This is a genomic window from Amycolatopsis oliviviridis, assembly GCF_014654365.1.
GTDB lineage: Bacteria > Actinomycetota > Actinomycetes > Mycobacteriales > Pseudonocardiaceae > Amycolatopsis > Amycolatopsis oliviviridis.
In genome coordinates this window covers 514,114-742,588 of the sequence record NZ_BNAY01000002.1, presented here as the reverse complement: position 1 = coordinate 742,588, position 228,475 = coordinate 514,114, and the positions used below count along the sequence as shown (strand labels likewise).

General features: G+C 69.9%; 215 protein-coding genes and 2 pseudogenes (2 of these 217 running past the window's edge). 123 read left to right on the top strand and 94 right to left on the bottom strand.

The window, feature by feature from the left end:
• Positions 1-889, bottom strand: partial view of an RNA polymerase sigma factor gene (locus IE302_RS10585; protein WP_191254256.1) — the 5' portion only. It extends 512 nt beyond the left edge of the window; only the first 889 of its 1,401 coding nucleotides appear in the window; the start codon lies at positions 887-889; the stop codon falls past the left edge of the window.
• Positions 890-1,134: 245 nt separating this feature from the next.
• Positions 1,135-1,896, bottom strand: coding sequence for a polyphosphate--glucose phosphotransferase (gene ppgK / locus IE302_RS10580; protein ID WP_191254750.1), 762 nt, complete (start codon positions 1,894-1,896; stop codon positions 1,135-1,137).
• 67 nt (positions 1,897-1,963) lie between these two features.
• Between ppgK and IE302_RS10575 the strand changes: the two genes are divergently transcribed.
• Positions 1,964-2,782: an inositol monophosphatase family protein gene (locus IE302_RS10575; protein WP_191254254.1), complete on the top strand. Its 819-nt coding sequence runs from the start codon at positions 1,964-1,966 to the stop codon at positions 2,780-2,782.
• 78 nt (positions 2,783-2,860) lie between these two features.
• Here the strand turns inward: IE302_RS10575 and cei are convergent, their stop codons facing one another.
• Positions 2,861-3,544 carry an envelope integrity protein Cei gene (gene cei / locus IE302_RS10570; RefSeq protein WP_191254252.1) on the bottom strand — a complete coding sequence of 228 codons (684 nt, stop codon included), beginning with the start codon at positions 3,542-3,544 and terminating at the stop codon, positions 2,861-2,863.
• A 452-nt stretch (positions 3,545-3,996) separates the two neighbouring features.
• Between cei and IE302_RS10565 the strand changes: the two genes are divergently transcribed.
• Positions 3,997-4,305 (top strand): DUF4193 domain-containing protein, encoded by a 309-nt coding sequence (locus IE302_RS10565; RefSeq protein ID WP_005164528.1) that lies wholly within the window; start codon positions 3,997-3,999, stop codon positions 4,303-4,305.
• Between the two features lie 101 nt (positions 4,306-4,406).
• On the opposite strand, the gene IE302_RS10560 is transcribed toward IE302_RS10565, so the two are convergent.
• Positions 4,407-4,907, bottom strand: coding sequence for a DUF3093 domain-containing protein (locus IE302_RS10560; protein WP_373307937.1), 501 nt, complete (start codon positions 4,905-4,907; stop codon positions 4,407-4,409).
• A 24-nt stretch (positions 4,908-4,931) separates the two neighbouring features.
• On the opposite strand from IE302_RS10560, the gene dut reads away from it, so the two are divergent.
• Together dut and IE302_RS10550 are read left to right on the top strand one after the other, a co-directional pair.
• Positions 4,932-5,414: a dUTP diphosphatase gene (dut, locus tag IE302_RS10555; RefSeq protein WP_026467910.1), complete on the top strand. Its 483-nt coding sequence runs from the start codon at positions 4,932-4,934 to the stop codon at positions 5,412-5,414.
• Positions 5,414-6,070 carry a DUF3710 domain-containing protein gene (locus IE302_RS10550; RefSeq protein WP_191254250.1) on the top strand — a complete coding sequence of 219 codons (657 nt, stop codon included), beginning with the start codon at positions 5,414-5,416 and terminating at the stop codon, positions 6,068-6,070. Before dut ends, IE302_RS10550 begins: the two co-directional genes overlap by 1 nt.
• Here IE302_RS10550 and IE302_RS10545 read toward each other — a convergent pair.
• Positions 6,067-6,774, bottom strand: coding sequence for an alpha/beta fold hydrolase (locus IE302_RS10545; RefSeq protein WP_191254249.1), 708 nt, complete (start codon positions 6,772-6,774; stop codon positions 6,067-6,069). The genes IE302_RS10550 and IE302_RS10545 overlap by 4 nt on opposite strands.
• A 103-nt stretch (positions 6,775-6,877) precedes the next feature.
• On the opposite strand from IE302_RS10545, the gene IE302_RS10540 reads away from it, so the two are divergent.
• Both IE302_RS10540 and IE302_RS10535 read left to right on the top strand, forming a co-directional pair.
• Positions 6,878-7,258 carry an OB-fold nucleic acid binding domain-containing protein gene (locus tag IE302_RS10540; RefSeq protein ID WP_005164535.1) on the top strand — a complete coding sequence of 127 codons (381 nt, stop codon included), beginning with the start codon at positions 6,878-6,880 and terminating at the stop codon, positions 7,256-7,258.
• 9 nt (positions 7,259-7,267) lie between these two features.
• Positions 7,268-8,011 carry a DUF3159 domain-containing protein gene (locus IE302_RS10535; protein WP_191254247.1) on the top strand — a complete coding sequence of 248 codons (744 nt, stop codon included), beginning with the start codon at positions 7,268-7,270 and terminating at the stop codon, positions 8,009-8,011.
• Here the strand turns inward: IE302_RS10535 and IE302_RS10530 are convergent.
• Both IE302_RS10530 and IE302_RS10525 read right to left on the bottom strand, forming a co-directional pair.
• Positions 8,008-8,664: a potassium channel family protein gene (locus tag IE302_RS10530; RefSeq protein WP_007033567.1), complete on the bottom strand. Its 657-nt coding sequence runs from the start codon at positions 8,662-8,664 to the stop codon at positions 8,008-8,010. The genes IE302_RS10535 and IE302_RS10530 overlap by 4 nt on opposite strands.
• On the bottom strand, positions 8,664-9,329 hold the full coding sequence (locus tag IE302_RS10525; RefSeq protein ID WP_191254245.1) for a potassium channel family protein: 666 nt from the start codon (positions 9,327-9,329) through the stop codon (positions 8,664-8,666). The genes IE302_RS10530 and IE302_RS10525 overlap by 1 nt, the downstream gene beginning before the upstream one ends.
• A 96-nt stretch (positions 9,330-9,425) precedes the next feature.
• On the opposite strand from IE302_RS10525, the gene IE302_RS10520 reads away from it, so the two are divergent.
• The 3 genes from IE302_RS10520 to IE302_RS10510 all read left to right on the top strand — a co-directional run bounded on the left by IE302_RS10520 (position 9,426) and on the right by IE302_RS10510 (position 13,339).
• Complete coding sequence (locus IE302_RS10520) at positions 9,426-11,468, top strand: APC family permease (RefSeq protein WP_191254243.1); 2,043 nt, start codon at positions 9,426-9,428, stop codon at positions 11,466-11,468.
• A complete protein-coding gene (locus tag IE302_RS10515) occupies positions 11,465-12,670 on the top strand; it encodes a class I SAM-dependent RNA methyltransferase (protein ID WP_191254242.1) in 1,206 nt (401 codons plus the stop codon). Before IE302_RS10520 ends, IE302_RS10515 begins: the two co-directional genes overlap by 4 nt.
• A gap of 315 nt (positions 12,671-12,985) precedes the next feature.
• A complete protein-coding gene (locus IE302_RS10510; protein ID WP_229907703.1) occupies positions 12,986-13,339 on the top strand; it encodes a hypothetical protein in 354 nt (117 codons plus the stop codon).
• Between the two features lie 78 nt (positions 13,340-13,417).
• Here IE302_RS10510 and IE302_RS10505 read toward each other — a convergent pair whose 3' ends face one another.
• From IE302_RS10505 to IE302_RS10480, 6 genes are all read right to left on the bottom strand, one after another.
• Entirely contained in the window at positions 13,418-13,957 is a 540-nt protein-coding gene (locus IE302_RS10505) for a GNAT family N-acetyltransferase (RefSeq protein ID WP_229907702.1), read from the bottom strand.
• Between the two features lie 151 nt (positions 13,958-14,108).
• Positions 14,109-15,365, bottom strand: a complete 1,257-nt coding sequence (locus tag IE302_RS10500) for an HNH endonuclease signature motif containing protein (RefSeq protein WP_191254238.1) — start codon at positions 15,363-15,365, stop codon at positions 14,109-14,111.
• Between the two features lie 130 nt (positions 15,366-15,495).
• Positions 15,496-16,080: a DUF1062 domain-containing protein gene (locus tag IE302_RS10495; RefSeq protein ID WP_229907701.1), complete on the bottom strand. Its 585-nt coding sequence runs from the start codon at positions 16,078-16,080 to the stop codon at positions 15,496-15,498.
• Between the two features lie 45 nt (positions 16,081-16,125).
• Complete coding sequence (locus tag IE302_RS10490; RefSeq protein ID WP_191254236.1) at positions 16,126-17,679, bottom strand: GMC family oxidoreductase; 1,554 nt, start codon at positions 17,677-17,679, stop codon at positions 16,126-16,128.
• Positions 17,676-19,187, bottom strand: a complete 1,512-nt coding sequence (locus tag IE302_RS10485) for an APC family permease (RefSeq protein ID WP_191254234.1) — start codon at positions 19,185-19,187, stop codon at positions 17,676-17,678. Before IE302_RS10485 ends, IE302_RS10490 begins: the two co-directional genes overlap by 4 nt.
• Before the next feature lie 16 nt (positions 19,188-19,203).
• Positions 19,204-20,691, bottom strand: coding sequence for an aldehyde dehydrogenase family protein (locus tag IE302_RS10480; protein WP_191254232.1), 1,488 nt, complete (start codon positions 20,689-20,691; stop codon positions 19,204-19,206).
• Between the two features lie 217 nt (positions 20,692-20,908).
• Between IE302_RS10480 and dxs the strand changes: the two genes are divergently transcribed.
• On the top strand, positions 20,909-22,813 hold the full coding sequence (gene dxs, locus IE302_RS10475) for a 1-deoxy-D-xylulose-5-phosphate synthase (RefSeq protein ID WP_191254231.1): 1,905 nt from the start codon (positions 20,909-20,911) through the stop codon (positions 22,811-22,813).
• Between the two features lie 275 nt (positions 22,814-23,088).
• Here the strand turns inward: dxs and IE302_RS10470 are convergent, their stop codons facing one another.
• Positions 23,089-23,616 (bottom strand): TetR/AcrR family transcriptional regulator, encoded by a 528-nt coding sequence (locus IE302_RS10470; protein WP_191254229.1) that lies wholly within the window; start codon positions 23,614-23,616, stop codon positions 23,089-23,091.
• A gap of 92 nt (positions 23,617-23,708) precedes the next feature.
• Here IE302_RS10470 and IE302_RS10465 point away from each other — a divergent pair, with 92 nt between their 5' ends.
• Positions 23,709-24,524, top strand: coding sequence for an oxidoreductase (locus IE302_RS10465; protein ID WP_191254227.1), 816 nt, complete (start codon positions 23,709-23,711; stop codon positions 24,522-24,524).
• On the opposite strand, the gene IE302_RS10460 is transcribed toward IE302_RS10465, so the two are convergent.
• From IE302_RS10460 to IE302_RS10440, 5 genes are all read right to left on the bottom strand, one after another.
• On the bottom strand, positions 24,521-25,963 hold the full coding sequence (locus IE302_RS10460; protein ID WP_191254225.1) for a purine-cytosine permease family protein: 1,443 nt from the start codon (positions 25,961-25,963) through the stop codon (positions 24,521-24,523). The two genes, IE302_RS10465 and IE302_RS10460, sit on opposite strands and share 4 nt — an antisense overlap.
• 83 nt (positions 25,964-26,046) lie before the next feature.
• The gene (locus tag IE302_RS10455) at positions 26,047-27,453 is read right to left on the bottom strand and encodes an aminobutyraldehyde dehydrogenase (RefSeq protein ID WP_191254223.1); all 1,407 of its coding nucleotides are present in this window, start codon (positions 27,451-27,453) and stop codon (positions 26,047-26,049) included.
• Positions 27,450-29,105: a thiamine pyrophosphate-binding protein gene (locus IE302_RS10450; protein WP_191254221.1), complete on the bottom strand. Its 1,656-nt coding sequence runs from the start codon at positions 29,103-29,105 to the stop codon at positions 27,450-27,452. The genes IE302_RS10455 and IE302_RS10450 overlap by 4 nt, the downstream gene beginning before the upstream one ends.
• A complete protein-coding gene (gene speB / locus IE302_RS10445) occupies positions 29,102-30,055 on the bottom strand; it encodes an agmatinase (RefSeq protein ID WP_191254219.1) in 954 nt (317 codons plus the stop codon). Before speB ends, IE302_RS10450 begins: the two co-directional genes overlap by 4 nt.
• A gap of 25 nt (positions 30,056-30,080) precedes the next feature.
• Complete coding sequence (locus tag IE302_RS10440) at positions 30,081-31,532, bottom strand: sodium:solute symporter family protein (protein WP_191254217.1); 1,452 nt, start codon at positions 31,530-31,532, stop codon at positions 30,081-30,083.
• Between the two features lie 111 nt (positions 31,533-31,643).
• On the opposite strand from IE302_RS10440, the gene IE302_RS10435 reads away from it, so the two are divergent.
• From IE302_RS10435 to IE302_RS10420, 4 genes are read left to right on the top strand one after another with little or no spacing between them, the layout of a single operon-like run.
• Entirely contained in the window at positions 31,644-33,146 is a 1,503-nt protein-coding gene (locus IE302_RS10435) for a PucR family transcriptional regulator (protein ID WP_191254215.1), read from the top strand.
• 18 nt (positions 33,147-33,164) lie between these two features.
• Complete coding sequence (locus tag IE302_RS10430; protein WP_005156940.1) at positions 33,165-33,842, top strand: response regulator transcription factor; 678 nt, start codon at positions 33,165-33,167, stop codon at positions 33,840-33,842.
• Positions 33,839-34,966 carry a sensor histidine kinase gene (locus IE302_RS10425; RefSeq protein ID WP_191254213.1) on the top strand — a complete coding sequence of 376 codons (1,128 nt, stop codon included), beginning with the start codon at positions 33,839-33,841 and terminating at the stop codon, positions 34,964-34,966. The genes IE302_RS10430 and IE302_RS10425 overlap by 4 nt, the downstream gene beginning before the upstream one ends.
• A 26-nt stretch (positions 34,967-34,992) precedes the next feature.
• Complete coding sequence (locus tag IE302_RS10420) at positions 34,993-35,817, top strand: aldo/keto reductase (protein WP_191254211.1); 825 nt, start codon at positions 34,993-34,995, stop codon at positions 35,815-35,817.
• An 81-nt stretch (positions 35,818-35,898) separates the two neighbouring features.
• Here the strand turns inward: IE302_RS10420 and IE302_RS10415 are convergent, their stop codons facing one another.
• From IE302_RS10415 to IE302_RS10405, 3 genes are all read right to left on the bottom strand, one after another.
• Positions 35,899-37,512 carry a CehA/McbA family metallohydrolase domain-containing protein gene (locus IE302_RS10415; RefSeq protein WP_191254209.1) on the bottom strand — a complete coding sequence of 538 codons (1,614 nt, stop codon included), beginning with the start codon at positions 37,510-37,512 and terminating at the stop codon, positions 35,899-35,901.
• 365 nt (positions 37,513-37,877) lie between these two features.
• A complete protein-coding gene (locus tag IE302_RS10410) occupies positions 37,878-39,989 on the bottom strand; it encodes a 3-hydroxyacyl-CoA dehydrogenase NAD-binding domain-containing protein (protein ID WP_191254206.1) in 2,112 nt (703 codons plus the stop codon).
• 2 nt (positions 39,990-39,991) lie between these two features.
• Positions 39,992-41,224 (bottom strand): thiolase family protein, encoded by a 1,233-nt coding sequence (locus IE302_RS10405; protein ID WP_005156956.1) that lies wholly within the window; start codon positions 41,222-41,224, stop codon positions 39,992-39,994.
• A gap of 194 nt (positions 41,225-41,418) precedes the next feature.
• On the opposite strand from IE302_RS10405, the gene bla reads away from it, so the two are divergent.
• A complete protein-coding gene (bla, locus tag IE302_RS10400) occupies positions 41,419-42,351 on the top strand; it encodes a class A beta-lactamase (RefSeq protein WP_191254204.1) in 933 nt (310 codons plus the stop codon).
• 142 nt (positions 42,352-42,493) lie between these two features.
• On the opposite strand, the gene IE302_RS10395 is transcribed toward bla, so the two are convergent.
• From IE302_RS10395 to IE302_RS10370, 6 genes are all read right to left on the bottom strand, one after another.
• On the bottom strand, positions 42,494-43,081 hold the full coding sequence (locus tag IE302_RS10395; protein ID WP_191254202.1) for a D-alanyl-D-alanine carboxypeptidase family protein: 588 nt from the start codon (positions 43,079-43,081) through the stop codon (positions 42,494-42,496).
• 349 nt (positions 43,082-43,430) lie between these two features.
• Positions 43,431-45,062: an allophanate hydrolase gene (locus IE302_RS10390; protein WP_191254200.1), complete on the bottom strand. Its 1,632-nt coding sequence runs from the start codon at positions 45,060-45,062 to the stop codon at positions 43,431-43,433.
• Positions 45,059-48,625 carry an urea carboxylase gene (gene uca / locus IE302_RS10385; RefSeq protein WP_191254198.1) on the bottom strand — a complete coding sequence of 1,189 codons (3,567 nt, stop codon included), beginning with the start codon at positions 48,623-48,625 and terminating at the stop codon, positions 45,059-45,061. Before uca ends, IE302_RS10390 begins: the two co-directional genes overlap by 4 nt.
• Positions 48,622-49,233 carry an urea amidolyase associated protein UAAP2 gene (locus IE302_RS10380; protein ID WP_191254196.1) on the bottom strand — a complete coding sequence of 204 codons (612 nt, stop codon included), beginning with the start codon at positions 49,231-49,233 and terminating at the stop codon, positions 48,622-48,624. Before IE302_RS10380 ends, uca begins: the two co-directional genes overlap by 4 nt.
• Entirely contained in the window at positions 49,230-50,063 is an 834-nt protein-coding gene (locus IE302_RS10375; protein WP_191254194.1) for an urea amidolyase associated protein UAAP1, read from the bottom strand. The genes IE302_RS10380 and IE302_RS10375 overlap by 4 nt, the downstream gene beginning before the upstream one ends.
• Before the next feature lie 11 nt (positions 50,064-50,074).
• Complete coding sequence (locus IE302_RS10370) at positions 50,075-51,541, bottom strand: amino acid permease (protein ID WP_191254192.1); 1,467 nt, start codon at positions 51,539-51,541, stop codon at positions 50,075-50,077.
• 177 nt (positions 51,542-51,718) lie between these two features.
• Here IE302_RS10370 and IE302_RS10365 point away from each other — a divergent pair, with 177 nt between their 5' ends.
• Positions 51,719-52,375 carry a TetR/AcrR family transcriptional regulator gene (locus tag IE302_RS10365; RefSeq protein ID WP_191254190.1) on the top strand — a complete coding sequence of 219 codons (657 nt, stop codon included), beginning with the start codon at positions 51,719-51,721 and terminating at the stop codon, positions 52,373-52,375.
• A 5-nt stretch (positions 52,376-52,380) separates the two neighbouring features.
• Here IE302_RS10365 and IE302_RS10360 read toward each other — a convergent pair whose 3' ends face one another.
• The 3 genes from IE302_RS10360 to IE302_RS10350 all read right to left on the bottom strand — a co-directional run bounded on the left by IE302_RS10360 (position 52,381) and on the right by IE302_RS10350 (position 55,861).
• On the bottom strand, positions 52,381-53,652 hold the full coding sequence (locus IE302_RS10360) for a ribonuclease D (protein WP_191254189.1): 1,272 nt from the start codon (positions 53,650-53,652) through the stop codon (positions 52,381-52,383).
• 68 nt (positions 53,653-53,720) lie between these two features.
• Entirely contained in the window at positions 53,721-54,437 is a 717-nt protein-coding gene (locus tag IE302_RS10355; RefSeq protein ID WP_034318331.1) for a response regulator transcription factor, read from the bottom strand.
• 860 nt (positions 54,438-55,297) lie between these two features.
• A complete protein-coding gene (locus IE302_RS10350) occupies positions 55,298-55,861 on the bottom strand; it encodes a DUF3000 domain-containing protein (protein ID WP_005156989.1) in 564 nt (187 codons plus the stop codon).
• Positions 55,862-55,949: 88 nt separating this feature from the next.
• Between IE302_RS10350 and hemE the strand changes: the two genes are divergently transcribed.
• Genes hemE through IE302_RS10330 form a run of 4 tightly spaced genes read left to right on the top strand, consistent with a single transcriptional unit; the run spans position 55,950 to position 60,475 of the window.
• Positions 55,950-57,023, top strand: a complete 1,074-nt coding sequence (gene hemE / locus IE302_RS10345; protein ID WP_191254187.1) for a uroporphyrinogen decarboxylase — start codon at positions 55,950-55,952, stop codon at positions 57,021-57,023.
• Positions 57,020-58,399 (top strand): protoporphyrinogen oxidase, encoded by a 1,380-nt coding sequence (hemG, locus tag IE302_RS10340; RefSeq protein ID WP_191254184.1) that lies wholly within the window; start codon positions 57,020-57,022, stop codon positions 58,397-58,399. The genes hemE and hemG overlap by 4 nt, the downstream gene beginning before the upstream one ends.
• 25 nt (positions 58,400-58,424) lie before the next feature.
• Positions 58,425-59,117, top strand: a complete 693-nt coding sequence (hemQ, locus tag IE302_RS10335; RefSeq protein ID WP_191254182.1) for a hydrogen peroxide-dependent heme synthase — start codon at positions 58,425-58,427, stop codon at positions 59,115-59,117.
• A gap of 11 nt (positions 59,118-59,128) precedes the next feature.
• Complete coding sequence (locus IE302_RS10330; protein ID WP_191254746.1) at positions 59,129-60,475, top strand: CoA transferase; 1,347 nt, start codon at positions 59,129-59,131, stop codon at positions 60,473-60,475.
• A 61-nt stretch (positions 60,476-60,536) separates the two neighbouring features.
• Here IE302_RS10330 and IE302_RS10325 read toward each other — a convergent pair whose 3' ends face one another.
• The 8 genes from IE302_RS10325 to IE302_RS10290 form a co-directional block, all read right to left on the bottom strand.
• Positions 60,537-60,881 (bottom strand): SCO6045 C-terminal-like domain-containing protein, encoded by a 345-nt coding sequence (locus IE302_RS10325; RefSeq protein WP_191254179.1) that lies wholly within the window; start codon positions 60,879-60,881, stop codon positions 60,537-60,539.
• Positions 60,878-61,690 (bottom strand): MbnB/TglH/ChrH family RiPP precursor modification enzyme, encoded by an 813-nt coding sequence (locus IE302_RS10320; protein WP_229907699.1) that lies wholly within the window; start codon positions 61,688-61,690, stop codon positions 60,878-60,880. The genes IE302_RS10325 and IE302_RS10320 overlap by 4 nt, the downstream gene beginning before the upstream one ends.
• Positions 61,683-62,633 carry a TIGR04222 domain-containing membrane protein gene (locus IE302_RS10315; RefSeq protein WP_191254175.1) on the bottom strand — a complete coding sequence of 317 codons (951 nt, stop codon included), beginning with the start codon at positions 62,631-62,633 and terminating at the stop codon, positions 61,683-61,685. The genes IE302_RS10320 and IE302_RS10315 overlap by 8 nt, the downstream gene beginning before the upstream one ends.
• Before the next feature lie 113 nt (positions 62,634-62,746).
• On the bottom strand, positions 62,747-63,628 hold the full coding sequence (locus IE302_RS10310; protein WP_191254173.1) for a TIGR04222 domain-containing membrane protein: 882 nt from the start codon (positions 63,626-63,628) through the stop codon (positions 62,747-62,749).
• A 75-nt stretch (positions 63,629-63,703) separates the two neighbouring features.
• Entirely contained in the window at positions 63,704-64,132 is a 429-nt protein-coding gene (gene msrB, locus IE302_RS10305; protein ID WP_191254171.1) for a peptide-methionine (R)-S-oxide reductase MsrB, read from the bottom strand.
• Positions 64,133-64,151: 19 nt separating this feature from the next.
• Positions 64,152-64,457, bottom strand: a complete 306-nt coding sequence (locus IE302_RS10300) for a hypothetical protein (RefSeq protein ID WP_191254170.1) — start codon at positions 64,455-64,457, stop codon at positions 64,152-64,154.
• 73 nt (positions 64,458-64,530) lie between these two features.
• The gene (locus IE302_RS10295) at positions 64,531-66,141 is read right to left on the bottom strand and encodes a serine/threonine-protein kinase (protein WP_229907698.1); all 1,611 of its coding nucleotides are present in this window, start codon (positions 66,139-66,141) and stop codon (positions 64,531-64,533) included.
• A gap of 180 nt (positions 66,142-66,321) precedes the next feature.
• Positions 66,322-67,008, bottom strand: a complete 687-nt coding sequence (locus IE302_RS10290; protein WP_191254168.1) for a TVP38/TMEM64 family protein — start codon at positions 67,006-67,008, stop codon at positions 66,322-66,324.
• A gap of 24 nt (positions 67,009-67,032) precedes the next feature.
• On the opposite strand from IE302_RS10290, the gene IE302_RS10285 reads away from it, so the two are divergent.
• Positions 67,033-67,590, top strand: a complete 558-nt coding sequence (locus IE302_RS10285; protein WP_191254167.1) for a GNAT family N-acetyltransferase — start codon at positions 67,033-67,035, stop codon at positions 67,588-67,590.
• A gap of 28 nt (positions 67,591-67,618) precedes the next feature.
• Entirely contained in the window at positions 67,619-68,638 is a 1,020-nt protein-coding gene (locus IE302_RS10280; protein WP_191254166.1) for a DNA polymerase domain-containing protein, read from the top strand.
• On the opposite strand, the gene IE302_RS10275 is transcribed toward IE302_RS10280, so the two are convergent.
• From IE302_RS10275 to IE302_RS10265, 3 genes are read right to left on the bottom strand one after another with little or no spacing between them, the layout of a single operon-like run.
• Complete coding sequence (locus IE302_RS10275; protein ID WP_191254165.1) at positions 68,635-70,005, bottom strand: MFS transporter; 1,371 nt, start codon at positions 70,003-70,005, stop codon at positions 68,635-68,637. The two genes, IE302_RS10280 and IE302_RS10275, sit on opposite strands and share 4 nt — an antisense overlap.
• Positions 70,002-70,442 carry a MarR family winged helix-turn-helix transcriptional regulator gene (locus tag IE302_RS10270; RefSeq protein ID WP_191254164.1) on the bottom strand — a complete coding sequence of 147 codons (441 nt, stop codon included), beginning with the start codon at positions 70,440-70,442 and terminating at the stop codon, positions 70,002-70,004. Before IE302_RS10270 ends, IE302_RS10275 begins: the two co-directional genes overlap by 4 nt.
• A 50-nt stretch (positions 70,443-70,492) precedes the next feature.
• Complete coding sequence (locus IE302_RS10265) at positions 70,493-70,981, bottom strand: Rv1352/Rv1906c domain-containing protein (RefSeq protein WP_229907697.1); 489 nt, start codon at positions 70,979-70,981, stop codon at positions 70,493-70,495.
• Positions 70,982-71,163: 182 nt separating this feature from the next.
• On the opposite strand from IE302_RS10265, the gene IE302_RS10260 reads away from it, so the two are divergent.
• Both IE302_RS10260 and IE302_RS10255 read left to right on the top strand, forming a co-directional pair.
• A complete protein-coding gene (locus tag IE302_RS10260; RefSeq protein WP_005157051.1) occupies positions 71,164-71,556 on the top strand; it encodes a DUF6221 family protein in 393 nt (130 codons plus the stop codon).
• Positions 71,557-71,563: 7 nt separating this feature from the next.
• Positions 71,564-72,604 (top strand): LLM class flavin-dependent oxidoreductase, encoded by a 1,041-nt coding sequence (locus IE302_RS10255; RefSeq protein WP_191254163.1) that lies wholly within the window; start codon positions 71,564-71,566, stop codon positions 72,602-72,604.
• A 79-nt stretch (positions 72,605-72,683) separates the two neighbouring features.
• Here the strand turns inward: IE302_RS10255 and IE302_RS10250 are convergent, their stop codons facing one another.
• The gene (locus IE302_RS10250; protein WP_191254162.1) at positions 72,684-74,276 is read right to left on the bottom strand and encodes a PucR family transcriptional regulator; all 1,593 of its coding nucleotides are present in this window, start codon (positions 74,274-74,276) and stop codon (positions 72,684-72,686) included.
• A gap of 127 nt (positions 74,277-74,403) precedes the next feature.
• Between IE302_RS10250 and pruA the strand changes: the two genes are divergently transcribed.
• Together pruA and IE302_RS10240 are read left to right on the top strand one after the other, a co-directional pair.
• The gene (gene pruA / locus IE302_RS10245; protein ID WP_191254160.1) at positions 74,404-76,041 is read left to right on the top strand and encodes an L-glutamate gamma-semialdehyde dehydrogenase; all 1,638 of its coding nucleotides are present in this window, start codon (positions 74,404-74,406) and stop codon (positions 76,039-76,041) included.
• A 16-nt stretch (positions 76,042-76,057) separates the two neighbouring features.
• Positions 76,058-76,987, top strand: a complete 930-nt coding sequence (locus IE302_RS10240) for a proline dehydrogenase family protein (RefSeq protein WP_191254158.1) — start codon at positions 76,058-76,060, stop codon at positions 76,985-76,987.
• Positions 76,988-77,074: 87 nt separating this feature from the next.
• Here the strand turns inward: IE302_RS10240 and IE302_RS10235 are convergent, their stop codons facing one another.
• Entirely contained in the window at positions 77,075-77,431 is a 357-nt protein-coding gene (locus tag IE302_RS10235) for a thioredoxin family protein (RefSeq protein WP_039917837.1), read from the bottom strand.
• Positions 77,432-77,521: 90 nt separating this feature from the next.
• Between IE302_RS10235 and IE302_RS10230 the strand changes: the two genes are divergently transcribed.
• Positions 77,522-77,764 (top strand): DUF2630 family protein, encoded by a 243-nt coding sequence (locus tag IE302_RS10230; RefSeq protein WP_191254156.1) that lies wholly within the window; start codon positions 77,522-77,524, stop codon positions 77,762-77,764.
• A gap of 119 nt (positions 77,765-77,883) precedes the next feature.
• Here the strand turns inward: IE302_RS10230 and IE302_RS10225 are convergent, their stop codons facing one another.
• The 10 genes from IE302_RS10225 to IE302_RS10180 all read right to left on the bottom strand — a co-directional run bounded on the left by IE302_RS10225 (position 77,884) and on the right by IE302_RS10180 (position 84,832).
• A complete protein-coding gene (locus tag IE302_RS10225; protein ID WP_191254153.1) occupies positions 77,884-79,449 on the bottom strand; it encodes an alpha/beta hydrolase in 1,566 nt (521 codons plus the stop codon).
• A gap of 72 nt (positions 79,450-79,521) precedes the next feature.
• Positions 79,522-80,601 carry an ATP-dependent DNA ligase gene (locus tag IE302_RS10220; RefSeq protein WP_191254151.1) on the bottom strand — a complete coding sequence of 360 codons (1,080 nt, stop codon included), beginning with the start codon at positions 80,599-80,601 and terminating at the stop codon, positions 79,522-79,524.
• 28 nt (positions 80,602-80,629) lie between these two features.
• Positions 80,630-81,217, bottom strand: coding sequence for an alkaline shock response membrane anchor protein AmaP (locus IE302_RS10215; RefSeq protein ID WP_191254149.1), 588 nt, complete (start codon positions 81,215-81,217; stop codon positions 80,630-80,632).
• Positions 81,214-81,750 (bottom strand): DUF6286 domain-containing protein, encoded by a 537-nt coding sequence (locus IE302_RS10210; RefSeq protein ID WP_191254147.1) that lies wholly within the window; start codon positions 81,748-81,750, stop codon positions 81,214-81,216. Before IE302_RS10210 ends, IE302_RS10215 begins: the two co-directional genes overlap by 4 nt.
• 13 nt (positions 81,751-81,763) lie before the next feature.
• Positions 81,764-82,120 (bottom strand): Asp23/Gls24 family envelope stress response protein, encoded by a 357-nt coding sequence (locus tag IE302_RS10205; RefSeq protein WP_191254145.1) that lies wholly within the window; start codon positions 82,118-82,120, stop codon positions 81,764-81,766.
• Positions 82,117-82,293, bottom strand: coding sequence for a hypothetical protein (locus IE302_RS10200; RefSeq protein WP_005157087.1), 177 nt, complete (start codon positions 82,291-82,293; stop codon positions 82,117-82,119). The genes IE302_RS10205 and IE302_RS10200 overlap by 4 nt, the downstream gene beginning before the upstream one ends.
• Entirely contained in the window at positions 82,293-82,754 is a 462-nt protein-coding gene (locus IE302_RS10195; protein ID WP_016333020.1) for an Asp23/Gls24 family envelope stress response protein, read from the bottom strand. The genes IE302_RS10200 and IE302_RS10195 overlap by 1 nt, the downstream gene beginning before the upstream one ends.
• Before the next feature lie 352 nt (positions 82,755-83,106).
• Positions 83,107-83,532 (bottom strand): Asp23/Gls24 family envelope stress response protein, encoded by a 426-nt coding sequence (locus IE302_RS10190; protein ID WP_191254143.1) that lies wholly within the window; start codon positions 83,530-83,532, stop codon positions 83,107-83,109.
• On the bottom strand, positions 83,532-84,089 hold the full coding sequence (locus IE302_RS10185; protein ID WP_191254141.1) for an RNA polymerase sigma factor: 558 nt from the start codon (positions 84,087-84,089) through the stop codon (positions 83,532-83,534). The genes IE302_RS10190 and IE302_RS10185 overlap by 1 nt, the downstream gene beginning before the upstream one ends.
• Positions 84,086-84,832, bottom strand: a complete 747-nt coding sequence (locus IE302_RS10180) for a pyrimidine reductase family protein (protein WP_191254139.1) — start codon at positions 84,830-84,832, stop codon at positions 84,086-84,088. Before IE302_RS10180 ends, IE302_RS10185 begins: the two co-directional genes overlap by 4 nt.
• Positions 84,833-84,930: 98 nt before the next feature.
• Here IE302_RS10180 and zapE point away from each other — a divergent pair, with 98 nt between their 5' ends.
• Positions 84,931-85,965: a cell division protein ZapE gene (zapE, locus tag IE302_RS10175; protein ID WP_191254137.1), complete on the top strand. Its 1,035-nt coding sequence runs from the start codon at positions 84,931-84,933 to the stop codon at positions 85,963-85,965.
• Here the strand turns inward: zapE and IE302_RS10170 are convergent.
• Entirely contained in the window at positions 85,919-86,527 is a 609-nt protein-coding gene (locus IE302_RS10170) for a phosphatase PAP2 family protein (protein ID WP_191254129.1), read from the bottom strand. The two genes, zapE and IE302_RS10170, sit on opposite strands and share 47 nt — an antisense overlap.
• A 65-nt stretch (positions 86,528-86,592) precedes the next feature.
• Between IE302_RS10170 and IE302_RS10165 the strand changes: the two genes are divergently transcribed.
• Positions 86,593-87,468, top strand: a complete 876-nt coding sequence (locus IE302_RS10165; RefSeq protein ID WP_191254127.1) for an FAD-dependent oxidoreductase — start codon at positions 86,593-86,595, stop codon at positions 87,466-87,468.
• Positions 87,469-87,518: 50 nt separating this feature from the next.
• Here the strand turns inward: IE302_RS10165 and IE302_RS10160 are convergent, their stop codons facing one another.
• Positions 87,519-88,880, bottom strand: coding sequence for a DUF2252 domain-containing protein (locus IE302_RS10160; RefSeq protein ID WP_191254125.1), 1,362 nt, complete (start codon positions 88,878-88,880; stop codon positions 87,519-87,521).
• 31 nt (positions 88,881-88,911) lie between these two features.
• Complete coding sequence (rocD, locus tag IE302_RS10155; protein WP_191254122.1) at positions 88,912-90,114, bottom strand: ornithine--oxo-acid transaminase; 1,203 nt, start codon at positions 90,112-90,114, stop codon at positions 88,912-88,914.
• 156 nt (positions 90,115-90,270) lie between these two features.
• On the opposite strand from rocD, the gene IE302_RS10150 reads away from it, so the two are divergent.
• From IE302_RS10150 to IE302_RS10140, 3 genes are read left to right on the top strand one after another with little or no spacing between them, the layout of a single operon-like run.
• The gene (locus tag IE302_RS10150; protein ID WP_191254120.1) at positions 90,271-91,125 is read left to right on the top strand and encodes a PPK2 family polyphosphate kinase; all 855 of its coding nucleotides are present in this window, start codon (positions 90,271-90,273) and stop codon (positions 91,123-91,125) included.
• A gap of 20 nt (positions 91,126-91,145) precedes the next feature.
• Positions 91,146-93,260 carry a S9 family peptidase gene (locus IE302_RS10145; RefSeq protein WP_191254118.1) on the top strand — a complete coding sequence of 705 codons (2,115 nt, stop codon included), beginning with the start codon at positions 91,146-91,148 and terminating at the stop codon, positions 93,258-93,260.
• Positions 93,257-94,210, top strand: coding sequence for an LLM class F420-dependent oxidoreductase (locus IE302_RS10140; protein ID WP_191254116.1), 954 nt, complete (start codon positions 93,257-93,259; stop codon positions 94,208-94,210). The genes IE302_RS10145 and IE302_RS10140 overlap by 4 nt, the downstream gene beginning before the upstream one ends.
• Positions 94,211-94,291: 81 nt before the next feature.
• Here the strand turns inward: IE302_RS10140 and IE302_RS10135 are convergent, their stop codons facing one another.
• Positions 94,292-95,368, bottom strand: a complete 1,077-nt coding sequence (locus IE302_RS10135) for an NAD(P)/FAD-dependent oxidoreductase (RefSeq protein ID WP_191254114.1) — start codon at positions 95,366-95,368, stop codon at positions 94,292-94,294.
• Positions 95,369-95,455: 87 nt separating this feature from the next.
• Between IE302_RS10135 and IE302_RS10130 the strand changes: the two genes are divergently transcribed.
• Positions 95,456-95,881 (top strand): MarR family winged helix-turn-helix transcriptional regulator, encoded by a 426-nt coding sequence (locus IE302_RS10130; RefSeq protein ID WP_005157124.1) that lies wholly within the window; start codon positions 95,456-95,458, stop codon positions 95,879-95,881.
• Between the two features lie 16 nt (positions 95,882-95,897).
• On the opposite strand, the gene crcB (IE302_RS10125) is transcribed toward IE302_RS10130, so the two are convergent.
• The gene (crcB, locus tag IE302_RS10125) at positions 95,898-96,272 is read right to left on the bottom strand and encodes a fluoride efflux transporter CrcB (RefSeq protein ID WP_191254112.1); all 375 of its coding nucleotides are present in this window, start codon (positions 96,270-96,272) and stop codon (positions 95,898-95,900) included.
• Entirely contained in the window at positions 96,269-96,679 is a 411-nt protein-coding gene (gene crcB, locus IE302_RS10120; protein ID WP_191254110.1) for a fluoride efflux transporter CrcB, read from the bottom strand. The genes crcB (IE302_RS10125) and crcB (IE302_RS10120) overlap by 4 nt, the downstream gene beginning before the upstream one ends.
• A gap of 171 nt (positions 96,680-96,850) precedes the next feature.
• On the opposite strand from crcB (IE302_RS10120), the gene IE302_RS43065 reads away from it, so the two are divergent.
• The 11 genes from IE302_RS43065 (at position 96,851) to IE302_RS10070 (ending at position 109,732) form a co-directional block, all read left to right on the top strand.
• A complete protein-coding gene (locus IE302_RS43065; protein WP_005157133.1) occupies positions 96,851-96,982 on the top strand; it encodes a hypothetical protein in 132 nt (43 codons plus the stop codon).
• On the top strand, positions 96,983-98,164 hold the full coding sequence (locus IE302_RS10115) for a cupin domain-containing protein (protein WP_191254108.1): 1,182 nt from the start codon (positions 96,983-96,985) through the stop codon (positions 98,162-98,164).
• 85 nt (positions 98,165-98,249) lie between these two features.
• Positions 98,250-99,197, top strand: coding sequence for a ferredoxin family protein (locus IE302_RS10110; protein WP_191254106.1), 948 nt, complete (start codon positions 98,250-98,252; stop codon positions 99,195-99,197).
• A gap of 161 nt (positions 99,198-99,358) precedes the next feature.
• Positions 99,359-101,263 carry an intein-containing Rv2578c family radical SAM protein gene (locus tag IE302_RS10105; RefSeq protein ID WP_191254104.1) on the top strand — a complete coding sequence of 635 codons (1,905 nt, stop codon included), beginning with the start codon at positions 99,359-99,361 and terminating at the stop codon, positions 101,261-101,263.
• A gap of 192 nt (positions 101,264-101,455) precedes the next feature.
• Positions 101,456-102,034 (top strand): organomercurial lyase, encoded by a 579-nt coding sequence (merB, locus tag IE302_RS10100; protein WP_191254102.1) that lies wholly within the window; start codon positions 101,456-101,458, stop codon positions 102,032-102,034.
• A gap of 130 nt (positions 102,035-102,164) precedes the next feature.
• Positions 102,165-103,937, top strand: coding sequence for an aspartate--tRNA ligase (aspS, locus tag IE302_RS10095; protein WP_191254100.1), 1,773 nt, complete (start codon positions 102,165-102,167; stop codon positions 103,935-103,937).
• Positions 103,937-104,878: a DUF389 domain-containing protein gene (locus IE302_RS10090; RefSeq protein WP_191254098.1), complete on the top strand. Its 942-nt coding sequence runs from the start codon at positions 103,937-103,939 to the stop codon at positions 104,876-104,878. The genes aspS and IE302_RS10090 overlap by 1 nt, the downstream gene beginning before the upstream one ends.
• A 78-nt stretch (positions 104,879-104,956) precedes the next feature.
• A complete protein-coding gene (locus IE302_RS10085) occupies positions 104,957-106,144 on the top strand; it encodes a phosphotransferase (RefSeq protein WP_191254096.1) in 1,188 nt (395 codons plus the stop codon).
• Between the two features lie 75 nt (positions 106,145-106,219).
• Positions 106,220-107,068: an SGNH/GDSL hydrolase family protein gene (locus tag IE302_RS10080; RefSeq protein WP_191254094.1), complete on the top strand. Its 849-nt coding sequence runs from the start codon at positions 106,220-106,222 to the stop codon at positions 107,066-107,068.
• 43 nt (positions 107,069-107,111) lie between these two features.
• Positions 107,112-108,479: a replication-associated recombination protein A gene (locus IE302_RS10075; RefSeq protein WP_191254092.1), complete on the top strand. Its 1,368-nt coding sequence runs from the start codon at positions 107,112-107,114 to the stop codon at positions 108,477-108,479.
• Between the two features lie 191 nt (positions 108,480-108,670).
• Complete coding sequence (locus IE302_RS10070; RefSeq protein ID WP_191254090.1) at positions 108,671-109,732, top strand: ALF repeat-containing protein; 1,062 nt, start codon at positions 108,671-108,673, stop codon at positions 109,730-109,732.
• Positions 109,733-110,139: 407 nt separating this feature from the next.
• Here the strand turns inward: IE302_RS10070 and IE302_RS10065 are convergent, their stop codons facing one another.
• The gene (locus IE302_RS10065) at positions 110,140-111,393 is read right to left on the bottom strand and encodes an HNH endonuclease signature motif containing protein (protein WP_229907696.1); all 1,254 of its coding nucleotides are present in this window, start codon (positions 111,391-111,393) and stop codon (positions 110,140-110,142) included.
• Between the two features lie 619 nt (positions 111,394-112,012).
• On the opposite strand from IE302_RS10065, the gene IE302_RS10060 reads away from it, so the two are divergent.
• From IE302_RS10060 to IE302_RS10010, 11 genes are all read left to right on the top strand, one after another.
• Complete coding sequence (locus IE302_RS10060) at positions 112,013-113,596, top strand: purple acid phosphatase family protein (RefSeq protein WP_191254086.1); 1,584 nt, start codon at positions 112,013-112,015, stop codon at positions 113,594-113,596.
• 68 nt (positions 113,597-113,664) lie between these two features.
• Positions 113,665-114,702 carry a BMP family ABC transporter substrate-binding protein gene (locus tag IE302_RS10055; RefSeq protein ID WP_229907695.1) on the top strand — a complete coding sequence of 346 codons (1,038 nt, stop codon included), beginning with the start codon at positions 113,665-113,667 and terminating at the stop codon, positions 114,700-114,702.
• Positions 114,683-116,200 (top strand): ABC transporter ATP-binding protein, encoded by a 1,518-nt coding sequence (locus tag IE302_RS10050; RefSeq protein ID WP_191254084.1) that lies wholly within the window; start codon positions 114,683-114,685, stop codon positions 116,198-116,200. Before IE302_RS10055 ends, IE302_RS10050 begins: the two co-directional genes overlap by 20 nt.
• Complete coding sequence (locus tag IE302_RS10045) at positions 116,197-117,201, top strand: ABC transporter permease (protein ID WP_191254082.1); 1,005 nt, start codon at positions 116,197-116,199, stop codon at positions 117,199-117,201. Before IE302_RS10050 ends, IE302_RS10045 begins: the two co-directional genes overlap by 4 nt.
• Entirely contained in the window at positions 117,198-118,055 is an 858-nt protein-coding gene (locus IE302_RS10040; protein ID WP_191254080.1) for an ABC transporter permease, read from the top strand. The genes IE302_RS10045 and IE302_RS10040 overlap by 4 nt, the downstream gene beginning before the upstream one ends.
• On the top strand, positions 118,052-118,780 hold the full coding sequence (locus IE302_RS10035; RefSeq protein ID WP_191254078.1) for a nucleoside phosphorylase: 729 nt from the start codon (positions 118,052-118,054) through the stop codon (positions 118,778-118,780). The genes IE302_RS10040 and IE302_RS10035 overlap by 4 nt, the downstream gene beginning before the upstream one ends.
• On the top strand, positions 118,777-119,907 hold the full coding sequence (locus tag IE302_RS10030; RefSeq protein WP_191254077.1) for an acyl-CoA dehydrogenase family protein: 1,131 nt from the start codon (positions 118,777-118,779) through the stop codon (positions 119,905-119,907). The genes IE302_RS10035 and IE302_RS10030 overlap by 4 nt, the downstream gene beginning before the upstream one ends.
• Positions 119,907-120,917, top strand: coding sequence for a s-methyl-5-thioribose-1-phosphate isomerase (locus IE302_RS10025; RefSeq protein ID WP_191254076.1), 1,011 nt, complete (start codon positions 119,907-119,909; stop codon positions 120,915-120,917). Before IE302_RS10030 ends, IE302_RS10025 begins: the two co-directional genes overlap by 1 nt.
• Positions 120,914-121,630 (top strand): acireductone synthase, encoded by a 717-nt coding sequence (gene mtnC / locus IE302_RS10020; RefSeq protein WP_191254072.1) that lies wholly within the window; start codon positions 120,914-120,916, stop codon positions 121,628-121,630. The genes IE302_RS10025 and mtnC overlap by 4 nt, the downstream gene beginning before the upstream one ends.
• Before the next feature lie 5 nt (positions 121,631-121,635).
• Positions 121,636-122,268, top strand: coding sequence for a methylthioribulose 1-phosphate dehydratase (gene mtnB, locus IE302_RS10015; RefSeq protein WP_037343883.1), 633 nt, complete (start codon positions 121,636-121,638; stop codon positions 122,266-122,268).
• Positions 122,265-122,843, top strand: coding sequence for a 1,2-dihydroxy-3-keto-5-methylthiopentene dioxygenase (locus tag IE302_RS10010; RefSeq protein ID WP_191254070.1), 579 nt, complete (start codon positions 122,265-122,267; stop codon positions 122,841-122,843). The genes mtnB and IE302_RS10010 overlap by 4 nt, the downstream gene beginning before the upstream one ends.
• A gap of 148 nt (positions 122,844-122,991) precedes the next feature.
• Here IE302_RS10010 and IE302_RS10005 read toward each other — a convergent pair whose 3' ends face one another.
• From IE302_RS10005 to IE302_RS09990, 4 genes are all read right to left on the bottom strand, one after another.
• Positions 122,992-125,385, bottom strand: coding sequence for a chitinase C-terminal domain-containing protein (locus tag IE302_RS10005; RefSeq protein WP_191254068.1), 2,394 nt, complete (start codon positions 125,383-125,385; stop codon positions 122,992-122,994).
• Positions 125,386-125,510: 125 nt separating this feature from the next.
• Positions 125,511-126,269, bottom strand: a complete 759-nt coding sequence (locus IE302_RS10000; RefSeq protein WP_229907694.1) for a hypothetical protein — start codon at positions 126,267-126,269, stop codon at positions 125,511-125,513.
• Between the two features lie 89 nt (positions 126,270-126,358).
• Entirely contained in the window at positions 126,359-127,021 is a 663-nt protein-coding gene (locus tag IE302_RS09995) for a VOC family protein (protein WP_191254066.1), read from the bottom strand.
• A 110-nt stretch (positions 127,022-127,131) separates the two neighbouring features.
• Entirely contained in the window at positions 127,132-129,210 is a 2,079-nt protein-coding gene (locus IE302_RS09990) for a phosphocholine-specific phospholipase C (RefSeq protein WP_191254064.1), read from the bottom strand.
• A 192-nt stretch (positions 129,211-129,402) separates the two neighbouring features.
• On the opposite strand from IE302_RS09990, the gene IE302_RS09985 reads away from it, so the two are divergent.
• The 7 genes from IE302_RS09985 to IE302_RS09955 all read left to right on the top strand — a co-directional run bounded on the left by IE302_RS09985 (position 129,403) and on the right by IE302_RS09955 (position 137,397).
• Positions 129,403-129,801, top strand: coding sequence for a DUF948 domain-containing protein (locus tag IE302_RS09985; RefSeq protein ID WP_191254062.1), 399 nt, complete (start codon positions 129,403-129,405; stop codon positions 129,799-129,801).
• Entirely contained in the window at positions 129,798-130,109 is a 312-nt protein-coding gene (locus IE302_RS09980) for a hypothetical protein (RefSeq protein ID WP_005157208.1), read from the top strand. Before IE302_RS09985 ends, IE302_RS09980 begins: the two co-directional genes overlap by 4 nt.
• Positions 130,110-130,208: 99 nt before the next feature.
• Positions 130,209-132,872: an alanine--tRNA ligase gene (alaS, locus tag IE302_RS09975; RefSeq protein WP_191254060.1), complete on the top strand. Its 2,664-nt coding sequence runs from the start codon at positions 130,209-130,211 to the stop codon at positions 132,870-132,872.
• A 67-nt stretch (positions 132,873-132,939) separates the two neighbouring features.
• Positions 132,940-133,368: a Holliday junction resolvase RuvX gene (gene ruvX / locus IE302_RS09970; protein WP_020637269.1), complete on the top strand. Its 429-nt coding sequence runs from the start codon at positions 132,940-132,942 to the stop codon at positions 133,366-133,368.
• On the top strand, positions 133,365-135,209 hold the full coding sequence (mltG, locus tag IE302_RS42700; protein ID WP_373307931.1) for an endolytic transglycosylase MltG: 1,845 nt from the start codon (positions 133,365-133,367) through the stop codon (positions 135,207-135,209). The genes ruvX and mltG overlap by 4 nt, the downstream gene beginning before the upstream one ends.
• A 13-nt stretch (positions 135,210-135,222) precedes the next feature.
• Complete coding sequence (locus tag IE302_RS09960) at positions 135,223-136,053, top strand: shikimate dehydrogenase (RefSeq protein WP_229907746.1); 831 nt, start codon at positions 135,223-135,225, stop codon at positions 136,051-136,053.
• A 75-nt stretch (positions 136,054-136,128) separates the two neighbouring features.
• Positions 136,129-137,397, top strand: a complete 1,269-nt coding sequence (locus IE302_RS09955; protein ID WP_191254054.1) for a GrpB family protein — start codon at positions 136,129-136,131, stop codon at positions 137,395-137,397.
• Positions 137,398-137,446: 49 nt separating this feature from the next.
• Here the strand turns inward: IE302_RS09955 and IE302_RS09950 are convergent, their stop codons facing one another.
• Entirely contained in the window at positions 137,447-138,115 is a 669-nt protein-coding gene (locus IE302_RS09950) for a TetR/AcrR family transcriptional regulator (protein WP_191254053.1), read from the bottom strand.
• A gap of 17 nt (positions 138,116-138,132) precedes the next feature.
• Complete coding sequence (locus IE302_RS09945; protein WP_191254051.1) at positions 138,133-138,555, bottom strand: hypothetical protein; 423 nt, start codon at positions 138,553-138,555, stop codon at positions 138,133-138,135.
• 152 nt (positions 138,556-138,707) lie between these two features.
• Here IE302_RS09945 and IE302_RS09940 point away from each other — a divergent pair, with 152 nt between their 5' ends.
• Positions 138,708-139,907: an endonuclease/exonuclease/phosphatase family protein gene (locus IE302_RS09940; protein WP_191254049.1), complete on the top strand. Its 1,200-nt coding sequence runs from the start codon at positions 138,708-138,710 to the stop codon at positions 139,905-139,907.
• 3 nt (positions 139,908-139,910) lie between these two features.
• On the opposite strand, the gene IE302_RS09935 is transcribed toward IE302_RS09940, so the two are convergent.
• Positions 139,911-140,567, bottom strand: coding sequence for a maleylpyruvate isomerase family mycothiol-dependent enzyme (locus IE302_RS09935; RefSeq protein WP_191254047.1), 657 nt, complete (start codon positions 140,565-140,567; stop codon positions 139,911-139,913).
• A 61-nt stretch (positions 140,568-140,628) separates the two neighbouring features.
• On the opposite strand from IE302_RS09935, the gene IE302_RS09930 reads away from it, so the two are divergent.
• A complete protein-coding gene (locus IE302_RS09930) occupies positions 140,629-141,570 on the top strand; it encodes a D-2-hydroxyacid dehydrogenase family protein (protein WP_191254046.1) in 942 nt (313 codons plus the stop codon).
• Here IE302_RS09930 and IE302_RS09925 read toward each other — a convergent pair.
• The 4 genes from IE302_RS09925 to IE302_RS09910 are packed head-to-tail and all read right to left on the bottom strand — an operon-like array spanning position 141,560 to position 144,791.
• Complete coding sequence (locus IE302_RS09925) at positions 141,560-142,384, bottom strand: serine hydrolase domain-containing protein (RefSeq protein WP_191254044.1); 825 nt, start codon at positions 142,382-142,384, stop codon at positions 141,560-141,562. The two genes, IE302_RS09930 and IE302_RS09925, sit on opposite strands and share 11 nt — an antisense overlap.
• A 58-nt stretch (positions 142,385-142,442) precedes the next feature.
• Complete coding sequence (locus IE302_RS09920) at positions 142,443-142,709, bottom strand: HPr family phosphocarrier protein (RefSeq protein ID WP_007031200.1); 267 nt, start codon at positions 142,707-142,709, stop codon at positions 142,443-142,445.
• A 40-nt stretch (positions 142,710-142,749) separates the two neighbouring features.
• On the bottom strand, positions 142,750-144,006 hold the full coding sequence (locus IE302_RS09915; RefSeq protein ID WP_191254042.1) for a PTS transporter subunit EIIC: 1,257 nt from the start codon (positions 144,004-144,006) through the stop codon (positions 142,750-142,752).
• The gene (locus tag IE302_RS09910) at positions 144,003-144,791 is read right to left on the bottom strand and encodes a GntR family transcriptional regulator (protein ID WP_191254040.1); all 789 of its coding nucleotides are present in this window, start codon (positions 144,789-144,791) and stop codon (positions 144,003-144,005) included. Before IE302_RS09910 ends, IE302_RS09915 begins: the two co-directional genes overlap by 4 nt.
• Positions 144,792-145,005: 214 nt before the next feature.
• Between IE302_RS09910 and IE302_RS09905 the strand changes: the two are divergent.
• Positions 145,006-145,260: pseudogene (locus tag IE302_RS09905) on the top strand (PTS sugar transporter subunit IIB); the annotation flags it as partial.
• On the top strand, positions 145,257-145,712 hold the full coding sequence (locus tag IE302_RS09900) for a PTS sugar transporter subunit IIA (protein WP_016333082.1): 456 nt from the start codon (positions 145,257-145,259) through the stop codon (positions 145,710-145,712). The pseudogene IE302_RS09905 and the gene IE302_RS09900, both read left to right, overlap by 4 nt.
• 66 nt (positions 145,713-145,778) lie before the next feature.
• On the opposite strand, the gene IE302_RS09895 is transcribed toward IE302_RS09900, so the two are convergent.
• The gene (locus IE302_RS09895; protein WP_191254038.1) at positions 145,779-146,219 is read right to left on the bottom strand and encodes a QcrA and Rieske domain-containing protein; all 441 of its coding nucleotides are present in this window, start codon (positions 146,217-146,219) and stop codon (positions 145,779-145,781) included.
• 131 nt (positions 146,220-146,350) lie between these two features.
• Between IE302_RS09895 and IE302_RS09890 the strand changes: the two genes are divergently transcribed.
• The 11 genes from IE302_RS09890 (at position 146,351) to IE302_RS09840 (ending at position 155,108) form a co-directional block, all read left to right on the top strand.
• Complete coding sequence (locus IE302_RS09890) at positions 146,351-146,719, top strand: hypothetical protein (RefSeq protein WP_191254036.1); 369 nt, start codon at positions 146,351-146,353, stop codon at positions 146,717-146,719.
• The gene (locus IE302_RS09885; protein WP_191254034.1) at positions 146,716-147,228 is read left to right on the top strand and encodes a sigma-70 family RNA polymerase sigma factor; all 513 of its coding nucleotides are present in this window, start codon (positions 146,716-146,718) and stop codon (positions 147,226-147,228) included. Before IE302_RS09890 ends, IE302_RS09885 begins: the two co-directional genes overlap by 4 nt.
• On the top strand, positions 147,225-147,854 hold the full coding sequence (locus IE302_RS09880; RefSeq protein ID WP_191254032.1) for an anti-sigma factor family protein: 630 nt from the start codon (positions 147,225-147,227) through the stop codon (positions 147,852-147,854). The genes IE302_RS09885 and IE302_RS09880 overlap by 4 nt, the downstream gene beginning before the upstream one ends.
• 453 nt (positions 147,855-148,307) lie before the next feature.
• Complete coding sequence (locus IE302_RS09875; RefSeq protein ID WP_191254030.1) at positions 148,308-148,919, top strand: prepilin peptidase; 612 nt, start codon at positions 148,308-148,310, stop codon at positions 148,917-148,919.
• Between the two features lie 47 nt (positions 148,920-148,966).
• Positions 148,967-150,154, top strand: a complete 1,188-nt coding sequence (aroC, locus tag IE302_RS09870) for a chorismate synthase (protein WP_191254028.1) — start codon at positions 148,967-148,969, stop codon at positions 150,152-150,154.
• On the top strand, positions 150,151-150,675 hold the full coding sequence (locus IE302_RS09865; RefSeq protein WP_191254021.1) for a shikimate kinase: 525 nt from the start codon (positions 150,151-150,153) through the stop codon (positions 150,673-150,675). The genes aroC and IE302_RS09865 overlap by 4 nt, the downstream gene beginning before the upstream one ends.
• The gene (locus IE302_RS09860) at positions 150,672-151,094 is read left to right on the top strand and encodes a hypothetical protein (protein ID WP_191254019.1); all 423 of its coding nucleotides are present in this window, start codon (positions 150,672-150,674) and stop codon (positions 151,092-151,094) included. Before IE302_RS09865 ends, IE302_RS09860 begins: the two co-directional genes overlap by 4 nt.
• 8 nt (positions 151,095-151,102) lie before the next feature.
• The gene (gene aroB / locus IE302_RS09855; RefSeq protein ID WP_191254017.1) at positions 151,103-152,212 is read left to right on the top strand and encodes a 3-dehydroquinate synthase; all 1,110 of its coding nucleotides are present in this window, start codon (positions 151,103-151,105) and stop codon (positions 152,210-152,212) included.
• Positions 152,209-152,640: a type II 3-dehydroquinate dehydratase gene (aroQ, locus tag IE302_RS09850; protein ID WP_191254015.1), complete on the top strand. Its 432-nt coding sequence runs from the start codon at positions 152,209-152,211 to the stop codon at positions 152,638-152,640. Before aroB ends, aroQ begins: the two co-directional genes overlap by 4 nt.
• Positions 152,637-153,563 carry a GNAT family N-acetyltransferase gene (locus IE302_RS09845; protein WP_191254013.1) on the top strand — a complete coding sequence of 309 codons (927 nt, stop codon included), beginning with the start codon at positions 152,637-152,639 and terminating at the stop codon, positions 153,561-153,563. The genes aroQ and IE302_RS09845 overlap by 4 nt, the downstream gene beginning before the upstream one ends.
• A gap of 60 nt (positions 153,564-153,623) precedes the next feature.
• On the top strand, positions 153,624-155,108 hold the full coding sequence (locus IE302_RS09840; RefSeq protein ID WP_191254742.1) for a glycoside hydrolase family protein: 1,485 nt from the start codon (positions 153,624-153,626) through the stop codon (positions 155,106-155,108).
• Here IE302_RS09840 and IE302_RS09835 read toward each other — a convergent pair.
• Positions 155,063-155,500 carry a B-4DMT family transporter gene (locus tag IE302_RS09835; protein WP_229907744.1) on the bottom strand — a complete coding sequence of 146 codons (438 nt, stop codon included), beginning with the start codon at positions 155,498-155,500 and terminating at the stop codon, positions 155,063-155,065. The two genes, IE302_RS09840 and IE302_RS09835, sit on opposite strands and share 46 nt — an antisense overlap.
• Positions 155,501-155,979: 479 nt before the next feature.
• Between IE302_RS09835 and IE302_RS09830 the strand changes: the two genes are divergently transcribed.
• Genes IE302_RS09830 through nusB form a run of 3 tightly spaced genes read left to right on the top strand, consistent with a single transcriptional unit; the run spans position 155,980 to position 158,137 of the window.
• Positions 155,980-157,071 (top strand): M24 family metallopeptidase, encoded by a 1,092-nt coding sequence (locus IE302_RS09830; RefSeq protein WP_191254009.1) that lies wholly within the window; start codon positions 155,980-155,982, stop codon positions 157,069-157,071.
• A 38-nt stretch (positions 157,072-157,109) separates the two neighbouring features.
• Positions 157,110-157,673, top strand: coding sequence for an elongation factor P (gene efp, locus IE302_RS09825; RefSeq protein ID WP_005152384.1), 564 nt, complete (start codon positions 157,110-157,112; stop codon positions 157,671-157,673).
• Entirely contained in the window at positions 157,673-158,137 is a 465-nt protein-coding gene (gene nusB, locus IE302_RS09820; protein WP_191254007.1) for a transcription antitermination factor NusB, read from the top strand. The genes efp and nusB overlap by 1 nt, the downstream gene beginning before the upstream one ends.
• Positions 158,138-158,300: 163 nt before the next feature.
• Here nusB and bldD read toward each other — a convergent pair whose 3' ends face one another.
• Positions 158,301-158,789, bottom strand: a complete 489-nt coding sequence (gene bldD, locus IE302_RS09815) for a transcriptional regulator BldD (protein WP_003096372.1) — start codon at positions 158,787-158,789, stop codon at positions 158,301-158,303.
• A gap of 260 nt (positions 158,790-159,049) precedes the next feature.
• Here bldD and pyrR point away from each other — a divergent pair, with 260 nt between their 5' ends.
• The 13 genes from pyrR (at position 159,050) to IE302_RS09750 (ending at position 173,892) form a co-directional block, all read left to right on the top strand.
• On the top strand, positions 159,050-159,646 hold the full coding sequence (gene pyrR / locus IE302_RS09810; protein WP_093933931.1) for a bifunctional pyr operon transcriptional regulator/uracil phosphoribosyltransferase PyrR: 597 nt from the start codon (positions 159,050-159,052) through the stop codon (positions 159,644-159,646).
• Entirely contained in the window at positions 159,643-160,575 is a 933-nt protein-coding gene (locus IE302_RS09805; RefSeq protein WP_191254005.1) for an aspartate carbamoyltransferase catalytic subunit, read from the top strand. The genes pyrR and IE302_RS09805 overlap by 4 nt, the downstream gene beginning before the upstream one ends.
• Positions 160,572-161,864 carry a dihydroorotase gene (locus tag IE302_RS09800; protein WP_191254003.1) on the top strand — a complete coding sequence of 431 codons (1,293 nt, stop codon included), beginning with the start codon at positions 160,572-160,574 and terminating at the stop codon, positions 161,862-161,864. Before IE302_RS09805 ends, IE302_RS09800 begins: the two co-directional genes overlap by 4 nt.
• A complete protein-coding gene (locus IE302_RS09795; protein ID WP_191254001.1) occupies positions 161,861-162,370 on the top strand; it encodes a PH-like domain-containing protein in 510 nt (169 codons plus the stop codon). Before IE302_RS09800 ends, IE302_RS09795 begins: the two co-directional genes overlap by 4 nt.
• The gene (carA, locus tag IE302_RS09790; protein ID WP_191254000.1) at positions 162,370-163,503 is read left to right on the top strand and encodes a glutamine-hydrolyzing carbamoyl-phosphate synthase small subunit; all 1,134 of its coding nucleotides are present in this window, start codon (positions 162,370-162,372) and stop codon (positions 163,501-163,503) included. Before IE302_RS09795 ends, carA begins: the two co-directional genes overlap by 1 nt.
• Complete coding sequence (gene carB, locus IE302_RS09785) at positions 163,503-166,817, top strand: carbamoyl-phosphate synthase large subunit (RefSeq protein ID WP_191253990.1); 3,315 nt, start codon at positions 163,503-163,505, stop codon at positions 166,815-166,817. The genes carA and carB overlap by 1 nt, the downstream gene beginning before the upstream one ends.
• A complete protein-coding gene (gene pyrF, locus IE302_RS09780; RefSeq protein WP_191253979.1) occupies positions 166,814-167,653 on the top strand; it encodes an orotidine-5'-phosphate decarboxylase in 840 nt (279 codons plus the stop codon). The genes carB and pyrF overlap by 4 nt, the downstream gene beginning before the upstream one ends.
• A gap of 107 nt (positions 167,654-167,760) precedes the next feature.
• A complete protein-coding gene (mihF, locus tag IE302_RS09775) occupies positions 167,761-168,078 on the top strand; it encodes an integration host factor, actinobacterial type (RefSeq protein ID WP_003096398.1) in 318 nt (105 codons plus the stop codon).
• Entirely contained in the window at positions 168,075-168,731 is a 657-nt protein-coding gene (gene gmk, locus IE302_RS09770) for a guanylate kinase (RefSeq protein WP_191253977.1), read from the top strand. The genes mihF and gmk overlap by 4 nt, the downstream gene beginning before the upstream one ends.
• Positions 168,728-168,997, top strand: coding sequence for a DNA-directed RNA polymerase subunit omega (gene rpoZ, locus IE302_RS09765; RefSeq protein WP_005152353.1), 270 nt, complete (start codon positions 168,728-168,730; stop codon positions 168,995-168,997). The genes gmk and rpoZ overlap by 4 nt, the downstream gene beginning before the upstream one ends.
• A 163-nt stretch (positions 168,998-169,160) precedes the next feature.
• Positions 169,161-170,381, top strand: coding sequence for a bifunctional phosphopantothenoylcysteine decarboxylase/phosphopantothenate--cysteine ligase CoaBC (gene coaBC, locus IE302_RS09760; RefSeq protein ID WP_191253975.1), 1,221 nt, complete (start codon positions 169,161-169,163; stop codon positions 170,379-170,381).
• Positions 170,382-170,477: 96 nt separating this feature from the next.
• Positions 170,478-171,680: a methionine adenosyltransferase gene (metK, locus tag IE302_RS09755; protein ID WP_191254741.1), complete on the top strand. Its 1,203-nt coding sequence runs from the start codon at positions 170,478-170,480 to the stop codon at positions 171,678-171,680.
• A gap of 115 nt (positions 171,681-171,795) precedes the next feature.
• Entirely contained in the window at positions 171,796-173,892 is a 2,097-nt protein-coding gene (locus tag IE302_RS09750) for a primosomal protein N' (RefSeq protein ID WP_191253974.1), read from the top strand.
• Positions 173,893-173,968: 76 nt separating this feature from the next.
• On the opposite strand, the gene IE302_RS09745 is transcribed toward IE302_RS09750, so the two are convergent.
• Complete coding sequence (locus IE302_RS09745) at positions 173,969-175,357, bottom strand: pyroglutamyl-peptidase I (RefSeq protein WP_229907692.1); 1,389 nt, start codon at positions 175,355-175,357, stop codon at positions 173,969-173,971.
• Between the two features lie 97 nt (positions 175,358-175,454).
• Here IE302_RS09745 and ggt point away from each other — a divergent pair, with 97 nt between their 5' ends.
• From ggt to IE302_RS09725, 4 genes are all read left to right on the top strand, one after another.
• Positions 175,455-177,269 (top strand): gamma-glutamyltransferase, encoded by a 1,815-nt coding sequence (gene ggt / locus IE302_RS09740; protein WP_191253970.1) that lies wholly within the window; start codon positions 175,455-175,457, stop codon positions 177,267-177,269.
• A gap of 179 nt (positions 177,270-177,448) precedes the next feature.
• The gene (gene fmt, locus IE302_RS09735; protein WP_191253968.1) at positions 177,449-178,375 is read left to right on the top strand and encodes a methionyl-tRNA formyltransferase; all 927 of its coding nucleotides are present in this window, start codon (positions 177,449-177,451) and stop codon (positions 178,373-178,375) included.
• A complete protein-coding gene (locus tag IE302_RS09730; RefSeq protein WP_191253966.1) occupies positions 178,372-179,808 on the top strand; it encodes an RsmB/NOP family class I SAM-dependent RNA methyltransferase in 1,437 nt (478 codons plus the stop codon). The genes fmt and IE302_RS09730 overlap by 4 nt, the downstream gene beginning before the upstream one ends.
• Positions 179,805-180,350, top strand: coding sequence for an HFCD family protein (locus IE302_RS09725; protein ID WP_191253964.1), 546 nt, complete (start codon positions 179,805-179,807; stop codon positions 180,348-180,350). The genes IE302_RS09730 and IE302_RS09725 overlap by 4 nt, the downstream gene beginning before the upstream one ends.
• Here the strand turns inward: IE302_RS09725 and IE302_RS09720 are convergent.
• The 4 genes from IE302_RS09720 to IE302_RS09705 form a co-directional block, all read right to left on the bottom strand.
• Positions 180,347-181,462, bottom strand: a complete 1,116-nt coding sequence (locus IE302_RS09720; RefSeq protein ID WP_191253962.1) for a serine hydrolase domain-containing protein — start codon at positions 181,460-181,462, stop codon at positions 180,347-180,349. The two genes, IE302_RS09725 and IE302_RS09720, sit on opposite strands and share 4 nt — an antisense overlap.
• Positions 181,463-181,571: 109 nt before the next feature.
• Entirely contained in the window at positions 181,572-182,957 is a 1,386-nt protein-coding gene (gene phoA / locus IE302_RS09715; RefSeq protein WP_191253960.1) for an alkaline phosphatase, read from the bottom strand.
• Between the two features lie 107 nt (positions 182,958-183,064).
• Complete coding sequence (locus IE302_RS09710) at positions 183,065-183,724, bottom strand: response regulator transcription factor (protein ID WP_191253959.1); 660 nt, start codon at positions 183,722-183,724, stop codon at positions 183,065-183,067.
• The gene (locus IE302_RS09705) at positions 183,721-184,956 is read right to left on the bottom strand and encodes a sensor histidine kinase (RefSeq protein WP_191253957.1); all 1,236 of its coding nucleotides are present in this window, start codon (positions 184,954-184,956) and stop codon (positions 183,721-183,723) included. Before IE302_RS09705 ends, IE302_RS09710 begins: the two co-directional genes overlap by 4 nt.
• 154 nt (positions 184,957-185,110) lie before the next feature.
• Between IE302_RS09705 and rpe the strand changes: the two genes are divergently transcribed.
• From rpe to IE302_RS09680, 5 genes are all read left to right on the top strand, one after another.
• Complete coding sequence (rpe, locus tag IE302_RS09700; protein WP_191254740.1) at positions 185,111-185,779, top strand: ribulose-phosphate 3-epimerase; 669 nt, start codon at positions 185,111-185,113, stop codon at positions 185,777-185,779.
• A 114-nt stretch (positions 185,780-185,893) separates the two neighbouring features.
• A complete protein-coding gene (locus tag IE302_RS09695; protein ID WP_191253955.1) occupies positions 185,894-186,517 on the top strand; it encodes a riboflavin synthase in 624 nt (207 codons plus the stop codon).
• Between the two features lie 53 nt (positions 186,518-186,570).
• Positions 186,571-187,842, top strand: coding sequence for a bifunctional 3,4-dihydroxy-2-butanone-4-phosphate synthase/GTP cyclohydrolase II (locus tag IE302_RS09690; RefSeq protein WP_191254739.1), 1,272 nt, complete (start codon positions 186,571-186,573; stop codon positions 187,840-187,842).
• Positions 187,839-188,345, top strand: a complete 507-nt coding sequence (gene ribH, locus IE302_RS09685; protein ID WP_191253953.1) for a 6,7-dimethyl-8-ribityllumazine synthase — start codon at positions 187,839-187,841, stop codon at positions 188,343-188,345. The genes IE302_RS09690 and ribH overlap by 4 nt, the downstream gene beginning before the upstream one ends.
• 17 nt (positions 188,346-188,362) lie before the next feature.
• Positions 188,363-188,806 (top strand): PH domain-containing protein, encoded by a 444-nt coding sequence (locus IE302_RS09680; RefSeq protein WP_039915899.1) that lies wholly within the window; start codon positions 188,363-188,365, stop codon positions 188,804-188,806.
• Between the two features lie 87 nt (positions 188,807-188,893).
• On the opposite strand, the gene IE302_RS09675 is transcribed toward IE302_RS09680, so the two are convergent.
• A complete protein-coding gene (locus IE302_RS09675; RefSeq protein ID WP_191253951.1) occupies positions 188,894-189,673 on the bottom strand; it encodes an exodeoxyribonuclease III in 780 nt (259 codons plus the stop codon).
• 94 nt (positions 189,674-189,767) lie between these two features.
• Positions 189,768-190,502: a S1 family peptidase gene (locus IE302_RS09670; protein WP_184902980.1), complete on the bottom strand. Its 735-nt coding sequence runs from the start codon at positions 190,500-190,502 to the stop codon at positions 189,768-189,770.
• Positions 190,503-190,751: 249 nt separating this feature from the next.
• Between IE302_RS09670 and uvrC the strand changes: the two genes are divergently transcribed.
• The 4 genes from uvrC to whiA are packed head-to-tail and all read left to right on the top strand — an operon-like array spanning position 190,752 to position 195,586.
• The gene (gene uvrC, locus IE302_RS09665; protein ID WP_191253949.1) at positions 190,752-192,707 is read left to right on the top strand and encodes an excinuclease ABC subunit UvrC; all 1,956 of its coding nucleotides are present in this window, start codon (positions 190,752-190,754) and stop codon (positions 192,705-192,707) included.
• 50 nt (positions 192,708-192,757) lie between these two features.
• Positions 192,758-193,615, top strand: coding sequence for an RNase adapter RapZ (gene rapZ, locus IE302_RS09660; protein WP_191254737.1), 858 nt, complete (start codon positions 192,758-192,760; stop codon positions 193,613-193,615).
• Positions 193,602-194,606, top strand: coding sequence for a gluconeogenesis factor YvcK family protein (locus IE302_RS09655; RefSeq protein ID WP_308436844.1), 1,005 nt, complete (start codon positions 193,602-193,604; stop codon positions 194,604-194,606). The genes rapZ and IE302_RS09655 overlap by 14 nt, the downstream gene beginning before the upstream one ends.
• Complete coding sequence (gene whiA, locus IE302_RS09650) at positions 194,597-195,586, top strand: DNA-binding protein WhiA (protein WP_005152315.1); 990 nt, start codon at positions 194,597-194,599, stop codon at positions 195,584-195,586. Before IE302_RS09655 ends, whiA begins: the two co-directional genes overlap by 10 nt.
• Positions 195,587-195,663: 77 nt before the next feature.
• Here the strand turns inward: whiA and IE302_RS09645 are convergent, their stop codons facing one another.
• Positions 195,664-198,648, bottom strand: a complete 2,985-nt coding sequence (locus IE302_RS09645) for an FHA domain-containing protein (RefSeq protein ID WP_229907691.1) — start codon at positions 198,646-198,648, stop codon at positions 195,664-195,666.
• 59 nt (positions 198,649-198,707) lie between these two features.
• Here IE302_RS09645 and IE302_RS09640 point away from each other — a divergent pair, with 59 nt between their 5' ends.
• Together IE302_RS09640 and IE302_RS09635 are read left to right on the top strand one after the other, a co-directional pair.
• A complete protein-coding gene (locus IE302_RS09640; protein WP_191253947.1) occupies positions 198,708-199,628 on the top strand; it encodes a hypothetical protein in 921 nt (306 codons plus the stop codon).
• A gap of 105 nt (positions 199,629-199,733) precedes the next feature.
• A pseudogene (locus tag IE302_RS09635) lies at positions 199,734-200,596 on the top strand (glucosyl-3-phosphoglycerate synthase).
• Here IE302_RS09635 and IE302_RS09630 read toward each other — a convergent pair.
• The gene (locus tag IE302_RS09630) at positions 200,570-201,454 is read right to left on the bottom strand and encodes a sterol desaturase family protein (RefSeq protein WP_191253945.1); all 885 of its coding nucleotides are present in this window, start codon (positions 201,452-201,454) and stop codon (positions 200,570-200,572) included. The pseudogene IE302_RS09635 and the gene IE302_RS09630 overlap by 27 nt on opposite strands.
• 85 nt (positions 201,455-201,539) lie before the next feature.
• On the opposite strand from IE302_RS09630, the gene IE302_RS09625 reads away from it, so the two are divergent.
• Positions 201,540-202,151, top strand: coding sequence for a TetR/AcrR family transcriptional regulator (locus tag IE302_RS09625; RefSeq protein WP_229907690.1), 612 nt, complete (start codon positions 201,540-201,542; stop codon positions 202,149-202,151).
• Here the strand turns inward: IE302_RS09625 and IE302_RS09620 are convergent.
• The 3 genes from IE302_RS09620 to IE302_RS09610 form a co-directional block, all read right to left on the bottom strand.
• Positions 202,126-202,644, bottom strand: coding sequence for an NUDIX hydrolase (locus tag IE302_RS09620; RefSeq protein WP_191253943.1), 519 nt, complete (start codon positions 202,642-202,644; stop codon positions 202,126-202,128). The two genes, IE302_RS09625 and IE302_RS09620, sit on opposite strands and share 26 nt — an antisense overlap.
• 130 nt (positions 202,645-202,774) lie before the next feature.
• Positions 202,775-205,336, bottom strand: a complete 2,562-nt coding sequence (locus tag IE302_RS09615) for a PQQ-dependent sugar dehydrogenase (RefSeq protein ID WP_191253942.1) — start codon at positions 205,334-205,336, stop codon at positions 202,775-202,777.
• A 285-nt stretch (positions 205,337-205,621) separates the two neighbouring features.
• Complete coding sequence (locus tag IE302_RS09610) at positions 205,622-206,059, bottom strand: PPOX class F420-dependent oxidoreductase (protein ID WP_191253940.1); 438 nt, start codon at positions 206,057-206,059, stop codon at positions 205,622-205,624.
• A 109-nt stretch (positions 206,060-206,168) separates the two neighbouring features.
• Between IE302_RS09610 and IE302_RS09605 the strand changes: the two genes are divergently transcribed.
• Genes IE302_RS09605 through IE302_RS09585 form a run of 5 tightly spaced genes read left to right on the top strand, consistent with a single transcriptional unit; the run spans position 206,169 to position 213,629 of the window.
• The gene (locus IE302_RS09605; RefSeq protein WP_191254734.1) at positions 206,169-207,623 is read left to right on the top strand and encodes a hypothetical protein; all 1,455 of its coding nucleotides are present in this window, start codon (positions 206,169-206,171) and stop codon (positions 207,621-207,623) included.
• 56 nt (positions 207,624-207,679) lie between these two features.
• Positions 207,680-208,420, top strand: a complete 741-nt coding sequence (locus IE302_RS09600) for a hypothetical protein (protein ID WP_046199931.1) — start codon at positions 207,680-207,682, stop codon at positions 208,418-208,420.
• A gap of 10 nt (positions 208,421-208,430) precedes the next feature.
• Positions 208,431-212,906 carry a hypothetical protein gene (locus IE302_RS09595; RefSeq protein WP_191253938.1) on the top strand — a complete coding sequence of 1,492 codons (4,476 nt, stop codon included), beginning with the start codon at positions 208,431-208,433 and terminating at the stop codon, positions 212,904-212,906.
• 53 nt (positions 212,907-212,959) lie between these two features.
• Positions 212,960-213,226 carry a type II toxin-antitoxin system Phd/YefM family antitoxin gene (locus tag IE302_RS09590; RefSeq protein WP_093934251.1) on the top strand — a complete coding sequence of 89 codons (267 nt, stop codon included), beginning with the start codon at positions 212,960-212,962 and terminating at the stop codon, positions 213,224-213,226.
• Entirely contained in the window at positions 213,216-213,629 is a 414-nt protein-coding gene (locus IE302_RS09585) for a type II toxin-antitoxin system VapC family toxin (RefSeq protein WP_191253936.1), read from the top strand. The genes IE302_RS09590 and IE302_RS09585 overlap by 11 nt, the downstream gene beginning before the upstream one ends.
• On the opposite strand, the gene IE302_RS09580 is transcribed toward IE302_RS09585, so the two are convergent.
• Positions 213,613-214,551 (bottom strand): AraC family transcriptional regulator, encoded by a 939-nt coding sequence (locus tag IE302_RS09580; RefSeq protein WP_191253934.1) that lies wholly within the window; start codon positions 214,549-214,551, stop codon positions 213,613-213,615. The two genes, IE302_RS09585 and IE302_RS09580, sit on opposite strands and share 17 nt — an antisense overlap.
• 87 nt (positions 214,552-214,638) lie before the next feature.
• Between IE302_RS09580 and IE302_RS09575 the strand changes: the two genes are divergently transcribed.
• The 8 genes from IE302_RS09575 to IE302_RS09540 all read left to right on the top strand — a co-directional run bounded on the left by IE302_RS09575 (position 214,639) and on the right by IE302_RS09540 (position 221,237).
• A complete protein-coding gene (locus IE302_RS09575) occupies positions 214,639-215,067 on the top strand; it encodes a nitroreductase/quinone reductase family protein (RefSeq protein WP_191253933.1) in 429 nt (142 codons plus the stop codon).
• 106 nt (positions 215,068-215,173) lie between these two features.
• A complete protein-coding gene (locus IE302_RS09570) occupies positions 215,174-216,046 on the top strand; it encodes a hypothetical protein (RefSeq protein ID WP_191253928.1) in 873 nt (290 codons plus the stop codon).
• Between the two features lie 39 nt (positions 216,047-216,085).
• Positions 216,086-217,273 (top strand): winged helix DNA-binding domain-containing protein, encoded by a 1,188-nt coding sequence (locus IE302_RS09565; RefSeq protein ID WP_191253926.1) that lies wholly within the window; start codon positions 216,086-216,088, stop codon positions 217,271-217,273.
• Positions 217,274-217,451: 178 nt separating this feature from the next.
• On the top strand, positions 217,452-218,456 hold the full coding sequence (gap, locus tag IE302_RS09560) for a type I glyceraldehyde-3-phosphate dehydrogenase (RefSeq protein WP_191253924.1): 1,005 nt from the start codon (positions 217,452-217,454) through the stop codon (positions 218,454-218,456).
• 9 nt (positions 218,457-218,465) lie between these two features.
• Complete coding sequence (locus IE302_RS09555; protein WP_308436860.1) at positions 218,466-219,674, top strand: phosphoglycerate kinase; 1,209 nt, start codon at positions 218,466-218,468, stop codon at positions 219,672-219,674.
• Entirely contained in the window at positions 219,674-220,459 is a 786-nt protein-coding gene (tpiA, locus tag IE302_RS09550) for a triose-phosphate isomerase (RefSeq protein ID WP_191253913.1), read from the top strand. The genes IE302_RS09555 and tpiA overlap by 1 nt, the downstream gene beginning before the upstream one ends.
• A gap of 140 nt (positions 220,460-220,599) precedes the next feature.
• A complete protein-coding gene (secG, locus tag IE302_RS09545) occupies positions 220,600-220,830 on the top strand; it encodes a preprotein translocase subunit SecG (protein ID WP_005152283.1) in 231 nt (76 codons plus the stop codon).
• A gap of 65 nt (positions 220,831-220,895) precedes the next feature.
• On the top strand, positions 220,896-221,237 hold the full coding sequence (locus IE302_RS09540; protein WP_034311760.1) for an RNA polymerase-binding protein RbpA: 342 nt from the start codon (positions 220,896-220,898) through the stop codon (positions 221,235-221,237).
• Between the two features lie 151 nt (positions 221,238-221,388).
• Here the strand turns inward: IE302_RS09540 and IE302_RS09535 are convergent, their stop codons facing one another.
• From IE302_RS09535 to tal, 6 genes are all read right to left on the bottom strand, one after another.
• Positions 221,389-222,591, bottom strand: a complete 1,203-nt coding sequence (locus tag IE302_RS09535) for a sensor histidine kinase (protein WP_191253911.1) — start codon at positions 222,589-222,591, stop codon at positions 221,389-221,391.
• A gap of 485 nt (positions 222,592-223,076) precedes the next feature.
• Positions 223,077-223,832: a 6-phosphogluconolactonase gene (gene pgl / locus IE302_RS09530; RefSeq protein ID WP_191253908.1), complete on the bottom strand. Its 756-nt coding sequence runs from the start codon at positions 223,830-223,832 to the stop codon at positions 223,077-223,079.
• Positions 223,829-224,830: a glucose-6-phosphate dehydrogenase assembly protein OpcA gene (gene opcA / locus IE302_RS09525; RefSeq protein ID WP_191253906.1), complete on the bottom strand. Its 1,002-nt coding sequence runs from the start codon at positions 224,828-224,830 to the stop codon at positions 223,829-223,831. The genes pgl and opcA overlap by 4 nt, the downstream gene beginning before the upstream one ends.
• Positions 224,827-226,356, bottom strand: a complete 1,530-nt coding sequence (zwf, locus tag IE302_RS09520) for a glucose-6-phosphate dehydrogenase (RefSeq protein WP_191253904.1) — start codon at positions 226,354-226,356, stop codon at positions 224,827-224,829. The genes opcA and zwf overlap by 4 nt, the downstream gene beginning before the upstream one ends.
• On the bottom strand, positions 226,353-227,972 hold the full coding sequence (locus IE302_RS09515) for a phosphoglucose isomerase-related protein (protein WP_191253902.1): 1,620 nt from the start codon (positions 227,970-227,972) through the stop codon (positions 226,353-226,355). The genes zwf and IE302_RS09515 overlap by 4 nt, the downstream gene beginning before the upstream one ends.
• An 8-nt stretch (positions 227,973-227,980) precedes the next feature.
• Positions 227,981-228,475 carry the 3' end of a transaldolase gene (gene tal, locus IE302_RS09510; RefSeq protein ID WP_191253900.1) on the bottom strand. 618 nt of this gene lie beyond the right edge of the window, so only the last 495 of its 1,113 coding nucleotides appear in the window; its start codon lies beyond the right edge, outside the window; its stop codon occupies positions 227,981-227,983.

The following is a 228,475-nucleotide window of genomic DNA, read 5'->3' as shown; positions in this document are numbered from 1 at the left end:
TCGCGCGGGTGATCGCCTGCCGGATCCACCAGGTGGCGTACGTGGAGAACTTGTAGCCCTTGGTGTAGTCGAACTTCTCGACCGCGCGGATCAGGCCGAGGTTGCCTTCCTGGATCAGGTCCAGGAACGCCATGCCGCGGCCGGTGTAGCGCTTGGCCAGCGAGACCACGAGCCGGAGGTTCGCCTCCAAGAGGTGGTTCTTCGCCCGCTCACCGTCGCGCACGATCCACTTGAGGTCGCGCCGCATCTGGGTGACGAGCTTCTCGCCCTCCTCCTCGGCGTTGCGGACGCGCTCGGCGGCGTAGAGCCCGGCCTCGATGCGCTTGGCGAGCTCCACCTCCTCCTCGGCGTTCAGCAGGGCGACCTTGCCGATCTGCTTGAGGTACGCGCGGACCGAGTCGGCCGAAGCGGTGAGCTCGGCGTCCTTGCGGGCCTGGCGCAGCGCCTCGGACTCCTCCTCGTCCCAGACGAAGTCCGGGTTGTCGGAGGACTTTCCGGCGTTCTTGTCGGTCGACGTGCGGCGACCGCGGGCGGGCGTCTCTTCGACGTCCTCCTCGGACTCCGCGTCCTCTTCCGTCTCCTCGGTGACGGAAGCGTCGACGACGTCCACCTCGACTTCTTCGAGGTCGGACAGATCCGGGGTTTCGAGGTCGGCTTCGTCGAGGTCGCCGGGACCGTCTTCCGGATCGCCGTCTTCGGTCTTGGCACCCTTGGTGGTGGGTTTCTTGGCCGGAGCCTTCTTCGCCGGGGCCTTCTTCGCGCCGGCCGCCTTGGCGGCGGTCTTGCGCGCCGCGGGCTTCGCCGCGTCGGTGGCTGCCTCGTCGGCCGGCTCGCCGGCTGCGGTCGCTGTCTTCGTCCCGCTTCGGGTTGCGGTTCTTGCGGCTGCCACTTACGCCCTTTCGCAGCGGTCGATCATGACGAGCCGAGGCGTGATGGTCTCGGCTGCCTCAAATTCGGGGAACACCCCTCGGCCTGCGGTTTCCCTCGATCTCATGGGTGCCGCCGCCGTGGGCCGTGTTCCATTGTAACGACGATACGTGACAGCGTCGCGGCGCAACCCACCACCCGGCGGGCGCGACACGCCGTGCGACCCGCCGAAGTGACATCCGTGGCGTGGATGTCAGCCTGGTCGCGTCAGTGCTCGATGCCTTCCGCGGCGGCGGCCGCCGCGCCGACGATGCCCGCGTTGTTCTGCAGGGACGCGACGATGACCGGCGTGCGGATGTCCAGCAGCGGGACCCACTTGTGCGACTTCTTGCTGACGCCGCCGCCGACGATGAACAGATCCGGCCAGATCAGGTTTTCCAGCACGGAGAGATACCTGTTCACCCGTTCCGCCCATTCGGGATACGAGAGTTCCTCGTTGTCCTTCACCGACGCCGCGGCTTTCTTTTCCGCATCGTGACCATCGACCTCGATGTGGCCGAACTCGGTGTTGGGCACGAGCTTGCCGTCCTGGAAGACCGCGCTGCCGATGCCGGTGCCGAAGGTCAGCAGCGCCGTCACGCCGCGCCGCGCGATCGGGTCGCCCCAGCGGATCTCGGCCATCCCGGCGGCGTCCGCGTCGTTGAGCATCGCGATCTGGTCCACGCCGCGGCCGAGCCGCTTGGCGAACAGGGCGTCGGCGTCGGTGCCGATCCACTTGTGGTCGATGTTGGCCGCGGTGTGCGCGACACCCCGCTTGACCACCGCGGGCAGGGTGACGCCCACCGGGCCGTCCCAGCCGGCCTGGCCGGTGATCTCCGCGACGACGTCCGCCACCGCCTCCGGGGTCGACGGCTTCGGCGTGTCGATGCGGATCCGGTCGCCGATCAGCTGCCCTTGCGCCAAGTCCACCAGCGCGCCCTTGATCCCGCTGCCGCCGATGTCGATACCGAAACCTCGGGTCGCCTCCACCACGGACGTGGTCCCTTCTCGCACGATTCAGAAGCCTGCCTCGGAGACTTTAACCGGATGTGGTGACATGGCGGACGTGGGAGTTGACGAGACGTTGCTGAAGAGTGTCGCCGAGCGTGTCGCGGGCGAGGCCGCCGAGCTGGTCCACGAGGCCTGGACCGGGATGAACGCGGGCCGCGAGGTGCGGGTGGACACCAAATCCGCCGACACCGACGTGGTGACCGCCGTGGACCACGAGTCGGAACGGCTGGTGCGCGCCCGGCTCGCCGAACTGCGCCCGGGCGACGCCGTGCTCGGCGAGGAGCACGGCGGGACCGCCGGCGACGGGGTGACCTGGGTGGTCGACCCGATCGACGGGACGGTGAACTTCCTCTACGGGCTGCCGTGGTTCGCCGTGTCGGTGGCCGCGCAGGTCGGCGGGGTGTCGGTGGCGGGCGCCGTCGTCGAACCGGTCAGCGGGCGCCGCTGGACCGCCGCGCGCGGGCAGGGCGCGTTCCTCGACGGGCGGCCGCTGTCGGTCAACGCCCCTTCCCGGCTGGATTTGACGCTCGTCGGTACCGGGTTCGCCTACAAGGTCGAACGGCGGACGAAGCAGGCCCGGTTCGTCGCCGAACTGGCGACGCGGGTGCGCGACGTCCGGCGCAACGGGGCCGCCTCACTGGACCTGTGCGCGGTCGCCGCGGGCTGGCTGGACGCCTACGTCGAGCACGGCCTCGGACGGTGGGACTGGGCCGCCGGCGCGCTCATCGCCGCCGAGGCGGGCGCGCTGGTGTCGCTGCCGGGGGAGGACGCCGAACTGGGGCCGGACGCGACGTTCGCGGTGGCGCCGTCGATCGGTGCGCCATTGCGTCAGGCGCTGCTCGAGTCGGGCGTGGGCACGATCTGAGCTCCGGTAAGCGCTATGAAGGACGCTTTCATAGCAAAATTTGCAATGAAAGCGTCCTTCATAGCGCTTGAGGGTGGGTCAGCAGGGAGCTTCGCGCGCGGCCTTCAGCAGCGCCTGGTCGATCACCGGGGCGCCGCCGCCCGCCGACTGCTCACCGCCGCCGCTGCCCTGCTGCGCCTTCGACCACTGCGTGAGCTGGTCGAGGACCTTGCGGGCCTCCGCCTTCGGGCGGATGTCGCCGAGCAGGGTGCCGGTGGTGAGCGTGACCGAAGCGTCCTTGCGGTTGTCCTTCACCAGTTCGGCGCACGGGACCACCAGGCTCAGCGTGCGGGCCGCGGCCGCGCCGTTCTCGCCGAAGCGGATCTGGCCGCGGCATTTGGCCTCGGCGTTCTTGTAGGCCGGGTCGCTGGCCGGGTCGAGGATCTGGCTGAAGCCCAGTTCCCGGAGCGTGTTGGTGGCGATGCCGCCCTGGCCGCGGACCTGGGAGCCGTTGAGCACCTGGAGGGCGACCTTGTCCGGCGGCACCGGCGCGCGGTCGTCGAGGCCGTCGTGCGCCAGCGGCGTGTACGTGACGCCCTCCTGAGGGATGGGCGGAGGAGTGCACTGGATCTTGGCGTCGATGTCGGCGTTGCTCGCCACGACGTTCACCCAGACGATGACCGCGCCGAGTGCCAGCACCCCGATCACGATGAGCGCGGGCAGCGGCTTGTGCTTGCGATACGGCCTCGCCCCGCGGTCCCCGATGCCGTTCCCCGACGCCACCTGCCAGTCCCTTCCCCAAAGCCCGGATCCCCGGACGGTGCTTCATCTCACCATCGTGTCCGATCAGCCTATGCGTTGCGGCGGAGGTGATCGGCGCGGGCCTCCGGATAGCACCACGCGATGGCCACTCCGGGCAAGCGGCCGGGCCCAAGGGGTGAGGTACCCGACCCGGGGGCAACCCATTCGGACGACAGGCGTCTTGACACGGCGTTCCCCCTGTTGGGTGACGTAATCGCGGCAATGTCTGACTCGTTGCAGAGCCGGTATCGAGGTGAGCTACCCTTCGCGGGCTCAGGCGGCAGTAAGAGGCGCAAAAGAGAGACCTCGCTCACTGCCCAGCCGGGCACAAACAGGGGCGCTGGGACGTTAACCAGCGGCACGAAGGACTCACGAGCCGCGCGCTCGCGGGTCCGGGCCATCTGACATCGAAGCATCGCAGGGGTGAGGGACTAATGGCGACCGACTACGACGCTCCGCGCCGCAGCGAAGCCGACGAGCTGGCCGAAGACTCGTTGGAAGAGCTGAAGGCACGGCGCAACGAAAACCAGTCCGGCGTCGTGGACGTCGACGAGGACGCGACCGCCGAGAACTTCGAGCTGCCGGGCGCGGACCTCTCCGGACTTTCCGGGGAGGACCTGACCGTCAAGGTCGTGCCCAAGCAGGCCGACGAGTTCACCTGCTCCGTCTGTTTCCTGGTGCATCACCGCAGCAGGCTGGCGGAGGAGAGTGGCGGACGGCTCATCTGCCGCGACTGCGCCTGAGCCTACGGGCACAGGGGACGGCGCGACAGGGGTTTCGGGGTCTAAACAGGAATAAGGGGGCCGGCCACGTGGCCGGCCCCCTTTCCCATGCCCTGGACGCCCTAGGTCGAAGAGTTCGAAGCGGTCCGGCGCAGCAGCGCCGCCACCTTCTCCGGGTGCCGGGTGCTGAACAGCCAGTACGGCGTCGGGTCGTCGGGGTCGGTGAGCCAGACCCGCACGACCGGGCCGACCCAGCCCCGGTGCAGCACGAAGGCGGCCGGGTCCGCGTCGCGGCCGAGAGCCTTGCGCTTCGCCTCCTTGTCGATGACCTCGACGTCGCCGACGAACTTCAGCGGCAGATGCGCGTCGCGCAGCCACAGCTCCGGCTCGGCTCCTCCGGTCACCCGGACGCGAGACCGGCCGAGCGAGACCATCAGCGCGATCACCGCGGGGATCAGCACCACGTACGGCAGCCAGCCGCGGAGCCCGGGATAGCCCATGTCGATCTCCGCCGCCAGCAGCCCGCCGCCCAGCAGCGGCAACGGCCAGCCCCACCACGGGACGTAGAGCCGCTCGGAATGCTCGACGGTGCTGCCTTCGGCCGCGTTCACGCTTTCACCCACGCCTTCAGGGTAGTCTCGCCGCCCGTGTCCACCGTTCAGGTACTGCTTTCCCGGATCGATCCTTCGGTCCCCCTCCCCGCCTACGCGCGCCCCGGCGACGCGGGCGCCGACCTCGTCACCACCTCGGATCTCGTCCTCGCGCCCGGCGAACGCGGCGTCGTCGGGACGGGCGTCGCGATCGCGCTGCCGCCCGGCTACGCGGGCTTCGTCCATCCGCGGTCGGGTCTCGCGGCCCGGGTCGGCCTCTCGGTCGTCAACACCCCCGGCACGATCGACTCCGGGTACCGCGGTGAGATCCGCGTCTGCCTGATCAACCATGATCTCTCCGAGAAGGTCGTGCTCACCCGCGGCGACCGGATCGCGCAGCTGGTCGTGCAACGGGTCGAACAGGCCGAGTTCGTCGAGGTCGCCGAACTCGAGTCGTCCGAGCGCGGCGAGGGAGGGTATGGCTCCACGGGCGGACACGCCACACTGGGAGCCGGAGCCAGGGAAGGAACGGAGAACTAGTGGGGATTTTCGGACGCAAGCGCGCGAAGCCGAGCGGACGGCACGCCGCGCCCGAGGTCGAGGAGCGCCCCGGCAGCGCCGCCGACGACGCCGAGGAGATCGAGTCGCAGCTGTCGGAGACCGCCGACGGCCCGTTCGACCTCGCCGACGCGCCCGAGGACGGCATCCCGAGGATCGACCTCGGTTCGGTGAAGGTGCCGGTGCCCGACGGTTCCCAGGTCCAGGTCGAGATGGACCCGGAGAGCGGCGGCGTCCGCGCGGTGCACGTCGTCACCGAACAGGGCCAGATCACCGTCAGCGGCTACGCGGCGCCCCGGTCCGGCGGCCTGTGGAAGGACGTCAGCACCGAACTCACCGAGCAGCTGCGGGCCGACGGCGCCAAGGTCTCGGTCGGCATGGGGGAGTGGGGGCTGGAGCTGTCCGCGATCGTCGGCGACGTCGCGTTGCGGTTCGTCGGGGTCGACGGCCCGCGCTGGATGCTCCGCGGCGTCATCGCCGGGCCGCAGTCGCAGGCGTCGCAGGCGCCCGCGGTGCTGCGGGAGATCGTGCGGCACACCATCGTCGACCGCGGTGACGCGCCGATGCCGGTCCGCACCCCGCTGACCATCACGCTGCCCGACGCCGTCGCGCAGCACATCGCCGAACAGCAGGCCTAGCGAGCCCGCAACCAGGCCAGCACGGTCGCCCGGCCCAGGGATTCCCGGTCCGCGCCGAGGGCGGTGAGCGTCGACTCGCCGACCTCGGCGCACGGCAGGGCGTCCGCCCAGGCGCGGGCGACCTCCGCCGGATGGATCGGATCGTCCACGCACGTGCCGATCCCCACGGGCACGTCGAGACCCTTGAGGTCCTCCAGCGACGGGGCAGGATGGGACGCGGCGGTCCGCAGGCTCGCCGCCAGCCCGTCACCGTGCCGCCGCCACGCGCGGCCGAGTTCCGCGGAGAGCCATTCCGGGACGCCATCCGACGATTTCGCCAGCGCGCCGTCGACCCCGTTTTCGGCCACCAGATCCGCTGACAGCCGCGCGGCGAGCGACGCGGGTGCTCGCCCGGCAGGGCCGTTCCAGGCCGGGAGCGCGGCCAGCAGGCCGGTGCAGCGGCCCGGATTGCGGACCGCCCACTCCGCCGAGAGGTGCGCGCCGAACGAGACGCCGCCGACGAGCAGCGGACCGTGCTCGGCGGACAGCCTGTCCAGCTCCGCGAGATAGCCGTCCGCGAGGCGGTCGCCCGCGGGCGGTGGCGGGGCGAGCAACCGGACGCCGAGCGCCCGCAGCGGCCCGGCGAACACGCCGCGCACGAACACTTCGTCGGACCCGGTGCCGGGGAGTACTACTGCCGTCGTAGGCGGAATAGCGGAGGTCACGTTGCGATCTTCTCCCAAACCCGTTGTCCTGGTCCGAGCACAGTTACGCTGGATTACGCACGGGCCGTTCAAGTCGGGGGCCCCGGAGCACAGGAGCACCGTTATGCCCGCCAAAGACGGCGGCTACTTCAGCCGGTTGGTTCGCAAGCTGACCAGCGACGTCGAGGATCTCGACGCCGACGATCTGTCCGAAAAATCCGAGGCCGGCGGAGCGCAGCGCGCCTGCGACTGCCGGTCGGGACAAGAGGTGACGGTGCTCGGCAGACTCCGCAGCGTGGAGCTCTGCCCGACCAACGAAGCGGCGACACTGCAGGCCGAGCTGTTCGACGGCACACAGGGTGTGACGCTAATCTGGCTCGGACGCCGCCGGATCCCCGGGATCGAACCCGGGCGAACCATCAAGGTGCGCGGCCGGATGGCCGAACGTGATGGCCAGAAGGTGCTTTACAACCCTTATTACGAACTTCAGAGCCCTGTGAGTTGATCCCGCATCGTGACTGAATCCGCCGGCGGCGAGCAGAAGAAGACCGGGGAACCGGACGACGACGACAAGCCGCAGCCCACCCTGCTCGAACAGATGGGTGGGCTGTCGGGACTGTTCTATTCCTCGCTGCCGGTCATCGTGTTCGTCATCGCGAACGCCATCTTCGGCCTGACGGTCGGCATCTGGGCCGCGGTGGGCAGCGCGGTGGCGATCACCGTGCTGCGGATCGTGCGCAAGGAGCCGCTGCAGCCGGCCATCTCCGGTTTCTTCGGCGTGGCGATCGCGGCGTTCATCGCGTACCGGACCGGATCGGCCAAGGGCTTCTTCCTGTTCGGCATCTGGACGAGCCTGGTCTACTGCGGCGTCTTCGTGCTGTCGATCGTCGTGCGCTGGCCGCTGGCCGGGGTGGTGTGGAACGCGCTCAACGGCAGCGGCCACGCCTGGCGCAAGGACAAGAAGTCACTGATCGCGTATTCGATCGCGACCGGCGCCATGGCGCTGATCTTCGGCGCCCGGTTCGTCGTGCAGCGCTGGCTGTACAACGAGGACTACACCGGCTGGCTGGCCTTCGCGAAGATCGCGATGGGTTACCCGCTGTACGCGCTCGGCCTGCTCGCCGTCGTCTGGGCGGTGCGGCGGTCGGACAAGCACCTCAAGGCGCTGGCCGAAGAGGCTCCGGCCGAGGAGACCGACGCCGAGGTCGAGGCTCGCCTGCGCGCGAAGTACGCGCAGGCGCCCGCCACGGACAACTAGTACCCCAACGCGGTCCGGATCTCCGGCTCCACATCGGACGTCGCCACGAACAGCAGCTCGTCACCCGGCTCCAGCGGGTCTTCGGGCTGCGGCACGATCACCCGGTCCCCGCGCAGGATCGTCACCAGCGCGGCGTCCCTCGGCAGGTTGATCTCGCTGACCGCCTTGCCCGCCAGCGGGGTCTCCTCCGGGAGGGTGAGTTCGACGAGGTTCGCCTGGCTCTGCCGGAACGTCATCAGCCGCACCAGATCGCCGACGCTCACCGCCTCCTCGACCATCGCCGCGAGCATCCGCGGGGTCGACACGGCGACGTCGACGCCCCAGGCGTCGTTGAACAGCCACTCGTTGGCCGGGTTGTTCACCCGCGCCACCACCCGGCGCACCGCGAACTCGGTCTTCGCCAGCAGCGACACCACGAGGTTGGCCTTGTCGTCGCCGGTCGCGGCGATCACGACGTCGCACTGCTCGATCCCGGACTCCTCCAGGATCGACACCTCGCACGCGTCGCCCAGCACCCAGTCCGCCTGCTCGACGGTGTGCGGCTCGAACTGGTCGGCCTCGCGTTCGATGAGCATCACCTGGTGACGCCCGTCGATCAGCTCCGCGGCGATCGACCGGCCGACCGCGCCCGCCCCGGCAATCGCGACCCGCATCAGTTCTCCTCTTCCGGTTCGCGAGCGGCGACGCTGGTCACGTCGCTGACGGTGCCTGACTTCGCGGCGACGTACACGACGTCGTCCGCCTGGATCACGGCTTTGGTGTCGGGCAGGACGGCGGTGCCGAACCGCATGATGAACGCGACCCGCGCGCCGGTGGTGTCCTGCAGGTCGCGCACGCTGTGCCCGACCCAGCCCTCGTGCAGGGGGAGCCGCAGGAGCGCCACGCTGCCCGAGGGGTCCCGCCACTCCGAGGCGACGCCGTCGGGCAGCAGGGTGCGCAGGAACCGGTCGGTCGTCCACGGCACGGTCGCCACGGTCGGGATCCCGAGCCGTTCGTAGACCGCCGCGCGCTTGTGGTCGTAGATCCTGGCGACGACCTTGTCGATGCCGAAGTTCTCCCTGGCCACGCGAGCCGAGATGATGTTGGAGTTGTCGCCGCTGGACACCGCCGCGAAAGCCCCCGCGCGTTCGATCCCGGCCTCGATCAGCACCTGCCGGTCGAAGCCGACGCCGACCACCTGCTGACCGTGGAAATCACTGCCGAGCCGCCGGAACGCCTGCTGGGTCTTGTCGATGATGGCGACTTCGTGCCCCAGCCGCTCCAGCGCCGCGGCAAGGGATGCGCCTACCCGGCCGCATCCCATGATCACCACGTGCACGCCCTGCCTCCTTCGTCGTCGGACGTTCACCCGTCCGCAGGTACCCAGACATACCAGCGCCGAACCTACCGTGAGCACCGCCCGTATGCTTCCGTGGTGTCGAAGTTCCCGACCGTATTGAAGCGGCTCGTCCTCGGACGTCCATTCCGGAGTGACCGCCTCTCGCATACGCTGCTGCCGAAGCGCATCGCGCTGCCGATTTTCGCGTCCGACGCGTTGTCGAGCGTCGCCTACGCGCCTGAGGAAATCTTTCTGACCCTCAGCGTCGCCGGTTTGTCGGCGTACGCGTTCGCGCCGTGGATCGGCGTCGCCGTCGCGCTGGTCATGCTGGTCGTGGTGGCGTCCTATCGGCAGAACGTGCACGCCTATCCCAGCGGCGGCGGCGACTACGAAGTCGCGAACACCAACCTGGGCGGCAAATTCGGTCTCACCGTCGCCAGCGCGCTGCTGGTCGACTACGTGCTCACCGTCGCGGTGTCGACGTCGTCCGGTGTGGCGAACATCGGGTCGGCCATTCCGTGGGTGGCGCAGCACAAGGTGATCGCCGCGGTCGTCATCGTGGTCGTGCTGACCGCGCTGAATCTGCGCGGAGTACGCGAATCGGGCAAAGCGTTCGCGATCCCGACCTACGGCTTCATCATCGGCATTCTCGGCATGGTGATCTGGGGGCTGATCGAGGCCGCATCCGGCGCCGACATGCGCGCCGAGAGCGCCGATTTCGGGCTGCACGAAGAAGCGTCCTTGACCGGATTCGCGTTCTTCTTCCTCCTGCTGAGGACGTTCTCCTCCGGCGCCGCCGCGCTGACCGGGGTCGAGGCCATCAGCAACGGTGTCCCGGCGTTCCGGAAACCGAAGTCGAAGAACGCGGCGACCACGCTGCTGATGATGGGCGTGCTCGCGGTCACGATGCTGGTCGGCATCATCACGCTGGCGATCATCACCGAGGTCAAGTTCGCCGAGCACCCGGAGACGCAGCTCTCCGGCGCGCCGGCGGGGTACGAGCAGAAGACGATCGTCGCGCAGATCGCGCACGCGGTGTTCGCCGACTTCACCCCGGGCTTCTACTACATCTCCTTCGTCACCGGGATCATCCTGCTGCTGGCCGCGAACACCGCGTTCAACGGTTTCCCGGTGCTCGGCTCGATCCTCGCGCAGGACCGTTATCTGCCGCGTCAGCTGCACACCCGGGGCGACCGGCTGGCGTTCTCCAACGGCATCCTGTTCCTGTCGGCGTTCGCGCTGATCCTGATCATCGCGTTCGACGCCGAGGTCACCAAGCTCATCCAGCTCTACATCGTGGGTGTGTTCGTCTCGTTCACGGTGAGCCAGGCCGGCATGATCCGGCACTGGAATCGCCTGCTGGCCAGGGAAACCGATCCGACGGTGCGGCGGCGGATGCGGCGTTCGCAGACGGTCAACGCGATCGGCCTCACCATGACCGGCACCGTGCTGGTCATCGTGCTGGTCACGAAGTTCCTGCTCGGCGCCTGGATCGCGATCGCGGCGATGGTGGCGATCTACGCGCTGATGACCGCGATCCGCAAGCACTACGACCGGGTCGCCGAGGAATTGCGCGAGATGGACCGCAAACCGGCCGTATTGCCTTCGCGCAACCACGCGATCGTGCTGATTTCGAAACTGCACCTGCCGACCCTGCGCGCCCTTTCCTACGCCAAGGCCGTGCGGCCGGACGTCCTGGAAGCCGTCACGGTGAACGTCGACGACGTCGAGACGCGCAAACTCGTCCAGGAATGGGACGACCACAATTTCAAGGTGCCGCTGAAGGTGATCGAATCGCCGTATCGCGAGATCACGAAACCCGTGCTGGACTACGTGAAGCGCGTCCGCGGCGACAATCCGCGCAACGTGGTGACCGTGTTCATCCCCGAGTACGTGGTCGGGCACTGGTGGGAGCAGGTCCTGCACAACCAGAGCGCGCTGCGGCTCAAGGGACGGCTTCTGTTCCAGCCCGGTGTGATGGTGACCAGCGTGCCGTGGCAGCTCGAATCGTCGGAGAAGGCGATCAAACGCGACCGGAAGGCACGTCCGGCGGCAGGCGACGTCCGGCGCGGGTTCTCCCCGGTCGTCAAGCAACCCGAAAAGACCAAGCCCGAAAAAACTAAGGACAAAGCAGAATGAGTGTGGACGCGTCGACCGGCACCTGGCTCGGACGGACGATCGAGCTGGAGGTCGGCGCGGTCGCGCACGGCGGGCACTGCGTCGCCCGGGCGGAGGGCCGGGTCGTGTTCGTGCGGCACGCGCTGCCCGGCGAGCGGGTGCTGGCCTCGGTCACCGAGGACAAGGGCGGCTCGTTCTGCCGCGCGGACGCGATCGAGGTCCTGGAGGCGTCACCGGACCGCGTGGAGCCGCCGTGCCCGCTCGCGGCGCCGGGGGAGTGCGGCGGCTGCGACTGGCAGCACGCCACCCCGGGGTACCAGCGTGAACTCAAGGCCGCGGTGGTCATGGAGCAGCTGAAGAGGCTGGCCGGGATCGACCGCGAGGTCGTCGTCGAGGCGCTCGACGGCGGCCCGCTGGACTGGCGCAGCCGCGTCCGGCTCGTCGCGGGCAAGGACGGGCGCGCGGGGTTCCGGGCGCACCACAGCCACCGCGTGATCGCGATCGACGACTGCCCGATCACCGTCCCCGGCGCGCTCGACGACGTCGTTTCGCGGAACTGGCGGCCCGGCAGCGAAATCGAGGTCACCAAGGACGGCGAGGGCCAGGTGCACCTTCGCGACCTTTCGACGGTCCACGGGAAGACCCGGTCGCGGCAGCTGACAGGTGGCCTCGCCGTGCAGCACGCCGCCGGCCGCGAGTGGCGCCTCGACGCCCACGGTTTCTGGCAGGTCCACCCGGCCGCCGCGGACACGCTCGCCGCCGTCGTCGCGGAATGGGCCGAGGCGCCGCGTGACGGCGTGGCGTGGGACCTCTACGCCGGTGTCGGTCTCTTCGCTTCGGTGCTCGCTTCGCAGGTCGGCCCGCGTGGGCGTGTCCTGGCCATCGAATCCGGCCGTCGTGCCGTCACCGACGGCGAAGAGAACCTGGCCGACCTCCCGCAGGTCCGCTGGCGCTCCGGCCGCGTCGAGCACCTGCTGGCCGACGCCCCGAAACCCGTCGACGTCGTAGTCCTCGACCCGCCGCGCAAGGGTGCCGGGAAGGCCGTCGTCGAGTCCATTGTGGAGGGTTCGCCGGACCGGATCGTCTACGTGGCGTGCGACCCGGCGGCGCTGGCCAGGGACATCGCGCTGTTCAAGGAGCACGGATACGGATTGGTGGATCTGCGTGCTTTCGACGCCTTCCCGATGACACATCACGTCGAATGTGTTGCATTGTTGCAATAACGGTGTATTTGTAGACCGTCGGAATGGATTGGCTTCGTTCGGCTTGTCCGGGTGCCGGAGTGCTCGCTAACTTGTGTTTCGTGTCCACGGGGCAGCGCGGGTACTTCGGACACTTTTCCTGAGTCGTGGGATTTCTTTGGCCTTGGTCATTTCCAAGGTCTGTTTCGCGACTCCTGACGGGCTTTCGACGCGAATGGGTTTCGGCTATGGACTATCTTACTTCAGTCTGCGGTGACTGCGACGGAAAAGGCTGTGTCGGCTGCGACGGGCACGGCACGATCACCATTGTGGAGGACTGACCGAGTGCTCCCCTCCATGCTTCCTCCGGGTGTCACGGCACAGGAGGTCAGCTATCGCAACGGTAGAAAACAGATCATCTACACGGCACCGTATCCGTCCGAAGGGCCGGTGCTGGTGCGGGACGTGATGGACAGGCAGGCATGGATGTTCATGTACGCCCATTTCGTCTTCACTTGGGTGGAAGGCGCGGTCCAGGTGCAGGTCAGTCACGGAACCCTGAGCGGACCGAAGATGCCACTGTGGTCGGGAATCAGGATTCCCGCCTATTGGTCGGGGCCCGCACTGGCCGAGTTCGGGCAAGCGTGGGCGCTGGAACAGATCACGGGGAATCGCGGCACTCCGGCCGCCATCCGGGAATCGGTTCCCTGAGTGGTGGCGTGGGCGACGGTGAGGGAATCGGGACACTCAACTTCCCGGTTCCTTCACCGTCGAGGGGATGGTCCGATCCTACGTTCCGGGGCGATGCTCTGAGCGGAGCAGGCCGTAGACGAGCACATCGACATACTCGCCGTGGTAGAAGGACCTGCCGTGCATGACCCCTTCCCGGCGGAACCCCAGGCGTTCGAGGGCTTTCTGCTCGCCGAGGTTGCCGCCATTGGTGAGGGCTTCGATTCTGTTCGCGGTCGTGCGGCCGAACAGGTAGTCCACGAGCAGCCTCTGCGCCACCGTGCCCACCCCCTGTCCACGATGCTCGGGCAGCACCCCCACGCCGATCTCGTAGGTGACACCCAAGGGGAAGCCGCGGGGCTTCCAGGAGACGATGCCGATCACCGTGTCGTCGGCCCGCGCGATCGCCACCGCCGCGGACTCGGCGGAGATGTACCCGTCGAGCTCCCATCGCTTGCGGCGTGCCCTCGGATCACCGAACCCGGGCCACTCGAACTCGCCGAGCGCATCGGGATCCGTGCAGAGGCGGTCGAGAAAGGCGAGGTCGGTCTCGGTGAACGCCCTCAAGTGGACGTTGTCCGGGCGGTTCGCTGGAGTCATGAAGCCCAGTATCGCGCCCGGAACATCACCCGTCAGGCAGTGAGCACCTGCGCTCCGGGGCGGTGGGCGAATCTCTCCGGGTCTGTGCGGGCGTGGGCATGCCGAGGGGCCCGTCGCCGGTGTGGCCGGCGGGCTCCTCGGCATGCGGAGTTCAGGTGACGACGCGGTGGAGGACGTTGCGCCGGGGATGTCGTAGCGGGTCCAGATACTGCGGCGGTACGAATTCGGGTAGTCCGTCTCCGGCGATCCGGACTGTCCAGTCACCGTGGTGGATCAACCGGTGATGGTAGGAGCAGAGCAGGACCAGGTTCCGCAGGTCGGTGGGGCCGCCGTCCGCCCAGTGCTGAATATGGTGCGCGTGACAGTGTTTCGGCGCCCGATGACAGCCGGGGAACGCGCAGCCCCCGTCGCGGATGTTCAACGCTCGGCGTTGGCCGGGGGTGACGAATCGTCGCATCCGTCCGACGTCCAGCGGTTCACCGGCAGCGCTGAGCGCGACGGGGATCATCAGGCAGTCGCAGGCCATCAGGCGCGCTTCGCGGGCGGTGATCTTCCCGACGAAGTCCAGGCACGCGGTCCCGAGCCCGGTCTTGAGGGCGTCGAGGCCGACAGTGACGTGCACCAGCGTGCGATACCCGGACGTCCCGGGCTGATCCGGGCAGGCGGCGGCGAGGTCGAGGACGTCGGCCCACGCGTCACCGTAACGTTGCGGCATGGTCCGGTGGTCGGCCTGACCGAACTCGTCGACCGGCCGCTTCGCCCCGTAGGCGTCCAGGATGGCGGCGGTGCGGGCCCCGGTTTCGGGGTCCAGCAGACCGGAGAGTTTCCAGAACCCGTCCTTGCGGCGCTCGACGAACACCTCCCGCCGTGGCGGGGCGGGGTCGGGATCTCGGGGTTCGTTCCCGTCGGGGTCCAGGTGTGCGAGGAGGTCGGCGCCGGCTTGGGCGATCTCTTTGGGGCCGGCGTGGCGGGCGAGGTCGGCGAGGATCTTGTCCGCGCCCTCGCGCTCGCCCGCGGGGAGGTCGGTGGGGATTTTCCGGAGGATCTCCAGGATCAGGTCGATGTGCTGGTCCCCGATCGCGCCGTCCTCGGCCGCGGCGGCGGTCGCGGGCGCGAACACCGTCACGGCGCCACCGACCTCCGGGACGGGGTTCAACGCCAAAGCCCGGTTCACCGTCTCCCGCGCGTCGCTCGGGGAAAACCTCGCGATCTCGGCGAACCAGGACGCCGCGCTCCCGTGGCCGTACAAGTCTTCCGCGCCTCGTGTCTCGATCTCCGCCAGGTATTTCCCCAGCGCGGCGGAGGCCACCCTCATCACCTGCACCAGGTGCGTCACGCCGTGGGCAAGCTCCAGCTTGCCGGCGCGCCACAACTCCTGCGGCAGTTCGGGAATGAGGGTCTCGGACACCCCTCCATATTACCGAAATACAACCATTGATTGTTCGTAATTTTAAGCGACAATACTAATTGCAGGATGACCACTGAAGAGTGAATTGACCCGGCTGGCATTGTGACGCCCAGTCTTCACGGACCAAGCCTCAGCGTTTCAGTGTGAAGGTGAAGTCGCCCGAGACCTTTCCGCTCAACCGCACCGCCGAGACCACCTTCCCTTCCTCCAGGAGCCTCTCGACCTCGCCCCGCGAAAGACCGCATCCTTCGGCGATCAGCCGTACCGGACGGACCGGGATCCGTGCCGCGAAGCGAACCGCGACTTCGAGCGGGTCCCCGAAAACCGGCCCGCCGGTATCGAGGCGCCAGGCGCCATCCCAATCGAGGGAAACTCGGTTACGGCGAAGCACGGTCGGATCGGCAAGGAGTTCGGCCGCCAGGCCGAGGTCGTTCTCGTGCAGCCGGTCCAGCAGCTCAGGCTGTACGGAGCGTACGTTCACCCGCTCCAGGATCGTGAGTTTCGCGGTGTCCCCGCATCCGGTGCAGCGCACGAGGAGCCAGACGTCGAGGAGTTTGTGGTTGGCGTTGACGCGGAATTTGCCGTTCGCCCGGAAACGTTCGGAGGCGCAAGCGTGGCAACGGCGCAGGACCGAAGGCAGGCAGGTGGGTACGACGACGTGGTCCGGCAGCACGGTAATGGCGCCGGAGGGACCGTTCCACTGGTTTTCGGGCAAAGCGAAGGCCCCCTGACCGAAGCCAGGGGGCCTTCCCGAAGAAGCTCAGGAGCGCGCGTCCTCCTTCAGCATGTCCGCGCACTTCTCACCGATCGCCATCGTCGTGATGCACGGGTTCACCGCGACCAGGAACGGCATCGCCGAACCGTCGGCGACCCGCAGGCCTTCGACGCCGCGCACCCGCAGCCGGGCGTCCAGCACGGCCAGCGGATCCCCGTCGCCGCCCATTTTCGCGGTGCACGAAGGGTGATAGACGGTGTTGTGCGTCTTGCGCAGGTAGTCCGCGATCTCGTCGTCGGTCTTGACGTCCCTGCCGGGTGCCAGTTCCGTACCCGCCCATTCGTCCAGCGCGGGCTGTTCGGCGATCTTGCGGGCCAGCTTGATGCCGTAGGTCATCACGCGCATGTCGTGCTCGTCGGTGAAGTACCGCGGGTCGACCTTCGGCTTGTCCCGGTAGTCGCGGCTGCGCAGCCGCACCGTGCCGGTCGACCGCGACCGGGTGACGTTCGGGGTCAGGCAGAAGCCGTTCTCCGTCGTCGGGTAGCCGTGCCGCAGGGTGTTCATGTCGAACGGCACCGAGCCGTAGTGGAACATCAGGTCCGGCCGGTCGAGGCCGTCCTCCGTGGTGGTGAAGATGCCGATCTCCCACCATTGCGTGGACTCGGTGGTCATCGGCTGCAGCGCGTCCCACTGGATGACGCCCTCGGGGTGATCCTGCAGGTTCTCGCCGACGCCGGGGGAGTCCACCAGGACGTCCACGCCGACTTCGCGCAGATGGTCGGCCGGGCCGATTCCGGACAGCATCAGGAGTTTCGGCGTGTCGATCGCGCCCGACGACAGGATGACCTCGCGCCGTGCGCGCAGCTTCACCCCGTGGATCAGGTCGTCGGCCAGGTATTCCGCGCCGGTGCAGCGTTTGCCGTCGAACAGCAGCCGCCGGACCCGGGCGCCGGTGATGATCTCCAGGTTCGGCCGTTTGCCGATGATCGGGTGCAGATACGACACCGACGCCGACGAGCGCGTGCCGTCCTCGCGTGCGTTGATCTGGAACCAGTTCGCGCCGTGCGTCACGGTCTTGCCGGAGTTGAACTCCGTCCGCGGGATGCCCGCCTGCTCGCAGGCCTGCAGCAGCGCGACGCCGGTCGGGTCGTTCGGCGGCACCGACCGGATGGTCACCGGGCCCGAGCGGCCGTGGTGGTCGCCGGGGCCGTCGTTGGTCTCAAGGCGCTTGTACAGCGGGAAAATGTCCTGGGCCGACCAGCCGGGCAGGCCGAGCGACGACCATTCGTCGAGGTCTTCCGCGGGCGCCCAGAACGCGATGCACGAGTTGTGCGACGAGCAGCCGCCGAGCACCCGCGCGCGGGCGTGGCGCAGGAACGAGTTGCCGGAGTCCTGCGGTTCGACCAGATAGTCCCAGTCGTAGCCGGATTCCAGCAGGCCCATCCACTTCGTCAGTTCCAGCACCGCCGGATCGTCCACATCGGACGGTCCGGCTTCCAGGAGTGCCACGGTGACGTCCGGGTCTTCCGAGAGTCTCGCCGCGACCACCGAACCCGCCGTCCCGCCGCCGACGACGATGTAGTCGAACTCTCCGGTCACTGTGCTGCCTCCTCGGGATGTGCTTCCGCGGCGTGATCGGCGAGGACGCCGCTCTTGTGCCGCAGGACGAACCAGTAATACGCGAAACCGGCGACCGCCACCGCGCCGACGAACAGCACGGCCCCCCATTCGAGGTACCAGTGGTAGGGCTCGGTGGCGTTGTAGACCTCGCGTCGCGGCCACGCCAGGTTCACCACGATCGCCCCGCCCCACAGCACGCCGACGATGTTGACCGGCAGCCCCAGCTTGCCGAGGGAGAAGTACTTGGCGCCCTCGACCTTCGGCGGCGGCCACTGCCCGCGGAACCGCTTCACCAGCATCGGGACGGTGACCAGCAGGTACGCCAGGTAGATCATGATGATGCCGATGCTGGTGATCACCGTGAAGATCTGCGGCTGGCCGACGTTGACCACCAGGATCAGCACCGCGATCACCCCGGACACGATCGCGGGGACCACGGGGGTCTTAGTCTTCGGAGAGACCCGCGCGAGATGCTTGCCGGCGGGCAGGTTGTTGTCGCGGCCCATCGCGAACATCATCCGGATCGCCGCCGACTGCACGGCCAGGTTGCAGACGGTGATCGCGATGACCACCGCCAGCAGGAAGATCGTGCCGACGGTGCTGCCGAGCACGTCGAGGACGATGAACTGCAGGCCACCGGTGGCGATCTGCGGGTTGTTGATGTCGCCGACGGCCATCAGTGCCAGCAGCAGGATGAGCCCGCCGATGACGAACGACGCGATCAGCGCGCGCAGGATCGCCTTGGGCGCGTTCTTGCGCGGGTCGTGGCTTTCCTCGCCGAGTGAGCTGGCGGTGTCGAAGCCGTACATGACGTAGGTCGACGCGAGCGAGGCGACCAGGAACGCCCCGAAGTAGCCCCACGGCTGGTCTGCGCCGGTGTCGTTGGTCTGCATGACGACCTCGGGGCCGCGCGTGATGTTCACCGCGAGCGCCACGATCAGCAGGACCGCCGCGATCAGTTCGATGAACACCCCGGCGCTGTTGATCCGCGCCATCAGCTTCACGCCCCAGGCGTTCACCAGCGTGGTGAACAGGATCAGGATCGTGCCGAGGATGACCGCGTTCACCGCGCTGTCACCGGAGAACGAGAAGAACGACGAGATCTGGGGGAGCGTGATCTGATACGCCAGCGCCACGGCCGCGATGCTGACGATGGACGCGGTGAGCATCATCCAGCCCGCCAGCCACGCCACGTGCGGGCTGCCGAGTCGTTTCGACCAGTTGTAGATCGAGCCCGCCACCGGGTAGTGCGCCGCCAGTTCGGCGAAGGACAGCGCGACCATCAGCTGGCCGACGAAGACCATCGGCCACGACCACCAGTAGGCGGGCCCGCCGAAGCTGAAGCCGAAGTAGAACAGCTGGAAGGTGCCGGTCAGGATCGAGATGTAGCTGATCCCCGCGGCGAAGGTGTGGAAGTTGCCGAGCGTTCTTTCGAGTTCCTGTTTGTAGCCGAAACCGGCCAAGCCGTCATCGGAAGGAGTGCTCATCGGCAGTTTCCCCTCTTCAGTTGGATGCGGCGGGCTCCCCGGAGAACCAGCGCTGTGGTGCGGGCCGGAGGTTCTGGTAGATGTGTTTCGCCTCCGTGTACTCGGCGAGTCCGGTCGGGCCGAGCTCCCGCCCGAAGCCGGACTGCTTATAGCCACCCCATTCCGCCTGCGGCAGGTACGGGTGGAAGTCGTTGATCCAGATCGTGCCGTGCCGCAACCGGTTCGCGACCCGCTGCGCGCGGGAGGCGTCGGAGGTGAACACCGCGCCCGCGAGGCCGTAGTGCGTGTCGTTGGCGATGCGGACGGCGTCGTCCTCGTCGGTGAAGGTCTCGACGGTGAGCACCGGGCCGAACGATTCGTCGACGACGGCGCTGCTGCCCTGTTTCACGTCGTCGAGGATGGTCGGCAGGTAGTAGTGCCCCTTCGCGAGCTCGCGATCGTCGGGACGTTTGCCGCCGGTGCGCAGGACGGCGCCCTCTTCCAGTGCCTTCGCGACGTAACGTTCGATCTTTTCCAGATGGGCGGCCGAGATCAACGGACCGGTTTCAGCCTTCGGGTCGAAAGGACCACCCAGTCGGATCAATTCGGCGCGCCGGACGAGTTCGTCGACGAACCTCTCGTGCCACTCCTCCTGGACGATCAGGCGGGCGCCCGCCGAGCAGACCTGCCCGGAGTGCAGGAAGACCGCGGTCAGCGCGTAGTCGACGGCGGTGTCGAAGTCCGAGTCGGCGAAGACGACGTTCGGGTTCTTGCCGCCCAGTTCCAGCGCGACCTTCTTGATCGTGGCGGCGGCCGAGGCGGCGATGATCTTCCCGGTCGCGAGGCCACCGGTGAACGAGACGAGGTCGACGTCCGGGTGCTCGGACAGCGGCGCCCCGGCCTGCGCGCCGGCGCCGAGCACCAGGTTCGCGACGCCGCCGGGCAGTCCGGCCTCGGTCAGCAGCTTCATCAGCATGATCGACGTGTGCGGGGTCAGTTCGCTGGGCTTGAGGACGAACGTGTTGCCCGCCGCGAGCGCGGGGGCGACCTTCCAGATGGTCTGCAGGAGCGGGTAGTTCCACGGCGTGATCAGCCCGCAGACACCGACCGGCTCGTGCACGATCCGGCTGAACGCGTCCGGGTTGCCGGTGTCGACCACGCGGCCGGCGTCGTTCGCGGCGAGCTTGCCGAAGTAGCGCAGGCAAGCGGCGATGTCGGCCATGTCGTATTCGCTCTCGACCAGCCGTTTCCCGGTGTCGAGCGACTCGGCGCGGGCGAAGGCGGCGGCGTCGCGGTCGAGCAGGTCGGCGGCCTTCAGCAGCAGGTCACCGCGTTCGGGCGCGGGGGTGGCGGGCCACGGGCCGGTGTCGAAGGCCTTCCTTGCGGCGGCGATGGCCGCTTCGGTGTCCTCGCGGGTGCCTTCGGCGACCTCCGCGACCAGAGAGCCGTCAGCGGGGCAGCGGATCTCCCGGCGGCCACCGCCGACCGCGTCGACCCATTCGCCACCGATGAAAAAATCCGCCATCGAACCCTCCGGAACCGGCTCCTGCTCAACCGTCGATCAGCGATTATCGCGGCCACCCGACGTGACCGCTACTTGGCAAAAGAGACCATGTTCACACCGTCGGGTGTGGTGTGGTGATTTTCTGACATGTGACCCGTGACGCGGGGGACGGAAGACTCTCAGCCGCCCTCCGTAGACTGGCCGGAACGGCGGAAGAGGAACCAGGCGAGGTGGGAGAGTGACGTTGCTCGAGTCCGTGCACGGACCGGCCGACTTGAAGCGGATGAACCCGGAGCAGCTCGGCGAGCTGGCCGCGGAGATCCGGGACTTCCTCGTCGAGAAGGTGCGGCTCGCCGGTGGTCACCTGGGCCCGAACCTGGGTGTGGTCGAGCTGACGATGGCGCTGCACCGGGTCTTCGACTCGCCGAGCGACGCCATCGTGTGGGACGTCGGCCACCAGGCGTACGTGCACAAGATCGTCACCGGCCGTCACGACGGCTTCGACAAGCTGCGCCAGCTCGGCGGCCTCACCGGCTACCCGGCGCGCGGCGAGAGCGAGCACGACCTCGTCGAGAACAGCCACGCGTCGACCGCGCTGTCCTATGTGGACGGTCTGGCGAAGGCGTTCGAACTCGGCGGTGGCGGCAGGCACGCGATCGCGGTCGTCGGCGACGGCGCGCTGACCGGCGGCATGTGCTGGGAGGCGCTCAACAACATCGCCGCGAACCCGCGCCGCCCGGTCGTCATCGTCATCAACGACAACGGCCGCTCGTACTCGCCGACCATCGGCGGCGTCGCGGACCACCTCGCGTCGCTGCGGCTCAAGCCGGGCTACGAGCGCGTCCTGGACCGCGGCAAGGAACTGCTGCGGCACACGCCCCTCGTCGGCAAGCCGATCTACGCGGCGCTGCACGCGGCGAAGGCCGGGCTCAAGGACGCGCTGAGCCCGCAGATGATGTTCTCCGACCTCGGCCTCAAATACCTCGGCCCGGTCGACGGGCACGACCTCGCCGCGCTGGAGAAGGCGTTCCAGAGCGCCCGCGACTTCGGCGGCGCGGTCATCGTGCACGTGGTCACCGAGAAGGGCCACGGCTACGAGCCCGCGGTGACTAACCAGGCCGACCAGATGCACCAGACCGACCCGATCGACCCGGAAACCGGCCTGCCGCCGGTCAAGGGCCCGAGCTGGACCGGCGTCTTCGCCGACGAGCTGGTCAAGATCGGCGCCGACCGCGAAGACGTCGTCGCGATCACCGCGGCCATGCTGCGCTCGACCGGGCTGCACAAGTTCGCCGAGGCGTACCCGGACCGCTGGTACGACGTCGGCATCGCCGAGCAGCACGCGGTGACCTCGGCCGCCGGTCTCGCGATGGGCGGCAAGCACCCCGTGGTCGCCGTCTACTCGACGTTCCTGAACCGGGCGTTCGACCAGGTCCTGATGGACGTCGCGCTGCACCGCCAGCCGGTGACGCTGGTGCTGGACCGGGCGGGCATCACCGGACCGGACGGGCCGAGCCACCACGGCATGTGGGACCTGTCGCTGCTGGGCATGGTGCCGGGCATGCGGGTCGCCGCGCCGCGCGACGCCGGCACGCTGCGCGAGGAACTGCGCGAGGCCGTCGCGGTCGAGGACGGGCCGACGGCGCTGCGATTCTCCAAGGGCGGCGTGATCGACTCCGTGCCCGCCGTCGAACGCGTCGGCGTGGTGGACGTGCTGCGCAAACCGACCGGCGACGCCGACGTCCTGCTCGTCGCGGTGGGCGCGTTCGCGATGCTCGGGCTCGCCGCCGCGGACCGGCTGGCCGACCAGGGCATCGGCGTGACCGTGGTGGACCCGCGCTGGGTCGTCCCGGCGCCCGCCGAACTGGTCGCGCTGGCCGAGCAGCACAAACTCGTCGTGACCGTCGAGGACAGCGGCCGCCACGGTGGCTTCGGATCCGCGCTGGCCGCGTTGTTCCGCGACGCCGAATGCGATGTCCCGCTGCGGGATCTCGCGGTGCCGCAGGTGTTCCACGACCACGGTTCGCGCGAGGAGGTGCTGGCCAGGGTCGGGCTGACCGCGCAGGACGTGGCGCGGCGGGTGACCGAGTGGTCGGCGAACCTGTCGAGCCGGACGCCGGCGCCGGAGGACACGCACCGCTGAGTCGTACGCCGGTTGGCCCCTTCTCGTCTGTCATGAAAGGGTCGTTCAGGACGAAAAGTGTCCTGAACGCCCCTTTCATGACACTTGGGGGTCGGGGCACGCGCTACGCCCGCCAGACGGTGCCCCGCCGCTCGTACTCCAGCACCACTTCGGCCCGTTGCGCGGCTTGAGCGCCCAAGAACCGCTCCACGAGCCACAGTGAAACCTCGAGTCCCGTGGTGATCCCGCCGCCGGTGATCAGAGGTGATGTACCCAGTGGTCGCGCGGAAACCGCGTCAGGTTCCCGTGAGCCGGGCGACCGAGCGGACGACGAGGTCGCGGGTCGCGGCGGGAGAGGAAAAGCTCAAAAAGGACAGGTGCAGGACGAGGCTCAGCAGTTCCTCGGCGTCGAAGTGGTCCGGCACGGAACCCGAACGCTGGGCGGCCCGGATCGCGGCCACCTTGTCCGCGTGTGCCCGGACCTCCGCTTCCGGAACGGCGTCGAACCCGTTCTCCAGCCGCAGCCAGCCCATGAGCCGCAGGACTTCGGGATGCTCCAGGTAGCGGTCGAACAGCCTGCCCGCGTAGCCGGGTAGGTCGTCCGGGGTGATCGGGACGGCCTTGATCGCCGCGTCCACCTGTTCCTGCACGACCGTCTCGAACAGAAACTCCTTGCTGCAGAAATAGGCGTAGATCAGCGCCTTGTTGGCGCCCGCGTTCTTCGCGATGCGGTCCACCCGGGCGCCCGCGATGCCGTACGTCGCGAACTCGGTCGTCGCCGCGTCCAGCAGCTTCCGCTTGGTCGCTTCCTTGTCCCTGACCATGTGACCCAGTCTAACTAACTGGTTGGTTGACAGCTAGCCGGGGGCCGTGGCAATCTGAATTGGCAACCAACTGGTTAGTTAGGAGTAGGGACATGAAGGTCGCACTGGTCACGGGCGCATCCGCGGGAATCGGCGAAGCCACGGCCCTCGCGCTGCGGGAGGCGGGCTACACGGTCTACGGTGCCGCGCGCCGCGTCGAGCGGATGGCCGGGCTCGCGGAACGCGGGATCAAGGTCCTCGCGATGGACGTCACCGACGACGCGTCGATGGTCGCGGGCATCGAGCGGATCATCGAGGAGTCCGGCCGCATCGACGTCCTGGTCAACAACGCGGGCTACGGCTCGTACGGAGCCTTCGAGGACGTGCCGCTCTCGGAAGGGAAGTACCAGTTCGAGGTCAACCTGTTCGGCCTCGCGCGGCTGGTCCAGCTGACCACGCCGCAGATGCGCGCCCAGGGCTCCGGCAAGATCGTGAACATCTCCTCGATCGGCGGCAAGATCTACGAACCGCTCGGCGGCTGGTACCACTCGACCAAGTTCGCGGTCGAAGGCCTGAGCGACTCACTGCGGCTGGAGCTCAAGCCGTTCGGCATCGACGTCGTGGTGATCGAGCCCGGCGCCATCAAGACCGAATGGGGCGGCATCGCCGTCGAGAACCTGCTCAAGACCTCGGGCGACACCGCGTACGCGCCGCAGGCCAAGGCGCTGGCGAAGTTCTTCGGCCAGGCCGCGCGCGGTTCCCATCCGAAGGTGATCGCCGACGTCGTCCTGAAGGCCGTCCGGGCCCGGCGCCCGAAGACCCGCTACGCCGCGGGTTTCGGGGCGAAGCCGATCCTATTCGTGCGCCGGGTGCTCCCGGACCGCGCCTTCGACGCGCTGTTCCTCGGGGCGCTGCGCCGCTTCGCCTAAGCGGCGACAGCCGGTTCCGTGACGGGCTCGGCGTACGAGTAGACCTCGCGCGGCTCGGGGAAGAGCTTCACCAGCACCGGATACGCGATCGCCGCCGTGCACAGCGTCACCACCATGCTGATGTCGACGCCGCCCGCGATGTCCTTGAGCGGCCCGGCGATCATCGGGGTGTTGGCGGTCAGCAGGCCCAGCGTCGTCGCCGGGATCCAGGCGGCCATCGCGCGCCAGTTCACGCCGCGGGTGAACCAGTAGCGCCCGCCCTTGCGACCCTGGTTGAAAACCTGGAGGTCGTCCGGATCGTAGAATCCGCGCCGCAGCACGAAACCGATCATCATGATCACCATCCACGGCGACGTGCACAGCACGATCAGCGTGGCGAAGGCGTTGATGCTGGACACCATGTCCAGCACGAAATTGCCGACGAAGATGAACACCACGCTGAGCGAGCCGATCAGCAGTGTCGCCTGGACGCGGCTCAGCTTCACGAAGATCGAACTGAAATCCAGGCCGGTCCCGTAGAGCGAAGTCGTCCCGGTGGACAGCCCGCCGATCAGCGCGACCACGATCAGCGGGATCGCGTACCAGAGCGGGGAGATCGCGGTCAGGCCGGTGATGTAGTCGGCCGGATCCGCGACCAGGGTCGCGGTGGCGATGCCGAACCCGAACGGCAGCAACGTCGCCACCTGCGCCAGGAACGGCGCGGCCAGCAGGGAACGGCGGCTGTGGCGCGCGGGGATGTAGCGCGTCCAGTCGCCGAGGAAGGCGCCGAACGAGATCGGGTTCGCCATCGTGGTGAGCGCGGCGAGGATCCAGGTCGGCCAGAAGTCCCCGAGCGCGTAGGCGCCGGTGCCGGCGAACCCGGGGTCGAACGTGCCGCCGTAGGCGATGATCCCGAGCAGCATGATCGCCGTGCCCAGCACCACGGCGACCCGGTTCACCAGCAGCATGAACCGGTAGCCGTAGATGCACACCACCAGCGTCGCGATCGCGATGACGCCGTACGCGACGCCGCGGAGCACTTCGCCGCCGTCGAAACCGAAAAGCCGTTGTGCCGCACCGGCGACGGCGTCGCCGCTCACCCACACCGAGATGGCGAAGAAGGTGATCGCCGTCAGCAGGGAGAGAAAGGAACCGACACAGCGGCCGACGACGCCGAAGTGCGCGCCGGAGGAGACCGCGTTGTTGGTCCGGGTGAGCGGCCCGAACAGCGACATCGGCGAGAGCACCAGCGCGCCGACGACCACACCCGCGACGGTGGCGGCCACCGCCGCCCAGAAGCTCAGGCCGAAGGCGATCGGGAGGGTCCCGAGGATGATGGTGGCGAAGGTGTTCGCGCCGCCGAACGCCATGCGGAACAGGTCGCGCGGACGCGAGGTCTGTTCCTCCGGCGGGATCGGCGCGATGCCGTGCTGCTCGACTTCGGTGACCTTGTCACCCATGGGGACCTCCAAGTACGCGCGTTTCGTCCTCTGAATGCGGTGGTTCGTACTGCCAACTACCGCGTTCAGAGGACGAAACGCGGTCAGGCGAAGCGGGTCATGACGTGCTTGACGCGGGTGTACTCGGCGAAGGAGTAGGACGAGAGGTCCTTTCCGTGGCCCGAGTGCCCGAAGCCGCCATGAGGCATTTCCGAGACCAGCGGCCCGTGGGTGTTGACCCAGACGCAGCCGAAGTCGAGTTCGCCCGAAACGCGGGTCGCGCGTCCGAGGTCATGGGTCCAGATCGACGACGCGAGCCCGTACGGGACGCCGTTCGCCAGGCGCACCGCCTCGTCTTCGTCCACAAAGGACTGGACGGTGATGACCGGGCCGAAGATCTCCTCCTGCACGATCTCGTCGTCCTGCTTCAGGCCGGAGATCACGGTGGGGGAGAAGAAGAACCCGCGATCACCGGCCGGGGTGCCGCCGGTCTCCACGCGGGCGTGCGACGGCAGCCGTTCGACGAGCCCGCGGACCCGGCCGAACTGTGCCTCGCTGTTGAGCGGGCCGAAGTCCGCGCCGGGCTTCTGCGCGGCGGCGGCCTTGGTCAGCTCCGTGACGAACTCGTCGTGGATCGCCGCGTCCACCAGCACCCGGCTGCCCGCGGTGCAGTCCTGCCCGGCGTTGTAGAACGCCGCGCCGACGATGCCCTCGGCCGCCTCGGCGAGGTTCACGTCGCCGAAGACCAGCAGCGGCGCGTTCCCGCCGAGTTCCAGGTGCGTGCGCTTGAGGTCGGCCGCCGCGACGGTGGCGACGTCGATGCCTGCCCGGGTCGACCCGGTGATCGACACCAGTTCGGTGATCGGGTGCTTCACCAGCGCGCGGCCGGTGTCGCGGTCTCCGCACAGCACGTTGAAGGCGCCCTGTGGAAGGAACTCCGCCGCGACCTTCGCCAGCAGCACGGCCGTCGACGGCGTGGTCTCCGCGGGTTTCAGCACGACGGTGTTGCCCGCCGCCAGCGCCGGGGCGATCTTCCAGACGCCCATCATCAGTGGGTAGTTCCACGGCGCGATCTGCGCGCAGACACCGACCGGTTCACGGCGGATGGCCGACGTGTGCCCCGGCAGGTACTCACCGGACGCGGTGCCTTCGAGCTGCCGTGCCGCGCCGGCGAAGAACCGCAGGGCGCTGACGCACTCCGGGATCTCCTCCTCCAGCACGACGTCCCGGATCTTGCCGGTCTCGCGGATTTCGAGTTCGGCGAACTCCTCCGCGCGGGCTTCGACCGCGTCGGCGATCTTCAGCAGCGCGAGCTGACGCTGCGCGGGAGTGCTCTTGCGCCACACCTTGAACGCCCGTTCGGCGGCCTCCAGCGCGGCGTCCACATCGGACTGCTCGGACAGGACGCTGGTGCCGAAGACCTCGCCGGTGGCGGGGTCCACCAGATCGAGCGTCCGCGAGCCCGCCGCCGGTACCTCGGCGCCGTCGACGAAATTCAGGACCTGAGTCATTTCTTCTCCAGGTGGGTCGGCTCGAACATCTTCAGCAGGGCTGGGACGACGACCACCGACGGGCCGGGGGTGCCCAGCGCGTCGACGAGGTCCTTCCCGACGGTGTCCAAAGAGGACACGGTGGCGCTTACGCCGAAAGACTTCGCCAGTGCGGCGAAATCGGGCCGCGCGAGTTCGGTGGCGGTGGACTGGCCGAAGGCGCCGGTCAGGTATTCGCGCAGGATGCCGTAGCCGCCGTCGTCGATGACGAGCCACGTGACGTTCAAGCCGTGCTGGACCGCCGTGGCCAGTTCCGCGACGCCGTACATCGCGCCGCCGTCGCCGGACACCGCGAGCGCCGGGCCGCCGGTCGCCGCGGCGCCGCCGAGCGCGCCGGGCAGGCCGTAGCCGAGGCCGCCCGCGCCCTGCGCGGTGTGGATCGGCGCGCCCTCGGGGTTCCACGCCGACCAGGCCCAGTAAGCCGCGATCGTCATGTCCCAGAACGTCTGCGTGCCTTCGGGGACCGCCGCGCGGATGTCGTCGATGAGCTTGCGCTCGGCTTCGAGGGGCTGGCCGTCGAGGCGTTCGCGCACCTTGGCCAGCAGATCCGCCACCGCGGCTTCGGCGACGCCGTCGGCCTGGCGGAACGGCACCTGCTCCAGAAGCGCTTGCAGGGCGAGCCGGACGTCGGCATGGATGCCCAGCGCCGGGTAGTTCGACTCCAGCTTCCCGAGATCGGCCTCGACCTGGATCACCCGGCCGCGCGGGGCGAACTCGCGGTAGTTGCTGGACAGCTCGCCGAGCCCGGAACCCAGCACCAGCAGCACATCCGCGTCGGAGAGGAACTCGGTGCTGTGCCAGTCCTCAAGCCAGGACTGCCCGGAAAGTTCATGGTCCCAGCCGAAGACGCCCTTGCCGCCGAACGTCGACAGCACCGGCGCGCGCAACGCCTCCGCGAGCGCCTTCAGCTCCGCCCGCGCGCCCGAACGCAGCGCGCCTCCACCGGCGAGGATCACCGGATTCTTCGCCGCGCCAAGGAGATTCGCGGCTTCGGTGACGAGTTCCGGCAACGGGGCGAGCGGCGCGGGCTGTGCCGTCACCGAGGTGATCTGCGGCAGATCCGTCGTCGCCAGCAGGATGTCCTGCGGGATCTCGACCCACACCGGGCCGTACGGCGCGGTCGCCGCCGATTCCCACGCCTCGCGCAGTGCCGTCGGGATCTGGCTGACGGTGCGCACCACGTGCACCGACTTCACCACATCGCGGAAACTGGCCTGCTGATCGGGCAGTTCGTGCAGGTAGCCGTGCCGTCCGCCGCCGAGCCCGGCGACCGGGATCTGGCTGGAGATCCCGAGCACCGGGACCGACGCGGCCCGGGATTCCTGCAACGAAGCCAAAGTCAGCAGCGCGCCGGGACCGGTCGACACGATCATCGGCGTCACCGGGACCGGGCCTTCGGGGTCCGCCGCGAGCCGGGCACGCGCGTGCCCGTCGGCCGCGAACGCCAGGTTGTTCTCCACCCGCGAGCTGATGACGCGCAGGTCGTCCGTGCGCCGCAACGCTTCGAACAGGCCGAGCGCGTGCTGGCCGGGCAGGCCGAACACGGTGTCCGCGCCGAGCGCGTGGAGGGTTTCGACGACTACGTCGCCGCCTATCCGTTCAGTGCTGGTCATGCGCCCTTCCCCAAACTGAGCAGGCTCACCAGGTCGTAGGCGACGTGGGAAGCCGCGATGGCGGTGATCTCGGCATGATCGTAAGCCGGGGCAAGCTCGACGACATCCGCTCCGATGAGGTTGCAGTCGCGCAGCCCGCGCAGGATCTCCAGCAGTTCGCGGCTGGTCATCCCGCCCGCTTCGGGGGTGCCGGTGCCCGGCGCGTGGGCCGGGTCGAGCACGTCGATGTCGACCGAGATGTAGAGCGGGCGGCCTCCGATGCGCTGGCGCAGCGCGTCGACGGTCTCGGCGACCCCGCGGCGCATGACGTCGCCGGAGGTGACGATGCCGAATCCGAGGCGGCGGTCCTCTTCCAGGTCCCGCTTGCCGTACAGCGGGCCGCGCGTGCCGACGTGGGACAGCGCTTCGGTGTCGAGGAGGCCTTCCTCGGACGCCCGCCGGAACGGGGTGCCGTGCGTGTACGGCTCGCCGAAGTAGGTGTCCCAGGTGTCGAGGTGCGCGTCGAAGTGCAGCAGCGCCACCGGTCCGTGCTTCTTCGCCGCCGCCCGCAGCAGCGGCAGCGCGATCGTGTGGTCACCGCCGACGGTCACCAGCCGCGTCCCGCCCGCGGTCAGCGCCTCGGCCTCGTCCTGCAGGGTCTCGATCGCCTCGCCGATGTTGAACGGGTTGAGCGCGATGTCGCCCGCGTCGACCACCTGCGTTTCGGCGAACGGCGAAACGTCGAGTTCCGGGTGATACGGGCGAAGGAGCCGGCTGGCCTCACGGAGCGCGGCGGGGCCGAAGCGCGCGCCGGGACGGTAGGACACCCCGGCGTCGAACGGCACCCCGACGACGGCGACGTCGGCGCGCTCGACCTGATCGAGCCGCGGCAGCCTCGCGAAGGTCGCGAAACCGGCGAACCGGGGCACCCTCGAAGAGTCGACGGGTCCGATCGGGCTCTGGTGAGGCACGGTATCTCCTTGGTGTGAAGGGGTTTCAGGACTGCGAAGAAGCGAGTTTCGCCTCTTCTTCTTCGGCGGCCGCACTGCCGTTCAGGCGGCGGGTCCACACGGTGAGGATCTCGTCCGAGGTACGCGGGGTGAAGAAGCTGACCACCAGGTACACCGCCAGGCTCGAACCGAGGCCCCAGTAGATCGGGCTGTTGGCTTCGACGCCGTCGACGAACATGAAGGTGATGACCACGACGGTGCCGACGACCATCGACGCGAGCGCGCCCTGACGGGTGCCGCGTTTCCAGGCCAGCCCGCCGATGATCGCGACCAGCAGGCCGCCGACGAGGATGTCGTAGGCGATGGTCAGCGCGTTGACGACGTCGTCCACGATCATCGCGATGCCGATCGCGACCAGACCGAGGACCAGGGTGGTGACGCGGTTCCTTGCGACCTCGTTGACGGCCTTCTTGAGGCCCAGCTTGGAAAGCAGGTCGGAGGTGCTGACCGTGGAGCAGGCGATGAGCGCGCCGCTCGCGGTCGACATCATCGCCGACAGCGCCGCCGCGAGCACCAGGCCGCGGATCCCGGCGGGCAGCTGCTGCTCGACGATGGTCGCGAACGCGTCCTGCGCGCTGGCGAGGTTCGGGTACAGCGCTTTGGCCGCGGTGCCGATCAGGGCGCCGGCGAGGCCGTAGACCAGGCAGTAGACACCGGAGATCACGCCGCCGCCGGTGGCGATGCCCGGCGTCCGCGCGGTGAACACGCGCTGCCAGATGTCCTGGCCGATCAGGAGCCCGAAGCTGTAGATGAGGAAGTAGGTGAAGATCGTGTCGCCGCCGATGGCGGTCAGCTCGAAGTAGCTCTCGTCCAGCCGCGCGGCCATCCCGTCGAAACCGCCCGCCGAGACGATCGAGACCGGCAGCAGGATCAGCAGGATGCCGATGGTCTTGATGACGAACTGGACGATGTCGGTCAGCGTGATCGACCACATGCCGCCGAGCACCGAGTAGAGCACCACGATCGAGCCGCCGATGGCGATGCCCGCCCAGCTGGGCACGTTGAAGAGGACCTTGAAGATGGTGGCGAACGCCAGCGTCGAGGTGACGGTCAGCATCAGCGTGTAGCCCCACATGACGACGCCGGAGATGGCGCTGGTGGAGCCGCCGTAGCGCAGGTCGAGCATCTCGCCGACGGTGTAGACGCGCAGCTTCACCAGCCGCCGCGCGAACAGCGTGTGGAGGACCAGGATGCCGACGCCGATCGCGATCACGAGCCAGGCGCCGGAGATGCCGTAGGTGTAGCCGAGCTTCACGCCGCCGACCGTCGAAGCGCCGCCGAGGACGACCGCGGACATCGTGCCCGAGTACATGAACCAGCCGAGGCGACGGCCCGCGACCAGGTAGTCGGACTTGGTCTTGGCGAGCCGCAGCCCGAACCAGCCGACCCCGATCATGCCCGCTATGTAGAGCGCGATCACCGCGTAGTCACCGGCCACGGTGTCCTCCTTGCCTTGGGGCTGTTCGCTTCGTTCGGGTCACCGTAGGTTCGTTCGCAGCTTGAACGACATGGGATGATCCATCCGAAGTCTTGTGAAAACGAGGATGGAATGACCCAAACCCACGATCCGCTCGACTCGGATGTGAATGTCCCGTTACGGGCCGTGGTCGGCAACCCGGAACTGGCACTCGACCCGGTCGTGGAGACCCTGCGGCCGGGCGCGCTCGACGCCCCGGTGCGCTGGGCGCACGTCAGCGAGCTGCGGGATCCGGCGCCGTACCTGCTCGGGGCGGAACTGCTGCTCACCGCCGGGGTGAACCTGCCGGAGGAGCCGCCCGAAATCGACCGTTATGTCCGGCGGCTTGCCGACAGCGGGATCTCCGCGCTGGGGTTCGGCCTCACCCCCGGCGCCTACGAGACGCTGCCGCCGCCGCTGCGGACGGCGTGTGTCCGGCACGGCCTCCCGCTCCTGATCGTCCAGCCGCGGACGCCGTTCCTGGCGATCAGCCGGGCGGTGTCGGTCGCGCTCGCCGAAGCCGGACAGCGGGAACAGCGGCGGATCGCGGTCGCGCGCGAGGCACTGACCCGGGCCGCCGGTGACGGGCTCGGCGAACTGGCGAGCGCGCTGGCCGGACGGCTGCGGGCGTGGGTGGCGCTGGTCGGCGTCGGCGACGTCCTCGCCGCGGACCACGGCGCGCCCTCGCCACTGCCCGCCGAGGTCCGGGAACTAGTCGCCACGCTGCGGACGGGCCGCGGGATCCGCAGCGCGACGACGGAACTGGCCGACGGTACGCACGTCGTCGCGCAGCCGGTGTACCCGCAGGCGACGGCGTCGCATCTGGTGGTGGTCGGCCGCGTCGCGCGATTCGACGGCGCGGATCGCTCGATCCTGTCGGTCGGGGCGGCGCTGCTCGGACTGGCGGGCCGCGCGGGTTCGGACGCGGCCGGGCTGGGCGCCACCGCCACGGCGTTGCTGCTGGGGGAGACCGACGTGGTGGGCGGGGACGAACGCCGCCTGGTCGCCGGGATCGCCTACCGGCGCGGCCCGAGCGAGGCCGCCGCGCGCTACGACTGGCTGCGCGCCCGGCTCGACACCCCGCTGGTGCGGCTGCTGCCCGGGCCGCGGTTCACCGCGATCGTCCGCGAGGCGCCGGAGATCGGCGACCTCGACCGGCTCCGCGCCGACGGCTGGCTCGCGGTCGTGGGCTCGCCCGTGCCACCCGAGCGGCTCCCCGACGCGGCGGGCGAAGTCGAGTTGCTGCTCGCGCGGGCCGGGGCGCTCGGACGGCCGGTGGTGGCGGAAGCGTCCGGGCTGGGACTGGACGCGCTGATCGCGCCGGACGCGGCGGCCGGGTTCGCCGCCCAGGCGCTGGCGCCGCTGCGCGAACTCGACCGGAAGGGCGACCGCGAACTGGTCGAGACGCTGCGGATCTGGCTCGCGCACCACGGCGGCTGGGACCGGACGGCCGCCGAACTGGGCGTGCACCGCAACAGCGTCCGGCACCGGATCGGGCAGATCGAACGGGCGCTGGGGGTGGATCTGGCGGATCCGGAGGTCCGGATGCGGCTGTGGTTCGCCCTCCGCTGGTCCAATCAGGTCACTCTCAGGTAAATATGGCAACGTAGGGTCGTGCGAATTCTGGTAGTCGAAGACGAAGAACCCCTCGCCGACGCGATCGCACGCGGCCTGCGGCGCGAGGGCATGGCGGTGGACATCGCGCTCACCGGTGACGACGGGCACGAGAAGGCCGCCGTCACCCGGTACGACGTCGTGCTGCTCGACCGCGACCTGCCCGGGATGTCCGGTGACGACCTGTGCCGCGAGATCGTCGCGTCCGGCGAGCTGACCCGGGTGCTGATGCTCACCGCGAGCAGTTCCGTTTCGGACCGCGTCGACGGGCTTTCCCTCGGCGCCGACGACTATCTCGCCAAGCCGTTCGCCTTCCCCGAACTCGTCGCGCGGGTGCGCGCGCTGGGCCGTCGCGCGACCCCGGCCGCGCCGCCGCTGCTGACTTCGGGTGACGTCGAACTGGACCCGGCGAGGCGGACCGTCCGCCGCGCGAGCGGCCCGGTCGAGCTGACCCGCAAGGAGTTCGGCGTGCTGGAGGTGCTGCTGTCGGCCGCCGGTTCGGTGGTCAGCAGCGAGGAACTGCTCGAACGGGTATGGGACGAGAACGCCGACCCGTTCACCACCACCGTCCGGGTCACCGTGATGACCCTGCGGAAGAAGCTCGGCGAGCCGGGCATCATCGAGACCGTCGTCGGCTCCGGTTACCGGGTGCCGGAGCAGGGGAACGCGCGGGGGTGAACCTGTCCGGTGCCCGCAGCCTGCGCGCGCGGGTCACGTTGCTCGCGACCGGGCTGGTGGCACTGGTCAGTGTCCTGTTGCTCTGGCTGACCTGGAACCTGGTCGGGGACGCCGTTTCCGCCGTCCCGCAGCTGCCGCCGGGCACCACCGTGCGGGTCGACGGCGTCGACGTCGACGCCTCCGCCGTCACCGAGCACCTGCGGGTCTACGCCCGGAACCGGGTACTGCTGTTCGGCGCGGTCGCCTTCTGTTTCGTCGTGCTGGCGGCGGGGATCCTCGCGTGGACGTTCACCGCGCGGGTCCTGCAGCCGCTGCGCGAGATCACCGGGACGGCGCGCCGCCTGTCGATCGAATCGATGGGGGAGCGGATCGGCGAGGTCCGCACCAAGGACGAACTCGCCGAACTGGCCGAGACCTTCGACGACATGCTCGACAGGCTGCAGGCCGCGTTCGACGCGCAACGGCACTTCGTCGCGAACGCCAGTCACGAATTGCGGACACCGCTCGCGGTCATCCGCACCGAACTCGACGTCACCCTGGCCGACGAGCACGCGGACGAAGCCGAATTACGCCGGATGGCCGGTGTCGTCCGTGACGCGACCGAGCGGGCCGAGCGGCTGGTCGGTTCGCTGCTGCTGCTCGCGCGCACGGACGGCGCGGGACTGGTCGCGCGGGAGCCGGTCGATCTCGCGGTGATCGTCGCGACCGCGTGGCGCGCGGCGCGCCCGGACGCGGAGAAACGCGGCCTCCGCGTCGAATTCGCGACCCCGGGGGCGCCGACGTTCGGCGATCCCGCGCTGCTGGAACGGATCGCGGGCAATCTGCTGGAGAACGCCGTGCGGCACAACGTCGACGGCGGCTGGCTGGACGTCGTCACGCAGGCTGGTCCACAGTGGTCGGTGCTGCGGGTGCGGTCGTCCGGCGGGCTGCTCGATCCGGCGGCCGTCCCAGAACTGTTCGAACCGTTCCGCCGCGCCGGCGTCGCCAGGACCGCCCGCACCGGCGCCGGGCTGGGGCTCTCGATCGTGCGGGCCGCGGTCCAGGCCCACGGTGGCACGGTGTCGGCGGAACCCGTTGTGGGCGGCGGTCTTTCGGTGACCGTCCACCTCCCCGCGCTGCCCTGACCCGGCCCCGGGGTTACGGTTCAACCATGGTGACCGGTATTCGGCTGAACAACGGAACGTCCCTGCCCCAGCTCGGGTTCGGGGTGTACAAGATCGGCGACGACGTGGTCGCCGGCGCGATCCGCACCGCCATCGAGGCGGGCTACCGCGCCATCGACACGGCGACCCTCTACGCCAACGAACGCGGCGTCGGCGATGCCGTCCGCACCAGTGGACTGCCGCGCGAGGAACTGTTCGTCACCACGAAACTGTGGAACACCGAGCACGGCTACGACTCGGCCTTGCGCGCCTTCGACACGAGCCTGGAGGAACTCGGCCTCGAGTACGTCGACCTGTACCTGATCCACTGGCCGCTGCCGTCGCAGGACAAATACGTGGAAACGTGGCGGGCGCTGGAAAAGATCGCCTCCGGCGGCCGGGCGAAGGCCATCGGCGTCTCGAACTTCCAGATCCCGCATCTGGAACGGCTGATCGAGGAGACCGGGACCGTCCCCGCGGTGAACCAGATCGAGTGCCACCCGTGGCTGCAGCAGCCGCTGCTGCGGGAGTTCCACGAAAAGCACGGGATCGCCACCGAGGCGTGGGGCCCGCTGGCGCGCGGCGGGGAGCTGCTCGCCGATGAGAAGATCACCACGATCGCGGAGAAGCACGGCAAGACGCCGGCGCAGGTCGTGCTGCGCTGGCACATCGAGATGAACCACCTGGTGATCCCGAAGTCCGTCACGCCGGAACGGATCAAAGCGAACATCGACGTCTTCGACTTCGCGCTCGACGCGCACGACACCGCCGCGATCGCGACCCTGGAGCAGGGGAAGCGGCTGGGCCCGGATCCGGACAGGCTGGGCGCGTAGGGCTTCCGGAAATGTCATGAAAGGGCCTTTCAGGACGAAAAACGTCCTGAAAGGCCCTTTCATGACATCCGCGAGAGACGGCTACCGCACGTCCACGAAGATCGGGTTCCCGTACAGCCACAGGTCTTCGAACGGGTTCGACTGCCCGATCACGTCCGCGCTCGGCTCGATCCCGCCGGGCACGTGCTTCCGGCCGTCCGTCCCGCGCGTCCGCACGAAGAACGGCTCGCGCACGTTACGGAAGGTGTGCCGGAAGGCGACCCGCCGCCCCGGTGCCCAGCGCGGTTCGAAGGAGCGGACCACCCGCGTGCCCGGGGCGGTCTGCGCGTCACGGTCGGCGGCCGGGCCGGTCACCGGACCGGACACGAGGTCGAGCCGTGCGAGGCGGGGGATCGAGCCGCCGCCGTTGGGGCGGGCCGCCAGCTTCGCCGAGACGACGATCGTGACGTCGTCCCCGCGCCGGACCCGGAGCCTGCCGCCCATCGTGGCCGAGCTCCAGCCGCTGTACGCGCCGAACTCCAGTTCCTGCGCGAGCCCGCCGTGCACCACCCAGACCCGTCCCGCGCGCAGGCCTTCCAACACGCCTTCGTGGCTTCGGCGGGTCACACCGACGACGGTCCGGCTGAACTCGGCGGGCGCGAAGTCCGCGTACGGGGGCAGGGTCTGCGGAACACCGGTGTCGATCGGGTCCGGGTAGCTGCCGTGCTCGTCGTAGTAGCCGTCGGGGACGCCCGGTCGGACGAGGGTGTCGCCGCGGTTGTAGTGCGAGTCGGAGTTGCTGGTGATCCACCACGGCTTTCCTTCGGCCAGCAGCGAATCCCAGAGCCCGCCGACGGTCGCGGTGCTCCAGTCGAACCCGCCGTAGGTGCGGTAGGCCGACGCCGGGAAGCCCGGCCACGAGTTCGAACCGGGGGAGTTGCCGTACCCGCCGCGCGCGCCACCGCCGCTTCCGAGCGGCTTCGGGAAGCCGTCGGCCTGCGCTCCCGGCGCGCCCTCCATGCCGATGACGATGCCAGGCGCGGCGTCGCGCAGCGCGCGGATCTCGTGCGGTGCGACCCGGCCGTTGCGCAGCGGATGGTTGATCACCACCACCGGCGCGTGGATCCGGCGGGCCCGCTCTTCGGCGGCCAGCCAGCGGATCGCCTTGACGGCCAGCGCCTCGTTGTCCGGCGTGCCCGGTTCGGTCCCGGTCAGCCGCCAGTCGAAGGCCCGCTCGAACTCGCGCAGCTTCGCGGCCTGGTCCGCGCCCGCCTGGAAGAACAGGGTCGCGTGCTCGGCGCCCGGCACGTTCCACTCCATGCCCTGCCACAGCAGGAGATCACGGTGTTCGCGCTGCGCCGCCCGGATCGCGGCGTTCGTCCGCTCCACCGACGACTTCTCGTGCGACGCGTGGCCGTGATCGGTGATCACCGCCCAGTCCGCCCCGTGGCGCCGGGCGCCGTCGGCGATTCCGTCCACTGTGTACATCGCGTCGTAGGAGTACTGCGTGTGGATGTGGTGATCGCCCACCAGCCACTGGTAGCGGTCCCGGCCGAAGAGCCAGGAGAGATCGATGCCGAGATCGAGGTCGAGGTTCAGATCGAGGGCTTCCGCCGGCGCGGCGGCGGCGAGCGGCGCACCCGCGGCCGCGGCGGAGACGAGGCCCGCGCGCTTGAGGAATCCGCGGCGGTCCACGCCCGGTTTTTCGCTGTTCACCGGCCGCACGCTAAAGAGCCTCGCTGAACGGGCGATGTCCGGACGGCCAACGAACGGCGCCGTGTGATGATCGTCCCTGTGGAAGAAGACCCAGAGCGTCCCGCCGGTCGCTCAGGGTGAAACGCTGAAAGCCCGGCTCCCCGGAGGATGGCAGGGGAGCCGGGCCTCCCGGCTAGAAGTCCCGGTTGGCGATCTTCTTCATCGGGTTTCCTCCCAGTTCTCTTCAGTCTTCCCCAGTGCCTGGGAAACCAGGCGTAGGCCGAGTGTTCCGGAAATCGCAGGACGGCGCCACAAAACTCACGAAAAACGCACAAGGCCACCGTCGGCGATCGGGGGATCGCCGACGGTGGCCTTGTGCGCAGGGCTCAGGAGAGCGGCACGCTCGCCACACCCGGGGCCAGGAACGACTTGCCGTTGACCTTCTCGGACACGCCCGCCCGGTCCAGGTACGGCGTGATGCCGCCCAGCCAGAACGGCCAGCCCGCGCCGAGAATCAGGCACAGGTCGATGTCCTGCGCCTCGGCGACCACGCCCTCGTCGAGCATGATCCGGATCTCCTCGGCGATCGCGGCCAGCGCGCGATCACGCACCTGCTCGGACGTCGACGGCGAGTCGCCGCGCTGCCAGAGCTCGTCCACCTCCGGGTCGACGGTGGCGTTGCCCTTGTCGTCCCACTGCCAGACGCCCTTCTTGCCCGCCTTGACGAAGCGGTCGAGGTTCTCGCTGACGGTGAACCGGTCCGGGAACGCCCCGTGCAGGGTTTCCCCGACGTGCAAGGCGATCGCCGGGCCGACCAGCTGCATCAGCGTCAGCGGGGTCATCGGCAGGCCCAGCGGCTCCAGCGCCTTGTCCGCGACCTCGAAGGGCGTGCCCTCGTCGACGGTCACCAGCACCTCGCCGAGGAACCGCAGCAGCAGCCGGTTGACCACGAACGCGGACGCGTCCTTGACCAGCACGCTCGACTTCTTGAGCTGCTTGCCGAGCGCGAACGCGGTGGCCAGCGCGGCGTCGTCGGTCTTCTCCGCGCGGACGATCTCCAGCAGCGGCATGACCGCGACCGGGTTGAAGAAGTGGAACCCGACCACGCGCTCGGGGTGCTTCAGCTGCGACGCCATCGCGGTGATCGAAAGCGACGAGGTGTTCGTCGCCAGGATCGCCTCGGGGGAGACGTACTTCTCCAGGTCGGCGAACACCTTCTGCTTGACGCCCAGTTCCTCGAACACCGCCTCGATCACGAAGTCGGCGTCGGCGAAGGCGGACTTGTCGAGCGAGCCGGTGACGAGCGCCTTCAGCCGGTTCGCGCCGTCCGGCGAAACCCGCTTCTTGGCCAGCAGCTTGTCGATCTCACCGTGCACATAGGACACACCCTTGTCGACCCGCTCCTGGTCGACGTCGGTGAGCACCACGGGCACCTTGAGGCGGCGGACGAACAGCAGCGCCATCTGGCTGGCCATCAGGCCCGCGCCGACGATGCCGACCTTGTTCACCTTGCGCGCCAACGACTTGTCCGGCGCGCCCGCCGGCCGCTTGGCGCGCTTGTTGACCAGGTTGAACGAGTACAGCCCGGCGCGCAGCGTGTCGTCCATGAGCAGTTCGGCGAGGCCGTCGGTCTCGGCCGCGTAGCCGCGGTCGAGGTCGTTCTCACGGGCCAGCTCCAGCAGCTCGACGGCCTTGGTCGCGCCGGGGGACGCGCCCTTCGTCCGTCCGTCCACAATGGCCTTGGCGCGGCCGATCGCGGCGTCCCAGCCCGCGCCGCGGTCGATCTCGCGGCGGGCGGGGGTGATCTCGCCGTTGACGACCTTCGCCAGCCACAGCAGGGACTGTTCGAGGTAGTCGGCCGAACCGAAGACCTCGTCGACGATGCCGAGCTCGGCCGCCTGCGCGACCTTCAGCATCTTGTTCTGCGCCAGCGCGTTCTCGATGATCACGGTGACCGCGGCGTCCGGCCCGATCAGGTTCGGCAGCAGCTGCGTGCCGCCCCAGCCCGGGAACAGGCCGAGGAAGACCTCGGGGAACGCGATCGCGGCGGTGTTCTCCGAAAGCGTGCGGTAGTGGCAGGAGAGCGCGAGTTCGAGCCCGCCGCCCATCACCGCGCCGTTGATGAACCCGAACGTCGGGATCTCGGTTTCGGTGAGGCGCCGGAAGACGTCGTGCCCGGTCTGCGCGATCTCCCGCGCCAGCGCCGGATCCGCGACCGCTTCGACACCGGAGAGGTCGGCGCCGACGGCGAAGATGAACGGCTTGCCGGTGACCGCGATCGCGGGGGGCTCCGCGGCGAAGGCGGTGTCGATCGCGGCGTTGAGGCTCACCAGGCCCTGCGGGCCGAAGGTGTTCGGCCGGGTGTGGTCGTGGCCGTTGTCCAGGGTGATCAGCGCGACGGGCTTGTCGAGCCCGGGCACCTTCACCAGACGCGTGACCGCGTTCGTGACGACTTCGTCGGGGAAGGCGGCTTTCGCCTGCTCAGCGGTGAAAGTCATGGCTACTTGGCCCCCTCGAACGCCGGGTTCTCCCAAATGACGGTGCCGCCCATGCCGATGCCGATGCACATGGTGGTCAGGCCGTAGCGCACGTCGGGGCGCTCGGCGAACTGACGCGAAAGCTGCGTCATCAGCCGGACCCCGGAGGACGCGAGCGGGTGACCGCAGGCGATCGCGCCGCCCCACTGGTTGACGCGGGGATCGTCGTCGGCGATGCCGAAGTGGTCGAGGAACGCGAGCACCTGGACGGCGAACGCCTCGTTGATCTCGAACAGGCCGATGTCGTCGATCGACAGGCCGGTGCGCGCGAACAGCTTCTCGGTGGCGGGCACCGGGCCGATGCCCATGACCTCCGGCTCGACACCGGCGAAGGAGTAGCCCACCAGGCGCATGCCGATCGGCAGGCCGAGTTCGCGGGCGGTGTCCTCGTCGGCGAGCAGCGCCGCGGTGGCGCCGTCGTTGAGACCGGCCGCGTTGCCCGCGGTGATCCGGCCGTGCGGGCGGAACGGCGTCTTCAGCCCGGCGAGCTGCTCGACGGTGGTGCCCGGGCGCGGCGGCTCGTCCTCGGTAGCGAGACCCCAGCCCAGTTCCTTCGAGCGGGTGGCGACCGGGACCAGCTCGGGGCCGATCTTGCCGGTCTTCACGGCCTCGGCGTACTTCTCCTGGCTGCGCGCGGCGAAGGCGTCGGTGCGCTGCTTGGTGATCGCCGGGAACCGGTCGTGCAGGTTCTCCGCGGTCTGGCCCATGACGAGTGCCGTCGGGTCGACCAGCTTGTCGGCGATGATGCGCGGGTTCGGGTCCACGCCCTCGCCCATCGGGTGGCGGCCCATGTGCTCGACGCCGCCGGCGATGGCGATGTCGTAAGCGCCGAAACCGATCCCGCTCGCGGTCGTGGTGACCGCGGTCATCGCGCCCGCGCACATCCGGTCCAGCGCGAATCCGGGCACCGACTTCGGCAGGCCCGCGAGCAGCGCGGCGGTGCGGCCGATGGTCAGGCCCTGGTCCCCGATCTGGGTGGTGGCGGCGATCGCCACCTCGTCGACGCGCTCCGGCGGCAGCTCAGGGTGCCGGCGCAGCAGTTCACGGATGGCGTTGACGACGAGGTCGTCGGCACGGGTGCCGGCGTACATGCCCTTTTCGCCTGCCTTGCCGAAGGGCGTTCGCACCCCTTCGACGAAGGCGACATTGCGTACCGACCGCGCGTTCGGCGCGAGCGGTGTTGCTCCTGCGGCCACGAATGCTCCTGAAGTAGAGGTAGTCCTGACCGCACCCTAGCCCCGGTTACCCGTCGGTAACCAGGTTGGTGGCCCGGTCGAGTGGGGGAAGGCACACTCCCGTGTCCGAGCGGGGCGCGGTCCTCGGCCGCTTGGCCGATCCGGCCGGCGTGGAGAAGTTGCTATGTTCGAAGTGATCAGGGGGAGGGATCACGATGACTACGCCGGGGCCGGCCGTCACCCGTCGTGCGCTTCTGGGGATGGCGGTCCTCGTGCCGCTGGCCGCCTGCACCCGCGCGACCTCGCCGCCGCCGTCGTCCGACCCCGTGCCGCCACCGCCGCCGCCACCGCCGCCGTCGTCCACCCGGCAGTTCCACGATCGGTTGCTGGAGCTGGAGAAGAAGTTCGACGCGAGGCTCGGCGTGTACGCACTCGACACCGGGGGCGGTGGCACGATCGAGCACCGCGCGGACGAGCGGTTCGCGTTCTGCTCGACGTTCAAAGGGGTCGCGGCCGCCGCGGTCCTGCAGCGCAATCCGTTGTCACACCTGGAAACCCGGGTCAGCTACTCCCGGGACGACCTGATGAAGCACGCCCCGGTCACCGGACAGCACGTGGCGACCGGGATGACGATCCGCCAGCTGTGCGACGCCGCCATCCGGTACAGCGACGGCACGGCGGGCAACCTGCTGCTGCGGGATCTGGGCGGCCCCGCCGAACTGACGGCGTTCACCCGCGGCCTCGGCGACACCGTCACGCGCATGGACCGGATCGAACCGCTGATCACCGAGGCCACCCCGGGCGATCCGCGCGACACCACCACGCCGCGGGCGTTCGGGACCGACTATCAGCGGATCCTGCTGGGTGACACGCTGGAGAGCGGCAAACGCGACTTCCTCCGCGATCTGCTCCAGCGCAACGCCACCGGCGCCGAACGGATCCGCGCGGGCCTGCCGCCCGGCTGGACCATCGCCGACAAGACCGGGACCGGTGACTACGGAACGCTGAACGACATCGCCGTCGTGTGGCCGCCGGGCAAGGCACCGATCGTCCTGGCCGTCATGTCCAGCAAGGCGGCGAAAGACGCTCCGTACGACCAGGCGTTGCTCGCGGAGGCCGCGAAGTACGTGGCCGAGAAGCTAGCGTGACGGAACCCGGAACGCGCGTGTTCGGAGCCGTATCTCGCGTGTCTGAAGGCGGAACTCACGTGCTTGGAGCCGGAACTCACGTGCTTGGACGAGTTCCGCCTTCAAGCACGCGAGTCCCGCGTCCGATCACGCGAGTAGCGCGTTAGTTGCCGGTGGCGCTGGGGAGCAGGGCGGGACAGCCGCCGGTGATCCAGGCCGGGTCGTACTCGAAGTGCCACTTCTCGTTGTCGTAGCGGCGGCACCAGCCGAGCGCGCCGCCGTTCTTGTCCACCCAGGAGGCCGAGTTCAGCGGCTGGATGTCGACGGCGATTCCCTTGACGTGCATGGACGTCTCCGGCTGCAGCGCCCACTTCTTGGCCTGCTCCACGGAACCGAACCGCTCGACGGCCTTGTCGAACTCGCGCTGCTGCTGGGCCCGGCTGCGTTTGCCGTCGTTCACGCAGAGGGTGATGTTCTGCGCCTTGGCCTTGGCGAGCAGGGCTTTCCACGCCTCGACCACATCCGGGCGCATACCGGAGGTCGCCTCGTCGACGTACCGTTTGTCGACGGCGCACGTCGGGCCGGAATCAGGGCCGGGGACCTCTTCGAGGATCGCGAGCGGCTGCCCGTTCACCTGCTTGACTGCGAAGCCTGTGGCGCCCAGCGTCACCATCGCGATCCCGACGAGGCCCAGCGCCACGAGCACGCTGATCGCGGTCCTGCGGCTGGAGGTGGATGTGGTGGACACCACTCCGAAGCTACCTCGCGCCTGGCGGGCCGCCAGGGTTTGTGACGTTGTTCCCAGAATGCCGCGGCAAGCCAACCAAACCGGAAACACGCTGGTCCAGGTGGTCTGACCGTTGGTCCGTGAAGGCCTCCTTGCCTACCCTGAAGGTAGTGAAGGACCCCTTCCCTCGGCTCAGCCGAGGAAACTCGACCTTCACGCCTTGTGAGGTACATGAAGGCCCCCTTCCTTGCGCCTAGCGCAAGGAAGGGGGCCTTCATGTACCGCAGGTGGGCGAGCGCCGGTACCGAGTCGGTCCAGGTGGTCGTGAGTGCTTTGGGCCGTTCTAACGACACTTTCACTCACGACCGGAGGCTCAGCGGCTCAGGTACCCGAGCCACCCTCCGTACGACGTGATGTCCTCCGCCCCCTCCACCGCGGCCGGTTCACAAACGAACCCGGACACCTCGCTCCCGTCGGCCAGCCGCACCTTCCCGATCGCCAGCGGCGCCGGAACGCCCGCCACGAACTCGCCGAACCCGGCCATGGGCAGGTCCCAGACCTCGGCTTCGATCGCAGAGCCGTCAGGGCCGTCAGAGCCACCCGGGCCGACCCGCACGAGACCGGGCTTGGGCGGCACGGTGTCCAGCGCGTACAGCCGGTACTCGGCCGCCGTCGGCCCCGCCGCGACGAACCGGCCACCCCGTGACGTCAGTTCGTGGTTCAGCGGCTGTCCGCGCAGATGCGCGCCGACGACGGCGATCCGCGTCCGCCGCGGCACCAGGCGGGCGACGTCGGCGAGGATCCGGTCGGCGTTCGCGGCACCGACCAGCATCACCCCGAACGGCAGCCCGCCGACGGTCCCGGCGGGCACGGCCAGCGACGACAGGCCCAGCAGGTTCGTCGAGTTCGTGAACCGGCCCAGCCGGGCGTTCACGCCCAGCGGATCGGCCTCGACCTCGGCGATCGTCGGATGCTCCGTCGTCGTGGGCAGCAGAACGCAGTCCACAGAGGACAGAACGGCGGACGCTTCCTGTGAGAGACCGCTGAGTGTCGCGAGGTCACTGAACACCCGGTGCGCCGGGATGTCCTTGGCCGCACTGATGATCTGCCGCACGGCCGGATCCACGGCGTCCGGGTGCGCGTCGATGAATTCGCCTGCCGCCGAATACCGCTCGGCCACGAAAGCGCCCTCGTACAGCAGGCGCGCCGCGGCCAGGAACGGCGATATGTCGACAGTGACCAGCTCCGCGCCCGCCTCGCCAAAAGAGCGAGCCGCGGCGGTGAACGCTTCGGCCCAGCCGTCCTGGAGAGGCCCCAGCTCCAGAGGTACACCGATCCGGAAAGGACGGTGCACGACCGGGAGGTCCCGGGGCTCGCTCAGGCAGGCGAACGCGGCCGTCGCCTCGTCGACCGTCCGCGCGAACACGGTCACGCAGTCGATGCTCGCGCACGCGGGCACGACACCGGTCGTCGGCAGCAGCCCCCGCGTCGGTTTCAGGCCGACGATCCCGTTGAACGCCGCCGGGACCCGGCCGGAGCCCGCGGTGTCGGTGCCCAGCGCGAGATCCGCGATCCCGAGCGCCACCGCGACCGCCGACCCCGAACTCGACCCGCCCGACACGTACGCCGGGTCGATCGCGTTCCGGACCGCGCCGTGCGGACTGCGCGTGCCGACCAGCCCGGTCGCGAACTGGTCCAGATTGGTCGTGCCGAGGATCAGCGCCCCGGCCGCGCGCAGCCGCGCCACCACCGGCGCGTCCTCACCCGGCAGGTACGCGTACTCGGGGCAGGCCGCCGTCGTCGGCAGCCCGGCGACGTCGATGTTGCCCTTGACCGCGGCGAGTTTCCCGTACAGCGGCAAGGATTCCCCGGCCGCGCGACGAGCATCCAGGTTCTCCGCGTCGGCGAGCACGTCCGCTTCGGGGCGCAGGTCGATCCAGATCTCGGGCCGGTCGACCCGTGCGATCCGGTGATACGCGGCGCGCACCCGCTCCGTCACGCTCATCCCGCGCTCCTTCCCAGAACCACCAGCGGCGTGCCGGGGGCGACCTGATAGCCGGGCGAGACGAGCACGTCGACGACCTCCCCGGCGGCGGGCGCGGGGATCCGCGCCTCGGTCTTCATCGCTTCGAGGATCACCAGCGTCTCCTCCGCACCCACCTTCTTGCCGGGCTCGACGTCCACTCGCCACACGGTCGCGGCGAACGGCGCCTCGACGACGTGCCCACCGGGCGGGGCCTCGACCTTCGTGGTCGGGACCTTCGCCCCGGTCGGTTCCGGCCGCGGGTCGAACTCGCCCGCCGCCGCCCAGGCCTGCCGCTCGGCCTCGAACGCCGCGCTCTGCTTCTCCCGGAACGCGGCGATGTCGGCGGCGTTGTCGGCCAGGAACCGCTCGTGATCCGCCAGCGCGAACTCGCCGTCGGTGATGTCGAGTTCCAGTTCCCCCGCCGAGCTCTGGGCCCGCAGGTCCAGCAGTTCCTCGGCGGTCACCGGGTACCAGGAGATCCGGTCGAAGAACCGCAGCAGCCAGGGTGAACCCGGTTCGAAGGAGCCACGCTGCCGCCAGCCGCTCCACACCTGCACGGTCCGCCCGACGAACTGGTATCCGCCGGGGCCCTCCATCCCGTAGATGCAGAGATACGAACCGCCGATGCCGACCGAGTTCTCCGCCGTCCACGTGCGTGCCGGGTTGTACTTGGTGGTGACCAGCCGGTGCCGCGGGTCCAGCGGAGTGGCCACCGGCGCGCCGAGATAGACGTCGCCGAGGCCCAGCACCAGATATTCCGCGTCGAACACCGTGCGGTAGACGTCGTCCACACTGGACAGACCGTTGACGCGCCGGATGAACTCGATGTTCCACGGGCACCACGGCGCGTCGTCGCGCACCCCCGCCATGTACCGCTCGATCGCCTCGCGCGTCGCCGGGTCGTCCCACGACAACGGCATCCGCACGGTGCGGCTCGGCACCACGAGATCGCCGGTGCGCGGCAGATCGTGCTCCACCTCCTGCACGAGCCCGAGCAGTTTCGGGACCGGCAGGACGTCCGGGTCGACATGGACCTGCAGCGAGCGGATGCCCGGGGTCAGGTCGACGACGCCGTCGAGTCCTTCCGCGCCCAGCCGGTCGGCGAGGGCGTGGACCCGCATCCGCAGGGCCAGGTCGAGTTTCATCGGCCCGTACTCGATCAGCAGGTTGTCGTCGCCGCTGCGCCGGTAGGTGACCTCGGGGTTCTCGTCCGATGTGGACAGACGGCCGAGGATGCCGCCGTCGTCGATCGGCTTCCGGGTCGCCTTGACCGCCGCGCCCGGCGAGGTGCGCAGCGCACCGGCGTGCTCGATGGTGATCGGCACGAACCGCACGGTGTCGCCCGGCCGCAGCTGGCCGAGCTTCCAGCGCTGCCCGGTCACCACGGTCGCCGGGCAGACGAACCCGCCGAGGCTCGGCCCGTCCGGGCCCAGCAGGATCGGCAGGTCGCCGGTGTAGTCCACGGCGCCGATCGCGTACGGCGTGTCGTGGATGTTCGACGGGTGCAGCCCCGCCTCGCCGCCGTCTTCCCGCGCCCAGCGTGGCCGGGGCCCGACGAGCCGGACACCGGTCCGGGCGGAGTTGAAGTGCACCTCCCAGTCGGTCGCGTAGAACGTCTCGACGTCGTCCGGGGTGAAGAACTCCGGCGCGGCGTGCGGTCCCTCGGACGCGCCGATCTCCCAGTGCGTCGCGAACACCGGGCGGTCGGCCTCCGGGACCGGGCCCGCGACCGCGTGCTCCGGAGCAGGCCCGGGGGAGAGGACGTCGCCGGTCGCCAGCGCGCGACCGGCGTGCCCGCCGAAACCGCCGAGCGTGAACGTCGCCGCGCTTCCCAGGAAGTCCGGTACGTCGATCCCGCCACGGACGAGGACGTACGCGCGGAGCCCGGCGGTGCCGGTGCCCACGTCGAGCACGCTGCCGGCGGGCACCTCGACCGGCGTCCACTGGGGAACTTCGCGGCCGTCGACGGTGACCGGGGACGGGGATCCCGTGACGCAAACGATTGCGTCATCGGTGAACCTCAGCGAGACACCGTCCACAGTGCACTCCAGGCCCGGCGCGCCTTCGGGATTACCGAGCGCGCGGTTGCCCAGGCGCAGCGACAGATCGTCCATCGGCCCGTTCGGCGGGACACCCACGTGCCAGAACCCCAGCCGTCCCGGCCAGTCCTGGACGGTGGTCATCGTGCCGCCCCGCAGGACCTCGATCCGCGGTTCGGGATCGGTGATCGTGTCGAGCGTCGCGGTGTCGTGCGTGACGTCGTGCAGCCGCCGATCCGCGGCGACCGCGCGCAGCTGCCCGAGATTCGTGCGCACCCCGTCCACCCGGCTCTCGCCGAGCGCGGCGCCCAGCGCGGCTAGGGCTTCGGCGCGGTCCGCGCCGACGGTGATCACCTTGGCGAGCAGCGGGTCGTAATGCGTCGTCACCTTCGCGCCGGCTTCGACCCAGGTGTCGACCCGGACATCGTCGGGGAAGTCGGCGCGGGTCAGCAGCCCCGCGCTCGGCCGGTGCCCGGCGGCCGGATCCTCGGCGTAGACCCGTACCTCGACGGCGTGCCCGCGCGGTTCCGGCGTGCCGGCGAACATCCCGGTGTCGCCGTCGGCGAGCCGGAGCATCCATGCGACGAGGTCGATGCGATAGACCGCCTCGGTCACCGGGTGCTCGACCTGCAGCCGCGTGTTGACTTCGAGGAACGCGGCTTCCTCACGATCCGGGTCGTAGATGAACTCGACCGTCCCGGCCGACCGGTAGCGCACCGAAGCGCAGAGTTCGACGGCGGCCGAGACCAGCTTCTCCCGCACCGCTTCGGGAAGCCCCGGGGCGGGGCACTCTTCGAGCACCTTCTGATTGCGCCGCTGCAGCGTGCAGTCCCGCGTGCCCAGCGCCAGCACCTCACCCGCGCCGTCGCCGAACACCTGGACCTCGACGTGCCGCGCGTGGGTCACGAGCCGTTCGAGGAACACGCCCGAGGTCGAGAAGCTCTTGGCGGCGATGCTCTGCACCGCGTCCCAGGCGTCGCGCAACTCGTCGATGCCGGCGCAGGCGCGCATGCCGATCCCGCCGCCACCGCCGGTGGCCTTGAGCATCACCGGGTAGCCGATCGAGGCGGCCGCAGTCTCGGCGTCGGCGAGGGTGTCCAGCAGTCCGGTGCCCGGCAGCAGCGGGACACCGGCCTCGACGGCCTTCTCCCGTGCGGTGTGCTTGCTGCCGAAGACTTCAAGGTGGTCCGCTGCCGGACCGGCGAACCGGATGCCGGCCGCTTCCACCGCCCTGGCGAACGCGGCGTCCTCGGACAGGAAGCCGTAGCCGGGATGGATCGTGTCCGCGCCGGTCTTCAGCGCGGCTTCGATGAGGGCGTCGGCGAGGAGGTAGCTCTCCCTCGCCGGCGCCGGGCCGAGGCGTACGGCTTCGTCGGCAAGCCGTACGTGCGCGGCCGTGCGGTCGGCGTCGGAATAGACGGCGACCGTCGGAATGCCCATCTCCCTTGCGGTCCGGATGATCCGGACCGCGATTTCCCCCCGGTTGGCGACGAGCAGTTTCACGCGTCACCGCCGGTGACGATCATGCGGACCGGAGTCGGGTCGAATCCGTTGCACGGGTTGTTGATCTGCGGGCAGTTCGACACCAGTACCAGGACGTCGGTTTCGGCACGCAGTTTTACCTCCATGCCGGGCGCGGAGATGCCGTCGACGATACCGAGCGTGCCGTCCTGTTCGACCGGCACGTTCATGTACCAGTTGACGTTGCTGACCAGATCCCGTTTGCCGAGACCCCATTTCGCGCCCTCGGTCAGGAAGTTCTCGACACAGGCGTGCTGGTACCGCGTGTGCTGCCCGTAGCGGAGGCTGTTGGACTCCTTGCTGCAGGCGCCGCCGATCGTGTCGTGCCGTCCGCAGGTGTCCGCGACGACGGTCAGCAGCGGAGCGCCCTCGCCGGTGCGCAGTACGCTGCCGGTGGTGAGGAAGATGTTGCGCTGGGCCGAAATCGTTGCCGCCGCGCTGTATCTCTTCGCCGTGTCGGCCGCGTCGTAGCAGAGGAAGTCGACGGCCTGGTTGCCGCCGAGGTCGATGATCGCGAGTGTCTCGCCCTTGCGCAGCACGGTGGAATACGGTGCCCGCGCGGCTACTTCGGTGTCGGAAACGATGGTCATGCCAGGCCCCTAGCGGTGAGGTAGTCGGCGGTGTTCTCGAAGGCGCGCTGTGCCTCGGGTGACGCTGTCCACTCAGGACTGTCCGGTGTGGATGGTTCGCTTCGCTGGGCGAAGACGCGCAGCGGGGTGACCGTGTAGTCCGGGCGCGGGTCGAGCGGATGCGCCACGTTGGCGATCAGGACGACGACCGGGAGTTCGGTGCGCAGGACTACGGACTTGCCCGCTCCGGCCGAACCGGTGAAGGTCAGGCCGCCGTCGGTCTCGACGTGGACGCCCTGGAAGAAGGACAGGCTCGGCGGGAGATCGCGCGGGCCGAGGCCGTGTTTGGCCGCGGCGAGGGTGAACAACGCGTTCCCCGACGGCGAGGCGCCCTGCGGGCTCCCGTCACCGTACCGTTCGGCGTTGCCGTCCACAGTGGACGTTCCGCAGAGGGCGTCGTGCTTGCCGCTCTCGTCGGTGACGACGGTCGCGAGCACCCGCGCCTGGTCCGACAGCAGCGCGATCGACTCGCCGAGATAGGCGTTCCACTGGACCTTCACCGTGTCGGCGACGTTCAGCCGCTCCCACGGTTGATCGGCGTTGAACAGCAGCAGATGCGCGCAGGCGTCGCCGTCGACGTCGGTCAGCCGCAGTTCGGTGCCGCGGGCGAGGACCTTGTGGGTGTAGCCGCCGCCGGCGACGGTCTCGGCCCAGACCAGCTTCGCCGGGTCGATCCCGGACGGCGGATCCGGCCAGCCGGACGCGGGGATGGCAGGCATGGCTTCGGTCACCGTGCCCGCCTGGGCACGGGCGTGGTCGCGAGCGCCGTACGTGGTCGATGTCGTGCTCATGGAACCTTCCTTCAGGTCGCGGGGACGGGAACCGTGGTGAGCGCGGAGCGGCGGCGCCAGCAGAGGTAGCCGGTGAGCAGCGCGGCGCCGACGAACTCGATCGGGAACAACAGGACCCAGACGGAGCCGGTGCCCGCCAGGTCGTAGATGTCGGCTCGTGGCCAGGCGATGTTGACGATCATCATCGCGCCGTACCCTACTGCCGCCACGTTGACCGGAATAGCCCATCGCCCCAGGGAGAAATGGCCTGGTTCGGCGGTGAAACGGCCTTGACGCCGCCGGAGCAGCAGCGGTCCGGTCACCAGGAGATAGGCGAGGTAGACCACGACCACCGAGGTGCCGGTGATGGTGCTGAAAATGGTCGGATTGCCGAGATTGAGCAGCAGCAGCCCGATCGCGAGCAGCCCGGACAGCACGGCGGGCGCGATCGGGGTGCCGGTGCGGGCGTTCACCGCGGAAAGGCGTTTGGCGCCGGGAAGCGCGCCGTCGCGGGCCATCGCGTAGATCAACCGGACGGTGCCGGTCTGGATGGTCAGGGTGCAGACGACGACGGCGATCGCGACGTCGGCGAGGAAGACCCGGCCGAGCGTGTCACCGAAGACCGCCGTGATCACGTACGGCAGGCCTTTCCCGGCCAGCTGCCCGTCGGTCAGGCTCGGGGCCGCCATCAGCGCGGTGATGACGACGGCGAGACCGCCCACCCCGGAGATCAACAGCGCGCGGAGGACGGCGCGCGGCGCGGTGCGGCGCGCGTTCTTGGTCTCTTCGGCGACGGAGGCGGCGGTGTCGAAACCGTACAGGACGTACGCGGCCATCAGCGCCGAAGCGAGAACGCCGCCGACGCCGGGGCTCTCGCCCGCGGGCTGGAGCACGACCTGCGGGCCGCGGACCGCGAACGACGCGAGCCCGATGATCAGCACGAGGACGCCGACGAGTTCGGCCGCCACCCCGATGTCGTTGATCCGCGCCATCAGCCGCACGCCGCCCGCGTTGATCGCGGTGGTGACGATGATCAGCAGGGTGCCGAGCAGGACGGCGTTGCTGGCCCCGGTCGGCGACGTGATCGCCGGATCCCCGCCGACGAGCTGGAAGCCGCTCCAGACCGACGGGAGGACGACCTGGAGCGCGATCGCCGCGCCCGCCAGCGCGACGACGCAGCCCACCAGCATCATCCAGCCGGCGAGCCACCCCGCGAATCCGGGGGAGAGGTGTTTCGCCCACTGGTAAACCGATCCTGCCAGCGGGAATCGGGCGGCGAGTTCGGCGAAGTTGAGCGCGACGAGCAATTGCCCGGCGATCACCAGCGGCCATGTCCAGAAGAAGAGCGTGTCCCCGAAGGAATAGCCGAAGGCGAACAGCTGAAAGACCGTGGTCAGGATGGAAACGAAGGAGAAACCGGCGGCGAAGGCGGAGAAACCGCCCAGCGTCCGGCGAAGTTCTTGACGGTAACCGAAGGCGGAAAGGTCTTCGGAGGGCATCGCGGGGGCTCCTGTCTGAAGGGCCGAATTTCGATCGGCTGACCGAAATTAAGCGCATGCGGGATCCTTCTCATCTCCGCGGGGTAAGCGCGGTGTTAACAGATACCGGATTCGGTAACCTGGGCCGACCACCGGACGTAACAAAGATCTTCCCGGAGAAATGGCAGGATCGGATAGATGACAAAAACGACCGGGGTGGGAAGGCCGAGAGCCAGCGGCGCGGCGGCGAGCAAGCGGGAAGCGCGGCTCGCCGTACTGGACGCCGCGGGGGAGCTGTTCACCGGCGCCGGGTATGCGGCGACGACCACCCGAGCCATCGCCGAACGCGCGGGTCTGCGCCAGGCGTCGCTCTACTACCACTTTCCGTCCAAAGAGGACATTCTCGCGGCGCTGCTGGAGGACACCGTCCGGCCGTCACTGGACGTCGCGGGCGGGCTGTCGGCCCAGCTCGCGCCGGTCGGCACGCGGCTGTGGGCGCTCGCCTACGCGGACATCCACCTGCTCGGCAGCGCACGGCACAACCTCGGCGCCCTGTACCTGCTGCCCGAGATCTCCTCGCCGAGGCTGGCCCGCTTCCGGGCCGAGCGGGCGGAGCTCAAACGCGTCTACGGCTCGCTCGTCGCGGCGGCGGGGGTCCCGGGCGAGCTGATCGGCATCCGGACAGACCTCGTGTTCGGGCTCGTCGAGAGCATCGCGATCGTCCGGCGTGACCAGCCGGATCTGGACGTCGAAGCGCACGCCGTCGAGGGTGCCGACGGCGTACTGAGGCTCGCCGGTCTCGGGGAGCCGGACGCCGCCCTGCGGGACTCCGCGCGGGCGCTACTGGAGGACTAGCCCGGTCAGTCCGAGGCGGCCGTGGCGTGCAGGGCCTTGCTCAGCGCGGCCACGGTCAGCTCGACCTGCCACGGCCGGGCCCCGGCGTCGCGGAGCACCTGGGCGACGGCGTCCTCGCTCAGGTCCGCGGGCGGCCGCCAGCAGGTGCGGCGCACCAGTTCCGGCAGCAGCAGGTTCTCCACCGGCAGCCGCCGGTCCTCGGCGATGGCGGCCAGCGCCGCACGGGCGGCGCTGAGCCGGGCGGCCGCGTCGGGGTCCTTGTCCGACCAGCGGTTCACCGGCGGCGGGCCGTCGGTCTGCTGCGCGGGGGTGGGCAGTTCGTCGGCGGGGAGCGCGCGGGCGGCCTGCAGATGCCGCAGCCAGCTCGCGGTGTACTTGCGCTGGACCCGGCCGCTGAACACAGGCAGCGCCTGCAGCTGCTCGACGGTCTTCGGGTCCGCAGTGACGGCGTTGATGATCGCGCTGTCGGGCAGGATCCGGCTCGGCGCGCGGTCACGTTTGCGGGCCAGTTCGTCCCGCGCCTGCCACAGTTCGCGCACGGCGGCGAGGCCGCGGGCGCTGCGGATCTTGTGCACGCCCGACGTCCGGCGCCACGGTTCGGCCCGCGGGGCGGGCGGCGGTGCGGTGCGGACGGCCTCGAACTCCTGCTGGGCCCATTCGAGCTTGCCCTGGGCGGCGAGGTCGGCTTCGAGTTTCTCGCGCAGTTCGATGAGCAGCTCGACGTCGAGGGCGGCGTAGTTCAGCCAGTCGACGGGAAGCGGGCGCTTCGACCAGTCGGCGGCGCTGTGGCCCTTCTCCAGCTGGTAGCCGAGGAGAAGTTCGACGAGGGTGCCGAGGGCGACCCGTTCGTACCCGGCGAGCCGTCCGGCGAGTTCGGTGTCGAACAGGCTCTTCGGGTGCAGGTCGAGTTCGGCGAGGCACGGCAGGTCCTGAGAGGCCGCGTGCAACACCCATTCGGCGTCGTTGAGCACTTCCGCGAGGGGCGCGAGCTGCCCTTCGAGCGGAATGGGGTCGATGAGGAAGGAGCCGGCACCTTCGCGGCGCAGCTGGACCAGATAGGCCTTCGGCCAGTACCGGTAGCCGGACGCGCGTTCGGTGTCCACGGCGATGGCCCCGCTGCCACCCGCGATCTTCGCGCAGGCTTCAGCGAGGGCTGTCGCGTCGGCGATCACCGGCGGAGTGCCCTCGGCGGGCTCGCGCAGCAGAACCGGTCCACCGGTGTCATCGGTGCCGGTCTTCGGGTCTGCCTGCGGATCTCCGGGTCGGTCGCCTTCCATGGGTGAAGACCCTACGGGACGAGCGGGCCGCGCCTGGTCCGCCCGCCCCGCAGGGCAGTTCGCCTTTGTCAGCGGATCACACCGGCACGCATCGCCAGCGCCACCATCTGAGCCCGGTCACCCGTGCCGAGCTTGCGCCCGATGCGGGAGAGGTGGGATTTCACCGTGAGAGCGGAGAGGCTGAGTTCCTCACCGATCTCCTTGTTGCTCTGGCCGTCGGCGACGAGCTGCAGCACCTCGACCTCGCGCGCGGAAAGCTCGCGCGGGGTGTTGTCGGTGCCGGCGACTCGGGTGCCGGTGGCCAGGACCGGTGCGACGCTCGGGTCCGCGTAGACGCCGCCCTCGAGCACCCTGCGGACGCCGTCGGTCACTACGACCGGCGATGCCGACTTGAGCAGGTATGCCTGGGCGCCGGCCTGGAACGCCGACCTGACCGCGTACGGGTCGTCTGATGAAGCGAGCACCACTACCCGAGGCCAGCCGTGGCTACGGAGTTCCGTAACCAGCTCGATGCCGCTGCCATCCGGCAGTCCGAGATCGAGGATCGCCAGATCACAAGGCCCGGTGGCCTGTGCTCGCGCCCTCGCCTCGGCCACCGTGGCGGCCTCGTGGACGGTGCCCGCACCCATCTGTGCGAGTCTTGCTGAGATTGCCTCCCTCAACAGCGGGTGGTCATCGACCACCAACACGGAAAACAGCTCTTCCCGCGGGTGCGGAACCATGCTCGCCGGCAATGAACCGGCTGGCGTGGATCGGACGGCCTGAGAAATGCCGACGGTAGCCACGTCACTACCTCCCTGGAGTCGGTCGTGCCCCCCGACCGGCACCGGGACTTTCGGCCGTTTAGCCGCGCCAGCTTTAGACCGAAAGTGGTGTCGTCGATGGCACTGTAGCCGCCCTGAGGCCTTCACGGGGGGATCGAATGGGTATCTATCTCAAACGAGTAGTTACTCAGGGAGTTCGTTGTAACACGATCGGGCTAGTACACAGCCGGTGGCTAACGCATCGCCGAAAGAACGCGATGCACTGGGGTTACCGGGGTCCAACCGACTGTGCAGATGGGGCGTGCACCTGCCGGTGCCTCTGCTCGGGAGCCTCGAAAGCCAGTGTGACGGAGGCCGGAAACCGCCTCCGGCATGGGGCTTGATCAACTTCGCTCAGCGTCATGATCGCTTCGCTGGGTGACCGTGATCGTAACGCTCCGGAGGCGTCCGGCGGTGTCCCCGGAGGTGTTTTCGGCGAACTTGATCTTGTTGCTGACGGTGACAGGGTGGGTAGCACGAACGGGGTGGTCCAGACCTCTGAGCGGACGGCTCCGCGCAGGTGGGGGCTGGTCTAGTCCAGATGGCCCCGAAGGGCCTCTCGGCGGCATACGGACGCCCTGAGGGGCTTGCGAATGGGGTAAGCGAAGGCGCTCTCGGCCGCTTCGCGGATACTTCGTGAGTACGTGAAGGCCCCCTTGCTTGCGCTAGGCGCAATGAAGGGGGCCTTCACGTACTCCGGCCGCCGATCCGGCGGGGGAGCAAGGGACCTTTAGTATCGGCAGCTTTCCTAGCGGCACTAGCTGGCCGGAAATCGCAAAATAACCCGAATGCTATGTCTCGATTGATGGGAATCCGGCGTGTCGGGACGGACGGCCGGGGTCTCAGGAGGACTGGCGCTGCTCGAAGAGCGTCACGCCGACCGGCGGCAGTCCGACGACGCTCGCCATCACCTGACAGAAGGCCTGCCCGTGCGGCCGCAGCGCGGCGTCCGTCGGCGTCCAGGACGCCCGCAGTTCCAGATCGTCGGTGCGCGCGGGGCCGGAGATGTCGCCGAAGCGGGCCGACGACGTTTCGGTGACCGTGCCGCCCAGCGCCGTCCACTCCGCGCCGGAGCTCTCCAGCGCGTCGGTCAGCCAGGACCAGCCGACGGCGGGCAGGAAGGGATCGGTCGCCAGTTCCCGGTCCAGTTCGGCGCGGACGTACATGACCAGCCGCAGGACTCCGTCCCAGCCTTCCTGGCCCTCCGGATCGTGCAGCAGTACCAGCCGCCCCGACGCCAGTACGTCCGCCGGCCCTTCGACCTCGCAGCTCACCGCGTAGGACCACGGTGCCAGGCGCTGCGGCGGGCGCATCGTCTCCAGCTGGACTTCCGGGCGGGGCCGGACCGATTGCAACGCCGCGACGGCTTCACGGAAGAGATCGGGTACTGATGTCATCGCGGTCACCAACCGACTGTAAGACGCGATCGTCCGGTTCGGGGCGCAGGCGCGCCGAGAGTAAGGCCTCCGAGCACCCATGGCACCATGAACCGTGATGTCTCCTTCACCTGCTTCTCCCGCGCAGACCGTCCCCGCGGCCCGTCGTGCCCTGCCCGGCTCGCCGTTCCTGGCCGCCGCGCGCGGCGAACGTCCGGCCCGCACCCCCGTGTGGTTCATGCGCCAGGCCGGCCGGTCGCTGCCCGAGTACCGGGCGCTGCGCGAGGGCACCTCGATGTTCGAAGCGTGCTTCGACCCCGAGATGCTCGCCGAGATCACCCTCCAGCCGATCCGCCGTCACGGCGTCGACGCGGCCATCCTCTTCAGTGACATCGTCGTCCCGCTCAAGGCGGCGGGCCTCGACATCGACATCGTCGCGGGCACCGGGCCGGTCGTCGCCGAGCCGATCCGCGACGCCGCGGGCGTGCGCGCGCTCCCGGTCCTGGACCCGGAGCAGGTGGAGCGGGTCGCCGACGGCGTCCGGCTGCTGGTCGGGTCGCTGGGCGAGACGCCGCTGATCGGCTTCGCGGGCGCGCCGTTCACCCTGGCCTCCTATCTCATCGAGGGCGGGCCGAGCCGCAACCACGAACACACCAAGGCGCTCATGCACTCCGAGCCGGCGCTGTGGCACGAGCTGGCCGGGCGCCTGGCGGACATGGCGATCACGTTCCTCGGCGCGCAGCTCGACGCCGGGGCCGACGCGATCCAGCTGTTCGACTCGTGGGCGGGCGCGCTGTCTGAGCGGGACTACCGCGAGTTCGTCCTGCCGCATTCGGCGAAGGTGCTGGACGCGGTCGCGGGCTACGGCGTGCCGCGGATCCACTTCGGCGTCGGCACCGGCGAGCTGCTGGTGGCCATGCGCGACGCGGGTGCCGACGTGGTCGGCGTCGACTGGCGCATCCCGCTCGACGAGGCCGTCCGGCGGCTCGGCGGCGGAGTCGTGCAGGGCAACCTCGACCCGGCGCTGCTGCACGCGTCCTGGCCGGTGCTCGAAGCCGAGGTCCGGCGGATCCTCGCCGAGGGCCGCGCGGCCGACGGCCACATCTTCAACCTCGGCCACGGGGTGCTGCCCGGCGTCGACCCGGACGTCCTGACGCGCGTGGTCGGGCTGGTGCACGAGATCCGGCAGTGAGAACGGTCGCCGTCGTCGGTGGCGGTATCTCGGGACTGACCGCGGCGTACCGGCTGCGGACGCTGCTCGGTGAGGACGCCCGGATCGTCGTCTTCGAGGCGACGGAGTCCCTCGGCGGGAAACTCCGCACGATCGAACTCGCCGGTGAGCGCTACGACGTCGGCGCCGAGGCCTTCCTCGCCCGCCGCCCCGAGGCGCTCTCCTTGGTGAAGGAGGTCGGGCTGGGCGAAAGCCTCGTCCACCCCACCAAGGCCCGCGCGAAGATCCACGCCGGCGGTTCCGTGCTCGGCCTGCCCCCGGGCACGGTCATGGGCGTTCCCGCCGCCGCGGACGCGGTCGCCGGGGTGCTGTCGGAGAAGGGCCGCGCGCTGGTCGAGGCCGAGTCGTCGCTGCCGCCGGTGGACCTGCCCGCCGGTGACGTGCCGCTCGGCCCGCTGCTGCGCGAGCGCTTCGGCGACGAACTCGTGGACCGGCTCGTCGACCCGCTGCTGGGCGGGGTCTACGCCGGGGGAGCGGACGGGCTCGGGCTGCGCGCGACGATGCCCGGCCTCGCGTCCGCGGTGGACCGCGGCGCGCGCTCGCTGACCGAAGGCGCGGCCTCACTCATGCCCGCATCACCCAGTACAGCGCCCGTCTTCGGGACCTTGCTGGGTGGCCTCGGCACGCTGATCCACCGGCTCGCGGAACTGTCGCGCGCCGAGATCCGGACCGGGACCACCGTGACGGCGCTGGAGCGCACCGCCACCGGCTGGAAGGTCGACGACCTCGACGCCGACTCCGTCCTGCTCGCCGTCCCGGCGCCTTCGGCACGACGGCTGCTCGACGGCGTCGCGGGGGTCGCGTCGTCGGCGTTCGCGGAGGTCGAACTCGCGTCGATGGCGGTGGTCGCGCTCGCACTCCCGCCGGGGACCGAACTGCCGGACTCGTCCGGCGTGCTGATCGGCGCCGGCGAGCGGGACACGGCCGGGAAGCCGTTCGCCGCCAAGGCGTTCACCTTCTCCACCCGCAAATGGGCGCAGTACGGCGAAGGCCCGGTGCTGGTCCGCGGCTCGGTCGGCCGTTTCGGTGAGCCGGGCGCGCTGCACGCGGACGACGACGAACTCGTGCGCGTGGTCCGCGACGATCTCGCCCGGCTGACCGGGGTCACCGCCGAGCCGATCGAGACGCTGGTGACCCGGTGGGGTGGCGGGCTCCCGCAGTACGGCACCGGTCACCTCGAACGCGTCGAACGGATCGAGCGCGCCGTCGCGGACGTCGGAGGGCTCGCCGTGGCGGGCGCGACACTGCACGGCGTCGGGCTCCCGGCCTGCGTCGCCACCGCCGACGCGGCCGCCCGCCGCATCGCCGGGATCACACCGACCCACGAGGGCTCCTGAGCACCGGCAGTGCCAAGATGGCGGTATGGCGCGGCTGAACTACAACGAGCTCAACGACACCATCCGTTACACCGCCTGGTCGGTCTTCCGGGCCGAGCAGGGCAAGCTCGGCGAGGACCGCACGAAGGCGACCGCGGAGACCACCGAGTACCTCGACGCGCTGGAGGCCAAGGGCGTCGTCGTCCGCGGTCTCTACGACCTGTCGGGGCTGCGGGCCGACGCCGACTACATGGTCTGGTGGCACGCCGAGGAGATCGAGCAGGTCCAGGCCGCGTACAGCGGTTTCCGGCACACCCCGCTCGGCCGCGCCTCGGTGCCGGTCTGGAGCCAGGTCGCGCTGCACCGCCCGGCCGAGTTCAACAAGAGCCACATCCCGGCGTTCCTCGCCGGTGAAGAGGCCCGCAAGTTCATCTGCGTCTATCCGTTCGTGCGCTCCTACGAGTGGTACCTGCTGCCGGACGACGAGCGCCGCAAGATGCTCGCCGACCACGGCAAGGAGGCCCGCGACTACCCGGACGTCCGCGCCAACACGGTCGCGTCGTTCGCGCTGGGCGACTACGAGTGGATCCTGGCCTTCGAGGCCGACGAACTGCACCGCATCGTCGACCTGATGCGTCATCTGCGCGGCACCGAGGCCCGCCTCCACGTGCGCGAGGAGATCCCGTTCTACACCGGGACCAAGGTGGAACCCGCCGAGCTGATCGCGCTCCTGCCCTAGTGAACGCACCAGTGGATGCCCGCGTCTGGACCACACTCACCGGTGACAAGCTCGCCGAAGACGCCGTCGAGGTCACCGGCCCCGATTCCGTGCTGCCCGGGACCTTCCGGGTCGAGGAGGCGGCGACGACGAGTATCGCCGCGGCGACGCTGGCCGCCGGGGAACTGTTGCGGCTGCGGGGAATCGAACCCGGCCGGGTCTCGGTCGACACTCGGCACGCGGCGGCGTCGTTCCACAGCGAGCAGTACATCCGGGTCGACGGGGAGCCGGTGCCGTTCAGCGCGCCGCTGTCCGGCGACTACCGCGCGAACGACGGCTGGGTGCGGCTGCACTGCAACTACCCGCGTCACGTTTCCGCCGTCTGCTGGGGTCTCGGCGTGCCCGCGACCCGGGCGGCGTTCGAGAAGGTCGTCGCGGCCAAGTCGAAGTACGAGGTCGAGTCCGCGGTGATCGGCGCCGGCGGTGCCGCGGCCGTACTGCGGACCCGCGACGAGTGGCTGGCGCACAAGCAAGGGCAGGCGTCGAGCGAGCTGCCGGTCGCCGAGATCCGCCCGCTCGGGCCGTCGGAACCGGTGCGGCTGTTCGAGTCCGACCGGCCGCTGGGCGGGGTGCGGATCCTGGACCTGACCCACGTCATCGCCGGGCCGGTCGCGGGCCGCGTGCTCGCCGCGCACGGCGCCACCGTCATGCACATCGGGTCGGCGCAGCTGCCGACCGTGCCGCCGCTGGCCGTCGACACCGGGATGGGCAAGCTCTCGGCGTACGTCGACCTGGAGACCGAGGCCGGGCGCTCGCGGCTGCGCAAGCTGATCGCGCGCGCCGATGTCGTTCTCCAGGGGTTCCGGCCGGGATCGCTGGTGGCCAAGGGTTTTTCGCCGGAGGCGATCGCCGAGCTGCGACCGGGGATCGTGATCGCGGACCTGTCGGCCTACGGCTGGGAAGGACCGTGGGCGCGCAGGCGCGGGTTCGACAGCCTCGTGCAGATGACGTCGGGGATCGCCGCCGAGGGCGGCGAGACGGCCGGGATCGACGGCCCCGGACCGCTCCCGGTGCAGGCGCTCGACCACGCGACCGGCTGGCTCACCGCGGCGGCGATCATGACGGCCGTCCGCCGGGCTGCCACCGAAGGCGGCAGCCAGCACGTCCGCACTTCGCTCGCCGGGACCGGGGAGTGGCTGAACTCCTTGGGGCGCAAGGAAGCCGGGCCTACCGGCTTCGATGGCGCCGAATTCCTGGAGGACGCCGACAGCCCGCTCGGCCGGCTCACCCGGGTCAAGATGGCGGGCACGCTGCCCGGCTCGAATCCCTTCTGGGTGGAGGGGACGCGCGTCGCCGGAAGCGACCGGGCCGTCTGGTGAAACCCGCATCCAGAGGACTAAATGCGGGACGTCGTCCCAGGCACCGTACGCATTCAGAGGACTAAATGCGGCGTAGCCAGCGGGTGAACCGGCCCGGGGGTTTCGGGACTTCGCCGCGCTCGACGAGCCACGTGCCGAAAGCGTCGGCGTAGGCCCTCGCACGGATCGCGTCGGTCTTCGGGTGCGCTGTCGCGTACTCGCGGAACAGTGCGGCGAACCGGTCGCCGAGGGCCTCGGAGAGGTCCGGCCGCAGGTACGCGGCCAGCCTGCTTTGCTTATTCCGCAACACGTTCGCCTCGATACGGAGCCTGTCCGCGTCGAAACCCGCGGGGGCGTCGCCGTCGGCGAGGAGCGCCTTGAGCAGCTCGGCCTGCTGTCCGGCGAGCCGTTCCCGGGGCGACGTCACGGCGAGACCGCTTCCCTGAGCGCGGTCAGCTCGGCCGCCAGTTCGGCGTCGGTCGGGTAGTCGTCGTCGCGCTCCAGCAGGACACCCGGCGGCTCGACCCGCTTCCGAAGTTCCCGCAGCAGGTCCAGGACTTCCGGGACCACCGGATGGGCGTGCGTGTCGTGGTAGACGCCGTCGCGTTCGACACCGCCCGCCATATGCGTGTACGCCAGCCGCTCCCACGGGATCTCGTCGAGGAACCGCTCGGGATCGGTGCCGAGGTTGCGGGCGTTGGCGTAGAGGTTGGCGACGTCGATGATCAGCAGGCAGCCGGTCCGGTCGGTCAGCTCCCGCAGGAACTCCGACTCGGTGAACTCGGCGCCCGGCCATTCCAGCACCGCCGCGATGTTCTCCAGCGCGAACGGGACCTCCACGATGGACTGGGTCAGTTTGACGTTGTCCACCAGGACGTCGAGCGCTTCCCGGGTGCGGGGGAGCGGCATCAGATGTCCCGAGTCGAGGCCGCCCGCGCGCACGAAACACACGTGATCGCTGGCCATCGGCGCGCCGAGTTCGCGGGTGATCTCCGCGAGATGCTCGACGCGGGCGGTGTCCAGCGGTTCGGCCCCGCCCAGCGACAGCGAGACCGCGTGCGGCAGGACCGGCGTTCCTTTGTCGCGCAAGGCGACCAGGGTTTCGGGAAGATGCCCGGCGTGCAGGTTCTCGGCGACGACCTCGACCCAGTCGACGCCGGGCAGCCGAGCGATCGACAGGTCCAGCTCGTGCCGCCAGCCGATCCCGATGCCGAGGCGGCCCGGTCCGTCAGCCACCGCAGCCGCCGCCACCGCAGCCGCCCCCACCACCGCAGGAAGAGGAGCTTCCGCTGCTGCACGAGGAGCCGGTGCTGCAGGTGCTGCCGCCGCTGGACGAACCACCGCCGCCGAAACCGCCGGGGATCGGCGGCGGGATCAGCGCCTCGCTCAGTTCCTCGTCCGGGTAGAAGGCGAGCCCGCCGAGCGCGACCGCCGCGGCCGCGCCGCCCAGCAGGAGCCCGGGGCCCACGCCGCCCACGGCCGGTTCGTTGGGGATCCCGCGCTTGCGCTCGCGCGCCAGGGCGCTGTTGGCGCTCCCGAGGATCCGGTTGCCTTCGCTGGTCGGACGCGGTCCGGCTTTCTTGTTCTTGACGGACCGGGCGATCAGCGTCGCGACCCCGGCCGCGATCAGCAGGGGGATCAGGAAGCCGATGGGGTGGTTCGTTCCGAGCCCGGCGAACAGGCGCACCACACCGAGGACGAGCACGGCGGCGTACAGGAAGAACACGACCCGGCGGATCCGCGGCGCCTGATTGACGACCACGAGCCCCCGCGCCTCCAGGCCCTTGGCGAGCGCCTGCATCGGCCCGGACATGCGCAGCCTGTCACGCATTCCGCGGGTCGTCGCGTTGTAGCCCGGCTTGGCGCCCTTCGCGACGGCCCTTTCGATCGGGTCGGCGGGCTCGGCGCCCGCCAGCTGGAGCTGCTTCGAGCTGCTGACCCGCAACGTCCCGCGCTCGACCAGGGCCGCGATGGCCGTGTCGACCACGCGGTCCGGGCCGCCCGCGAGGTAGGCGAGCTCGTACACCGTCGGCTGCGGTCCGCTCACGGCGGCGCGCGGCGCCTTGCGTCCCAGCTTGACCGCGATCGTCCACAAGACACCGACGACCAAGGGAAACACCAGCAGTACGGCGTAGATCGCCAGGAAAGTGGGTCCGGGGATGCCCCAGGTGTCTTCCATCGCACGGGCCTTTCACGAGCAGGTGCACTTACCGTAGTCGGACGTCGTTCCGTCCGGTCGTGGTTCCGTGATTCGAGCAGCCGGGGTGGCCTTTCACGACGGCACTTGGGCCGTCAGCCGCCGCAACCCCCTCCGCCGCCGCATGAGGAGGAGCCCCCGCCACAGGAAGAGCCGCCGCCGCACGAGGACGCGGCGAAGGAGGCCGCGCCTCCGCCGCAGGTGCTCGCCGTGCCGCCGAACAACCTCGCCTTCGTGTCGCCGGTCCTGATCAGCGTGAGCGCCACGACCTGGTCGGGGAAGGCCTGCACCCCGTTGAGGGCCACCCGCCCGGTCACGGTGCGTGCCAGGTCGCGGTCCCAGTCGCCGTACCGCAGCGCCAGCCGGCCCGCGGCGGTCGCGCGGCCGGACCTGTCCGGCCATTGCCGCCACACGGTCACGCCCAGCGCGCAGACCACGCCGACGAACAGGAAGACGAGGATGGTGTGCGGACGCTCCAGCGGTACGGCGTTCGCCAGCCGCGCGATGCCCAGCGCGAGGACGGCCGCGTAGAGGGCAAGAGCGAGCAGCCAGCCCGTCCGTCGCCGGTTTTCGGCGACGAACAGGCCCTTCCGCTCCAGGTCGGCGCGCAGCTCCAGGACGACCTCGTGCCCGGACATTCCGGAGCGCAGCTCACGCAAGGTGACCCCGTGGCCGTGCACGAGCGAGACGACCGCGCGCTCGAAGGGATCCTCCGGGGCGGGCCGGATCGGATGCAGGAGCCCGCGGCCGTCGGGCCGGAGCGAGTGCCGTTCGATCAGCCCGGCGACGGCGGTGTCGGTGACCCGTTCCACGCCGTCCGCCAGCGCGGCCAGGTGATAGAGACCGGGCACCTTCCTGACGCCGGTGTCACGGCGCAGCCACAGTTCGTTCGCCACGGCGAGTGCCACCGGCAGTACGGCGCAGACACCGTAGATCCAGGCGAAAGCCGGTCCGGAGATTCCCCAGGGTTCGTTCACAAAACACCGCCCTCCCCGACGCTGTTCCAGTTCTCAGTGAACGCGTCGGAGAGGGCGGAGGTTCGCTCGGTTCGGTTACGACTCGGACTCGGGGACGAGCTTCAGCGAGATCGAGTTGATGCAGTACCGCTGATCCGTCGGCGTGGCGTAGCCCTCGCCTTCGAAAACGTGCCCGAGGTGGCTGTGGCACGACTTGCACAGCACCTCGATGCGGCGCATCCCCATCGTGGTGTCCTCGCGGAGGAGGACGGCGTCGGTGTCGGCCGGGTCGTAGAACGACGGCCAGCCGCAATGGCTCTCGAACTTCGTGTCGCTGCGGAACAGCTCGGCGCCACAGGCGCGGCATTGGTAGACACCGGTGGTCTTCTCATCGGTGTACTCGCCGGTGAAGGGACGCTCGGTGCCCGCCTGGCGGAGCACGGCGTACTCGTCGGGGCTGAGCTGTTCCCGCCATTCCTGCTCGGACTTGACCACGCGCGGCGTGGCTCCGACAACGGGTTTCATACCTTTCACTGGTTCCACGTTACCCCGCGAGCCACGCGATGGCCCGGCCGATGATGTCCCATGCGGTGACCATCACGCCGAGCACGATGAGGACCACGACGAGTGCCGAGATCCACCAGCGCAGGCCGCCGAGACGGTTGCTGGAGTCGGCGAAATCGGAGACGCCGTCGATGCAGGCTTCGACGGTGAAGTTCGGGCCGCAGCGTTCGATGCGGTCCAGATGCTCGGCGAAGGCACGGGCTTCGGGGTCGTACGGGTCGAGGCCTACCAGGTCCTCCTCGAAACGAGGATTCTGGCCAGGTCCGAAAGGTCCGCTATCGGCCATACCGGCAACAGTAAGCCAAGAGCGGCGATTGGCCTACCACCAGCGAGGCGGGTCTCACCACCGCCACGCTGCGTCAGTTGCCGAGTACTCGCGTGTCGGCGTCGATGTAGTACTGCCCGCCGACCTGGACCACGCGCAGTGCCGGGCGAGGGCCGCCGTTGATCGTGATGTTCATGTCGATCGACCCGTCGGGGTTTCCGCCGCCGCTGTCGGCTCGTGCTTTTTCGGAGCCGGTGACCTTGTGTGCTGCCCAGTACTCGGCGAAGGCCTGCTCGGAGCCGTACACGGCCTTCGCGGCGTCAGTGAGCTTGTTCCAGCTCGCGGTCGTGCCGATCTTGCCCGTGTCGAAGAAGTCCAGGAGGAAGCCGCCCACGCTCGAATAGCTGGTGACCTTTTCACTGGGGGTCTTCCCCAGGCCAGCGGGCGCGGGAGCGGATGAAGACGAGCCGCTCGACTTGGGCGCCGAGGTGCCGGGCTGCGGGTTGGCCCCCGTGTTGCCCCCGGCCTGGTTGCCGCTGCCCCCGTTGCTCGAATTGAGCACCAGGAACACGATCACGGCGATCACCACGACCGCGGCGCCGGCACCCGCGAACAGGACGGCCTTGCGCTTGGCGTCGGGGGCCTTGGCCGGGGACGGCCGCATCGGGGCGGCCGCGGACGGCGGCGGGGTCGCCGCGGGGACCGGGCGCGGCGGCGTGTTCGGCGGGGCGGCCTGCGAGCGCATGGGGATGAACGCGGCCGTCGGGGTGTGCTGCTTGACGGGCGGAGGCGGTGGTGGCGCCGAGGCCGACTGGGCCGGGCTCTCGGTCCGCTGCCACGGCGGCCGCTCACCCAGAGGGTTGCCGCCGCCCGGGGTGTCGGGGGCGGCGGGCTGTCTACCGCCGCCCGCTCCGAAGAGCCGCGGCGAGGCCGCCATGCCCGAGCCGGATTCGTTCGCCGCCAGCGCGGCGAGGCGCTCCCGGGCTTCGGCCATGCTCGGGCGTTCGGTCGGCTCGGTGCGCAGGAGGCTCATCAGCAGCGCCGTCGCGGCGCCCGCCTGCTGCGGCGGGTTGATCTGCCCGTTCGCGGCCGCGTAGAGCAGCGCGAGCTGGTTGGAGCTGTTCCCGTACGGCGTCTGGCCCTCGATCGCCTGGTAGAGCGTGGCGCCGAGCGCGAAGACGTCGGAGCTGGGCACCGGGTCGGAGCCGCGCGCCAGCTCGGGCGCGAGGTAGGCCGGGGTGCCGCCGATCAGGCCGGTCTGGGTGAGCGTCATGTCGCCCGCCGCGCGCGAGATGCCGAAGTCGGTGATCTTCGCGGTGCCGGACTCGTCGATCAGGATGTTCCCGGGCTTGACGTCGCGGTGCACGATCCCGGCGCGGTGCGCGGCGACCAGCGCCGACGCGACCTGCTCGCCGATCTTCGCGACGCGCCCCAGCGGCAGCGTGCCCTCGTCGGAGATGATCGCCGAGAGACTCGGGCCGTTCAGGTACTCCATCACCAGGCAGGGGTCGCCGCCGTGCTCGGCGATGTCGAACACGACGATCGCGTTCGGATGCTGGAAGCGGGCCGCGTTCTTCGCCTCGCGCATGGCGCGCTGGCGCATGTTGTCGCGTTCGGCCTCGGAGACACCGGGCTGCGGGAGGATCTGCTTGACCGCCACCGAGCGCTCGAGGCGGACATCGATGGCGCGCCAGACCACCCCCATGGCACCGCTACCAATTTGCTCTACCAGGCGGTAGTGCCCAGCGATCAGCTGACCGGTGTCGATGGCGACTGCTCCTGACACATTCTTTGACGAACACATCCCGGGTGATGGTGGCGTTACGCGGCCTGAAAGGTCCCGCGCACCCGATCGAGTGTAGCGGGCGGCGGTTTCGGCTCCCCGTCAGCTCGCCGGTGCGGAGGCGGGCAATTCTTCCTCGCCGCTCGATTCGGGCACCGGAGCGGCTTTCCGCCGGAAGACCTTGACCAGCCCGATGGCCCCCGCGGCGGCGAACACGGCGTAACAGATCAGCAGGGCGGGAGGCGTTTCCCCGGTCAGCGCGTCCCCGAGGACGACGACCGCGATCGTGCCCGGCAGGCTGCCGAGCGCGGTCCCGATCAAATACGGAACGAAACGGACGGATGACACTCCGCACAAGTAACTGAACGGAGCGAAGGGCACCATCGGGATCAGCCGTAAGGAGGTGATCGCCAGGACCCCGCCGTCCGAAAGGCGGTCGTTGACCGCGCGGACCTTGGCCCGGTGCAGGTGCCGGGTCACCAGATCGCGGCCGAGCGCCCTCGAAAGGGCGAACGAGAGCCCGGAGGCGACCGTGGTCGCCAGGATGCCGACGACGATGCCCGTCGTGGCCCCGAGCAGCAGCCCGCCCGCCAGGTTGAACACGGTGCGCGGGATCGGCGCCACGGTCAGCACCGAATAGACCAGGAAGAACACCAGCGGCGTCGCGGGGCCGGTTTCGGCCGCCCAGGCCCGCAGCCCGGCCGGGCTCGGGATCGGCAACAGCACCGCGGCCGTCACGAAGAGGGCGAGCACGGTGAGCGCGAGAATTAATTTGGTACGGCCGGACACTGCGTCCACCGTACGGTATTCGCCGTGATCGATACCGAGGCGCTGCGGACCCAACCCGACCTCACCGGCGAGACCGTCCTGCTCACGCAACTCGACGAGACGTACTTCGAGACCGGCTGGGAGGCCTTGCGGGAACCGGAAAGCCGCAGGCTGACCGGTACGCACACCGACTTCACCGAAGAACAGGTCCGGACCTGGCTGGCCGGACGGCCGGGCCTGGACGATCGCGCGGACTACGCGATCGTGCGCAAGTCCGATCGCGCGCACGTCGGCGATCTCGCGCTCACCGACGTCGACAAGGACAACCGCTCCAGCGCCTTCCGCATCGCGCTGAACGGTCCGGCGTTCTACGGCAAGGGCTACGGCACCGAGGCGACCAAGCTGCTGCTGGGTTACGCGTTCGACGTCGTCGGCCTGCATCGCGTCTCGCTGGAGGTCTTCGACTACAACCCGCGTGCTCGGCGTGCCTATGAGAAGGCCGGGTTCGTTCGCGAGGGGCTCCAGCGGGAGGCGCTGTGGTGGGACGGCGAGTGGCATGACGTCATCACGATGGCAATCCTGAAGAACGATCCGCGGCCCTGAGCGGCGCCGGACTGGCTACGGTGGGCGCATGCCCAAGAACGGTGAGCCGATCGAGGTCGCGGTAGGCGAGCGCAAGGTCCGGGTGTCCAGCCCGGACAAGGTGTACTTCCCGGCCCGCGGGATCACGAAGCGCCAGGTCGTCGAGCACTACGTCGCGGTCGGCGAGCCGCTGCTGCGCGCGATCGGGGAGCGGCCGACGACGCTGAAGCGCTACGTCGACGGCGTCGAGGGCGGCTGGTTCTACGCCAAGCGTGTGCCGAAGGGCGCCCCGGAGTGGGTGGAGACGGTGAAGATCACCTTCCCGTCCGGCCGGACCGCCGAAGAGGTCTGCCCGACCGAGGCCGCCGTGTTCGCCTGGGCGGCGAACCTCGGCACCTTCGACTTCCACCCGTGGCCCGTGCGGCGGCCGGACGTCGACCACCCCGACGAACTCCGCATCGACGTCGACCCGCCGGACGAGGCCGGGTTCTCCGACGCGGTCGAGGTCGCCGGTGTGGTGCGCGAGGTCCTCGACTCGGCGGGCCTCGTCGGCTACCCGAAGACCTCGGGCGGCCGCGGCGTGCACGTCCTGGTGCGGATCCGGCCGGACTGGGACTTCATCGACGTCCGTCACGCGGTGATCGCGCTGGGCCGCGAGGTCGAGCGCCGGATCCCGGACAAGGCGACCATCGCCTGGTGGAAGGAAGAGCGCGGCGGGCGGGTCTTCATCGACTACAACCAGGCGGCGCGCGACCGCACGGTGGCGTCGGCCTGGTCGGTCCGGGGCACCGCGCGCGCGACGGTGTCGACGCCGCTGACCTGGGACCTGCTGACCGAGGTCGACCCGGACGACTTCGACGTCCTGACCGCGGGCGCCTTCTACGCCGAGCGCGGCGACCTCCACGCGCCGATGGACGAGCAGGCGTTCGGCATCGAGACCCTGCTGGAGTGGTACGCGCGGGACGAGCGCGACCACGGCCTCGGCGAGATGCCGTACCCGCCGGACTATCCGAAAATGCCCGGGGAGCCGAAGCGTGTTCAACCCAGCAAGGCGCGCGACGACACTTAGGCCCGGCCGACGCGGGACAAAGAGCGGTCGGCGACGGTCAGCGCGAGGAACAGCACGCTGACCACCAGCAGGAACGCGGCCAGATGGTGCAGCCCGCCGCTGTCGGCGCGCTGGCCGAAGAAGGCCCCATTGGCCGCGGACGCGACGATGGCGCCGAGGTAGCCGAAGGTGCGGAGCAACCCGGCCGACGAGCCCATCCGTTCGGCGTGGGCCTGGTGGTACACGGAGTTCTGCAGCGCGAGGTTGTTCAGCCCCTGCGGGATCCCGAGGACGATGACGACGGCCAGCAGTGTCCACACCGGACTGCCGTCGTTGAGGAACAGCAGCAGCGCGCAGGCGGCGACCTGGCCGAGCGAACCGGCCAGCAGCTTGCCGCGGACGGCTTTGCTGCGCCCGGTGACGGTGGAGGCGATGATCCCGACGGCGAACAGGGGAAGCAGCACCAGCCCGGCTTCCGACGCGGACAGCCCGTGCCCCTGCTCCATCCACTGCGTGAACCCGTAGAGGAAGGCGTAGCTGACGACGAAGCTGAGCAGGGCCCGGCCGTAGGTGGCCAGCAGCGGCAGGTTGCCGCCGAGCAGGCGCACGTCGATGAACGGCTGCCGGGCCCGCAGCTCGCGCCAGGCGAAACCGGCGCCCGCCACGACGGTCACGGCGAGCAGCCACCAGTCGCCGCCCCGGACGTCCATCAGGAACAGCAGCAGGCAGACGAGCGCCGCGGCGAACAGGCCCATGCCGGGCAGGTCGAGTTCGCGGACGAGACCGCGGCCGTCCTGGCGGGTGGCCGGTGTCGCGGGGAGGCGGCGGAAGCCGAGGTAGAGGCCGGCCAGGGCGAGCGGGATGTTGATCGCCAGCGTGGCGCGCCAGCCGCCGATCCCGATCAGCAGGCCGCCGAGGCTGGGCCCGACGACGGCGATGGTCTGCGTGGTGATGGCGAGCGCGGTGAGGACCCCGGCCGGGCTGTCCTTCCCGGTGCGCCGCGCTTCGCTCCGGATGAGGTGCATCGCCGCCGGATAGCCGGCGCAGGTGCCGAAACCGAGGAGCACCCGGGACGCGACGAGCACGCCGAAGCCCGGGGCGAGCATCCCGACGACACCGGAGATCCCGGTCAGCGCCGCCCCGGCCAGGAACAGGCGGCGGGGGCCGAAGAGGTCGATGAGCCGCCCCACCACGGGCTGGCCGATCGCGGTGGCCAGGTACAGCGCGGAGACCAGCCAGGCCGTCTCGGCGGGCGGCGCCCTGAAGGCCACGCCGATCGGCACCAGGGACACCGAGATGATCGACGAGTTGACCGGGTTGAGGGCCGCTCCCAGCATCATCGGGGGCAGCAGCCGCCGGTCGAAACCGGTTTCCGTCGTGGTGTTCATCGGCGCACGACCCGTTCCAGCAGCGCCGCCGCTTCGATCAGCGTGCGGCGTTCGGCCTCGGTGCACCGCGCCTCCAGGATCTGGGCGAGCCAGCCCTCTCCGGCGCGACGGCGTTCTTCGAGGAAGACGTGGCCGCTGTCGGTGACGAAGACCAGCTGACGCCGACCGTCCTCGGGATCCGGGCGGCGGGCGGCCAACCCTCGTTCCACCAGGACACCGACGGTGGTGGCGATCGATTGGTGGCGGATGCCTTCCAGGGCCGCCAGGTCGCTGACCGACGCTTCGCCGTCCTTGTCGAGCCGGCTGAGCACGGACGTCTGGGACGGCGTGAGATCACCGCTGCCGTAGTTCTCCCGCAGGCGGCGTCGCAGCCGGCTGAAGGCGACGCGGATGTCGTGGGCCGCGCGGGCACTGGACGCGGAGGCGTTCTCGGTCATGATCGCAGGCTAACTTCCGCAGTTGAAACTGCGCAATGTTGCCTGCGTATCTAGCCGCGCGTGAACTCGCAGCCCGCGACCTGCACGTACTCGCCCTTGCGCGCGGTGAACCGGGCTGCGCCCGTGGTCAGCTGGTCGGCCACGATCTTCGACGCGCCGACGGCGCGGAGCCTCGCCCAGTAGCAGTGCCCGTTACCGCCCGGTGCCGGTCCGGGGGAGCGGTACGAGCCCGCCTCGACGTCAGTGCCGACCAGGTAGGTCCCGTCGGCGAACCGGTCCGCCGGGGTGGCCGCGGCCGCGCGCCCCGAAGTGACCGGGGGTGCCGGGATCGTGACGGTCGGCGCGGGTGCGGCTTCGGCCGTGACGGTCACCGTCGCGGGGACCGCCGGTGCCGCGCCCGCGCCGGGCGCTCTCGGGTGGGTGGCCGCCACCACGCCGACGCCCGCGCCCAAGGTGAGCGCGACGGCGAGTCCGGCCACGAGGCGGAACGCATTTCGTGACGACGCGTGCGGTGTCGGTGACCAATTCGTGCTCGTCATCCGTCTCTTCTTCGATTTGCTCGCGGAGTGATTGCGCTTTCGTGTCGATCTAGAAACCTGTTACCGCTCCGCGGCGGACCGATACGAGACTGTGTGACGCACGGGACCTTGCCGTAACGGCAAGCTTCCTGCCAGCGACATTTCCCTCCGAACACTAGGCTGGGGGAGACGAAGGAGTACCTGTGGACGACTTGATCGCCTTTCTCGCCGCGCGTGTGGGGCAACGCCAGGCGTTGATCATGCAGGCGGTCAAGAAAACCGAGATCAGCGAATCGCTCAATCGCGGTGAGACCAAGGTCGTCATCGAAAAGAAGATCCGTTCGCTGAACGACATCGAACTCGACACGGTCAATCAGATGATCAACGAGATCGAGGCGACCCGGCGGCTCCTGCAGGCGCACCGCACCACGGTCTCGGAGAAGGTCCCGGGATTTCCCTTGTACGGCAACGAGTACTGGTGCGAGACCTGCCATGTGCCCGCCGACGAGGCCGGCACGAACTGGTGCCTGACCCTGCGGCTGCTGGCCCTGCCGTACGCCGACCACGCGGACTACAGCGAGCGCTGGCGCCCCTGAGCGGGGAATGCCCGCCGGGTCCGGACGCGTTGACCCGAAGGTGATCACGCTTTCGGTACTGGACCGGTCCCCGACCCGTCGCGGCGGCGACGCGCCCCGCGCCCTGCGGGACACGGTCGCGTTCGCGCGGGACATCGAAGCGCTGGGCTACCACCGGTTCTGGGTCTCCGAACACCACAGCGTGCCCGGCGTCGCCGGATCGGCGCCCACGGTGCTGGCGGCCGCCGTCGCTTCGGCGACAGAGCGGATCCGGGTCGGCACGGGCGGTGTGATGCTGCCGAACCACCGGCCGCTCGTGGTCGCGGAACAGTTCGGTGTGCTCGAATCGCTGTTCCCCGGCCGGATCGACATGGGGCTGGGCCGGTCCGTCGGGTTCACCGGCGGGGTCCGGCAGGCGCTCGGGCACGAGAAGGACGACGCCGACCGTTTCGGTGAGCAGGTCCGGGATCTGCTGGGCTTTCTCGCGGGCGACCAGACCACGTATCCGGGTGTGCACGCCATTCCCGCCGAAGGCCTTCGCGTGCCCGCGTTCCTGCTGGCCACCGGCGCCGGCGCGCGGCTGGCCGCGGAACTGGGGCTGCCGCTGGTGATCGCGCCGGTCCGAGGCGAAGGTCCGCTGCTCGAAGCGATCGAGGGTTATCGCTCCGGCTTCCAACCGTCCGCGCAGGCTTCGCGGCCGTATGTCGTGGTGTCCACGGCGATCGCGGTCGCCGAAACGGCCGAACGGGCCCGGCGGTTGCTGATCCCCGAGGCGTGGTCGACGGTCTACTCCCGGACGCACGGCGTCTTCCCGCCGCTGTCGCCGGTGGACGAGATCCTCGCCGCGCCGCTTCCGGACCGCGATCGGGAGCGGCTGGACCGCGCGCTCGACGGCCAGATCGCCGGTACCCCGGACGAGGTGGGCGACCGGCTGGCCGACCTCGTCGCCAAGACCGGCGCGGACGAGATCCTGGTGACCACCAGCACTTTCGACCAGGCCGAGCGGCTGGAGTCCTATCGCGGACTGGCCGAGGTCGCCGGAATCCGGAGCCTGGCCGCGGTGTCGTGACTTGGCCGCCTCGCGCGTTTCGTCCTCTGGATGCGGTACTTGCACACGCAAGGACCGCATCCAGAGGATGAAACGCGTTCTAGAGGCGCAACAGAAGCTGGGTGAGGACCCGCTGCGCGGGGTCGTCCAGATCGATCCCGGACACCTCGCCGGCGCGGCGCACCCGGTAGCGCACCGTGTTCGGGTGGATGTTCAGCTCGCGCGCCGCGCGCCGGACATCGCCGAACGCGTCGAGGTAGGCGAGTACGGCGGGCACCAGGATCCCGCCGTGCTCGGCGTCGTGCGCGACCAGGTCGGTCAGCCGGGGATCACGGATCCTCGGCTGCTCACCGAGAAACGCGAGGACTTCCGAGAGCAGGACCTCGGCGCGGACGTCGGCCAGCGAGGCGACGTCCGCGGTCCCGTGCCCGCGCGCCATCGTCGCCAGCACACGGTCCGCGTCGCCACGCGAGGCCGCCGCGTCGGACAGGCGCGGCACGACACCGCCCAGCGCCGCGCGCACCCGGACGTCGAGATGCCGTTGCGCGGTGCCGACGATTTCCTTGGCCAGCGCCAGGATCCGCGTCTCGGCGTGTTCGGGGAGGTCGGGAAGGAGCGCGTAGACCCGGCCGCCGATCACGCTCACCAGCGCGCTGCGCCGGTACGCGGCGGTGTGCACGGTGATCAGGTGCACGAGTTCCGCGCGCCGCAGCTGCCGGTCGGTCGCCGCGCGGTCGCGGGGGAGCGAGAACGCCAGCACCATGGCCGGTTTCCCGGGATCCGCGCCGATGTCGTCGGCGACGGATTCGACGTCGAGACGGCCGTCGAGCAATCCTGCCAGCAGGTCTTCGCGCAGCCGGAGTTCCGGGCTGGGCAGGGTCCGGTGGCGGATCAGTTGCGGTGCGAGCGCCCGGCTCGCGCCGAGCAACGCGATTTCCGCGCTCTCGGTCAGGGGATGCGCGCCCTCCTGGACCCAGATCGTGCCCAGCGGCTGCGATCCGGCGTGGATCCCGGCCGCGATCCGCCGCCGGATGCCGAGATCGGGCCGCTCCTCGATGCGGACGATCCCCTCCCCGGCGCGAAGCCGTTGGTAGACACCCCATTCGCGGAGCATCGCGAGGTATCGCTCCGGGCCTTCGCGCCCGAGGATCGAAAGCCTGCGCAGTTCGTCCACCTCGTCGCCCGCCCGCGAATACGCCAGCACGCGGCTCGCGGTGTCCTCGATGCTGACCAGGCCGCCGGTGAGCGTCGCGATGGTCTGCGCGAGCGAGAACAGATCGCCCAGCACCTCGCCACTGTCCGCCTCACCGCCCGCGCGGGCCGCGTCGACGACGCCCCTGGCCAGTGCCTCGACCTGTTCCCAGCGGGCTTCGTGGCCGACCTCGATCAGCGCGATGCCCGAGTCCGTCGCGACGTTCACGACGGGCGAGCCGCTCTTGATCGCGACGGCGGCGGCCCCGGACCGTCCCGCCGCCCGGATCGCCCCGGCGGCCGACCGTCCGCGGGCTCCGATCACCAGGACGAGATCCCCCGGATGGGCGTCGGGCGGATCCTCCGGATCGTGGATGACGACATCCGCCACTTCGACGCCCAGTCCGCCGGGCGCCGCGAGCACTCTGACCAGCGGTTCCCCGAGTGTGGCGAGGACATGCCGCAGGGACGCGCCGGTGGTCGTTTCCGTAGTCGAGGTCATCACCGAATTAAGCCGATCGGACAAGATGGTCACCCTGATTCTAGCCAGTCGGACAAGCCGTGGAGCGCTCGTCCGGTCTACCGTTCGGGGTGAGACCTACCCGGCGACGTGAAGTCAGGAGCAGTCAGTGGACGCCGTGACCCAGACCCCCGCCCCGAAGAACGAGCCGGTGCTGAACTACGCACCGGGCAGCGCTGAGCGCGCTGAACTCGAGGGCGCGCTCAAAGCGCTGGGTGACGCCGACCCCATCGACATCACCGCCACGATCGGTGGTGAGCAGCGCAAGGGCGGCGGCGAGAAGATCGAGGTCGTCCAGCCGCACAACCACAAGGCGGTGCTGGGCGTCATCCACAGCGCGACCGCGCAGGACACCCACGACGCGATCGCCGCCGCCAAGGCCGCGGCCCCCGGCTGGCGCGCGCTGTCCTACGACGACCGCGCCGCGATCATCCTGCGTGCCGCCGACCTGCTGGCAGGCCCGTGGCGCGCCAAGCTGAACGCCGCCACCATGCTCGGCCAGTCGAAGACCGCCTTCCAGGCCGAGATCGACTCCGCCTGCGAGCTGATCGACTTCTGGCGCTTCAACGTCGCCTTCGGCCGTCAGATCCTCGCGGAGCAGCCGGTCAGCTCGCCCGGGATCTGGAACCGGATGGAGCACCGCCCGCTCGAGGGCTTCGTGTACGCCATCACCCCGTTCAACTTCACCGCGATCTCCGGCAACCTGCCGACCGCGCCCGCGCTGATGGGCAACGTCGTGCTGTGGAAGCCGTCGCCGACGCAGAGCTACGCCGCGCACCTGCTGATGCGCCTGCTCGAAGAGGCCGGCATGCCGCCGGGCGTCATCAACCTGCTGCCGGGTGACGGCAAGGCCGTCTCCGAGGTCGCCCTGACCCACCGCGACCTGGCCGGGATCCACTTCACCGGCTCCACCGCGACCTTCCAGCACCTGTGGGCCACCGTCGGCGCCAACATCTCCGGCTACCGCACGTACCCGCGCCTGGTCGGCGAGACCGGCGGCAAGGACTTCGTGCTCGCGCACGCCTCGGCCGACGTCGACATCCTGCGCACCGCGCTGATCCGCGGCGCCTTCGAGTACCAGGGCCAGAAGTGCTCGGCCGCGTCCCGCGCCTACGTCCCGCGTTCGCTCTGGGCGAGCCTGAAGGACGAGCTGGTCTCCGAGACCGAGGCCATCACCTACGGAGACGTCAACGACCTGAGCAACTTCGGTGGCGCCGTGATCGACCGCCGTGCGTTCGACAAGCACGCGGCCGTGCTGAAGAGCGCCGCCGAGGACGCCGAGATCGACGTCATCGCCGGTGGCACCGCGGACGACAGCGTCGGCTACTTCGTGCGCCCGACGATCCTCGTGTCGGACAACCCGGACCACGAGATCTTCCGCACCGAGTACTTCGGCCCGATCCTCGCGCTGCACGTCTACGACGACAGCACCGACGAGGGCTTCGACACTGTCTTGAAGCTGGTCGACGAGACCGCCGACTACGCGCTCACCGGCGCGATCATCGCGAACGACCGCACGGCCGTCGCGAAGGCGTCCGAGGCGCTGCGCTTCGCCGCCGGCAACTTCTACGTCAACGACAAGCCGACCGGTGCGGTCGTCGGCCAGCAGCCCTTCGGCGGCGGTCGCGCGTCCGGCACCAACGACAAGGCCGGTTCGGTGTTCAACCTGCTCCGCTGGACGAGCCCGCGCTCGGTCAAGGAGACGTTCGTTCCGCCCACCGGCGTCCGTTACCCCCACCAGGGCTGAGAACCAGGAGTTCGTGATGTTGCGTGCCCCGTTGCTCGCCGCCGCCCGATCCCGGCGGATGCGCAAGCTGGTCGAGGTCGTCCCCGCCACCCGATCGGTGGTGAGCCGGTTCGTCGCCGGTTCGAAGACGCCCGACGCCGCTCGGGTGGTCCGCGAACTGGCCGATGACGGCCTCCGGGTCACCCTCGACCACCTCGGCGAGGACACCACCGACGCCGAGCAGGCCGCGACGACCGTCCGCGCCTACGAGGAACTGCTGTCCGCGCTGGCGGCCGACGGCCTCGCGTTCGGCGCGGACGTGTCGGTCAAGCTGTCCGCGGTCGGCCAGTTCCTGCCCGCCGACGGCGAGAAGGTCGCGCTGGAGAACGCCCGCAAGATCTGCGCGGCGGCCGAAGCGGTCGGCGCCACGGTCACCCTCGACATGGAGGACCACACCACCACCGACTCGACGCTGGGCATCCTGCGGGAACTGCGCACCGAGTACCCGTGGGTCGGCGCGGTGCTGCAGGCCTATCTGCGGCGCACCGAGCAGGACTGCCGCGAACTGGCGAGCGAGGGCTCCCGTGTCCGGCTGTGCAAGGGCGCGTACGCCGAACCCGAAGAGGTCGCGTTCCAGGACAAGTCCGAAGTGGACAAGTCCTACGTGCGCTGCCTGAAGATCCTCATGCAGGGCAAGGGTTATCCGATGGTCGCCTCACACGACCCGCGGATGATCGCGATCGCCGAGAAGCTCGCGATGGACGCGGACCGCAAGGCGGACGACCACGAATTCCAGATGCTGTACGGGATCCGTCCCGAGGAGCAGCGCCGGATCGCGGGCGACGGGAAGACGATGCGCGTCTACGTCCCCTACGGCGACGAATGGTACGGCTATTTCATGCGCAGGCTGGCGGAACGCCCGGCGAACCTGGCGTTCTTCCTGCGCGGACTCGCCACCCGGGGCTGACCCGGTCCTCGGTGGCACAGTTCCGCTGAAGTACAAAGGGGCCCTGCCCGGCGAAATCCGCCGGGCAGGGCCCCTTCTTCCCCTGTGTCAGGCTTCTTGCGCTTCTTCCTTGAGCTTGTCCATGTCGATGTCGCGCGCCTGCTGGATGAGGTCTTCGAGCGTCTTCTCCGGGAGCGCGCCCGGCTGCGCGTAGATGACCGTCTTGTCACGGATCACCGCGAGCGTGGGGATCGAGCGCACGTCGAACGCGGCGGCCAGCTGCTGCTCGGCCTCGGTGTCGACGCTCGCGAACACGATGTCGTCATGGTTGCCCGACACCTTTTCGTAGGTCGGCGCGAACTGGCGGCACGGCACGCACCAGCCCGCCCAGAAGTCGATGATCACGAAGTCGTTCTCGGAAACGACCTGATCGAAGTTCGCGGCGGTCAGCTCCACAGTGCTCATGCCGGGCATAACGGATCGGGTGCTACGCACATTCCCGTGATTGCGCGTAGCGTCTCCGATGGAGTAACCCAGGTTTCGCAGGAGGTGCGCATGGCCGACGGGGACATCCTCAGCCGGATCGACGAACTGGTCAGCGTGGAGCACGAGCTCCGTTCGCGGGCGATCGGCACCGGGCTCAGCTCGGACGACCGGTCCCGGCTCGCGAGCGTGGAGCAGCAGCTGGACCAGTGCTGGGACCTGCTGCGGCAGCGGCGGGCTCGCGTCGAGTTCGACGAAGACCCGGACGGGGCCACGACGCGGCCGATCTCCGAGGTGGAGTCCTACCGGCAGTAGCGGCTTTCAGCCCTGGCCGGCGCCCTCACACGCGCAATGAAGGGGCCTTTCATAGCAAATTTCGCAATGAAAGCGTCCTTCATCTCACAATGGTGCGGGGGCACCGAGAGCCTGAGTGATCAGGCCGGGCAGAGGGTGCCGTCGACGGGGACCTTCCCGTCGATCAGGAACGCCCGCGTCGCGTCGGCGACGCAGGGGGAGAGGCTCAGCGCGCCGTGCCCGGCGCCCTGCCAGGTGATCGTCACCGAACTCGGCATCTGATCGGCGGCCCGGCCGGTGCCCTGTTCCGGTGTGACCGGGTCGGTCGCGGTGCCCGCGACGAGGATCGGCGGGGCACCCGGGGCGCCGGCGGGCGGGAGCGGTTCGCGGCGCACGGGCCACGGGCTGCACCACGCCAGCTGCTGCGCGGCGAAGACGCCGAACTGCGGGTGCTTGTCGCGCAGGGTCGTGGTCACCCGCGTGAGTTCTTCGGCCGAGAGCCGGGTCGCGCTGTCGTTGCATTTGGTCGCGAGCGTGCCGTCCAGCCGCGACGGCCGTGCCCGGGTGTCCTTCAGCACCGGCTCGGCGAACGCGGCCAGCGGCGTGACGTCGCCTGCCTGCGCGGACTTGAGCGCTTCGGCGAGTTCCACCCAGCGCGAGCGCTGCGCGAGCCCGGAGTAGACGGCGTACAGCGCGATCCCCGGCGTGATCTCCGCCCCGTCGGTGGTGGTCGCGGGCGCGGAACGAAGCCTGTCGGCGACGGCGGTCACGGCCGAACGCGCGTCGCCGATCGGGCAGCCCCTGGCGATGCAGTCGGCGCCGAACGCGTCGAGCGTGGCCTGCGCGCCGGCGGCGACGGATTCCTGGACGGCGGCGCCGTCGGGAGCCGGGTCGGGCAGCCCGTCGAGCATGACCCGGCCGACCTGCGCCGGGAACCGCACGGCGTATTCGGCGAGGACCTTCGAACCGTCACCGCGTCCCAGCGCGTGCAGCTTGTCCATCCCCAGTTGCTGCCGGAGCTCTTCGAGGTCGCCCGCGGCCCGCCAGCTGTCCATCGCGACCTGCGAGTCGTCCAGTTCGATGGCGCATTGCTGGCCCGCCTTGCGCGCCGCGTCGACGACGCTTTCGAGGTCGCCTGCCGCCGGGTCGCCGCCGAGCAGGTCAGTGCGGATCTCCGCCGGGACGCACTGCACCGGCGCGGACGTGCCGGTTCCGCGCCGGTCCACGCCGATCAGCGAGAACTTCTGCAGGAACTCGGGCGGCAGCGTCGCGGCCAGCCGCGCGGCGTACAGCGATCCCGGTTCACCGTCGACGTCGTTGACCACGACGAGCGGGATCGGCCCGCCCCCGGTCTTGACCACCGACAGCCGCGAGAGCCCGCGACCGGGCAGGTCCGGCGCGTCGAGCGTGGTGGGCACCCTGGCGCAGGAGAACTTCAGCGTGTCCGGCACGGACGGCTGGCCCAGCCGCTGCCGGGTCGCCTCGTCGCAGTCGTCCCATTTGATCGACGGCGACTGCGGCTCGGTGAGCGGCGGCAGCGGCACCGGCTGCGCGGACGTCGCGTTACCGGGGTCGGGCTTGCCGTCGTTGTCGATCACCGCAGGCCGGACCGACGGCCCGGCCGTGCAGCCCGCGAGCACGGCCGCGGCCACGGTCGTCATCAGGATCAGCCGTGGCCTGCGGCGGACGGTGCTGGCGGGGCGCACGGGCTGGTCCTCACTTTCCGGGCATGACAAAAGCTCAGTGGAAAGCTTCGCAGGTGACGTGTCAGGACACCGTTAGCGGGTGCGTTTCACCTCGCCGCGGAACACCGCGTCCAGGTCGTAGCGGGCGACCTCGTCGAGCTGCGCGTACGTGCAGGAGTCCGGCTCGCGGTCGGGACGCCAGCGCTTGAACTGCGCGGTGTGGCGGAACCGCGACGGGTATCCGCCCTCCGTGTGCTCGTAGCCGACCTCGACCACCTTCTCCAGCTTCAGCGGCACCCACGGGGCTTCCTTGGACTTCCACCGGGTGATCCCGCCGGGGATCCGCTGGTGCTCCCGCACGTTGTCGCCCAGCCAGGGGTGATCGGCGCCGTCGGTGATCAGCGGCGCCAGCTCCTCGGCCAGTTCACGCCGCCGGGTGACCGGGAACGATCCGACGACACCGGGGTGGTGCAGCACGCCGTCCTCGTCGTAGAGCCCGAGCAGGAACGAGCCGACCATCTCGCCCTCTTCGCCGTCGACGTGCCAGCGCAGTCCCGCGAGCACGCAGTCGGCGGTGCGCGAGTGCTTGTACTTCAGCAGGACACGTTTGCCGGGCGTGTACGGCTCGTCGAGCGGCTTGCCGATGACGCCGTCGAGCCCCGCGCCCTCGAACAGTTCGAACCAGTGCCGCGCGATCGCCGGATCCGAGGTGGCCGGGGTCAGGTGGATGCCGTCCGAGGCCAGTTTCTCCAGCCTTTCCCGCCGCTTCGACGTCGGTTCGTCCAGATAGGACTCGTCGCCGAGCGCCAGCAGGTCGAACGCGACGAACTCCGCCGGGGTCTGCTCGGCCAGCAGCTTGATCCGGCTCTCGGCGGGGTGGATCCGGTCGGTCAGCGCGTCGAAGTCCAGCTTCCCGTCCCGGCCGACGACGAGTTCGCCGTCGAGCACGATCCGCTCGGGCAGCGTCGCCTTCAGCCGCTCGATGACCTCGGGGAAGTAGCGGTTGAGCGGCTTCTCCGACCGCGACTGCAACGTCAGTTCGTCCCCGTCGCGGAACACCAGGCATCGGTACCCGTCCCATTTCGGCTCGAACAACAGCCCGCCGGAATCGGGGATCGCCTTCGCCGGTTTGGCGAGCATCGGTTTGACCGGCGGCGTCAAGGGAAGCGACATGACGGCCATTCTTGCCGCAAGGACGCGGTCAGCGCACCCGTTGCGGTGCTGCCGTGTCGAGTTCGATCCGGACCGCGGTGGGCAGCACGTCGACCCCGAGTGACTCCCGGGCCCTGGCCAGCACGGTGAGATCGAGCTGTTCCCAGACCCGTTTCAGGTCGGTGCCCTCGCCCAGCCAGAGCGTGATCCGCAACGCCGGGTTCTCCTTGTCGCCGACCGCGCGGACCCGGGCGCGCCCGACGCCGTCGATCGTCTCGGCGTCGAGGCGGACGGCCTCGGAGATGGCCGAGGAGGTCACCACGAGGTCGTCGTCGAGTTCGAGGTCCGGACGGCCTTCCGGGCGCAGCGACCGGAAGAACCACCACAATCCCAGCCACAGCAGGAGGACGCCGAGCACGATCGCGCCGATCCGGGCGGCGAGCGCGTTCCGGACGAGCCAGTCGAGCGCGATCGGGTCGACGAGCGAACGGTTCGCGCGGTACGTGCCGAGCCAGCCGGCGCCGATCACGAGGACCGCCGCGCCGCCGAGCAGCGCGAGCAGTCCGATGAGGACGGTCAGCGTCCGTTCCGTGCCGGTGGACCGGCCGAGTGCCTTGGCGGAGACCGAACGGGTCATCGGCGGTCCTTCGGGGAGTCGACGACGACCGACACCTTCGGCCGCCGCACCAGGGGGACGTCGTCGAGCAGACCGGAGACCGTTTCCAGCAGCCGCGGCCGCAGCTCGCCTTCGGTTTCCAGCCTGCTCGTCGCGCGGACACGGATCTTCTTGGCGGTGGCGGTGACCTTCGCGCCCGCGACGTTGTCCTGCGCGCGCACGGTCACCCCGACCAGCCGAGCCAGCGAACGCGGCGACGTGGTCACGCTGACCTCGTTCGCCGGATCGGTCAGCCGGATGGCGCGCCGCCCGGCCGAGGCCGACGCCAGGATCAGCAGGAGCCCCACGACCGCGACGGCTATCGCGACGTAGCGGACCTCATCGGTGTTCCAGGACAGGGCCGCGAGCCTGTCGCGCCAGTCGTCCCACGGGACGAACAGCGGCCCTCGCCCGGGCCGCCACCAGCCCCAGCCCACCTCCAAGACCAGCAGGACCCCGGCGGCGGCCAGCGCCAGCCCGATCAGGGCGGACAGCAGGCGGACGAACAAACGCATACCGGTGCTCCTTCTAGCGGACGCGGGGCGCGATGTCGGGCAGGAGCGCGGAGACCGTCACCGAGATGTCCCGGACCTGGTACGAGGTGATCCGCTCGACCTCCTCGGTGACCCGGGTGCGCAGATCGCCGACGATCCGCCGCACCGGCGCCGGGTAGTGCAGAGCGACGTCGAGCACGAGGTCGACGTCGTTGCCCTCACCGCCGACCTTCGCGCTCGCGCCGTGTGTCCCCAGCCCGAGTCCAGCGATCCGCCGCTCGGCGCGGGTGGTCCCGTCGACCTGGTCCGCGGCGTGCTGCGCGATCTTGCGGACCACGGACGGCGCGATGGTGAGGGTGCCGCGGTCCTCCGGTTCGGACGGGACGGTCATTTGTCGCGGCCCCGGCCGAACAGGTCGCCGAGGTCGAGTTCGCCGTCGAGCACGCGGCCGAGGACGAGGCCGATGACGCCGACGGCCAGCGTCACCAGGAACGCGGTGAAGCCCTGGGTCGCGGCGAGGCCGAGGATGAGGCCGGCGAGCAGGCCGGTCTGGGTCCCGTTCATCACTCGACCCGCGAGGTCTCGGTCTCGCCGCCGTTCTCGTCGGGCAGGTGGATGTCGTTGACCGCGATGTTGACCTCGATCACCTCGAGGCCGGTGATCTGCTCGACCTGGCCGATCACGTTGCGGCGCACCGCGCGGGCGACGTCGACGATGCGCGCGCCGTACTCGACGACGACGTCGAGGTCGATCGCGGCCTGCTTCTCGCCGACCTCGACCGAGACACCGGACGTGGTGACCGTGCCGGAACCGGGGATGCGCTCGCGGATCGCGCCGAAGGCCCGCGAAACCCCGCCGCCCAGCGCGTGGATCCCGGTGACCTCGCGGGTGGCGAGGCCCGCCACCTTCTGCACCACCACCGACGAGATCGTGGTCTTGCCGGCGGCTCCTTCCTCGTTCAGGGACGACCCCGACCCCGCCCCCACCGAGGGGGTGTCGGGCTTGCTCGCGCTCGGCTGCGCCATGAAGTTCGCTCCTTCTCGGCCTGTGCCGCGCGACCTGCGCGCGCGGCGGTCCCTACGCTCTCACCGACCAGGACACGCGCGCATGCCGAGTCGTCACGCGATGTCCCCCGGATGGGGTAATCAGTTCCGGGGTTCACCTTCCGGAGGTGGGGCGGGGTGCACCGGCGACTCGGCCCTCGAAGTACATGAAGGCCCCCTTACTTGCGCCAGGCGCAAGTAAGGGGGCCTTCATGTACTTCGGCAAGGTGTGAAGGTCGAGTTTCCACGGCTGAGCCGCGTGAAGGGGGCCTTCACGCGGCGGAGCCACCCGCGCCACTTCTGTCCTGGACCGGCGGGGTCGACCCACCTGTGGTCAGTCGGGGTGGACGTCGACGACGTGGACGTTGATCGCGGGCGGCGCCGAGCCGAGCTGTTCGGTCAGCGCCGCGCCGACGCGGTGCCGCAGCAGTTCCGCGACCGCCGCCTCGACGCCGAACCGGACCGTCACCAGCACCTGGAGCACGTCCCCCTCGAGCGCGACGGCCGAGACGTGGACCCCGCCGAGCTCGCGGCCGATCTCGGCGGCGAGCTTCCTGGTCATCAGCACCAGCGCGCGTTCCGACACCTGGGTCTTCCCGCCCGCCGAGGGCAGGTCGAGGGGAGGGGTCGTGTGCTTGCCGCGCACGCCGCCGACCGAGCGGAGCACCCGTTCGACGAGGCCTGGCGGCGTCGGCACCGGGCGGCTCGCGGCGGTGCGCACCTGTTCCCACCGGGGGTCGTCGCGCGGATCCTCGCTCATCACCGTTCCCGGGGTCGGAAGTTGTCGCCGAGTTTCGCCAGCAGCGCCACCCTCGCGCGGTGCAGGCGGGCGCGCAGCGCGGGCACGCTCACTTCCAGCACCTCGGCCACCTCTTCGTAGGTCAACCCTTCGAATTCTCGCAGAATCAGCGGGATCCGCTGGCCGACGTCGAGTTCCGAGATCGCCCGCAGCACCGTGTCGACCTGTTCGGCGCTCACCACTTGGCCCTCCGGACCGGGCACGATGCCCGCGTCGCCCTCGTCGAGCGGCACGGTCGGTTTCCGGCGCCGGACCTGCCTGAGCGCGCCGTTCGTCGTCACCCGGTAGAGCCAGGTGGACACCGCGGACTCGTAGCGGAACCCGGGCAGTGCGCGCCACGCCGAAAGCCAGGCCTCCTGGACGACGTCCTCGGCCTCCGCCGTGCTGCCGGTGATCCGCAGCGCCACGCGGTACATCCGGGCCGTGTGCCGCCGCACCAAGGTGTCGAAGGCACCGTGGTCCCCGGCGGCGGCCCGGGCCGCCAGTTCCTCGTCCGGAACCGGCGCGGGCTCTCTCACCCGCCCTCCCGGCGGCGGTAGCGCAGCATGGTGAAGCCGTCTTCGAAGAGCACGGACGCGAGGTCCATCCGCCGCGGTTCCGGCGTCGGGCGGCCGTCGGCGATCCGGCGCTCGCCCGCGCCCGCCAGCAGGGGGGCGACGGTCAGGCACAGCTGGTCGACGAGGTCGGCCGCGATCAGGTCGGCGAACAGCGCCGGCCCGCCCTCGCAGTCGACACGGCGCAGCCCGCGTTCGGCCAGCAGCGCGAGCGCGAGGTGGAGGTCGACGTCGTCGGTCCCGGCGACGAGCACTTCGGCACCCGCGCGCTCCAGCGCGGACCGAGGCGCCTTCTCGGTGGTGATGACGATCGGGGCGACCTTGGTGTCGGTGAACAACGGGCCCTCGGGGTCCAGATCACCGGATCGGGTCACCACCGCGATCGGCGGGACCTCCGACAGCCCGAGCGAGACCCGGCGGGCGGCGCGTGCGGGAGTGATCCGCGCGCCGCGGTAGCCCTCGGCGCGCGCGGTGCCGGCGCCGACCAGGATCACGTCGGAGAGCAGGCGCCCCATCAGGAAGATCCGTTTGTCCGCGGGGTGCGAGAGCCCTTCGGACAGCTCGTCGACCGCCACGGCGCCGTCGGCGGAGCTGACGAAGTTGACCTGGACCCAGGGACCGCTCATGTCCTCGGGGTACCCGTAAAGCCGTTCGAGATCGGCGTCGGAGACGGGATCCGCCGGTGTCGTTGGCCACAAAAGCTGCACGCGACCATCCCAGCACGGGCCCGACGGCACCGCTGAGCGGGGGATACGCCCGGTCAGGGAGAGTGAACGGCCGACCCCGGTGCCGTTACTCTCGGCGAATGCCCGCCCGCCTGATCGATCGCCGTCCGGAGCTGTCCGCCGACGAGCTGATCACCGCGCTCGTCCCGCCGCCCCGGTTCGACGCGGTCCGGTTCTCCACTTACGTGCCCAATCCGGACGAGCCGAGCCAGGCCGAGGCCGTCGTCGACTGTGGCGCGTTCGCGAAGCGCGTGGCGGAGACAGCGAACCGGAAGCCGAAGTCGAAACTGCGCGCGCTGTTCGGCGGCGGGGACGAGGCGCCGTCCGGGCCGAGGGGGCTTTACCTCGACGGCGGCTTCGGCGTCGGCAAGACGCACCTGCTCGCCTCGACGTGGCACGAGACGCCCTCGCCCAAGGCGTACGGGACGTTCGTGGAGCTGACCCACCTCGTCGGCGCCCTGGGGTTCGCGGAGGCGGTGCGGCGGCTGTCCGAACACCGGTTCCTGGCGATCGACGAGTTCGAACTCGACGACCCCGGCGACACCATGCTCGTCACCCGGCTGCTGCAGGAGCTGATCTCCGCCGGGGTGTTCGTGGCGGCGACCTCCAACACGCTGCCGGACAAACTGGGCGAGGGCCGGTTCGCCGCCGCGGACTTCCTGCGGGAGATCCAGTCGCTGTCGGCCAAGTTCGGTGTCTGCCGGGTCGACGGCCCGGACTACCGTCACCGCGGCCTGCCGGACGCGCCGCCGCCCGCGAGCCCGGCGGAGCTGGAAGCCTCCGCCGCCGCGCATCCCGAGTCTACTGTGGACGATTTCGACGCGTTGTGCGACCACCTGGGAGGGCTGCACCCTTCGCGCTACGGCAGGCTTCTCGACGGCGTGACCCGGGTGCACCTGCGCGACATCCACCCGGTTCCCGACCAGAACGTCGGCCTGCGGCTGGTCGCCTTCGCCGACCGGCTCTACGACCGCGCGATCCCGCTGGTGGTCTCCGGCGAGCCGGTGCCGCTGCTGTTCACCGAGGAGATGGTGAACGGCGGCTACCGCAAGAAGTACCTGCGCGCCGTCAGCCGTCTGACGGCACTGGCTCGCGACGCCGCGCAGCCCAGCTGAGCAGTGCCCAGGTGGCGCAGACGGTCGCGACGGCGAACAGCGTGCCGCCCACGACGTCGGTCAGGTAGTGGTAGCCGAAGCCGATCATGCCGATCGTGACCCCGGCGAGCACCACCGCGCCCACGATCGAGATGACGGCCGTCGCGAGCCCGGGGCGGGCGAGCAGGACGAGCACGGTCAGCACCGCGACCAGCGCGACGGTGTGCCCGCTGGGATAGGCGAGGTAGGTGTACTTCCACCGGCCGAAGAGCGGTTTCAGCACCCAGCTGTTCGCGAGGATCGCGAGGAGCGGTCCCACGACGGTGAGCACCGCTTCGAGCCTGCGCCGACCGGCCAGGCAAAGGCCGACGGCGATGGCCGCGACGGGGATCAGGACGTAGGCCTCGGTCGGCAGCACGAGCAGTCCGAGAAGGTCGGGTTCCCGGCCGAAGGCGTGTTCCACCCACTTGCCCGCGAGTTCGTCGGGAACGGAACGGCCTTCGCCGGAGACCAGCACCCCGAGCACGACCATGATCACCGCGCAAGTCACCGCGACGAGCCCGTACGGCGCCTTTCCGCTCATCCGGCGAGATTACGTGACGGACGATCAGTCACCATGCAGGGACGGCTTGCGGAAGGGGGCTTTCGATGCGGATCACGGTGGTCGGCGGCGGGGTGATCGGGCTGAGCTGCGCGTACCGGCTGGCCGGGGCCGGGCACGAGGTCACGGTGATCACCGCCGACCCGCCCGGCGAGACGACGTCGGCGGTGGCGGGCGGCGTGCTCTTCCCGCCGCTTTCGGTGCGCTCCGACCAGGTCGATCGCTGGACCACGACGAGCCTGGAGGACTACCGCTCGCTCGGCGCGCCCGGCGTTCACCTGAGGCGGGGGACCTTCTTCATCCCCCGCGAGGCGCCCATGCCGTCCTGGGCGTTCTCGATGCCCGGCCTCGACCACGAACCCGGACGGCTCACCTTCACGACCGCGCTGATCGACACGCCGGTGTACCTCGCGTGGCTCGCCGACCGGGTCGCCGGGCTGGGCGTGCGTACCGAGTACCGCGCCGTCTCGCGGCTGGACGACCTCGACGCGGATCTCGTGGTGAACGCGGCCGGGCTCGGCGCCGGGCGGCTGGCGGGCGACAGCACCGTGGTGCCGGTCGGCGGTCAGGTCGTCCATCTCGCCGACCCGGGGCTGACCGAATGGATCGTCGACGGGTCCACCCCGGTGCTGCGCCACGTGATCCCGCACGGGCGGCACGTCGTCTGCGGTGGCACGCAGGAGCCGGGCCGCGACTCCGTCGAGCCCGATCCCGGGGTGACCGCGGACATCGTGCGGCGGTGCCGGGAGCTCGTGCCCGCGCTGGCCGGCGCGCCGGTGCTGGGCGCGAAGGTCGGCCTGCGGCCGTTCCGCCCGCAGGTGCGGCTGGAGCGGGACGGTGACGTCGTGCACTGCTACGGGCACGGGGGAGCGGGGATCACGCTGGCTTGGGGATGCGCGGACGACGTCCTGGCCCTCGTGTGACGCCCTCCCAGCCACGCAATTAGTCGACTAAATGCGTGGGGCGCGAGGGGTCAGAGGGCGGCGAAGGTCTTGTGGTCCGCTTCGGTCTGATCCGCGTACCGCACCGCGTACGCCCCGATGGCCTCGTCGAGGTCTTCGTCGTCCTCGAAGTACCCCGCGAGCATCCGAGGATGCAGTGACCGCGCGTGCGCCCGCGCCAGCAGCGCGCCCGCCAGACGGCCGTAGTCGTCGAGGTGGTCCTTCTTCAGCTCTGCCGGATCGATGTCGCCCTTGAGGTTGCGGAACTGCCGCACGATGTACGGCACGCCGTCGATGGTCGTCCAGCCGAGCAGGATGTCGGTTTCGGCCTGCACGAGCCGCGCGCCTTCGACGATCCGGCGGCCTTCGTGCTCGGGCGCGGCCAGGCCGAGATACGGCGCGAGCGCCGACGGATTGGCCTGCTTCACTTGCAGGACAAGGTCTTCGCCGCTGTTCCCGTGGAGCAGCGCGACATAGCTGCGCAGTCCGACGCTGCCGGTGCCGACCACCCGGAAGGCCACATCGGACACCCGGTAGCGCGAGATCAGCGTCCGCCGCGACTCGCGCAACGTGTCCACATAGGACACCAGGCCGGTGACGACCGCTTCCGCCGTCGCGTCGTCGACGTGGGTGAGCACCGGCGGGTCTTCCACGAACCGGTGCCGTTCGAGGCCGGTCTCGCGATCGTCGATCCGCCGGGTCCACTTTGCGGTGACCTTGGCGCTGGTGTTCTTCCGCGCCTTCTCGGCCGCTTCCTCGAAGTCGTCGATCAGGTCGTGCGCGCGGACCTTGCTCAGCACCGACGCGTCCGGCAGCGCGTTCCACGACCGCAGGAACGGCAGTTCCGCCAGGCCCCGGATCGTGCGGCGGTACGACTTCACGGCGTCCTCGGCGGCCTCACGGCAGCCCGACTCGCCGATGCCGCCCTCGCGCCCGGCCAGCACGAGACTCGCCGCGAGCCGTTTGAGGTCCCATTCCCACGGGCCCGGCACGGATTCGTCGAAATCGTTGATGTCCATGACGATCTGGCCTTCGGGCGTGCCGTACAGCCCGAAGTTCGCGGCGTGCGCGTCCCCGCACAGCTGCGCCGTCAGCCCGGACGCCGGGGAGCCCGCCAGATCGGCGGCCATCAGCCCGGCGGCCCCGCGGTAGAAAGTGAACGGCGACGCGAGCATGCGCTCACGCCGCAGTTCCACCAGCTCCGGCAGACGGCCTTCGTTGGTCCGCGCGAAGAACTCGGCCACGCCGGGGCGGCCGTCGCCCGCCGCCGCGTGATCGTGCGCGGACGACGGCGCCTTGTCCCGCAGTGCCTTGCCCTTCGCGAACCAGTCCTCCGGCGTCACCGTCTCGGTGCCGACCAGCGGCCGCTCCACCCACTCCCGCGCTTCTCCCATGGACAGCCAACGTACCGGCCGCCCGAAAGGTTCACCGGGTCCTGACGACCTCCGTGATCGCGTCGATACCCCGGTCGAGTTCCTCGCGGCTGATCACCAGTGGTGGCGCGATCCGCAGCGTGTGGTCGTGCGTCTCCTTGCACAGCACGCCGCGTTCGGCCAGCGCGGTGGACGCCTCCCGGCCGGTCGGCCCGCCGGGCGCGATGTCGATGCCCGCCCAGAGCCCGCGCCCGCGGACCTCGGCCAGCCCGTTCCCGACCAGTTCGCCGAGCCGGGAGTGCAGGTGGGCGCCCAGTTCCCGCGAGCGCTCCTGGAACTCGCCGGTCTTGAGCAGCCCGACCACGGCCCGTCCGATCGCGCAGGCGACCGGGTTCCCGCCGAAGGTGGAGCCGTGCTCGCCGGGCTGGAGCACCCCGAGCACGTCCTTGCCGCCGACCACGGCCGAGACCGGCATGATCCCGCCGCCGAGCGCCTTGCCCAGGGTGTAGACGTCGGCGCGCACGCCCTCGTGGTCCAGGGCGAGGACCGTGCCGGTGCGCGCGAGACCGGACTGGATCTCGTCGGCGATCAGCAGGACGTTGTGCTCGTCGCACAGCCGCCGCGCCTCGGCGAAGTAGCCGGCGGGCGGCACGATCACGCCCGCCTCGCCCTGCACCGGCTCCAGCAGGATCGCGGCGGTGCGCTCGGTGATGGCGTCGCGCAGCGCTTCGGCGTCGCCGTACTTGACGGTGACGAAGCCCGGGGTGAACGGGCCGAAGTCGGCGCGCGCGGTCTCGTCGGTGGAGAAGGACACGATGGTGGTCGTGCGGCCGTGGAAGTTCGAGCCGGCGACGACGATCTCGGCGGTCCCGTCGGGGACGCCCTTGACCCGGTACGCCCACTTGCGGGCGATCTTCACCGCGGATTCGACGGCCTCCGCGCCGGAGTTCATCGGCAGGGTCATCTCGGTACCGGTCAGCTCGGCGAGTTCCCGGCAGAACAGTCCGAGCTGGTCGTGGTGGAAGGCGCGTGAGGTCAGCGTCACCCGGCCGAACTGTTCGACCGCGGCGGCGATCAGCCCCGGGTGGCGGTGCCCGAAGTTCAGCGCGGAGTAGCCGGAGAGGAAGTCGAGGTAGGTCTTGCCCTCGACGTCGGTGACCGAAGCGCCTTCGGCGGTGGCGATCACCACGGGCAGGGGGTGGTAATTGTGCGTGCTCCACTGCTCGTCGAGCGCGATGAAGTCGGCGGTCGTCATGCGTTCAGGTTAGATGCCGCAGTGGTGGACTTCATCCGGGAAACGTTGCTTTGACCCGTTGTTCGTTGCGTATCGACTCGTTCGAGCGAAGAAATCATGCAGACGCGTACTTGATCACCGCAGGCGCGGGAGCCGGACCGCGGTTATCGTCGCCGGATGGCGAAAAAGGACACCGTCTCCGTCCGGGACACGCTGAGGATCGGCAAGGGAACCGAGCGGCACGACCCGGGCACGTTCCCGATCGGGCCGAAGAAGAAGCCCAAGGCGCTCGAAGAACTCGCCGACGCCGGGGCCAGGCTCGCGAAGCTGCAGGAGGCCCTTTACGCCGAGGGCGTCGGCGGTGGGAGCCGGAGCCTGCTGCTGGTCCTGCAGGGGATGGACACCTCCGGCAAGGGCGGCACGGTGGGACACGTCCTCGGCCTGGTCAACCCGATGGGTGTGCGGTACGCGGGGTTCAAGAAGCCGACCGCGGCCGAGCGGCGCCACCACTACCTGTGGCGGATCCGCAAGCAGCTCCCCGTGCCCGGGCAGGTCGGCGTCTTCGACCGCTCCCATTACGAGGACATCCTGGTCCCGCGGGTGCAGAAGCTGGTGCCCGCCGCGGAATGGCGGAAGCGCTACGCCGAGATCAACGCGTTCGAGGAGGAGCTCACCGACGCGGGCACGACGGTCGTGAAGGTCTTCCTCGACATCTCGCCGGAGGAGCAGCTGAAGCGGCTCAAGGCGAGGCTGGAGACCCCGGCGAAGTGGTGGAAGTACAACCCCGCCGACCTCGACGCGCGTGCCCAATGGAACGACTACCAGAAGGCCTACGCCGACATCTTCGCCAAGACCTCGACGGCGACCGCGCCCTGGTATACCGTCCCCGCCGACCACAAGTGGTACCGCAACTACCTGGTCGCGCGGCTGCTGATCGAGACGATCGAGGCGATGGACCCGAAGTTCCCGCCCGCCGGCTTCGATCCCGAGACGGAGCTCAAGAAGCTCGAAGGCGTTGGCGTACCCGCTTGATCTTCTGAAAGAGTGCGGAGGTGACCGACACCAGCTTCGAAGATCTCCCGTTCCTCCGTCGTCAGGCCCGTACTCAGCGCTTCACCCTCGGCGCGCCGAAAGAGTTCAAGGTCGCCCCGGACGGCTCCCGTGTCCTGTTCCTGCGGTCCGAGTCCGGCACCGACCCGCGGCACAGCCTGTGGTCGTTCGACGTCGCGTCGGGCGAGGAGACGAAGCTGGTCGACGCGGCCGAGCTGCTGCCCGGTGAAGAAGACCTGCCGCCCGAGGAGCGGGCCCGCCGCGAGCGCAGCCGGGAGACCGGCGGTGGCGTGGTCGGCTACGCGGTCGACGCCGCCTTCACCGTCGCCGCGTTCTCGCTCTCGGGCAAGCTGCACACCCTCGATCTGGTCACCGGCGAAGTGTCCGTGCTGGTCGAGGGCTCGGTCGTCGACCCGCGGCCCAGCCCGGACGGCGCTCACGTCGCCTATGTCCGCGACCGGCGGCTGCGGGTGATCGACCGGGCCACCGGCGCGGACCGCGCGCTCGTCGAGGAAGACGGCGAGGACATCGCCTGGGGGCTCGCGGAGTTCATCGCGGCCGAGGAGATGGGCCGCACGCGGGGGTACTGGTGGGCCCCGGACGGGAAGAGCCTGCTGGTCGAGCGGTCCGACAGGGCTGAGGTGCCGCGCTGGACGATCGCCGATCCGGCCAACCCGCAGTCGGCGGCGAACGTCGTCGCGTATCCGGCGGCGGGGACGACGAACGCGGACGTGACGCTGGCGATCCTCGGCCTCGACGGCTCGCGCGTGGACGTCGCCAAGACCGACTGGGAGTACCTGGCGGCGGTCCACTGGTCGGCGGCGGGCAAGCCGCTGCTGTCCGTGCAGTCGCGGGACCAGCGCACGCTGGAGATCCAGGCGGTCGACCCGGCGACCGGCTCGGTCGAGGTGCTGCACACCGAGACCGACGAGTGCTGGGTCGAACTCGCCGCGGGTGTCCCGGCGTGGACCGCCGACGGGCGTCTGGTGCGCGAGAGCGCCGCCGACGGCGACCACCGGCTGGTCGTCGACGGGGTCGCGGTCACCCCGCCCGGACTGCAGGTGCGGTCGGTCCTGCACGTCGGCGACGAGGTGCTGTTCAGCGCGTCGGAAGCCGACCCGACGCAGATCCACGTCTTCCGCACCGAAGGCGGCGAGCTCCGCCGTCTGTCCGCTGAGGACGGTGTGCACGTCGGGTCCGGGAACGCTTCGCTGGCCGTGCTTTCGTCGTGGAGCCTGGAACGCAGCGGCCCGGTGGTGACCCTCGTCTCCGGTGAGAAGACGGTGGCGCGCATCGGTTCCCACACCGTCGACCCCGACGTCGTCCCGAACCTGACCTGGCTGACGCTGGGGGAGCGGGGCCTGCGGGCCGCGCTGGTGCTGCCGACCGGGTACGAGGAGAGCGAAGGCAAGCTCCCGGTGCTGCTCGACCCGTACGGCGGGCCGCACGCCCAGCGTGTCCTGCAGACCCGCAACGCCTTCCTGACCCCGCAATGGCTGGCGGACCAGGGGTTCGCGGTGCTGGTCGCCGACGGTCGCGGGACACCGGGCCGGGGTTCCGCCTGGGAGAAGGAGATCGCGGGCAAACTCGCCGACGTCACCCTCGCCGACCAGGTCGACGCCCTGCACGCGGCGGCCGAACTGCGTCCGGAACTGGACCTGGAGCGGGTCGCGATCCGCGGCTGGTCCTACGGCGGCTACCTGTCCGCGCTGGCCGTCCTGCGCCGCCCGGACGTCTTCCACGCCGGTGTCGCGGGCGCTCCCGTGACCGACTGGTCGTTGTACGACACGCACTACACCGAGCGCTACCTCGGGCTTCCGCAGAAGGACACGGCCTCGTACGAGCACAACTCGTTGATCGCCGGCGCCGGTGACCTTTCCCGGGCACTGCTGATCGTCCACGGGCTGGCCGACGACAACGTTTTCGTCGCCCACTCGTTGCGCCTTTCGTCGGCACTGCTGGCCAAGGGACGTCCGCACGTGTTCCTGCCGCTGGCCGGCGCGACGCATATGACGCCGCAAGCCGAAGAGGTCGCGGAGAACCTGATGCGCACGCAGGTGGACTGGATCGTGCGCGAGCTGTCCGGTGACGCGGTCAAGAGCGAGGAGAACGCATGAAACGGTGGGGCATCACCATTCCGCTGACCGGGGTGCCGCTCGCGGCGCACCAGGAAATGGTGCGGGAACTGCCGGACCTCGGCTACACCGACGCGTGGTCGGCCGAGACGGCGGGCAACGACGCCTTCACCCCGCTCGTGCTCGCCTCGCAGTGGGCGCCGCAGCTGCGGCTGGGCACCGCGATCGTGCCGGTGTACACGCGCGGGCCCGGGTTGCTGGCGATGAGCGCGGCGACCGTCGCGGAACTGGCGCCCGGCCGGTTCGTGCTCGGCATCGGCGCGTCGTCGCCGGTGATCGTGAAGAACTGGAACGCCGCCGAGTTCGAGGCGCCGTTCGCACGGTCACGGGACACCCTGCGGTTCCTGCGGTCGGCGCTGGCGGGGGAGAAGGTCTCCGAGGAGTACGAGTCCTTCTCCGTCAGCAAGTTCCGGCTGGAACGGCCCGCCGACCCGCCGCCGTCGATCATGCTCGCCGCGCTGCGGCCGGGGATGCTGCGGCTGGCCGCGAAAGAGGCCGACGGTGCCATCACCAACTGGCTCGCCGCCTCCGACGTGCCGAAGGTGCGGGCCGAAATCGGCCCCGACGTCGAGCTGGCCGCACGGATCTTCGTCTGCCCCACCGAGGACAAGGCCGCCGCGCGCGGGCTCGGCCGGATGCTCATTTCGAGCTACCTGACCGTGCCGGTGTACGCGGCGTTCCACGACTGGCTTGGCCGCGGCGAGGCGCTCGCGCCGATGCACGAAGCCTGGGCCGCGGGTGACCGGCAGAAGGCGAACCAGGTCATCCCGGACCAGGTCGTCGACGACCTGATCGTCCACGGCAGTCTCGACTCGTGCCGCGAGCAGGTCCAGTCCTATGTGGACAACGGGCTGACGACGCCGATCATCGCGCTGCTGCCGACGGGTGAGGATCCGTTCGCGCACGTGCGGGGTCTGGCTCCTCGCTCCTGATCGGGTCACCGGCTGCTATGAAGGACGCTTTCATTGCAAAATTTGCAATGAAAGCGTCCTTCATAGCGCGCGTGGGGGCACTCAGCCGACGTTGAACAGCTCGTCGTACCGCGAGGCCATCATGTGCGACCCCTTGATCTCCGACGTCGTCGCCGCGTCCAGGATCCCGGCCTCCTCCGCGTAGGTCGCGCCGCCGGAAGGTCCGAGCGGCAACGAGATCATCGGCCCGCCCGGGGTGTGGGTCCGCAGCTCGCCGCCCTCGATCAGCGCCCGGATGTTGGCCACGACGACCTCCGCGTGGTCACCGGCCACCTTCGCCAGTTTCCCTTCCGGCAGCGCGGTGATGTCACCGAGCGCGAACACCCGCGGCTGCCCTGGGAGACGCAGGTCGGCGTCCACGGTCACCTGTCCGTCCGGCCGGCGCGCGGAAGCGAGGGAGCCGTCGAGGTACGCGGTGTGCGGCGCGCCGCCGTAGCACTGGAACCACAGGTCGGCGGTCACCTCTCCGCCCGAGCTCAACGAAGCGGTGAACGTCTTCGCCTGCCCCGGCTCCGAGACCGGCGCCTCGGCCAGCGAAGTGCCGAGCAGGAGTTCGACGCCCAGTTCGCCGAGCTGGCGCCGGATCTCCGCGCGGAACTCCACCGGGAACCCGGGCAGGATCTCCTGTGCCGGGTCGACGATCGTCACGGCCTTCTCCGGCCACACCGCCTTGATCTCGCCCGCCAGTTCGAGGCCCACCGGGCCCGCGCCGAGCAGCAGCACCCTCTCCGCGCCCGCGAGTTCCTCCCGGGTGGCCCGGATCTTCGCCTTCGCCGAAGCGCTGTCCTGGAAATCGATCTTCGCCGGGAACGGGTACGCCGAACCGGTCGCCAGCACGACGTAGTCCGGTGTGAGCCGCTCGCCCGACGCGAGGGTGACGCCGTCCTGGTCCACTCTCACCGCGCGGTCGCGGAGCACCCGTCCGCGTTCGAGAAGCCGGGCGTACGGGTAGAAAAGCCGATCCGTCCACTCGGGATCGACGAGTCCCCGCAACGCGGCGACGTGGTGGACGAAGTCCTCGCGTGGTTCGACGAGGACGACGTCGGCGATCGGGTCCAGTTCCTTCGCGACGGTGGTCCCGCCGTATCCCCCGCCGATGACGGCCACGGTCTTGCTCATGGGAGTCCCCTAGTTCGTAGTACGTAATGTTGGTACTGCGAACTACAGTAGTTCGTACTCCGAACCATCGTCAAGTAGACTGCGGATATGACCACGGCCGAAGACCTCGGATTCGCGACGGCGCTGGTGCGGCTTTCGCATCTGGTGCAGCGGGCTTTCATCGACGTCGGCCGGTCCCACGACCTCACGCCGCAGCAGGCGCAGCTGCTCTGCGTGCTGGCCCAGGGGGAGACCGGCGTCGGGATGACCGAGCTCGGCAAGATGCTCAACCTGGAGAAATCCAGTGTCACCGGGTTGGTGGACCGGGTGCAGCGGCGCGCGCTCGTCGAGCGGGTCGCGGATTCCTGCGATCGCCGCGCGCTCAAGATCACGCTGACCGAAGAGGGCCTCCGGCTCGCGAACGCCGCTCACGAAGGCGTCGTCGACAAGCTGGAGGAGATGGCGGCCGGTCTCCCGGCCGAGCAGCGCGAGGCGATCGCGGCGGCCGCGTGGCGGATGGCGCCCGAAGACTGACCGCCCGAAGACCGGCTCAGTGCCAGACGGCGGCGGCGAGCAGGAGGCCCGCCGCCGCGGCGCCGATCCCGGCGGCCATCGTGAGGCCGACGTTCAGCACGGCGCGCGCCCGCGTCTTCTCGGTGAACAGGCGCAGCGTTTCGTAGCCGAAGGTCGAGAACGTCGTGAGCCCGCCGCAGAAGCCGACGGCCAGCAGCGCGCGGATCCCGTCCGGCTCGCCGCCGTGCAGCGCCCAGCCGGTGAGGACGCCCAGGATCGCCGAGCCCGCGATGTTGACCGTCAAGGTGCCCCACGGGAAGGTGGCGCCTCGCCACGTCCGCACCCGCAGATCGGTCAGGAAACGCAGGATCGCGCCGAGGCCGCCGCCGAGCGCGACGAAAAGGACGGTCATTTCTTCACCGCCCGGGTGATCTCGTGCCCGGCGTAGACCGCTACCAAGGCGGCCGCGACCGTGCCGGACGCGTACGCCAACCCGGTGAACGGACGCCCGTTCGTCACGAGATCGAGTGTGTCCGTCGCGTAGGTCGAAAACGTGGTGTAGCCGCCCAGGATCCCGACTCCCAGGAACGGCCGCAGCAGCCGGTGCGGGTCGGTCGTCGCGCTCAGCAGCGCCATCAGGACGCCGATCAGCAGGCAGCCGGAAACGTTGGTGGTGAAGGTGGAAAGCGCGAATCGACCCGGAGAATGCGGGATCGCGACCGACAGCCCGTAGCGCGCCAGGCTGCCCAGCGCGCCACCCGCGCCGACGGCCGCGAGCACGTCCCAGCGCGGTCGGGCGAAGGATGCCGGATCAGCCATGGATGGCAGCTTAGAACCGCTGTCCGGGTGAACTCGCGCCACGGTGTCGAAGATCGCTCACAAGACCGTTTTTCCCTGCTGGACAGTGAATTTTCCCGAAACGTGTCGTAGGCTTGGCGGCGCTCCAGGCCGATTTTCGGTCCGTCCGCTCGTCTGAGAAAAGGTGGCAGGATGGCACAGGAACAGTCAGGTACGCAGGCTCCCGACAGCGGTTTGCTGCTGGAGGTCGAGAAGATCCCGACCGCGGTCGACCGCGGGAAGGCCAACGGCGCGGCCGCCGACAACGACGGTAACGACGGCTGAGTGCCCGGAACGCCGACACTGGCTGACCTCGTGGCTCCGCTCGGGGTCAGCCAGTTCTTCCGAGACGTCCAGGGCGAGACCTATCGCCGTTTCGAAGGCCCCGCCGGCCGGTTCGCCGACCTGCTGCCGTGGCCCGCGCTGAACGCGATCCTCCGGCAGCATCGCCTGGAGTTCCCGCGGCTGCGCCTGGCCCTCGACGGCACCCCGGTGCCGATGGAGAGCTACACCGATCTCGTCCCCACCCGCCGCAGTGGCACCGTCCCCCGCCTGCAGGCCGCTCCGTTCACCGAGCACCTCCGCGGCGGCGCGACGATGGTGCTCGACGCCATCCAGGAACTCAGCGACCCGATCGGCGACCTCGCCAGGGGGCTCGAACACGACCTCCGCGAGAGCGTCCAGGTCAACCTGTACGCGGGCTGGGGTGTCACCCACGGCTTCGACGTGCACTGGGACGACCACGACGCGTTCATCATCCAGGTCGCCGGCCGCAAACGCTGGCGGATGCACGGCCCGACCAGGCCCGCCCCGCTGCACCGCGACGTCGAGCAGCCCGAGCGGCCCGGTGAGCCGATCGACGATTTCATCCTCGAAGACGGGGATGTCCTCTATGTCCCGCGCGGGCACTGGCACGACGTCACCGCGGTGGGGGAGATGTCGCTGCACCTCACGCTCGGGTTCAGCCCGGCCACCGGGATCGACCTGGTGTCCTGGCTCGCCGACAAGCTGCGGTCCAGCACCGCGTTCCGTCAGGACCTCCCGAGGTTCGGGACGGAAGAGGACCGCGCGGCCCGTGCCGCCGCCCTGCGCGCGGAACTGGAAACCGCGCTGACCGGCGACGTCGTCGACCGGTTCCTCGCCGAGCGCGACTCGTCGGCCCCGGCGCATCCGCGGGTCGGGCTGCCCTGGGCGGCGACCCCGGACCTGTTGCCGGACGGCGACGAGACCGAGGTCCGGTTCCTGGTCCCGAGGGCGGTGCTCGAAGAGAGCGATGGCAGGGTGACCTTGCTCGCGGACGGCAAGCGGTTCGTTTTCGCGGGTGCCGCGGCCCCGCTGCTGAAGGCGCTGATCGACGGCACACCGCAGGCCATCAAGCGACTCGCCGAGCTGTCCGAACTCGATCGGGGGACCGTCCGGGCCTTCCTCGGCGAGCTCACCACGCAGGGACTTCTCTCGATCGGCTGAATCTCACAGGAGACGGCAAGTGTGAAGGGAGCTCGGACGGGGTAAGCTAAGGCATGCCTAAGGTGAAGTCCGGAGCGGTCAGCCGATGACCGCTCAGCTTTCGGACACTCCAGCGCCGCCCGCCGCGTTGCCGGGCTGCGCGACCGTCGCGCGCATGCTGGGCGCGAGCCCCGCCGGCACCGCGGCCGACATGCGCTGCTGGCTGCTCATCGAGCAGCCGGGTCCCTGGCCCGCGGACGCGCTGGAAAACGTCCTCGATGAGGCTTTCCCCGCCGAGCGCCGCGAGCTGCTCGAGAGCCTGAGACGGTCACACGGGCTCCGGCCGCTGCTGATCCGCCGCCCCGGCAAACACCAGCGAGATCCGGATCGACCCCGTTCCGTGTACGTCGGCGGGGGCGAACCGGGCAACCGCTGGCTGGAACGCCTGGAGATCCACGACCTGAGCGAACTGGCCGAACTGGACCTCGACCTGGTCGTGGACGGTGTCGGCGGGCTCGGCGAACGAGTGGACGGACCGCTGTTCCTGGTCTGCACGCACGGCACCAAGGACATGTGCTGCGCGGTACTCGGGCGCCCGCTGGCCTCGGCGCTCAACACCAACCATCCGGGTCGCTCCTGGGAGGTCAGCCACGTCGGCGGCGACCGCTGGGCGGGCAACCTCCTCGTGGTCCCCGACGGCTTCCTGCACGGCCAGCTCAATCCGGCCGAGGCGGCGCTGGTCGCCAAGGCCGCCCTGCGCGGGCACGTCGAACCGGAGCAGCTCCGCGGCCGGACCTCCGCCCGGACGGCGTGGGCGCAGTTCGCCGAGATCGCGATCCGGCGGCAGCTCGATCTGTCCGGTTTGGACGACGTGCTCGCCGTCCAGGAGGAGCCGCTGCTCGAATCCGACGCCCGGGTGGTCACCGTGCGCGGCGGCGAGGACTTCTACTCGGTGACCGTGCGGCGCCGGTCGGCGACGCCGCGCGGGCAGAGCCGGTGCGCGGGACTGATCCAGCCTGCTGGGTACGTCACGGACGAGATTGAGAAGCTGTGAGGCTTCTGGCTCGCGTTTAGTCCTCTGGATGCGGTACTTGCACGCGCAACTACCGCATCCAGAGGACGAAACGCGCCATCCAGAGGACTAAACGCGCCGAAGATCACCCGTGTTCGAACACCTGTTTGACACCCGTCTAGAACATGTGTTCGACTGGCTTCGTGCGATGGGATCGACAGCGGGCGGACGGCGGCGAGCCGGTGCTGCCCGGATTGGACGGGTTGCTGCGTTCGGTGCGCACGCCCGAGTTCGACGGCGTCACCTTTCACGAGGTGCACGCCAAATCCGTGCTGAACAAGGTGCCCGAGGGCTCGGGTGTCCCGTTCGGATGGACCGTGAACCCGTACCGCGGCTGTTCGCACGCGTGTACGTACTGCCTCGAAGGCGGCACGCCGGTCCTGATGGCCGACGGCCGGACGAAGCCGCTGGCGGACCTGGCGCCGGGCGACGCGATCTACGGGACGCGCGGGCGCGGCGCGGGCAGGCGCCTGGTGTCGACGGAGGTGCTCGCGCACTGGTCGACGCTGAAACCGGCGTACCGCGTGACCCTCGACGACGGAACGTCCATCGTGGCCAGTGGCGACCACCGTTTCCTGACCGGCCGCGGGTGGAAGCACGTCACCGGCACCCGGTTCGGCGCGGCGCAGCGGCCGCATCTGGTCGGGGGCACCGAACTCGTCGGCGTCGGGAAACTCGTCCGCACCCCGGACGACACCCTCGGCTACCGTGCCGGGTTCCTCTGCGGGATGTTGCGCTCCGGCGGTTTCTCGGCCGAGAAGGACGCCGCGGACCGTGCGCTCAAGTACCTGCCCGACTTCGGCGCGTCGGTCGGCTTCGTGCAGGTGCCGCCGTCGCCGGATTCCCATTGGCAGCGCGGATTCCTGGCGGGACTGTTCGACCTCGCCGGGAGCTACCGGCACGGCGCGCTGCGCGTCACCCATGACGAGCAGGACATCGTCTCGACCTTCTGCGCGGCTCTCGACAACTTCGGCTTCCGTTACGTCAAAACCGAAAATGTCAAGTTCCGTCCGTTGTGGACGGTGCAGCTGCTCGGCGGGCCGTCGGAGGAGCTGCGGTTCTTCCACCTCGCCGATCCCGCCGTCGGCTGGAAACGGTCGCTCGACGGGCTCGCGATCGGCCGGACCAGGCGGAAGGTGTCGTCCATCGAAGCGCTCGGCATCGAGCTGCCGCTGTTCGACATCACCACCGGAACCGGCGACTTCATCGCCGACGGCATGGTCACGCACAACTGCTTCGCGCGGAACACCCACACTTACCTGGATTTCGACGCCGGCCGCGACTTCGACACGCAGGTGATCGTGAAGGTCAACGCGCCCGAAGTGCTGGCGGCGCAGCTGCGGCGACCGAGCTGGAGCCGCGAGCACGTCGCGATGGGCACGAACACCGATCCCTATCAGCGTGCCGAAGGCCGGTACAAGCTGATGCCGCGCATCATCACCGCGCTCGCGGATTCGGGCACACCGCTGTCCATCCTGACGAAGGGGACCGTGCTGGCGCGGGATCTGCCGTTGCTGGAGTCGGTGTCGAAGGACGTGCCCGCCGGGCTGGCGATTTCGCTCGCGTTGCTGGACGAGGATCTGCAGCGCCGCCTCGAACCCGGGACACCGAGCCCGCGGGCGAGGCTCGACCTGATCCGCAAGGCGCGGGACGCCGGGCTGCCGTGTTCGGTACTGGTCGCCCCGGTGCTGCCGTACTTGACCGACTCGGTGGCCGCGCTCGACGCGCTGTTCGCGCGGCTGGCCGAGGCCGGTGCCACGCGGGTCACCGTCCTCCCGTTGCATTTGCGGCCGGGCGCGCGGGAATGGTTCGCGCGCTGGCTCGGCCGCGAGCATCCGGAACTGGTGCCGAAGTACCGGGAGCTGTACTCGCGCGGTGCTTACCTCCCGAAGTCCTATCGGGAGCGGCTGGGCACCCGCGTCGGCCCGTTGCTGCGCCGGCACGGTTTCGGTTCCCGTGCCGATGACGGGGAACGAATGCAAGTGACGATGCCTGTGCAACGGGCGGAGGAGGTGGTGCCCGCCGCGGAACAGCTCAAACTGCTGTGAGGCCGCGCCACTTTTGCCTCTTCCGACCGAAAGATCGTCTCTTTTCGGGCACTGGAGGAAACGTCTTCCCGATCCGCGGCGCGCAATGTGAATCTTCTTACCCCACAACGGATTCGGCCGTTCGGCGCAGTCACTTGGCGGAAATCCTTTTCGTGCTTAATCTCAGAGAAGAGGAAGGCGAGGAGGTGCCTGTTGACCACCCGGACGGATCGCACCGCCGCTGTCCGCATCGCCTGGGCCGCGACCAAGCTGACCAGAGCGGGCAGACACCCCATCGCCATCGGCAGACTCGCCGCCACCGTCGGCATGGACCCCGCCGAGGCCCACCGGCTGATGGATCTGATGGGCTTCGTCATCCGTGACGGCCTGGTCGTGATGGACCGCGGTTCCCGGCCCGGACCGGCCAGGGCGGGCTCGGACCGGTACCAGGTGGACCTGTTCCTGCTGGCCGTCGCCACCGGCGAACCCGTGCACGCGGATTCGGTCTGCCCGGCGACCGGGGCCCGCGTCCGTGTCCACTTCACCCGCGACAGGGTCTTGAGCGTCGACCCGCCGCACGCGGTGGTCGCCGCGTCGCGGTTGTCCGGCATCGACCTCACCCTCGGCCAGGACTACGTCGAGGCGCTGGTCTGCACCCAGTTCTTCGCCTCGAAGGAGGCGGCCGCAGGCTGGCTGCTGGAGAACATCGACGGCAGGGTCCTGTCCGTGCCCGACTACCTGGCTCATACGCGCCGGATGGTCGCGGCGCTGGAAGCGTGGCCGACGATCTGACGAAACGCCGGGTTTGTACCTGGTCGCGAGGCATCCGGGGCGATTCGTTAGCCTTTGACGTCGGCGCAGAGCAGTCGAACCGCAGCGCCGTCGAATCGCAGAATCGTGATGCCGAAGGAGAGCACCCGCAGTGCTTCGCACCCACAAAGCCGGCACCTTGCGTGCCGAGCACGCCGGTCAGACGGTCACCCTCACCGGATGGGTGGCCCGGCGGCGCGATCACGGCGGCGTCATCTTCATCGATCTGCGCGACGCCAGCGGCGTGAGCCAGGTCGTCTTCCGTGAGGGCGAGATGGCCGAGCGCGCCCACCTGCTGCGCTCCGAGTACTGCGTCCGCGTCGTCGGTGAGGTCTCGAAGCGGCCCGAGGGCAACGCCAACGCCGAGATCCCCACCGGCGAGATCGAGGTGCTGGTCACCGAGCTCGAGGTGCTGTCCGAGGCCGCCGTGCTGCCGTTCCCGATCGACGACCGGGTCGACGTCGGCGAGGAGGTGCGCCTCAAGCACCGCTACCTCGACCTGCGCCGCAACGGCCCCGCCGCCGCCATGCGCCTGCGCAGCGAGGTCAACCGCGCCGCCCGTGAGGTGCTGCACGCGCAGGAGTTCGTCGAGGTCGAGACCCCGACCATGACCCGCTCCACCCCCGAGGGCGCCCGCGACTTCGTGGTCCCGGCCCGGCTCAAGCCCGGCTCCTGGTACGCGCTCCCGCAGTCGCCGCAGCTGTTCAAGCAGCTGCTCATGGTCGGCGGGCTCGAACGGTACTACCAGATCGCGCGCTGCTACCGGGACGAGGACTTCCGCGCCGACCGGCAGCCGGAGTTCACCCAGCTCGACATCGAGATGAGCTTCGTCGAGCAGGACGACGTCATCGCCCTCGGCGAGGACATCGTGACCGCGCTGTGGAAGCTGATCGGCGCCGAGATCCCCCGGCCGTTCCGGCGGATCACCTACGCCGAGGCGATGGAGAAGTACGGCTCGGACAAGCCGGACCTGCGCTTCGACCTCGAACTCACCGACATGACGGCGTTCTTCGCCGACACCCCGTTCCGCGTGTTCCAGGCGCCGTACGTCGGCGCCGTCGTGATGGCGGGCGGGGCCGACCAGCCGCGCCGCACCCTCGACGCCTGGCAGGACTTCGCCAAGCAGCGCGGCCACCGCGGTCTCGCGTACATCCTGGTGAACGAGGACGGCACGCTCGGCGGGCCGGTCGCGAAGAACCTGTCGGAGAAGGAGCGCGAGACGGTCGCGGAGGCCGTCGGCGCCAAGCCCGGTGACTGCGTCTTCTTCGCCGCCGGCAAGCCCGCCGACGCGCGTGCGCTGCTCGGCGCCACCCGCCTGGAGATCGGCAGCCGCCTCGGCCTGATCGACGAGAACGCCTGGTCGTTCGTCTGGGTCGTCGACTTCCCGATGTTCATCTCGGCCGACGAGTCCGACGATGTCGCGGTCGGCGGCGGCAAGTGGAAGGCCCTGCACCACGCCTTCACCTCGCCGACCCCGGAGTGGATCGGCAAACTCGCCGACGACCCCGGCAACGCGCTGGCCTACGCCTACGACATCGTCTGCAACGGCAACGAGATCGGCGGCGGCTCCATCCGTATCCACCAGCAGGAACTGCAGAAGCAGGTCTTCGAGCTGATGGGTCTCGGCGAGGAGGAGGCGCAGGAGAAGTTCGGCTTCCTGCTCGACGCCTTCGCCTTCGGCCCGCCGCCGCACGGCGGCATCGCGTTCGGCTGGGACCGCATCGTCATGCTGCTGGCCAAGGCCGACTCGCTGCGTGACGTGATCGCGTTCCCGAAGACCGGTGGCGGGTTCGACCCGCTGACCGCGGCCCCGGCGCCGATCACGCCGGAGCAGCGCAAGGAGGCGGGCATCGACGCCAAGCCCGCGCCGCCCGTCAAGAACTGATGCTCCATCTCAGGGCCGTGTGCCCGCCGGACCGGACCGATGAAGCGATCCGGATCCTGCGGGCACACGCCGGGACCGCGCATCTCATCGTCCATCACGGGGTGGCGGTCTCGCCCGAGGGCGACCTGATCGAGGCCGACGTCGCCCGTGAGGCGGCCGACGAGATCGTCGAGTCGCTGTGCGGGCTCGACCTCGACCACACCGGCGGGATCACGCTCGAAGCCCTCGACACCGCGGTGTCCGACGCCGCGGACAAGGCCGAGGAGGAAGCGCCGGGTGAGGCCGCGGACGCCGTGGTGTGGCAGGAACTCGTCGGCCGCTCTGGCGAGGAGTCCCGGCTCACCTGGACTTTTCAGGCATTCCTGACCATCGCCTGCCTGCTGGCGTCGGTCGGCGTGATCACGAACTCGTCGGTCACCATCGTCGGCGCGATGGTCGTGGGACCGGAATTCGGCCCGCTGGCGGCGATGGCGGTCGGCCTCGTGCTGCGCCGCTGGGATCTCGTGCGGCAGGGCGGGATCGCGCTGCTCGGCGGGTTCCCGATCGCGATGGTGATCACCCTCGGTGTGGTGCTGGTGGGCAACGCCACCGGCGTGCTGGAGGTCAGCAAGCTCGCGGAGAACCACGAAGTCGATTTCGTTTACCAGGTGGGAATCGCGTCCCTCATCGTGGCACTGCTCGCGGGCGCGGCGGGAATGCTTTCCATGACGTCGGCCAAATCGGCCGCGCTCGTGGGTGTCTTCATCTCGGTGACGACTGTGCCCGCGGCCGGGTACGCGGTGGTCGCCGGGGTTGCCGGTCAGTGGGACCGGTGCCTGTATTCGACCGGTCAGCTGCTGGTCAATCTCATCGGAATCGTTGCAGCTGCGGCCATTGTGCTGACATTGCGCCGTCGTGGGCAACGATCGAGGGTGACGGAACGTCCGCTCTCACGCGGGTGAGTCCGGATCGCGCCAGTGCGCGCGGTTGCCCGGATCTCAGTGGTCATGGTTGCTCAGTCACGAGTAGGGTCGGTGGTAATGACAGTCGATACCTCCTCTGCCGACGATTCGACCGTCGGAGCTGGAGCCGAAACCCTCGCCGTCGCGGCCGCGGTCGCCGCCGGCGAGGCGGTCCTTTCACGCCGGTTCGGCAGCACCATCACCCTCGTCGCCCCCGAAGACCTCGCCGGCAGCGGTCCGGCGACGGTGGTGCGGGCGCGGGTGGCGTCGTCACCGTTCGCGCTGCCGCGCACCCTGGTCATCAAGCACTACCCCGATCCACCCGAACCGGGACGGCCCGATCCGTTCGCGCAGGAGGCGGTCAGCTACCAGCTGTTCACCGCGCTCGCCCCGGAGGAGCGGATGTGCCCGGAACTGCTGGCGCACGACGGCCGGGCCCGTGTCCTGGTGATCGAGGACCTCGGCGGCGTTCCGACGCTGCACGACAAGCTCCACGCCCGTGACGCCCGCGGTGCCGAACGCGCGCTCCTGTCCTGGGCCCGGTCGCTCGGCAGGCTGCACGCGAGCACCGCGAGCCGCGAGCCCGATTTCAACGCGCTGCTGCGCCGTCTGGGCGGCCCGGTCAAGAACGAGGACGCGCCGCTGCCCGCGGTCTGCGCGCAGCTTCCGGGGCTGCTGGAGGAACTGCTCGACGTCGAGACGCCGGAGCCGGTGCAGCGGCGGGTCATGGAGGTCGCCGAGCGGGCGGGCTCGCCGTCCTACCGTGCGTTCAGCCCGGTCGATCTCAGCCCGGACAACAACCTCGTGACCAGCGGCGGAGTGCGGTTCCTCGATTTCGAACGCGGCCGGGTGCGCAGCACCCTGATGGACGCGGCGTACCTGCGGCTCCCGTTCGCGTCGAGCGCGGACGCCCTGGCGCTGCCGCCAGGGATGAGCGAGGCGATGATCGCCGCCTGGCGGGCCGAGGTCGTCTCGGTCTGGCCCGCGCTCGCGGACGAGGACGCGCTGGCCGAACACCTGATGGACGGTCAGCTGCTCCTGCTGTGGGTCATCACCTGGGAGATCCTCCCGGAGCTGAACCTGGACCGGCACGCCACGCCGATCAGCCGGGAGGCCGCGCTGGTCACCTGGTGGCGGGAACTGGCCAAGCACTCGCTGCGCGCCCGCCTGACGGACATCTCCGAACACGCCACCCGGGTCGCCGCGGCGCTCGGGGCCAGGCTGGGCCCGCACGCGGACCTCGCGTTCTATCCGGCGTTCCGGTAACCGCCGCACGGACTTTTCGCTCGACCGTCCTCGTCGCGTTACCCAGGGATCACCGCAGGTGAGTCTGCGTGGCCGATGGTGGCTACCGTGACCGTGATCAGTGTCGAAGTCACTCCGTGTCCCGAACCTCTCCTTCCTCCTGCACCGGCCGTACCCCGGTCCGCTCGCAGACTGGTCGTGCTCGGCGATTCCACGGCCGTGGGCCTGGGTGACCCGTTGCCGAACCGCGGCGGCTGGCGCGGGGTCGGCCCGCTCGTCGCCGAGGCCCTGGGCGTCGAACCGGACGGCTACCTGAACCCGTCGTTCACCGGGGCGCGCATGGGGTGCGTGCTGACGAAGCAGCTTCCCGCGGCCGTGGCGCACCAGCCGGACGTCGCGCTGGTGGTGGCGGGCATGAACGACACGCTGCGTCCCGATTTCAGCGCCGAGAAGATCGCCGCGGACCTCACCGAGGTGATCCGGTCGCTGGCCGCCGTCGGCACCACCGTGGTGCCGGTGCGCTACCACGACCACGGCAAGGTGTTCCGCCTCCCGCAGTCGCTGCGGCGGGCGTTGAGCGAGCGGGTGGCCGAGCTGAACGCCGCCATCGAGGGCGTCGTCGAGCGCGAGAGCGTGCCGTGTCTCGACCTCGAACTGCTGCCGGGCGCCTACGACCTGACCGCGTGGAGCGTCGACCGGCTGCACCCGTCGGAACTCGGGCACCGGATGCTGGCGACCGGGTTCACCGAACGGCTCGCCGAGGCCGGCTTCGCGGTGCCGCGGCCGGTCAGCCTGACCTGCTCGGGAGGCGTCGAGCCGAGCACCGCCGGGCACCTCGGCTGGCTGGTGCTCAAGGGCGTCCCGTGGGTGTGGCGACGGGGCCGGGAGTTCGTGCCGTACGCGGCGGTGATCATGTGGCACTCGTTCCGGGAGCGGCTGCGCTGACCTGTGGCCGGAACCGTCGGTGGCTACGGCTACCGTCGACACCGTGGCACAGGACGAACTCTTCACCGTGAACCCCGACCTCGGGCCGCCTCCCGAAGAGGCCGAGCCGAGGGAGGTCGCCGTACCGGCCGGCTCGCCGCTGGCCGTGCGGATGCGCCCGCGGTCGCTCGACGAGGTCGTCGGTCAGCAGCACCTGCTGCGCGAGGGCGCGCCGCTGCGGCGGCTCGTCGAAGGCGCGGCACCCGCTTCCGTGCTGCTCTACGGTCCACCGGGAACGGGCAAGACCACGCTGGCGAATCTCGTGTCGGCCGCGACCGGCCGCCGGTTCGTGGCGATGTCGGCGCTGTCGGCCGGGGTGAAGGAGGTGCGCGGGGTCATCGAGGAGGCCCGGCGCCGCCGGAACTACAACGCCGAGAACACCGTCCTGTTCATCGACGAGGTCCACCGGTTCTCCAAGACCCAGCAGGACGCCCTGCTCGGCGCGGTCGAGGACCGGACGGTGCTGCTGGTGGCGGCCACCACGGAGAACCCGTCGTTCTCAGTCGTCTCGCCGCTGCTCTCGCGGTCGTTGGTGCTGCAGCTGCGGCCGCTGACCGACGCGGACATCGTCTCGCTGATCGAGCGCGCGCTGGCCGACGAACGCGGTCTCGGCGGCGAACTCACCCTGACCGAGGACGCGCGGGCGCATCTGGTGCGGCTCGCCTCCGGTGACGCGCGGCGCGCGCTGACGGCACTGGAAGCCGCCGCGGACGCGGCGGGCGCGACCGAGGCCAAGACGATCGATCTCGCCATCGTCGAGTCCACAGTGGACAAAGCGGCGGTGCGGTACGACCGCGACGGCGATCAGCACTACGACGTCATCAGCGCGTTCATCAAATCGATCCGCGGGTCCGATGTGGACGCCGCCCTGCACTACCTGGCGCGGATGATCGAAGCGGGGGAGGACCCGCGGTTCCTGGCCCGGCGCCTGGTCGTGCACGCCAGCGAGGACATCGGCATGGCCGATCCGACGGCGCTGCAGTCGGCCGTCGCGGCGGCGCACGCGGTGCAGTTCATCGGCATGCCGGAAGGCCGTCTCGCGCTGGCGCAGGCGACAGTGCACTTGGCGACGGCGCCGAAGTCGAACGCCGTCATCACCGGGATCGACGCCGCGCTGTCCGACGTCCGGTCCGGGCGGATCGGGACGGTGCCGCCGCATCTGCGCGACGGGCACTACGCGGGAGCGGAGAAGCTCGGCAACGCGAAGGGGTACCGGTACCCGCACAACGTGCCGGAAGGTGTGCTGGCGCAGCAATATCCGCCGGACGAGCTGATCGGCCGGGACTACTACGAACCGACACAGCGCGGGGCGGAGCGGACCTTGCACGAGCGGGTGCCGAAGCTGCGGCGCACCATCCGGGGTGAACGTTAGTTTCGCATTCGGAGCAATGCCGGGAAAATCGGTAACGCCCGTCGATCATGAGGCTATATCGTGAGTGGCTGGGGGATCTCTGGGTTGTCGTGCTGTGTGGGGTTCCCCGTGCTCGACCACGATGGCGAGCAGAACAAAACTGACAACCTCTACCTATGGCAAACTGGGGAAATTTCAGAGTTCGCAAGGTCATGGCTTCCTCCGTCGCGGTTTTCGCCGCGGTGACCGGAGTTCTCGTCCCGGGGACGGCGACCGCCGCGCCGGCCGAGTCCTCCTCCGTCGTGGCGCAGACGCCGGACGAGGTGCGCACCAAGGCCGCCGCGGTCGTCGGGCTCACGATCACTCCGGAACTGTTGCGGATGAGCGAGCGGGACTTCGTCTACCAGATCTATCAGGCCGCGAAGCGCCAGGGAGAGACCGCGCAGGAGGTTCAGTACGAGGCGCTCTACGCCTACGACCGCGGGTCGACTTCGTGGTCGCTGTTCCTCAATACCTGGATCTACGAGGCACATCAGCGGGACCTGGACCGGGAAGCGCTCTACCAGGCCCGGCGCGCGGAGCGGCAGCCCGCCGCCGCGCTGCTCGGTTTCGAGCTGACCTCGATGCTGCTGGCGCAGGACGACCAGAACTTCGTCTTCGCGTTGTGGGAGCGGGCCGCCAAGGACTCGTTCGTGAAGGCTGCCGCGGGCAAGATCTACAGCGGAACACCGGCGGAGCACAAGGACTTCATCGTTCGCGGCATCTTCGTCGAGCACCAGCGTGACGTGGACGCGGCGAAGGAAGCGGCCGAGAAGGAAGCCGCCGAAAAGAAACTGCGCGACGCGCGAGTGAAGGCCGCCGCCGTCATCGGCATGGACCTGGAATTGGCCGCGTGGCTGAAGGACGAGTGGTTCGTGGAGCACATCTGGACCCGGAACGTGGTGCCCGATGACTCGGAGGTCTGGTTCCAGGCCTACCAAAGCCGGACGCCGGAGCAGTGGCGGGCTTTCATCGACACCGGCATCTTCGAGGCCGCGGCCAAGGACAAGGTGAACGGCATCAAGGTGCGAGCCGCGGCCGTCGTCGGTATCGAGGCCGGATACGCCAGGTATCTCGAGGAAGGCCCGCTGGTCCGCGAGATCTGGTCGAAGGCGAGGGCCGGCAGCCAGGTCCAGGCCGCCGCCCGGCGCGCTCTGGACAGCGGATCCCCAGCGCAGTGGCGAACCTTCCTGGAAACGGACATCTTCGCCGCCGCCGAGGCGGACAAGCACTGAGGCCTTCGCGGACGGTGCGCGGGCGGGAGTTCCGCTTGACCAAGGCGCCATAGCCACGCTCACCTACTTAAGCGCGTGAAGGCCCCCTTCCCTCGGCTCAGCCGAGGGAAGGGGGCCTTCACGCGCTCTCGCTGTGGTCGTTGGTGGGCCTGGGGTGAAGGTGGCGATCGCGAAGGTGGTGAAGGCCTCTTTCGCTACCTTCAGGGTGGGCAAGGAGGCCTTCACGGATGGTGCGCGGGCGGGAGTTCCGGTAGTGAGTCGGTGCCGGGGGTCGTGAGTGGTAAGTGTCGTTCTAACCCCACTTACCACTCACGACCCACTTGACCAAGGCGTGGCGGTGAGGTGGGCGCATGCCGAGGGGCCCGTCGCCGGTGTGGGTGGCGGGCTCCTCGGGGCGTGCGGGGGTTTCAGGCGCGGTGGAGGGTGTTGCGCCGGGATCGTTGTAGCGGGTCCAGGTATTGGGGCGGGATGAACTCGGGGAGTCCGTCGGCTGCCATGCGGACTTGCCAGTCGCCGTGGTGGATCAGGCGGTGGTGGAAGCCGCAGAGCAACACCAGGTTGCGGAGGTCGGTGGGTCCGCCGTCTGCCCAGTGGTGAATGTGGTGGGCGTGACAGTTCTTGGGTCTTCGATGGCAGCCCGGGAACGCGCAGCCCCGGTCGCGGATGTTCAAGGCGCGGCGTTGGCCTGGGGTGACGAATCGCCGCAGCCGTCCCACATCTAGCGGCTCACCCGCGGCGTTCATCACGACCGGGAGCATGAGGCAGTCGCAGGCGGCCATGCGGGCTTCGCGGGCGGTCATGGTGCCGACGAAGTCCAGGCACGCTTTCCCGATCCCAGACTTGAGCTCTTCGAGGCCGATGGTGACGTGCACCAACGTCCGGTAACCGCTCGTTCCGGGCTGATCGGGGCAGGCGATCGCGAGGTCGAGGAGTTCGGCCCAGGCGTCGCCCAGCCGTTCGCACTTCATGCGCAGATCCGCCTGGCCGAACTCGTCGACCGGGCGGGGTTTCGCGTAGGCCTCCAGAGCGGCGGCGGTGCGGGCACCGGTCTCGTCGTCGAGGAGGCCGTTCAGCTTCCAGAAGCCGTCCTTACGGCGCTCCAGCGTGACCTCGCGGCGCGGCTGTTTCGGTTCTGGATCTTTGGGTTCGTTGCCGTCGGGGTCGAGCCAGGCGAGAATCTTCGCCTCGGCCTTCACCAGCTCACGAGGCCCAGCGCTTCTGGCGAGGTCGGCGAGGGTCTTCTCCGCACTTTCCCGATCTTCGGCGGACGTGTCAGCAGGGATCCTCGCCAAGATCTCCAGGATCTGCTGGATCCGCTCGCCCCCGATCAACCCTTCCGCCGCCACGGCAGCGGTAGTGGGTGCGACAGCCGGAACCGCACTCCCATCGAGAGCCCGCGTCGGATTCAACGCGATCGCCTGATTCACCACCGGCCGGGCCTCACCCCATGAAAGCCCCGCCACATCAGCGAACCACGCGATTGTGGTGCCGTACCCGAACAAGTCTTTGACGCCCCGGGACTCGATCTCCGCCAGATACTGTCCCAGTCCGGCGGACGCGACCCGCATCACCTGCAAGAACTGCTGCACGCCATGGGCAAGCTCCAGCTTGCCGGCACGCCACAACTCCTGCGGGAGTTCAGGGAGATAGGTCTCGGACACCTCTCCAGAATACCCGAATAGATCGAACAAGTGTTCGTAATTTTAAGCAACAATGAATTCGAGTTAATCCCACTGAAGTGTGATGGCGTGGGAATGAAGCCATGCTTGAGTGACCGACTGCGGGCGAGGAGTCGGTGCGGCGGTCGTGAGTAGTAAGGAGGGGTAAGGCAAACGTGTCGTGCTGGGGCGGGGTGGACGGCATTCGTCCAAGCAGGCGGCTTTCGCAACGCCGCCGACCCGCCGGGCCAAGGTACGTGGTCTTCGCGATCCGCCGGGGCGCCTGTTCCTCCGCCGAGACGTCACTCAGGACCACCGACCCGCGCCACGAACATGCCACCTTTACCCTGCCCTTCAATAGAGCCCTCTTTGTCACTCACGCCCCGTCGGAAAGGTGCCCAAGTCGAGCACTCTGGCTAGGGGTTTTGTCCCTTGTGGACGGTCGAGAGAACATTCAGCTCTCCTGAGGCCGGTGTCAGGCCTCGCCACGGGGCTCTGCTCACGAGACCCACGTTCGGTAAAGATCACTTGAGTACCCCTTGAGCCCACCCTGGGCAGCTGGACCATCCGCGTTCGTTTCACCGTCGCGAGCCGAACATGTCCGTCAGCGAGGATCGCGCGCATGGAAATCCCCAGGGTCGGTGTTCCCGACGCGCTGGCCTCGCGCCTGACGATGGCCGAACAACACGAGTACCTGACCCGCCGCACCATGCTCAAAGGGACAGGTGTCGCCCTCGCGGCGGGCCCGCTGCTGCTCCAGGGCACCGCGTACGCCGACGGCGACAAGGTCGTCCCGGCGGGGCGGCATCTCGCGTTCGGCCGGAACCCGCGGACGTCGATGCGGGTCGCGTGGCAGGTGCCGGCGCCGGTGCGGAAGCCGTTCCTGCGTATCGCCGACGGCCACGGCGGCTGGAGTCACCGGATCCCGGCGGAGGTTCGCGCGCTGCATTCCGAGGTCGCCGGGGTCATCGCGCCGTACGACCAGTATTACCTGCACGCCGAGGCCGACCATCTCTGGCCCGGCCGCACCTACCGTTACGCCGTCGGGCACGAGGGTTTCGACCCGGCTTCGGGCGACGGCGGTCCCGCCGCGATCTCGACGTTCACCACCGCGCCCGCGCGGGGTGTCCCGGCGGACAAGTTCACTTTCACCGCGTTCGGCGACCAGGGCGTGTCGACGACGGCGCTCGCGCAGGACGGCGCGGTAGCACGGCAGAACCCGCGGTTCCACCTGCTGGCGGGCGACATCGCCTACGCCGACCCGAGTGGCGCCGGCAAGCCGCCCGGCGGCAAGCCCGACGCGGATCACGACCTGTTCGACCCCAAGGTCTGGGACGCCTACTACAACCAGATCGAGGGGGTCGCGGCGTCGGTGCCGTGGATGGTCACCACCGGCAACCACGACATGGAGGCCCTCTACTCGCCCGACGGCTACGGCGGCCAGCTCAAGCGCTGGGACTTCCCCGGCAGCGGCCCGCACGACTGCCCCAGCGTGTACTCCTTCATCTACGGCAACGTCGGGGTGATCTCCCTCGACGCCAACGACGTCTCCTACGAGATCCCCGCCAACCTCGGCTACTCGCACGGTTCCCAGACGGCCTGGCTCAAGCGGCGCCTGCGCTATCTGCGGTCGCAGCCGGACGTCGACTTCGTCGTGGTGTTCTTCCATCACTGTGCCTACTCGACGACCAACCAGCACGCGTCCGAGGGCGGCGTCCGCGAGCAGTGGGTCCCGCTGTTCGACGAGTACCAGGTCGACCTCGTGATCAACGGGCACAACCACATCTACGAACGCACCGACGCGCTGCGCGGCGGCAAGGTGACGCGCGAGGTCGAGATCGGCGACACCGTCGAGCCGGACCGCGACGGCACCGTGTACGCGACCTGCGGTGGCGGCGGGAAGAGCCTCTACAGCTTCCCGGTGCCCGACACGTTCGCGGGGGAGTTCCAGTCGTACCACTGGGTCAAGGGCGGTGAGAAGGTGACCGAAACGGTGCCGTGGTCCCGCGTGCGCTACACCGGCTACTCGTTCCTCGCGATCGACGTCGAGCCCGCCTGGTTCGGCCGCCGGACGACGCTGACCGTGCGCACCCTGCGCAACGACGGCGCGGAGATCGACCGGTTCACCCTGCGCCGCACGGCCGGTCTCCACCGTTCGCGGTACGCGGCGGCCTCCGTCCTCGGCGCGGATCCTGGGGACGTATAACGACCTACACGGTTTCGCATGGTGAGACTCGGTGCCATATCGTGGACCGGGGACATACAGTCCGGGACATGTCGCCGAGAACCCTCCTGCGGGCCGTCATGGCCGTTTCCGCCGTCACGCTCCTCGCCGCGTGCAACGCCTCGGCCAAGGACCCGGCCGCGCAGAACGCCTCCGGTCCCGCGCTCGTCCTGATCACGCCGAGCCCGGTCGGGGTCAACGACTTCCTCAAGCTCGCCGTCCAGGGCATCGAGGACTCGGCCAAGAAGCACAACGGGACGCAGAAGGTGTTCCAGAGCACCGATCCGGCGTCGATCCAGCAGAACCTCGCGGCCGCGGCGCGCGAGAAACCCGCCGTGATCGTCGCGGTCGGCTTCAACTTCGCCGACGCGATCGCGGCCGAGGCCGAGCGCAATCCCGGGCAGAAGTTCCTGTTCGTGGACTCCTGCACCACGAAGCCGTTCCCGAACGTCACCTGCGCGGTGTTCCGTGAGCACGAGGGCAGTTACCTCGCCGGAGCCGAAGCCGGGCTGCTGAGCAAGTCCGGCAAGGTCGGCGCGGTCGTCGTGCTCGACGCGCCCCAGTTCCGCCGGTACTCGATCCCGTTCGGGCAGGGCGCCGAGAAGGCGAAGCCCGGCACCACGCTGGCTCCGCTGTTCATCGGCGGCGCGAACCCGTTCAACGACCCGGCCCGCGCGAAGGCGCTGGCCGCCACCCTCGCCGGTCAGGGCGTCGACCACGTCATGGGCGCGGCCTCGGCAGCGGGCAACCTCGGCGTGTTCGAGGCGGCCAAGCAGGGCGGGTTCTTCGCGTTCGGCGTCGACGCCAACCAGTGCCCGGCCAGCCCGGGACAGGTCGTGGACAACGTCATCAAGCGCACCAACGTCGTCATCGGCGACGGGGTCGACGCGATCCTCGGCGGCAAGACCGGCGAGACGAAGTCCTATGGCGTCAAGGAGAAAGGCATCTCCCTGACCGGACTGGAGCCGGACGCCTCGACGTCGCAGTGCGTCGTCGCGAGCCACCCCGACGTGCTGGCCAAGGTCGGCGAACTGCGGGATCAGATCATCTCGGGCGCGATCGTCGTCGATGACCCCGCGAAATCCTGACGCCGTCTCACTCCGGGGGATCGTCAAGCGGTTCCCCGGAGTGCTCGCGAACGACCACGTCGACCTCGGCGTCGGCAAGGGTGAGATCCACGCTCTGATGGGCGAGAACGGCGCGGGCAAGTCGACGCTCATGTCCGTGCTCTACGGTCTGCACCGGCCCGACGAAGGCACGATCGCCTTGCACGGCAAGGAAGTCTCCTTCGGCTCGCCCGCGCAGGCGATCGACGCCGGTGTCGGCATGGTGCAGCAGGGGTACGCGCTGTTCGGCGAGCTCACCGTCACCGAGAACGTCGTGTTCGGCAGCGAACCGACCCGCCGCGGCCTGCTGGACCGCAAGGCGGCGACGGCCCGCGTCGCCGAGCTGATCGAACGGCACGAGCTGCGGCTGCGGCCCGGCGACCGGGTCCGTGACCTGCCGGTCGGGCTCCGGCAGCGGGTCGAGATCCTCAAACTCCTGTACCGTGAGGCGGACGTCCTGATCCTCGACGAGCCCACCGCCGTGCTGACCCCGCCCGAAACCGAGCGGCTGTTCGGCGTACTGCGCGCCCTCGCCGCCGAAGACCGCACGATCCTGTTGGTGTCGCACAAACTCCAGGAGGTCCTCGCGGTCAGCGACCAGGTCACGGTGCTGCGCGACGGCCGCGTCAGCGCCCGTGGGCGCACGGCGGACCAGACCGCCGCCGGGCTCGCCGCAGCGATGACCGGGCGCGAGGTCGACCTCGATCGAGTCCACCCGGCCGGGGCATCCGGTGACGTCATCCTCGAAGCCCGTTCCCTGACCGTTCCCGGTGCGGAAGGAAAACCGTTGCTGGACGACGTTTCCCTCGCCGTTCGGGCGGGGGAGATCGTCGGTGTCGCCGGGGTCGCGGGCAACGGTCAAGCCGAACTGTCCGGTGCGATCACCGGCCTCCTGAAGACCGGCGGCACCATCGTCCTCAAAGGACAGAGCCTCGACGGGCTGTCGGTTCGGGCCAGAAGGGACGCCGGGCTCGCGCACGTTCCGGAAGACCGCGCCGAGGTCGGCTCGGCACCGGCGGCGAGCCTCCGGGAGAACCTGGCTGTCGGCTTCCACCGCAAGCAACCCTTGGTACGCAAGGGATTCCTGCGCCGCAAGGCGATCGACGAGCACGCGTCGGCGATCATCGAGGACTACGACGTCCGCGCGTCCGGCCCCGCCGCCGCGATGGGCACCCTGTCCGGCGGCAACCAGCAGAAGGCGATCTTCGGCCGCGAACTCACCCACGACGCCCCGTTCCTGCTCGTCGAGCAGCCCACCCGCGGGGTCGACGTCGGCGCGATCGAGAACATCCACGCCCGGCTCGTCGCCCATCGCGACGCCGGGCACGCCGTCCTGCTGATCTCCGCCGAACTCAGCGAAGTCCTGGCGTTGTCGGATCGCGTGCTCGTGCTGTTCGAGGGCCGGATCGTCGCGGAGTTCATCAAGGACGAGGCCGATCCGCATACGGTCGGCCTCGCGATGGCCGGAGGTGCCGGATGACCCGCGTCCGCCTCATCGCCGTCCCGGTCGTGGCGGCGCTCGTCCTCGGTGCGATCCTGTTGCTGGCCACCGGAACCGACCCGCTGGCCGCCTATGGCGCGATCGTCTCCGGCGCGTTCGGCCCCGACGGCATCGGCGACACCCTCGCCTACGCCGTCCCGGTCGCGGGGATGGCGACCGCGCTCGCGATCCCGCTCCGCGCGGGCATGGTCAACCTCGGCGGCGAGGGACAACTGGTGCTCGGCGCGATCAGCGCGCTCGCCGTCGGCCTGTACGTGCCCGGCCCCGGGCCGGTCAAAGTGGTGCTCGCGCTGCTCGCGGGCGCTCTCGCCGGTGCCGCGTACGCCGCGCTGGCCGCGGTCTGCGAGAACCGCCTCGGCGTCCCGCTGCTGATCAGCACGCTGCTGCTGAGCTATCCGGCGATGTCACTCGCCGGGTATCTGGTGCGGTTCCCGCTGAAGGACGCCGGTTCCAGCCTGCCGCAGAGCCCGCAGCTGACCGAAGGCGCGCGGCTGCCCGAAATCGACGGCGTGACGACCGGGATCTTCCTGGCGGTGGCGGTGATCGCGGTCTACGCGGTGCTCGACGCCCGCACACCCGCCGGGTTCGAGACCAAGGTGACCGGCTGGGCCCCGAAGTTCGCCGCCTACGCCGGGATCGACCGGCCGAAACTGACGCTGCGGCTGCTGGCCGCGTCGGGTGGGACGGCCGGGCTGGTCGGTGCGATCGCCGTCCTCGGGTTCCCGTACCGGTTCATCGACGGCGCGCTGATCACGCCGCAGTACACCTGGATCGGCCTGCTCGCGGCGCTGCTCGCCGGGGCCAGCCCGCTCGGGACGCTGCTCGCGGCGGTCTTCTTCGCGGCGCTGACCAGCGGCGGGTTCGCGATGGAACGCGCCACCCAGGTGCCACGTGAACTCACCGCGGTCCTGCAGGCGGTGCTGATCATCTTCCTCGCGGCCGCTTCGGGGGTCTTCAAGCGGAAGGCGAGGCGGGCATGATCGACGCGAGCCTGTTCTCCTCGGCGCTCACCGCGCTGACGCCCATCCTGTTCGCCGCGCTCGCGGGCGCGCTGTGCCAGCGGGCCGGGGTCTTCAACATCTCCCTCGAAGGGTCGCTCCTGGTCGGTTGCTTCGGCGCCGTCGCCGGGAGCTGGTACACCGGCAGCGCCTGGATCGGCGTCGTCGTGGCGGTCATCGCGGCGACGGCGTACTCGCTGATCCTCGCGATCGGGTCGATCACCTTCGACGGCGACCCGATCGTGCTCGGTGTCGCGAGCAACCTGCTCGCGGTCGGGCTGACGAGCTTCCTCATCCGGACGGTCTTCGGCACGGAGGGCTCGTTCAGCGACCCCACCTTGCGCGGGCTGGGCCAATTCGGCCCGATTCCGGGGCAATCGCTGCTGGTCTACCTGTCCTGGCTGGCCGTGCCCGCGCTCGCCGTGCTGCTGTACCGGCATCCGTGGGGTCTGCGGCTGCGCGGCGTCGGCGAACGCCCGGAGGCCGCGTCCAGCCTCGGCGTCAACGTGACCAAGTACCGCTACGGCGTGATCCTGGCCGGAGGCGCGCTGTGCGGCCTCGGCGGCGCGCAACTGGCCCTCGGCTCGGTGACGCTGTTCGCCGAAAACATGACCGCCGGCCGCGGCTGGATCGCCGTCGTCGCGGTCATGCTGGGCCGCGCGCATCCGCTCGGCGTGCTGCTCGCGGCGCTCTTGTTCGGCCTCGCCGAGGCGTTCGGCTTCCGGCTCCAGGGCATCGGACTGCCGCAGCAGGCCACCGACGCGGCCCCCTATGTCGTCACCCTCGTGGCGCTGTTCCTGTCCAACGTCAAACGCAAGAAGGGACAGCCCGCGTGAGCGACGTCCTGCCCATCACCAAGATCCCCCGGCACGGACTGCCGCCGCGCGCCCTCGTCGTGGGCGATCCGGACCGCGCGACCGCGGTGGCCGAATCGCTGGAGGACGCCGTCCTCGTCGGGCAGAACCGCGAGTACCGCAGCTACACAGGCACCTGGAAGGGCGTCCCGGTCGTCGTGTCCTCGCACGGCGTCGGCGGTCCGGGCGCGTTGTGCCAGTTCGGCGAGTTGGCCGAGGCGGGTGTCCGCACCTTCCTCCGGCTCGGCACCGCCGGTTCGCTGGCCGACGGGATCACCGACGGCGACCTCGTCATCGCCGAGGCGGCGGTCCGCGACGACGGCGTCACCCAGCAGCTCATCCACCCCGAGTACCCGGCGTTCGCCACCCCGGAGGCCGTCGTGGCGCTGAGCCGCGCCGCCCCGGAGGCACACCGGGGCGTGGTGTGGACACGGGCCGCGTTCAGCCCGCTGGTGCTCACCCTCCCGATGGCCGATTACCTGGCCGCGCGGGTGATCGCCATTGAGATGGAACTCTCCACCCTGCTGGTGTTCGCGGCATTGCGCGGTCTGCGGGCCGGTGGTGTGCTCGTGATCGACGGCGACGCACGGCCCGAGCACCCCGACCCGTCCGCGTACGACCCGCATCGCGACGTCGTGGCGGCAGGGGTGGCGAGGGCGACCCGCGTGGCCCTCGACGCGCTGGTCGAGTTGGAGGGGACTGAATGACCGAGGTGTGGCGCAAGGCGGCGCTCGAACTGGCGAGCACCTTGGCGGCGGACGCGGCCGAGCGAGACCTCGCCGGACGGCTTCCGGCGCGCGAGGTCGGCCTGCTGCGCGAGTCCGGGCTGCTGCCCCTGCTCGACACCGCCGGCTGGGCGGCCGCGAACCAGGCCACCCGGATCGTCTCGGCCGCCGACGCCTCGGTCGGCCATCTGCTCGGCTACCACTACCTGCAGCTGTGGCGCACCGGCCTGTTCGGGTCGCGAGCGGCGAGCGAACCGGGCTGGTTCTGGGCGGGCGTGAGCAATCCGCTCGACGCCGCCCTGCTGCTGACCCCGGCCGACGGCGGGTTCACCGTCGAGGGCACCAAGACCTTCGCCACCGGCGCGGCCGTCGCCGATCGCCTGGTGGTCAGCGCGACGAGGACCGACAACGGCGAGAAGCTGACCTTCGTCGTCGACGCGCGGGCCGACGGGATCACCTTCCCCGGGGAGTGGGACAACATCGGCCAGCGGCTCACCGCGAGCGGCGCGGTGCGGTTCGAGGCCGTCCGGGTCGCGCGCGACGACGTCCTTGGTGTCCAGCCGGAGGACCAGGCGGATCCGAAGGTGCCGAGGATCTCCCTGGCGGCGATCGGCTTTCAGCTCATGCTGGCGCAGGTGTACGTCGGTCTCGCGTTCGGCGCGCTGGACGCCGCCGCGGTCTACACGCGGGAGACCGCGCGGGCCTGGACACTGTCCGATGTGGACAAAGCGACCCAGGACCCGTACATCCTGGCCGGTTACGGTGAGCTGGTCGCCACGGCGCGGGCCGCCGGATTCGCGGTCGACGCAGCGGTTTCCGCCCTCGGTGAGGCCGACGAACGCGGTTTCGATCTGACCCCGGCCGAACGCGCCGAAGCCGCGATCGCCATCTCGTCGGCGAAGATCGTCGCGAGCCGGGCGGCCGTCGAGACCACGAGCAAGGTCTTCGAGTTCACCGGCGCGCGGGCCACGGCGACCAAGTACGGCTTCGACCGCTTCTGGCGCAACGCCCGCACGCTGACCCTGCACGATCCCGTGACCTACAAGGCCCGCGAGGTCGGCGACCATTTCCTCAACGCGATCCCGCCGTGCCTTTCGGGGTACAGCTGATGACGCTGCCGATCCTCGCCGAAAGCGTCCGCCTCGACGACGAAGGCGTGCACATCCTCGACCGCCGGGTCTTCCCGTTTGAGCGGGAGTGGGTGCTCTGCCGGACCTCGGAAGAGGTCGCGGTGGCCATCGAGGAGATGGTCACGCAGTCGTCCGGGCCGTATTTCGCGGCGCTGGGCGCGATGGTGCTCGCCGCCCGTGAGGCGTCCGGCCTCGCCGACGCTCGCGCGTATCTGCGGCGCGTGGGGGAGCGGATCGTCGCCACGCGCAAGACGAACAACCATCTGCGCAAGGCCGTCGCTGTCGTACTGTCCGAAGTGGACAAATCGGCAGGCGACCTCGTCGAGGCCGCGACGGCCGGGGCGCAAGCAGGTGACGAGTTGTACCGGTCGCGCAGCCGCGCGCTGGGCGCGCACACGGCGGAGCTGGTGCCGGACAAGGCGACGGTGCTTACGCATTGCTGGGCGGACCTCTACCTGGTCGAGCTGGTGCTGGCCGCGCGGCGGCAGGGCAAGGAGTTCTCCTTCCTCTGCACCGAAACCCGGCCGTACCTGCAAGGCGCGCGGCTGACCGCCGAGACCCTCGCCGAGATGGGCGCGGACACCCGGCTGATCACCGACGGGATGGGCGCCGCGGTGCTGTCGTCGGGCGAGGTCGGCGCCTTGGTGACGGCGGCCGACCGGGTCGCGATGGACGGCCACGTCGTCAACAAGATCGGCACCCTGGGGCTCGCGGTGGCGGCGGACGCGTTCGGCGTGCCGTTCTACGCGATGGTCCAGGCACCCGATCAGGCGACGCCCACCGGCGCCGACGTGCCGATCGAATACCGCGACGGCGACGAGGTGCTGAGCGCGCTCGGCCACCGTGTCGCCAGCGAACGCGTTCGAGGGCACTATCCGGCCTTCGACGTGACACCACCGCGTTTCGTGACCGCGGTGGTGACCGACCGCGGGGCCTTCGAACCAGGACGGCTCCGCGAGTACTACGCAGAAGGGGAAGCGAACCAGTGACCGCAACGCTGACCGCCCGATGGGTGGTCCTCGACATCGAGGGCACGCTGACGGCCACCAGCTACGTGCACGTGACCCTCTACGACTACGCGCGCCCGCGGCTGGGCCCGTGGATCGACGAGCACCCGGACGACCCCGACGTCGCCGACGCCGTCACACGGATCAAGGAACTCGGCGGGCTCCCGGCGGACGCGTCCACAGTGGACGTCGTGCGGGTGCTGCACGGCTGGATGGACGCGGACCAGAAGATCGCGCCGCTGAAGACGTTGCAGGGGCTCATCTGGCAGCGCGGGTACGCCGACGGCGACCTCACGACGGAGTTCTTCGGCGACGTCGCCCCGGCGCTGCGGTCGTGGCACGAGTCCGGCCTGCGGCTCGCGGTGTTCTCGTCCGGTTCGGTCGCCGGGCAGGTCGCTTCGTTCTCGCGGACCACCGACGGCGACGTCACCGGCCTGTTCGAGAAGCATTTCGACACCGTCAACGCCGGTCCGAAACGCGAGGCCTCGTCGTATCGCGCGATCGCCTCCGCGCTGGAGGCCGCGCCGGGCGACGTCGTGTTCTTCTCCGACGTCCCGGCCGAACTCGACGGCGCCGCCGCCGACGGCTGGCAGACCGTCGGCCTCGCCCGCGACGGCGAACCGTTCGGCGACGCGGATTTCGGGACGCACCGGACGATCCGGACGTTCGACGAGATCAAGGTCGCCCCACAGTGACCACGCTGAGTGTCTTGGAACTCGCCGGCCGCGCGCTGGCCGAGGAGTCAGCGAGGTTCGCCGGGCTGGGTTGGATGCGGGGCACTTCGGGCAACCTGTCGGTGGTGCTCGGCCGCGATCCGCTGCGGGTCGCCGTCACCGTCAGCGGGCGGGACAAAGGCGAGCTGACCAGCGACGACGTCGTGGTGGTCGGCGAGGACGGGCTGGCCGTCGCCGACCAGCCGCATCCGGACAAGGTCCCCTCGGCCGAGGCAGGGCTGCACGCCCGGATCGCGGCGGTGTCGGGAGCGGGCGCGGTGATCCACGTGCACGCGCTCGCGCCGGTGGTGGCCGCCGAGCACTGGCCCGACGGCGTCGAACTGCGGGACCTGGAGATGCTCAAGGGTTTCGGCCGCGCCGCGCACGACGACCTCGTGACGATCCCGGTGATCGCCAACGGCCAGGACATGCGCGTCCTCGGCGACGCGTTCGAGGCGGGGTTCCGGGCCGACACGCCGGCGGTGATCGTCGCGCGGCACGGGATCTACGTCTGGGGCGATGACCTGCGCCACGCGCGTCATCGTCTGGAATGTTTGGAGTGGTTGCTCCGGTTCCGGGTAGAGACAAGACTCGTAGGTGAAGAAAGGGGAGTGCGATGACCTTGCTGACCGTGTGGCCGGACGACCGGCCCGACGAGATCGCGCTCAGGACCGAGGACCCGGCCGTGATCACCGCGGAATTGGGGCGGCTCGGTGTCCGGTTCGAACGGTGGGATCTCGTCGCGGACCTGCCGCGCGAAGTGACGCCGGAGCAGGTGCTGGCCGCCTACGAGGAGCAGATCGGCAAGGTCTCCGCGGCCGAGGGCTACACCTTCGTGGACGCCGTCCGCATGACGCCGTCCGACGAACCCGGCTGGGCGGCCGAAGCCGCCGAAGCGCGGCAGAAGTTCCTCGCCGAGCACACCCACGACGATGACGAAGACCGCTTCTTCGCGCGCGGGTCCGGTGTCTTCTACCTGCACGTCGGCGGGCGCGTCCATGCCGTGCTGTGCGAAGCCGGGGACCTGCTGAGCGTGCCCGCGAACACCACGCACTGGTTCGACATGGGGACGCGGCCGGATTACGTGTCCGTCCGGTTCTTCCACGACGACGGCGGCTGGGTCGGGAACTTCACCGGCGCGACGCTGGCAGGGGACTTCCCGGACTTCGACGCCCTGACCGCCGGGCGTTACTGACCCTTCGCTCCCCGGATGTCATGAAAGGGCCGTTCAAGACATTTTTCGTCCTGAACGACCCTTTCCTGACACGCCGGGTGCTAGGAAAGGTCCTTTCCTTGCGAAATTTGCAAGGAAAGGACCTTTCCTAGCGCGCTGCCGGGGTCTGTCAGGCGGCTGTCCAGAGGGCAGGCACGTTCGGCGGCTCCCAGCCCGGCAGGGACCGATGGCCCTGACGGCACACGTACGCCGCGCCGTTGTAGGTCACCCGGGCACCGGTCGCGTAATCGACGTTCGGCTTCCACGCGTCGGACGGCACCGAGGTGGTCGTCGTCGGCGTGGTGGTGGTCGGCCGGGTGGTGGTGGTCGTCGGACTCGTCGTGGTGGTGGGTGTCGTGGTCGTGGTCCCCGTCGTCGGTGTGGTGGTGGTCGTCGGCGGAGCGCCGCCGCCACGCGGGTTGTCCGACGCGATCGCGTAGGTCGTCCCGCCGAAGGTGAACGTGAAGTTCGACGGGGACGCGATCGGCATGTAGTAGTTCAGCCGGATCTCGACCGTGGCACCCGGGGCGATGGTCTGCCAGGACGGCACGGTCACCGCGACGTGCTGGAAGTCTCCCTTCATGCCGCCGACGTTGGGCCCGCTGTGGCCCTTGCTCGTGACCGACAGGCCGAAGCCGGACTGGTCGGACATGCTGCCGGGTGCGCTCGTGCCGTAGTCGAACTCGATCTTCGTCCCACCGGGGATGGTGGTGGTCGAATTGTTCGTGATGCGCATCCGCGGGGTGATCGGGTAGTTCGCGTCGCCCAGCGCGAATCCGGTCAGGTTGACGTTCGCGTTGAGCACCGACGAAGGCGCGGGCCGCGACGACTTGGAGGCGCCGTACGGGGCGGCGCCACGCAGGCCGTCGTTGATCTTCGTGATCAGCGTGTCGCCCATGAAGTACTGGCCCTTGGCGCTGTCGAACGCGTAGTCGCCCGCCAGCTCCCAGATCATGATGCCGCCGATGCCCTTGTCGGACACGTACTTCGCCTTCGTGGCGAGTGACTCTTCGTCCTCAGTGGACAGGAACACCTTCTTGTCGTTGTTCCACAGCCACGGCGTCACCATCGTGTTGTCGTAGAACCGGTTGTAAGTCCCGGAGAGCCGGTCCTTCGGGTTGTTCTTCGGGTCCAGCCCGTACTTCTCCAGGTAGTCCGGGGTGATTTCGTTTTCGAGGTTCTTCGCGTGCCACATGGGGTTCGCGCCGGCCGGTACCTCGGCGCCCGTCAGGCTCATGTCGTGCCAGAGGTTGTCGATGCCGATCGCGCCGTTACCGCACGGCACGGTCGAACCGACCTGGGATCCGGTGCCCGGTGGACACTGTTTCTGGTCCGGCAGGGGAGCGGTGCCCCACAGTCCGTTCGTCCCGCCGGACACGCCTTGCCAGCCCCGGGTGTAGAACCCGACGCCGATGTTGATCCGGCCGGCCTGCATGGCGCCGCGGAAGTAGTGATACGCCCAGTCGGTGTTGAGATAGCCTTGCCCGTCGTACTGCGGTGTCGTGTACACCTGCCAGTGCGCGAGTTCCGCGTCCTTGCCGTTGTCGTAGAGCGCGGCGTTCGGCCCGGCGAACTGGTTCCACGCGCCGTGCAGGTCGTAGCTCATCATGTTGGCGTAGTCGAGATACTGCGTGACGCCGTAGACCTCCTGGCCGCGCAGCAGCCAGCCGGACGCGGGGACGGCCGCGGTCAGCAGGTAGTGCTTGCCGTCGGCGGCGCCCGCCTGGTCGATCTTCTGGCGCAGCGTGCGCATCAGGTTCTCGTAGCCCGCCCACAGCGTGCCGCGGTTGGCCTGCGCGATCCAGTAGTCGTCCGGGTTGCCGGCGTAGTTCGCCGACGTCGCGTACTCGTAGTCGATGTCCGCGCCGTTGAATCCGTAGTCGCGCAGGAACTTCACGACGGAATCCGCGAAGGTGTCAATGCTCGCTTGGCTTTGCGTCATCTTGTAGAACCCGCCCGACGCGTTGCGCGAGCCGTCCGGGTTCAGGAAGCCGCCGGTCTCCGCCCAGCCGCCGATCGAAATCAGCGTCTTCACGTTCGGGTACTGCTTCTTGTACTTGTTCAGCAGATTGAAATGTCCCTTGTAGGGCAACGAGGGATCCATCTCGGCGCCGGGCACGCCCGGCCATTCCATCCCGATGGACTCGTTGTTCGGGCCCGCGGCGCCGACCGACACCTTGTTCTGCGCGTCGACATGGGCGAACGCGTAGTTGAGGTGGGTGACCTTTGTCCACGGGATGTTGTTCGCGAGATACGCCGGTGCCCCGTTCTTGCCGGTGCGCCAGCTGGTGAAGTACCCGATCACGCGGCGGGAATGCCCTTCTCCCAGGTTTTCCCGGCCGTTCGTGTCGTAGACGGTGCAGTAGGGGGTGTCGACGCCGGGTGTCCGGTACAGCCCGTCGGGACGGCAGTCCTCGTGGCCTGCCGCGCTCGACGTGGAGGGGCTGATGACGACGATCATGAGTCCGGCCAGCGTGATGAGCGACGCCAGCAGGGGGAGTAGTTTTCTGGTTCTCCTTGGCACGCCGAACCTCCGACAGTGGAAGATGGCCCTCGGTCAGAGCAGCTTGAGCCGCCGACCAGACGCGCGTCAATAGGTGTAGACCAATTTCCATCCTGTGCCGTACGGCGGAGCGTACCTGTGGTCCGTCAGGTCTGGTCTTCGTCGAAGATCGAGGGCTGGTCGGGTGCGGGCCGGTAAGTGAGGCTCCGCAACAGGGTCCGCGGGCGGCCATACTCCCGGCCACATCTGGTCAGTGCTATGACCCCGTGCCCTTCGACGCGGGTGTGCGGGCCGATCTTGCCCGGGTGCACCGAAAGCGCTTCGGCGATCATGTCCGCGTCGCAGTGGTCCGGGATGTCGAGTTCCGCCTTGAGCCGCCGGTAGCGCCGGAACCATTCCCGTTGCCAGTCCAAGGGATTCTCGGTGTGCTCGATGTCGTCGGCCCAGCCTTCGGGCAGCGGCGTGTCCTCATGGGGAAGCAGGTAGCCGTTCTCGGCCGCGAGTTCGCCGACCGCTTCCTCGGGGACGGAGACGTCGTAGCACCGGACCAGCTCGCCCTTTTCGGCGATGCACCACGACGTCCTCGAATCGCCGTGGCTGACGAAATAGAAATGCGCCGTCCCGAATCGGCGGCTCAGGTCGATGCAGCGTTCCCGGGTGACCCGGCGCCAGACGGCCTCGTTCGCGAGGATGTTCGCGTACGTGTCGCGTTCTTCCACGATGCCGCGAGGATGCTGGTCCGGTGAAGCGGAACCGAAGACGAGGGTCCAGCCGTCGAGGGCCGGGCTGACGTAGACCTGCGCGCATCGCTGATGTCCGATGGGGGAATGGTGCTGGTTCCAGATCTCAGTGCCGAGCGACATGGTCACCGGCTCCGCGTCGGACAGGCCGAACGCGTCGAGCACCGCGGCCTGGCTCGTCGAGATCCCAGGCGTTGAAGCGCTCCCCTGCGGCGAGGGTCTCGGCCGCGGCTCTCATGTCCATGCGGCGGAGGTTAACCAAGCACCACGACAGAAAACTCGTTGCCGTCGGGATCTGTCATGTCCACCCGGCCGTCTTCTTCGAGGCCGACGCGGGTCGCGCCGAGCGAAACGAGCCGGTCGACTTCCGCGAGGGGTCCGTTCAGGACGAAACGGAGCCTGTTCGGTCCGGTCTTCGGAGTGAAAGGCGGGCCGCCCCAGGTGATCTTCGGGCCGCCGTGCGGCGACCGGATCGCGGTCTCCTGGTCTTGGTCCCAGACCAGCGGCCAGCCCAGTGCCTCGCTCCAGAAGTAGCCGACCTCCTGCGAACCGTCGCTGGCGACGGCGCCGACGAACCCGCATTCGGCGAGGAAATCGTTGCCCGGCTCGATGACGCAGAATTCGTTGCCTTCGGGGTCGGCGAGCACCACGTGCTTCTCTTCGGGAAGCTGGCCGATGTCGAGGTGGCGTCCGCCGAGTTCGAGCGCCTTCGCCACGGTTCGCCGCTGGTGATCGAGGGACTCGCTCGTCAGGTCGAAATGCATCTGGTTCTGGCGGGTCTTCGGTTCCTCGCTCTGGACGAAACAGAGACGGAAGCCGGTGTCCTCGATTTCCCGGCCGAGAAGCCCGTCCCAGAACCGCGCGAGAGCGTGCGGATCGTGCGCGGCGAAACAAAGCTCCTGCAAGGTGACGGCCATAAGCGACGCTAAGAACAACCGCGCCCCCTTCGCAACCGGTTTAAGTACATGAAGGCCCCCTTCTTGTACCTAGGCGCAAGGAAGGGGGCCTTCATGTACTGCCGACCCGGTCAGCAGGAGACGCCGGACCGCCCGTTCTCGACCCGCGCGGTCAGCGTCCGCAGGAACGACGGGTCCCCGTCCGCCGTCACGCGAACGTCGTACCAACCGCCCGAAACCGGCCAGTCCACGGTGACCGAACGTCCGGCCCCGACCCGCACCACGCGCGTGAACCGCGAAGACGACAGCCGCAGCGTCAGCGCCGAAGTGCCCGAGTTGGACAGCTTGAACTCGACCCCCGAGCGCCAGGTCAGGAACCGCGTCCGAACGTCGACGCCTGCGGCGGCCCCGCGACGGTTCCCGCGCAGCTCCCACCAGGACCGGTTCGGCCCCTGGACGACGACGCGGTAGTCGTCACCGGCCAGCCGCACGACCTCCGGCGCCTCGCCGCGGACGTCGCGGTGCGCGGGCTCGGCGAATTCGCCCTTGTACGGGTACAACGCGAAATGCGCCGAAGACGAGCCGCTGTTGGCCAGCGAGAGCGCCAGGTTCCCGGACTTGTCCACCGCGCCGGACACCGAGACCTGGTACGGCAGCGGACGCGACGGCCGGTTGCCGGGCTCGGCCACCGGCAGGCTCTGCTCCGCCGGTGCGGACGGCCGCCAGCGGCTGATCGGCGCGGGCACCGGACCGGGCCGGTTCACCCGCGGCTGGCGTCCCGGGCGCGAGAAGTCGAAGGCGCCCGTGAGGTCGCCCGCGACGGTCCGCCGCCACTTGCTGATGTTCGGCTCGCCGATCCCGGTCCAGCGCTCCAGGAACCGCAGCACCGAGGTGTGGTCGTACACGGTGGAGTCGACGTTGCCGCCGATCGACCACGGCGAGACGACCGTCATCGGCACGCGCGGGCCGAAACCGAGCGGCTGGCCGTTGAAGTGGTCCGCGTCGTTCGCCGCGTCGCCCGGCGGCATCGGCGGCGGCACGTGGTCGAAGTAGCCGTCGTTCTCGTCGAAGTTGATCAGCAGCACCGTCTTCGACCACGTCTCACGGTCGGACGCGAGCGCGTCGAGCACGCGGTAGATCAGGTTCGCGCTGCCGACCGGGGTGGACGCGCCGGGGTGCTCGGAGTCCTTCGCGGACGGCACCAGCCAGCTCACCGCGGGCAGCCGCCGCGCCTGGATGTCCGCCCTCAGCCGGGTCACCAGCGTCTCCGGCTCGCTGCGGTACATGGCCTTCTTGAACAGGTTCCGCTCGGCGGGCGTCAGCTTCGCGACCCCGGCGTCGAACTGCGCGAGCAGTTTCGCGCGCTCCTCGGGGGTCTTCTTGAGCAGCTCGTCGTAGAACTCCTCGGTGGTGCGGAACTTCTGCTCGACCGAGGCGAGGATCTTCGTGCCGACCTTCTTGAACGGCTTGAAGTACTCGACCGCGTTGTCGGTGAAGTTGTCCCACTCCTGGTAGATCTGCCACGGCACCCCGGCGGCTTCGAGCCGCTCCGGGTACGTCGTCCAGTCGTAGCCCGCGTGGTCGTAGGAGTACGCCGCGTTCGAGACCGCGCGGTTGGTCGTGCTGCCCGGTTCGAAGCCGGTGGTCCCGGTCCAGAGGAAGTTCCGGTTCGGGTTGGTCGAGCCGAAGATCGAGCAGTGGTAGGCGTCGCAGATGGTGAAGGTGTCCGCGAGTTCGTACTGCAGCGCGATGTCGCGGCGCTCGTAGTACGTCATGGTGGCGGGGGTCTTCGCCGCGATCCAGCCGTTGTTCCAGCCGCGCGCCCACGCCTTGCCGCTGCCGTTCCAGCTGTGGTCGAGGTCGCCGAGGTACTGGATGTCGCCGGTGTTCCGGCCCGCGAGCTCGGCCGCCTTGCGCACCGAGAACGGCAGCACCGTGCCGCCGGCGGGGTTCGGCTGCTCGAACACCGATCTCCCCGACGGCAGTTCGAGCGGATGCGTGTCGGAGAAGCCCCGGACGCCGCGCAGATTGCCGTAGTAGTGGTCGAACGACCGGTTCTCCTGCATCAGCACGATCACGTGCTCGATGGCGTCGAGTCCGCCGCGGCGCATGGGTTCGGCCATGGCGGCGTGCACGGACGGCGGGAGAAGGGTGGTGGCGGCCGCGGCGCCGGTGGCGCCCAGCAACGTACGGCGTGACAGTTCAGGCATGCGGGCGACCTAATCCCAGCAATGTGAACGGCACAAGAACCGAACAGGTCGTCTTGGCGGCGAACAACGTTCGCCACGCTCCCCGGCCCGGCTCACTGCGCTGAGTGACGGTCCGGCGGGGTGACACCGCTGAACGGCTGGCGGGACGGTAACCTCACGGGCACCAAGACCGCAGACCCTTGAGGAGGGCCCGTGTCGGCAGGGCAGATCGCCGCGCTGATCGCCGCAGGAGCATTCGTCGTACTCGTCGTGCTGCTGGCGATCGTGCTGTTCAAGCTCGGCCGGACCCTGGACGAGGCCACGATCGCCATCCGCAAGGCGCACGAGAACACCGACCCGCTGCTGATCGGCGCGAACCAGACGATCACGCACGTCAACACGCAGCTGGAGCGGGTCGACGGCATCACCGCCAACGCGCAGGCCGTGTCCGGCAACGTGTCCGCGCTGTCGTCGGTGTTCACCGCGACGCTCGGTGGTCCGCTCGTGAAGACGGCCGCGCTGTCCTACGGCCTCAGCAAGGCGATCAAGGCCCGCCGCAAGAAGGCGGAAGCGAAGGCCGCGCGCCCGGCGAAGAAGCGGGGCCGCAAATGAAGCGCCTGTTCTGGCTCGGTGTCGGCGTCGTCGCCGGCGTCGCCCTGTCACGCAAAGCGACGGAAACCGCTCGCCAGGCCACTCCGGCGGGGTTAGCCTCGAACCTGGGCGACGCCGTGCGGGAACTCGCGGGCGCCGTCGGTTCGTTCGGCGCGGAGGTCCGCGCCGGGATGAACGAACGGGAACAGGAGCTGCACGACATGGTGTCCGAACGCACCGGTTTGAGCACGGCCTCGGAAGGCCCTGCGGGCAGGCACGCGGCCCAGCCGCGTCGCCCGGTCCGGCGAGCTCGCCGGGCGGAGGGCTGATCGGGTCGCGTCCGCGATCAGAAGAGCCCAGCCCTCCGCCGTTCCGGCCTGTCCGCATTCCCAGCGCTTTCGCGCGAGCCCGTATACAAGGACGATCCCGTGGAAACACACGAAATCACCCAGCGTTTTCTGAGCCATTTCGAGAACAAGGGACACACGCGCGTGCCCAGCGCGCCGCTGATCCTCGACGACCCGAACCTGCTGTTCGTCAACGCGGGCATGGTCCAGTTCAAGCCGTACTTCCTCGGCGAGGCCCCGCCGCCGTACCCGCGCGCGACCAGCGTCCAGAAGTGCGTCCGCACGCCGGACATCGACGAGGTCGGCAAGACCACCCGGCACAACACGTTCTTCCAGATGGCCGGGAACTTCTCCTTCGGCGACTACTTCAAGGAAGGCGCCATCGAGGCGGCCTGGGAGCTGATCACGAAGCCCCAGAGCGAAGGTGGCTACGGTCTCGACCCGGCGCGCATCTGGGCGACCGTCTACGAGGACGACTCCGAGGCCGCGGGCCTGTGGAAGAAGCTCACCGGCCTGCCCGGCGAGCGCATCCAGTCCCGTGACGGCAAGGACAACTACTGGGACATGGGCGTGCCCGGTCCCGGTGGCCCGTGCTCGGAGATCTACTACGACCGCGGCCCGGACTACGGCCGCGAAGGCGGCCCGGTCGCCGACGAGGACCGCTACATCGAGATCTGGAACCTCGTCTTCATGCAGGACGTGCGGGGCGACAAGAGCCCGAAGCACGGCCACAAGCCGATCGGCGAGCTGCCGAAGAAGAACATCGACACCGGTATGGGTGTCGAGCGCGTCGCGACGATCCTGCAGGGCGTCGAGAACGTCTACGAGACCGACCTCGTCCGCCCGGTGATCGGCCGCGCCGAGGAGTTCTCCGGCCGCCGCTACGGCTCCGACCACACCGACGACGTCCGCTTCCGCGTCATCGCCGACCACGCCCGCACCGGTGTCCTGCTCATCGGCGACGGCGTCACCCCGGGCAACGACGGCCGCGGTTACGTGCTGCGCCGTCTGCTGCGCCGCATCGTCCGCTCCGCGCGCCTGCTCGGCGTGCACGAGCCGGTGCTGCCCGCCTTCGCCGCGGTCGTCCGCGACACGATGGGTCCGACGTACCCCGAGCTGGTCTCCGGTTTCGACCGCATCGAGGACGTCGTCCGCGTCGAGGAGGAGGCCTTCCTCTCCACGCTGACCAGCGGTTCGCGCATCTTCGACCTCGCGGCCGAGGAGACCAAGCGCGAGGGCGGCTCGCTGCTGGCCGGCGACAAGGCGTTCCAGCTGCACGACACCTACGGCTTCCCGATCGACCTGACCCTGGAGATGGCGTCCGAGCAGGGCCTGACCGTCGACGAAGAGGGCTTCCGCACGCTCATGAACGAGCAGCGGCAGCGCGCGAAGGCCGACGCGGCGTCGCGCAAGACCGGGCACGGCGACCTGTCCGAGTACCGCAAGGTGCTGGAGCAGAGCGGCGAGACCGAGTTCCTCGGCTACACGGACCTGCAGGCCGAAGCGAAGGTCGTCGCGCTGCTCGAAGACGGCGTCCCGGTGCGCAGCGTCGGCGCGGGCAAGAAGGCGGAGCTGGTCCTGGACCGCACGCCGTTCTACGCCGAGAGCGGTGGCCAGGTCGCCGACACCGGCGTGCTGCTCGGTGACGGCGTCGAGCTCAAGGTCCACGACGTGCAGAAGATCGTGCCGGGCCTGTTCGTGCACCGCGTCGAGGTCGTCGACGGCGAGGTCGGCGTCGGCAGCACGCTCACCGGTTCGGTCGACCAGCACCGTCGCCTGTCGATCGAGCGGTCCCACTCCGCGACGCACCTGGTCCACGCGGCCGTGCGCGGCGCGTACGGCAAGCGCGCGGCGCAGGCCGGTTCGCTGAACTCGCCGGGCCGGATGCGGTTCGACTTCACCACCTCCGGCGGCGTCTCGTCCGACGTGCTCACCGAGGTCGAGGAGGAGGTCAACGACTACCTCCAGACCAACGTCGAGGTGAACACCTTCGTCACCACGAAGGACAAGGCCCTCGAACTGGGCGCGGTCGCGCTGTTCGGCGAGAAGTACGGCAACGATGTCCGCGTCGTCGACATGGGCGAGTACTCCCGCGAACTGTGCGGCGGCACCCACGTCGACCGGATCGGCCAGCTCGGCCTCGTGAAGCTGGTGGGCGACTCGTCCATCGGTTCCGGCGTGCACCGCGTCGAGGCGCTGGTCGGCACGGACGCGCTCAAGTACGTCCGCAAGGAGCAGCTGCTCGTCTCGCAGCTCGCGAACACCTTCAAGGTGCCGTCGGAGCAGCTGCCGTCGCGGATCGACGACGTGCTCACCCGGCTCAAGAACGCCGAGAAGGAGATCGAGCAGCTGCGCACCCAGCAGGTGCTCGGTTCGGCGGGCTCGCTCGCGGACAAGGCCGAGGACATCGGCGGGATCGCCGTCGTCGCGGAGAAGCTCGGCGAGGGCGTCGACTCGAACGGCCTGCGCGCGCTGGCTTCGGACATCCGCGGCAGGCTCGGCAACCGGCCCGGCATCGTCGCGCTCTTCGCGCCCCAGGGCGAGAAGGTCGCCTTCGTCGTCGCCACCACCAAGGCGGCGCAGGAGAAGGGCATCGCGGCGGGCAAGCTCGTCCCGTCCTTCGCCGAGGCGATCGGCGGCCGTGGCGGCGGCAAGCCGGACATGGCCCAGGGCGGTGGCACCAACCCCGCGGGGGCGGAGCAGGCCATCGCCTCACTGCGCGCGGCGGTCGCCGAAGTTGGCTGACGACGCCCCTCAGCGGCGCCCGGATCGGCCTGGGGAGTCCGATCCGGGGCGCGGCAGGCGGCTCGGGGTGGATGTCGGATCCGTCCGGGTCGGGATCGCGCTCAGCGATCCCGACCCCATCCTCGCGAGCCCGCTCGTTACCCTCACTCGCGACGCGACTGGCGACAAGGACGTCGACCAGCTCGTCGAACTCGTCACGGAACACGACGTGGTCGAAGTCGTCGTCGGGCTGCCACGGACGCTCAAGGACCGCCACGGTCCGGCGGCCGAAGCGGCGCTGGACTACGCCGAAAAGGTCGCGGCCAGGATCGCTCCGGTGCCGGTGCGGCTGGCCGACGAGCGGTTGACCACGGTGACGGCATCCAGGATGCTGTCGCAGCGTGGGGTGAAGGGACGTAAGCAACGTGCCGTCGTCGATCAGGCGGCCGCGGTCGAGATCCTGCAGGCGTGGATCGACGCGGTAGCGGCACATCGCGCACGGAAGGGCGACACATGACCGAGCCCCACGGCCGGCCCGAACGCCGTCAGGGCGGTAGACGAAGGTTGCGGGAGCCTGAAGAGGCAGGCCCGCCACCGGCCCCGCCCCGGCGCAGGCCCGAACCCCAGCCGACGGGACGGCGGCACATCCGGCAGGAGCCGCCCGAGGCCCCGCCCGCACCGCGCGTACGGCGTGCGGCGGAAGAACCGCCGCCTCGCGCCCGCCGGTCCCCCGAAGAGCAGCCTCCTCCGCGTGCGCGCCGGGCCGCCGACGAACCGCCGCCCCGCGCGCAGCGTCCGGCCCCGCACCGGCGGGCCACGGAACCCGCGGCCCCGCCACCACAACAGCCACCACCGCCTCCCGCACCGCAGCGGCGGTCCCCCCAGCCGGGTGACCGGGGTCTTGGCGTACCCGCCTATGCCCAGGAAGAGCCTCCCCGTCCCGGCCGCCGCAGGCGCCGCGAGGACGACGGCCCGCTCCCGGACGAGCGGCCGACCGACATCATCCCCGCGATCCAGGAAGCGCCGATCGCCCGGCGCCCCGGTGCCGCTCCTCCGCCGCCTCAGGGCAGCGAAGAGGAGTACGACGAGATCTTCGGCGAAGACGCGTACGACGACTATGACGAGTACGACGACTACGAGGATTACGAAGACGAGCAGGGCTTCGACGACGAAGACCGCGCCGAACCCGAGCGCATCGAGGACGAACGCCCGGAACGCCAAGGGCCTCCGCCCAAGAAGCGCAAGAAGAAGCGTGCGCTGGGCTGGATCGCCGCGCTGGCCGTGCTCGTGCTGCTCGCCGGTGGCGCCTACTACGGCTTCACCGAGATCTTCGGCTACGACGACTACGAAGGCACCGGCGAGAGCGACGTCCTCGTCCAGGTGGAGAAGGGCGACTCGACGTCGGCGATCGGCAACCGGCTGCAGGCGGCCGGGGTGGTCGCCAGCGGCAAGGCGTTCGTGAAGGCGGGGGAGGACAACACCGCCGTCTCGCGGCTGCAGCAGGGCTACTACGTCATGAAGACGAAGATGTCCGGGGCCAGCGCGGTCGAGAAGATGATCGCGCCCACGTCGAAGGTCGGCCAGGTCGAGATCCGGCCGTACACCCAGTTCCACGACATCACCCAGCCCGACGGCAAAAAGACGCCCGGCGTGTACACGTTGCTGTCCAAGGCTTCCTGCGCGGACCTGAACGGCACGAGCACCTGCATCCCGGTCGAAGAACTGCGGAAGACGATCGAGAACGCGGATCTGGCGAAGCTGGGCGTGCCGTCGTGGGCGGTCGAGTCCGCCACGAAGGCCGAGCACAAGGACCGGCGGCTCGAAGGGCTCATCGCGCCGGGCATCTTCAACGTCAAGCCCGGATGGACGGCCGAGGAGTTGCTCACCAACGTCGTGAAGACCTCCGCCGAGCGCATCCTCAACGCGGGGCTGAGCGACCAGTCGAAGGGCGAGGGCAAGACGCCGTACGAGACGCTCGTCATCGCCTCGATCATCGAACGCGAGGCGGTGAAGGCCGACTTCGGGAAGATCTCGCGGGTCATCTACAACCGTATCGACGAGAAGATGCGGCTCGAGATGGACTCGACCATCAACTACGTCCTCGACCGGCCGACCCTGCTCACCAAACCCGAAGACCGGGACAAAGCGGGCGCCTACAACACCTACAAATTCGTCGGCCTGACCCCGACGCCGATCGCGGTCCCGAGCGCGGAGGCGATCCAGGCCGCGCTGAAGCCGGCGGCGGGTGAGTGGCTGTTCTTCGTCAAATGCGAGAAGAACGGGCTCTCCTGCTTCACGGTGACGAACGACGAGCACAACAAGGCCAAGCTGGACGCACAGAGGCGCGGTGTCTACTAAGCGCAAGGCCGCGATCCTCGGGAAACCGGTCGAACACTCGCTCTCGCCCGTCCTGCACGGCGCCGCCTTCCGGGCGCTGGGCCTGGACGGCTGGACCTACGAGCGGGTCGAGATGGACGGTCCGGGGCTGCCCGCGTTCGTCGACGGTCTGGGTTCCGAGTGGACCGGGCTTTCGGTGACCATGCCGGGGAAACGGGCCGCGCTGGAGTACGCCGGCGAGGTCACGCCGCGCGCGGCCGCCGTCGGCGCGGCGAACACGCTGGTGCGCCGGGAAACCGGCTGGCTGGCCGACTGCACCGACGTCGACGGCGTCACCGAGGCCTTGCGGATCGCGGGGGAGTACTCGCCCGGTGCGGACGACGCGGCCGTCGTTCTCGGCGCGGGCGGAACGGCCGCGGCGGCCGTCGTCGGGCTGGCCACGCTCGGCGTGCGGACGGTCCGGCTCGTCGTGCGGGATCCCGCGCGGGCGACGGAAACCGTCGAGGCGGCTCAGCGGGCCGGGCTCGACGTCGAGGTCCTGCGCTGGGCCGACGCCGACTTCGGGAAGCTCGCCGGGGACTCGGCGGTGCTGGTGAACACCGTCCCCCCGGACGCCGTCCGGCCACATCTGACGGAGCTGGCCGGGATCGGCTGCGTCCTCGACGTCATCTACCACCCCTGGCCGACCGCGCTCGCCGAAGCCGTCGCCGACCGGGGTGGGCGGCTGGCGACCGGACTGGACATGCTGCTGCACCAGGCTTTCGGGCAATCCGAGTACTTCACCGGACAGCCGGCGCCGCGGGCCGAAATGCGGGACGCGCTGCGCGAGGCGACCGGCGGAATCCTTTCTTTGCCGATTCTTTGAGCGGAAACGCCTGACAAGATCGTTCGAGTTCGATAATCTGGCCGACTGCCTTGAGCAAGGAACCAAGGGGGTCACATGCCTAAACCCGATCGAGACGACTACACCGAAGAAGACATCCACAGCGCGTGGGTCGGTCAGGCTCCGGTCCTGAATTCCACCGTCACGCTGGCCGAATACGATCCGGAATGGCCCGCGCTGTTCGACCGGGAAGCCAAGCGCATCAGGGGGATCCTGGGGGAACGCGCACTGGTCCTGGAGCACGTCGGCTCCACATCGGTACCGGGACTCTGCGCGAAACCGATCATCGACATCATGCTGATCGTCGCGGATTCGAACGACGAGGACACCTATCTGCCGGATTTGGAAGCGGCGGGGTACCGGCTCGTCATCCGCGAACCGGAGTGGGAGAAGCACCGCAGCTTCAAAGGCCCGGACACCAACATCAACCTGCACGTCTACTCGCCGGACAACGGCCAGACCGAGCGCTACCGCCTCTTTCGCGACCGCCTGATCGCGCACGAGGACGAGCTGAAACTGTACGAGGCCAAGAAACGCGAACTGGCGTCGCGCACCTGGAAGTACATCCAGCAGTACGCCGACGCCAAGACCGAGGTGATCGACGAGATCATCGAACGGGCACGGGCCGCCCAGTACGACGGTTTCGCCCGGCTCTACGCGGCGCACGCCGAGACCAGCAGCACCAACGCCCACTACGACCGTCCCGCCATCGTCGAGCTGGCCGGGGACGTGGCGGGCAAGCGGGTGCTGGACGTCGGCTGCGCGGCGGGGCATCTGAGCGCGCTGCTCGCCGCGAAGGGCGCGGACGTTCTCGGCGTCGACGCCAGCGCGGGCATGGTCGCCGTCGCCAGGGACAAGTTCGGGGACGTCGCGAAGTTCGAGACGGCCGACGTTTCGCGGCCGCTGACGTTCGTCGAGGACGCTTCGATCGACGTCATCACCGCGTCGCTGGTGCTGCACTACCTGAAGGAGTGGGCGCCGGCGCTGGCGGAGTTCCGGAGGGTGCTGAAGCCGGGCGGGCTGCTGGTGTTCTCGGTGCACCATCCCGGCGAGGACTGGCGCTGGTTCGAGAAGGAGAACTACTTCCAGCTCGAACTGCTCGACGACGAGTTCCCGCTGGGGGAGTACCGGCAGAAGGTCCAGTTCTACCGGCGGCCGCTGAGCTGGACGTTCGGCGCGGTGCGGGACGCCGGGTTCGCCGTCGACAGGCTGGTGGAGCCGATGCCGGAGGAGACGATCGCCGACTCCGACCCGCGGTGGTACACGGTCCTGCGGACGAAACCGCGGTTCCTGTACTTCAAGACCGTCCGGGAGCCCGGCGTTTAGTCCTCTGAATGCGAGCCGTCTGATACGCATTTAGAGGACGAAATGCGTATCAGACGGTGTCGTCCCGCTTCGAGAGGTCCCGGATCAGCGAGACGATCTCCCGGCTGACCGGCCGCAGCACCCGCAGCCGCGAAAGCCCCACCAGCCGCGCGATCAGCGGCACCGTCCGTTCCACCAGCACGCGGCTGCGTTTCTGGCCGCGAGAGCGATCGTGGACCCAGAACAGCACGACGCCCATCTGGTACAGCCACAGCAGATCGGGCAGTTCGTCGCGCAGGTCCGGGTCGAGTTTGGCGTCGGAGTCGGCGATGACGTCGCGCATCAGGCCGACGGAGGCCTCCCGCGCGGGCGTCGACTCCTCGCTGAACGGGCTCAGCGGCGATTCCGGGTCGGCGGCGTTGACGAAGAGCTGGGTGCCGAAGCGGTGGTACGGCTCGGCGACGTCGAGCCAGGTGAGCAGGACCGTCTTGAGCCGCTCGCTGAAGTCCCGCTCACCTTCGATCGCCTGGCGTGCCATCGTCAGGTGCCCTTTGGCGATCTCGTCGTAGAAACCCTGGATCAGCTGGTCTTTCGAGGCGAAGTAGTAGTAGGCGTTCCCGACCGACACGCCCGCCTCGCCCGCGATGGCCCGCATGGTCGTGCGGTCGTAGCCGTTCTCCGCGAACAGCCGCAACGCGGTCGCCACGATCAGCGACCTGGTCTCCTCACTCTTCGCCACCACTGCACGTTATCCGGTCAAGGCGCGGGGTGCGGAGCGGGCGCCGGGTAGCCGGGGTAGGGCGGCGGAACCGGCGCGGGCCGCGGGATGGCGTGGTTGAGGTGCTTGCGCCGGATGCCGTTGAACACCAGCACGTTGCCGACGTGCATGACGCCGAGCACGAGCGCCACGGTGCCGACCTTGACCGACACCATCTCGAAGACGTCGCGCGCGTCGAGGACGGTGTCGTTGCTGGTCAGGAACAGGGTCACGAACCCCAGGCTGACCAGGTAGAACCCGACGACGAGCAGTTGGTTGACCGAATGCGCCAGCGCTTGTTTGTCCTGGAAGACGTCTTCCAGGAACGTCTTGCCGTGCCTGCTCAGGGTGCGGGCGACCAGGACGGTCAGGGGGACGGTGATGGCCAGGTAGAGCGCGTAGGCCACGACGACGGGTTGCATGGGGACCTCCTTTTGAACGTGTTCAAGAAGTACCGTAGCCCAGATTTTGAACGCGTTCAAGAGATGCTGTTCACCTGAAGCTCACCCCGGCGGCCACGGTCGATGCGTAAGGTCGCACCGACCGCCGCCCTCACAACGGGGAGTTCAAGACCGTGAAACGCATCGCCGCCGTGCTCACCTCGGGCGCCTTGCTGGCCGGGACGCTGCTGGCCGCCACCCCGGCGGAAGCCACCGCCGGGAAGAACGTCCGTTTCGCGACGTTCAACGCCTCGCTCAACCGCGGCGCCGCCGGCCAGCTGGTGACCGACCTGTCGCAGCCGGGCAACGCGCAGGCGAACGAGGTCGCCGAGGTGATCCAGCGCAACCGGCCGGACGTGCTGCTGGTCAACGAGTTCGACTACGTGCCGGACAACCGCGCCGCCGACCTGTTCCGCGAGAACTACCTGAAGCGCGGCCAGAACGGCGCGGCCCCGATCGACTACCCGTACGCCTTCACCGCGCCGTCCAACACCGGCGTCGCAACCGGGTTCGACCTCGACCGCAACGGCCAGGTCGGCGGCGGCAACGACGCGCACGGCTTCGGCCTCTTCGAGGGCCAGTACGGCATGCTCGTGCTGTCCAAGTACCCGATCGACACCAAGAGCGTGCGGACCTTCCAGAAGTTCCGCTGGAAGGACATGCCCGGCGCGCTGCTCCCGGACGACCCGGCCACGCCGGCGCCGAACGACTGGTACTCGCCGCAGGCGCTCGACGTGCTGCGCCTGTCGTCGAAGTCCCACTGGGACGTCCCGATCCGGGTCGGCCGCTCGACCGTGCACTTCCTGGCCGCGCACCCGACGCCGCCCACCTTCGACGGTCCCGAAGACCGCAACGGCACCCGTAACAACGACGAGATCCGTTTCTGGGCGGACTACGTGACCCCGGGCAAGGGCCGCTACATCTACGACGACCGCGGCCGCCGAGGCGGGCTGGGCGCGCACGAGAAGTTCGTCATCGCCGGTGACCACAACTCCGACCCGCTCGACGGCGACAGCGTCCCAGGGGCGATCTCACGCCTGCTGGACGCGCCGCGCGTCATCGAGACCCGGCCGGGTAGCGAAGGCGGCGTACGGGCGGCTCAGGACCAGGCCGGTGCCAACATCGGCCAGAAGGGCGACCCGTACTTCGACACCGGCGACTTCAACGACAACGCGCCGGGGAACCTGCGGATCGACTACGTCCTGCCGTCCAAGGGCCTGTTCCCCTGGCACGCCGAGGTGTTCTGGCCGCTGCCGGATTCGCCGCTGGCCCGGCTCAACGACGCCTCGGACCACCACCTGGTGCGGGTCGACGTGTTCGTCCCGCGCTGGTAGGGCTCAGACCTCGACCGGCGGGTTGCAGTGGGCGCCGATCCGCTTCGCGCCCGGGCCGGTGAGCGCGGCCAGGCCGGTGCCCCGGCCGGTCGCGGCGAGCAGCAGGTCGGCGAGCGGGCCCCGCACCTCGTCGGGGCCCGACCCGCCGGACCAGCCGGCGTCCGTGGCGATCATCGTCACGCCCTTGCAGCGTTTGCGCGCACCCCAGAACGGGCTCGCGAGGATGTGTTCGAGCGCCGCGATCGTCGGTTGTTCGGGCATGGGCCGGGTGCGGCCGAGCGGGCGGACGATGTCCTGGCCGTGGATGAGGACGTCGGCGAGCGGGTCGATCGGCTTGGCGCCGGGGGAGCGGTGAGCCGACCCCGCGTCCTCGCGGATCTGGGCGACGAGTTCGGCGGGGGAGTGCCGGGTGGCGTGCTCGATCGCCTGGTCGGCGGTCATCCGGTCCCAGTCGCCCCTGGCCTTGATGGCGCCGATGATGGTCTCCTTGAGACCGGTCCTGGGGGACAGCGCCAGATGCGCGGCCAGCTCGTGGACGGTCCACTTCGGACACAGCGTGCCCGCCGACCAGTCCTTCTCGTCGAGCTCTTCGAGCAGGTCCGCGAAGCTCAGCCGCTCGGCCTCGGTCCAGGCCAGGATCTTGCCCTCGTCCACGTCCATGCCTTCTCCTCCCCGTCGGCACCCTTGTGCGGTTCTCGGGTTCGAACCCTAGCCTGGGCCCATGAAGATCGCGATTCTTGACGACTACCAGAACGTCGCCCTCGACTACGCCGACTGGGGCTCGCTCGGCGCCGAGATCGAGGTGTTCACGAAGCCGTTCGAGGACCCCGCCGACGTGGTGGCCCACCTGCGGGACTTCGAGGTCGTGGTCGCGATGCGCGAACGCACCCGCTTCCCCGCCGAGGTGCTCGACCGGCTGCCCGCGCTCAAGCTGCTGGTGAGCACCGGCCACCGCAACGCCGCGATAGACGTGGCCGCCGCCCGGCGCAACGGCGTGGTCGTCTCCTCCACGGGGTACATCGCGGCCCCGGCGGCCGAGCACACCTGGGCGCTGATCCTCGCCGCCGCGCGCAACGTCCCGGTGGAGTCGAAGAACATGCGCGAGGGCGGCTGGCAGACGACGGTCGGCACGATCCTGTCCGGCAAGACCCTCGGCCTGCTCGGGCTCGGCAGGCTTGGCGCCGGGGCGGCCAAGATCGGCCAGGCGTTCGGCATGGAGACCATCGCGTGGAGCCAGAACCTCACCCAGGAGAAGGCCGACCCCCACGGCGTGACGGCGGTGCCGAAGGACGAGCTGTTCGCCCGCGCTGACGTCCTCTCGGTCCACCTGGTGCTCAGCGACCGCAGCCGGGGTCTGGTCGGCGCGCCCGAACTCGCCTCGATGAAGCCGACGGCGATCCTGGTCAACACCTCACGCGGCCCGATCGTCGACGAAGCCGCCCTGGTGGACTCCTTGCGCCGCAAAGAGATCGCGGTCGCCGCGCTGGACGTCTACGACGTCGAGCCGCTGCCGTCCGGACATCCGCTGCGGACACTGGACAACGTCGTGCTCACCCCGCACATCGGCTACGTCACCCGGGAGGCCTACGAGATCTTCTACCGCGACGCGGTCGAGGACATCGCGGCCTTCCGGGCGGGTTCGCCGGTCCGGGTCATGGAGTGAGGCCGCGCAGCTCCGCGAGCACGGCGTCGGTGTAGGGCGGCCACACCTCGGCCGCCCACGGGCCGAAAGCGCGGTCGGTGAGCGCCACGCAGGCGGCGCCGGCGTCGGGATCGACCCAGAGGAACGTGCCGGACTGCCCGAAGTGGCCGAAGGTCCGCGGCGAGCTCGACGAACCGGTCCAATGTGGACTCTTGTGGTCGCGGATCTCGAAACCGAGGCCCCAGTCGTTCGGCTTCTGATGACCGAAACCGGGCAGGACACCGGAGAGTCCGGGGAAGACCACGGAAGTCGCCTCGCGCACCGTTTCGGCGGCGATGAGCTTCGGGGCGTGCAGCTCGGCAGCGAACGCGACCAGGTCGTCCACAGTGGATTCCGCGCCCGAGGCGGGGGAACCGGTCAGCTTGGTCGACTTCATGCCCAGCGGCTGGAAAAGCGCCTCCGCCTGGTAGTCGGCGAAGGGGATCCCGGAATGTTCGGTGAGCGCGTCGGCGAGCTGCTCGAACCCGGCGTTGGAGTACAGGCGGCGGTTGCCCGGCGCGGCCATCGGCTTGTGCTCGTTGAAGGCCAGGCCCGAGGTGTGCGCGAGCAGATGCCGGATCGTGGAGCCCTCCGGCCCGGCAGGGGTGTCGAGTTCGACGACGCCCTCTTCGATGGCGATCAGCGCGGCGTAGGCGGTGAGCGGTTTGGTCACCGACGCCAGCCGGTACACCTTCGTCGTATCGCCGTGCGTGCCCAGCACGTCACCGGCGGCGGTCACCACGGCCGTGGCGGCGTTTTCCACCGGCCACTGTTCGATCTCGCGCAGGCTTTCCATGCCAACACCCTACGAAGCCCGGGCCGGTCGGGGCGGCCCGGGCTTCGCAGGGATGGGATCAGGCGTCGAGGTCCGTCGCCACCAGCTCGGCGATGGCGTCGACGGCGGCCTCGGCACCTTCACCCTCGGCACTGATGATGACCTCGTCGCCGTAACCGGCGGCGAGCGTCATCAGGTTCAGCACGCTGCCGGCCGCGACCGGGTCGCCACCCGCCTTGGCGATGTGCACCGCGACGGGCTGCGCCGCGGCCGCCTTGGCGACCGTCGCCGCGGGCCTGGCGTGCAGGCCCACCTTGCTGGCCACGGTGACGCGTTTCTCCGGCATGTTCTTTCCCTTTCGTGCCTTTGTGCTTGTGGAGCTGAAACTACTTGGCGGGCTTGGCCGCGGTGGCTTCGAGATCGGCCTCGATCGCATCGTCCTCGCGGCCCGGGGTCCGCAGGTTCCACTTGGTGATCACGAACCGGAAGATCACGTAGTAGACGGCCGCGTAGGCCAGGCCGATCGGGATCAGCAGCCAGACGTTGCTGCTCGCCGCCGGGTGGCTGAAGTTGAGCCCGAAGTCGATCGCGCCGGCGGAGAAGCCGAAGCCGAGGTGGATGTCGAGCGCGTTCACCAGTGCCATCGAGGTACCGGTCAGGACCGCGTGGATCAGGTACAGCGGCCACGCGACGTACATGAACGAGAACTCGATCGGCTCGGTGACACCGGTCAGGAACGAGGTCAGCGCACCGGCGATCATCACACCGCCGACGATCTTCTTCTGGCTGGGCTTCGCGGTCTGCCAGATCGCCAGGGCCGCGGCGGGGATGGCGAACATGAAGATCGGGAAGAACCCGGTCATGAAGGTGCCGCGGGTCGGGTCGCCCTTGAAGAACTGGGTCAGGTCGCCACCGTCGAAGATGAACCACACCGGCACGTTCAGCAGCTGGTGCAGACCGACCGGGATCAGGAGCCGGTTGAGGAAGCCGTAGATACCGCCACCGACCACGGGCGCGCCGGTGACCGCTTCACCGGCGGCCTGGATGCCGTCGTTGACCCAGTGGAAGACCAGGCCCAGCGGCACCGCGAGGACCAGCAGCACCAGGGCGGTGATGATCGGCACGAACCGGCGGCCGCCGAAGAAGGCCAGGTACGGCGGCAGCTTGATGCGGTAGAACTTCTGCCACAGCAGCGCGGTGACGAGGCCGACGATCACACCGGCCAGCACGCTGTAGGGCCATTTGATCGGGTTGAGCATCAGGCCTGCGGGTTTTTCGGGGTCCCAGCCGGGAAGCTCCTCGAACGGCGCGAAGACGCGGAGAACGCTGGTGAAGACGAAGAAGCCGACCACGGCGGCGAGGCCCGTGGCACCGTCGCTCTTCCGGGCGAACCCGACAGCGATACCCACCGCGAACAGGAGCGGCAGCCAGTTGAACAGCGAGTCCCCCGCGGCACCGATGGCCGCGGCGACCTTGTCCCAGCCGAGGCCGTCCTTGCCGAGCAGGTCAGGCTGACCGAGCCTGGACAGCAGCGCGGCGGCGGGCAGGGCGGCGATGGGGAGCATGAGGCTGCGGCCGAAGCGCTGAAGGCCGGCAAGTCCCTTGCCTTTGCTCTTCGCCCCCTCGGCGGTGGTGGAGCTCATCGGGTACCTCCGTAGTGAGGATGGTGACCGGAATCCGGGGTGTTCCGGTCGAGCTGCATGGTGACCTGGTAGTGATCGCCCCGGTACCAGGAAGTCATGTCTTCGATCGGCTCCCCGTTGACGCTGGAGACCCGGCGGAAGACAAGAAGCGGACTGCCGGCGCGCATTCCGAGCAGGCGTGCCGTTTCGCGGTCCGCGGATTCGGCCCAGACCGTCTGCCACGCGTGGTCCGGGCGGAGGTCATACGACTGGGCGAGTTGGACGTACAACGATCGAGTGAGATCGAGGTCGAGCAAACCGGGCATCCGCCCGGCGTGATACCAGCCACGTTCGACCGCGAGCGGCACCCCGTCGGCACGGCGGAGCCGCACCAGCCGGTGCGCCGGGGTTCCGGCGGTCAGGCCGAGAGCGTGCGCCGAGGGGGCGGGTGGGACCTCGGTGGCGGTCTTGACGACCTCCGTGGTCGGGGTCATCCCGCGACGGCGCATGTCCTCGGTGAAGGACATCAGATAGAGCTGCAATTCCATCCGCCTCGCGGCGGTGAACGTCCCCTTGCCGCGCACGCGCGACAGGAGTCCTTCTTCGACCAGCTTGCCGATCGCGGACCGGACGGTGAGCCTTGACACCTGATAGGTCTCGGCGAGGTCACGTTCCGAGGGGATAGGCGAGCCGGGGGGTAGCTCACGCTCCACCGTGCGGCGCAGAATCTCCCGCAGCTGGGCGTGCTTGGGCGTCGGTCCGTTGATCACACGGTCGGACGGCGGCACCTGCGCCGAAGCGCTCATGACGGTCACCGTCCTTTCGGTCCGTTCGGTTGGGTACCCGTACTCGCATCTGGTCCGGAAGATTGGTACGTTCCGGTCTAGACCAATGATCCGATGGGGCAGGATGCTCCGTCGCACGAGCGGGTGTCAACCACCGTTACGCGTTCGTGGCCAGGGATCGGGTGCGAGTCGGCGAACGGCGTAGTAGAGCTGGTTCGCACGTGGGAAACCGACAGGGAACAAGGAGACCGCGATGGCGGATGACAGGCCGGAAAAGATCCTCGCGGCGCTCGGCGGTGCCGAGAACGTCATCGAGGTGGAGGGGTGCATCACCCGGCTCCGCTGTGAGCTCGAAGACATGAGCCTGCTCGACGAGGCGGCTCTGAAGGCCGCGGGCGCGATGGGCGTCGTGCGGATGGGAGCCGGTGTCCAGGTCATCGTGGGGCCCGAGGCCGACACGATCGCCAGTGACATCGAGGATCTGCTGTGAGTCTGGAGATCCTCAGCCCGGTGAGCGGTAAGACGACCGCTATGACCGAAGTGCCCGATCCGGTCTTCGCGCAGGCGATGGTCGGCCCCGGCATCGCGGTCCTGCCCTCGGGCGGGCGCCAGGACGCGGTCGCGCCGGTCGACGGGACGGTCGTGACCCTGCACCCGCACGCCTTCGTGGTGGCCACCGAGGACGGCCGCGGGGTGCTGGTCCACCTCGGGATCGACACGGTGAAGCAGAAGGGCGAGGGGTTCACCCTCCACGTCGTCAAGGGCGAGGCCGTCCGCGCCGGGCAGCCGGTCGTCGGCTGGGACCCGGACGCGGTCAAGGCCGCCGGCTACTCGCCGATCGTGCCCGTGGTGGCGCTGGACGCGAAGGCCGAAGTCCTTTCGGGACTGCTCACCGGCGGCGACGTCGAAGCGGGCGACCCGATTTTCACCTGGGACAGCTGAACCTTTGGATCAAAAGAGGTCCCTTTAGGACGGAATTCCGTCCTAAAGGGACCTTTCGTATGTTCGTCAGGCCGTGACGACCTGGCCGTTCGAGACCTTGACCGCGATCGAGGGCAGCGGCTGGTCCGCCGGTCCCTTTTTGACCGCGCCGGTCTTCGCGTCGAAGATCGAGTTGTGGCAAGGACACTTGAGTTCCGCGCCGGCCGGGACGACCGCGCAGCCCTGATGGGTGCAGATCGCGCTGAACGCGGCCGCCGTGCCCTCGGCGGTCCTGGTGACGATGACGTCCTTGCCGTCGGCGGTCTTGGCGGCCTTCGCCTGGCCGACCTCGATGTCGGCGAGCGCGGCCAGCGGCTCGCCCGGGGCCGCGGCGGGTGGTGCGGCGGCCGAGCCGGACGACGGGGCGTCGCTTCCGCAGGCCGTGAGGGCCACGGCACCGACGGCCGCGCCGGCGACGGCGGCCCCGGTGGTCAGGACGGTGCGGCGGGAGTGGAGTTCGGCAGTCATGCCCATACACACGGCCGGAGCCGCCATCCGGTTCAATTTCGCCGACCATCGGGTGCGGGATTGAACCGGAAGGGCCGATTTTCCGTGTTCAAAAGCATAGGGGAACCGAACACGCGGAAAGAGATACGGACATGATCCGGTGGTTGTTGCGGGCGGTGGTGGCGGCGGGCCTGCTCGGCTCGGCGTGGGTGCATTACGTCGTATGGCAGGACTGGGCGTCCGAAACGGACGTCGTCGGACCGCTCTTTCTGGTGAATGTCGTGGCGGGTGTGGTCATCGCGATCGCCGTCCTGGCCTGGCACCACTGGCTTCCCGCGCTCGCGGCGGTCGGCTTCGGCCTGGCGACGCTGGGCGCGTACGTGCTCTCGCTGACCACCGGGTTCTTCGGCGTCTCGGAGCGCTTCACCTCCCAGGCCGAGCTCTGGGGCGTGATCACCGAGGCGGCTTGCGTGCTCTTCGCCCTTCCGCTGCTTCGCGACCGCGAAAGCACGGATCGGTGAAGGAATTCGCGGAGGACCGGCTGATGCGGGCTCTGCACGACGAGCACGCCGCGGCGCTCTGGTCCTACGCGCTGCACCTCACCAGTGGCGACCGGGTCCGCGCGGAGGACGTCGTCCAGGAGACGCTGCTGCGGGCCTGGCGCAACGCCAAGGTGCTCGACCAGTCCGAGGGATCGGCGCGCGGCTGGCTGTTCACCGTGGCGAGACGGATCGCCATCGACGACTGGCGGGCGGCCGAGGCGCATCCGGAGGTGGTGACCGGTCAGCCGCCCGAAACGGCGGTCACGGACGGCACCGAGCGGGCGGTCCAGGGCTGGCTGGTCGCCGAAGCCCTCGGCGAACTTTCGCAGCGGCATCGAGAAGTCCTCGTCCTGTGCTACTTCCAGGGCTACTCCGTCGCCGACGCGGCGAAGCGGCTGGGTGTGGCCGAAGGGACGATCAAGTCGCGGACGCATTACGCCTTGCGGGCGTTGCGGCTCGTATTGGAGGAAAGAGGGGTGACTCAATGACCGACCCCTTCGCCACCTACGACGCGGCCTACGTGCTCGGTGCGTTGTCCCCGGAAGACCGGTCCGCGTACGAGCGGCACCTTCGCGGCTGTGCCGAATGCGCCGCGTCCGTGCGCGATCTGGCCGGGATCCCCGGCCTGCTCGCCCAAGCCGGTGCGCCCGCGCTGCGGGAAGAGGAACCGGCGCCCTCGCCGGAACTGCTGCCCGCCGTGCTCAAACGGGTCCGCCGGGGAAGACGGATCCAGCGGGCGATCACCACCACCGCGGCCGGGTTCGCCGTCGCCGCCGGCGTCACGCTCGCGGTCGTCCTGACCGGGCCGATCGCGACGGCGGGCAACCCGATGACCCCGCTCGGCGACTACCCGGTGACCGCCGAGGTCGCCATGTCCGCCACGGACACCGGCACGAAGGTCGACATGACCTGCAGTTACGGCGGAAACCGCACCGGGGACTACATCCTGGTCGCCGTCGGCGCGGACGGAGGCACCAGTGAACTCGCGTCCTGGCGCGCGATGCCCAAGGACACCGCGCACATCGTGGTCGGCACCGCGATGCGCGCCGGAGACATCAAGGCGCTGGAGATCCGCACGCCCTCGGGTCTCCCGCTGCTGCGGATGAGCCCCTGATCCCGGTGTCATGACAGGTCTTCGGAGCCGGATGCGGGGTGGATTGGGCCGAAGGACGACGCTTTCCCCGCGTGGCATGCGGCGAAGGTGTCCGGTCGACCTGGCCGACGAGGGTGCGAAGTGTCGCTCAGGGTGAGGGGTGTGTGGAAATAGGGACGTTCGACGTCCCTATTTCCACACACCCCTTCGCGTCTGGTCCGGTCACGTGGGACTGTGTGGGTTTCGGTGCATCCAACGCACCAAAACCCACACAGTGGGTGCCAAAGGTCCTGAAGGACGCTTTCACCGCATGGCATGCGGTGAAAGGCCCCTTCAGCCCACGCCTGGACCTCGCGCAGGTACTCGCGCAAGTAGTCGACTAATTGCGCGAGGTCTGCCGAAAAGTGCGTGAAAGTCCCTGTCACGAAAAGAAATCCTTGCCTCACCGAACGCGACGGGCGCACTCTTGATCTTGTGTTCATGCCGATCGCCTTCGCGGTGGCGGGCGCCGGATCGACGCTCGCCACACGCTCCTGCCTGCGCCGGGCCGGCGCGCCGGTGACGGCTTGGGCGGCCGCCATCACGGCGGCGGCCCTCGTCGTGGTCTGCCTCCGGTACCAGGCGGGTGCCTGGCCGTCGTGGTGGCTCGCGGTCCCCGCCGTGCTGACCGTCTTCGCCGTCCCGCTGGCGCTCGCCGATCTCAAGTACCGCCGCCTGCCCGACGTCCTGACCCTGTCCGCGTACCCGGCGCTGGCCGCCGCGCTGGCGGTCGCCGCGTACGGGGGAGGGGCGGCCATCGCCTGGCGGGCCGTGCTGGGCGCGCTGGTCTTCGGCGGGGCGCACGCGCTCGTCCACGCGCTGTCGCCGCGTTCGCTCGGCGCGGGGGACGTGAAGCTCGCCGGGAGCCTCGGCGCGGTCCTGGCCGCGACGGGCTGGCCGTCGATCGTGCTCGGCGCCGTCGCCGCGGCGCTGCTGAGCGTGGCGCTCGCGGTGGGCGGGCCCCGGCATCCCGCGGTGCCGCACGGGCCCGGTCTCCTGGTCGCGGCGTGGGCGCTCGCCGTCTTCGCCGGACCCGGTCCGGGATAGCCCGGCCTGTCCTGGGACGGAGAGGAGGTTGTGACAGGATCTGTCAGGTGTTGCGCTGGATAACCGCAGGGGAATCGCACGGACCCGCCCTCGCCGCCATCCTGGAAGGGATGCCCGCCGGGGTCGAGGTCACCACCGCCGAGGTGAGCGAACAGCTCGCGCGACGGAGGCTCGGCTTCGGCCGTAGCCCCCGGATGGGCTTCGAGACCGATCACATCGAGTTCACCGGCGGGGTCCGGCACGGGCTCACCCAGGGTGGTCCCGTCGCGGTCCAGATCGAGAACGCCGAGTGGCCCAAGTGGGAGAAGGTCATGTCGGCCGATCCCGTGCCCGCCGAGGAGCTCGAAGGCCTGGCGCGCAACGAGCCGCTGACCCGGCCCCGGCCCGGCCACGCGGATCTGCCCGGCATGCAGAAGTACGGCTTCCCCGAGGCCCGTCCGGTGCTGGAGCGCGCGAGCGCCCGCGAGACCGCGTCCCGCACGGCGCTCGGCACCGTGGCCCGCGCGTACCTCAAGCAGCTGCTCGGGGTCGAGATCCTCAGCCACGTCGTGTCCATCGGCGGTGCTTCGGCGCCGGAGGGCCCGCTGCCCGTGCCGTCGGACCTGCCCGCCATCGACGAGAGCCCGGTCCGCGCCTTCGGCCAGGAGGGGACCGACGCCATGGTCGCCGAGGTCGACGCCGTGCGGAAGGCGGGTGACACCGTCGGCGGCGTGATCGAGGTGATCGCCTACGGCCTGCCGCCGGGCCTCGGCTCGCACGTCCACTGGGACCGCAGGCTCGACGCCCGCCTCGCCGGAGCGCTCATGGGCGTCCAGGCGATGAAGGGCGTGGAGGTCGGCGACGGCTTCACCACGGCCCAGCGCTGGGGCAGCCAGGCCCACGACGAGATCGACCGCGGCACCGGTCCGGTCGGCGTGACCCGCCGGTCCAACCGCGCGGGCGGCCTCGAAGGCGGCATCACCAACGGCGAGCCGCTGCGCGTGCGCGTCGCCATGAAGCCGATTTCGACCGTCCCCAAAGCACTGTCCACTGTGGACGTCACCACCGGTGAGCCCGCGGTCGCCATCCACCAGCGTTCCGACGTCTGCGCGGTGCCCCGCGCCGGTGTCGTGCTGGAGTCGGTGGTCGCGCTGATCCTCGCGGACGCCGCGCTGGAGAAGTTCGGCGGCGACTCGCTGGCCGAGGGCAAGCGCAACGCCGAGGCCTACCTGAAGGCGCTCGAGGAGCGCTGGTGACTCCTCACGCGGTGATCATCGGGCCGCCGGGCTCGGGCAAGAGCACGGTCGGCCCGGCGCTCGCCGCCCGGCTCGGGCTCGCCTTCCGCGACAGCGACGACGACATCGTCGCCAGTGCGGGCAAGCCCATCACCGACATCTTCGCCGAGGAGGGCGAGCCCGCCTTCCGCGCGCTGGAAGAGGAGATGGTCGCGAAGGCGCTGTCCGAACACGACGGCGTCCTCTCGCTGGGCGGGGGAGCGCCGATCACCCCGGGCACCCGGGAGCGGCTGGCCGGGCACACCGTGGTCTTCCTCAACGTCGGGATGGCCGCGGGCGTGCAGCGCGCCGGCCTGTCGACCGCGCGCCCGCTGCTGGCCGGGGTGAACCCCCGCGCCACCTACAAGGCGCTGCTCGACGCGCGGCTGCCCGTGTACCGCGAGGTGGCCACGTTCGAGATCGAGACCGACCAGCTGACCGCCGACGAGGTCGTCGAGGCCGCCCTCATCGGGCTGGCCGAGATCGGCAAGGAACGAGCATGAAGCGCACCACCACCGGCGTACTGCTCGCCGTCGTGGCCCTGACCCTGACCGCGTGCGGCGAGGAGAAGCAGCCCGCGGGTGCCGACGTCATCCAGACGGGCGCCGCCACGACCGGATCCGTGGCTCCGGCCGGGCCCGAGGCGGATGTCGCCGCCGACGTCAAGGTCACCAAATGCGACAGCGGCGGCTATACGCCGAAGGTCACCATCGAGGTCACCAACAGCACCGGTGAGGACGCGCGCTACGCCGTCACCATCGCGATCAAGGACGCCGACGGCAAGGCATCCGGTGAGGCGCTGTTCGCGAAGAACCGGATGACACCCGGCCAGAAGGTGACCGAAGAGATCCCGGGCGACACCCCGGTCAAGGGCAAGATCACCTGCGAGGTCGCGAGGGCCAAGCGGCTTCCGCCGAAGTGAGGGGAACGATGACCGAGCCGGTCCGCATCACCGTCAACACCGCCAAGCCGTACGACGTCGTCATCGGCCGCGGCCTGCTGGGCGAGCTCACCGAGCAGCTCGCCGACGCCTCCAAGGTCGCGCTGATCCACCCGCCGACGCTGACCACCACCGCCGAGGCCATCCGCGACGAACTGGCCGAGGCCGGGATCGACGCGCACCGGGTCGAGATCCCGGACGCCGAGGACGGCAAGGCGCTCACCGTCGCCAGCTTCTGCTGGGAGGTCCTCGGCCGCATCGGCCTCGACCGCCAGGGCGTGGTCGTCGGCCTCGGCGGCGGCGCCGTGACCGACCTGGCCGGTTTCGTCGCCGCGACCTGGATGCGCGGCGTCCGCCTGGTCAACGTGCCCACCACGCTGCTGGGCATGGTCGACGCCGCGCTCGGCGGGAAGACCGGTATCAACACCGAGGCCGGCAAGAACCTCGTGGGCGTCTTCCACGAGCCGAGCGCGGTCCTGGTCGACCTCGCGACGCTGGAGACGTTGCCGCCCAACGAACTCGTCGCCGGCATGGCCGAGGTGGTGAAGACCGGGTTCATCGCGGACCCGCGCATCCTCGAACTCGTCGAGCAGGACCCGGCCGCCGCACTGGACACCACCGGCGAGGTCATCGGCGAACTGGTCCGCCGCTCGATCCAGGTCAAGGCCGACGTCGTCGCCGCGGACCTGCGCGAGTCGGACCTGCGCGAGATCCTCAACTACGGCCACACTCTCGCCCACGCCATCGAACGCCGCGAAAAGTACCGGTGGCGTCACGGCGCGGCGGTCAGCGTCGGCCTGGTGTTCGCCGCCGAACTCGCGCGCCTGGCGGGCCGTCTCGACGACGCCACCGCCGAGCGGCACACGGCGGTCCTCAAGCTCCTGGGCCTGCCGACCACCTACGACCCGGACGCGCTCCCGCACCTGCTGGAGACGATGAAGGGCGACAAGAAGACCCGCTCGGGCGTGCTGCGGTTCGTCGTCCTCGACGGCCTCGCGAAGCCCGGCAGGCTGGAGGGTCCCGACCCGTCGCTGCTCGCGGCGGCGTACTCGGTGGTGGCAGGCGAGGCCCCCAAGGCCGGCGGGAGCGTGCTGCTGTGAAGGTGCTCGTCCTCAACGGTCCCAACCTCGGCAGGCTCGGCCTGCGCGAACCGGGGATCTACGGTTCCACGACGCACGCCGACCTGGTCTCGACCTGTGTCGGCACCGGTAAGGAACTCGGGATCGACGTCGAGGTCCGGCAGACCGACCACGAGGGCGAGATGGTCGGCTGGCTGCACGAGGCCGCCGACGCGGGCTGGCCGGTGGTGCTCAACGCGGCCGCGTGGACGCACTACTCGATCGCGGTCCGCGACGCCGCCGCCCAGCTCGAAGCGCCCCTGATCGAACTGCACATCTCCAACGTGCACAAGCGCGAGCAGTTCCGGCACCACAGCGTGCTGTCGGACATCGCCACCGCGGTCGTCGCCGGGCTCGGGGTCGACGGCTACCCGCTGGCCCTGCGCTGGATGGCCGCGAACGCGGCATGAACAACCCGCCCGGGATCGAGACCGCGCGGCTGCGGCTGCGCGCGCTGACCGAGGCCGACACCGAGGCGATCGTCAAGCTTTTCGCCGACCCGGCGCTGAGCGCGCATTTCGCGGTCCCGCTGACCGAGCCGGACCAGATCCGCGAAATGGTCGGCCGCAGGCTGGCCTACGACGGCCCGGCGGGGATGGGGCACTGGACGATCGAACGTGACGGTGAGGTCATCGGCCTCGCGCATCTGCGGCCGTCGGCGGAATTGCCGGGTGACGTCCCGGAGATCGGCTATTACCTGTCGCGAGCGCACGGCGGACAGGGGCTGGCGACCGAGGCCGCGCGTGCCCTGCTGGAGCACGGACTCGTCGGGCTCGGCCTTTCGTCGGTGTGGGCGCTGGTCGGCGAGTCCAATGTGGCCAGTCAGAACCTGGTGCGGCGCTTGGGTTTCCTGGACGTCGGCGGCGGCGAGCACTACGGCAGTGGCCCGCATCGCGTATTCGTCGCACTGCCCTCGGACCACGGCAAGACCCATCACATCGAACTGTGGGTGCCGGATCTCGCCCGCGCGGAGGAGAGCTGGGGCTGGCTGCTCGGCGAACTCGGCTGGCGTGAGTTCCAGCGCTGGCCCGCAGGCGTCAGCTGGAAGCACGGCGCGACGTACCTCGTCGTCGAGCGTTCTCCCGCGCTCAGCGGCGAAAAGCACGAGCGGACCGCGCCCGGCCTGAACCACCTCGCCCTGCACGTCGAGTCCCCCGATCGGGTGGACGAACTGGCTTCGAAGGCGCTCGAACACGGCTGGTCGGCGATGTTCGCGGACAAGTATCCGAATGCGGGGGGTGATCACCACTACGCCGCCTACCTCGAAAACATCGATGGCTTCGAAGTGGAATTGGTCGCCCTCCCGGGGACTGATGTCACCCGGCTGGGTTAAGTCTCGCTACACTCGGCCATCATGCGCCTTTTTCGTGGGGGTCGGCGACCCGCCCGTCTCGTGGTGGCCTTCCTCTCGGCCGGCGCGGTCCTCATGGCGTGCAGCGACGGGAACGTCCAGTCCCAGGCCGATGGCAAGGGCGGCGGGATAGGCGGAGCCCAGCAGCCGCCCAAGGAGAAGCCGCGGCCGATGGACGTCGAGCTCGCGACGAGCGATCCGCGGGCCAGTGGCGGCGTGGTGGGCGCGGGCGATCAGGACGCGGTCTACAACTACAGCCCGACCGTGATGCGGGACGGCGGCAAACTCAAGATGTGGTGGTGCAGCCAGTACGGCAGCGCCCAGCCGCCCGGTGACGACGTCCTCTACGCGCAGTCGCCGTCGATCGACGGTCCGTTCAAGGGCCCGTCCGGTGGAGGCCCGGCGGCGGTGTTCTCCGGCGCGCCCGGCGGTTTCGACGGGATGCACACCTGTGATCCGTCGGTGATCAAGGTCGGCTCGACCTACTACATGTATTACACCGGCGCGGCGGGCGATCACGCGCTCGGCAACTCGATCGGGCTCGCCACCAGCCCGGACGGGGTCACCTGGACCCGCGCGGCGGGCGGGCAGCCGATCATCGGGCCCGCGCACGACGTGCACCGGGCCAACGTCTACGGCGCGGGTCAGCCGTCGGCGGTATACCTCGACGGCTGGTTCTACGTGCTGTTCACCGACACCACGGCCAAGGGCGCCGGGTGGAACGGCGCCGGTCAGTTCCTGCTCCGCGCCAAGGACGCGGCGTTCACCCAGGGCGTGGAGACGCTGGGGGAGCAGGGCTTCGTCGCCAAACCCAGCACCATCTCGCCGCGCACGCGCTCGCTGGTCGACGGGTTCAGCACCGACCTGATGTGGGTCGGCGCGCTCGACGCTTTCGTGATCGCGCACGAGACCGACACCGGCACCACGCTCACCTTCTGGACCAAGGACTTCACCGCGCGGCCGTACCGGCCGGCGATCATCCCCGGCGCGTGGAAGGAGGGCCCCGGCCTGGTCCGGCGGCCCGACGGGCACGCGCCGCTCTCCTCGGGCGACGTCTGCGACCGGGTCCCGTTCGACGTCGTCCGCGCCACGATCGTCGGCGGCGCGGGGGCGCCGACCGACCTCAAGCATTTCGGCCTGGACGTCCGCGGTTCGGGGGCCTGCGACGGCGACGCCCGGATCCGGACCTCGTTCGAAGGCGTCGCGATGCCTTCGCCGCAGCGGACCATCGACCTGGTCGCCGACGGCGCGCTGGTCCGGGTCGACCGGCGCTCGGTGGCGGCGGCGCTCGCGGGCGAGGTGCTGGACCAGCGGCTCAAGGTCGTCGACAGGTTCCCGCAGGCCGCGCGCTTGAGCGCCGGGGCGAAAATGGTGCGCGCGCCGGGCCGCGGGTACGGCGTGGTGCTCGACGGCAAGCTCTACGTGCTGCCGGACGCGGGCGCGGCGGGGCTGAACGACTCGACCGTCGAGGAGATCAGCGATCAGGCCTGGGACGGCTTCCCGGCAGGCTTCCCGCTCGCGGGCTGAGCTTCGTCCTCGTCCTGGTCGTCTTCCGGGGCCTTCTTGGCGATCAGGCCGCCGACGAACAGGCCGAGCCCGGCCGGGATCAGCACCAGCAGGGCCGAGAAGGCGGCACCGCCGGTGAGCGCGCCGCCGAGCTCGGAGGCGCCGGTCTGGTCGACGAACACCGCGCGGCCGATCACGTACAGCACGCCGGAGACCGGACCGGCGATCAGCGCCGCGATGAACCAGTTCTTGCCGCGTTCGGGTTTGTCCTGCCAGGCGTCCACCGCGCTCCAGCCCGCCGCCGCGCCGACCAGGACGGCGAGGGCGAGAGAGGTGAAGAGGGTCTTGTCGGTGGGGTTGAAGACCTCGTACTTGGCCAGCACGGTGACGGCCGCGCCGTGCAGCAGCGCCATCACGAGTCCACGAGTCAGCCACGGTGCCATTGGGGGAGTTTAACTCGCCAGTAGCGACTCTCACGCCGGGTCGGCCAGGCGACCTGTCCCCAGTACATGAAGGCCCCCTTGCTTGCGCCTAGGTACGTGAAGGGGGCCTTCATGTACTTCGGGACCCGCCACGTTGGCCTCAGGTGCACCAGCAGCCACAACGACCGCGCGTGAAGGCCCCCTTCACGCGGCTCAGCCGAGGGAAGGGGGCCTTCACGCGGCACCGCCTCGCCATGGAGCCACCTAGCCAACGGGACCGCCGCAGGTGACCGGCGGACCGTCTTCTCGGAAGCGCGTCAGCGCGACGAGAAGACTTCACCGTCGCGCGCCCTCTTTCGGGCCGGAGGCCCACGGAAACGGATTGCAGGGCGCCCTTGCTCGTTCACGTGAGTTCCGTACGGGGCCGCGCCCTGCGAGACGTTTCCGTAAGCGCGCGACATAATGCGACAGTGCGTGAATACTTCTCTCGCCGCCGCGCGGCGCTGCGTTCCCTGCTGGCCGACTCCGGGGTGGACGCGCTGCTGGTCACGGACCTGCTCAACATCAGGTACCTGACCGGCTTCACCGGGTCCAACGCCGCTCTCCTCGTCCACGAGAGCGGGGACGACAAGACGATCTTCTGCACCGACGGCCGCTACACGGTCCAGTCGGCGACCGAGGTCCCCGATCTCGAACGGGTGCTGGACCGCGCGAGCGCGGCCAAGCTCGCCGATCTGGCGGCCGGGCAGAAGCTCGGCAAGACCGGGTTCGAGAGCCAGCACGTGAGTGTCGAGCAGCACGAGGACCTCAAGGTGCGCTTCGACCGCGTCGAGCTGGTCCGGACGCCCGGCCTGGTCGAGCAGCTGCGGCTGGTGAAGGACGAGCAGGAGATCGAGGCGCTGCGCCAGGCGTGCGCGGCGGCCGACAGGGCGCTGGAGGACCTGGTGTCCGCCGGTGGGCTCCGGCCGGGCCGTACCGAGCTGGACGTCGCCCGCGACCTCGAGAATCGCATGCTCGGCCACGGGTCGACGGGGCCCTCGTTCGACACGATCGTCGCGGCGGGCGCCAACTCCGCGATCCCGCACCACCGGCCCACCTCGGCCGTGCTCGCGACCGGCGGGTTCGTCAAGATCGACTTCGGCGCCACGGTCGACGGCTACCACTCCGACATGACTCGCACGTTCGTCATCGGCAAGCCCGCGGCGTGGCAGGAGGAGGTCTACGAGCTGGTCCAGCGCGCGCAGGCGGCGGGCTGCGACGCGGTCCTCCCCGGCGCCGAAGTGTCCGAAGTGGACAAAGCGGCGCGTGGGGTGATCGTCGACGCGGGGCGCGGCGAGGAGTTCGGCCACGGTCTCGGCCACGGCGTCGGACTGCAGGTGCACGAGGCGCCCAGCCTCGCCACCACCGGCGTCGGTACACTGTCCGCCGGTATGGCCGTCACCGTCGAGCCTGGTGTGTATCTGCCCGGACGCGGAGGCGTGCGCATCGAGGACACGCTGGTCGTGCGGGAAGGTACGCCCGAACTCCTCACGCTGAGCACCAAGGAACTCGTGGTCGTCTGACGACGGCCCGGAAGATCGACACAGGAGACTGCACACTCGTGGCCACCACCAACGACCTGAAGAACGGGCTCGTCCTCAACCTCGACGGCCAGCTCTGGACCGTCACCGCGTTCCAGCACGTCAAGCCGGGCAAGGGCGGCGCGTTCGTCCGCACCACGCTCAAGCACGTGCTGACCGGCAAGGTCGTCGACAAGACCTTCAACGCGGGCACGAAGGTCGATACGGCCACCGTCGACCGCCGCAACATGACGTACCTGTACAAGGACGGCGCGGACTTCGTGTTCATGGACGCGGAGACCTACGACCAGATCACCGTGCTGGCCGAGACCGTCGGCGACAACGCGAACTACCTGCTTGAGAACTTCGAGGTCCAGGTCGCGGTGCACGAGGGTGTCCCGCTGTACATCGAGCTGCCGACCTCGGTCGAGCTGATCGTTCAGCACACCGACCCCGGCCTGCAGGGCGACCGGTCCACCGGTGGCACCAAGCCGGCCACCCTGGAGACCGGCGCCGAGATCCAGGTGCCGCTGTTCCTCACCACCGGCGAGAAGATCAAGGTCGACACCCGTGACGGCCGCTACCTGGGCCGCGTCTCCAGCTGATGGCAGGCTCAGACAAAACCGGCAAGTCGCCGAATCGCGGCGGGCCGATCAGCCGCCGGCAGGCCCGCAAGCGTGCCGTCGAGATGATGTACGAGGCCGCCCAGCGCGGTGCCGACGCGGTGACGCTGCTGGCGGACAGGGTCGGTTCGGTCGAGGTCGACCCGATCGCGGACTACACGATCTCGCTGGTCGAGGGCGTCACCGGACGCAAGGCCGCGATCGACGAGCTGCTGTCCGAGCACGCTCAGGGCTGGACGCTGGACCGGATGCCGCCGGTGGATCTCGCGGTGCTGCGGGTCGGCGTCTACGAGCTCCTGTGGGCCGAAGACGTGCCGGACCCGGTCGCCATCGACGAGGCCGTCGGGCTGGCGAAGGAGCTGTCGACCGACGACTCGCCGCGGTTCGTCAACGGCGTGCTGGGCCGCATCGGCACGATCGCCGACCGTCTCCGAGCGGTCCTCTGACAAGGTGACCACGATCAGGTGACCAAGGTCTTTTGATCTTTTGGAGTCGCGCGTTTTGGCCGTCAGGCCCCGGAAACGCGGCTGCGGGCCGCCTTCATGTTAACGGGCCGTGCCTTGCCAAGGCACGGCCCGTAGACGCGTTTCCGGTCGCGCGATGGACCATTCAGTCCTCTTTGGACGGTCGAGCCTCGGGCGGCAGCACACCCCAGTCGATCAGCTGCTCGGTGAGCTCGCCGGGGGTCATGTCGTAGATGATCGCCAGCGAACGCAGGTCCTCGGTGCGGATCGAGAGCACCTTGCCGTTGTAGTCGCCGCGCTGGCTCTGGATCGTGGCCGCGTAGCGGGCGAGCGGCCCGACCTTCTCCGCCGGGAGTTGCTGAAGGCGCTCCAGGTTGATGACGATCTTCGTGGCGGGTTCGGCGCCCGACGGCACCCGGCCCTCCGGCAGCAGCTCGACGACCGGCACGCCGTAGAAATCGGCGAGCTCGGCGAGCTTCTGCACGGTGACGGCGCGGTCGCCGCGCTCGTACGAACCGACGACGACGGCCTTCCAGCGGCCTCCGGACTTCTGCTCGACCCCGTGCAGGGACAGGCCCTGCTGCTGGCGGATCCCGCGGAGCTTGGCCCCGAGCGCCTTGGCGTAATCGCCCATCTGGTGGTTCTCCGTTTCCTCACCCCCAACCGGTCGGGGTGACCGGTCCAGGGGACTCCTCGAGTCGAATACTCAGAGTAATGGTTACGCATAGTTGTCACCAGGTCAAGCGGGTGCTTTCACGAGGCCTTCGTCACCTGGGGCGCGCCACCCGTAAGAATGAGGCCCGACTCCTGCTAGTGTCGACTCGATTTCCTCGCTACGCAGGAAGTCGACGTCCTTTAAGGACCCGTCCAGAGAGGCGGGGAAGGAGGTCCGCCTTGTCGTCACGCCCGCGTGGCGCGGCGGAACCGGCGGGAGAGCGTGAGCTGCTCTCGTCCGGCGATGTCGCGCGCACGATCGCCCGAATGGCCCACCAGGTCATCGAGAAGACCGCTCTCGGTGCCGGTGGCTCGACTCCGCCCGTGTTGCTGGGCATCCCCACTCGGGGTACCCCGCTCGCCCTGCGGCTCGCGGACAAGATCGCCGAGTTCTCCGGCATCCGCCCGCCGACCGGCGCCCTGGACATCACGCTCTACCGCGATGATCTCCGCCGCCGCCCGCCCCGCGCGCTCGAACATTCGCAGCTGCCGCCGACCGGTATCGACGACGCGGTGGTGATCCTGGTCGACGACGTGCTGTTCTCCGGCCGCACCATCCGCGCCGCCCTCGACGCCCTGCGCGACCACGGCCGCCCGCGCGCGGTCCAGCTGGCCGTGCTGGTCGACCGCGGCCACCGCGAACTGCCGATCCGCGCCGACTACGTGGGCAAGAACGTGCCCACCTCGCGTGCCGAAGGGATCGAGGTCCTGCTGTCCGAAGTGGACGGACGGGATTCGGTCCTGCTTCGCACGCAACCAGAAGGAGACCGATCGTGAAGCACCTGCTCGCCACCGACGGGCTCGACCCGGCGCTCGCGACAGCCGTGCTGGACACCGCCGAAGAGCTCAAGCACACCCTGCTGGGCCGCGAGGTCCGCAAACTGCCGACGTTGCGCGGCCGCACCGTCATCACGTTGTTCTACGAGAACTCGACCCGCACCCGCGTCTCGTTCGAGATCGCCGGGAAGTGGATGAGCGCCGACGTGATCAACGTCTCCGCGTCCAGTTCCTCGGTCAACAAGGGCGAATCGCTGCGGGACACCGCGCTGACGCTGGCCGCGGCGGGCGCCGACTGCGTGATCATCCGGCACCCCGCCTCCGGGGCGGCGCAGCGGCTTTCGGGCTGGCTCGCCGAGGCCGGGACGGCGGTCGTCAACGCGGGGGACGGCACGCACGAGCACCCGACGCAGGCGCTGCTCGACGCCGCCACGCTGCGGGAGCGGCTCGGTTCGCTGGAGGGCCGCCGGATCGCGATCGTCGGCGACGTCCTGCACAGCCGGGTCGCGCGGTCGAACATCCACCTGCTGTCCGCGCTGGGCGCCGAAGTGGTGCTCGTCGCGCCGCCGACGCTGCTGCCGGCCGGGGTCGAGACGCTGCCGGTCACGGTGTCGCACGAACTCGACGCCGAACTGCCCGCGGTCGACGCGGTCATGATGCTGCGGGTCCAGGCCGAACGTATGCACGGAGGCTTTTTCCCCTCTGCGCGCGAGTACTCGATCGCCTACGGGCTCAACGAGCGGCGGATGAAGCTCCTGCCCGAGCACGCCGTCGTCCTGCACCCCGGTCCGATGCTGCGCGGGATGGAGATCGCCTCGGCGGTCGCCGACTCCCCGGCCTCGGCCATCACCGAACAGGTCCGCAACGGCGTCCACGTGCGCATGGCGGTCCTCTACCACCTGCTCGCCAGCGAAGGAGCCGCCGCGTGACCACCGTCCTGATCAAGGGCGCCCGACCCTACGGCGAGGGCGACCCGGTCGACGTGCTCGTCGAGGACGGGGTCATCACCGACATCGGTGCCTTGGACGCCCCCGAAGGCGCCGAGGTGATCGACGCGGGCGGCCAGGTGCTGCTCCCCGGTTTCGTCGACCTGCACACCCACCTGCGCGAACCCGGCCGCGAGGACACCGAGACCATCGCCACCGGTTCGGCCGCGGCCGCGCTCGGCGGCTACACGGCGGTGTTCGCCATGGCCAACACCGACCCGGTGGCCGACAACGCGGTGATCGTCGACCACGTGTGGCGGCGCGGCCAGGAGGCCGGGCTGGTCGACGTGCACCCGGTCGGCGCGGTCACCGTGGGCCTCAAGGGCGAGAAGCTCGCCGAACTGGGCACCATGGCGAAATCCGAGGCCCAGGTGAAGGTCTTCTCCGACGACGGCCTCTGCGTCGCGGATCCGCTGCTCATGCGCCGCGCGCTGGAGTACTCGACGGCGCTCGGCGTGGTCATCGCCCAGCACGCCGAGGAGCCGCGGCTGACCGTCGGCGCGCAGGCGCACGAAGGCGAGCAGGCCGCGCGCCTGGGCTACACCGGCTGGCCCGCTTCGGCGGAGGAGTCGATCGTGGCCCGCGACTGCCTGCTCGCCCAGCACGCGAACGCGCGGCTGCACGTCTGCCACGTCTCGACATCGGGCACCGCCGACATCTTGAAGTGGGCCAAGGACCGCGGCACCAAGGTCTCGGCCGAGGTCACGCCGCACCACCTGCTGCTGACCGACGAGCGGCTCGCGACCTACGACCCGGTCAACAAGGTCAACCCGCCGCTGCGCACCGAGTCCGACGCCGAGAAGCTGCGCGCCGCGCTGGCCGAGGGCGTCATCGACTGCGTCGCCACCGACCACGCGCCGCACGCGGTCCAGGACAAGGACTGCGAGTGGAGTTCGGCCCGGCCCGGCATGCTCGGTCTCCAGACCGCGCTGTCGATCGTGGTCGAGACCATGGTCCGCACCGGCCTGCTGGACTGGCGCGGTGTCGCGCGGGTGATGAGCGAACGGCCCGCCGAGATCGGGAACCTGTCCGACCACGGCCGTCCGATCGAGGTCGGCGAACCGGCGAACCTGACGCTGGTCGACCCGGACACCGAATGGACCGTGCGCGGCGCGGAGTTCGCGAGTATCGCGGCCAACACCCCGTACGAAGGAATGCGGCTCCCCGGCGTGGTGACGGCGACGTTGCTGCGCGGGCGGATCACCGCGCGGGAAGGGAAGATCGCATCATGAGCGACCGGATCCTGCTGACCCTGGCGGTCTTCGCCTTCTTCCTCCTCTGCGTCTTCCTGATGTGGCGCGGCTGGCGGCGCAAGTCCCGGACGCAGAGCGTCCAGGTGCCGCCGTTCGCCGAGATCCCCGCCGAACCCGGCGAGGCGTCGCTCGAGTCGACCGGCGTCTACATCAGCACGACGACGGCGGGGCACTGGCAGGAGCGCGTGGTCACCCGCGGCGCCGGCCTCCGCACCGGCGCGGTCTGGCGCCTGCACGAAGACGGCATCGCCATCGAACGCGGCGGCGCCCCGGACTTCTGGATCCCACGCGCCTCGGTCACCGGCGTCCGCAAGGACAAGGGGATGGCCGGGAAGGTGATGGGCATCGACGCGCTGCTCGTCGTCACCTGGCTGGCCGGGGACGTCGAACTGGACACCGGATTCCGCGGCGACGACGTCGACGACTATCCACAGTGGATCGAAGCTTTGCAAGACACTCGCAACGACATCAAGGGAGGTGCCTGATGAGCACCGCGAACAGCATTAGGACCCCCGCGGCGCTGGTCCTGGAAGACGGCAGGGTGTTCCGCGGCTCCGCGTACGGCGCCCGCGGCCGGAGCCTGGGCGAGGCGGTGTTCTGCACCGGCATGACCGGCTACCAGGAGACGCTGACCGACCCCTCGTACCACCGGCAGATCGTGGTCCAGACCGCGCCGCAGATCGGCAACACCGGCTGGAACGACGAGGACGACGAGTCCTCGCGCATCTGGGTCTCGGGCTACGTCGTCCGCGACCCCGCGCGCACGCCGTCCAACTGGCGCTCCAAGCGCACGCTGGACGAGGAACTGGAGCGCCAGGGCGTCGTCGGGATCTCCGAGGTGGACACCCGCACGCTGACCCGCCACCTGCGCGAGCAGGGCGCCATGCGGTCCGGCGTCTTCTCGGGCGACGCGCTCGGCAGCGACGAGGAGATGCTCGCGCAGGTGCAGGCCAGCCCGCAGATGAAGGGCGCCGACCTCGCCGGTGAGGTCAGCACGAAGCAGACGTACGTCGTCGAAGCGCAGGGCGAGCGGAAGTTCCGCGTCGCCGCGCTGGACCTGGGCATCAAGTCCAACACCCCGCGCCTGATGGCAGCGCGCGGCATCGAGGTGCACGTGCTGCCCTCTTCGTCCACTGTGGACGATCTGCTCGCGGTCGAGGCGGACGGTGTGTTCCTGTCCAACGGTCCCGGCGACCCGGCGACCACCGCGCACGCGACGGAGCTGACGAAAGCGGTGCTGCAGCGGGAGATCCCGCTGTTCGGCATCTGCTTCGGCAACCAGATCCTCGGCCGCGCGCTGGGACTGGGCACCTACAAGATGCGCTACGGCCACCGCGGGATCAACATCCCGGTGATCGACGTGGCGACCAAACGTGTCGCGATCACCGCGCAGAACCACGGATTCGCCCTCGAAGGCGAGCCGGGTCAGCGGTTCGAGACGCCGTTCGGCGCCGCGCAGATCTCGCACTACTGCCCGAACGACGACACCGTCGAAGGTGTCCGCGCGTTCGACGTCCCCGCGTTCTCGGTGCAGTACCACCCCGAGGCCGCCGCCGGCCCGCACGACGCGGCCCCCCTGTTCGATGAGTTCGTCAGCTTGATGGAGAAGGCCAAGTAATGCCGAAGAGGACAGACATCCAGCACGTGCTGGTGATCGGCTCCGGGCCGATCGTGATCGGGCAGGCGGCGGAGTTCGACTACTCCGGCACCCAGGCCTGCCGCGTACTCCGCGAAGAGGGACTGCGCGTCTCGCTGGTGAACTCGAACCCGGCGACCATCATGACCGACCCCGAGTTCGCCGACGCCACCTACATCGAGCCGGTCACCCCCGAGTTCGTCGAGAAGGTCATCGCGGAAGAGCGCCCCGACGCGATCCTCGCGACGCTGGGCGGGCAGACGGCCCTGAATTGCGCCGTCGCCCTGCACGACCGCGGTGTCCTGGAGAAGTACGGTGTCGAGCTGATCGGCGCCGACGTCGACGCCATCCAGCGCGGCGAGGACCGGCAGAAGTTCAAGGACATCGTCCGCACGATCGGCGCCGAGGTGCCGCGTTCGCGGGTCTGCCACGACATGGACGAGGTCCGCGCGACCGTCGCCGAGGTCGGCCTCCCGGTCGTCATCCGGCCGTCGTTCACCATGGGCGGGCTCGGCTCGGGCATGGCGCACACCGACGAGGAGCTGGAGCGGCTCGCCTCCACCGGTCTCGACGAGTCGCCGGTCACCGAGGTGCTCATCGAGGAGAGCGTCCTCGGCTGGAAGGAGTTCGAACTCGAGCTCATGCGCGACCGGCACGACAACGTGGTGGTCGTCTGCTCGATCGAGAACATCGACGCGATGGGCGTGCACACCGGCGACTCGGTCACCGTCGCGCCCGCGATGACCCTGACCGACCGCGAGTACCAGCACATGCGCGACGTCGGCATCGCCGTGCTGCGCGAGGTCGGCGTCGACACCGGCGGCTGCAACATCCAGTTCGCGATCAACCCGGAGGACGGCCGCATGGTCGTCATCGAGATGAACCCGCGGGTCTCCCGGTCGAGCGCGCTGGCGTCGAAGGCGACCGGGTTCCCGATCGCCAAGATCGCCGCGAAGCTCGCCATCGGCTACACCCTCGACGAGATCCGCAACGACATCACCGGCGAGACCCCGGCGGCCTTCGAACCGACGCTGGACTACGTCGTCGTCAAGGTGCCGCGGTTCGCCTTCGAGAAGTTCCCCGGCGCGGACCCGACGCTGACCACGACCATGAAGAGCGTCGGCGAGGCGATGTCGTTCGGCCGCAGCTTCCCCGAGGCGCTCGGCAAGGCGCTGCGCTCCATCGACACCAAGGCCACCGGTTTCTGGACCCGCCCCGATCCCGAAGGCACGACGCTGGAGTCCGTGCTGGAGGCGCTGCGCACGCCGCACGACGGGCGGCTCTACGAGGTCGAGCGCGCGCTGCGGTTCGGCGCCACCGTGCAGCAGGTGCACGAGGCGTCGGGCATCGACCCGTGGTTCATCGACCAGATCGCCCTGATCGGCGAGGTCGGCGCCGAGGTCCGCGACGCCCAGGTGCTGGACGAGCCGCTGCTGCGGCGCGCCAAGCGGATCGGCCTGTCCGACCGCCAGATCGCCTCGCTGCGGCCGGAACTGGCCGGGGAGGACGGCGTCCGCGCGCTGCGCCGCCGTCTCGGCGTGCGGCCGGTGTACAAGACGGTCGACACCTGCGCGGCCGAGTTCGCGGCCAAGACGCCGTACCACTACTCGGCCTACGAGACCGATCCCGCCGCGCAGTCGGAGATCACCGCGCAGACCGAGAAGCCGAAGGTGCTGATCCTCGGCTCCGGGCCGAACCGCATCGGGCAGGGCATCGAGTTCGACTACTCGTGCGTGCACGCCGCGATCGCCTTGCGCGAGGCCGGTTTCGAGGCCGTCATGGTCAACTGCAACCCCGAGACCGTCTCCACCGACTACGACACCTCGGACCGGCTCTACTTCGAGCCGCTGTCGTTCGAGGACGTGCTGGAGGTCGTCAACGCCGAGCAGGAATCGGGCACCGTCGCCGGCGTCATCGTGCAGCTGGGCGGCCAGACCCCGCTCTCGCTCGCGAAGCGCCTCGCCGACGCCGGTGTCCCGGTGATCGGCACCTCCCCGGACGCGATCCACCTGGCCGAGGACCGCGGCGCGTTCGGCGAGGTCCTCACCGACGCCGGGCTGCCCGCGCCGAAGTACGGCACGGCGACCTCGTTCGAGGGCGCGAAGCGGATCGCCGACAAGATCGGTTACCCGGTCCTGGTGCGGCCGTCCTACGTGCTGGGCGGGCGCGGCATGGAGATCGTCTACGACGAGGAGTCGCTCGCCGGCTACATCCACCGCGCCACCGAGGTCACCCCCGAGCACCCGGTGCTGGTGGACCGCTTCCTCGACGACGCCATCGAGATCGACGTCGACGCGCTGTTCGACGGCGACGAGCTGTTCCTCGGCGGCGTCATGGAGCACATCGAGGAGGCCGGGATCCACTCCGGCGACTCCTCGTGCGCGCTGCCGCCGATCACGCTGGGCCGGACCGACATCGAGACGGTGCGCCGCTCCACCGAGGCCATCGCGCGCGGCGTCGGCGTCCGCGGGCTCCTGAACGTCCAGTACGCGCTCAAGGACGACGTCCTGTACGTCCTGGAGGCCAACCCGCGCGCGTCGCGGACGGTGCCGTTCGTGTCGAAGGCGACCGCGGTGCCGCTGGCCAAGGCCGCCGCGCTGATCATGACCGGCTCGTCGATCAAGGATCTGCGCGGATCCGGCGTCCTCCCGGCCGAGGGGGACGGGGGCCACCTGCCCGCCGATTCGCCCGTCGCGGTCAAGGAGGCGGTCCTGCCGTTCCACCGCTTCCGGACGCCCGAGGGCCACGGTGTCGACTCGCTGCTCGGCCCGGAGATGAAGTCCACCGGCGAGGTCATGGGTGTCGACGTTTCCTTCGGCAAGGCGTTCGCCAAGTCGCAGGCCGGTGCCTACGGTTCGCTGCCGACCTCGGGCAAGGTCTTCGTCTCCGTCGCCAACCGCGACAAGCGTTCGCTGGTTTTCCCGGTGAAGCGCCTGGCAGACCTCGGTTTCGAGATCCTCGCCACCTCGGGTACCGCGGAAGTGTTGCGGCGAAACGGGATCGCCTGCACGGTCGTGCGCAAGCACTACGAGGGTTCCGCTGAAGGCGAACAAAACGTCGTGGATGTCATCCTCAGCGGCGAAGTGCAGATGGTGATCAACACCCCTTACGGAAACAGCGGTCCGCGGATCGACGGCTACGAGATCCGCACCGCCGCCGTGTCACGGGACATCCCCTGCATCACCACGGTCCAGGGCGCCGCGGCGGCCGTGCACGGGATCGAGGCCGTCATCAAGGGTGACATCGGTGTCCGCTCGCTGCAGAGCCTCCAGGCGGCGTTGAAGGCCAAGGCGTGAGCGGGCGGTTCGGGGCGAGGCTGGCGCGGGCGGTCGCCGAAAAGGGACCGCTCTGCGCCGGGATCGACCCCCATCCCGGGCTGCTCCAGGCGTGGGGTCTCCCGGCGGACGCGGGCGGGCTGGAGAAGTTCGCCCTCACGGCCGCTGAGGCGATCGCGCCCGAAGTCGCGGTGATCAAGCCCCAATCGGCCTTTTTCGAGGCCTACGGGCCTCCTGGGGTCGCCGTTCTGGCCAAGACCATGAAGGTGTGCCGGGAAGCGGGCGCGCTCGTCCTGCTGGACGTCAAACGCGGCGACATCGGTTCCACGATGGCGGCGTACACGGCCGCTTTCCTGCCGCTCGGGGCGGAACTCGAAGCCGACGCCATAACGGTGTCCCCATACCTCGGCTTCGGCTCGCTGGATTTCGCCGTCGAGGTTGCCCAGGCGCAAGGCAAGGGGTTGTTCGTCCTCGCGCGCACCTCCAACCCGGAGGCGCAGGGACTGCAGAACGCCTTGCTGCCCAACGGAAAGACCGTGGCGCAGGACATCGTCGACACGGCGGCCGCGCATAACGCGGGTGTCGGCCCGCTGGGTGACATCGGTGTCGTCGTCGGCGCCACCATCGCGCCGGGAGAGCTCGATCTGAGCGCGCTGAACGGTCCCGTCCTGGCACCCGGTTTCGGGGCCCAGGGGGCCACTCCGGCCGATTTGCGGGCCCTTTTCGGGCCGGGACTGCCGGGTGTGCTCCCCGCGTCGTCCCGCGACGTCCTCAAGCACGGACCGGACCCCGAAGCCCTCCGTGCGGCCGTTCGGCGGACACGGGATTCCCTCGGACCCCTGGAAAAAGACCAATAGCAGGCCCGGGAATCCGTCATGACCAGCCACCCCCGCATTGTGGGCCGAGGTAACGGGTGGGTACCGTCGCCACACCCACCCAGATTTGAGAACTACCGGAGGAAAACGTGGCACTTCCCCAGCTGACAGAGGAACAGCGCGCTGCGGCGCTGGAGAAGGCCGCCGCCGCCCGCCGCATCCGTGCTGAGCTGAAGGAGCGGCTGAAGCGGGGCGGTACCACTCTGGTCGACGTGTTGAAGCAGGCCGAGGAGAACGAAGTCCTCGGCAAGATGAAGGTCTCGGCTCTGCTCGAGGCTCTTCCGGGTGTCGGCAAGGTCCGCGCCCAGCAGACCATGGAACGACTGGAGATCGCACCCAGCCGTCGTCTTCGCGGCCTCGGCGACCGGCAGCGCAAGGCGCTGCTGGCCGAATTCAGCGGCGAGTGAGCGGCATCGGTCAGGACCACCCGGTGAACCCGGGCGCTGACCGCGGCGGTGAGCCGGTGGCGGGAGTCGAATCCCGGCACCGGCTCACGGTCGTCTCAGGGCCTTCGGGGGTCGGGAAGTCGAGCGTGGCGAAGGAGCTGCGCAAGCTGGATCCGGAGATTTATTTCAGCGTCTCGGTGACCACCAGGAAGCCGAGGCCGGGTGAGGTGGACGGCGAGCACTACCACTTCATCGACCGCGCCGAGTTCGACCGCATGGTCACCGACGGCGAACTGCTCGAATACGCCGAGTTCACCGGCAACTGCTACGGCACCCCGCGTGAGCCCGTGGAGCGGGTCCTGGCCGCCGGCCGCAACGCCGTTCTGGAGATCGAACTTCAGGGCGCGCGGCAGGTCCGCAAGGCGATGCCGGAGGCGCGGCTGGTGATGCTGATGCCGCCGTCGTGGGACGAACTGGTCGGCAGGCTGACCGGCCGCGGGACCGAGAACGAGGCCGCGGTGAAGGCCAGGCTGGCCGAGGCCGAGCGCGAGCTGGCCGCCGCCGGGGAGTTCGACGAGCGCGTCGTCAACGCCGACGTGCGAGACGCCGCCGAGCAGTTGCTAAACTTGATAACCGGCGATCATCAGACCGAAGATTCGGAGCACCACGAGTGACGACTCAGGCCACGCTGCACGAAGAGCTCGAAGGCATCACCAACCCGCCCATCGACGACCTCCTCGAGAAGGTCAGCTCGAAGTACGCGCTGGTGATCTACTCGGCCAAGCGCGCTCGCCAGATCAACGACTACTACGCCCAGCTGGGCGAGGGCCTGCTGGAGTACGTCGGCCCGCTGGTCGAGCCGGGCCCGCGCGAGAAGCCGCTGTCCATCGCCCTGCGCGAGATCCACGGCGGTCTGCTCGAGCACACCGAGGGTGAGTAGGTAGTCAATGGCCACGGCGGCCGTCAAGGTGACCACTGAGCGCGGGCTGGCCGAAGGCCCCGCTATCGGGATGGCAGGGCGTTGATCAGCGTGAGCGAGGCGGTTGAAGTGACATGCCCTGGCAGCCCGATCGCGGTCCCGCGCAAAGCCGCCGAGAACACCGTTGAGTAAACCCAAAGTCGTACTGGGCGTAGGTGGCGGGATCGCCGCCTACAAGGCCTGTGAGGTCCTGCGCGGACTGACCGAATCCGGTCACGACGTCCGCGTGGTCCCCACCGAAGCCGCGCTGAACTTCGTCGGCGCGGCGACCTTCGAGGCACTGTCCGGGAACCCGGTGCACACCGGCGTGTTCACCGAAGTGCCCGAAGTCCAGCACGTCCGCGTCGGCAAGGAAGCCGACCTGGTGATCGTCGTGCCCGCCACGGCGAACCTGCTCGCCAAGGCCGCGCACGGCATCGCGGACGACCTGCTGACGAACACCCTGCTCACCGCCCGGTGCCCGGTCGCCTTCTTCCCGGCGATGCACACCGAGATGTGGGAGCACCCCGCCACCCGCGACAACGTGGCGCTGCTGCGTTCGCGCGGGCTGGTCGTCGCCGAACCCGCCGCGGGCAGGCTCACCGGCAAGGACACCGGCAAGGGACGGCTCGCCGATCCCGCCGAGATCGTCGACCTCGCCCGGCTCCTGCTCGCCGTGCCGAACGCCCTCCCGCGCGACCTCGAAGGCGTGCGCGTGGCGATCTCCGCGGGCGGCACCCGCGAGCCGCTGGACCCGGTCCGCTATCTGGGCAACCGATCATCGGGCAAGCAGGGCTACGCGCTGGCCCGGGTCGCCGCCCAGCGCGGCGCGGAGGTCACCCTGGTCGCCGCGCACACCGTGGCGCTCCCGGAGCCCGCGGGCGCGAAGGTCGTCCACGTGTCGACCGCCGAGGAGATGCGCCGGGCGATGCACGCCGAGGCCGCCTCCGCCGACATCCTCGTGATGGCCGCCGCCGTCGCCGACTTCCGCCCGTCCAACCGCGCGGACCACAAGATCAAGAAGTCCGACGACGCTCCGGACCCCGTGGTCGAGCTCGCGCGTAACGCGGACATCCTCGCCGAACTGGTGCGAAACCGGACAGATGGTCAGGTGGTCGTCGGGTTCGCCGCGGAAACCGGGGACGAGAAGGGTGGCGTACTCGACCATGCTCGGGTCAAACTTAAGCGCAAGGGTGCGGACCTTTTGGTGGTGAACGCCGTTGGGGAGGGGAAGGCGTTCGGCACCGAGGACAACTCGGGCTGGTTGCTCGGGGCCGACGGGACCGAGATCCCGATCCCGCTGGGTGCCAAGGCAGAACTGGCGTCCACATTGTGGGACGCTGTTGTGACCTTGATGAAGCGTTGAGAGTCCCTCCAACGATAGTCAGTACGCTTGATTACAAGCTGAGGGGTGCCTAACTTTCTAGGCATCAGACGTCTAGGTGAGGGAGTGACGGCCACCGTGAGCGCGTCCACGAGCAGACTGTTCACATCGGAATCGGTGACTGAGGGTCATCCCGACAAAATTTGCGACGCCATCAGCGATTCGATCCTGGACGGCCTGCTGGCCAAGGACCCGCGTAGCCGGGTGGCGGTGGAAACCCTGATCACGACCGGTCAGGTGCATGTCGCGGGTGAGGTGACCACCGAGGCCTACGCGGACATCCCGACCATCGTCCGCGATGTGATCCTGAAGATCGGCTACGACTCTTCGGCCAAGGGCTTCGACGGCAACTCGTGCGGCGTCAACGTCGCGATCGGCTCGCAGTCGCCCGACATCGCGCAGGGTGTCGACACCGCGTACGAGTCCCGCGTCGAGTCGGACGAGGACGAGATCAACCGCCAGGGTGCCGGCGACCAGGGCCTCATGTTCGGCTACGCCTGCTCGGACACCCCCGAGCTGATGCCGCTGCCGATCGCGCTGGCCCACCGGCTCTCGCAGCGGCTGACCCGGGTCCGCAAGGACGGCGTGCTGCCGTACCTGCGCCCGGACGGCAAGACCCAGGTCACCATCGAGTACGCCGGTGACCAGCCGGTACGGCTCGACACGGTGGTCGTGTCCACCCAGCACGCGGACGGCATCGACCTCGAGCAGATGCTCGGCGTCGACGTCCGCGAGCACGTGGTCGCCCCGGAGATCGCCGAGCTCGGCCTCGACACCTCCAACGTGCGGCTGCTGGTCAACCCGACCGGCCGGTTCGTCATCGGCGGGCCGATGGGTGACGCGGGCCTGACCGGACGCAAGATCATCGTCGACACCTACGGCGGCATGGCCCGTCACGGTGGCGGCGCGTTCTCCGGCAAGGACCCCTCCAAGGTGGACCGTTCGGCCGCGTACGCGATGCGCTGGGTGGCGAAGAACGTCATCGCCGCCGGGCTCGCCACGCGCGCCGAGGTCCAGGTGGCGTACGCGATCGGCAAGGCGGCCCCGGTGGGTCTCTTCGTCGAGACCTTCGGTACCGAGACGGTCGACCCGACGAAGATCCAGGCCGCCATCACGGAGGTCTTCGACCTGCGTCCGGCCGCGATCATCCGCGACCTCGACCTGCTTCGCCCGATCTACGCGCCGACGGCCGCGTACGGCCACTTCGGCCGTCCCGAGCTGGGTCTCCCCTGGGAGAGCACGGCGCGGGCCACGGACCTGAAGTCGGCCGCGGGCGCCTGATTCCTCGGTCCAGTAGTGCTATGAAAGGTCCTTTCCTTGCAAATTTGGCAAGGAAAGGACCTTTCATTGCACGCGGTGACGGGCAGTCGCGGGGGAGTCTGGTAGAGATCACCGGGTGAGCAGCAGTCCCGAACCGACCCCGCTGTGGGACCTTCCGGAGCCTCCGCCGAAAGCCGGACCGGCGCGGAAGGCCAAACCGGCACGCGCGAAGAGCGCCAGCCGTCGCGGCGCGCAGAACCCCGCGCCCGAGAACCCGGTCGCGCGGATCGTCGTGGACATCCCGCTCACGCATCTCGACCGCACCTTCGACTACCGGGTCCCCGAGAAACTCCACGAGACCGCGGTGCCCGGCTGCCGGGTGCGCGTCCGATTCGCGGGACAGCTCGTCGACGGGTATCTCGTCGAACGCGCCGACACCACGGAGTTCACCGGGAAGCTCGCCTACATCGACCGGGTGACCTCCAGCGAGCCCGTCCTGCCGCCCGCGCTGCACGCGCTCTGCCGGTCCGTCGCGGACCGGTACGGCGGCACGCTCAGCGACGTCCTGCGGCTCGCGATCCCGTCCCGGCACGCGAAAGCCGAGGGCGAGCCGCCCGCCGAACCCGCGCCGGCGCCGTCGGCACCCGAGACCACGGCCTGGGAGAAATACCAGAGCGGTCCGGCGTTCTTGGAGGCCGTCGCGGAACGGCGCCCGGCCAACGCCGTCTGGCAGGCGCTGCCGGGGGAGGACTGGCCGCTTCGCCTGGCCGAAGCGGCCGCCGTCGCGGCCGCCGCCGGACGCGGCGTCGTCATGGTCGTCCCCGACCATCGTGACCTGACACGGCTGCACGACGCGTGCGTTTCCTTGCTGGGCGCCGAATCCGTGGTCGCGCTGATCGCCGGGCTCGGCCCCGCCGAGCGGTACCGCCGCTGGCTCGCGGTCCTTCGTGGCGCGGTGCGGGTCGTCGTCGGCACGCGCGCGGCGATGTTCGCGCCGGTCGCCGACCCCGGCCTGTTCGTGGTGTGGGACGACGGCGACGACGTCCACCTCGACCAGCACGCGCCGTATCCCCACGTCCGCGACGTCCTGATGGACCGCGCGCACGCCGCGAAGGGGTCCATGCTCGTCGCCGGTTTCGCGCGCACCGCCGAAGCCCAGTTCCTGGTGGAATCAGGCTGGGCGCAGCCTCTCGTGGCGGCGCGCCCCGAACTGCGGGCGGCCGCGCCGAGGGTCACGCCGGTCGGCGAGGACTTCGACGTCGCGCGGGACGAAGCGGCGAAAGCGGCACGGCTCCCGTCGGTCGCGTTCGAGGCGGCGCGGCAGTCGCTGGCCGGCGGATTCCCCGTCCTGGTGCAGGTTCCGCGTCGCGGGTACGTGCCGGGGCTCGCCTGCGGCAACTGCCGGACGTCGGCGCACTGCCGTCGCTGCGCGGGCCCGCTTTCCTTGCCGGGCGGGCTGATCGACGGCGCGCCGAGGCCGCCCGCCTGCCGGTGGTGCGGCGTCCCCGAGACGAACTTCCATTGCGCCGCTTGCGGTTCCGTGCGGTTGCGGGCGGTCGTCGTCGGCTCGAAGCGCACCGCGGAGGAACTCGGCCGCGCGTTCTCCGGATTCCCGGTGCGCACCTCGGGCGCGACGGAGGTATTGGCTTCGGTGCCCGGAAAACCGGCACTGGTGGTGTGCACGCCGGGCGCCGAGCCGGTCGCGGAAGGCGGCTACGGCGCGGCGCTGCTGCTGGACGGCTGGGCGTTGCTGGGGCGGCAAGACCTGCGAGCGGGGGAGGAGACCCTGCGCCGCTGGATGGCGGCGGCGGCCCTCGTGCGGCCGGGGACCGACGGCGGTCGCGTGTTCGTCGGCGCGGAAGCGGGGCTCTCGGTGGTGCAGGCGCTGGTGCGCTGGGACCCGGGCTGGCACGCGAGCCTGGAACTGGCGGAGCGGCGCGAACTCGGCTTCCCGCCCGCGATGCGGATGGCGAGTATCGAAGGCACCCCGGACGCGGTCGCCGGGCTGCTCGACGACCTCCAGCTGCCCGAGACCGGCGAGGTGCTGGGCCCGGTGCCGCTCGGCGACGTCGACGAGGACGGCAACGCGGAACGGGAGCGGGCCCTGGTGCGGGTCGCGCGGCCGGACGGGAAGGCGCTCGCCGCCGAGATCCACGCCGCGGCGGGCCGCCGGGACGCGCGCAAGGCCTCCGAGCCCATCCGGATCCAGCTGGACCCCTTGGAACTCATCTAGCCCTCTCCGCATTTCGTCCTCTGGATGCGGTGGTTCGAGGCTGAACTACCGCATCCAGAGGACTAATTGCGTGAGATCAGAGGGTGGTGCCGGGGGTGGCGAGGACGTCGGCGCGGGCCGAAGCGTCAGAAGCGCCCGGAGCGGGCGTAGCGGGCTTCGAGGCGGAGCCGCCGAGAGCGGCGGTGAGCAGCGAGACGATCTGCGACGAGATCGCCGCCCGCCGCGCCTCGAAATCGGCGTCGGTCAGCGCCGAAGGGTCGGTGGGCGTGCCGAGGACGGGCGTGTGCAGGTGCCCGCCCGCGATCCCGTCCAGCCCGAGTCCCGTCCGCAGCCGGTTGCTGCGGTACATGGACTCGTTGCTCAGGTAGTTGCCGCCGCCACCGGAAGCGGCGATCTCGCCGGGTTTCGGCGCGTCCGTCCGGCAGACCGCGGTCCCGGTTCCCGGTTTCGTGCTGTCCGGCCAGACGCAGAACGCCTGGTTGTACTGCACCTGGTACGCCCCGGCGGGCGCGGCGAGCATCTTTTCGTACGGCAGCGTGGTTTCGATGAACTGGACGTCCGGCTGCGGCCACCCGGCGGCGGGCGGGACCGGACCGCGCACCGGCTCGTCGAGGTTGTCCGGCGAACCGCCGCGCCAGGCACCGGCCCACCGCTCGATGTCGAACCGGCCCGGGCGGCCCTGGCTGATCGTCATGATCAGTTCCGGGCGGCGGAGGCGGTCCCTGAACGCCTGGCCGTAGGCCGCCTCGACGACGCCGGCGTCGAAGTAGCTCCACACCACCGGGAACGACACGGCCTGCACCTGCGCGGGCCCGGTCGGGGTCTGGATCACCTTGCCGTCCAGGTGCAGCGCGGCCGCGCCGGACGGGTTCGCGATGCGGACGCCCGCGCCGTTGAGGGTGAACGGGTCGAATCCGCTCACCAGCACCCGGCGAAGTTTCGGGCCGGTCGGTAAGCGGGAGTCGTCGAGTCCGCGGGCGCCGGTGTCGAACGTCTTCAGCAGTCCGGCGCGGGCGGGCGCGGACAGCGGGAAGCGCGGCGTCCACTGGCGCAGCGCCTTGCTCATCTGGAGGCGCGCCCAATAGAGCGGCCGGTCGTCGGCCTTGTCGATGCTGCCGAGATCAGGGCGGCGGCCCTGCGCGCGGTCGACCGCGGTCCGCCAGAGTCCGTCACCGGCGGTCTCGGCGAGCTTCTCGGCGCGCAACGCGGTCTTCGTCGCGCAGAGCCGCGTCGTGAAGTCGGAGACGAGCTTGTCGAAGCCGGCGAGCCGGACCAGTTCCGGTCCGACCGCCGGGCCGCCGGAAGGCATGGTCGCGGTGAGCCGCTTCTCCTCGACGGTGATCGCCGCGGAGTCGTCGAAGCAGGCACGCGCGCCTTCGGCTCGCGCGACGCCGGGGACCGCGAGGACGGGGAGAGCGATGAGGAGCGGGAGGAACGCGCCCCACCGCCTGCCGGGAGTCTTCATGGACCGCATTCTTCTCATCCGGGCACGACCGCACCACCGACGATCGCAGGGCCGGACGGGTCTTGTCCGAGGTGGACAGGCGGGGCAGACTCGCGCCATGGCCGCGCACAGAAGCACTCCGGTACGCATCACCGCAGTCACCGCGATCGCCACCCTGGCCGTCACCCTCGCGCCGGGCACCGCCGCAGCGGCACCACCACCGACGTCCAAGTCCCCGGTCGCCGTCGGCTACCTGGGTGCCGTTTCGAGCATCGACACCGACGCGACCGCGATCGGCACGAAGATCCTGCGCGAGGGCGGCAACGCCGTCGACGCGGCCGTCGCGACCGCCGCCGCGCTGGGCGTCACCGACCCGTTCTCCGCTGGGTTCGGCGGTGGCGGCTTCTTCGTCTACTACGACGCGCGCACCGGCAAGGTGCACACCCTCGACGGCCGCGAAACCGCGCCGTCGACGGCGAACGAGAACCTCTTCGTCGAGAACGGCAAGGCGATCCCGTTCGCCGAAGCCGTCACCAGCGGACTGGGCGTCGGCGTGCCCGGCACGCCCGCCACCTGGCAGGAAGCCCTGCGCAAATGGGGGACGAAGTCGCTGGCGAAGGCGATCAAGCCCGCCGAAGACCTCGCCCGCAAGGGGTTCACCGTCGACCAGACCTTCACCACCCAGATCGCCAACAACGCCGCCCGCTTCTCGGCGTTCCCGTCGACCCGGTCGCTGTACCTGCCCGGCGGGGCGCCGCCCGCGGTCGGCACGACGTTCAAGAACCCGGATCTCGCCGGGACGTACGCGCAACTCGCCGCGAAGGGCACCGACGTGCTCTACCGCGGCCCGATCGGCACGGACGTCGTCGACACCGTGCGGAAGCCGCCGGTCGACCCGGCTTCGACGCTGAAGGTCCGCCCGGGTGACCTGACCGCCGCCGACCTCGCGAAGTACCGCGTCGTCGAGCGGAAGCCGACCAAGACCAGGTATCGCGGCCTCGACGTCTACGGGATGCCCGCGCCGTCGTCCGGCGGGCTGACCGTCGGCGAGGCGCTGAACATCCTCGAGAACACGAAGCTGTCCAAACTGGAGAAGGCCGACTACCTGCACTACTTCCTGGAGTCGACGCGGTACGCCTTCGCCGACCGCAACCGGTGGATCGGTGACCCGGCCTTCGTCGACGTCCCGGCGAAGGAACTGATCAGCCAGAAGTTCGCCGACAGCCGCGCGTGCCTGATCGACCCCGCGAAGGCGGGGGTGAGCCCGGTCGCGCCCGCCGATCCGCGCAAGCCGGCGGCGTGCGTGGCGGGGACCAACCCCGCCCCGACGCCGTACGAGGGCGAGAACACCACGCACCTCACCGTCGCCGACAAGTGGGGCAACGTCGTCGCGTACACGCTGACCATCGAGCAGGAGGGCGGGAGCGGCATCGTCGTACCGGGCCGCGGGTTCCTGCTCAACAACGAGCTGACCGACTTCTCCTTCACCCCGGTGACGCCCGGCGTGCCCGATCCGAACCTGCCGGGCCCGGCCAAGCGGCCGCGGTCGTCGATGGCGCCGACCATCGTGCTCGACGACGGCAAGCCGTTCCTGGCTGTCGGCTCGCCCGGTGGCGCGTCGATCATCACCACCGTGCTGCAGGTCCTCACCGGCCGTATCGATCGTGGCCTGAAGCTGGTCGATGCGATCGCCGAACCGCGCGTCTCGCAGCGCAACTCGGCGGCCGCGCAGGTCGAGCAGGCGTTCCTCGACCAGACCGACGTGCTCGCGATCCTCAGGGCCAAGCAGCAGGGCTTCTCGACGGCGCCCGCGGAGATCGGGGCCGCGACCGGCGTCGAGCGGCTGCGGGACGGCCGGTGGCTCGCCGCGGCCGAACCCACGCGGCGGGGCGGCGGCTCGGCGGCCGTCGTGCTGCCCTGGCCACGCGGATAGGCCCTTCGCGGCTGCAATGAAGGGGCCTTTCATAGCAAAATTTGCTATGAAAGGCCCCTTCATTGCAGCCACCAGACCGCACGGGGAGAGCGATCGCGCCGGGGGAGTGGGGCCCTTCTAGACTGAGCAACGATGTTCGCCCAGTCAGAGGTACCCGTCCCCCCGGTGGAGGTGCGTTGATGCGCCTGGTCTTCGCCGGTACCCCAGAACCCGCCGTCCCGTCGCTGCGCGCGCTCCTCGCGTCCGAAGAGCACGAGGTCGTGGCCGTGGTCACCCGTCCGGACGCGCAGGCGGGCCGCGGCCGCCGGGTCGTCCGGTCCCCGATCGGCGCGCTGGCCGACGAGCACGGGATCGAGGTGCTGACCCCGCCGAAGGCGAGCGACCCCGCGTTCCTCGCCCGGCTCGCGGAGCTGGCGCCGGACGCGTGCCCGGTGGTCGCGTACGGGGCGCTGCTGCCCCAGGCCGCGCTGGACATCCCGGTGCACGGCTGGGTCAACCTGCACTTCTCGCTGCTGCCCGCGTGGCGCGGCGCCGCGCCGGTCCAGGCCGCGATCCGCGCCGGGGACGAGATCACCGGCGCGTCGACGTTCCGCATCGTCAAGGAACTCGACGCGGGCCCGGTCTATGGCGTGATCACCGAGCAGATCGCCGCCGGGGACACCGCCGGGGAGCTGCTCGGCAGGCTGGCGGAGTCCGGGGCGAAGCTGCTCGTGTCCACGATGGACGGGATCGCCGACGGCACGCTGCGCGCGGTCGAGCAGACCGGTGACGGCGTGAGCTACGCGCCCAAGGTGACCGTCGAGGACGCGCGCGTCTCGTTCGCCGACCCGGCCGCCGCGGTCGACCGGCAGATCCGCGCGGTCAGCCCGGAACCGGGCGCGTGGGCGGAGTTCCGGGGCGAGCGGCTGAAGCTCGGCGCGGTGACGGTCGTCGACGAGCCAGGGCCGCCGCCGGGCGAACTCGTCGTGGAACGCAAGCGGGTCCTGGTCGGCACGGCGTCGAAGCCGGTGCGGCTGGGTGAGGTGCAGGCGCAGGGGAAGAAGCGGATGGCGGCCACCGACTGGGCGCGCGGTACGAGGATCGAACAAGGAGAGCGCCTGCAGTGAACGAGCGTAGGGAACGCCGGCCGTCGAGGCCGGAGCGAGGCCGTCCCGGCCCGCGCAAGGAAGGGCCCAGCCGCCCGCCGCAGATCGATCCGGCTCGTCAGGTCGCCTTCGATGTTCTGCGCGCGGTACGGGAAGACGACGCGTACGCGAACCTGGTGCTGCCGCAGCTGCTGCGCAACCGCCGGATCTCCGGTCGCGACGCGGCGCTGGCCACCGAACTGACCTACGGGACCTGCCGCGCGGTCGGCATGCTGGACGCGGTCATCGCGGCCTGCCTGGACCGCCCGCTGGAGAAGGTCGACGCCATCGTGCTGGACGGGCTGCGGCTCGGCGCGTACCAGCTGCTGCGTACCCGCATCCCCCAGCACGCGGCCGTCGGGTCCACTGTGGACCTCGTTCGCGCCGAAGTCGGTTCCTGGATCGCGGGTTTCGTGAACGCCGTGCTGCGCTCGGTGTCCGAAAAGGACGAAGAGACCTGGCTGAACGAGCTGGCCCCGGACGAGGCCGCCGACCCGATCGGCGCCTACGCGCTGCGGACCGCGCACCCCCGCTGGGTCGCGCGTTCGTTCGCGGAAGCGCTGGGGGACAAGGGAACCGATCTGAAGGCGGCGCTCGAAGCCGACGACGACCGCCCCGACGTGCACTTGGTCGCCCGGCCCGGCGAGATCAGCGCCGACGAACTGGCCGCCATCACCGGCGGCGACGTCGCCCCGTACTCGCCCTACGGCGTCCGGCTGCCCGCGGGCTCCGGCGACCCCGGCGACATCGAGCCGATCAAGGAGAAGCTGGCCGCGGTCCAGGACGAGGGCAGCCAGCTGTGCGCGGTCGCCGTCACGAAGGTCCCGCTCACCGGCTCCGACGAGCGCTGGCTCGACCTGTGCGCCGGTCCGGGCGGCAAGGCCGCGCTGCTGGGCGCGCTGGCGTCGATCAGCGGCGCGACCGTCGACGCCGTCGAGAAGGCGCCGCACCGCGCGAAGCTGATCGATAACGCCGTCCAGGGCCTTCCGGTGACCGTCCACGTCGCCGACGGCCGCGAGACCGGCCTCGAACCCGGCTACGACCGCGTCCTGGTCGACGCGCCGTGCAGTGGTCTCGGCTCGCTGCGCCGCCGCCCGGAGGCGCGCTGGCGCCGTCAGCCCAGTGACATCTCGGACCTGACGAAACTGCAGGGCCAGCTGATCACCGCGGCGCTGGACCTGGTCCGCCCCGGCGGCATCGTCACCTACGTCGTCTGCTCGCCGCATCTGGCCGAGACCGAAGGCGTCGTGGGGGAGACCGCGCGCCGCGCGAAAGCCGAGATCGTCGACGCGCGGGAGTTCTTCCCCGGCGTCCCGCAGCTCGGCAACGGCCCGTACGTCCAGCTGTGGCCGCACCGGCACGGCACGGACGCGATGTTCTGCGCCGTCCTGCGGAAGCCGGACTCCGCCGGGTGAGCCGGGTCCTCGGCCTGGTCGCGAGCTCGTGCGGCGGACTGGACACCCGGTTCGCCGCGCAGCTCGCGAAACCGGCCGCGGACCGCGGCTGGGAACTCGCGATCACGCTGACCCCGACCGCGGCCCGCTGGCTGGAGAAGACCGGCGGGATCGGTGACCTCGAAGCGTGCACCGGGCTGCCGGTCCGCAGCACCTCCCGGCTGCCGGGCGAACCCCGGCCGCATCCGGATCCCTCGGTGTTCCTGTTCGCGCCCGCGTCCGCGAACTCCGTGGCGAAACTGGCCCTGGGCATCGCCGACAACCAGGCGCTGACCCTGCTCGGCGACGTCCTCGGCACGCCGGGAATCACCATCGTGCTGGGCTACCAGATCCAGGACACGCGGGTGCACCACCCGGCGTGGCGGCGGCACCTGGACACGCGGGTGCACCACCCGGCGTGGCGGCGGCACCTGGACACCCTGGAATCGGCGGGTGTCACCACCACGAGGCTCACCCCCGACACGTCCTGGACCTCCGTGCTGGACCTGCTTCCGGCGGTTTAGCGCGCGCAGAACGCCGTGTCGACGGCGGCGGCGAGATGGGCCGACGCCCCCTCCGGCAGCGGGTCCATGTTGGCCATGACGTTCACCCGCTTCCCATGGGGGACGGCGCCCGAGATGTTCGAGAACCCGACGAGGTTCCCGCCGTGGCCCCAGAAAGTCCCGCCACAGGACAGCGGGACCGACCCGATCCCGAGCCCGTACCCGGCACCGGGAATGCCCAGGTTCGCCGGGACGGTCCGCTGCATCTCCGCCAGCTGGGGCCGCGGCAGGAGACGGCCGTCGACGAGCGCCCCGTAGAAGCGGTTCAGGTCCTCGCCGGTCGAGACGAGCCCGCCGGAAGCACCGGCCGCGGACGGGTCCAGTTCGGTGAAGTCGACGAGACCCGGCGCGTAACCCCTGGCGTGCGGCAGCGGCAGGCTCTCGTCGCCTCGCAGCGGCAGGTAGGTGTCGCGCAGGCCGAGCGGCTTGGCGATCCTGCTCCGGATCTCGGTGGAAACGGAGCGGCCGGTGAGCTTCTCGATGAGCATCCCGGCGATGACGTAGTTCGTGTTGGAGTAGGACCACTTCGCGCCCGGCTCGAACTCCGGCGGATGCGCGAGGCCGATCGCCACCAGCTCTTCGGGTTCGGCGCCGCGATGCCGCCACGCGTCGATGTCGAGATCGCGGACGTAGTTGTAGAGGCCGCTGGTGTGCTGGAGCAGCTGCCGGACGGTGATCCTGGTGCCGTCGTTGCCGTTGCCGCGCACGAGGCCGGGCAGATACCGGTCGATCGGCGTGTCCAGCCGGACCTTCCCCTCGGCGACCAGCTGCAGCACCACGACGGCGACGAAGGTCTTGGTGACACTGGCCGCCCGGAACTTCGGGCCGTGCGGGAACGGCGCCTGAGTCTCGACGTTCCCGACGCCCTCGCGTTCCGACCACGTCCGCCCGGACGCGCTCGTCACCGTCGCCTGCGCGCCGGGAACACCGTCCTGAACCAGCGTCTTCAGCGCTCTGTCGACGTCGTGATGAGACCCGGTCACCGCGAGCGCCGGTGTGGCGGTGGTGGCCGCGAGCAGCGCGACCAGCGAACCGACAGCGATGATCTTCTTGCCGGGTAAGGACTTTCGCATGAAATACCCCCTGGTTTCGGTACCTCCCAAGCTAGGGAGGCCGAAGCCAGGGGGCCATGGGGTAGACCCCCACCCCTCACTGGGGTCTACCCCACCTTTCCGAAACCGGTCAGCGCAGCCGCAGAGCGCGCTTCAGGGTGTCGAAGAGGTCGGTCTGGTTGGTCAGGCCGACGACGTTCGCCGCCTGCGGCCCGTAACCCGCGACGCGGATCTGCGTGCCGGTGTGGTCCTGCGACGAGCCGGGCAGGCCGGTGCCGTAGTTGATGGTCATGCTCGCGCCCTCGTTGGTGATCAGGGTCGCGGTCTGGCCGGGGCTGACGGTGCCGTTGCCGATGATCTGGCTGGTGTGGCCGTGGTCGCCGGTGACGATCACCAGGGTGTCGGGGTTGCTGCGCGCGTACGCGAGCCCGGCCGCGACGGCCTGGTCGAAGTCGATCGTCTCACCGATCTGGCCGCACGGGTCGGCGGCGTGGTCCTGCTTGTCGATGCTCGCGCCCTCGACCTGGAGGAAGAAACCCTTGTCCTTGCGGCGATCGTCGAGCAGCGAGATCGCCTTGCGGGTCTGGTCGGCCAGCTTCGGCTGGGTCTTGGGCAGCGCGGGGTTCGGCGTGCAGCGGGTCGGCGGGGTGCCGCCCTGCTTCGCGGCCGGGCCGGTCCAGTTGACCGGCAGGTTGCCGGCGGCGAACAGGCCGAGCAGCGGCTTGCCGGGCTTGGCCGCGTCGAGGTCGGCCGCGGTGTTCACCACCTGGTAGCCGGCGGACTTCGCCTGGTCCAGCACGGTCTTGCCGGCGAACTTCCCGGCCTTGACCTTCTGGTCGAAGTACTTCGCACCGCCGCCGAGCAGGACGTCCGGCTTGGTCTGGACCAGCTGCTCGGCGATGGAACCGGCGCCGCCGTTCTCCTTGGCGTTGACCGCGCACTTCTTGCTGGTCTCGTCGGGACCCTTGCAGTCGCGGTTGACGACATGCGAGCCGAGCACCGCGGGGGTGGCGTCCTGGACCTCGGCCGTGGTGACGTCGCCGGTGCGCAGGCCCGAACGCTTGGCGATTTCGAGGATCGACGGGACGGCGTTGCCGTACGGGTCGACGGAGATCGCGCCGTTGTAGGTCTTCACGCCGGTGGCCCAGCCGGTGCCGGAGGCGGCCGAGTCGGTCACGTAGTCGGGCTTCGACGGGTTGTTCTTCTCGACCGCGTACGTCGTGTAGTCGCCGGTGAGCGGGAGGCCGTCCATCGCGAGCCGCCCGGCCGCGCCGCGTTCGTAGTTGCGCGCCGACGTGATCTCGGACTGGCCCATGCCGTCGCCGATGAACAGGATGACGTTGCGGGCGCTGCCGCCCTTGATCGCGGCGCGCACGTCCTGGGTGCGGTCACCCTGCGCGGACGCGAGGCGGGCGTCGTCGCCGGCGGCGAGCGCGGCGGGCGCCAGCGCGATGAGCGTGACGCCGAGCGCCCCGCCCGCGAGCCATTTGCGCCGTCCGGTGAACAGCGAAGCCATCGAAAATCTCCTTGGGATACCTGGGGGTCAGGGCAGTCCCATTAGTCACCGCGCATGTGTGCGGCCGGGGGTTTTCGGGTTAACACGGGAAGAACAGCGGAGGTCCGCTAGCGCAGGCTGTGACCCGGTGCGACGATGCCTGTCTCGTAAGCGAACACCACCGCCTGACTGCGGTTGGCCGCGCCCAGTTTGCCGAAGATGTTGCCCACGTGGGTTTTGACGGTTTCGAGACTGATGACCAGATCGGCCGCTATGTCCACATTGGACTTCCCGGTGGCGATGAGCCGGAGTACCTCCGTTTCCCGTTTCGTCAGCGAAGAAGGCCGGGGCGCCAGGCCGGACGGGGCCGGGCGCGCGGTGACCATCCGCCGGATGGCGTCGGGGAACAGCAGCGTCTCCCCGGCGGCGATGGTCCGGATGGCGTGCGCGAACTCTTCCTTGCGCGCCCGCTTCAACAGGAAACCGCTCGCCCCGGCCAGCAGTGCGTCGTAGACGTAGTCGTCGTTGTCGAACGTCGTGATCACGAGCACCTTCGGCGGCTCGGGGATCTCCGCCAGCACCCGCCGGGTCGCCTCGATCCCGTCCACCCCGGGCATCCGGACGTCCATCAGGACCACGTCGGGGTTCACCCGCCGCACCAGATCGACCACCTCGCCGCCGTCGCCCGCCTCACCGACCACGGTCAGATCGGGCTGGTTGTCCAGCAGCGAGCGCAATCCGGCGCGCAGCAACGGTTCGTCGTCGACGATCAGGACTCGCAGGGTCATGATCGCGACCGTAGCGGGATCGTGGTCACCAGCCGCCACAGCGGTTCCCCGTCGACGGCGGGACCCGCGATGAGCTCGCCGCGCAGCGCCTCGACGCGTTCGGTCAGCCCCGGCAGCCCGTTGCCGCCGCGGCCGGACGCGACCGCATGGTCCACGAGCGGGTTCACGATCTCGATCCGCAGCGCGTCGGCGAGTACCGCGACCCGCACGGTCACCGGGCCGGGATGGGCGTGCCGCAACGCGTTCGTCAGTCCTTCTTGGACGATCCGGTACGCCTCCCGCGAAAGCGTCGCGGGCAGTTCGGCGGCGGGCCCGGTCAGTTCGTAGTCGATCACCGCGCCGCCCGCGCGGGCCCGTTCGGCCAGCGTCCCGGCTTCGAGGAGCCGTCGTTCGGGCTCACGGGAGGACCGGTCGTCCCGCAGCAGGCCGAGTACGTGGTCGAGGTCTTCGAGTGCAGCCCTGGACGATTCCTCGATCGTGCCCAGCGCGCGGCGCACCAGTTGGGGTTCCGAATCGACCATTTCGGCGGCCGCGGCGGCCTGGATGGTCGACGTCGTCAGCGTGTGGCCGATGGAGTCGTGCAGTTCGCGGGCCAGCCGGTTGCGCTGTGCGAAGTGGTTCGCCCGGACCTCGGCCGCGGCGACGCGTTCGGCGGCCGACGGGCCCAGTAGCGAGATCGCGCTGTGCTGGAAGAGCTTCGTGAAACCGGCGAGGACGTAGGCGATGACGACGAGCGTGACCAGCGCGATCGGCACCGTCCACAGCCCGGCGGTGCCGGCTTCGATCGTCAGCCGCTCCCCGAAGAACTCGATGGGGCTGCCACCGCCTCCCATCCAGATCACGACGAACACGAAGCCGACCATCAGGAAGCAGCCGAGGCCGAACAGGATCCAGCCGAGTCCGGTGTGGACGAGCAGCCAGGCCGCCGAGCGCCAGCGTTCCGCCCAGGCGACCTTCGTGTGCGGCGGGGGTTGCGCGATCCGGGTGCCCAGCATCTGATTGGAGAACCAGATGCTCACTCGCCGCATCGGCCCCGGCAGCCCGGCCAGCCCGACCAGCAAGGCCATCGCGAGCATTCCGTAGACGATCTTCGCTTTCGCGTCGCCGGGGATGAGGACGGCGGGGATGAGCGCGATCGGAAACGGCACCGCCGTCGCCGCCATGCCGAGGAGACCGAACGGCACGCTGCGGTAGCTGCCGATCCGGACCAGTGTCGCGAGTGGGTTGACCATGACGGGAACGTTATTCGCCGCCGCGTGCGCGCACCTCCCACTGCGGGGCCATTTCGCGTCATACTCCAGACCGGGGGCCTCCTCGGGCCGGTCACAGCCGGTTAGCGGGTGTTAGCGGCGTCCTCCTACACTCGGGCGCGTGGCTCACCGACCTTTGATCGCCCCCAGCATCCTTTCCGCGGACTTCGCCCGGCTCGGCGACGAGATCCGCGCCGTCGCCGGCGAGGGGGACACTCGCGCGGACTGGGTTCACGTCGACGTCATGGACGCGCACTTCGTGCCGAACCTGACCCTCGGGCTCCCCGTGGTCCAGTCGCTGCTCAAGGCCACCGACGTGCCGATCGACTGCCACCTGATGATCGAGAACCCCGACAAGTGGGCCATCGGGTACGCCGAGGCGGGCGCCTACAACGTCACCGTGCACGTCGAGGCCGCGCACGACCCGGTCATGCTGGCGAAGAACCTGCGCGCCGCCGGGGCGAAGGCCGGTCTGTCGATCAAACCGAACACGCCGATCGAGGACCACCTCGACACCCTCAAGCACTACGACACGCTGCTGGTGATGTCGGTCGAGCCGGGCTTCGGCGGCCAGTCGTTCATCGAGGGTGTCCTCGACAAGGTGCGCACCGCGCGGCGCCTGGTCGACACCGGTCACCTCAAGCTCGTCGTCGAGATCGACGGCGGGATCAACGCCGACACCATCGAGCTGGCCGCCGAGGCCGGAGTGGACTGTTTCGTCGCCGGTTCCGCCGTCTACGGCGCCGAAGACCCTGGTAAGGCCGTCGCGGCGCTGCGCGAGCAGGCGGCCCGCGTCCGCGGCTGATCCCGGCTCTTGATCCGCCCATCGGGTCAGGAGAAGAAATCGGCCCTGATGGGTGTTGGATGAGGGGAGCACCGCTTCCAGCGACGGTGCGACCCCAGGAGGAGGGCAGCAGGAGTGTTCACCGGCATTGTCGAGGAACTCGGCGAGGTCACCGCGGTCGAGCAGGTCCCCAACGCCGCGCGGCTGACCGTGCGGGGGCCGCTGGTGACCAGCGACGCCGGTCACGGCGACTCCATCGCAGTGAGTGGCGTGTGCCTCACCGTGGTCGCGGTGGCGGGCGGTGAGTTTACCGTCGATGTCGTGCACGAGACCCTGCAGCGCTCCAGCCTCGCGAAGGTGAACGTCGGCGACGTCGTCAACCTGGAACGCGCGACGCCGGCGGGCGGCAGGCTCGGCGGGCACATCATGCAGGGCCATGTCGACGGCACCGGCGTCTTCCTCAAGCGGGACGAACAGGGGCTCACCTCGTTCGCCCTGCCCGGGAAGCTGGCCAGGTACGTGGTCGAGAAGGGGTCGATCGCGGTCGACGGCGTCTCCCTCACGGTCGCCGCGGTGACCGACGAGGAGTTCTCCGTCGCCCTGATCCCGACCACTCTCGAACTGACCACGCTCGGCCGGAACACCCCGGGTGACCTGGTGAATCTCGAGGTCGACGTGGTCGCCAAGTACGTCGAGAAGCTGGCCATGCCGCACCTGCGCACGCAGGGGGACAATGGCGGCACGGAGGAGCGGGCGTGAGCGAGACGAGTGCGATTCCGGGGTCGGCCGATCTGACCCCCTGTGGAGGCGGGGTGGCTGTGAACGTCGATGCCATCGAGGCGGCGATCGCCGACATCAAGGCGGGCCGTCCGGTCGTCGTGGTGGACGACGAGGACCGCGAGAACGAGGGTGACCTGATCTTCGCGGCGGAGAAGGCCACGCCCGAACTGATGGCCTTCATGGTGCGCTACACCTCGGGTTACGTCTGCGTGGCGCTGACCGAGGCCGAGGCGGACAGGCTCGACCTGCCGCCGATGTACCACACGAACCAGGACCAGCGCGGCACCGCGTACAGCGTGACGGTCGACGCCGCCGAGGGCATCACCACCGGTATCTCCGCGGCCGACCGGTCGCACACCGTCCGCCTGCTCGCCGACCCGGCGTCCACGGCGGCGGACTTCCGGCGCCCCGGCCACGTGGTCCCGCTGCGTGCCAAGCAGGGCGGCGTCCTGCGGCGCCCGGGGCACACCGAAGCCTCCGTCGACCTGGCCCGCCTCGCCGGGCTGTCGCCGTCCGGCGTGCTCTGCGAGATCGTGTCGCAGAAGGACGAGGGCGACATGGCCCGCCGCGACGAGCTGGAGGTCTTCGCCGCGGACCACGACCTCAAGATGATCACCATCGCCGATCTGATCGCGTACCGGCGGCGCACCGAGAAGCAGGTCGAGCGGGTCGCCGAGGCGCGTATCCCGCTGACGGCGGGCACGTTCCGCGCGGTCGGGTACGACAGCCTGCTCGACGGCATCGAGCACATCGCCTTCGTCTACGGCGAGATCGCCGACGGCGAGGACATCCTGGTCCGCGTGCACTCCGAATGCCTCACCGGCGACGTCTTCGGCTCGCTGCGCTGCGACTGCGGTCCGCAGCTGGAGGCGGCACTGGAGGCGGTGGCCAAGGAAGGCCGCGGCGTCGTGCTCTACATCCGCGGTCACGAGGGCCGCGGCATCGGGCTGCTGCACAAACTGCAGGCCTACCAGCTGCAGGACGCCGGCGCGGACACCGTCGACGCAAACCTGCAGCTCGGCGTCCCCGCCGACGCGCGGGACTACGGCACCGGCGCGCAGATCCTGTGCGACCTCGGTGTCCGTTCGATGCGGCTGCTGACGAACAACCCGGCCAAGCGCGTCGGGCTGGAGGGCTACGGCCTGCGGGTCACCGGCCGGGTGTCGCTGCCGATCTCCCCGAACCCGGAGAACCTGCGCTACCTCAAGACCAAACGGGACCGGATGGGGCACGACCTGTCCCAGCTGGAGCATTTCGACCAGGTCGGCGCCGAGGTCGACCAGGGCAACGGAGGCAAACGGTGAGCGGCGAGGGCCGTCCGGACGTCGAACTCGACCTGTCCGACTGTAAGAACATCCGGCTCGGGATCGTGGCCACGCGCTGGCACACGAAGATCACCGATGCCCTGCTGGAACGCGCCCTCGAGGCGGCCAAGGTGGCCGACCTGGAGGAGGAGCCGACGGTCGTGCGCGTCGCGGGCGCCGTCGAACTCCCGGTCGCCGCGCAGGCGCTGGCCCGGACGCACGACGCGGTCGTCGCGCTGGGCGTGGTCGTCCGGGGCGGGACGCCGCACTTCGAGTACGTCTGCGACGCGGTCACCGCGGGCCTGACCAGGGTGGCGCTCGACGAGAGCACCCCGGTCGGCAACGGCGTGCTCACCTGCGACACCGAGCAGCAGGCCCTCGACCGGTCGGGTCTGCCCGGCTCCGTCGAGGACAAGGGCTACGAAGCGACCGTCGCCGCGCTGGACGCCGCGCACGCGCTTCGGAACCTGCGCCAGCCGTGGACCGAGCGGGGCTTCGTGTGAGCGTCGAGGCGGATGTGATGACAGAGTCCGAGGTCGTGGTGGTGCGGCCCCGCCGCGCCCTGGTGATGTGCTCGGTGCTGGCGGTGATCCTGCTGGCGACGTTCGTGGTCGTCGCGGTCCTGCTGCGCGGCTCGGACACCGGCGTGATCTTCCAGCCGTCCGACCAGGCGGCGATGATCGGCATCGGCGTGCTGCTCGCCGCGGGCACGATGCTGTTCGCGACCGCGCGCGTGAAGGCCGACGCCGACGGCATCGAGGTCCGGAACGTGCTGATGACCAAGAAGTTCGCGTGGAGCGAAGTGCTTTCGGTGAGCTTCCCGGACGGGGCCTCGTGGGCGCGGCTGGAGCTGCCGGACGACGAGTACTACTCGGTCATGGCCGTGCAGGCGGTGGACCGGGACCGCGCGGTGGCCGCGGTGCGGGCGTTGCGGCGGCTGCACAAGGCAGCTTGGAACGGCTGACGCGCCCCACTCCGACCGACGGCGTTTCGTCCTCTGAATGCGGTCCTTGCACACGCAAGTACCGCATTCAGAGGACGAAACGCGCGCTCAAAGCGAAAGATCCACCACGATCGGCGCGTGGTCCGAGGGACCCTTCCCCTTCCGCGCCTCACGGTCCACATAGGAATCCGTGACCGCGTCCGCCACCGTCGCGTCGGCGTACACGAGGTCGATCCGCATTCCCTTGTTGTTCGGGAAGTTCCCGGCCCGGTAGTCCCAGTACGTGAACGGGTGGTCGTACTTCAGCGGCCGCGGGAACACGTCGGACAGGCCGAGATCCCGCAGCGCCGCGAGCGCCTTCCGTTCCGGCTCGGTCACGTGCGTCGATTCGGCGAACACGCCGATGTCCCAGACGTCCGCGTCGGTCGGCGCGATGTTGAAGTCGCCGAGCACGGCGAACGGCAGCCCGCGCGCCTGCTCCTCCCGCACGGTCGCCTCCAGCGCCGAGAGCCAGGCGAGTTTGTAGTTGTAGTGCGGGTTCTCCAGGTCACGCCCGTTCGGCACGTACACCGACCACAGCCGCAGCCCGCCGCAGGTGGCGCCGATGGCCCGCGCGTCGGTCTTGTCCTCGAACGTGGGCTCGCCGGTCAGGCCGCGCGTCACGTCTTCCAGGCCGACGCGGGACACGATGGCCACGCCGTTCCAGCGCCCGATGCCGTACGCGGCCGTCTCGTAGCCCGCTTCCCGCACGGCGTCGAAGGGAAAGGCGTCGGTGCCGCTCTTGAGTTCCTGCAGGCACAGCACGTCCGGCTGTGCCGAGCCGAGCCACTCCAGGACCCTCGGCAGCCGGGGCCCGATCGAGTTCACGTTCCAGGTCGCGATCCGCATGCCCGCGAGCGTCCCACACCCCACCGACACGACGACGAGAAAGGGCCCCTCCGAGACGGGTCGCGTCTCGGAGGGGCCCCACCGGGGTGTGAGGTCAGACCCCGGCGGTCGTGCGGATCCAGGAGCGGGCCGAAGCGACGCTGCCGTAGTTGTTGGTGCCGCGGGTGTTCGAGCCACTCTGGTTCTGGACGGTCGAAGCGACACCGACCTGGACGCCGTTGGAGACCTGGGGGCCGCCCGAGTCGCCCTTCCACGCCGAACCGTTGATGCCGACGCTCTGGATGGCCGGGCCGCCGTAGGCGTCCGAGGAGCTGCCGCTGACGCGGACGTTGGCCACCTTCAGCGCCGAGGCGGGCGGGCCGGTCGGGGTCTCCCGGCCCCAGCCGTAGAGCTGGTTGGTGCTGCCCACCGACGGGTTCGAGCTGGCCAGCGTGATCGGCGTGACGCCGGCGTCGGAGGCCAGGTGCAGCAGCGAGATGTCGGAGCCCGCGGGCGAGGACACCTTGCGGTCGACGGCGATCACGCGGCCGCCCTGGAGGGCGTTGCTGCCGACGCGGACGCGCATGCCGCTGCCGTCGGAGTCGAGGCAGTGCTTGGCGGTCAGGACCCAGCGCTGGGCGATGACACTGCCGGAGCAGTTGAAGCCGTCCCACTGACGGCCCGGGGTGTTGACGTAGACCTGGGCGCCCCAGCTCACGGTGGGGGCGGTGCCGCCGCCCACGATGTTGGGCTGGACACCGGTCGGCGTGCCGGCGGAGGCGACACCGGCGGTCATGGTGAGGGCTGCGGCGGCGAGTGTGGCGGCGCCCAGCGTACGAAGACGGCTCACGGTGCAGGAGTCCTTTCGAGCGTCATCTGACGAAGAACCGAGTGAAGTGGAACTGGGACGGAAAGTAATCACCCGGTTCACCCGCTAGGAACCAACGAACGTCGGTTCCGGCCCAATACCCGACTTAGGTCGGTATACGTAGTGAAATACGGACCGGATCGTGGGAACGGCCACTCGAAGGGTTGACCGAAGCCTGTCTAGGGACGGGGGCTCGCAGGACTGTCGGTGGTGCCCAATAGTCTTGGTGGCGTGGCTGACCCGACCACCTACCGTCCCTCGCCGGGGAGCATCCCGGACGCCCCTGGCGTGTACAAATTCCGTGACGCCACGAAGAGGGTCATCTATGTCGGCAAGGCGAAAAGCCTCCGCAGCAGGCTGAACTCCTACTTCGCCGACATCACGGGCCTGCACCCGCGCACGCGCCAGATGGTGACCACGGCGGCGAGCGTCGAGTGGACCGTGGTCGGCACCGAGGTCGAGGCGCTCCAGCTGGAGTACAACTGGATCAAGGAGTTCGACCCGCGGTTCAACGTCCGCTATCGCGACGACAAGAGCTATCCGATGCTCGCCGTCACGATGAACGAGGAGTTCCCGCGCCTGCACGTCTATCGCGGCGCGCGCAAGAAGGGCGTGCGGTACTTCGGGCCGTACGCGCACGCGTGGGCCATCCGCGAAACGCTCGACCTGCTGCTCCGGGTCTTCCCGGCGCGCACCTGCTCGGCGGGCGTCTTCAAACGGCACGGCCAGATCGGCAGGCCCTGCCTGCTCGGCTACATCGGCAAGTGCTCCGCGCCCTGCGTCGGCAAGGTCTCCGCCGACGAGCATCGCGCGATCGTCGAAGACTTCTGCGACTTCCTCGCGGGCCGCACCGACGCGCTGATCCGCCGCCTGGAACAGGAAATGGCGGCCGCGTCCGAAGAGCTGGAGTTCGAACGCGCCGCCCGGCTGCGTGACGACCTGGGCGCCCTGCGGCGCGCGATGGAGAAGCAGGCGGTGGTGCTCGGCGACGGCACCGACGCGGATGTCGTCGCCTTCGCCCACGACGAGCTCGAAGCCGCCGTCCAGGTCTTCCACGTGCGCGGCGGCCGGGTCCGCGGCCAGCGCGGCTGGGTGATCGACAAGGCCGAAGAGATGGACGTCAAGGACCTCGTCGACCACTTCCTCACGCAGTTCTACGGCGAGGAAGCCGAACGCGCGGACGATCCGGACCTCGGGTCTCCGGTGCCGCGTGAGGTGCTCGTCCCCGAACTGCCCGCCGACGCGGAAGCGCTCGGCGACTGGCTTTCCGGGTTGCGCGGGTCGAGGGTGAGCCTGCGGGTGCCGCAGCGCGGCGACAAACGCGCGCTCGCGGAGACCGTGACACGCAACGCCGGCGAGGCGTTCACCCAGCACAAACTGCGCCGCGCCGGCGACCTCACGGCCCGCTCGGCCGCGCTGGCGGAACTGCAGGACTACCTGGCGCTGGAAACGGCGCCGCTGCGCATCGAATGCGTCGACATCAGCCATATCCAGGGCAGCGACGTGGTCGCGTCGCTCGTGGTGTTCGAGGACGGGATCCCGCGCAAGTCCGAGTACCGGCGCTTCGCCTTGCGCGAGGCCGCGGAGGAAGGCGACGTCGCGTCGATCGCCGAGGTCGTCCGCCGCCGTTTTTCCCGGTACCTCAAGGAAAACGCCGAGGGTGTCGAAGTCGATCCGGACCGGCCGGGCATCGACCCGGAGACCGGTAAGCCACGCAAGTTCGCGTACGCGCCGAACCTGCTCGTCGTCGACGGCGCGGGCCCGCAGGCCACCGCCGCCGCGGACGTCCTCTCGGAACTGGGCGTCACCGACATCGCCGTGGTCGGCCTGGCGAAGCGGCTGGAGGAGGTGTGGCTGCCGGGCGATCCCGATCCGGTGATCCTGCCGCGCACCTCCGACGCGCTGTATCTGCTGCAGCGGCTGCGTGACGAGGCGCACCGCTTCGCCATCCGGTACCACCGGGAGAAGCGGTCCAAGCGGATGCAGGTGTCCGCATTGGACGGTGTGCCGGGACTGGGGCAGGCTCGTCGTACCGCGCTGATCAAGCATTTCGGCTCGGTGAAGAAACTCCGCGAAGCAAGACTCGAGGAGATCGAGGCGGTGCCCGGCTTCGGCAGGCGCACCGCGGAGGCGGTCGTCGCGGCGCTCGCAGGGGAGTCCGCGGCGGCGGGGGAGTCCAGTACGTGATCGGGGAAGGGACCATCGTGAGTGCGCAAGAAGAAGGCCGCGGTTCGGGGATGGAGGTCGCGGTCGTTTCCGGGCTGTCCGGCGCGGGCCGCAGTACCGCCGCGAAATGCCTGGAGGACCTGGGCTGGTTCGTGGTGGACAACCTGCCGCCCGAGCTGATCGCCACCATGGTCGAGCTCGGCGCGCAGGCGCGGGGCGCGATCACCAAGGTCGCCGTGGTGATGGACGTGCGCTCGCGCGCGTTCACCGACGACCTGGCGTCCGTCATCAAGGACCTCGACGCCCGCGGTTACAAGCCGCGCGTCCTGTTCCTGGAGGCCACCGACGCGGTGCTGGTGCGCCGGTTCGAGGCCGTCCGCCGCGGGCACCCGATGCAGGGCGACGGCAGGCTCGCCGACGGCATCACCGCCGAGCGCACGCTCCTGGAGCCGCTGCGGGAAGAGGCCGACCTCGTGCTCGACACGTCGTCGCTTTCGGTGCACGACCTGCGCGCCAAGATCGAGGACGCCTTCGGCTCCGAGGCCAGCACACAGACCCGGGTCACCGTGCTGTCGTTCGGCTACAAGTACGGCCTGCCGATGGACGCCGACCTGGTGATGGACGTCCGGTTCCTGCCGAACCCGTTCTGGATCCCGGAACTGCGCGAGCACACCGGCCTGGAGGGCGAGGTCCGCAACTACGTGCTCAGCCAGGAAGGCGCGGACGAGTTCCTCGACCGCTACCACCAGTTGCTGCGCCTGATCGGCGCGGGCTACAAGCGCGAGGGCAAGCGGTACCTGACGCTGGCCGTCGGCTGCACCGGCGGGAAGCACCGCAGTGTCGCCATTTCCGAGGAGCTCGCCCAGCGTCTGTCCAATGAGGACGGTATGGCCGTGAAGGTGGTGCACCGCGACCTTGGCCGCGAGTAGCGAGCCGCGTGCGGTGGCACTGGGTGGCGGGCACGGCCTGCACGCCACCCTCACCGCGTTGCGCCGGGTGACCTCGCAGGTCACCGCCGTGGTCACCGTCGCCGACGACGGGGGCTCGTCCGGCAGGCTGCGCCGGGAACTCGGGCTGCTGCCGCCGGGCGACCTGCGGCAGGCCTTCGCCGCGTTCGCCGCCGAAGACGGCGGAACGCTGTGGGCGGAAGTGTTCCAGCACCGCTTCGGCGGTGACGGCGCGCTCGCCGGGCACGCGGTCGGGAACCTGTTGCTGGCCGGGTTGTTCGAGGTGCTCGGCGACCCGGTCGCCGCGCTCGACGAGGCGAGCAGGCTGATGGGCATCTCCGGCCGGGTCCTGCCGATGTCGCCCGAACCCCTGGAGATCCAGGGTGAGGTCTCGGGGCTGGACGCCGAGAACCCCGAGGCGCTCCGGCGCATTCGCGGTCAGGTGGCGGTGGCGACGACACCGGGGCAGGTGCACCGGATCAGCCTGCACCCGACCGGGCAGGCCGACCGGCCGCCGCGCGGCTGCCCCGAGGCGATCGAGGCGGTGCTCGGCGCGGACGTGGTGTTCCTCGGCCCGGGGTCGTGGTTCACCAGCGTGCTGCCGCATCTGCTGGTGCCGGATCTGCACGACGCGCTGCTCCGGACGGAGGCCACGAAGGTCGTCATCCTGAACTTGATCCCCCAACCGGGGGAGACGGCGGGATTCTCGCCGGAGAAGCATTTGGACGTACTCTTCGAACACGCCCCGGAATTGCGGGTGGACGCGGTCATCGCGGACCGGGACTCGGTGCCCTCACCAGCCCGGTTGCGGGACGCGGCGGGGGAACTCGGCGCGCGGGCGTTGCTGGGGGCGGTGGCTGACCCGGTCGTGACGGGGCGGCATGATCCTGATGCGCTCGCGGGCTGCATGCGGGACGCTCTCGGTCTCACCGGGGGAGGAGCTGAAGGTATGGAGGGGCAGCGATGGCGATGACCGCCGCCGTGAAGGACGAGCTGAGCCGGCTGGAGATCACCAAGATCGGCCCGCGCCGCGCGGAGGTCGCGTCGATGCTGCGATTCGCGGGCGGGCTGCACATCGTGGCCGGCCGCGTCGTGGTGGAGGCCGAACTCGACACCGGTTCGGTGGCGAGGCGGCTGCGCAAGGAGATCCACGAACTGTACGGACACCAGTCCGACGTCCACGTCATTTCCTCCAGCGGCTTGCGCAAGGGCACGCGGTACGTCGTCCGGGTGGTCAAGGACGGCGAGGGGCTCGCCCGGCAGACCGGTCTGATCGACCAGCGCGGGCGCCCGGTGCGCGGGCTGCCCGCCGCCGTCGTGTCCGGTGGCGTCGCCGACGCGGAAGCCGCCTGGCGCGGCGCGTTCCTGGCACATGGTTCGCTCACCGAACCCGGCCGCTCGTCGTCGCTCGAAGTGACCTGCCCCGGCCCCGAGGCCGCGCTGGCGCTCGTCGGCGCAGCCCGGCGGATGGGCATCCAGGCCAAGTCGCGTGAGGTCCGCGGCGCGGACCGGGTCGTGGTGCGCGACGGTGACGCCATCGGCGCCCTGCTGACCCGCCTCGGCGCCCACACGAGCGTGCTCGCGTGGGAAGAGCGGCGGATGCGCCGCGAGGTGCGCGCCACCGCGAACCGGCTCGCGAACTTCGACGACGCCAACCTCCGGCGCTCGGCCCGCGCGGCCGTCGCGGCGGCGGCCCGGGTGGAGCGGGCGCTGGACATCCTCGGCGAGTCCGCGCCGGAGCACCTGCTCGCCGCGGGCAAACTGCGCCTGTCGAACCGGCAGGCCTCGCTCGAAGAGCTGGGCCAGCTGTCCGACCCGCAGATGACCAAGGACGCCGTCGCCGGCCGGATCCGCCGCCTGCTCGCGATGGCCGACAAGAAGGCAAAGGAACAAGGCATCCCGGACACCGAATCCGCGGTGACCCCGGACATGCTGGAAGAAGACGAAGCCTGACCCACTCCCCGCATTTAGTCCTCTGAATGCGGTCGCTGCACGCGCAAGGACCGCATCGAGAGGACTAAATGCGTGAGTCAGGCTTCCCGGGGACGCCAGAGCGCCAGCTGTTCCCGAACCTTCTCCGTCTCCGGATGCCGTTCGCCCCGGACCTCGACGGAGTCTTCCAGAAGCAACGCCCACTCCGAGAGCGCTTCGGTGATCTGACCGGCTTCGGCGCGAACCAGTGCCTGCCCGAATCGGAGATCGAGGACGTCGGGATGCTTGTCGCCCAGCCGTTCCGTGGCTTCGGCCAACAGCTGTTCGTACTCTCGCACCGCCGGATGAGCACCCTCGATCAAGGCGCTCCAGAAGGCGATGTTGTGCCGGATGTGCATGACGATCACGTCGTCGCCCAACGCGTTCTTCGCCCGCGGCAACAGTTCCCGGCTCAACCGCAGGGATGCCGCGCCGTCACCGGTCTTGCCGGTCGCGACCGCGAGGAGATGCCGGGCGTGCAGGGTCTCCCGATGGCTTGGCCCCATCGCGCCGGTCGCGTCCCGGACCAGAGCCTCGAAAGCGGTCAGGGAGTCCTCCGGGCGGCCCAGCTCGCCGAGCAGGTGACCGATGTTGTTGCGAATGCTCAGCACGTCCTCGTCGCCCACGCCCAAGGCGTTGACGGCGATCGGCGACAGGATCTCGAACAGCGCGAGCGCCCTGGCCCGGTCGCCCGCTTTGCCTGTCCATGTCGCGTGCCGGGCCTTGCAGCGCAGCGTGATCCGGTGTGCCGCCCCGAGTTCCCGCTCCGCCCGCCGCGCCCACATCGCCCAGTTCTCCCGGTTCTCCACCGGAATCCCGGACGCGCGTCGTTCCACGGCGGCGAGCGCGTCCTCGTGCAGGCCCGCGAGCCACAGGAACTCGGCTTCGTTGGTGGCCGCGTACGCCTGTTCCGGAGTCGGCTCCTCGTCGCCGGACGCCGGTTCGATCTCCGCCATCGCCGCCGCCAGCCGGGCGTGCAGGGGCGGGAGCACGTCGGGATGCGGATCGGTCCACAAGACGGTTTCGGCAGGCAGTCCCGCTTGCGTCCGGCGGACGGCGTCGCCCAGGACCGCCAGCTCGTCCCGGACGCGCACCGTCCGGACCGGGCCACCGCTCGCGGCGCTCGCCTTGGTCAGGATTGAGATCGGGATCGGGCCGCGCGGGGCCGCCAGGTGAAGCAGGTCCAGCAGGATCGCGCGTGCCGGGCGGGGCCACGCGATCGAGCCGGTGTCTTCGTCGGCTTCCGGCCAGGTCTCCTCTTGGCTCACGCTGATGAAGGTGACCGTCGAATCGCCGAGCCGGATCACGTCGCGGTGTGTCAGTACGGCTTCCGTCACCCGCTCCCCGTTGACGACGGTGCCGTTGGCCGAGCCGAGGTCGGTCAGCCAAGCGCTCTCGCCGTCCCATCGGATTTTGCAGTGCATCCGGGAGACGCGCGTGTCGGCGAGGCGGAGATCGGCATTGCGGCTGCGGCCGAGGGTGGTGATCCCGAAGGACAGTTCGTGATTGACGACGGTCTGTCCCGGGGCATCGAGGATCAGCGTGGCGGGTGTGATCGTCGGCGACGTCACCGCACCGGTGTCGTAGCCGGGCTGGGTTCCGGGCAGGTTCGTCCAGGGGTCCTCGTCCCCGACCGGACGGGGCAGGGGCTCCGCGCCCCCGTGTGTCGGCCGTGGGTCGGCGACGACCGGCGGGTCCTGTCCAGGGAAACCTGGCGTCGGAGTCAGGCGCACCACGGTCGCGGACGGCAGGTTCCGAGGGGTCCGCGTCGCCACCACCGTCTTCACCCACGACAGGCCCGGATCGGCGGACAGGCTGTGCAGGAAACCGATCAGCCGCGAGGCGACGTCGGGGTCCAGGCCGTCGAGCCCGTCCATCGCGATCCGTACGGGGCTTTCCGTCCACTGTGGAGTGATCGTCCGCAATGGACCGAGGATCGCCAGATCGAAAGCGCTTGCGCCGTTCCGTGCGCTGTCGTCGAGGGTGTTCAGGAACGCCTCGCCGGACTCGGCGAACCAAGGGAGCGTGTGCCGCAGCTGGCGGGCCAGTTCCCGGGCGAGCTGTTCCGCGGTCTGCCCGCGGGTGGCGAACAGTACGGCGTGCAGGAAGTCCGGCGGCACATAGGATCCGGCCACCGTGGGGCGGGCGAGCGCGGCCAGGGTCGTCGATTTCCCGGTGCCCGCCTCCCCGGAGATCGCGACCAGGCGGGCCCCGGTGAGCAGGTGCCCGACGGTCTCCCCGAGTTCCGGCCGCTGCCGGTAGTTCGCTGTCAGCCGTTCGATGTCCGGAGCCGCGGGGTTGCCTGCCAGCGGCGAACGACGCCAGGCGGGGGAGGAGTTGAGCGCGAGCCACAGGCCCTGATCGACTCCGATGATCTCTCGGGTGCCGTCGAAGCCGAGGTGGACGGCGGTCTGCGCCGGGCACAGACCGGTGATGACCCGTTTGAGATCCGCGCAGCGGACGTGCTCGCCGAAACTCGTGTGCCCCGAACGCAGCACGGTGACCAGCGAGCGGCTGAAGCAGCCGTTCGCGGCGACACGGTCGTCGGACGCGGTGAGCAGGTCGAACCGCCTGCCCGCCTCGCCGACGATCCGCAGCCAGCGCCGCCCCGCCTGAAGCGCGCCGATCCCCGCGTGGCAGGTGTCGAGCAGGACGACCAGACCGTCGAGCGTCGAGTACCGACCGAGCAGTTCCTTGATCCGCTGGGCGAACAGGAACGATTTCCGGCTGTCCACCGGCAGGCTGGTTTCCTTCGTGAGGAAGTAGAAGTCGTCGTCGGCGTATTCGCCGTGCCCGACGAGCGACAGGAAAAGCGTCGCCTCGTCTTCGGAAGCGCGTTCGAACGCCTCCACCAGCGCGTCGTCGAGTTCGACCATCGTCGGGTCGACGAGCAGGCCGCGCCCGTCCGCGAGCGCGGGGACGCAGCCGCCGATGCCGGGATCCAGCAGGGCGGCCGAAACGTCGCGGCCGACGTCGGGGAGGAACGAAAGAAGGTTCAGCGAATCGCATTGCGACGCGACGACCAACGACCTCCGCTCTCCCACGGAGATCACTTTGTCTCATCGGCGGTGCACCGGCAAGCACTTCGGCGATACTGTGCGCCATGGCCCGGATCGTCCTCGTGCACGGCATCGCCCAGGAACAGAAGTCCGCGGACACCCTCGAGGCGGAATGGCTGCCGAGCCTGGCGGGCGGGGTCCGGCTCGCCGGCGATCCCGCGCTGGCCGACGCCCTGTGGCGCGACTCCCGCCCCGGCGACGCGCGGATGGCCTTCTACGGCGACCTTTTCCTCCGTGACGGCCAGCAGGGCGGCGCGGACGAACTCACCGCGGACGAATGGGAGCTCGCCGAGGCGCTGGCGGGGGAGTGGCTCCGGAACGCGGCCTCCCGGTCGTCCCGCGAGAGCGATCGGGACCGGGCGCGGACCGACCTGGACCGTCTCGGCGGGTCTTCCGACGAGTACCAAGGCGTGCGCGCGGCCGCCCGTCCGGTGCTGAACGCGCTGGTGCGGCTGCGGCCGTTCGCGAGGCTCGGGGTGGCGTTCGCCGAACGCGTGGTGGTCAAGGCACTCAAGCAGGTGACGCTGTACCTCACCGACGAGACGATCCGGAAACAGGTGCAGGACCGCGTCGCCGAGCACGTCGGCCCGGAGACCGAGGCGATCATCGGGCATTCGCTCGGCTCCGTCGTCGCCTACGAAGCCGCGCATCTGCACGGCCGCCCGCTGCCGTTGCTGCTCACCCTGGGGTCGCCGCTGGGCCTGCGGACGGTGGTCTACGAGCGGACCCGCCCGCAGCCGCCGTCCGTCCCGCCCGGTGTCGCGCGCTGGGTGAACCTGGCCGACCGGGACGATGTCGTCGCCGCCGAACCGGACCTCGGCCCGCTGTTCCCCGGCGCCGACGGCGTCCTGGACAGCGGATACACCGTCGACAACGGGGCGAAACCGCACGAGGCGGCGTTCTACCTCGCCAAGCGCCGGACCGGCGAGGTCCTCTCGGCCGCGGTGACCCGGCCCGGTCGTTAACCTGCGCCCGGCAGGCGTAACGCGGCGGTTTCCGCGGTGACGACGGATGGAAACAGCCGCCGTCGAAGCTCACCGGTGAGGTGATCTTCGACGGAAGGGGAAGCCATGCGGGTATCGGCGGAGGTCGGCACGTGGCTCACCCGGCGCAGCAGCCGGGCGGACGACTGGTGGGCGGCGGAGCTGGTCGCGGCCAAACGCGGTACCCGGGTCTCCGTGGTGATCCCGGCCCGCGACGAGGAGGAGACCGTCGGCGCGATCGTCGGCACCATCCGGCGCGAACTCGTCGAGTGTTTTCCCCTGGTGGACGAGATCCTGGTGGTGGACAGCCATTCCACCGACGCCACCGCGATCTCCGCGACTTCACCGCGGACTACGTGACCGGACTGCTCGGACCGCTGCTGACCGACCCGGCGATCGCCTACGTCAAGGGCTTCTACCACCGTCCGCTCGCCGGGGCGGCGGGCGTCGAACCCGACGGCGGCGGCCGGGTCACCGAACTCGTCGCCCGTCCGCTGCTCAACATGTACTGGCCGGAGCTCGCCGGTTTCGTCCAGCCGCTCGCCGGTGAATACGCCGGGCGGCGTGAAGTGCTCGAAGGCATCCCGTTCGTCACCCACTACGGCGTCGAGGTCGGCCACCTGATCGACCTGCTCGAACTGCACGGTCTCGACGCGCTCGCGCAGGTCGACCTCGGTCACCGGACCCATCGCCACCAGGGCACCCAGGCTCTGGGGCGGATGGCCGCGCAGATCATGCTGACGCTGATGGACCGGCTGGAACGCGGCGGGCGGGTGATCTCGGCGGTGCCTCCGTCGACGGCGCTCGCCCAGTTCCGGCGTGGCGCGGGGGAGGCCGTTGAACGGGAGCTCGTGCTGACCGACGTCGCCCTCACGCAGCGGCCGCCGCTGGAGAGCCTCCCGCCGGAGATCCGGCCGGTGAACTCATCCTTGTTGCGGAGGACCGCTTAGGCTCAGCTCCTTCGCGGGCTGCCAGCCCGGCGGCCCGAACACGTACCCGAGCTTGTCCCGCCACGACCCGGCCGCGCGGACGTCGCGCAGGATCGAGCCGTATTCGTGGAAGCCGACCTTGAGCAGGTTGTAGGAGTCGACGTTCTTGGTCAGCCCGTAGGTCGGCCGTTTGCCCTCGGGCACGAAGCTGCCGAACATCCGGTCCCAGATGATCAGGATGCCGCCGTAGTTCGCGTCCAGGTACTCCTTGTCGCTGCCGTGGTGCACACGATGGTGTGAAGGCGTGTTGAACACGTACTCGAACCAGCGCGGCAGCTTCCGGATCTTCTCGGTGTGCACGAAGAACTGGTAGACGAGATCGATCGACAGGCCGGTGAGGATCATCCACGGCGGGATGCCGGCGAAGGCGAGGATCGACCAGAACGGCAGCTGGAAGTACGGGGTCCACTTCTGCCGCAGCGCCGTCGAGAAGTTGTAGTGCTCGCTCGAATGGTGCACCTGGTGGCCCGCCCACATGATCCGGACGCGGTGGCTCGCCCGGTGGTAGGCGTAGAAGACGATCTCCTGCCCCAGCAGCATCAGGACCCAGGTCCACCAGTCGTGCGGACTGAACTTCACCGGCGCCAGTTCGTACAGCGCGGCGAACACGAACAGCATGGCGATGCGGAAGACACCGTTGATCACCACCGCCACCGCGCCCATGGACATGCTGGTCCGGGTGTCCTTGACGCTGTAGCCGATGACGTTGTCGTCGTGGCCCAGCACGTGCAGCGCGAGGATCTCGATCGCGACGAACAGCAGGAACACCGGCGTCGCCATCAGCACCGGGTCACTCAGATGGGCAAGAAAATCCGCCACGGCACCACTCCCTGTCTCGACCCCCGGTATCTGACCTTCAGGTAACTTACCCTAGGGTCATTTACCTCAGGGTAAGATAACCGCCGTGACAGAAGCAAGGGCCGTCGGCACGAAGGGGGTGCCCCGCGAGGAGCGGGAGACCCAGATCGTGCGCGCCGGGACGGAGGAGTTCGGCAAGAACGGGTACGCCGGGGCGTCGATGGTGGAGATCGCCCGCCGGGTCGGTGTCACGAAACCCTTGCTGTACCAGTACTTCGGCTCGAAGGACGGGCTGTACCTCGCGTGCCTGCACCGCGCGGGGGACAGGCTGACCGAAGGGGTCGCCGAAACGATGGCGGAAGAGGGCGAGCCGCCCGAGCGGATGCCGCTCGCGGTGCTCTCGGCCATTTTCGAGACGTTCGACAACGACCGCTACGCGTGGAAGCTGCTCCGCGACCCGACGGTGCCCTCGACCGGTGAGATCGCCGGTGTCGCGGTCGACTACCGCTACCGGCTCGACGGGTTCGCGCTGGTCGGCGCCGCCCAGCTGATGCACTCGCGGGGGCTGGAAGACGAACGCGACATCGAGGCGATCGCCCAGGTGTGGACCGGGGTGGTCGATTCCCTGATCAGCTGGTGGATCGACCAGCCCGATCAGGACGCCGCGGCGATGACCGAACGCTGCTCGCGGATCATGCGGAACCTGTTCGGCTGGTGAGCGCGGCCAAGTCGGACACCGCGGCCTCGCAGTCGGAGAAGGCGAGCGGCGGGCGGTCGGTCAGCGGGAACCAGGCGTACTCGGAGTTCTCTTCCGACAGCACGATTTCCGCGTCCGGCGGGAGTTCGCAGGTGAAGGCGAGCCCGATCGTCTTGAGGCCGGTGTCGCCGTAGACCGACGGATACGATCCGGCGAACCGGAGGTTCCGGAGTACGCAGCCGGTCTCTTCGAGTCCTTCGCGGACGAGGTTCTCCTCGGCGGTTTCGGCGCCGGAGAGGAAACCGCCGACGGTGTCCCAAGCGCCCTTGCGGGGCTCGTGTGCCCGGCGCAGCAACAGGATCCGGTCGCCGTCGAGGATGAGACCGACCGTGGTCGGCAGCGGGTTGTCGTATTTGGTGAAGCCGCAGGCGGGGCAGAGGACGTGGGTGTCCTCGCCGGCGCCGTCGAGTCTCGTCCGGTCCCCGCAGCGCGGGCAGAACGTCCAGTCCTTCACCGGCTGAAGCCTAGGCGGTTCGCGTGAAAACGCCACCCCGCCGGGAAAACCCGGACGGGGTGGCGTTCCTCCAGTTCACACTGGATACGGTCGGGGTGCCCGGCGCCGCTCCGGACACCCCGGCCGTGACTCAGGACGCGGCTTTGGAGTTGCCGCGCAGTTTGACGTTGGCCGTCGAGGCGTTCTTGATCGCCGTCTCGATCTGCGCCATCGTCGAGGACGAGGACAGCCCCGGCACCGTGGCCGTGTTCAGCGCGTAGAGCGTGAACGTGTAGGGATGGGTGGAACCGCCGGGGCAGGGGCCGAAGTACTTCTGCGTGTTCGCCCCGCTGCCCATGGCCTTCTGCTTGGCGCCGTTCTGGTTCGGGACGGTGTAGCCGGAGCCCAGTCCTTCGGGCAGCGACGCCGCGGACGCCGGGATGTCCCAGATCGCCCAGTGCAGTTTGTTGCCGCTGTTGGCCACGTCGGCGAAGACGATCGCGTATCCCTTGGCGGCGGTGGTCCCGGCACCCCACGCCAGCGGCGGGGAGGTGTCCTGGCCCGCGGTGCCGTCACTGGCGCAGGTGTACTTGTCCGGGATCGACGCGTTGTCGGCGAACGCGGAACTGGCCAGTTTGAACGCTCCCGGCTGCTGCCCGCCACCGGGGAACCTCAACCGCACCACCACGTTGTCGATCCCGCTCGGCGTGCCGCCGTTCTTGTCCGCGTTGGTCGAGGTGACCCACAGGCCGCCGTCCGGGGTCTTGGTGACCGAGCGGAGCCTGCCCCAGCGGCCGGAGAACAGCGACTGCACCGAACCGACGCCGGTGCCCGACGCGTTGATCTGGGTGGCGAAGAGCTGCTCGCTGGTGACGGCCGCGACGTAGATCCAGTCGTTGACGATCTCGATCCCGCTCGGCCCGCCGGAGCTGGTCGACCAGGTCTTCTTCGGCGCGACCGTGCCACCGCAGCTGCCGTCGGTGCCTTCGCACTGGGGCCAGCCGAAGTTGCCGCCCTTCTGGATCAGGTTGAGCTCGTCCAGCTTGCCGTCGCCGAACTCCGAGGACCACAACTGGCCGCGGGAGTCCCACGCGAGGCCCTGCGGGTTGCGGTGCCCGAAGCTCCAGACGTAGCGGGCGTTGCCGCCGGTGGAGAAGAACGGGTTGTCGGCCGGCGCCGAGCCGTCGGGGTTGACCCGCAGGATCTTCCCGTTGAGCGAGCCCTTGTTCTGCGCGGTGTCCTTGTTCTGCCCGTCGCCGACGGTGGCGTACAGCTTGCCGTCCGGGCCGAAGCGAAGTCTTCCCCCGTTGTGGTAACGGTTCTTCGCGATGCCGGTGAGCACCGGGGTCGAGGTCGACGACAGCTTTCTGTTGTCGTAGGTCATCTTCACGATCCGGTTGTCGCCGGAAGCCGTGTGGTACAGGTAGATCGCGTGATCGGTGGCGTAGTTCGGCGAGATCGCGATGCCGAGCAGGCCGCCCTCGCCGTTGGTGCCGACCGCGCCGGGCACCTTGCCGACCGCGGTCTTCTCACCCGACGGCGTGATCCGCAGGATCTCGAACCGGTCCCGTTCGGTCGCCAGCGCGCTGCCGTCCGGCAGGAAGTCGACCGACCAGGCGAGGTCGACCTTCGTGATGTCCTTGTCGTACTCCGGGATCCCGCCGCCGGCGTTCCCGCTCGTCTTGGTGGTCAGCGCGGTGCTCGCGGCGGAGACGTTGCCGTCGAGGTCCCGTGCCTTCACCGTGAACGTGTACGAGGTGTTCGCCGTCAGCCCGGTGACCGTGGCGTCGAGGGACGGTGTCGTCGCGACCTTCGTGGCGCCCTGGTAGACGTCGTAACCGGCGACGGTGCCGCTGTCGTCCGTGGAAGCGTTCCACGCCAACGAGACGCTGTTCGCGGTCACCGCCGTCGAGCGCAGGTTCCCCGGCACGGTCGGCGGGGTGTTGTCCCCGCTGGACGGCGTGGTGAACTGCACGACATTGCTTTGCTGCGATGGGTTCCCGGCCGCGTCGAAGGCGCCGACCGAGATGTCGTAGGCCGTGTTCGGCTGCAGGTTGTCGACGGTCGCGGTGAGCGTGCTCCCGTCGACGCTCTTGAGGACGTTGCCGCCGCGCATGACGTCGTAGCGGACCACGCCGACGTTGTCGGTCGCGGCCTCCCAGGTGAAGGTGGCGCTCCGGGCCTTGATGTCCTTGGCGGCCAGGTTCTTGGGCGGGGTCGGCGCTTCGGCGTCGGACACTCCGCTCGCGGTGAGCTTGTCCGCGTTGGGGCCGCCTTCCGCGGTCGTCGCGGTGGTGCGGATCTTGTTGGCCCCGGCGGCCAGCGTGACGTCCTTGGTGACGGTCTTCCAGGTGGTCCACGCGCCGGTGCCGGGGAAGGACAGCGTCCCGGCGGAAGTGCCGCCGACGCTCAGCGAGACCGGCCTGTCGACCGTGGTTCCGTTGGCGTAGCGGAAAGTCAGCGTCTGGGTTCCGGCCTGCGCGGCGTTCACCGTGTACTCGACATAGCTGCCGACGACGTTGTCGAAGTTCACGAACCCGGCGCCGGAATAGCCCGCGTGGTTCTTTTCGACGGCGCCTTGGGAGATCGTCGCGGCTTCGGATTCGTAGTCGGTCGGTGCCGCGCCGGCGGGAAGGGCCGGCAGGACGGCGAGGGTCGTCGCCGTCGCGGCGGCACACGTGAGCAGCGCGCGCCACGGTGGTCGGGGTGCCACTGGAGCCTCCATGCGTGAAGTGGGGTCGGGAGGTGCAACGGCGGACCGGGACGAGACCCGGCGGAGGATCGTTTTAGTTAGGAAACTTTCCTATCTATGGTTCAGATCACACACCAGCGGGTGCTTCGTGTCAATAGTCGACCAACATCAACACGGAGGGTCACGCGAGCTGTCGCGGTCAGCGGGATTGCGACGCCTTTTGAACGCGTTTAGTCCTCTGGATGCGGTCCTTGCGTGTGCAAGGACCGCATCCAGAGGACTAAACGCGAAGGGAGGAAGGAGGGGTCAGCCGGCGATGTCCGCCCGCGCGATCACCTTCACGATTTTCGCCCGCACCAAGGACTCCTCGGGGACGGCGTTGCGCTTGCCGTAGGCCTCGGCCTTGTCCTCGCCCATGTACCGGCCACCGAGCCTGGTCGCCCATTCGAGCATCTCGTCGTAGTCGTGGTGCAACACGGCTTCGGCGGTGAACTGCACATAGGAGTACGGCGGCTTCTGGTCGTCGACGGCCAGTGAAAGCCGCGGGTCACGCCGCAGCGCCTTCCCCTTGAGCGTGTCGGTGCCGGTGGTGAAGATCAGCTCGTCCCCGTCGGGCCCCTCGTTCAGCAGGAACCACACCGGCGTGACGATCGCCGCACCGTTGGCACGGACCAGGCCGAGCATGCCCGTCCGCGTCCCCTCGCTCGCGAAGGCCCACCATTCGTCCCGGCTCATTTCACGCATGAAACAGACGCTACCGCCGCCCCGGGTGCCGGGCACCCCGGTCACCCGTGCGGGGCGCAGGGGGCGGCGACTAGCCTGGCCTGCTGTGCGAGACGACGAGCTGACCGGGATGGGGCTGGCCGACGAGGGGCTGACCCGCCGCCTCAAGGCGCTGGCCTGCACCGCGCCCTTGCACGACCTCGACGCGCGCAAGGCGAAGCTGGACTGGGCGGACGCGACGATCTACCAGATGGCCGAGATCGCCCTGCACACGATCGACCAGGTCACCGTGTCGATGGACTTCGACACCGGCGCCGACCACGAACAGGTGATCGTGCGGCTGCTGCCGTTCGTCGCGCTCCAGGCACCGGGCCGGACGCCGGACGAGCACGCCAAGGTCGCCCGGTGGGTGCTGGACAACCTGATCAACGTGGGCACCACCGATCGCGGGTTCCGCCGCGTCTACGGCTCCATCGGTCCCGGCGGCGGCTACCAGCGCCGTCAGTTCGACTTCAAGCTGCTGGTCGAGCTGGCCGCGCCCAACGGCGAGGTCTACCTGCGCGCCACCGACGAGGCGATCAACGTGCTCGTCGGCGCGCTGGACACCGACGTCGAGTCCGCGCAGATCGCGGCCGAGGTCAAACTGGAGAACCTGATCAACCGCGGTCGCCTCGCCGACGCCAAGCTCGCCGCCGAACAGGCCCGCTACCGGACCGTCCAGTACGGCGAGACCCTGCGCGCCAAACTCGACGCCACCCGGCGTGACGTGCGCGCCGTCGACTGGGAGCGCGAGGTCCCGGACCTGCTGGACCAGGCGCTGTCGCATATCGAGTCCCGCTTCCGCGCCGAGAACGCGATCCTCAAGAACATCACCGCGTCGAGGGACGAGACCGAGGACCTCGACCGCAAACGCCGGGCCGCCGAACTGGTCGACATCGTCAGCGACTGCATCCGCCGCCACACGCGGCTCCAGTCGAGGCTGGCCGACGCCGGTGCGGTGTTCCGCGCCGAACAGGACCGCCAGCAGTTCTCCGGGCCGCCGCAGCGCGCGACGATCGACCTGTTCGGCCAGCTCCTGATGCCGACGCTGGGCCTGCCGATCGCCGAAGCCGTCGCGCCCGCCGAGTCGTTCTTCCACGCCGGGGCCGGGATCTCCCCGCCGACGGTGCCGTCGCTGTCCTCGCTGGTGTCGCTGCTGCTGCGGCCGGCGCCGGAACGCGACCAGCTCGTCGGCGAGATCCCCGAACCCGAGCTGATGCCCGCCGAGGTCACCGACAAGTTCGGAGACGAGCAGTGGCGCCTCGCCGACGACCTGCTTGACCTGCCGGAGGTGCCGCGACGGCTGTCCGGGCTGCTCGAAGAGGCCCGGCGGATCGATCCCGGGCTGCCCGCCCTGGTCGCGTTGCGGGCGGTGCACGCCTACAGTCCCGAGGTCGGCGCGGCGCTTCGGCTGGGGGAGCACCAGGTGCTGCTGGCCGTCGACGACGGCACGCTGCTCGAAGACCCCGAGTTCGGCGGAGCGGATCTGCTGCTTTCGTCGGCCCGGGTCGATCGTGAGGATCAGGAAGAGGAGGAGGTCGCGTGACGACGGGGATTTCTACAGGGGACGTCGAATCCGCGGCCCGGCTCGTCTCGTTCGGCATGCGCCCCAAGCAGCTGCCGTCGCGGGACGTCGTCTACGGCGACCTCGTCCGGCGCTACGGCGAGGACAGGGCGTTCAAGCAGCTCACACACGCGGTCGCGGCCGGGCTCGGGCTGATGGTGCTGGAGGTCAACCTCCAGGCCGGTGCCGTGCTGGCGGCCACCGACGAGTCCGTGTTCGAGATCAAGATGGACAGCTACGCGCGGCAGAGCAAGATCCGCGAACGCCGTGAGACCGAGAAGGTCCTGCACGGGCTCGTGCACCTCGCCACCGCCGCGCTCGGCTATCCGCGCCCGGACGACCTCGCCAACGACACCTACATCGGCCGCGTCAGCGTCGAGCAGGTGGACGCGATGGTGCGCGAGGCCTGCCGGATCCTCGACGAGCGCGCGGCGGAGGCCGAGGCGAACAACGACCCGCTGGCCGACGCGCCCGAACTCGAACAGGCCTGGCGCGCCTACGCCCGGCGTCCGGCCGCGGCGGCGACCAAGGACGGCAGGCTGGCGTCGGACACCACCCGCGGCATGGTCGCGCGGGCGCTGCGTTTCCTCGCCGACCAAGGCTTTCTCGTCCAGGTCAGCGGGGAACAGGGCGGGACCTACCGCACGACACCGCGCTATCAGGTGCAGGTGCGCGAACTCGCCGCCGACGCGGCCTTCGACGATCTGCTGGAGCTGAACGTGGTCTCGGTCGCCAACGGCGGCGGGACTCTGCGTGCGGCGGCGTCAGACACGCTTTAGAGGGGAATCGATGTACGAGCTTTCGCGGGTTCGCCTGCACTCGGTGGGTCCGGCGGGCGCGCGGTACCAGGACGTCGTGCTGGACTTCAGCGGCGTCGGCGCGGCCATCACCGCGCCCAAGCAGGACGCGCTGTTCAGCGCCGGGATCCACCTGGCGGGGGAGGGGCCGCCACGGCGGCCGTCCCCGGCGAGCGTGCTGTTCCTGGAGAACGGCGGCGGAAAGTCCGTCCTGATCAAGCTGATCTTCTCGGTCATGCTGCCCGGCCGCCGCCAGGTCGTCGGCACGACCAACACCAAGGTGCTGGAAAAGTTCGTCGCCGCCAAGGACGTCTCGCACGTCGTGCTGGAGTGGCTGCAGGTCGAGACCGGTCACCGGGTGATCACCGGCAAGGTGTCGGAATGGCGCGGGCACGTGGTGTCGGCGGACTCGGAGAACCTCGTCGACTCCTGGTACTGCTTCCGCCCCACGCCTTCGCTCGATCTGGACACGCTGCCGCTGACGTCGGACGGCAGGCTGCTGACGATGTCCGGTTTCCACGACCAGCTCGACAAGGTGCACGGCGGCGAGCCGGAACTGGAGCTGTTCTGGACCCGGCGTCACCACGAATGGACGTCGCGGCTCGACGGCCTCGGCCTCGACACCGAGCTTTTCCGGTACCAGCGCGCGATGAACGCCGGCGAGGGCGAGGCGGCGGACGCCTTCGCGTTCAGCACCGACGAGGCGTTCGTCGAGTTCCTGCTGCGCGCGGTCCTCTCGGAAGACGAGCCGAAGGACCTCGCCGAGGTCGTCGCGACCTACGCGCACAACCTCGCCCAGCGCGGGGATCTGTTGTCCGAGCGGGATTTCGTCGCCGGGGCGCTCGATCTGCTCACGCCGCTGGCGGAGGAGGAAGGCGTCGCCGCCGCGTCGCGGAAGCTCGCCGACGCGGCCCGCGCCGAGATGCGGACGCTCGCCGGTCAGGTCGCCGCGCGCGACAAGCTGGAGAACGAGCGGCTGAGCGGTCTCGACCAGCACGTCGACGAGGTGAAGTCCGCCGAGAAGCTGGCCGAGGGCGATCACCGCCGTCTCGCCGCCGGGGTCACCGAACTCCGCCGCCTGGTCGGGAAACTGCGGCTCGACGAGGCGCAGGAGAGCAAGAAGCGGATCGACGGCGAACTGGCCGAAGCCAAGACCGCCGCCGAGGCCTGGCGTGAATGCGCCACCGTGCTCAACCACCTCAACGCCGCCCGCAAGGCCCGCGATTTCCGGGAGCTGGTGGGGAATCGCGAGCAGAAGGCGCAGCCCGCGCTGAAGGCGCGCAACTCCGCTGCCACCGCACTGGCCAGGGGACTGCTGGCACTGGCCAAGAACGCCACCGATCAGGCCGCGAAGGCCGAGGCCCACGTCGGTGCCCTGCGTGCCGAAGCGGAGAAAGCCCAAGCCGAACGGGACGAATCGGCGAACCTCGCGGCCTCGCGCCGGGCGGAAGCCCGCGGCATGGGCGCGCGGATCGCGGAGATCCGCGAGGAGATCGCGGAAACCGTCCGGTCCGGCGCGCTCAAGGCCGGGGCCGACGTCGCCGAGGCGGCGCGCGCGGCCCGGACCGAAGCCGAGACGACCGCCGCGGAACTCGTCCGCCGTGAGCAGGAACTCGAACGCGTGGCGGAGGATCTGCGGTCCGCGCAGGGCGCCGTCAACGACGCGCACCGGCTCACGGGGTCCACAAAGGACAGGCTGGAACGCGCGGCCGAAGAACTCGACAGGGCCAACCGGCGCACCGACGCGCTCGCCGTCGAACCGCGGCTGAGCGAACTCCTCGGCGCGGACGACGTCGCGCTGGAGACTGATCTTCCGGTGCTGCTGGAACGGCTGCGCGAGGCGGGTTCGGCGGCGGAGAAGGAACAGACCGCGCTGCGGATGGAGGAATCCGTCGACGAGCGCGCGCTCACCGCGCTCGGTTCGGGTGGCCTCCTGCCCGCCCCCGAAGAGGTCCAGGCCGCGCTGGACGCGCTGGAAGCCGCCGGGATGAACGCGTGGTCCGGCTGGCGTTATCTGTCTACTTTGGACAAGAAGCGGCGGGCGGCCGTGCTGGCCCGCGCGCCCCAGCTGGTCTCGGGGATCCTGCTCAACGAGCCGGAACAGGTCCGGCTCGCCGAGAAGGTCCTGGCCGAACGGCGTCTGCTGCCCAGCACGATCATCCCGGTCGCCACCACCGAGGCCACCACGACCGACCGCCTGCCGGGCGAGGCGGGCATCGAGTTCCTCGTGCCGCCCAACCCCGCGATGTACGACGAGGAAGCCGCCGACGCCGAGCGCGAGGCGATCGCCCTCCGACACTCCGAACGTCAGCGCCGCCTGGAGGCGCTGACGACGTCACTCGCCGACGACAGCGCGTTGTCGTGGAAACTCAAGACCTGGCGCGAGGACTACCCGCCCGGCAGCATCGCGACGCTGGCCGAGCAGCTGCAGACCGCGCGCACCGCGCACGAGACCGCGCGGACCGCGTTGGATCAGGCGGAAAAGGAATTCCAGCGGCTCGGTGAGAAGGCGACCGGGCTGCGGGAGCGGGTTCCCGAGCTGCGCACGGCTTCGGCCGAGGCGGGGGAGCGGGCCCGCGGCCTGGAAACACTCGCCACGCGCGCCGCGAAGATCCCCGAGTGGACGGACGACGTCGAGCGCGCGACGGAGACCGCCGAGCGGGCCGAGACGACGGCGTCCGAGGCCGCGACGAAGGCTTCCCGGCTGCGTGAGCAGGCCGGTGAGGAACAGCGCACCGCCGACGGGCACCGGCGCACGGCGACGACCGCGAAGTCGGAGCTGGCCGAGGTCCCGGGATCGAGCGACGTCACCGAGGACGATCCCGCGCCCGCCGAACCGGTGGACGCTTTGCGGCGTACTTTCGCGTCGGCTTCCGAGGCGTACGCGAAGGTCGAGGTCGGCAGCGACCTCCGGGCCGAACTCGACCAGGCCGAGAGCGTGGAGGCGTCCGCGCGGGCGGCCCTCGAAGCGCTGGACGACGCCGTCCGTGAGCGGGCCTCGGTGCTGCTGGAGACGCCGGACGGTTCCGACGCTTCGGCGCGGGCGGCCGCGCAGGCGCGGGCGAACCGCGCGGTCGCGGTGCTGGAGGAGGAACGCACCGAGATCGTCGGTCTCGTCGCGACCCGCAAGGCGGAACTGAGCCAGCTCCCGGAGCAGCCGTCGGCCCTGGCCGCGATGTCCTCCGACGCACGGCCGAAGGACATCGAGCACGGCCTGGCGCTGATCGACGACGCCGGTCTCGAAGTGTCCGCCGCCGCGCGGAAATGGGAAGAACTCCAGGAACGCCGTGCGGCCGCGGAAGCGACACTGGAGTCCGCGAAGACGTCCGCGTCCGGGTTCGGCCTGCTGGCCGAGTCGATGGCGCATCTGCTGGCCAAAGAAGACGACGAGGCGGCGTTCGACGGCGACGTCGAATCCGCGCGGGCCAAGCACTCCCGGCTCAACACCGCGCTCACCGACGCGCAGGACGCCGCCGACGCGGGCGACCGCCGGGTGCGGGCCGCGGCCGACCAGCTGGCGCAGTACGCCACGGACAAACGGTTCGAGAAGCTCAGCACACCGGTGCGGCAGCAGGTGATCTCGGTCCGCCGCGACCAGCTGCCCGCCCACGCCGCGGAATGGGCCGAGGCACTGCGGCCGCGGCTGCGCACGCTGACCGACGACCTCGCGCAGATCGACCGGCACCGCGGCGGCATCATCACGCGCCTGCAGGGCATGGTCGACGGCGCGTTGCGCACTCTCCGTGCCGCGCAACGGGTTTCGCGGCTGCCGGACGGCCTCGGCGACTGGTCGGGCCAGGAGTTCCTGCGGATCCGCTTCACCGAACTCGAGGAGAACGTGCTCGCCGAGAAGCTGGGCGAGGTCGTCGACGAGGCCGCGATCGGGAAGACCTCGGACGGCCGGGACGTCAAGCGGGACGGGCTTTCGCTCGTGCTGCGGGGCGTGCAGGCCGCCGCGCCCAAGGGTTTCCGGGTCGACATGCTGAAGCCGGACTCCGTGCTGCGGACCGAGCGGCAGCGGGTTTCCGAGATCCGGGACGTGTTCTCCGGCGGGCAGCAGCTGACCGCGGCGATCATCCTGTACTGCACCCTGGCGGCGCTGCGGGCGAACAACCGGGGCAAGGCCCGCAACCGGCATTCCGGCGTGCTGTTCCTCGACAACCCGATCGGCCGCGCGTCGGCCGGGTACCTGCTGGAGTTGCAGCGCGCGGTCGCGGAGGCGCTGGGTGTCCAGCTGATCTACACCACCGGCCTGTTCGACGCCGGCGCGCTGAGCGAGTTCCCGTTGATCGTGCGGCTGCGCAACGACGCGGATCTGCGGGCGGGCCGCAAGTACCTGTCCGTCGACGCGACGATCCGGAACGCGACCGACGAACTCGGGGAGCCGGACGGCGTCGCGCGGCTTTCGGCGACGAGGCTGTTCACCCGGCCTGCCGACGAGCCTGAGCAGGAAGAGGAGACAGCCTGACGGGTGTGTGGCACGCGGTGGCACACAGGGGCACAAGGTGTTAGAGTGCGAGTATGAGCGTCCAGCACGAGATCTCCCAGCGTGATCTCCGGAATCGGTCCGGCGAGATCATGGACGCGGTCGAGCACGGTGAAAGCTTCACCGTGACACGTAGCGGCTCGCCCATCGCCCAGCTGGTCCCGCTGTGTCGGCGGCACGCCGTGTCCCGTGACCAGTTCGCCGCCGTCTCGGCGAACGCTCCGCTCATCGACCCGGACAGGTTCCGCGCGGACCTCGACGACGCTCTCGAAGGGGAGGCGGACGATCCCTATGGCCGCTGAGGTCCACGGCCTGCTCGACACGAACATCCTCATCCTCCGGCGGGCGATCGATCACGCCCAGCTGCCGGATCTGATGTCGATCAGCACGATCACGCTCGCCGAACTGTCGGCGGGCCCGCACTACGCCGAAGACCCGGCCGAACGGGCCCGGCGCACGGATCTGCTGCAACGGGTGGAGTCGGAGTTCGACCCGCTGCCCTTCGGCACCGAAGCGGCACGGATCTTCGGCAGGGTGTCGGCGTCCGTGCTCGCGATGGGCAGGACGCCCCGCCGCCGGGTGGCCGATCTGATGATCGCCAGCGTGGCCATCGCGCACCGGATGCCGCTGTACACCACCAATCCACAGGATTTCGAAGGCCTGAAAGAACTTCTCGACGTCGTTCCGGTCACTCGGCCGTCCTGATCCCCTCCCGGGCCGAGGTGCGGTACTGCCCGGGGGCCTGGCGCCGCGCGCGCCGGAAAGCCCGGCTGAACGCGAACACCGACGTGTAGCCGACCGAGTGGGCGATGCTGTCCACCGTCTCGTCGGTGTCGCGGAGCCGGACAGCGGCCAGGTCCATCCGCCACTGGGTCAGGTAGTCGCCGGGAGTCCGGCCGGTCGTTTCGCGGAAACGGCGGGTGAGTGTGCTGCGCGAGGTCGCCAGTTCCGCCGCGAGCAGATCGGTCGTCCACGGTTTCGCCGGGTCCTCGTGGATCTTGGCCAGGGCCACGCTGACCAGCGGATCGCCCAGCACGCCGAGCCAGGTTCCCCGCGCCTCGGCCGGTTTCTCGGTCCGCCACACCCGGAGCAACTGGACCAGGAGGATGTCGACCAGCCGGTTCAGAACGAAGTCGGTGGCGATCTGCGGACTGGCCAGTTCCCGTGACAGCAGCCGGACGGTGTCGTCCAGCCCGTCGCCGCCGCGGTTCGCGCGGATGTGCACCACGTCCGGCAGCGTGGCGAGCACCTGGATGGACACCGCCGGGTCGTAGTCGTAGGACGCGCCGAGGACGTGGGTCTGCACCTCCCCGGTGCCGAGGCGCAGCACGCCGCCGCATTTCCGCGCCCGCTCCGCCGCCGTGCAGAGCTGGGGAAGGATCGGGGCGTCCGGGGCGCTGCGCAGGGTGTGCTCCGGCCCGTTCGGCAGGAGGACGACGTCGCCGGGCATGAGCTGCCGCGGTGGGTGGCCGGGAAGATCCAGCCAGGCCGTCCCGCAGGTGATGGCATAGAAGGCCGCGCCCGCGATGCGGTGCCAGAGGATTCCCCACGGTCCGGACCCCTCGATCCGGGCCCCGGCGGCGCCCCGGACGCCGCCGACGGCGAGCGTTTCGGCCAAGAGGTCCATGCTGCCGATGGTAGTGCGACAGATGGATATGTCCATGGCGATTTCAGGCATCGATGTGGTCACTCGACGCGTCATACGATCAGGGTCATGGCTGAAACGATCGACTTCGACTTCGACGGGATCAACCGCAAGGTGATCGCCGAGTTCCGCGAGACCGGGGGCAAGGCGGGCGGCATGTTCGAAGGCTTCCCGCTGGTCCTCGTCCACCACACCGGCGCGAAGTCCGGCAAGGAGCGGATCGCGCCGCTCGTCCCGCTCCTGGAGGGCGACCGGATCTACATCTTCGCCAGCAAGGGCGGCGCCGACGACAACCCGGCGTGGTTCCACAACCTGGTGGCCCACCCGGACACCAAGGTCGAACTCGGCACCGAGACCTTCCCGGTCCGCGCGCGGGTGCTCACCGGCACCGAGCGCGACGACGTCTACGGCAGGCAGTCCACCCTCATGCCGCAGTTCGCCGAGTACCAGCGCAAGACCACCCGGGTCATCCCGGTCTTCGAGCTGGAACGGGTCTGAGGGGGAGCCGGGCGCGCGGCGGTTTCGGCGTCGTGCGCCCGGCCACTCGGTGAGGAAACACCGAAACCCGCCCGAAGCCCACTGCCCGATCTCTAGCATCCTCGGCATGCCTTCGGATCCGCCGAGAACCGGCGAGGGAATCCCCGACCTCACCCCGTTCACCCGGGCAGCCGTCCGGCTGCATCCCCGGGCGGGTACGCCGACAGCGCGCGACAGCCATATCGGCGGACCGTTGCTGTGGCCCGTCGGCGAGCCCTGGCCGCACTGTCTCGACACCGCGCGGAACGAGTCGGCGCCGGGCGTGATCCATACCCCGGCGGCCGAATTGGAAGCGGCACACCCCGTCGACAAGCCGATGCCGCTGGCGGGTGTGGCGCAGTTCTTCCGGCGAGACTTCCCGAAACTGCCGTTTCCCGGCGGCACCGACCTGCTGCAGGTGCTGTTCTGCCCGGATCCCCACGACGGCCCCGGCTACTGGGGGCCGGGTGTCCAGGTGGTCTGGCGGAATTCCGCCGGAGTGACCGATCTGCTCGAGAGCCCGCCCGAGCCGTTCCAGGCCGACCACTACGAATACCTGCCCGCGCGGCCCTGCTCGTTCGCGCCCTGCGAGGTCATCGACCACCCGCGCCCGTCGGAGCTGCCCGCCGAACTCCGGGCGACGCTGCCCTTCGTCGACGAGCATGGCGAATTCGTCGATGACGAAGCCGAGGACGCCTGGCCTCCGCTGGCCACCGGGTCCAAGCTCGGCGGCCTGAACTTCTGGTGGACGTCCGGCCCCGATGGGTTCCCGCTGACCTGTCCGGAGTGCGGTGCCGGACTCGAACTCCTGCTGGCCTTGGAAAGCTCGGAGAGCCAGGACGACGAGTGCCCCTGCGAGCAGCCGGACGACGGTCCCGGCTGGGAGCTGGCGGGTTCGTCGGTCAACGTCCTCGTCTGCGGTGCCGACGCCACGCACGCGATCAGGCCGCACGCGGACTGATCCCGGGGTTCTGTCGGGGCCCGGTGGTAGAACCGATCCGTGACCCCCAAGATCGACGTCCGGCAGCGCCGCGCCCGCCTCGCCGCGCGCCACCACCTGGCCACGCCCGCCTCGTCGGTGCACGCCGTGGCGGACGCGGTCGTCGCGCTGCACGCCACGGATCCGGCGACGGTCCACCTCTCGACGTGGGCCCGGCTCAAACGCGCCGGCGTCACGGACGTGGAACACGCTCTCTACGACGAGCGCGCGCTGGTGCGGATGCTCGGCATGCGCCGCACGGTCTTCGTGGTCGGGCACGAGAACGCGGCACTGGTCCAGGCGGCGTGCTCGGCGGACATCGCCAAGAAACAGCGCCGCCTGCTCGAACAGCATCTCGGCACGCAGGGACACCCGGAGAACGTGCCCGAGCCGGACCGCTGGCTGGCCGAGGTCGAGGACGCGACCGAGCGCGCCCTGAAGGCCCGCGGTTCCGCCACGGCACAACAACTCTCGCAGGACGAGCCCCGCCTCAAACAGCGACTCCTGATGGCGAAGGGAAAGCCGTACGAGGCGATCGCCAACGTCACCAGCCGGGTCCTGTTCCAGCTCGCGGTCGACGGCCGTATCGTCCGCGGCCGCCCGCGCGGGAGCTGGATCAGCAGCCAGCACTACTGGGCCACGATGGGGGACTGGCTGCCCCAGGGCCTCGCCGAGTGGGACGCCGACGAGGCCAGGGCCGAGCTCGCCCGCCGGTGGCTCTTCGCCTACGGCCCGGCGCCGATCGCGGACCTGCGGTGGTGGACGGGCTGGACGGTCGGGCAGACGAAGAAGGCGCTCGCCGCTGTTCAGCCGATCGAGGTCGACCTGGACGGCGTCCCCGGCGTGCTGCTCGCCGACGATCTGGAGCCGGTCGCGGAGCCCGCGCCCTGGGTCGCGCTGCTCCCGTCCCTCGACCCGACGGCGATGGGCTGGATCGAACGGGACTGGTACCTCGGCCCGCACCGCGCGCCGCTGTTCGACGGCACCGGCAACATCGGGCCCACCGTCTGGGCCGACGGCCGGATCGTCGGCGGCTGGGCACAGCGTCAGGACGGCGAAGTCGTCCATCACCTCCTGGAGGACGTCGGCTCGGACGTCGAACGGGCCGTCGAGGCGGAGGCGAACCACCTGGCCGAGTGGTTCGGAGAGGTGCGAGTCACGCCACGGATGCGCACCCCGCTGGAGCGACGGCTAGCACAACAAAGCTGAGAGTTTTCCCAAGACATCCTGGTAGCGACGCACTTAATCGATTCTTGACCTGACCCACCGAGTGGTGGAAGTCTCGTCAGGGCAAAGAGGGTCGCCCGAGCACGCACGCTAGGGTTGCGCCCGAGTAAAGGACGTCTTACCGGGGCGATCCCGGACGAGTCTCAAGGGAGTGGCAGCAGTGACGGTTCGCGTAGGTGTCAACGGCTTCGGCCGCATCGGCCGCAACTTCTTCCGGGCCGTGCAGGCCGCCGGTCACGACATCGAGGTGGTCGCGTTCAACGACCTCGGCGACGTCGCCACCATGGCCCACCTGCTGAAGTACGACTCCATCCTCGGCCGCTTCCCGGGCGAGGTCAGCGTCAGCGACGAGGGCATCGTCGTCGACGGCAAGACGATCAAGGCCCTCGCCGAGCGCGACCCGGCCAACCTGCCCTGGGGCGACCTGGGTGTGGACGTCGTCGTCGAGTCGACCGGTTTCTTCACCAACGGCGACGCCGCCAAGGCGCACATCGCCGGCGGCGCCAAGAAGGTCATCATCTCCGCGCCCGCCAAGGGCGAGGACCTGACCGTGGTGCTGGGCGTCAACGACGACAAGTACGACGGTTCGCAGACCATCATCTCGAACGCGTCCTGCACCACCAACTGCCTCGGCCCGCTGGCCAAGGTCCTCAACGACGCCTTCGGCATCGAGCAGGGCCTGATGACCACGATCCACGCGTACACGCAGGACCAGAACCTGCAGGACGCCCCGCACAAGGACCTGCGCCGCGCCCGCGCCGCCGCGCTGTCGATGGTCCCGACCTCGACCGGTGCCGCCAAGGCCATCGGCCTGGTCCTGCCGGAGCTCAACGGCAAGCTCGACGGCTACGCGGTCCGCGTCCCGGTCCCGACCGGCTCGGCCACCGACCTCACCGTCTCGCTGACCAAGAGCGCGACCCTCGAGGAGATCAACGCCGCGTACAAGGCCGCCGCCGAGGGCCCCCTGGCCGGCATCCTGCGCTACAGCGACGACCCGATCGTCTCGGCCGACATCGTCACCGACCCGGCGTCCTGCATCTACGACGCGCCGCTGACCAAGGTCATCGGCAACCAGGTCAAGGTCGTCGGCTGGTACGACAACGAGTGGGGCTACTCCAACCGCCTCGCCGACCTCGTCAAGCTCGTCGGCAACAAGCTTTCCTGACCGATGGCGCTGAAGAACCTCGAAGACCTGCTGAGCGGGGACGTTTCGGGCCGGTACGTACTCGTGCGTTCCGACCTGAACGTCCCGCTCGACGGGGAGACCATCACCGACGACGGCCGTGTCCGCGCGGCCCTGCCGACCCTCAAGCGTCTCGCCGAGGCGGGCGCGAAGGTGGTCGTCACGGCGCACCTCGGCCGTCCGAAGGGCGAGCCGGACCCGAAGTTCTCGCTCGCGCCGGTCGCCGCGAAGCTCACCGAGCTGCTCGGCGTCGACGTCCCGCTGGCGGGTGACCTGGCCGGCGAGTCCGCCAAGGCCACCGTCGCGGGCCTGACCGACGGTCAGGTGGCCCTGTTGGAGAACGTGCGCTTCGACGCGCGCGAGACCAGCAAGGTCGAGGCGGAGCGTCAGGAACTGGCCGCCGAGCTGGCCGCGCTCGTCCCGGGCGGCGCGTTCGTCTCCGACGGCTTCGGTGTCGTGCACCGCAAGCAGGCCTCGGTCTACGAGATCGCGCGTGCGCTCCCGGCGTACGCGGGCGGCCTCGTGCTGGCCGAGGTCGACGTCCTCAAGAAGCTGACCGAGGACCTCGCCCGGCCGTACGTCGTCGTCCTCGGCGGCGCGAAGGTGTCGGACAAGCTGGGCGTGATCGCCAACCTGCTGACCAAGGTCGACAGGCTGCTCATCGGCGGCGGCATGGCGTACACCTTCCTCAAGGCCCAGGGCCACGAGGTCGGCAACTCGCTGCTGCAGGAGGACCAGCTCGACCAGGTCCGCGGCTTCCTCGCCGAGGCGGAGAAGCGCGGCGTCGAGCTCATCCTGCCGGTGGACGTCCTCGCCGCGACGGGCTTCGCGGCCGACGCGGAGTTCGACGTCGTCGACGCGACGGCCATCCCGGCCGGCCGCATGGGCCTCGACATCGGCCCGAAGTCGCGTGAGCTGTTCGCGGGCAAGCTGGCCGACGCCGCGACCGTGTTCTGGAACGGCCCGATGGGCGTGTTCGAGTTCGAGTCCTTCGCCGGCGGTACCCGTGCCGTGGCCGAAGCGCTGGTCAAGAGCGACGCCTTCACCGTGGTCGGCGGCGGGGACTCCGCCGCGGCCGTGCGGCGGCTGGGCCTGCCCGAGGACGGCTTCTCGCACATCTCGACCGGCGGCGGCGCGTCGCTGGAGTACCTGGAGGGCAAGGAACTGCCCGGAGTCGCTGTGCTGGGAGAGAACGACTAGTGGCGCGCAAACCGCTCATCGCCGGCAACTGGAAGATGAACCAGAACCACCTCGAAGCCATCGCGCTGGTTCAGAAGATCGCCTTCGCCCTGCCGGAGAAGTACTACGCGAAGGTCGACGTCGCGGTCCTGCCGCCGTTCACCGACATCCGCAGCGTCCAGACGCTGACCGACGGCGACAAGCTGTCGCTCACCTACGGCGCCCAGGACCTGTCGCCGCACGACTCCGGTGCCTACACCGGTGACGTGTCGGGCCCGATGCTGGCGAAGCTGGGCTGCAGCTTCGTCACCGTCGGGCACTCGGAGCGGCGTGAGTACCACGGCGAGTCCGACGAACTGGTCAACAAGAAGGTCAAGGCCGCGCTCAAGCACGGCATCACGCCGATCCTGTGCGTGGGGGAGAAGCTCGAGGTCCGCGAGGCGGGCGAGCACATCACCCACACCACGACCCAGCTGGTCGAGGGCCTGAAGGGGCTCAAGAACGAGCAGGTCAAGGACGTCGTCGTCGCCTACGAGCCGGTCTGGGCCATCGGGACCGGCAAGGTCGCGACCCCGGCCGACGCCGAGGAGGTGTGCGGAGCCATCCGCGCCACCCTCGCCGAGAAGTACGGCGCCGAGGTCGCGTCCTCGGTCCGCGTGCTCTACGGGGGCTCGGCCAAGGCCAACAACATCAGTGACCTCGTGGCCTGCGAGAACATCGATGGTGCGCTCGTCGGTGGTGCCAGCCTGGATGGTGACGAGTTCACCAAACTCTGCGCACTCGCCGCGGGCGGGCCCCTGCCCTGATCGGGGCACCTACCGGGTAACCTGGGTATCCGGTCCGTCACACAGCAGTGGACGAGTCCAGGAGTACGGTGTGTGCTGACAGTCACAAGCTGTCGGTGGCACACCGTTTTCCTGCATTCTCCAAGAGCGCAGAGGATGACATGAAGCTGTTCCTGCAAATCCTGTTGATCGCCTCCAGCTTTTTCCTGGTGGTAGCCGTGCTGCTGCACCGCGGCCGTGGTGGCGGTCTGTCTTCGCTGTTCGGTGGCGGCATGCAGTCCAGCCTGTCCGGTTCGAGCGTGGCCGAGAAGAACCTCGACCGGATCACGCTGCTGCTGGGCGCGGTGTGGCTGATCAGCATCATCGGCCTCGGGCTCCTGCTCAAGGTCTGATCGATCCAGGTGTTTCGGCGTGCCTATGGGGGGCGCGCCGCCGATCCCTATAGGTGTGAGGATTCATGGTTGGCGGTAACGCGATTCGGGGCACCCGTGTGGGTGCCGGGCCTTCGGGCGAATCGGAGCGGGGTGAGTCGGCGCCGCGGCGCCGCATTTCCTACTGGTGCGCCAACGGGCACGAGGCACAGCCCTCGTTCTCGATGGACGCCGAGATTCCCGACGAGTGGGACTGCCCGCGCTGCGGGCTCCCCGGTGGGCAGGACGAGAAGAACCCGCCTGCCGCGCCGCGGACCGAGCCCTACAAGACTCACCTGGCGTACGTGAAGGAACGGCGTTCGGACGCCGACGGCGAGGCCATCCTCGCCGAGGCGCTGGAGCGGTTGCGCCAGCGCCGGGAGATCTAGAACTCTGCTATTTCGGGGCTGAGCCCGCGGCCGCGATCCCGTCGCCAGGGCGCCAGGCTGGCATGCCAGCGACAGGTGGTGGGTGCGCCCTGCCGCCGGGATAGCGGGGCCTTCGGCCAGGCGGGTTCAGCGCAGCTCCGCCGACGGCTGGTCACCGGTCGAGCGGGTACCGGGCACGCACCCGGAACCCGCCGTCCTCGGTGTCGGCGGTCTCGAAGCTCCCACCCAGCAGTCGAGCGCGTTCGGCCAGCCCGGTCAGCCCGTGCCCTCCCGAGGGCAGGGCCGCACCGGGGGTCCGAGCGCGCTCATTGCGTATTTCGACCTTGAGCGAACCGTGCTCGCCCTGGATCCGGATGGTCGCGGTGGCGCCCGGTGCGTGCTTGTGCACGTTGGTCAGGCATTCCTGCACGGTCCGGTAGGCCGCCGCCGAGATCTGGCTGGGCAGCAGCTCGGGGATCCGTTCGACGGTCAGGTGCACCGGGACGTCCGAGCCGCGGATCAGCCGGTCGAGTTCGTTGATCCCCGGCCGCGGCCCGTCTTCCTCGGAGCCCGAGCGGAGCACGCTCACGAGTGAGCGCAGCTCTTCCAGCGTCTTGGTGCTCAGCTTCCGGATGACCTGCGCGGTCTCCAGCGACCGGGCGTCGGAGGTCTGCGCCTGCAGCGCGCCGGCCTGCATCGCGATCAGCGTGATCTGGTGCGAGACGACGTCGTGCATCTCCCGCGCTAGGCGGGCGCGCTCCTCCGCGCGGACGGCGTCGGCGTGGAAGCGGCGTTCGCGGTCGCGGCTGGCGGCGAGTTCGGACAGCTTCTGTGAGATCTCGGTCCGCGCTCCGATGAGCAGGCCGATGGCCACCGGCATCCCGGCGACGATGACGCCGTAGATCCCGTCCAGGACGTGTTCACGCCAGCTGAGCTCGACGAAGTCGGCCAGCGGCCACTGGACGAACCGGCAGGTGAAGACGAGCGCGAACCCGGTCCAGGTCTGCCAGTGCATCTGCTTGCGGGTGGCGAGGAAGCCGAGGGCGATCATCGCGGCCAGCTGCGACCAGCCCGCCAGGAAGCCGGGGACGGTGACGATCACCGCGAGGAACGGCAGCTTGCGGCGGAAGGCGAGGCCGAGGCACGCGGCGCCGGACAGGTAGATGGAGTACGGCTGGGCCTTCTCGGGGATCACCAGCCAGACGTCGAGCGCCGCCAGGAAGATCGCGAGCGTGTCGATGCCCAGCGCGACCAGCGCCGGACGTTTGATCTTGGCGAACGACACGATCCCGGCGGCACGGCGCATCCGGTCGGCGGCGTCCGCTCCGGAGCCGCCCACCGAGATACCTGGCATCGAGAGACCCTCTGTGCTCATCGCTGGCGACCTCACTCGTCTTGTGGACTTGAATGGTGAGACGTGTTCTTCGCCCGATCGGGACGCGCAGGAACGAACAAATGTGCGGATGCTAACGGGTGGATGTACAAGGGCGGTAAGTTTCCCCCAGTCGGGCTAGCGACTGTCCGGTCACTGTCCGTTCTGCGGACAAGTGCATGAACGTTCGGTCGGTCGGATCCACACCGGACCACTCGGGCTGGTGGTCCGCTGATCACTTCGACGGGTGAGTGGCCCCGTTCTGACGAGGAACCGGCGAGAGTTGATCTATGTCACTTTTCGCGTTCGGACGGTGACGGTGGGCCGGGGACTGGAGCTCGGGTTTCTTCAGCGTAGGGAAAAAGTCGCTCCGCGGACGTCCGCCATGGGGGTGTCACGCAACCGCCGAATGCGCACGAAGGCCCCCTTCCTTCGGTCCATCGTTCAAAACCGGGGCCGAGGGAAGGGGGCCTTCGCGCGTTACAAGGTCAGGCTGTCGGAGTCTGATAGACCTTCGTGAGCTTCGAGGCGGAGCCCCGGTCCAGCAGCCAGAGCGTGCGACGGCTGCCGCGTGCTCCCGCCACCGGGATCTGGACCTCGCCCGCACCGGCCAGCGCCTGCGAGACGGCGTCCGCCTTCGCTTCGCCGCCGGTGACCAGCCAGATGTCCTGCGCGCGACGGATCGCGGGCAGGGTCAGCGAGATCCGGGTCGGCGGCGGCTTCGGGCAGTCGCGCACCGCGACGACGGAGCGGTCCTTCTCGAACACCGCCGGGCTCTCGGGGAAGATCGAGGCGGTGTGCCCCTCCCCGCCGAGCCCGAGCAGCATGATGTCGAACGCCGGGACGTCGGGCGTCAGGATCTCCGCGTAGGCCGCGGCCGCCGCGTCGACGTCGTCGCCGAACTCGCCGTCGGAGGGTGCCATGGCGTGCACCCGCTTCGGGTCGAGCGGGACATGGTCGAGCAGCGCCTCGCGGGCCTGCTTCTCGTTGCGCTCGTCCGAGTCCGCCGGGACGAAGCGCTCATCGCCCCAGTAGACGTCGAGACGCGACCAGTCGATGGCGTCACGAGCACTGGATTCGCGCAGTTCCCGCAGGATCGCGATCCCGGTGCCGCCGCCGGTGAGCACCACCGAAGCGGAGCCCTTGGCGGCCTGGACGTCCACGATCCGGGTGACCAGCCTGGCCGCCGCGGCGGCGGCCAGGAGGTCCGGGTTCTCGTAGACGACTACCTCGGTCTTGCTCATGACGAGCTCTTCGCGGTCTTGGCGGGCGCTGCCTTCTTGGCGGCCGGGGCCTTCTTCGCCGGAGCGGCTTTGGCCGCCGTTCCCGACGAAATCTTGCCGAGCCCGTTCAACGAAGCCTCGTAGACCTCGTCCGGGTCGAGCCGCCGCAGCTCCTCGATCAGGCAGTCCTTGTTGTCCCGCCGCTGCAGGGCGATCCGGCGCGTCGGCTGGCCCGGCTGGGTCAGCGTGCCGACCCGCCCGTCCGGCCGGTGCAGTTCCACCGGCCCGGACCGCCGGTCCAGCGTCACCGAGATGATGCCCGCGGCGCCGGTGCTCTTGACCCGCTTCACCGGCACCTTGAGGTACTCGGCCAGCCAGCCGGCGAGCAGCTCGGTCGACGGCGAGTCGGCCTCGCCGGTCACGGTCGCGCCGGTGACCTTCTCGTGCGGCGGAAGGTCCAAGGCGGACACGAGCTGCGCACGCCAGCTGGTCAGCCGGGTCCACGCCAGATCGGTGTCACCCTCCACATAGGACTTCGCCCGCGTGGTGAGCGCTCTTATAGGAGCCTTTTCCGCAGCGGAGTCGGTGATCCGGCGCTGTGCCAGTTCACCGAGCGGGTCCTTGGCCGGGGCCTTCGGGCCGGTGCCCGGCCACCAGGTGACGATCGGCGCGTCCGGCAGCAGCAGCGGCACGACCGCGCTCTGTCCCTGCGCCGCCAGCGGACCGTAGAGCCGCAGGACGATGACCTCGCTCGCGCCGGCGTCACCGCCGACGCGGATCTGGCCGTCGATCCTCGGTGCGGCGGTCCGCGCGCCCTTGGCCACCACGATCACCCGGGAGGGGTGCTCCCGGCTGGCCTCGTTGGCGGCTTCGATCGCCTCTTCGAGACGATCGTCGTCGTCGGCCACGATGACCAGGGTCAGCACCCGGCCGAGCGCCACCTGCCCGCCCTGTTCGCGGATCTCGACGAGTTTCTTGTTCAGCTGCGACGTCGTGGTCGACGGCAGGTCGATGATCACGGACGCCTCCAGTTCCGGCCGGTACGCTCCAGCATTTCGTCCGCGGACGGCGGTCCCCACGAACCGGGCGGGTACGCCTCGGGCGCGCCCTTCTTGGCCCAGTGGGCGAGGATCGGGTCCAGGATCTCCCAGGACAGTTCGACCTCTTCGTTCACCGGGAACAGCGACGGTTCGCCGAGCAGCACGTCCAGGATGAGCCGCTCGTAGGCCTCGGGCGAGGACTCGGTGAAGGCGTGGCCGTAGCCGAAGTCCATGGTGACGTCGCGGACCTCCATCGTGGTCCCCGGCACCTTCGACCCGAACCGCAGCGTGATGCCCTCGTCGGGCTGCACCCGGATCACCAGCGCGTTCTGGCCCAGTTCCTCGGTCGAGGTCGAGTCGAACGGCAGATGCGGCGCCCGCTTGAACACCACGGCGATCTCGGTGACCCGGCGGCCCAGCCGCTTGCCGGTGCGCAGGTAGAACGGCACGCCCGCCCAGCGGCGGTTCTGCACCTCCAGCGTCACCGCGGCGTAGGTCTCGGTCGTCGAGTCCTTCGCGAAGCCGCCTTCCTGAAGCAGGCCCGGCACCTTCATGCCGCCTTGCCAGCCGCCCGCGTACTGCCCGCGCGCGGTGGTCTCGTCCAGCGGGCCGAGGGGCTTCGTCGCCGAGAGCACCTTGACCTTCTCCGCGCGGAGAGCGCGCGGAGCGAACGAGACCGGCTCCTCCATCGCGGTCAGCGCGAGGAGCTGCAGGAGGTGGTTCTGGATGACGTCGCGAGCGGCGCCGATGCCGTCGTAGTACCCCGCGCGGCCGCCGAGACCGATGTCCTCGGCCATGGTGATCTGCACGTGGTCGACGTAGTTGGCGTTCCAGATCGGCTCGAACAGCTGATTCGCGAACCGCAGCGCCAGCAGGTTCTGCACCGTCTCCTTGCCGAGGTAGTGGTCGATGCGGAACACCGACTCCTCGGGGAAGACGTCGTTCACGATCTCGTTGAGTTCCTTGGCGCTCTTGAGGTCGCGGCCGAACGGCTTCTCGATGACGACGCGGCGCCAGGTGTCGTCGCTCGCGTCGGCGAGGCCGGAGCGGGCGAGCTGCTTGGTCACCACCGGGAACGCGCTCGGCGGGATCGACAGGTAGAACGCGGTGTTGCCACCGGTGCCGCGTTCGGCGTCGAGGTCCTTGACCGTCTGCGCGAGCCTGTCGAAGGCGTCGTCGTCGTCGAAGGTGCCCTGGACGAACCGGATGCCTTCGGCGAGCCGGTTCCACACCGACTCCTTGAACGGCGTCCGCGCGTGCTCCTTGACCGAGTCGTGCACGAGCTCGCCGAAGTCCTGGTGCTCCCAGTCCCGCCGGGCGAACCCGACCAGGGAGAACCCGGCGGGCAGCAGCCCGCGATGGGCGAGGTCGTAGATCGCCGGCATCAGTTTCTTGCGGGCGAGGTCACCGGTCACGCCGAAGATCACCAGGCTGGACGGCCCGGCGATCCGCGGCAGCCGCTTGTCTCGCGGGTCGCGCAGCGGGTTGTTCCAGGCCCGGGTCACTCGCCTGCCTCCTGTACCGCGCGGACCAGCTCGGCCAGGCCGGCGGCCCGGTCGGTGAGGTGCAGGCGCAGCACCGGACGACCGTGCTCGGCGAGCACCTGCCCGTCGCCGAGTGCCTGCGCGTGCTGGAGCACGCCGAGGGTGTACGGCCGGTCCGGAACGTCGAGGTCCTGCTCGACGCCGCCGGTGATCTGCAGGAAGACACCGTTCTGGTGCCCGCCCTTGTGGTACTGCCCGGTGGAGTGCAGGAACCGCGGCCCCCACCCGAAGGTGGTCTGGCGGCCGGTGCGCTTGGCGATCTCACCGCGCAGGATCGCCGTCGACGCGTCGTCGAGCCGGTCGAGGTACGCCTGAACCGCGAGGTAGCCGGTTTCCGGGGCGGAGTCGAAGAAAGCCCGCAGGATGTCCGCGAGCTTCCCGTCCGTGACGACGCCTTCCGAGCCGAACACCTCGACCGCGCCGTCCACAGTGGACGGCTCTTCGCCGCCCTTGAGCTTGTCCGGGTTGTCGAGCAGCGAACGCGCGGCCTTCTTGGCGGCCTCGACGTCGGGCTGGTCGAACGGGTTGATCCCGAGCAGCCGTCCGACGAGCGCGGTGGCGAACTCCCACAGCAGGAACTGCGCGCCGAGCGAGCCGGTCACGGAGATCTTCGCCGCGCCTTCCGCCGCGCCGACGGCCACCGGGGTGGCGTCGCCCTTGGCGTCGGCGAAACCGGGGGAGTCCGGGCCTTCGACGGCGACCGGCAGGAGACCGGTGCCCTGCTTGCCGGTGGACTCGGCGATCAGTTGCTCCGCCCAGTCGGCGAAGCCCTTGATGCCCGATCCCGTGTCCGCGATGACGACCTTCTCGGCGCCCTTTTCGTGCGCCGCGCCCCACGCCGCCGCGAGCTTGACCGCGGGGTTGTCGACAGAGTCGGCGGCCAGCTCGTCGGCCACCGAAGCGGCCTGGTCGAGCAGGCGGGCGACGTCCGCGCCGGCGAGCCCGGCCGGGACGAGCCCGAACGCGGTCAGCGCCGAGTAGCGGCCACCGACGTTCGGGTCGGCGAGGAAGACCTTGCGGTAACCCTCCTTTTCGGACAGTTCCGCGAACGGCGAGCCGGGGTCGGTGACGACCACGATCCGCCGGGCCGCGTCGATGCCCGCGTCGGCGAAGGCCTTCGCGAAGATCCGGCGGTGGCTGTCGGTCTCGACGGTGCCGCCGGATTTCGACGACACGACGATGACCGTGCGCTCCAGGTCACCGGCGAGCGCGTCGGCGACCTGACCCGGGTCGGTGGTGTCGAGGACCGTCAGCGGGACGCCGTCGGTCGCGGTGATGACCTCGGGGGCCAGCGACGAACCGCCCATGCCCGCGAGGACGACGCGGTCGACGCCCTCGGAACGCAGGTCGGTCCGCAGTGCCTCGATCTCGCCGATCAACGGCCTCGAGGACTTGTGCAGCGTCGTCCACGAGAGACGGATCGACGCTTCGGACTCGGCTTCGGGACCCCACAGTGTGGCGTCCTGGGACGCCAGTTTCGATGCGACCTGGTCGGCGACGAGCCGCTCCGCGAACGGAGCGGCTTCGCCGGCCAGGGCGGCGTCGACGATTTCGACGCCGGTCGTTTCCCCTGCCATGGTCCAGATCAGTCCTTCGCCTTTTCCAGCTGTCCGGTGACGGTCTCGAGAAGCTCGGTCCACGACTTCTCGAACTTCTCGACGCCCTCGTTCTCCAGCGTCAGGAACACGTCGTCGATGTCGATGCCGACCACACGCAGCTTGTCGAAGACGACCTGCGCGTCGGGGCCCTTGCCGGTCACCGTGTCACCGGTGATCTCGGCGTGGTCGCCCGCGGCGTCGAGGGTCTTCTCCGGCATCGTGTTGACCGTGTCCTTGACGACGAGCTGGTCCACGTAGCGGGTGTCGGAGTACTGCGGGTCCTTCACGCCGGTGGAGGCCCACAGCGGACGCTGCGGGTTCGCGCCCGCCTCGGCGAGCGCCTTCCAGCGGTCCGAAGCGAAGAGCTCCTCGAACGCCGCGTAGGCGAGCCGCGCGTTGGCGATCGCGGCCTCGCCGCGCAGGGCGGTGGCCGCGTCGGTGCCGATCGCATCGAGGCGCTTGTCGATCTCGGTGTCCACACG

What these genes read in the sequence shown, in the direction of transcription:
- IE302_RS10235 (WP_039917837.1), bottom strand. Translation starts at nt 77,431, where the DNA reads ATGAGCACTGTGGAGCTGACCGCCGCGAACTTCGATCAGGTCGTTTCC.
- IE302_RS09860 (WP_191254019.1), top strand. Translation starts at nt 150,672, where the DNA reads ATGAAGCGCACCACCACCGGCGTACTGCTCGCCGTCGTGGCCCTGACC.
- IE302_RS09705 (WP_191253957.1), bottom strand. Translation starts at nt 184,956, where the DNA reads ATGGTCAACCCACTCGCGACACTGGTCCGGATCGGCAGCTACCGCAGC.
- IE302_RS09880 (WP_191254032.1), top strand. Translation starts at nt 147,225, where the DNA reads ATGACCGACCCCTTCGCCACCTACGACGCGGCCTACGTGCTCGGTGCG.
- fmt (WP_191253968.1), top strand. Translation starts at nt 177,449, where the DNA reads ATGCGCCTGGTCTTCGCCGGTACCCCAGAACCCGCCGTCCCGTCGCTG.
- IE302_RS09945 (WP_191254051.1), bottom strand. Translation starts at nt 138,555, where the DNA reads ATGCAACCCGTCGTCGTGGCCTACGCGCTCTACCTGGCCATCACCGTC.
- zapE (WP_191254137.1), top strand. Translation starts at nt 84,931, where the DNA reads ATGCCCGCCCGCCTGATCGATCGCCGTCCGGAGCTGTCCGCCGACGAG.
- IE302_RS09540 (WP_034311760.1), top strand. Translation starts at nt 220,896, where the DNA reads ATGGTTGGCGGTAACGCGATTCGGGGCACCCGTGTGGGTGCCGGGCCT.
- hemE (WP_191254187.1), top strand. Translation starts at nt 55,950, where the DNA reads ATGTCTCCTTCACCTGCTTCTCCCGCGCAGACCGTCCCCGCGGCCCGT.
- IE302_RS10435 (WP_191254215.1), top strand. Translation starts at nt 31,644, where the DNA reads ATGACCCAAACCCACGATCCGCTCGACTCGGATGTGAATGTCCCGTTA.
- pgl (WP_191253908.1), bottom strand. Translation starts at nt 223,832, where the DNA reads ATGAGCAAGACCGAGGTAGTCGTCTACGAGAACCCGGACCTCCTGGCC.
- IE302_RS09570 (WP_191253928.1), top strand. Translation starts at nt 215,174, where the DNA reads ATGCCTTCGGATCCGCCGAGAACCGGCGAGGGAATCCCCGACCTCACC.
- phoA (WP_191253960.1), bottom strand. Translation starts at nt 182,957, where the DNA reads ATGGCTTCGCTGTTCACCGGACGGCGCAAATGGCTCGCGGGCGGGGCG.
- IE302_RS10250 (WP_191254162.1), bottom strand. Translation starts at nt 74,276, where the DNA reads ATGACCTCGACTACGGAAACGACCACCGGCGCGTCCCTGCGGCATGTC.
- bla (WP_191254204.1), top strand. Translation starts at nt 41,419, where the DNA reads ATGACTACGCCGGGGCCGGCCGTCACCCGTCGTGCGCTTCTGGGGATG.
- carA (WP_191254000.1), top strand. Translation starts at nt 162,370, where the DNA reads ATGAGCACCGCGAACAGCATTAGGACCCCCGCGGCGCTGGTCCTGGAA.
- IE302_RS09910 (WP_191254040.1), bottom strand. Translation starts at nt 144,791, where the DNA reads ATGAGCGCTTCGGCGCAGGTGCCGCCGTCCGACCGTGTGATCAACGGA.
- IE302_RS09580 (WP_191253934.1), bottom strand. Translation starts at nt 214,551, where the DNA reads ATGGACCTCTTGGCCGAAACGCTCGCCGTCGGCGGCGTCCGGGGCGCC.
- IE302_RS09710 (WP_191253959.1), bottom strand. Translation starts at nt 183,724, where the DNA reads ATGACCCTGCGAGTCCTGATCGTCGACGACGAACCGTTGCTGCGCGCC.
- IE302_RS10190 (WP_191254143.1), bottom strand. Translation starts at nt 83,532, where the DNA reads ATGAGCGAGGATCCGCGCGACGACCCCCGGTGGGAACAGGTGCGCACC.
- IE302_RS09835 (WP_229907744.1), bottom strand. Translation starts at nt 155,500, where the DNA reads ATGGCGCTGCTGCACGGCGCGGCCGTCACCGTGCTGGCCAAGTACGAG.
- IE302_RS10060 (WP_191254086.1), top strand. Translation starts at nt 112,013, where the DNA reads ATGGAAATCCCCAGGGTCGGTGTTCCCGACGCGCTGGCCTCGCGCCTG.
- IE302_RS09640 (WP_191253947.1), top strand. Translation starts at nt 198,708, where the DNA reads ATGGCCCGGATCGTCCTCGTGCACGGCATCGCCCAGGAACAGAAGTCC.
- IE302_RS10010 (WP_191254070.1), top strand. Translation starts at nt 122,265, where the DNA reads ATGACCTTGCTGACCGTGTGGCCGGACGACCGGCCCGACGAGATCGCG.
- IE302_RS10540 (WP_005164535.1), top strand. Translation starts at nt 6,878, where the DNA reads ATGCCCGCCAAAGACGGCGGCTACTTCAGCCGGTTGGTTCGCAAGCTG.
- IE302_RS10300 (WP_191254170.1), bottom strand. Translation starts at nt 64,457, where the DNA reads ATGGCCGATAGCGGACCTTTCGGACCTGGCCAGAATCCTCGTTTCGAG.
- whiA (WP_005152315.1), top strand. Translation starts at nt 194,597, where the DNA reads ATGGCGATGACCGCCGCCGTGAAGGACGAGCTGAGCCGGCTGGAGATC.
- crcB (WP_191254112.1), bottom strand. Translation starts at nt 96,272, where the DNA reads ATGACCGTCCTTTTCGTCGCGCTCGGCGGCGGCCTCGGCGCGATCCTG.
- IE302_RS10530 (WP_007033567.1), bottom strand. Translation starts at nt 8,664, where the DNA reads ATGCGGGTCGCGATTGCCGGGGCGGGCGCGGTCGGCCGGTCGATCGCC.
- IE302_RS10575 (WP_191254254.1), top strand. Translation starts at nt 1,964, where the DNA reads ATGGCGGACGTGGGAGTTGACGAGACGTTGCTGAAGAGTGTCGCCGAG.
- IE302_RS10140 (WP_191254116.1), top strand. Translation starts at nt 93,257, where the DNA reads ATGAAACGGTGGGGCATCACCATTCCGCTGACCGGGGTGCCGCTCGCG.
- IE302_RS10255 (WP_191254163.1), top strand. Translation starts at nt 71,564, where the DNA reads ATGCCCGCCGGGTCCGGACGCGTTGACCCGAAGGTGATCACGCTTTCG.
- IE302_RS10230 (WP_191254156.1), top strand. Translation starts at nt 77,522, where the DNA reads ATGGCCGACGGGGACATCCTCAGCCGGATCGACGAACTGGTCAGCGTG.
- IE302_RS10375 (WP_191254194.1), bottom strand. Translation starts at nt 50,063, where the DNA reads ATGAGCACGACATCGACCACGTACGGCGCTCGCGACCACGCCCGTGCC.
- IE302_RS10200 (WP_005157087.1), bottom strand. Translation starts at nt 82,293, where the DNA reads ATGAACGGGACCCAGACCGGCCTGCTCGCCGGCCTCATCCTCGGCCTC.
- IE302_RS10465 (WP_191254227.1), top strand. Translation starts at nt 23,709, where the DNA reads ATGAAGGTCGCACTGGTCACGGGCGCATCCGCGGGAATCGGCGAAGCC.
- IE302_RS10565 (WP_005164528.1), top strand. Translation starts at nt 3,997, where the DNA reads ATGGCGACCGACTACGACGCTCCGCGCCGCAGCGAAGCCGACGAGCTG.
- IE302_RS10215 (WP_191254149.1), bottom strand. Translation starts at nt 81,217, where the DNA reads ATGACCCGTTCGGTCTCCGCCAAGGCACTCGGCCGGTCCACCGGCACG.
- IE302_RS09895 (WP_191254038.1), bottom strand. Translation starts at nt 146,219, where the DNA reads ATGACTGCCGAACTCCACTCCCGCCGCACCGTCCTGACCACCGGGGCC.
- IE302_RS09995 (WP_191254066.1), bottom strand. Translation starts at nt 127,021, where the DNA reads ATGGCCGTCACCTTGCAGGAGCTTTGTTTCGCCGCGCACGATCCGCAC.
- IE302_RS10265 (WP_229907697.1), bottom strand. Translation starts at nt 70,981, where the DNA reads ATGACGAGCACGAATTGGTCACCGACACCGCACGCGTCGTCACGAAAT.
- IE302_RS09605 (WP_191254734.1), top strand. Translation starts at nt 206,169, where the DNA reads ATGGGGCTGGCCGACGAGGGGCTGACCCGCCGCCTCAAGGCGCTGGCC.
- IE302_RS10040 (WP_191254080.1), top strand. Translation starts at nt 117,198, where the DNA reads ATGATCGACGCGAGCCTGTTCTCCTCGGCGCTCACCGCGCTGACGCCC.
- IE302_RS09535 (WP_191253911.1), bottom strand. Translation starts at nt 222,591, where the DNA reads ATGAGCACAGAGGGTCTCTCGATGCCAGGTATCTCGGTGGGCGGCTCC.
- IE302_RS09590 (WP_093934251.1), top strand. Translation starts at nt 212,960, where the DNA reads ATGAGCGTCCAGCACGAGATCTCCCAGCGTGATCTCCGGAATCGGTCC.
- bldD (WP_003096372.1), bottom strand. Translation starts at nt 158,789, where the DNA reads ATGGGCGATTACGCCAAGGCGCTCGGGGCCAAGCTCCGCGGGATCCGC.
- ggt (WP_191253970.1), top strand. Translation starts at nt 175,455, where the DNA reads ATGGCCGCGCACAGAAGCACTCCGGTACGCATCACCGCAGTCACCGCG.
- IE302_RS10370 (WP_191254192.1), bottom strand. Translation starts at nt 51,541, where the DNA reads ATGCCCTCCGAAGACCTTTCCGCCTTCGGTTACCGTCAAGAACTTCGC.
- IE302_RS09795 (WP_191254001.1), top strand. Translation starts at nt 161,861, where the DNA reads ATGAGCGACCGGATCCTGCTGACCCTGGCGGTCTTCGCCTTCTTCCTC.
- IE302_RS10135 (WP_191254114.1), bottom strand. Translation starts at nt 95,368, where the DNA reads ATGAGCAAGACCGTGGCCGTCATCGGCGGGGGATACGGCGGGACCACC.
- carB (WP_191253990.1), top strand. Translation starts at nt 163,503, where the DNA reads ATGCCGAAGAGGACAGACATCCAGCACGTGCTGGTGATCGGCTCCGGG.
- IE302_RS10205 (WP_191254145.1), bottom strand. Translation starts at nt 82,120, where the DNA reads ATGACCGTCCCGTCCGAACCGGAGGACCGCGGCACCCTCACCATCGCG.
- IE302_RS09515 (WP_191253902.1), bottom strand. Translation starts at nt 227,972, where the DNA reads ATGGCAGGGGAAACGACCGGCGTCGAAATCGTCGACGCCGCCCTGGCC.
- IE302_RS09675 (WP_191253951.1), bottom strand. Translation starts at nt 189,673, where the DNA reads ATGCGGATCGCGACCTGGAACGTGAACTCGATCGGGCCCCGGCTGCCG.
- IE302_RS09720 (WP_191253962.1), bottom strand. Translation starts at nt 181,462, where the DNA reads ATGCGAAAGTCCTTACCCGGCAAGAAGATCATCGCTGTCGGTTCGCTG.
- IE302_RS09990 (WP_191254064.1), bottom strand. Translation starts at nt 129,210, where the DNA reads ATGCCTGAACTGTCACGCCGTACGTTGCTGGGCGCCACCGGCGCCGCG.
- IE302_RS10270 (WP_191254164.1), bottom strand. Translation starts at nt 70,442, where the DNA reads ATGACCGAGAACGCCTCCGCGTCCAGTGCCCGCGCGGCCCACGACATC.
- IE302_RS09610 (WP_191253940.1), bottom strand. Translation starts at nt 206,059, where the DNA reads ATGCGTGAAATGAGCCGGGACGAATGGTGGGCCTTCGCGAGCGAGGGG.
- IE302_RS10315 (WP_191254175.1), bottom strand. Translation starts at nt 62,633, where the DNA reads ATGGAAGACACCTGGGGCATCCCCGGACCCACTTTCCTGGCGATCTAC.
- IE302_RS10510 (WP_229907703.1), top strand. Translation starts at nt 12,986, where the DNA reads ATGCTTCCTCCGGGTGTCACGGCACAGGAGGTCAGCTATCGCAACGGT.
- mltG (WP_373307931.1), top strand. Translation starts at nt 133,365, where the DNA reads ATGACCGAGCCCCACGGCCGGCCCGAACGCCGTCAGGGCGGTAGACGA.
- IE302_RS10485 (WP_191254234.1), bottom strand. Translation starts at nt 19,187, where the DNA reads ATGAGCACTCCTTCCGATGACGGCTTGGCCGGTTTCGGCTACAAACAG.
- IE302_RS09845 (WP_191254013.1), top strand. Translation starts at nt 152,637, where the DNA reads ATGAACAACCCGCCCGGGATCGAGACCGCGCGGCTGCGGCTGCGCGCG.
- IE302_RS09680 (WP_039915899.1), top strand. Translation starts at nt 188,363, where the DNA reads ATGACAGAGTCCGAGGTCGTGGTGGTGCGGCCCCGCCGCGCCCTGGTG.
- IE302_RS10515 (WP_191254242.1), top strand. Translation starts at nt 11,465, where the DNA reads ATGAGTGTGGACGCGTCGACCGGCACCTGGCTCGGACGGACGATCGAG.
- IE302_RS10030 (WP_191254077.1), top strand. Translation starts at nt 118,777, where the DNA reads ATGACCGAGGTGTGGCGCAAGGCGGCGCTCGAACTGGCGAGCACCTTG.
- crcB (WP_191254110.1), bottom strand. Translation starts at nt 96,679, where the DNA reads ATGGCTGATCCGGCATCCTTCGCCCGACCGCGCTGGGACGTGCTCGCG.
- IE302_RS10410 (WP_191254206.1), bottom strand. Translation starts at nt 39,989, where the DNA reads ATGACTTTCACCGCTGAGCAGGCGAAAGCCGCCTTCCCCGACGAAGTC.
- IE302_RS09595 (WP_191253938.1), top strand. Translation starts at nt 208,431, where the DNA reads ATGTACGAGCTTTCGCGGGTTCGCCTGCACTCGGTGGGTCCGGCGGGC.
- IE302_RS09930 (WP_191254046.1), top strand. Translation starts at nt 140,629, where the DNA reads ATGAAGATCGCGATTCTTGACGACTACCAGAACGTCGCCCTCGACTAC.
- IE302_RS10210 (WP_191254147.1), bottom strand. Translation starts at nt 81,750, where the DNA reads ATGCGTTTGTTCGTCCGCCTGCTGTCCGCCCTGATCGGGCTGGCGCTG.
- msrB (WP_191254171.1), bottom strand. Translation starts at nt 64,132, where the DNA reads ATGAAACCCGTTGTCGGAGCCACGCCGCGCGTGGTCAAGTCCGAGCAG.
- IE302_RS10380 (WP_191254196.1), bottom strand. Translation starts at nt 49,233, where the DNA reads ATGACCATCGTTTCCGACACCGAAGTAGCCGCGCGGGCACCGTATTCC.
- IE302_RS43065 (WP_005157133.1), top strand. Translation starts at nt 96,851, where the DNA reads ATGGCACAGGAACAGTCAGGTACGCAGGCTCCCGACAGCGGTTTGCTG.
- IE302_RS10160 (WP_191254125.1), bottom strand. Translation starts at nt 88,880, where the DNA reads ATGGGAGAAGCGCGGGAGTGGGTGGAGCGGCCGCTGGTCGGCACCGAG.
- IE302_RS10165 (WP_191254127.1), top strand. Translation starts at nt 86,593, where the DNA reads ATGCGGATCACGGTGGTCGGCGGCGGGGTGATCGGGCTGAGCTGCGCG.
- IE302_RS10110 (WP_191254106.1), top strand. Translation starts at nt 98,250, where the DNA reads ATGACCGCTCAGCTTTCGGACACTCCAGCGCCGCCCGCCGCGTTGCCG.
- IE302_RS10170 (WP_191254129.1), bottom strand. Translation starts at nt 86,527, where the DNA reads ATGAGCGGAAAGGCGCCGTACGGGCTCGTCGCGGTGACTTGCGCGGTG.
- IE302_RS09890 (WP_191254036.1), top strand. Translation starts at nt 146,351, where the DNA reads ATGATCCGGTGGTTGTTGCGGGCGGTGGTGGCGGCGGGCCTGCTCGGC.
- IE302_RS10460 (WP_191254225.1), bottom strand. Translation starts at nt 25,963, where the DNA reads ATGGGTGACAAGGTCACCGAAGTCGAGCAGCACGGCATCGCGCCGATC.
- IE302_RS10090 (WP_191254098.1), top strand. Translation starts at nt 103,937, where the DNA reads ATGCTCCATCTCAGGGCCGTGTGCCCGCCGGACCGGACCGATGAAGCG.
- IE302_RS10295 (WP_229907698.1), bottom strand. Translation starts at nt 66,141, where the DNA reads ATGGGGGTGGTCTGGCGCGCCATCGATGTCCGCCTCGAGCGCTCGGTG.
- IE302_RS10055 (WP_229907695.1), top strand. Translation starts at nt 113,665, where the DNA reads ATGTCGCCGAGAACCCTCCTGCGGGCCGTCATGGCCGTTTCCGCCGTC.
- IE302_RS10470 (WP_191254229.1), bottom strand. Translation starts at nt 23,616, where the DNA reads ATGGTCAGGGACAAGGAAGCGACCAAGCGGAAGCTGCTGGACGCGGCG.
- rocD (WP_191254122.1), bottom strand. Translation starts at nt 90,114, where the DNA reads ATGACGACCGCCGACTTCATCGCGCTCGACGAGCAGTGGAGCACGCAC.
- IE302_RS10220 (WP_191254151.1), bottom strand. Translation starts at nt 80,601, where the DNA reads ATGTCGCTTCCCTTGACGCCGCCGGTCAAACCGATGCTCGCCAAACCG.
- IE302_RS09585 (WP_191253936.1), top strand. Translation starts at nt 213,216, where the DNA reads ATGGCCGCTGAGGTCCACGGCCTGCTCGACACGAACATCCTCATCCTC.
- IE302_RS10070 (WP_191254090.1), top strand. Translation starts at nt 108,671, where the DNA reads ATGGCTTCCTCCGTCGCGGTTTTCGCCGCGGTGACCGGAGTTCTCGTC.
- IE302_RS09925 (WP_191254044.1), bottom strand. Translation starts at nt 142,384, where the DNA reads ATGGAAAGCCTGCGCGAGATCGAACAGTGGCCGGTGGAAAACGCCGCC.
- IE302_RS09745 (WP_229907692.1), bottom strand. Translation starts at nt 175,357, where the DNA reads ATGAAGACTCCCGGCAGGCGGTGGGGCGCGTTCCTCCCGCTCCTCATC.
- IE302_RS10455 (WP_191254223.1), bottom strand. Translation starts at nt 27,453, where the DNA reads ATGACTCAGGTCCTGAATTTCGTCGACGGCGCCGAGGTACCGGCGGCG.
- IE302_RS10050 (WP_191254084.1), top strand. Translation starts at nt 114,683, where the DNA reads ATGACCCCGCGAAATCCTGACGCCGTCTCACTCCGGGGGATCGTCAAG.
- IE302_RS09600 (WP_046199931.1), top strand. Translation starts at nt 207,680, where the DNA reads ATGCGCCCCAAGCAGCTGCCGTCGCGGGACGTCGTCTACGGCGACCTC.
- IE302_RS09935 (WP_191254047.1), bottom strand. Translation starts at nt 140,567, where the DNA reads ATGGACGTGGACGAGGGCAAGATCCTGGCCTGGACCGAGGCCGAGCGG.
- IE302_RS09920 (WP_007031200.1), bottom strand. Translation starts at nt 142,709, where the DNA reads ATGCCGGAGAAACGCGTCACCGTGGCCAGCAAGGTGGGCCTGCACGCC.
- IE302_RS10280 (WP_191254166.1), top strand. Translation starts at nt 67,619, where the DNA reads ATGCCCAAGAACGGTGAGCCGATCGAGGTCGCGGTAGGCGAGCGCAAG.
- IE302_RS10360 (WP_191254189.1), bottom strand. Translation starts at nt 53,652, where the DNA reads ATGGAAGGCGACCGACCCGGAGATCCGCAGGCAGACCCGAAGACCGGC.
- hemQ (WP_191254182.1), top strand. Translation starts at nt 58,425, where the DNA reads ATGGCGCGGCTGAACTACAACGAGCTCAACGACACCATCCGTTACACC.
- IE302_RS10275 (WP_191254165.1), bottom strand. Translation starts at nt 70,005, where the DNA reads ATGAACACCACGACGGAAACCGGTTTCGACCGGCGGCTGCTGCCCCCG.
- IE302_RS10390 (WP_191254200.1), bottom strand. Translation starts at nt 45,062, where the DNA reads ATGAGCGTGACGGAGCGGGTGCGCGCCGCGTATCACCGGATCGCACGG.
- nusB (WP_191254007.1), top strand. Translation starts at nt 157,673, where the DNA reads ATGGCAGGCTCAGACAAAACCGGCAAGTCGCCGAATCGCGGCGGGCCG.
- secG (WP_005152283.1), top strand. Translation starts at nt 220,600, where the DNA reads ATGAAGCTGTTCCTGCAAATCCTGTTGATCGCCTCCAGCTTTTTCCTG.
- IE302_RS10450 (WP_191254221.1), bottom strand. Translation starts at nt 29,105, where the DNA reads ATGACCAGCACTGAACGGATAGGCGGCGACGTAGTCGTCGAAACCCTC.
- IE302_RS10085 (WP_191254096.1), top strand. Translation starts at nt 104,957, where the DNA reads ATGACAGTCGATACCTCCTCTGCCGACGATTCGACCGTCGGAGCTGGA.
- IE302_RS10130 (WP_005157124.1), top strand. Translation starts at nt 95,456, where the DNA reads ATGACCACGGCCGAAGACCTCGGATTCGCGACGGCGCTGGTGCGGCTT.
- IE302_RS10420 (WP_191254211.1), top strand. Translation starts at nt 34,993, where the DNA reads ATGGTGACCGGTATTCGGCTGAACAACGGAACGTCCCTGCCCCAGCTC.
- aroB (WP_191254017.1), top strand. Translation starts at nt 151,103, where the DNA reads ATGACCGAGCCGGTCCGCATCACCGTCAACACCGCCAAGCCGTACGAC.
- IE302_RS09955 (WP_191254054.1), top strand. Translation starts at nt 136,129, where the DNA reads ATGCCTAAACCCGATCGAGACGACTACACCGAAGAAGACATCCACAGC.
- IE302_RS10480 (WP_191254232.1), bottom strand. Translation starts at nt 20,691, where the DNA reads ATGGCGGATTTTTTCATCGGTGGCGAATGGGTCGACGCGGTCGGCGGT.
- IE302_RS10045 (WP_191254082.1), top strand. Translation starts at nt 116,197, where the DNA reads ATGACCCGCGTCCGCCTCATCGCCGTCCCGGTCGTGGCGGCGCTCGTC.
- IE302_RS10505 (WP_229907702.1), bottom strand. Translation starts at nt 13,957, where the DNA reads ATGACTCCAGCGAACCGCCCGGACAACGTCCACTTGAGGGCGTTCACC.
- IE302_RS10080 (WP_191254094.1), top strand. Translation starts at nt 106,220, where the DNA reads ATGGTGGCTACCGTGACCGTGATCAGTGTCGAAGTCACTCCGTGTCCC.
- IE302_RS10240 (WP_191254158.1), top strand. Translation starts at nt 76,058, where the DNA reads ATGTTGCGTGCCCCGTTGCTCGCCGCCGCCCGATCCCGGCGGATGCGC.
- IE302_RS09980 (WP_005157208.1), top strand. Translation starts at nt 129,798, where the DNA reads ATGAAGCGCCTGTTCTGGCTCGGTGTCGGCGTCGTCGCCGGCGTCGCC.
- rapZ (WP_191254737.1), top strand. Translation starts at nt 192,758, where the DNA reads ATGGAGGTCGCGGTCGTTTCCGGGCTGTCCGGCGCGGGCCGCAGTACC.
- IE302_RS10150 (WP_191254120.1), top strand. Translation starts at nt 90,271, where the DNA reads ATGGCGAAAAAGGACACCGTCTCCGTCCGGGACACGCTGAGGATCGGC.
- IE302_RS09575 (WP_191253933.1), top strand. Translation starts at nt 214,639, where the DNA reads ATGGCTGAAACGATCGACTTCGACTTCGACGGGATCAACCGCAAGGTG.
- IE302_RS10365 (WP_191254190.1), top strand. Translation starts at nt 51,719, where the DNA reads ATGACAAAAACGACCGGGGTGGGAAGGCCGAGAGCCAGCGGCGCGGCG.
- IE302_RS09915 (WP_191254042.1), bottom strand. Translation starts at nt 144,006, where the DNA reads ATGAGCTCCACCACCGCCGAGGGGGCGAAGAGCAAAGGCAAGGGACTT.
- IE302_RS10025 (WP_191254076.1), top strand. Translation starts at nt 119,907, where the DNA reads ATGACGCTGCCGATCCTCGCCGAAAGCGTCCGCCTCGACGACGAAGGC.
- IE302_RS10195 (WP_016333020.1), bottom strand. Translation starts at nt 82,754, where the DNA reads ATGGCGCAGCCGAGCGCGAGCAAGCCCGACACCCCCTCGGTGGGGGCG.